The following is a 224,717-nucleotide window of genomic DNA, read 5'->3' as shown; positions in this document are numbered from 1 at the left end:
AGTTCCTTGATGTCGGCGGGGTCGTCCGCGAACAGCGTCACGCCCCACTCGTGGTCGTCGAGGCCGACGCTCCCGGAGATGATCTGGGTGACGCGACCGGCGTACTGGCGCCCGATGTCGCCGTGGCCGGACATGTACTCCGCGCGCTCGTCGAACGGCAGGTCGTACCAGTTCCGCTCGGCGTCGCGGCGCTTGTCCATCGGGTAAAAGGAGACGTACTCGGCGTCGGGAATCTCGGGCTCGAGGCGGGACTCGATGTAGCGGGCGATGCCGGAGTCCGCCTCTCCACCCTCCTCGAAGTACTCCTCGGACATGTAGCCCGATACCTCCGTGACCGAGAGGTAGGAGTCGGTGTGCTCGGTGAACTCGGCGAGGGCCGTTCCCTCGAAGCGCCGCTCGAGGGCGTCGAGATCGGCGATCGTCGGCCGGAGGTGAAGCACCATGAAATCGGCTTCGTGGCCGATCACGGAGAAGACGGCCGAGCCGCCCTCCTCGGCGTCGACGTCGGCGAGCGCGGCCGCGCTCGAGAGGTAGTCGATCCCCTCCTCGAGTGCGCGTGCGCGTCGGCGTTCCGGGGCGTTTCGCCAGGCGTCCCAGTCGACCGACCGGAAGTCGTGTAGCACGTACCAGCCTTCCTCGGTCTGTGGCGGTCTGCGTCGGTCCATATCTGGGGCTTCGAGTGCAGCGGTGAATAACGAACGGTTTCCGATTCGCTGGGCCGTCTTTACTATATAATATGCTCCATAATACTACACTTTCTATATCAATACCGGCGCACAGAAACGACGACTCGAGGCGGTCCGGAACTCGACGACTCGAACGAACTACTGCAACTCAATCGAACGCACGAACGACAGCGTGCGGATGTCGGTGATGACCTCACCCGGCAGGTCCTCGTCGGTGACGAGGTGGAGGCGGGGTTCGTCGGTGAACTCCGGGTCCTCGCTGATCGTCTGGCGGATCGAGATGCCGTGGTCGGCCAGAATCCCCGTCACCGAGGCGACGATGCCTTCCTGTTCGGCGTCCGCGACCTCGATCGAGAGCACCGTTAGGTCGAGGACGGGCGCCAGATCCATCAGGCTCGGCACCTGCGAGATGTTCTGGAAGATCCGTCGCAACTCGGGGTCCTCCAGGATGACGTCCGTCGTCGAGTCGACGACGCGCCGGTCGACGTCGATTTCGCGAGCGATGCCCGTGTTGGGGATCTCGATTCCGCCCGAGACGACCCGGCCCTCGTCGTTGACCGAGAAGCCCCGCTCCAGGAGGAGGCGGATGACCGCCTGCTGGCTCGGCGACCCCTCGAATTTCTCCATGATCTCGTCGAACATGCGTTTTCGCTGGCGGACAGTACGTGCGCCGTCGTATAATGGTAGGTGATCGGCCAGCGGTACCGTCCTCGTGCGACGGCAGCGTCCTTCGACCCCGACAGCCACTCGATATCAGACATACGTCCAAAATTCCTATAGCGTATCAGACAAAAATTATTTACTTCATTATCTTATGTGTGAGAGCGTATGGATGAAAACAGGCGAACACTCCTGAAAGCGGCCGGCCTCTCGGTCGGCGGCGTGGCATCGCTCGCGGCGACCAGCACGTCGGCACTCGCGGCCGAAGAGCCGGTCGATCGCTGGGTCGCGGCCGACTCGAGCAACTACTCCTGGGCGGACCGCGGCGTGAACGACATCGACTGGATCGTCGTGCACACGACGGTCGGCTCGTACTCGGGCGCGATCAGCTGGTTCCAGAACCCGGACGCGAACGTCTCCGCCCACTACGTGATCCGCAACTCGGACGGGCACACGACGAAGATGGTCGACGAGTCGAACGTCGCCTGGCACGCCAGCGGCTTCAACTCGAGCGCGATTGGAATCGAACACGAGTGGACCGAATCACAGGGGTACATCTCGGACACGATGTACCAGCGCTCGGCGGCCATCATCGACTACCTCGCGGAGACCTACGACATCCCGAAGAACTACTACACGTCGATGTCGGCCCCGTGTAACGCCAGCGGCGGGATCATCGAACATCGGCACGCACCGACCAATAGTTACTGCTCGAGTTCGAACGCGACGGCCTGTCCAGGGCCCGACTGGTCGGGGTCGCGACTGATGGACTTCGTTGGCGACGGCGGTGGCGGCGGTGGTGGCGACGGTGAATTCGAGATGGACCAGACCGTCTACACCACGGCCAACCTCAACGCTCGCGAACAGCCCGGTACCGATTCGACCATCGTCGCGACGATGCCCGAGGGGTCCGCCGGCCGGATCATGAACGGCCCCGAGTCCGCCGACGGCTACACCTGGTGGGGGCTGCACTTCGAGGCGGACAACATCTGGGGCTGGTGTGCCGAGCCGTGGCTCGAGGCCTGATCCACGGCCACGTCCTCCCACGGCACTCGCGGCAATTACCTGCAGACGGCCCGACGCGGCTCGAGTGGCGATCCGGGAGCCGCCTCAGGGGTTAATCGCGGCCCCAAGTGCCCCAGCGACGGCGCTCTCGAGCGCCATGACGACCGCGAGGACGACGGCGACGAGGAATATTCCCGCGCCGACCACGCTCGAGATAGCGGCTCCGGCGGGGCCCAGTGCGAAGCCCGCGACGGCGACAACGAGCGTGAGGATCACGCCGGCGATGATGCCGCCGAGCGAGCCCGCAAGGAGGCCGTGCCAGAACCCGGAGCCGAGGCCGCCGCCAGCCAGGTAGCCGGCGACGAAGCCGCCGATCAGGCCGGCGGTCAGCTGGCCGAGCCCGGGGGCGACGACGCCGAAGACGCTCAGGACGACGATCGTGAGGAAGCCGATTCCGGTCGCACGCCAGTCTGTCATACCCGGAGAAAGGGGCTCGAGGCGCATATATCGTCCGCTGGAACCGACTGTTGATCCGCGAACTCGAGGCCCGCGGTGACGGCGGTGGGGGTGAACCGTTCGAGAGCGCGTCGTTTTGATCCCGGGAGCGACCCGTCGCGTATCGAACGACCTTTTAAGCTCCCTGCCGCTAGTGTGAGTATGATTTTCGAAGACCTTCCGACCACGCCCACGTCGGAAGAGCTGATCGACAAGGCGTTCTCCCGGGCCTCGCGGGCCGGTCGGGCCCAGAAGGGGCTCGACGCCCAGCAGTCGATGCTCCAGACGGCGGCGAACATCCTCTCGGACAACCTCGAGAACGTCGTCACCTCCTGGCCGGACTTCGAGTACGACGTCCACCCGTTCTACGAGGAGCTGGCCGACGCCATCGTCGACGTCGACCGCCTCCGCCAGAGCCTCTCGGAGGTGATGTGGGCCAGCCGAAAGACCCGCGAGATCCACCAGGAGTACCAGCCGAAGCTGCGCAAGACCGACGTCGACACGGCCAGGAAGTACCGGAAACAGGCCTTCGCCCGTCTGGCGGACATTGTCGAGCAGGTCGACGACGAACTGCGCTACATCAACGACTCGCGCAACGACCTGCGGGACCTGCCCGAGATCAACCCGGAGGAGCCGACCATCGTCGTCGCCGGCTACCCCAACGTCGGCAAATCCTCGTTCGTCAACGCCGTCACCAACGCCCGCGGAGAGACCGCCGCCTACCCGTTCACGACGAGAGGCATCGGTCTGGGTCACTTCACCAGCGATCACATTCGCCACCAGATCGTCGACACGCCGGGGCTGCTCGACCGGCCGCCACAGGAGCGAAACGAGATCGAGTCCCAGGCCGTCAGCGCCCTCGAGCACCTGGGCGACTGCGTCCTCGTCTTCGTCGACGCCAGCGAGGAGTGTGGTTATCCGCTCGCGGACCAGCTCGAGTTGCGCGACGCCATCGCCGACCAGTTCGCGGACCTGCCGGTGTTCACGGTCTGTAACAAGGCCGACCGCTCACGCGACGTCGAGGCCGACTTCTACATGAGCGTCGAGACCGGCGAGAACGTCGACGCGGTGCTCGAGGCCGCCGTCGACGCTATCGGATACGAACCGGAGTTGCCGTCTCGAGATCGCTGACTGGCTTTCCCTTCCCACGTCCTCTCTCGCGTTCGCTCTTGCGTCTCGAGCAACACGGGTTGCTGGATCGACGCCGACTGCTGAATCGAGTTTGGTTGCTGGAGCGACGTCGTTCCGTCTTCACCCAGGTCCGTCTCGTCACCGTCGGCCGTCTCCTCGTCGCTGTCGTTTTGCGGACCGAGGGAGATAACGTCGACGTACCGAACGTCGACCGCGACGGGGTCGTCGGTCTGTGCCGAGATGCGTTCCTCGAGGTCGGCGGCGATGTCAACGGGAGCCTGTTGTGGCGGGCCGCCAATCGTGACGATCACCCGTTCGGGCCCGCGGAAGGGGAAGTCGTCGGTGAGTTCAATCTCGAGGGCGATGAGTTCGTAGGCCGCGTACTGCTCTTGCTCGAGCAACGCCTCGGTTTCGGTGCGGGCGTCGTCCTCGAACGTGGCCGTGGTGAAGTTCGAGTAGGTGATTCCGCCCAGGAACGTCGAGAAGATGAGGACGACGACGACCAGGCCGACGACCTGTCTGCGAACGCGGCGCTCGGCGAGGCCCCGGTCGAAGAGCCGTTCGGGTCGGTAGCCGGCGTACCAGAGGGTGAGGAGCCCGGCGAGGTTCACCGAGAGGACGTTCACGAGGACGAGGACGGTCGAGCCGACGGCCGCCATCGGTTCACCCCAGGCGATGGCGATGCCGGCCGCGGCTGCCGGCGGAATGAGGGCGGCGGCGATCATAACGCCGACGAGGGCCACGGAGATGCCCGTCGTTATGCTCACCACGCCGGCGACGCCGGCGCCGAGCGCGACGGCGAGCGAGAGCAAGTCGGGCGTGAGGCGCTCTCTAATCTCGCCGACGCCACTGATGGCGAGCCCCGGCGGTACGATATTCCCCAGCCTGACGAGCCAGGCGAAGACCGCCGCCGCGACGATTGCCAGGATGACTCCGAGAAGTTGGTACTTGACGCTCTCGGCGAGCAACTCCTCGTCGTTGATCACGGAGCCGACGCTCGCACCCAGGGCGGGCCCGATCAGCGGCGCGATCACCATCGAGCCGACGACGACGGCTGCCGAGTCGAGGAGGAGTCCCGCCGTGGCGACGATGGTGCTGACGACCGTCATCACGACGAACACGTCGAGTGGTGGCGTCAACTCGGCGGCCTCGGTCCGCAGTTCCTGTCTCGAGATGCGCTCGGACTCGACGTCGCCGGCGTCGTTCTCGTCCTGGAGCGCGTCGAATTCCTCGGAGATGACCGTCTCGGCGTCGACGACGACCGTGTAGGCGTCCTCGCCGATGCCGCGGGCGCGCAGCGTATCGAGCGTCGATTCGACCATCCCCGTCGGCAGCGGGATGTAGACGAGGGCCTCGTGGCCGCGGCCGCTGGTCTCGTCCGTGACGACGTAGGGAAGGTCGTCCCCGTCGAGGGCTTCGCGGACGGTCTCGAGTTTTCCCTCCGGAACCGATAGCTGGACGAGTCGCACAGGTGACGCTCAACGGCCGGTCGAATAACCGCTTTGCAAGCAGGTGGCAGTCACGAGCGCCGCGAGCGGCGAAGGCCGTCACCCCTCGGATTCGATCCGGACGAGTAGCGTTTGCGTATCCCAGCCCGCGTCGACGGTCACCAGCACCGATTCGGAGACGCCGGTCTCGTTGGCCAGCGGGCTAAAGTCGAGTACGGTGGCGTTTTCGCCGCTCGCGTCCGTCGTCCCTGCGGTGCGCTCGAGCGTGACGTTTTCGTTCGCGGAGTCGTTCAGCGAATAGGTCACGTCGACGCCTTCCTCGAGGGGATCGATCCCCATCGTCAGCGTCAGGGTTTCCTCGCTGGCGTTGACGACGCACTCGTCGGCAGAACACGTCGCCGGTGGCTGGCTGTCGAGCCAGAAGACGACGAGGTGGGCGAACTCGAGGGTCGCCCGCGCCTCGTCGAGGGAGACGGCGACGCGGTGATCGCCGCGCTCGAGCTGGCGGTTGATGGTTACCTCGAGGACCGTCCCCTCGCGCCAGTGGTCACCGCCGACGACCCTGGTTTTCGGTGCAGTGACGTACTCGCCGTCGAGGACGATCTCCAGGTCGCTCGGCTCGAGGGTCTTCCCGCCGACGTTCTTGACGTAGATCGTGGTCGTGCCGTTCCCGTCGTAGGTTGCACCCGACCCGGGATCGTTGACGATTGTCAGTTCGGTCGCCAGGACGGCGCGCTCGCGGTCACTCTCGTCGGACAGGGCGTCCGCGTAGAGCCCGGATTCGGTGACGAGCACGCCGACGGCGAGGGTGGCGACGCTCACGACTGCGATGAAGAGGACGAGGTGGACGAGGGCGGTGCGAGCCATGATCTCGGGACCGTGCCGGGGCTGGTCGCCGCGGCGTTCGCTCGAGAAGCCGAGCGCAACGGGGTTAATCCTACCGGCCGGTCTCGAGCGTCGAGTGCCCATCTAGCCGTCGGTCGAGGTCGCGCACCACCGACCGCGGTTCAGCACCTTTTTTGAACGGACGCGCCGTCTCTCGAGACGTATGTACAAACACGTCGCGTTGCTGGTCCGGAGAGACGACCTCAGCCACGAGGAGTTCGTTGACTACTGGCAGAACAACCATACGCCGATCGCCCGCGACATCGAGGGCGTCGTCCGCTACCAGACCGTCCTCCCCACCGAACCCGAGCACGCCGAGTTCGACGGCCTCGCCGAACTCTACTTCGAGACGCTCGAGGACCTCCACGACGCGCTCGGCAGCTCCGGCTCCCGGGACTACGACCCGACGAAGGAGGTCGCCGCCGAGGCCCGCGCGGACGTGGACAACTTCCTCGACCTCGAGGGTCGACCCCGATTCATCGGCGAGGAAATCGTCCAGAAGGACGAGACCGATGGCGACAGCGCGGAGCAAAGCTCCGCTGGCAACCGTACGCAGTACGGTGACACGACAGGGCTGTACAAGCACTCGGCGTTCCTCGTCCGCCAGGAGGGCATGACTCACGAGGAATTCGTCGACCACTGGCAGAACAACCACACGCCGATCGCCCGTGAGATCGAGGGCGTCGTTCGCTACGCGACCGTCCTCCCCGCCGACCCCGAGAACGCGGAGTTCGACGGCATCGCGGAACTCTACTTCGAGGACCTCGAGGCGCTCTACGACGCCCTCGGGAGCGAGGGTTCGCGCGACTACGATCCCGACCGCGGGAAGGCGAAGGAGGCCCGCGAGGATGTGGACAACTTCCTCGCCATCGAGGAGCGCCCGCGATTCATTGGCCGGGAGACGCTGCAGGTCGACCGGACGGGCGGAGACTGACGGATGAGTGACAGCGCCAATCGCGACTACGAGAGGCAGGTCCGCGACGCCTTCCCCGAACTCGAGGCCATCGCGGACGACGACCTCCGCGAGCAGGTGATCGAGGCGTGGACGCTGGCGCTCGAGCGCGGAGGCTGGCGGAACATCCACGATATCCCCTACGCCTGGAACATCCACGAGGTCGACAACGTCGAGCACGTCCGCGGGACGACGAAAGTCGCCCTCGAGTCCGCCGAGGTCCAACGGGAGTTCCACGGCGCTGATCCCGACGTGGACGTCCTCGTGGCGGCCTGTCTGCTCCACGACGTGGGCAAGTGCTACGAGTACGTCGACTTCGTCGAGGACGACCTGGTCGACCCCGATCCGACCTATTGCAGTGAGGAGATTCCCCACTCGATTTCGGGGTACGCGCTGGCTCACGAGGTCGGCTGTCCGCTCACGGTCCAGCGGGCGATCCCGCACTTCCTCGGAGAGGTGCCGACCCGGACGCTCGAGGCCGAACTGGTCAAGAGCGCCAACTCGGCGAGTTCGAACGCGATCACGCAGGCGACGATGGGGATCACGCTGAAGGAGTGGGTGGCGGAGTACTCCCAGACGACGGAGTAAGGAATCGGCGCTCGAGTCGGTGCCGTCGGTTCCTGTCACCGTGACGGCCGACGAGTGCTCGCTGCCGGCCGAACTCGCGGCCGTTGTCGGCTGGACGGCTGCTGGCGGACGAATCTGCTGCCGGAACCGATGCGTACTCGTGGCTGGCCCGTCGAGGGTCGGAAAATGGCTCGAGTCGGGGAGGCACTGTCGCGATCCTCGCTGGCGGGGCTCGCCCGCTACGACGCGCTCGTCCTGACCGCCCTGATCTGGTTTCTCGCGAAGTTCCTCCGGTACGCCTTCCCGCCGTTGTTCGACGCCTTCCAGGCGAACTACGGGGTCTCGAACGCCGTCCTCGGTACCGCGTTCACCGGCTTTATGCTCGTCTACGCCGCCATGCAATTCCCTTCGGGCGTGCTCGCCGACCGAATCGGCGCCGTGACGGTGATCGTCGGCGGCGTCGTCCTCGCTTCCGCCGGGGCGCTCGTCCTGGTCGTCGACTCCCCCTTCGTCGTGCTCGTGGGCGCGATGCTCGTCATGGGGGCCGGCACCGGCGCGCACAAAACCGTCGCCGTCCGCCTGCTGTCGCGAACCTACCCGGAGCGGACGGGTCGCGCGCTGGGGTTTCTCGACACGCTCGGCACCTACGCGGGCGTCGTTGCCCCGACCGCGGTCGTCCTCGTCGCAGGATTGTCCCTCGCGATCCCCGGCTGGCGACTCCTCTTTCTCGTCGCCGGCGCGATCGGACTCGTCCTGGGGGCGCTCTTTCTCGTTCGGGTGCCCAAACGGTTGCCGGGGGCTGCTCGAGGCGTCGACTCGAGTACCGTCGATTCTCGAACGGACGCTTCGAGTTCACCGTCTGACCCCGGTCTCCGCCGATACGCGAGCCTGTTTCGCGATCGTCGGTTCGCCGCGTTCGTCCTCGCGACGATCTGCTTCTCGTTCACCTACAACGGCCTGGTCGCGTTCGCGCCGCTGTACCTGACGACCGAGGCCGGCCTCGAGTCGGCCACGGCGAACCTCCTCTACGGCGCCCTGTTCGCCGTCAGCATCGTTCAGCTCGCGAGTGGTGAACTCAGCGACCGGGTTGGTACGCTGCCGGTGATCGTCGCCGCGCTGGCGCTGGCCACGGCTGCCACGGTCGCGTTCGTGGCGCTCACGGGAACCGGATCCGCGCTCGCGCTGGGCGTTGCACTGGTGGGAATCGGCCTGGGGTCTCACGGCTTCCGGCCCGTCCGCGGAGCCTACCTCGTGCAGACGATTCCCGACTCGATCGCTGGAGGTAGTCTCGGCGTCGTCAGGACCATGCTGATGGGCGCGGGTGCGGTCGCGCCCGCCGTCGTCGGCGTCCTCTCGGAAACCGCTGGCTTTCGGCCGGCGTTCTGGCTCCTCGCAGGGACCGTCGCCGTCGCGACGCTCATCTGCGCTGGGTTGCTCGTGACCGAGTGACCGGACGACCGACTGGCGACGGGTGACGAGTCTCGAGTGCTCGAGGAACGGAGTGACCGAACGACGGGCAGCAAGAGGCGAGTGCTCGAGCGATCGAGTGAAACGACCACCCAGGCTTTTCCCTCCACTCGATGTACCGAACCCGATGACCGACTCGCCGCCGACCCCGAACGTCCTGTTCGTCCTCACCGACCAGGAACGGTACGACTGCACGGCCCCCGACGGCCCGCCGGTCGAGACGCCGACGTTCGACCGCCTCTCGAGCCAGGGCGTCCGGTTCTCCCACGCCGCGACGCCGATCAGCATCTGCACGAGCGCTCGCTCGTCCCTGCTGACGGGGCTGTTTCCCCACGCCCACGGCATGCTCAACAACAGTCACGAGGCGGACGCGATCCAGGCAAATCTCCCGCCCGAGTTGCCGACCTTCTCGGAACTGCTCGCCGAGAACGGCTACGACCTGACCTACACCGGCAAGTGGCACGTCGGCCGCGACCAGACGCCCGAGGACTTCGGCTTCGAATACCTCGGCGGCAGCGACGTCCATCACGACGACATCGACGAGGCGTTCGAAGCGTACCGCGAGCGCCGCGGCACCCCTCTCGAGGAGACCGAACTCGAGGACGAAATCTACACTCACGACGATCCGGACGACGGGACGCTCGTCGCGGCGAAGGCGCCGATCGACGTCGAGGACACGCGAGCGTACTTCCTCGCCGAGCGGACAATCGAGGCGCTCGAGGCACACACAAACTGTCGAGAGCGTGCGGCGGATGACGGATCCGGGACGCCCGACGACGCCGACTCGACTCCCTTCTTCCACCGCGCCGATTTCTACGGCCCCCACCACCCCTACGTCGTCCCCGAACCCTACGCCTCGATGTACGATCCCGAGGACCTCGAGCCCTGGGACACCTACGCCGAGACCTACGCGGGCAAACCGGCGGCTCACGAGCAGTTCCTGCACTACCGGGGCGTCGAGGACTTCAACTGGGACACCTGGGCCGAAGCCGTCGCGAAGTACTTCGGCTTCGTGACGCTCATCGACCACCAGGCGGGACGGATCCTCGAGGCGCTCGAGGAACTCGACCTCGCCGAGGAGACGGTCGTCGTCCACGCCTCCGACCACGGCGACTTCACGGGATCACACCGCCAGTTCAACAAGGGGCCGCTGATGTACGACGAGACCTACCACATTCCGCTGCAAGTTCGCTGGCCGGGCGTCACGGACCCCGGGACGACCCGCGACGAGCCGGTTCACCTCCACGACCTGGCGGCGACGTTCCTCGAGATTGGCGGCCTCGAGGTGCCTGAATCGTTCCACGCCCGGAGTCTCGTCCCGTTGCTCGCGGGCGAGAACCCGGTGTGGCCCGACTCGACGTTCTCCCAGTATCACGGCGAGGAGTTCGGCCTCTACACCCAGCGGATGGTTCGGACGCGCGAGCACAAGTTCGTCTACAACGGCCCCGACCGGAACGAACTGTACGACCTCGAGGCCGACCCGGCCGAACTGCAGAACCTCGTGGACCACCCTGCCTACGCCGACGTCCGGGACGCGATGGCCGGTCGACTCGAGGAGTGGATGGAGCGCACCGAGGATCCGAACCGCGGGTGGGTGCCGGATACGTTCCGACGGTGACGACGCTCGCGACTGGTAGCAGTCGGCACAACTGTCGGCGATATCCGCCGTCTCAAGCTGGCACAATCGCGAGCGCTACGGAGCCGAGGACGGCCGCGTACAGCGGAATCGTCAGGTTGTCGTCAACGACGAACTCGCGGACGCGAATGGTGATCCCGTCGGCGATCGTAGCGCCGAGTGCCGCGGCGACGGCGACCAGCGGCGTCTCGAGGAAGAACGGCAGTGCCAGCAGGGTGCTGACGACGAACATCGTGACGAGCGTCTTGCGGTCCTTGAATCGCGTGAGGGTGTCCGCGGAGACGTAGCCCGCGATGGGGTCGCCGATGGCGAGCATCAACATCGCCGGCAGGGCGATGTCCTCGGGAAAGAGGAGGACAACGATCGTCATGCTCACCATGTAGTAGCCGTAGCCCGCGAACTGGTCCTGCTCGTACTCGCGGGTGAGTTTGTCGTAGAGCCACCACTCGAGGCCCGCGTACAGGCGAAGAACCTCGAGAACGACGGCACCGAGTGCGAGAACCACCATCAGGGCCTGAAACCGGGTCCAGGTCAGCCCCAGCTCGAGCGCGTCCGCGAGAAGATAGAGCGCGACGAGTCCCGACCCGCTGGCGTGGACGAGCCGTCGCTTGAGTTCATCGGCCATCCCGTGGGTGCTCACCGGCCGGCGTATTTAGTTCGTCGGTTACGACACGTTCTCAGCGCTGGGAGTCACGAAGGATCAGCGGCCCGATGGCGAGCGTCCGCTTGGCCACCGTCGTGATGCGAAGGATGTACGCCAGCAGGAGGAAGAACGGGACGAGCGTGAGCGTGAACGCGGCGGCGACGAGCCAGAGCAGGTTCTGCACGCCCAGGGTCGTTCCGACGACCGTCGTCGCGTCGACGTATGTCACCATCATGCCGCTGACGAGCAACGCCGGCACGCTCGCGTAGAGAATCAGCCGCGAGAGGTTGATCAGGTCCCACTGGAAGTACAGCGTCTTGACGTGCTCGCGAGCGGGGCCGAACATCGCGAGCGACTGACGAAGGTCCTGGAGGGCGGCTCGCTGGTCCTCGTCGAGCACGTCGGCGTACTCGTCTTCGAGGCGCTCGGTCTGGAAGACCTTCCAGCCGTAGTTGAAGTCGAGGGCGGCGTGGACGACGTCGAACGTGCCGAAACGAGCACCATCGAGCTTGTCGATGACGGTGTCTGCGTTGCCGAGAATGCTGTCGACGAACTCCTCGAGTTCGCCTCTGGCCGTCTCGTTCGACAGATCCGCGGTGGCCTCCTCGAGTGCGGTCGCCCGGTCGCGCGTCGCGACGACGAGCGCCCGAAGGAACGCCGAGGGGTCGGCGGGCGCGGGACTACCGGTCAGTTCGGCGACGTAGCCACGGACGTCCATCGTCGCGCTCATGCGCCGTCGCTGCTCGCCGAGCGGCCCGTTCTCCTGAGAGACGATCAGCTGGCCGATGGTCACGACCAGGGTGGCGGTGGTGATGACCGCCGTAAGCATCGAGGTGAACAGCCCCTCGATGACGGCCCGGTCTTGCATGATCGTGGAGAGTCCCGGCTCGAGTAGTGCGCCGAGCGAGAACAGGACGAAGAACGTGGCCGTCAGGACCGCGGTGACGACGAGTCGGTTGGCGCCGACGAGCAGCCAGAGTTTGAGCCGGCTCTCGTCGGCGCGTTCACGCATCGTGTCGGCGGTGCTGACCTGGTCGTCAGTCATCGTCGTCACCGGAGCCTCGTCGCTTGAAGACGAGGTACTTCGTGCCGCCCTCGGCGTAATCGATCGTGTCGACGAACTCCCACCCCTCGCTACCGAACTCGTTGAGCAAATCTTTCGGATCGGCGGCTTCGCGCATGGTGACCTCTCGAGGCGGCCTGACCGTCTCGTACTCCCACGTCGCGTCCGAATCCGTCGCCATGCGTGGAATATCGATAAATTCAGACAAAACGGTTGGCCTTGCGCCCGGTCTCTTCCGGCTTTCGCTGATTGCTGTGAGCCGGATTTCGACGTTTGCCGCGGGTTCCGTTCGCCTCAATCGGCCTCCAGCACGGCGTCCGGTCCGTTCCACTCCCGCTTGAGCAGGCCGTAACGCTCGACGTCGACGTAGTTGCCGTCGGCGAACTGCGCCTCGCGGGCGGCCCCTTCGTGGACGAATCCGAGGCGCTCACACAGACGCCGAGAGGCGTCGTTCGGCGCCATCGGCGTCGCCGATACGCGGTGCAGACGGAGTTCCCGGAAGCCGTACTCGATGAGGTGGGCGCTGGCCTCGAGGGCGTAGCCGTTCCCCCACGCCTTCGGGTGGAACCAGACGCCGAGGTTGGCGTAGCCGTCGCGCTCGATCAACGGCGAGAGCGAGACGGAGCCGACGGGATCGCCCGCGAACTCGCCCGCTTTCGGGACGACGAGCAGCGTCGGATCGGCGTCGACGTCGCGGTCCCACAGCTCGTTTCGGTAGCGCTCCTCGCTGTAGGGCGTCCTGAAGACGCTGATGTACCGGCGTACCTTCGGGTGATTCACTCCCTCCTGGAGGAAGGGAACGTCCGATTCTTCGGGCGGTCGTAACTCGAGTCGGTCGGTGCTGATGAACGTCGATGGTGACATCTGTGTAGATTGCTGGGTGGCGATTGGCTCACGAGACGAGGTCACTGGTGCTCGCGTCGGTACAGGACGGGCGTCGAGCGGGTCGAAAACGGCCTCAACGGTCCACGGGGAAAACGGTCATCGGTCAGCTCTACCGTTGGACTCGAGGGATCGCGAGTTAAGTCCTGTGGTGAACGGAGGGGGAGCGCTAGCCCTGTCGAGCCTACGCCAGGTCCGCGAACTCGAGGTCGCCGGCCCGTAGCGCCGCCAGCATCTCCGGGAGGTCGTCGATGGCCAGTCGCGTCTGGGTCGTCGAATCGCGTTCGCGAACCGTGACCGTGTCGTCCTCCAGGCTCTCGTAGTCCACCGTGACGCAGAACGGGGTGCCGACCTCGTCCTGGCGGCGGTAGCGCCGACCGATGTTGCCGGAGTCGTCGTAGGTGACCGAGAGACCCTCGGCTCGAAGGGCGGCGGCGATCTCGTCGGCTGTCGTCTCGAGGTCGTCGTCGCTCTGCAGCGGGAAGACGCCGACGAAGGTCGGGGCGACTTCGGGCTCGAGGGCGAGGTAGGTCCGGTCCTCGCCGTCGACCTCGTCCTCGGCGTAGGCGTGGTGGAGCACGGTGTAGAGCAACCGATCGACGCCGAAGGAGGGTTCGATGACGTGGGGGGTGACGTGCTCTCCCGCGATGGTCTCGTCCTCGACGGCGAAGCCCGTCTTCTCGACGGGAATCTCGTGGCTCTCGCCCTCGAGGTCGATTTCGACGACGTCGCCGGAGAACGCCTCGCGGTCGCGTTCGGCCAGAGACTCCAGGGTGTCCACGACGGCGCCGGCGTCGCCGCCGAACTCCGGACCCAGGTAGCTCATGTCGGGGTCGACGCTCGCGCGCTCGACGGTCTGGGGTTCGTCGTACTGGCGGAAGACGGTGAAGCGCTCACCCGACCCATCGGCGTGTTTCGAGAGGTCGTAGTCGCCCCGGTCGGAGAAGCCGGCGAGTTCGATCCAGTTGCCGTCGATCAGGCCCTCGGCGTCCCAGCAGTCGCTCGCGTAGTGCGAGCGCTCGCCGGCGAGGTGCTGGCGGAACCGGAAGCGATCCATGTCGACGCCGACGGCGGCGTACCACTCGCGGGCGACGCCCAGGTAGTACGCGATCCACGGGCTAGCGATGGTGCCGCTTTTTCGGCGGCCTCGCCGATGGTCGTCTCGAGGATCTCGCCGTCCTCGTTTTGTTGTTCGGTCGCCGGGTAGAGCCGAACGGGTACGTCCTCGACCGCCGAGAGGTTCGGGTCGTCGCCCTCGGGATCGACGAATAACTCGAGTTCGGCCTGAGTGAACTCGCGGGTGCGGATGATCGAGCGTCGAGGACTGATCTCGTTGCGGTAGGCGCGACCGATCTGGGTGACGCCGAATGGAAGCGTGTTGCGCGCGTACTCCTTGAGTCGCGGGAACTCGACGAAGATGCCCTGGGCGGTCTCGGGGCGGAGGTAGCCCGGCTGGGAGTCGCCTGGGCCGATGTTCGTCGCGAACATGAGGTTGAAGTCGTCGATGGCCTGGCCGGCCAGGCCGGCGCCACAGGACGGACAGACGAGTTCGTACTCGGCGACGATCTCCTCGACTTCCGGGATCGGGAGGCTCTCGGCGTCCTCGTACTCGGTGTTGTCCTCGACGACGTGGTCGGCGCGGTGGCTCTCGCCGCACTCGGGGCACTCGACCAGCATGTCGTCGAAGGTGTCGAGGTGACCCGAGGACTCGAAGACGGGTTCGGGCATGATCGTCGGCGCGTCGATCTCCATGTTGCCCTCCTCGACGGCGAATCGATCCCGCCAGGCGTCCTCGAGGTTACCCTTCAGCGCGGCGCCCTGCGGACCGAACGTGTAGAATCCGCCGACGCCGCCGTAGACGTCTGACGACTGGAAGAAATAGCCGCGGCGCTTGGCGAGTTCGGTCAGTTTCTGGCTCGTAGCCTCGTCGCTCATACTCGTCTCGAGCCCCGCCGGACAAAAGTCACTTTCGAGGCTGCGTGACGGGGTCACAGGGTCGAGTCGGCGGAACGACCCGAGCAACTCGCGCAACTCGAGGAACGATTGTGGGGGTTGGTCGCCTGTAACTCGTTGAACCGGGGGCTGTCGACGGGGACTCAGTCGTACAGCGACTGCACGAGGTCGATGTCACGGACGATCCCGACCAGGTCGTCGCCGGTGACCATCGGAATCTGCTCGATGTCGTTGCTAATCATCAACTGGGCGGCCCCCTCGACGGACTTCGACCGCGAGACGGTCACGACGTCCTCGGTCATGAACTCGCTGACCGGACTGGTCGGCAACTCGATGTCGCGGGTGGGAAGCGACCGACTGCCGACGCCCTTGACTCCTTCCCAGGAGTAGTCGGCGTCCTGATCCGGGAAGTTGTTGCCAGTCTCCTCCTCGCCTTCGACGATCCGGGCGACGTCGATGACGTCGACCTCGGTAATGACGCCGCTCATCCGCCCGTCGTCGTCGAGGACGACCGCGTACGGAGCGTTCGCGTAGTGGAGTTCGCGCTCCGCGACGGGGAGCGGAACGCCCTCGTAGGTCGTGTTCACGCTTCGAGTGGCGTAGTCGCCGACGTCGGCGTCGGTATCCGCCTCGCCCGTCGCGATCGCGTGGACGACGTCGGTGACCGTGACGATCCCCTCGAACTCGCCGTCCACGACGGGGACGCGCCGCGCACCTTCCTCGACCATCACCCTCGCGACCTCCTCGAGGCTCGTCTCCGCCGTCGTCGTCGGCACGTCCTCCATCAGCATGACCAGCTGATCCTCGTCGGGCTGTTCGATCAGCGTCTCTCGAGAGACGAGTCCGCGGTACTCGGCCGTCCCGTCAGTCGACTGAATGACCGGCACGGAGGAAAACGCCCGCTCCTGAAAGTACTCGAGCACGTCGGTTCGGGTTCCCGGTAGCGAGACGGACACCACGTCGTCGCGGACCGTCATCGCGTCGGCTACGTTCATACCACCTGGGTACGGTCAAAATCGGTATAAAGGCAGTGCTTCTGTGGTTGCTCGCCGCGAGGCTCGGCCTCGAGCCTCGTGAACTACATCCGACGAGTTTATATTCGTGTGCGAGTGAACTACTCGCATGGTGGCGAATAACATCTCTGGTGCAGCCGTGTCGGACGACACGGTTCTCGGTTCGATCGACTCCGACGGACGCCGCGACGAGTACGTCATCGCGGACATCTCCGTCGACGATGCGTGGCTCTCGATGCGAGCGGACGACGCGCCGACGCTTACGACCTGGCGGTAACTTCACCGTCTGCGTTCTCCACGATTCGACCGTTCGACCCTTCGCCAGCGTATCTAGCTATCGTCGCGCGGCGATGTCGTTCGCGTGCGCCTCGAGCAACCGCCCGAACGCCGTCGCCTCGCGTGCCTCCTGCGTATCTCGGCTGGCGTCGTCGCGCAGGCGTTCTTTGAGCACCTGGAGGGTATCGGCCGGGTGCATCGCGACTGCCGCCGCGACGGCCCGCGGATCGGATTCGATTCGCGACAGCAGTCCCATCCGCAGGGCCTCCTCGGCCTCGAGTACCCGCCCCGTACACGCGACGTCGAGAGCGTTCCCCTCGCCGACGATCCGCGGCAGACGAACCGTCCCGCCCCAGGCGCCAAACAGGCCGAACGTAACACCCGGCTCGCCGAGCGTCGCTGACGGCGTTCCCACGCGGATATCGCAGGCCAGGGCCAGCTCGAGCCCGCCACCTCTGGCTGGCCCGTCGATCCCGGCGACGGTGATGGCGTCCGCGGTCTCGAGCGCTCGTGCAACCCGCTGGCCCAACCGGGCGAACGCCTCGGCCCCCTCGCGGTCCAGGTCGGCGACGGTGTCCAGGTCGGCGCCGGCACAGAAGGCCGGCCCGGCTCCCTCGAGGTAGATCACTGGTTCCTGGGCGGCGCGGGCGGCCTCCTCGAGCGCCTCGAGGCCGTCGACCGTGAGCGCGTTTCGCGCGGCCGGCCGATTCAATCGAATCGTTCGAACCGATCCGTCCGATCGACTGTCGATCATGCCACTCGTCGGTGGCACCTTTCCAAAGGTCTTTGCCTGCTCCGCCGTAACCATCCGATGATGGATCGGGCCGATACCTGCCGAGGAGCCGCTCGCGACGCGCTCGCGGACGTCGAACCGGCAGCGCTGCACGACTTTCTCACCGACACCCTCGAGACGGCCTCGATGACGCCTGGCGTGTTGACGCTCGCGTCCGCGTCCGTCCTCGAGCGCCCGAAGCCGCGACCGGCGGGTGACCAGGACTCGAGCGGTGGGAAGCACGAGCGAAGCGACGACGTCAACGAGGCGAACGGCGAAACCGCGAGCAGGGAGGGCCCAGGAGCACCCGAGACCGAGGACCGATCGGCCGCCGAATCGGTATACGGCCAATCCGGCGACTCCCTCGAGGGAATCGCCCACCACGCTGCCGGCGTCCAGCTCATCTACGAGGGCCTGCGGCTGACCCGGGCGCTCGCCCACGACGAACCCTGGGCCGAAACCACGGGCGACAGCCCCGCTGACCTCGAGATTCTCGCTGCCGATATCCTCGTCGCCCGCGGCTTCTACCTCCTCGCTCGCACCGACGCCGCCGACACCGCCGTCCGGACCGTTCGCCGCTTCGGCCGCAACCAGACCACCCGCACGGACGCCGACGAGACGGACGCCGCCGCTCTCGACGCCAACCTCGAGCAAGACGTCCTCGAACTCGCGGTCCGAACGGGTGCGACGGCTGCCGACGCCGACCCGACGCCCGAATTGCTCGCGGTCGCCACCAACGTGGCCGACGTCACCGCTACCACCGACACCGGGGTTGCGTTCCCGCCGGCTGCAGAGTGCCTCTCGGACCTCGAGGCGCTCGAGGTCGGTTTCGATGGCGAGCACGATCGTGAAGGGGAAGGAGAAGGTGCAAGCGAGGATACGGATGAAGACGCAAGCGAAGACAACCGCGAACGCGAACGCGACCTCGAGCGACCACCGGTCGAAACGGAAATCCCGACCGACCGCGTGACGTCCACTGGAGACCACTGAGCGGTTCATTCGAGGTCTCTGTCAGCCCGACACACACTCAGGGGGGAATCGAAACCCATAAAGACGACTCCGGTCAACCAACGCATGCCTGCCTGGGTAGCTTAGCGGTAAAGCGCGTCCTTGGTAAGGACGAGAGCCCGGGTTCAAATCCCGGCCTAGGCTTCAGCGGCCTTAGCGTCTCTCTGACCTGATTTCGCCCTTCTCAGGAGAGACGAACTATGTCCAAGAACGTCCGAAAAAACTACAACCCGACAGCCGCGCAGTCTTGCGATTCGAGAAAGTGTCATGGCACACAAACAAAACGGGGTGTGCGCCGATGACCAACCAGCCCGATCCACTCGACAACCTCCCCGCCGGGGATGGCACTCCGCGGGATGGTCTACCCCCAGCTCCAGAACAAGTAGAGTTCGACTTTCCCCTTGCCAGTGAACGCACACGCGAGGATCTCGAAAACTACGGGCTCAATATGGTCGACGACTACCGCGACTTCAAGAAAGATCTTCTCTCGTGGCTCGCCACATACGGCAAGCACCCAGAGAAAGGTCAGGGCCTCGCAGAGAGCACCCTTCAGTCGACACACTACAAGCTTGAAATCGTCTTCCGATGGCTCTGGGAGGACGAAGACGCCTACACGACAGACTTCACACCGAACCACGCTGACCGCTTCATCCGTCTCCTCAATCGCTCAGACGGTATGGCTGATTCCAGTGTGCTTCACTACGGGAAGACTGTTCAGCGACTGTTCAAGTACCACAACCATATCCACGGAACCGACTACGACTGGGAGCCAAAACCCGAGCTGAGTCAGGCGACCGGTGATGAACGGGATTATCTCCGCAGAACCGCGTTCAAGCCGCTCTATCAGGCGGCGTTGGAATACAACTCGGTCAAAAGCTATCATAGCAACATGTCCGTTGAGGAGCGTGATCAGTTGAAGACACACGTCTCACAGCGCCTCGGCGTACCCAAGTCGGAGGTCGGTCCCGAACACTTCGAACAGGCGAACTCGTGGAAGGAGCCATCGATAATCGCTGTGACGCTGGATACTGGACTCCGACCCATCGAAGTGGGGCGAGCCACCACGGACTGGGTCAACCTTGAGAACAACGAACTCAACATACCAAAGGACGAGTCCACGAAGAACGAGGCGCACTGGAACTGTTCAATCAAGAAGCGCACGTCAAGAGTCCTCAAACGATGGTTAGAGGAGCGAGCAACCTACGACAAGTACAACGGTCGGGACGAACTGTGGCTCACAAAGCAGGGAAGCTCATACAGTTCGAAATCGTGTAACTACCTATTGAGCCGCCTCGTTGAGCAGGGCGACCTTCCTATCCCAGACCACAAGGAGATTACCTGGTACTCAATCCGTCACGGGGTTGCGACCTACTGGGCGAACCACATCGGCCCACACCACGCGAAAGAACAGCTCCGTCACAAGAGCGTCACGACGACGATGAAATATCTTCACTCCGACGCTGAAACCCGTAACGACGCCGCCGAACAGATCTGGTAACCATTCACCTCGAAACGGTGAGTAACGGGCGATCACCGCCCGTCCAGAACTCATCACTCTCGGTACATGATTGACGTATCACCGAAGCTCGTACCTGTGTGGCTGTTGGCATTGTCGCGATGGGATAGCTCACACCGGTTCTCATACGCGTATTGTCGTGAGGACAGAGCGAAGATCCAGTAGAATACCCCTTTGTTTCGGCACCTAATCATACCGCCGTCCTGCGGTATCGACCAGTTCATTTTACTTTCACCTCGGTAAACCAACGCTTAAGTGTTGCGAAACCGTCAACCAGGGTATAATGACGGATCTGAAAATCACCACCGTCAATGACTTCGACCAGAACGGCATCTTCCCGCTACGAAACGTTCGAGTAGGGGGCAAGAAGGTGCAGACCCCTACCGCAGCTACGATCCCCGGCAAACTCCGTGAACACGAGGAGTTCCACCCTGACAGTGATGGCGTGAGTGAGCTGTATCGAACCGTGGGAGGCGACGATCTCGACGAAGCGATGCGCGACCCGGATGGAAGCCAGATCAACTCCGACCTCGAAAGCCAGTTTTCGAGTGCTCCAGACGACTCGTTGAAGATCACCTTCACGAAATACACCGAAACGAGCACCCTTGCCGTAGCTCATGCGCGGTATCTGGCGGACATCCACGCCGCCTACTCGGACATAATCACCGTCCCGCTGATGCCGAAGCTGGTGAGAAACGTTGAAGACGATCTCACCGACCCGTCCTATCGCTCGTTCAAAAAGAGCGTGGTCGCCTTCCTAAACCAGGTCGAAGAGCGCCATCCCGAGGTACCCGTTATGGGCCTTATTCCACGATTGGGGTGGGAGTTCATCGACGACCTGTTGGGTGTCTACGAAGCCCACGACGTGACGACCTACGCCTTCGATTTCGACCGGTGTAAGGTAACGACGGGAACCCAGTTGGCAATGGTCGAGCCGTTGATGCAGAGTATAGCTAACCGAGGTATCGAAGAACACGCCCTGTTCTATGCCATCAACCCCTCACCGGGAACGAGACAGCAGGCACTCGGTGTACGACCCGCTTCCGACATCTCTTCCCTGGGTCTTGGTTTCGACATCATCGGGGGATGCCATGTGTCGCCCCGGATGCCTGAAGAGGCATTCGAAAAGATGGAAGCAGAACAAGGAGAGGACGGCGAACCCGAGTTCCGCTTGTTCGACAGGACAGACTGGGTCTACCGTGACATCCCAGTGAGTGACCTCTCGGACGTATTCCCCGACAAGACCGCCTTTGACGCAGAAGGTGTAGCCACTCGCGTTCGCCGCTCGCCTACAAACGCCAAATACCGCTTACAGAAGCTGGTCAACGGCGAGCAGAAGGCGTTAGCGGCCAAAGACCTTCGAGACGCACTGGCATCCGACCAGGCGTATCCACAAGTTATTGAGAAACTCGGTGTGACTGATCAGACGCAGTCGGCATACGAACAAGCGCGAGACGGCTTCGACGAAGAACGGTTTCAATCGGGCGTCGGCGACTTCTAAGATTCACTAAAGTTCTGGACCTGGACACCGCCCGACAGCCGCTTTACGTTCGTGTTCTATCGTTTGCATCGGCTGACCACATTCTGGACAGAGATCGTACTGTGGTTGATCCTCAGCGAACTGTGCGGTAACCTCAGCGAGTTTGTCCCACCCGTACCGTTCGCCGTCATCCAAATAGTTGCCAACCCATAGTAGAAGCTGTGTATCCGGTCCTGGTGCCGTCAGTAGATAGCTCTCTTCGTCAGCGGCCAGTACGAGCTTAGGTCCAAAATACGGGGTCGTCCGCTTGATAACCGTTGTCTCTGACGGGATGTCGGCGTTCTGGGAGAGACGCGTAACTACATCGACAATCTGTATATTGTCACCGCGTTCGGCTCGGAGCATCACCATTTTTGATTCATACTCCGTTGCTGGCGGGCCTGGCTCGGATTCACGTTCAACTATTCTCGGTGTTGTTATTTTGTCTGTAGATGTCCCCGGCATAGATCACCCTAAACAGGAATAGAGGTTAAAATAGATGGCCCCGACAAATCTCTATGACTAACTATAAGCGGCACTGTGCTACTGGCTTCGATCCCTCTTGACTCTACACACCCAACTCTTCGCGCACAGCAGCTGTATGGACGCCACTTTCTGCGAAGAGAGGTGATATCTGTGGCGGACTTCTCTCTCATTCGATTCTATTTCATCTCATAGCTATTTGTTAAGTGGGATATGTAAGAGAGATTCAACAGAGCTTATGAGTCCATAGGGTAAACACACGGGTATGAATACTCACATCCGTCGCCAGTTCTCCGTATCGGATGTTGCTGATGATCATGTGTGGCTCAAGCTCTTAGAAGGCGAAAAGAAGGGGCTTGAGTTTGCTGCGTACGCTGACGCAGAAACACTGAATGACCTCAACGAAGGGGAGACAGTAACAGTTACTATGAAAAGCCGAAATCCACGAGATACCGAATGGGAGGTTGCAGACGTAGAAAACTCGAATCAGTCTGGACGTCTTGCGCAGTCCCCAGCTTAGTTGTCTTCAACTATTCTGATTTGTTGCACTTGGTTGTTTTGAGCTATTAGAACGACGTAGTCGGTTATGAGAAATCTAACAAATAGTTTTTCGTACTGAATAGTTAGCCACCAAAATATGAGTACAGTAATACCGCCCAGAACAAGGACTAACCATAATGGAAAATGTGTTAGGAGGTAAGATTGAGCGAGTAAATGTTCCTCCGCGCTACCACAGACTGCACGAATACCCCAGGGTAGACTTGTTGCGAACAGAGTTGCGAACAGAATCCACGCTGTCACCCACATCCCTCGTTGGAAGTTTCGAATAGCTTGAAACCTATATGAGCGAGTAGGGGATCCTGGGTCATCAATACGGCTAGAGATAATTTGCAGCATTTCCTCGTATCGGGTACTACCGAGGCCAAAATCATAGTTTTTATACAGGTTCCTCCATACTCTATTTGGATTCCGAAGATCTTTGATCTCCCCGCCGTTCGGAGACGAAACAGATTCGATGAAGGATGAAATAGGTTCGATAGAGGCCGAGATAGGCTTAATGAAGGATGAAATAGGGCCGATGAAAGGGCCTGTAAAAGCATGCAAGAGATATAGCCAGAATTGATTGCTTTGTTCACTTCCCTCCTCCTCAAAAGTATCTGTGGTGGTTTCTGTTTCATCGGTTTCCTCCTCGGCGTCATCATCGTCCGTCTCGGCGTCATCAGACGTATCAAGTGAGTCTATTGGTGATTGAACATTCCGTATCGTCTCATCGAATATTTTCAGATTGCCAACACTCAGCGAGGCATATGATTGGAGAATATGTCCTAAAGAAAATGCAACGACTATGAATGCGAGGTATGAAATAACCGAATCTAGCGAGGGGAGTCCGGGGACGATTACAAATAATCCAACAAGAAGTGCAGTGCCTGGGAAAAAGACTCCAAGAACATCATATAGGTTGAATACTCGGGGCGTCCTCGCACTGACCATTACCATCTATTTCCTGTAGCATAAACTAATTCTTTCCTATATTGATCGTTTTATACCCGTCTGTCGAATATCATCTGTTATCCCAGATGATTAAACAAAGTCGTATTTGAATACGCCACAAACGCTGCTGATGGTACTCGTGGATTTTCATTCAAAATAATATCGGCTCTATACCTAACTCTTCATGAACATCAGAAGCTGGCAAGACACCGCCCTCGATAAAGAAATACTGTACACCCAGGGCGCCAAGATTTTCTGGGCCGATCTCAAAGCTGGGATCGCGAAGCCGGTTTTCAAATAAGATCAATAGTATCTTGACTTCAATCAGTTCAACAGCAGAGGGGCATACTCTTCGGAACAGTATCTCTGGAGCGTCTTTAGCGCCTCAACGATCTCCGACCCGCTTGTTATGGGAATATAGACGAGTCCAAGCGTTTGCGGGCTCACTATCCTTGAACATCTCCTGGAATTTCGCATCTGTGTGGCTGTTGGTATTGTCACGACGACCCCCACCCATACCCCACTCCCCGTATTGTAGCACCAGGTAGCTCCGAAATAGTCAAACAATAGATGTATTTACAATTGTCTAACACAAATACTCATATGGGTACTACCTATGGGAAACAAAGATGACGAGCGACAACAAAGGCTCGACGGCTCTCCGATTGATGACGGAGATGAAGCAGACGAAGAGCTGAACGACATCGGTGAGGCGTACAGGTGGCATCAAACAAAGGGTGGCTACAACCGTCACATCTTGTCGAGCCTGATGCAAAAATCAGTCCGACGAAATCAGCCCGAAATCTCCGAGTGGGTTGCCTATGAGATGTGCCGATCAGGCTACTCAGACAACGTCTGGAAGCGACTCAACCTCTACATACTGGAGGATCTCGCTGCTGGCGTCAAGGAGGCAACGGAGATTCGAGCTCTCGAACGAATAGCTGATCGATCTGACGATCGAGACGTAATCCTTTCTGCGATGAGGGCCGCCAGAATCGCTACTGAGGCCCGACCATCGCGAGAGGCCACCTACCTCAACGATGGCTTCGACAAGGGCTGCAAGGACCGTGTACGCGCCCAGCAGGATGATGAACACGAGACACTGTACGACCTCCCGGTCGACCCTGGTACCCTAACTGACGAGGGTGAGTTAGGACCACCACTTGAAGAGACGGTTACGGACAAACAGCTCACCTTCGGCGACGGGGTACGAGAAGACGATTCCGACGACGAGGTGCCGACCAACGATTTCGGCGAATCGCTCCGTGCCGATGAGACATATCACGGGTTCCATCAACGGTTAGTGCGCGATCGACTTCGAGATGCGGTCTCCGGTAACGACGACGAGGTCGCGGCGTTCTGTAGCTGGGAACTTGCCCGTTCGGGATACGGGGAGGAGTTTTGGTCCGACCTCGCCGACCTCGCCATCGAGCACGCATCTGCGTCGGCGATTACCGTGGTTGAGACGTACAAACGGATGGCCCGAGAGCGGTACGAAGACCTCTCCTGCTGGGAATCAAAACTCGCAGCTATCTACGCTACGCTGAGTGTCGTCAGGTCTGAAAGCCCCGCAGCCATGGATCGAATGGGTGAATTTGACCAGATCGCCAGTGAGCGAGCTGAGGCGATGATAAACGGAGAGAAGCCGGACGTAACCTTCCCCGCAGAGCCAGACGAACTCGCGATCGGTGAGAAGTACGATGTCGTCGTCGACAAACATTGCTACGCTGGCAAAGGTGCCGGACGCGGATGGGACCATTTCAAGGTTCATGGCGGTCGTGTCGCGGAGCCAGGGGAGCCTCCACTCGCGATGAAGTGGCGGCGGATCTCGATGGAGTACGATCATCCACGGTTCGACTACCGGGTGCCCGAGGTCGCGTTCACTGAAGCAGAGATTGAGCACTCGCTGAAGCCGGTCGATCCCGAGGACGCGTGGGACGAGCCGGCGGACCTCCGCAATATGACCTTGAACGACATCGGGGGTGCGGAGAAGTAGCCCCCATCGTTTTCGTCCCCTAAACCCGTCGAAACTGGATGTTAGCTCGCTCTCAGGCCCCTTCTCACTGAGGCTCGTTGATCACCTAAGCTGGTGACCCCCACCTCGTGTATTTCACCCACCCCTCCCCGTCGATTGTCTGAGCGTTCTACCCCTAGGTCGAAATTCCCAGTCGGTCAGTGTTTTCCAGCTGGTGGTGTCCGAGTAGTTCGTACCGCCGAGGCTGTTGGCAGTGCGCTCTCTCTCGTCAATCTGATCCCGAAATGTTGATTCTATGTGACTGGTTATTGATACCACCACTCAACTGCCATCTGCTGTTTTGGTCCCTTCAAGGAGGACAGAAATCCTGAGTTTCGTGTTTCGAAATAGCACCGTTCAACAGGAAAACTGGTATATATCCCCCGGGGTGTAGATACATCTGAAAATTGGTACAATGGCCCGAGACCGAACCAGTATTAAGCTGGAAAAAAGTGTGAGGGATCGACTGAGAGCCCAAAAGTCAGGCGGCGAAACTTATAGCCAACTACTCGACAAGATGATCGACCAATATGACCCAGAGGTGGCTACACAGTAGTACTGTAAGGTCAACGGCCGAGACTTGTAGGAGGGAATCGGCCGCTGAATTCTAACTTGAGGCCCGCAACTCCGGATGGAAGCCTCGCAAGGTGTCCTACGCATCCTCGGGGCTTGTATCTTATGAGGGGTGGTGGGCCTATCCAACGTAAAATAGTAAATATATGACAAGAACATACGAGTCACCAACTGAAGCCGAAAACGGAACTACCGAAGAGAGCCAAATGTACAACCCCGACGCAATCGTATTCGGGTACGCAGAAAAGTACTGCCAGACACTCAATACCCAAGATCAAAATAAAATAAAAAATAGCCGTCAACTGCTGTTCTACCAACTAACCGTATATGAGCAGGCACTCGACGGTGAAGGGGAGCCACAAGATTCGTGGACACCCCTTCAACTGACAATCCGCTACGCATCAAAATACGCGAAAAGCTACCTCGAACAGACTGACATTTCCGAATTAGAAGCAATAACCGCGATTCAGCAGGACATGACTGAAGAAGGGAGAAGACTCCCTTATGGTGTCGCTGAGTGGATCGTCCACTACGCCACGTACAAGAAGACCGAAAGTCTCAGAGAGGGTCTCTTCGATTCATATGTCGAAGCGTCCGAGGAACGAATCGTACTCGATCTCGATTTCGTCGATCTGAGTGAGTAGAAATGGAGATCGACGAAGTAGCGAAGATGATCAAGGTAAAGGATCCAGCAGTCGTGCTCAAATACGACGAGTTGGACGAGCGGATTGACTGGGCCAATACGTGTTCGCCCTCTTGGAGAGCGAGATCGTCCGCGAGCTGTCGCCTAGCCTATGCAATGACGAGGATCCCCGTCGAGTGGGAGGGCCACATTCAGAATCGCCCCAACGAACGGATGAAGTACGAATGCAATCTCAGGGAGTTTGGACAGCGATAATGTCGATGGCGATAGGCCCGTTACCGAGCGGTCAACGTTGGATCACAACCGAACAGCTGCAAGATCGGTTAACTCGGACGATCCACGAGCAGATGAGTGAGAAGAACAACGTCATCATTCCTTCCCCAACGTCGAGTGGGAAGTCGCACAACGGGGCCACTACCCGGTGGCGGACAACTGAGGCGGCTGGTGATAGTCCAGTCATCCACCTTCACTGGCGAAAGGACTCTCGCAATAAAGCGTGTGAGAAGAGTGAGGAACACAACGTCGAATACCGAGAACTACTCGGGCGCAAAGAGGCGTGCACTACGTGCGCCGGGGAGCACAACGACGTTATAAAGACGCCTACAGGGGAGCCAGCTAGTGACTGGCTCGACAAGCAGGTGGGCAAGCGAGAGAACACGCTCAGCAACGCCCACAACTACCTCGCCAACTACAACGGCGGGGAGCTTCCGTGCTCCCCGTGTCCTTCGATCAATCAGTGGAAAGGCGTTCCGTACGACGAAGACGGAAACATCACTACGGACGTGATCCACGCAACCCACAACTTCTCTTATGTGCCGGGACTGGTGAACGGGGCGAATATCTTCTTTGACGAACAGCCCGATTTCAAGCGGTCGATCGGGGATCGGGACGCTGACAACATGACACGTTCGCGGTTCCAGGACATCATCACCGCCTGGTTGAAGAAGATCGAGTCACCGGTCACGTCCTGGGAGATGTTCGTATCGTTGGCCACAGATGGATTCGACGAGCTCGAACACGTGCTCAAGAACCCACCGTCGGTAGACGTGGACTGGTTCATTGAAGGAGAAAATGCCCACGCTCTGGCCCCTGCACTCTCTGAGGCCGCGTACTACGCATATGACTGTGAAAAAAACCGCACCGAACGTCGTGTGGGATGGGCAACCAACGACATCACTAGGTTCGACACCAGCAAACACAACGATCCGCGATACAGCAGAACTAGGATCACACTGATTGTCGACGACGATAACCGGCCTGTGGCGTATTGGAACGTCCCCGAACTCGGGAACGCTCGGAGTATCATCTGTCTCGACGCCTGGCCATCTATTCACGAGTGGAAGATGAACATCGGTGACGGGATCTCCGTGGAGCGGATAGTGACTGACGAAGAGTTCCGACAGTGGCGCAAGTTCGAGCGTGGTCTCGAAGTGGTCCAGATCGGCCACGGTACCCGCCCCGCGTCCACCGACTTCGCCGTCGATGAGTACACCGACCCCAAACGCCAGCAAACCGTTGTCGAGTCGCTCCACAACAAATATGGGTCAGCTTTCCGGTCGGCTATCTATCCACGAGCGATGGATGATCAGTTTTCCGAGTTTCTCCCAGAGGGCTTTGAGACCATATTATACGGTCGGGAAAAAAGTAACAACGCGTTCAGTGACGAATCTATTGGTCTGGTTACCAATAGTATCGATCCCGGTGACGACTACGTTCTCGACCTGCTCGCCGCCAGAGGATTCGATGCTGAACCGGAAACGTGGGACTGTATCGACTGCCCGGGGGAGGAGTGCCCAATCTGCGGGGGTGAGCCGAACCGCAAGCCCGGCCGCAACTTCGTCGGCCCTGATGCCGACAAGGCCAAAGACATCCTTGACGGCGTTCGGAAGAACACGACCGCCCAGGCGATCGGCCGGTGGGCGCGGAAGAGTGACTCGCCGAGAGCGTTGGTCTTCGTCAGGACATCGGCCGCCCCAGACTTGATGGTCGACACCACGATTGAACCGGCTTGGAAGTTCACCGAGAAACAGAAGGCGGTCGTCGACTTCCTAAAGATCAACCAGGATGGCACCGTGAAGGAGGTCGCCGACGCCGCCGATGTCTCAAAAGACACTGCACGGCGGACGATGAACCGACTGGAAGACCATGGCGTCATGATGTCCGGTCCGGACCCGACCGATCCGAACCGGATTCGCTACGTGTTGATCGGCACCATACCTGAATACGGTATCCTAGACTTGAACCGGCTTTAGTCACTTTCACTTAAACAAAGTGCCCAAAATCGGTCACAGTCTTGCGGTTTTCCTCGCCGCACCGACTCAGATCACCTAATACATTACTTGTTATGGAATCTGCGACGATTCTATTAGTTAAACTCCGTGCAGTCTGGCGGTTTTGGAAGACTCATTAATATGGGGTCGGGTATTCGGCCTGTGTGAGCACGTTGGTAAGACACTGTGTCCGGATCTGTCCTGACAATGCCAACAGTAACGTTTTGAGGGCCTTCGGAGCCTGTTCACCGTTAGTTTCTGCTGGAAAAGATATGACTATTACTCTACCAAACAAATTACTATATAAGGAAACCTACACGAGGAGCCACGGCTCTGGACACACGGTACCGGAATAAAGCCCGGTGATGACGCACCGGACTCGGTAGGCTTCCTGATGGAGGCAAGAAGCCAATGTCAGATAGCTACAGCTACGGCAAAAGAGCATCGGCACAACAACACCCAGATGCGGAGCGAGTCGGCTCACATCTGATCATCGACAAGACGGAGTGGGTTCCGGGGCAGCACCCTGATCCACATCGAGGACATCCCGAACAGACCGAGTACCTGGAACATTTCTACCGCTGCACTCTGTGTGGCGTGGAGGTCCTCCAGAAACACGACCTCCCGAGCTCATGTCGAGGTGAGTCGCGATGAGTGAGCAGCAAGCGACGACGTCGAGTTCCGGTCCGTACTGTCGGGAGGTCGGTTGCCAGCGAGAGGCCACTCACACGGTCATCGTAAACGCGCCCGTGCGGGGTTACGCTCAGGACCCAGCGTGCACCGAACACGCCGAAAAGGCTCGGAGCCACGTGTACGTCAGCGATGTCCAGCGGCGGGGAGGTGACGAAGCGTGATCATCGAGAACGCCAGTATCGACTGGAAGGAAGATTTCGCAAACGATCCACAGCTTCAGGTCGTCGTCGACGAAACCCCGTCGCGTAACGAACTCCGGTTCGAACACGAGGATCAGATCTGGTGCGGAATCAAGGACGGCTTCGTGTCCTACTACGCGTGGTCTGGCGACGGCAACGACGGCGGCTTCGCCGGTCGGTGTTACACCATTACGATGCGTGACGGTGAGACAGTTACGCTCAAAGGCCCTTGGTCATCCCGTGCTGGGTGTGTCAACCAACGGTCGTTCGGTCCGATTGTTGACGTACGGATCACTACCGATCCTTCGGCGCTGGAGCGAGGTCACACGCTCCGTGCGGGCGCATTGACCCTGGAAGCCGCAAAACAGGCGATTGACCTTGTCGACGAAGATGCACACCTGGAGCGACAGCTCAGATACTCCTCGAAGGAGCCCGTTTGGGTTCCAGTCCGAGACAATGGAGGTGATCAGGCGTGAGCTCGGAGTCCGTCCAGCCCGAGGTCGACGCCCGGACTCTGCGGGCCGCACGCGAGCACATGACCGTCTTCGAAGAGGGCGATGCGCTCTTCGAGGTGACGACGCAATCCGGATCGGCCTACACGGTTGACCTGCGAGAACCAGTCTGCTCCTGTCCCGACTTCCAGTACCGCGAGGATGTGGAGGAGTGCAAACACGTTCGGAGAGTAAGGATAGAGGTCGGGCAGGTCGACATTGACGCGCTCAGCGAATCACTCAACGAAAAGGCCGACGACATCCAGCAGGATGCCGAGGAACTGATCCAGGTCGCTGATGAGTTAGGCGAAACGGCCACTGCACTCGAAGACGCAGTCGATCGGCTTCAAGAGGTGGCAGGAAGATGAGCAGCGATGTCGGAGCTGAAACCCAGGGTTCGAGCACCCAGAACACCACTCCACGACCTTCAGTGACGTCCGGTTCGGCGGAAATAGTCTACCGCGGCTATCGAGACCCGACTGCACCGGTAGGCGAAAAGTGTACGGTCAGCGTCGACGGCGATCCACTCAACTCCAGGTACGATCTCCTGCCGGCTTCGAGAAGTGAGATCGAGTGGGGTTATGGGGGAAGCGGTCCCGCACAACTCGCGATTGCGTTGCTGGCGCATGCGGTGGATGATGAAGCCGCCTGTGATCACTACCAGCGGTTCAAGCGAGATGTCGTAGCCGAGCTGCCTGAGAAGGGATGGGCACTTCGGGCAGCCGATCTCGACGCCTGGTACGAGGAGGTGAGTGCCGATGCTTGATCGATACTTTCGCCTGATGAGGTGGTGGGTTAGGCGCTGGTATCCAGCGTTTGAGTGGTTCGGGCGAGTCACTGACCAAGAGGAGTACATCGAGCGGGCTATCGACGTGACCGAGGAGAACTTCGAGCGGATTCTGGAGGACGACGATCGATGAAGGCCGCTAAGGAGATCCTCGTCTTGCTCGGTATCGAGTCCATCGAGGAGATGACGGTCAACGAGAGCTACACGGTTGAAGTCGCGGGCTTCGAGGATCTGACCATCGAGAAGATCGGGCCAGATCGTCTCAGCGTTGCGCATCACTACGTCCAGCGGGGCGACCTGATGTGCGACCCCGAGATCGTGTTTCACATCGATAACGGGGAGTGGAGGCCAGTACGATACACTCAGCATCCGGGGGTTCACCAGCACAATCCCGCCGGGGTCGACGTCGAGGACTTCGTGACGCAGTGGAGCGAGAATCTGCAGGAGCAGGGCTTCGTGGATGCGGCGAAGGAGATGCCAGATGGATGCTGACGTTCAGGAAACACGACACGGCGACGTTCCCGGCCTGCGGATCTTCACTCGTCTACGGGACGAAGGAGGAAGCGTCGGGCTGGAAGTCTTCTACGAGCGTAATGACCGATGTGGCTTCGATCGGATGGTAGATCGGGTATCGCTGACTGAAGTCGAGCATCGAGACAAGGTAGACGACCGCGTCCGTGAGATGGGTAACCGGTGGACTGGACCGTAACGATCACGAGCCAGCCCACTAATGTTCTCGTCAATGAGACGATTCGAGGTCGGAGATCGAGTCCGCATCGACATCCCCGACAAAAGTGATCCCGACTTCGAGCAGTATCACGACCGAACGGGCGAAGTTGTCAAACTGATCGAGGACGACGCAGGCACGGTTACCGGTGATGTACGTGACTCGTACCTATTCGCGGTCGAGTTTGACGGTGGTGGGACAGACCACTTCCGTTGGCGCGATCTTCGCCCCTCACTTGAAGAGTAACATGAAACTCACAGAACGCGAGTACGAAGTGGTCACGAACATCTGGGGGATGAGACACCTGACGACCTTCGAGAGGTTGAGACCGAGCAGCTGTGGGCGATGCACGACCACGTGACCGACGCCGTTCAGCTCTCATACGATGACGACGATGTTGATTCGTTAGGTATCCTTCTCCCGTTCGAAGCAAAGATGGCTCGCATCTTGTATGAACGGTTGTGATCTATTCTCCGAGGGCTTCCAACAGTAGTTCCCCGTTTTCGGTTAGCTGGTAAGTAGTGCGCTGTCGCCCTTCAGTTTCGTCCTCGTGGACCTCGATCATCCCTTCGTCTTGTAACTCCTGTAGGTGCTGATAGACGTACCCAGACGAGATCTCCAACTCCTTCGCCATATCGTATCCGTGCGCTGGTTCTTCACGAATCCGGAGCAGAATACCGAGCTTCGTCTCACCGATCAAACTCATCTATTAGATTTTCCAGACCGGCTATCAACAGATATATAAACGAAAATTCTAACCGATGAACAATTTAAACCGGTAAGATAAAACTAAGTGGTAGTCATCGCAACCGGGGTAGCATGCGCGTTTTTGAGTTTGACCGGACCGAGATGCCGTCCCGGACGCAGAAGCTGGACCGTCATACTGTCGATGCCGAATACATACTCGAATCGTGGCTCCACGCCAATCCCGAAGTCATTCTTGACGAGCCGCTACTGATCTTCGGCCGGCAATATCGACTCAGTACTGGACTCCCAGACTTACTCGCGCTTGACCAGTGGGGAAACGTCGTCGTCATCGAACTTAAGAAGGGGAAAAGCGGCTCCGGTAGCGCGAGTGAGGAGACGATCCTGAGCCAGCCCCAAAACTACGCCCAATCGCTCAGTCGCTACAAGTACAGCGACCTGGAGGAGATCTACGACGAATATAAAGCGAACGTACGAACCGGAGAGTGGAACGTTGGTGACGCAGCGGTGGTCGAGGAAACGCTTGCCGACGCTCACAAGGTTGCGCTCGGAGGGGCCAATCGCAGTTCGATGAACACCCACCAACGAATGGTCATCCTTGCTGAGGACATCACCAGCCGTACGGAGACCAACGCGCGGTATCTACTGGAACAAGGGTTATACGTACAGTGTGTTGAAGCCCAGTGCTTTGACTTCCCGAACGAAGGGGAGAGGACATCTCCTGATTCGGTCTTAGTCGGGTCTACTGTTGTCGACTATCCGCTGTCGCGCATCCAACCGGATGATGGGTCTGTCGACTACTCGGCTTTCATTCGCGCTGTTCGAGATCGCACCTATGACCGGGTGAAAGACACACTCCAGGTCAACCACCCTGACGAGATCGCCAGCGATAGCGCCAGTCGTGTGATTCAGGCCACCTCGAACCATCCAGAGCATCCCGACTCCGTACTCTACATCTTCAAACCCCGCCCGAAGGAGGAAGCGACGCTCAAGTTCCAGATCACCGTTCGAGGCGCTGACGACGAAACTCAACAGCAGATCCGGACGGTCCTGTCCGAGCACGTGGATGAATTGGAGAGATTCGAGGTTCGGAACCGGCTCATCGGTGCAGTACACGGTGAACTCCCGCTGGAGAGTCACCGATACGACGAGGCCGTGATCGATTCAACGTTGGCGGATGCAACGGAAACGCTCGTCCATTTGATCGAACACTTCCATCCGAAGCTCGTGAAAGAAGTGGAGACCGAAACGGTCGAAGAAATCTAACTGTCGAAGACCCATGTGTTCGAATCACGGCGACGACGGCCGACCCGCAGGGGTAAACCGGTCGGGGTGGTGGCTGGGTGTAGGATGGGTAAGAAGGCATCGGGCGGCTGTTTGCCGCCACGGTGCGCTCCGGGTGGGATGCACGTGATCGGGCTGTCCGGCGTTAGGGCAACCGCGTCAGTCGGATCAGAGGTCACGTGCCGGTCGAGTTGAACTCGGCCGTTACCGCCTATCCAAGACGGCCAGTATGTACATGTGCCTCTATATGTATGTGCGGGGGCATCTACTACATCGAATTTTAATGCGAAGAAATACTGTCGCCTGAATGCCAACAGAACCGATGGCCTCGGTAACGGACAGTACGGGCAACGATTTTGTGGGTCGCGTATGTTGGTGCGCGCATGGCAACGTTCGAGGGTCCAGACTTCCATGAGCTTGAACCACAAGATGTCCGGGACTATTGGGAACATGAAGCTCATGAATTCACTCCATGGTTGGCTGATCAGATCCGGTCAGAAGAAGCATCCCACATAGAGGATGTCCTCGGGTTAGATCTGGATGTCATCGAAACGGAGAAGAACGTCGGTAAGTACAGCGTCGATATTTTGGCGGAAGTGATTGATGACGGGCGTCAGGTGGTTATTGAGAACCAGCTGAACTCATCCGATCACGATCATCTGGGGAAGTGTATCGCCTATGCGGCTGGAGTTGACGCAGACATCATTGTCTGGCTGTCTCCACAGTTCAACGACGAGCACAAGGACGCGTTCAACTGGCTCAACAAAAATAGTCGCGAGGGGATCGACCTCTTCGCAATCAGGCTGGAAGTCTGGCGGATCGCAGAATCGCCGCCCGCAGTTCGGCTCAACCCGGTCGAAGATCCATCAGAGTGGAAAGAGAAGGCGAAACGGTCGGAAGGGGACGTATCCGATACGAAGAAGCTCCAAGAGGAGTATTGGACGCAGTTTCGAGACCTGATCACCGACGGTGATACTCCACTGCGGCCACGAAAACCGAAACCCCAGCACTGGTACAATAATCCGATCGGCCGAGCCGGGTTTAAACTCCAGTTCACCACCAACACCGTGGAGAACAGACTGTATTGTCAGCTCATCATCAAGGATGATCCCGAGGCCTACCAGCAACTGGAGAGTCAGAAAGCCGAGATCGAGGACGAGATGGGCGAGTCACTGATCTGGAGTCCCCCTGAGGAAGCCCAACGCAACAGCAACCGAGCGAAGATCACCTTACGTCGATCAGGGAAACTTGAAGACAAAGAATCGTGGGAGGAGTATCACGACTGGATGATCGATCGGGGTGAGCGATTCCACGAAGTCTTCTACAACCGCATCCAGAATTTGTAACCGTTGCTATCATTACTGTGTTCGAGTTGTCAAACTTGCTGAAGCCTCGTTTCTACCTCAAACTCATAGAGCGTTACATCGTCAAGAATCTTCTCGGCGTGTTTTACGCGAGATGTGAAGCTGTCTGCAAGCAGAATTCCTGATACCGGCCCCGAGTTCTCCTCACTACGTGACCCAATGTAGCCAAGCAGTTGTCCTAACGCTCGATCGCCTGCACGCCCGTGTTTGATCTCTATCACTGTTTCACCGTGGTCACTGTCAGCCAAGACATCGATGCGGCCTGCGGCTGTTCGGACTTCTCTGCGGGGATTTTTGAGCCCGAGATGTCTGATGTTGTTAACCACCCATTCCTGGATCTGAGACTCCTGTTCTGGTCCGAATCCGCCGAGTGACGATTCGACTGTCTCGGCCTGGTTGATCTCTTCAGCCAGGGTTTCCAATCGGTTAGCATGGGTCTCCAGCGTGCCGTATCGGTTGAATGTGCCAGGCGTCGGGAGCTGGTCGCTACCGTTGACTTGGAACCGCTTCGAGAGATCAGTGACTTGGACAGGTGTTCCCCAATCAAACCAAGTCACCGGCCGAATGTAGTAGTGGTCGGCGACCTGTGCCTCCTGGGCTTCCTCTTCTGTCAAATACCGAAATGACATGTCCTCGTCGTAGCGAAGTTCGCCGACCGTCCCGGCACCAGTGAGGTGCCCTTTTTCAGGGGCGTATGCTATCACAATGTCTCCCTCCTCCATGCTATCGTCATGATAGCCAACAAACTTTGAGAGTTGCAAGTTCGAAGGGTCTTTAGACCGAAACTCCGATGGAGACTCATCTCGTGGGTCAGGTCCATCATTACCCCACCCCGTTGAAACGAAGCTTCGATCGAGCCAGTCGTCTTCAAGAACTCCACCCCGGCCAGCCTTTAGACACCACCATTGCGTCTGCGGTTCAACTGGAATATCCATAGCAAACGCTCAAGCTACCCACTAATTAGCGTATTGACTTCTAAAAGAAGTGTAATGAGTTCTCCTGTATTCCCGTGGTCCGACACCTCAGTCATCAGGACGATGCTATTATTATGTACGGGTAGAATCCTTGAGCTATGGCTGAAAAGGACCAGGCCACGCTACCTGGAACGGAACCCGATCTACTTACACTTCCTACACTCGAAAAACATCTCTGGGCGGCTGCGGATAAACTTCGGGGAAGCATCGACTCGGCGGACTACAAGAACTACATCTTCGGGCTGCTGTTCCTCAAGCGGGCCAACGATCGCTTTGAAGAGGAGACCGAAGAGGTCGCTGAGGAGCTCGGGATTCCGGTGGAAACCGCCAGAGACGACCGAGACCTCCACGAGGAGTTCTGGATTCCCGAGCGCGCCCGGTGGAACCACATCAAGGCCCAGGAGACCGACGTCGGCGCGGCACTGAATAAGGCACTTGCGGCGATCGAAGACGAGAACGATCCCATCGCCGACCGCGTGCTCACCACAGTCGATTTCAACGACAAAGAGCGTCTCCCGGACGCTCTGCTCTCGGATTTGGTCTCACACTTCGACAAACATCGCTACCGGAATGCCGACCTCAAGGACCCCGATATTTTCGGGCGGGCCTACGAGTACCTCATCAACAAATTCGCCGACGACGCCGGCAAGAAGGGCGGCGAGTTCTATACACCGCGAGCGGTCGTGCGTCTCATCGTTAAGTGCGTCAACCCTAAACCGGGTCATCGCGTCTACGACCCCTGTTGTGGGTCAGCGGGGATGCTCATCTACTCTGCTGAGCACATCCGCGAGTCGGGTGGAGACATGAACGACTTCTCGCTGTATGGCCAGGAAAGGAACCTGAACACGTGGGCGATCGGCCAGATGAACGTCCTGCTGCATGAGCTGTACGACGCAAAGATCGAGAAGGGCGACACCATTACAGACCCCAAGCGCGTCACCGAGCATGACGAATTGGAAGTGTTCGATCGGGTAATCGCGAACCCGATGTGGAATCAGAAGGAATGGAACAAGGACTGGGTAGAGGACAACGAGCCGTACAACCGCTTCCCGTACGGACTCCCGCCGTCGAACCGCGGCGACTGGACGTGGATTCAGCTCATGATCGCCTCGCTCAACGAGACCGGAAAGGCGGGCGTCGTCATGGACAACGGCGTGCTGTTCCGCTCGCGATCGGAGAAGAAAATCCGTAAGCCGATCCTGGAGGACGATCTCGTCGAGGCCGTGATCGCGCTACCGGAGAACCTGTTTTACAACACCTCGTCGCCGGGGTGTATCCTGATACTGAACAAGGACAAGCCCGAGGAGAGAGGGGATAAAGTTCAGTTCATCTACGCCGAGGATCAGAAGCTTCGGGAGTCAGACGTACAGGTGTTCGAAGAACTCTCGAATCAGAACCAGCTTACCGACGAGGGCGTTGAGTACCTCGCCGAGACGTTCCTGACTGGGCGCGAAGAGGACCATCACAGTCGGCTTGTTGACCTTGAGGAAATCGAGGAGAACGACTGGAACCTAAACGTGCCGAGATACGTCGATACGACCGAACCCGAGGAACCGATCGACGTAAGCGAGAGGCTACAGGAGTTGGATAAATTGGCCGAGGAGCGCCGGGAGACCGACGAAGAACTGCAGCGGTATATGGAGGAATTGGAGTACGTATGAGCGAGGCTGTGGAAAAATCAAAGGTTCGAGAGGGGTACAAAGAGATTCATTTAGGCCCAAAGACGGTGAGAATTCCGGAAAAATGGGAAGTAGTCAAGACAAATTCGGTTTGTCAAAAGATAACGGATGGGACACATAATTCACCAGATACGGTAGATGAGGGGTACCCTTATATAACCTCCAAAAACATCCGCGAGAATGGGTTCCGCCTCGATGATATTGGGTACATTTCCGAAGAAGATCATAAGAAAATCTACTCTCGCTGTGACCCACAGCTTGGGGATGTTCTCTACGTCAAAGACGGAGCAAATACTGGAATTGCGCGGAAAAACACGCTCGATTTCGAGTTTAGTTTACTATCGAGTGTCGCACTAATTCGGACTGATCGGGACCGTCTTGACCCAGACTTTTTAACTCATCATCTCAACTGGCCGCTATTCAAAAAGGTAATGCAGTCAAAGATGAGTGGGACCGGAATCTCTCGACTTACAGTCACAAAAATCAAAAATTCAGAGGTCTTACTCCCACCACTCCCCAAACAGCGCCGAATCGCCGATGTCCTCTCGACGGTCGACGAGCAGATCCAACAGACGGATAAAATTATCGAGGAGGCGAAGGAGTTGAAGCAGGGTCTAATGCAAGATCTTTTGATTGGAGGACTATCTAATGGCTCCACTCAAGAGATCCAGATTGGCCCTCGAACATTACAGATTCCAGACCATTGGGATATGGAGCCCTGTGGCCAGTTATTTGAGGCAATCAATGGGCGTGCCTTCAAGACTGAAGAGTGGGAAGAAGAGGGAACCCAGATTATTAGAATCCAAGACCTGCGGCCCGGCGCAGAAGCTGAAACCAATTACGCAAACTTCGAGGTAGACGACAAGTACCATGTCACAGTCGGAGATTTGCTATTCTGCTGGGCGGGAAATATCAAGACCTCACTCGGCGCATACATTTGGTCAGGAGATGATGCATATCTTAATCAACACATCTACAATCTTCGTCCTAAGAAAGAGTTGGATAAGCGATTCTTCGCATTTTCACTAAACCAACACCTAAGATTGCTTAAGACGATGGTTGGAGGGTCTGCAGGTCAAGTCCATATTACCAAGGCGGATTTTGAGGCGTTCCAACTACCTGTTCCCCCAGCGGAAGAACAAGAACGAATTGCAAACATCATTGGATGTGCACAGAAAAAAATAGATGAGGAAAAAGGTAGGAAAGAGGATTTACAGGAACTAAAACGCGGCCTTATGCAGGATCTCCTCACCGGCACAGTCCGCGTCAACACAGACTAACAATGCCCAACGAGTACGTCGAGTCTGAACGTCCCGCCCTTGACGCACTCCAGCAACTCGGTTGGGAGGTCGTCGACCAGCAACGCTCCACTTGGATCGATCCTCGGGAGACGAAGTCCTCGGCCGTACTCGAACCGCGTCTTTGCGATGCAGTTAAGCGCCTGAATCCGTGGCTCAACGAGAACAACCTGAACAAGGCCGTCCACAAGATCACACAGGTCGCTGGGACGAGCACGATGGACGAAAACGAGCAGATCCACGAGAAGCTCGTCCGCCACATCTCTGTCGAACAGAACCGCGGACACGGCAAGCAGCACCAGACGGTCCAGTACATCGACTACCAGAACCCCGAGAACAACGACTTCTTCGCGCTCAACCAGTTCCGGGTTGAGGGACCGGTCGAGGTCGTCAAGCCCGATATCGTGCTGTTCGTCAACGGAATCCCGCTCGGCGTCGTCGAGTGCAAGAGTCCCCAGATCCCAGAGCCGCGTTCGGAGGCGCTTGATCAGCTCACCCGCTATCAAAACGAACGCGACGGAGAGTCGGAGGGGGCCGAGGAGCTGTTCCGGTACAACCAGTTTTCGGTCGCGGCCTGGATGGAGGGGGCGGTTATGGGCACGTACGGAACACCGAAAGACCAGTACAAGCCCTGGCGGGACGCCTACCCGCTGGAAGACGACGAACTAATCGAGCTGTTCGACCTCGATGACTATCTCCCGGATCAGTACCGGATGCTCTATGCGTTGTTCGAGCCCTCGCGCCTGCTTGACCAGTTACGGCACTTCACAGTGTTCGAGAACCGACAGAGCGGCGCAATCAAGATGGTCGCTCGGTATCAGCAGTACCGAGCGGTCCGGAAGGCACTCGAACGGATCGACAAGCGCGGACGGCGCGAGGCACAGGGCGGTGTCGTCTGGCACACCCAGGGCTCCGGTAAGTCGCTCACGATGCTCTTTCTCGCGCTGAAGCTGCGCCGAAACGAGGACGACCCGACACTTCTCTTAGTCACGGACCGCCGGGCGCTCAACGACCAGATTCACGCAACGTTCGAACGCTGTGGCTTCCCAAATCCGAAAAAGGCCGAGAGCATCGAGGATCTCCGCGATCGGCTCTCGTACGACGCGGGCGAGACGATCACGACGCTGATTCACAAGTTCCAGACCACGGACGACGAAGAGGACTTCCCGGTGCTCTCCCGTAACGAGAACGTCTACGTGATGGCCGACGAGGCCCACCGGACGCAGGACAAGGAGTTCGCGAACAATATGCGGACGGCGCTCCCGAACGCCTTCTACGTTGGGTTCACCGGAACCCCCATCGAGAAAGACGAGCGCAACACCCGCCGGACGTTCGGGAACTACATTGACACGTACACGATCGATCAGTCACTGGAGGATGGCGCGACGGTCGAGATCCTGTATCAGGGACGTCTTGCCGACATCCACCTCGAAGGCGAAACGCTCGATCGCCTATTCGATCGCATCTTCTCGGACAAGACGGACGAAGAAAAGGCGGAGATCCAGAAGCGATACGCCCGCACGCAAGATCTCGCGGAGGCACAACCTCGAATCGACCGAGTCGCACTGGACATCATCGAACACTACGAGAACGACGTGCCTGAGCCGTTCAAGGGCATGGTCGTCACCACAAGCAAGGAGGCGGCGATTCGGTACAAAGAAACCCTTGACAACCTGAACGGGCCGGAGTCACGAGTCATTATCTCTGAGGGGCACAATGACCCTGAACACATCAAGAAGTGGACTCCCAGCGACTCCGAGAAGAGCCAGTACAAGGAATCGTTCGTCGATCCGAACGGCGAGGTTGTGCTGCTTATCGTCTGTGACATGCTCCTGACAGGCTTCGACGCGCCGGTGGCTCAGGTGATGTACCTCGATAAGCCACTACGGGAGCACAGCCTGTTGCAGGCGATCGCTCGTGTGAACCGGCCGTTCGAGGAGAAGACCCACGGGCTTATCATCGACTACTACGGCGTCTCGGACGAATTGAAGGAGGCGCTCGCGATGTTCAGTTCCAAAGATGTCGAGCGGGCGATGGTGCCGGTCGAGGACAAACAGCCTGATCTTGAGGCGGCCCACAGCAAGGCGGTCTCGTTTTTCCACGATCTCGATGACGTCGAACAGTGCGTTCAGTCGCTTGAACCGGACGACCGCCGAATCGAGTTCAAGAACGCGTTTAAGCGGTTTTCGCAACTGATGGACGTTGTCCTCCCGGATCCCATGGCGAACCCCTACCGGGAGGATCTTGAGCGTCTCAGCACGATCTATGGAAAGGCGAAGGAGCGGTACCGCGATGAGACGATGAACCTCGAAGGGGCGGGAGCAAAGGTCCGCGAGTTGATTCAGGACCACATCACGTCACGGGGCATCGAGGTTTTGAACGATGAACCCGTCTCGATTATGGAGGAAGTCGAGTACGACGCGAAACTTGAAGGCTTAAAAAGCGACGAAGCTCGGGCGAGTGAGATGCAAAATGCAATCAAGCACGAGCTCAACGTTCGGTTCGACGAAGATCCAGTGCAGTACGGTTCTCTCAGAGATCGGCTCGAAGAGCTCATTGAAAAGTACCGAGAAGGGCGATACGACGAGCGCGAGACTATCGAGGAGCTTCGGGCGTTGATGGACGAGATTCGCTCCCGCGACAAGCAGGCGCGGAACAAAGGGCTCCGCGACGAGACCGATCTCTCGTTCTATCACGCCCTTGAAGACGTGCTGGACAAGCACGATGCTGAGGAGGAAGAGCTCATCGAGCTCACCGCTGACTTAGTTGGAACCGTTGAGGAGTTCGTGACGAAGGTTGAATGGAAGGAGAAGACGCAGCTGCAGAACCGGATGCGGAAGGAAGTGACGGGAGAGTTGTATCGGTCTGATATCGACATCTCGGGTGACGAGCGGCGGGAGCTAACCAACCGCGTCATCGAACTCGCGCGAAATCATTACCAATGAGCGAACGCCTACAGCGTCGACATCATATCGGCCAAACGGTCGTGCCCTACACGGTCGATTGGTCCGAAAATCGGGAGACAATAGGACTGTCAATCGACAAGTCCTTAGAGTTGACCGTTACAGCCCCGATGACCGCGACGGTAGCAGATGTTGAGGACGTGCTTGAGTCTCGCCAAGAGTGGCTGCTTCAGAAACTCTACGGACTCAAAGAGCAAGAAGGACCGCCGTATCCGAAGGAGTACATGAGCGGGGAGAAACTCCAGTATCGGGGACGACAGTATCCGCTGAAGGCCGTTGAGGCGGATGTCCCCGAACCGAGGTTATCGTTTGACGAGCAGACGTTCACTCTTCGCGTCCACCGGTTCGATGGAGATGTAGACGACGTAAGCGTTCGTCGAAAGCACCAAGCTGTCGTTGACTGGTTTGTTGAGCGTGCGGAGGAAGAACTTCCGAACCGAGTGTCGCGTTTTGAGTCGAGGTTGGGGCTCGACGATGTGCCAGTATGGGTCGGAGAGATCGACGGTCGGTGGGGTGAATACGACAGCGGAACCGTTCGCCTCAACTGGCGGTTGATCCGGGCACCCGTTCGAATCCAAGATTACGTTATCGCTCATGAGTTGGCCCATTCAGTACATAATGAGCACTCTGGCGCGTTCTGGAACACGGTTGGTGCTCTCATTCCGGATTACGAGGATCGCCGCGAATGGCTCCGGGTAAACGGGAACTCTCTGACTCTCTGACTACCGCTCAGTTCCATCTGGGTCGCCTGGCGCCGTTTAGTGCCTGCTGGTTAAGCAACAGGCCCAAATCCGATGCGAGAATGTGGATTCCGGCACCGCGCGGATTCATGCCAACAGCCTCCAGGGAGAACGCTACGACGGCCAGAGAGCCGTCAGATCGCCATTTTCTCAGGGATCCGATGTCTTCTCTACAGCGTCAGACAACCGGTCCAGAAACGCCGTGTCGTACTCTTCTCCGACGTGGTTGATGTTCCATAGTCCCGAGTCGCTAATCTCGTGGCGGGGGCTGACGCGTCCCAACCAGTCGTCGTCACGAGGGTCGAGTGAGTCCTTCTGGTAGTTGCTGACGAGAGCGATTGCGTTCCGCTCGATGTAGGCTCGGTCACTCTCCGGGCTGGGCTCGTCTTCGACGTCGACCCAGAGGAACGGGAGGTCGCGAATGTACTGGCTTACGCGGCGTTCGTGTTCTAACTCGGCAAGCCGTCGATCTCGATCCGCACTGGATCCGTTACCCCAATATGGGTATTCGTCGTGAAACCCCTCTCGCTCGATCAGAGCTTCGCCGATCCGCTTGCGGAACACCGACCCCCTATGATTTCCCCCGCCATCGTAGGTTCCTCTGTTCGCTCCACGATGTGTCCGGAGTCGATTCCACAACGACGTGCTGGAGCCGGATGAAACTGCGTGAGTGCCGATACGGGTGAGCCGGGGCTGGTCTGTCGACTCACGCCTTTCATCGTCTGCGAAGAAAAAGTAGATGCCTCTCTTCGGCCAATCCATGTATCCAGTGCAGTTCTTGAGTCGTTGTTTACCGCCTACGTTTGCTTCGAGACGGTCGAGGAGCTCATAGAGGTTATCGAGATCTGAGCGACGCGACATACCACTCCCTTCAGAGGTGGGACATAAAATTGCTCGGGATTTTCAGAGGTGTTCGTTGTACCACGAGAGCGTCTCGCCGAACAGAAGGCCATCAGTAGGGGTTTCCACCTCGACTGGCGTGTCGTCCAGCAACGGGATGAGTTCGCTGTAGTAGTCTCGTCCCGCGTGAAACACCAGTCGATTGCCGGCGTCGAGAAGACCTTGCTCCTGGAGCTGAACGTATACTACTTCGGCCCACTCCCGCTTCCGGGCGACTGGTGCGCCAGTTAGTGTTTCATCGTATGGCTCGATAGGTGGCCCAGACGGATCGAGTAGATGGTGTTTCGCGGAAAGGATATACCAGCGGTCGTGGTTGGCTTCGACGTACTCACGCGCCTTACTGAAGAACGTCGACGGAATATAGAGGTCAGCGGGTTCTGCGGCTTGCTCGCGTTTACTCTTCGTACAGCTCACGAGTCCGATCTCCATAGCGAGATATTTCGTTGGGACGAAATGAAGTCTCTGGTCATAGGTGAGCGGAAGTTAGCTAACGTGATTTCTCCGCTTTCCCTCCAGTGTACCAAACCAAACCCATGAGTTCAACCAATGAAAGTGTCAGATTATTTTCTGCGATAGTGTTGGCTCAGTCTTCTTTTACAAGGATATTAGCATAGAAATCAATAACCATCGTTTTGGCCATCTTTTTATGCATCTTTTTCCGTCGATAGTAAGCCAAAAGTGCCGCAACGGTAAGTCCTGAAATCAGAACTATCGAATCCTCTGTCCCCAAGAACGAGTTGTAATATTCAAACCACTTCGCAACGAGTATCAAGACGTGAAGAACTGTACCGATCGCGAAAACTACCCATAGACTTCGGAAGAACGTGTAGAGAACTTGGAATCGTCGCATACGACCAATATCCTCGTTCCAGAGACGACTTTGGGTGAGAAAAAAGATATCTGTATTACTAAACTCGCCCGAGAAATGGGACTCAACCTCAGAAGTGAACTTTTCATTCACCGATACTTGATCAAGAGAGCCCTCATCATCGGATGAAGAATCTGAATCCTCTCCTGAAAGTTCGTTCTCAAATGGATACGCAAATCCTCTATATTTAGCCCAGTAGGTGTCAATCGGACTTGCGATGGCCTGGATCAAGTGTCCAACCACATATGCAAAAATAACAAACGTAAGCCCAGCAGCAACACCCACTTCTTGAGCCTCATCGAGAATGAAATGACCCTCTGGAAGCAGAGTAAGTGACAGCCCGATGGCTACAGCTCCTGGTGTAATATCTGCGATAAAATCGTATGCTGAAAACTGACTCTGGACCATAGTCAGGGTAAGTCAAAGATCCCGTCTGGCTCGGCACAACTAACCATTGTTCTTCTACCGGTTGAAACGGCTCTTACAGTCCCATACTGACGTGTGGATATTATATTGGTGTCATCACCACAAGCATCCCAATAGAGGCCGTATCCATCGCTTTCGTCCTTGTTGCCGACACTAACCACAACTAAATCTGGGTCCATTTCTTCGATCGCTTCGCGATGGAAACCGCTCTTCCGGCCGTGATGAGATGCTTTTAAGATATTCACATCTGACAACACGTCTGGTCCCCAGTAGTCAAGTATCTCTTCCCAAGCGTCTTCTTCTATATCACCAGGTAACAGCATCGCTTGATTTCCGTGAGTGAGTTTCAGCACATAGCTGGCATCATTATATCCCGACGACTGTTCATCAATCTCCTCGACAAACGAGTGCGATGGGTGTAGTATCTGTATATTGTCCTGTTCCCAGAAGTTCTTTTGAGATTCTCTTCTGGGGTTGATATTGTTCACATCCGTTTCTCCGCCTCGGATTGCTTCATATCGATACCAATCTTCTCGATTGAACTTTTCGTACCATCCATCACCAGTATCCATCTCTTTTGAGTGGGGCGTATCCCACATAACATCGAACCCGATCTCCTCGTGAAACTGTTTCAAACCAGCGAGGTGATCCATATCTGGGTGAGTAGAGATGAAACGCCAAACCTTGTTTTTCAGACCTGAGAAGGCTTCTTGATAATACTCCACTGGATCATCGAGATACTCTTCTGCGTACTCTTCTTCTGAGATTTGCTTCTCAAAATATCCAGATGAGGACTGTTGTTGTAAGTATGAGCTCAGACCGGCAATAAACTGATCCGTCTCTTCTGGCTTTAGATGATCCCAATCGTTAATATCGATGATTGACACCCTTCCCTCCTTGCGCTTCTCGCTCTTCGGGTGGTGAATGATCGTACAGTCGCCGTGACCGACATTGAGGAAATGGACATCAAGATGATCGTAACGGACCATATCTTAGAAGATAGTTATCGGGAATGTCTAAGTAAATGGCCCAACCGGAGTGAAAGTGGTCATCTGATCTTGTGAGCTGGGTTCGCCGTTGACATCAACAGGCGTTCTGTCCGAGAGAGTCCGTCCACTATCCACAAGACTCTCTCTGGTTGTGGCAACAGCGAATTAGAAACCGCTGTTATCGGCCAGTTTCAGCGCCTTTATTGCCACAATGAGGATCAGGGCGATGATTGAGAAGACTCCTGCAAGCTCAAACAGAACCATCGGATTCTCTACGAACCACCACAGTAGGGGTTCGAGAAACGTGATCCCGTAGAAATCTGCGAGTATCGTAGAAAAAACAGCCCCGAAGACGACTATCAGTAGCAGGTATAGAAAGTACCGCAGCTTCCGGGGGCCGGCGAACTCATCAGTCATACTTTAGTTTTCAGATCCGGTCATAAATACTTCGTGGAGAGTTACCTAACTGGTTCGATTTCCGGAGCCCAGTGATTACTGGCCGTTGTCAGAATCTAAAGAGTAGCGATCAATACACAGTCTTCACCAACCGGTTGTTTCAACCATTTAAAAAAGGCGATTCATGCCAACAGCCGCGGTCGTCTGAACTCGAAACTGGGCGTCCCTCACGGTTTTGGTCTCCGACCACCTCTTCGCAGATATGACGTTCAGCGTGAGTTGGTATATGGTCCTCAAGGAACTCACGAGCTTCCGAACGGGGGCCGGGATTCACGGATGACGGTCTCTGTAGATATACCTCCCCGATATGTTCGACAGGTCCGTGAAATCGCGAAGGAGCGAAACCAGTCGTTCGAAGAATACGTGGATTGGGATAACGAGTCGGAGACCTGGGGTGTGAATCCTGAGGACCGGCATGAGGTTGGACTTATGGGTGAGATGGCGTTTGCCATCTATGCTGATCTTCAGATCAATACTGAACTCGTTGGGTGGACGGACGAGGGCGTGGATTTTGAGGTCTCTATTGATGGGGTTGAGCGGACAGTTGATGTTAAGACGAGCCAGAAGGAGCCGTACGCCTTACCGGTGAAGGAAGGCCGCGTCAACTCTGATTATTATGTCCTCGGGCATCTGGACGGCACTACGGTGACGTTCTTAGGGGCGGCGACGAAAGAGACGGTCCTCGATAGAGACCGAACAAAATCGAAGTTTGGCCATTACAACTATCTGGTGCCTGTTTCCGCGCTGGAACCGATCCCCGACAGCGAATCTATCGTCAGTTAGGAGGTTCCAATGTATCGCCCTTATCGAGAGACAGAGGTTGGCTCCTCACCGTAAGTCGCGGTTGAATATTTCTCAGCTCTCTCCACAATCGTCTCAGCAAGTTCTTCCCACCGTTCATCTTCTACATCGTTATCGATTTCAGCAAGGGCATTCCCCAAGTCTTCGGGATTAATATCCGCCCAATCGAACAGCTCAGATACACCAAATCGATCTTGGAGTTCGTCGTAGTGCTCTATGATTAGTTCCTTCTCATGTTCGTTGATGTCGGGTGTAATGACATTGAAGGGGAGAACGGCCAGTAGTTCCGAGATGCCCACGTCACTCACAACGCGGTCTGAGACGACTTCTGATAGATCCTCGCTTGCGCCTGTTTTCAGGAACATCAGTGCTTCGTGGGTCCCCGACAGGTGCTCGTCAACGTTTTCGTGTTCAGGATAGATTGATAGCCTCGAAAGTTCGAGCGGCATCACGGCAACAAATGCATCTTGGTGTTCATCGAGGATTTCCTCAGACACCATTGGCTTCAGTGCTTCCTCTAAGAAGCGATCGGCACTTCCATAGTCGTGCTCTGGATAGATCATATAGACCCGCATATACTCCGCGGCATCAGGAAACCCATTTTCGGGGTATTTCGTACCAATACGCAAGTGTGGGAATCGGTCTATAGCCTCCTCGAAAGCATCATCATAGTGCATTCTCCTGGAGAAAACCAGATACTTCGTGGCATCATCTCCGATCTGTTCCATCTCGTCTTTGATTCGTTCAGCGGTCTCACGGTTGACCGTCTCAGTGTCGATCTTCCCACGGGCGATTAGACGACCCAGTGTTTTCCTGAGTTCAGTTGAACGCTCGCGATCATTGAACAGGACAATCGCAAGTTGGTCAGTAGTCCCATAGTCAGTAGCGAACTCTAAGGCCAAATCACGGGGATTCTCTGGCTCGTGGTCGAATAGTGCTGTAACCTCCGTCCGTTCTATTCCTTTATGCTCAATCTTGTCGTATGCGCCCAGTAACTCAATGGTTCGCGGATCGAGGGAACCAAGATTGAAATCCGACAATAGCGATGCAATCTGTGTTTTCAACCGTGCTTGCTCGATAGGGCGTTTACTTGAGTCAACCTCGCGCGAAAGGAGAAGGATAAGGAGAATCTCCTGCTGATAGTCTGGTAGCTCTCCGAAACGCTCGTAAATGTAACTCTCATATATCTTTTCGAGCGTCGGTTCCTCGTCATCCTTGACCAAGGTGTCGATGATCTCGCCTTGATCCACTATTTGAAGACCAATCTCGGAGGCACGTTCATTTACACGGCTCACCAGTTCAGAGATACGCTTTCGGTGGGCTTGCTGATCACGCCTACGTTTGTAGATGTTTTCTACCCGGTGGGCTGTAGGGACACTTACAGCCGCGATGAGAGCAATCAATGCTGTTACTTCGAGTGGGAGAGTCAGTAATCGCGTAACGAAAACCAGCATCCCAAGAAGAGCGTAGAGAGCGAACAATACGACATCTCGCTGTTTCATTTGTTTACCGGTTTACTTATCCAGGGATATATTACTTAGCTGTATGCTCATGAGACAGTACCCATTCCTGTACTGGGGAGTACCCCGCTTTTCGACAAGTGCTCGTCAAGCCTCGAACTGACCAAGACCAGTCGGTAATATTAGTTTCAGCGGCTACGGCTGGTTCTGTAGGTTATCTTCCGGTACGTGTTCCTGTGGCTCCCGAGAGTGTATCATCGCTTACTTATAGGTCCGTGTAGTTATTTCGGGATGAGAAGGTACGAGTCAGGTCGAGAACCGGCGATAGTGGCCGTGAAGTTGCCGGTTTGAGGCGATCTCGAAGAAGTCCTTGGTAAGGACGAGAGCCCGGGTTCAAATCCCGGCCTAGGCTCTTCTCGCGTTGGTACTTCTCGAACGAGTGAATTCTCCTTCAGTTCGTAGATAACGACCCCGATAGCCGCTGTCCAGTGCTATGAGCGATTCGTCGGTCGTTCGATTCTGAGCCAGCTGAATGATACTGCCGACGATCCAGCCGACCTCCGAATCGGTTTCGCGAACCGATATCGTCGCGTATAGGAGCATCGAGTTCCCGACCAGGTCGAACCAACCCGCGAACAGCGCATCGTTCCCGATCAATCCCGGGTTCCGACTGTCGCTTGGAACGTCGTCTTGCCGCCTCTGTGCCTTGTCGATGCGGTCCGCCGTCGACGGCAGGGTCACCCCGAGGTCGTACGAACGCGGTGAACGGGGCCACCCTTCTTCGGCTGGGATACCGATAGGTCGTCTCGAGAGCGCGCGCGAGCGCGTTCGAGGGCAGTTTGGGCCGATTCGAGGGGGTCCAGCGCCCGCCGGAACTTCCTTCGACATATACTTTCTGGTGGGTGGTGTGCGTAAAGACGGTCTATCGGGCCGCTCGAGCCCGAATTCGCCGCTCACAAACAGAACCTTTATAGTAGGGAAACGGGAACGGGTATTCTGTATGGCAGACCTTATCGTCAAAGCCGCCGTAAAGGAAGCACTCGATGACAAGAACGTCGCTTCGGACTTCTACGAAGCACTCGACGAGGAAGTGTCCGAGCTGCTCGAGGACGCTGCCCGACGTGCCGAAGACAACGACCGGAAGACGGTCCAGCCCCGCGACCTGTAAGGAACGCCACTGACTATCATTTTATCGACCGCTACCCGGTAAGCGGTGGCTCCAGCTAGTTCGTGCTGGTTTCCATCGAGGTGTGACGCGATCAGTTCGACCCTACTCACGCGTCGGACGCTCGTCCAGACCGGGGTGGGATGTGAGGTTAGCGGACGGCGTCCGAGAGCGGCCACCGGCCGTCGGTCAGGGACTCGAGTCGGGACCGCCCGTCGTCCGTGAGTCGGTAGCGGACGCTCGCGGTATCGCCGTCACCTCCGCCCATTTCGTGGTCGACCGTCACGGCGCCGTGTTCGCGCAGGTGCTCGAGGTGGGCGTACGCCTCGCCAGGCCCGTGGAGGATGTGGATGTCCGCGAGGTCGCCGAAGAGACGAGCGCTGACCGTCCAGGCGTCTGCGGAGCCGGCGTCGGCCAGCACGTTTGCGACTCGGTAGGCGCGCTCCTCGTGGTGAGTCAGGATGTAGCGGGCGCGTGCTGCGGGGTCGTCGATCGGCTCGCGGTGACCCGGCCAGGCGCGCGAGTAATCGGCCTCGAGCAGCGTCTCGAGCGTCCCCACGTACGCCGAGAGCGCATCCTCGAGACGGACGTCCGCGCCGCCGACGTTCGGGGTGTACTCGGGGAGGAGGGCGTCGCCGGTGTAGACCTCGTCGGGTGCGTCGGCCGGGACGAAACAGCTCAGGCCGGCCGTGTGTCCGGGTGCGTGACGAACCTCGAGCGCCAGGTCGCCGAACGAGAGGTGGTCGCCGTCCTCGAACGGCGTCACGTCGACTGGCTCACCGTAGATTCCCATTCCCTCGCCGGCGTCGAGAAACCCGAGGAGTTCCTCGCGAGCGTCACTCGGCATGCCCCAGTCCGCGAACAGTTGTCGCTGGCGGGCCTCGAGGTCGTCCCAGGCGTCCTCGTCGTGGGCGATCAGCGGCGCGTCGGCGGCGTGAGCGTGGACGGTCGCCCCGCTCTCGGCCTGGATCTCACCGGCGAGGCCAATATGGTCGGCGTGGTAGTGAGTGAGGACGATTGCATCGACGTCCGCAAATTCGACCTCCAGTTCGCGAAGACCCGCCTCGAGTTCGGCCCGAGTGTCCGGGACGGCGACGCCCGTATCGAGCAGGACGGTCGCCTCGCCGTTGAACAGATACGCGTTATTGGCTCCCTCGAAGACGGTGTTTCCGAGGGCAATCCGGTGAAACGTCATCGGTTGAGGTTTGGACTCGAGGGGCTACCCTGTTTTGATCCGTCGCGGGTAGCGAGGTCGTTGCACTGGCAAGCCCAACCGTTTCTCTCGACGGAGGCGACCCCCACGATATGGCAACACGCATCGACGACGGACGGCAGTTATTGGTCGCCCTCGAGGGGGAACCCTGTCCGTCCTGTCGAGCCGGATCGCTCGTTCGAACGGAGTACAAGGGCAACAGCGCGGTCTGTTGTGAGGAGTGCGGGACGCCGCGGGTTCAGCTCTGGTAATCGCGACGAACTACTGTTTCAGGACGTTGATCGATCGGATCGATGGGACGAACCGGATACGAGGTCTCGGTTCGGCTCACCACTGCAGGCTCGACCCACCATTAGCGCCACAGCCGACCGACGATCGGTGCCCGTTCGCGAGCGAGTTCCCTGACCAGCGAGACGGCCTCGTCGGCCGTGGATTCGTCGACGCCACCGCCGTAGCGAGCCCGCTCGTAGCACTCGAGGACGCGTCGCGGTCGCGGGTCCGTCAGGCCGACCCGCTCGAGCGAATCGACGTACTGGCGCGGCGACTCCCCGCGTTTTCGGGGCCGGAAGCGACGCGCGAGGACGAGCTCGAGGCGCTCGTAGGCCCGGACGGTGTCCTCGGTCGGGTCGCCGCGGAAGCCGTGCCAGTAGCGGCTGACTTCGCGGTTCACGAGCGAGCCGACGCCGGCCCGATGGCCGCCGGCGGCGAGGCCGATCATGAGTGCGACGCCGACGAGGAGGTCGCCGGGGGTGAGCGGGATCAGGTCGTCTTCTTCGTCCTCGTTCCCGCCAGCTGAATCGACGCCGGTACCGCCCGTACCATCTCCAGACGGATTGCCGGGCTGGAGTGGGTCCTGGGGGCCGCCCGGTCCGCTGGGAGTATCGTTGGTGCCGTTCGTGTCGTTCGTGTCGTTCCCCGACGGATCGTCGCTAGTGTCGTTCGGGTCGAGCAAATCGTCGATGTCGCCGTCGAGGTCGGGCACTGACTCGTTCTCTTCCGGGCCGTCGACGGGAACGTCCTCGCTCTGGTCCGTATCGATGCCCGATTCGTTGTCCTCACGGGCCTGCTCGAGTCGCTCCTGGTGGGTGGCGTCCCGGGACGAGGAGGGCGTCGGCTCGAAGACGACCCAGCCCTGGTCGGGGAAGTAGACCTCGACCCAGGCGTGGGCGTCGAGCCCGCGGACGACGTACTCGTTGTCGTCGACCTGCTGGCCCGTGGTGTAGCCCGTGGCGTACCTGGCGGGGATGCCCTCCGAGCGCAGCATCTGGGTCATCGTCGTCGCGAAGTAGACGCAGTAGCCCTCGTCCATCTCGAGCAGGAACTCCTCGGCGGCGTTGCCGCCGGGGCGGTCGACCTCGAGGGAGTAGTCGTAGCCGTCCTGGAAGTACCGCTCGATGGCGGCGGCCTTCTCGTAGGGCGTCTCCGCGTCGGATTCGGCGAGGATCTCGTCTGTTCGGGTGGCGAACTCGTTCGAGTGGCTCTCGGGCATCTGGAGGTAGTACTCCGTGATCGGCTCGGGATACTCCGTTCCGGCCTCGTTGAGCGTGGTGGGGTCGGCCTCGAGGACCGCGCTCTCGACGTTGTAGGTGTCGCCAGCGATGAGCGGTCCGTCCGGCATCGGCTGGCCGTGATCGGACACGCGCGTGTGTGCCGTCACGTCGCCGTCGAGTGCGGTCGGACCGGTGGGAACCGGCATCACCTCGAGCTGGCGCTCGATGGTAATCGTGTGGTTGGCCGTCTCGTACGCCCCGTCCGGTTCGGGGAGGCCGACGTCGTCGTAGGTGGCGTCCGGGCCGCTCCTGATCCACGAATCGCCCGTGTAACGGTCGTACACCCCCGTTCGCCAGTAGGTGGGCTCCTCGGTCACGACGGTGAAGTGGACCTCCGGCGAGAGGTCGACGCTGCCGGTGATCGTCGACCGATCGGGGTCGCCGTCGACCGCGCCGTCGAGCGTGCCCGGTTCGCTCTCTAGCAAGAACGTGGGGCTGGCAGCGCCTCCGGGGACGAACGTGATGGTCATCGAGAGAAAGACGATGATCGCGAACATGATCGCCAGGACGTCGGCCTGAGCGATCGAGCCCTCGTGTCGGTCGAGTTCGCCGAATCCGACCGCGGCGATGCCCCCGACGACGCCTACGAGGGTCACGCCGATGCCGGCGTCCGTCGTCAACACGAGAAACAGGAGAGCTACGCCGCCGGGAACGACGCTCAGGACGTACCGCTCGCGCATCGCGAGGTACCACGTGAGAAAGACCGGGGCGGGCGCAAAGCCCAGCGTCCAGATGCCCGCCTCGAGCATCTGAATCAGTGGCATTCCGGTCGCGAGCGTGATCGTGTCCGAGAGGAACTTGTCGGCCTGACCGACTGCGGCTCCCGGCGCGTAGCCGGCGGCCTCGAGGTAGTACAGGAAGCCAATCGCCGTCGCGCCCAGACCGATTGCCAGGGCCGTCCGTGGTCGGATTGTGTGAGCGAGAATCGTCGCCGCGAATACCATCGTGAGCACGAGGAGGTACAGCGACTGCGTGCCGCCGACGGTTCGGGTGATCTCGCTCAGCGTGAAGACGATGCCCGCGAGGAGGACGAGCACGCCCGCCAGTGCGAGGGTCCGAAAGAGCGTCGCCGTCGACCCCTCGAGCGAGGTGGTGATCGAGTTCGGAACAGTGCGCGTGCTCATGGCGACACCCCCGTGCCAGGCTCCTCGAGGTCGTCGCTGGAGGCACCGGAGCCATCGGCGTCAGGTAGTCCACCGGAGCCATCGGAGTCACCGGGGGCGCCGAATCCACCGGACCTGTCAGCGCTCGAGCCACCGGACCCGCCAGACCCGTCGGCAGCGATCGCCGTCGACCCGGTCGAACCCTCGTCGACCCCACTGCCGCGACGCCCGTGACGCCCGCGAAGCCGGTCGAACGGAATCTCGTATCCATCGACGAGCACCAGGACGCCCGACGCGTCCGCCTGGATCAGGACGTCCGCCTCCCGGCGAGCGCGGTCGTCGAGTTCGCCGGGACCGACCACGGCGAGTTGTCGCAGCATCTCGAGGTGATGACGTTCGCCCGCGTCGGCCTCGAGGGTGCCCTCCACGGTCGAGACGCCGACGGCGACGTCCTCCCTGAGCAGATACGTGGCCACGCTGGCGACGGCAGTGGCGAGGTCGTCGTCGCGTCCGGGAATGCACTCGCCAACGAGGTCGACCGAGCCGACGCGGCCGTCGGCGACGAACTCCTTGACGACGAGTTCGTCGTCGGCTCGTTTGGCGGCGGACTTCCAGTGAATGTCTCGAAGGGAGTCGCCGCGGGTGTACTCGCGGAGGTGGTCGAACTCCTCGCGATCGTAGGCGCCGACGGCGTCGTGAAGCAGTTGCAGGTCGTGTTTCGCGCCGCCCCGGAGGTCGTGGACCCGGGGATAGACCAGCACCTCGCCGGTCCGGTCGTACTCGAACCGTTGCTCGACGAGTCCGAAGACGTCGCTGACGACGACCGTAACTGGGCCGATTTCGTGGATACCGCGGCCCTCGAGGTTGATTTCGTAGGTGAGCGAGTTGCCGTCGACGAGGGTCGTCTCCCTGACGTTGCCGTCGTCGACCGCGGACACGCCGTCGGGGAGGTCGTCGCGGACGGTGGCCGATAGCGGCGACTCGACGTCGACGGTGAGTTCGACCGTCCGTCGCTCGCCCGGATATCCCTCTTCGGTGGGAACCCGGCGAATGTGCGGGCGGTCGACCCGCGCGGCCGTGATCACGCCGGCGACGAGGACGAACGCCAGCGGCGCGACCACCGCGTTGAGCGCTCGCGAGCCGAAACTGGCCGCCATCCAGAGACAGAAGCCGACGACGGCGACGGTCCCCCAGCCGCGTCGCGTGAGTTTCATGGCACGCGGACGTGCTCGAGGGCGTCCTCGACGACGGCCGCACCGTCGGTCTCGCGGCCGTTCGCGCTCGTCTTGATTCGGTGGGCGAAGACGTACGGCGCCTCGTGCTGGATGTCGTCCGGGATGACGTACTCTCGTTCGTCGAGTACGGCACGGGCCTGGGCCGCTCGCAGGAGGGCGATGGTGCCGCGCGGGCTCGCGCCGATATGGGCGTGCTCGCGGGTGTAGCCGGCCAGCTCGCTCGCGTACTCCCGGACGGGGGGCTCGACGGCGACGTTGGCCACCGTCTCGCGCGCGCGGACGATCGACTCGAGGTCGGTGACTGGCTCGAGCCCCTCGATGGGGTGGTGGCCGACCGTGCGACCGAGCATCTCGGCTTCCTCGTCGGTGTTCGGGTAGCCGAGCGAGAGTTTCTTCATGAAGCGATCGACCTCCGCGAACGGGAGTTCGTAGGTCCGATTGGGCTCGATGGCGTTCTGGGTGGCGATGACGACGAACGGGTTCGGCAGCGGGCGGGTGTCGCCGTCGACGGTCACCTGGCGTTCCTCCATGGCCTCGAGCAGGGCCGACTGAGTCTTCGGCGGGGCGCGGTTGATTTCGTCGCCGAGGACCACGTTCGCGAAGACGGGGCCGTGCTGGAACTCGAACTCGCGGGTCTTCTGGTTGAAGACGTTGACGCCGGTGATGTCGGAGGGGAGAAGGTCGGGCGTAAACTGGACCCGTCGGAAGCTACAGTCGATCGAGCGCGCGATCGAACGGGCGAGCATCGTCTTGCCGACGCCGGGGACGTCGTCGAGGAGCACGTGACCGCGAGCGAGGATGGTGGTGATGACGTGGTCGACCTCGTCGTCGTGACCGATGATCACGCGCGTCACGTTCTCTCGAACCGTCTCGACGAGGTCCGCGACGGCTGCAATGGGGAGTGGATCGATGGTTCCGAGCTGATTCGTCGTCTCCGGCTGGGATGAAGGATTGGCGTCGGTCATAGTGGCTGCGTGTCTGGAGGCCAGCGTAGCGGGCATACCCTGGATACACAGTGGATAGTGCTCCTTGTGCGATTGATCGACATATGTTTTGTGTCTTTCAGGTATGCCGGGTCCGTCGAGGGGCGGTCGACGACGCCCGGACGGCTGGATGGTAGTGCTAGACTCTCGGATTGCCAGCGGGAAATAGTTGTACCTGCCCGCGACCGACCGACGACGCTGTCGGCACTCACGTCGTAACGATCAGAAAACGATACCTCCGTCTGGCTCGACTGACTCAGAGTCTCTCGAGATTCGTCGCGCGCGGGCCTTTGTCGGCCTGCTCGATGTCGAACTCGACTTCCTGCCCCTCCTCGAGGTCAGGACCGCCAACGTCTTCCATGTGGAAGAACACGTCGTCGTCCGCGTCGTCAGTTTCGATGAATCCGTATCCGCCAGTGTCGTTGAAGAATGCGACCGTACCTTTCGCCATTGCATTCGTACTAAGTGAGGACGGAAGCATAAAGCTTCTGGAGGGGACGGTCGATCGTTTTCTCGTCGATTTTGACCACAATCGGCCTCGAGCAGGGCCGTAGAGCCACAATCTCCGCGCCGATCACCACTCCTTACACGACGGACACGCCAGGTCTCCGTCGTCTCGCCAGACCCGGTCGACACTCGAGTCACAGCGATTGCAGGTGTAGGTTCCCCAGGCGTACGTCGAGAGGCCGGCGTCGTGGTCGCTCGACGACAGGTCGGATTCGTCCGCCTCGACCGTGTTCTGGGCGCTCGAGGCAGGTGTTTCGTCCAACGAGATGGCGGCGGCTTTTTCCTCGGTACTCGCTTCCTCAGTATCCACTTTCGCGGCATCTGCCTCCTCGGTATCAGTTTCCGCGACACCTGCCTCTTCGGTCCTCGCTTCCGCGGTGTCCGCCGCCGCGGACGACCCCTCGTCCTGGACGTAGTCGGTGAGTCGGCTGTCCTCGGTCACGCGTACCGATACAAACGCCCGGGGTTTATATTGTTTGTCGAAGCCGAATCGCCGTTCCCAGACCATCGACTCGATGCTCGTGACTGGAACGCCGACGAGCGCAGTTCTGGAGCCGGGTTCGAATTCGAGTCCGAACCCTGGCCAGAGCCGACGATAGACGACGTACCTCGAGCGACACCGATCGCTCAGATCCGGTCGACTATCGACCAGACCGATATCGCCAAGTACCATCGCTAACAATCGTCGTACATGGCTTCCGTTCCGTTCCTCGATCCGATCGTCAGCAACCTGATCGAAATGATCAACCTGTTCTCGAACGTCGCCACCGGCGAGGGGCTCGCTCCCCTCCTCTTACTGATCGGGGCGATCTTGGTCGCCTTCAGCATGGGCGTCTTCGGCGTACTCACCCTCGGCGGACTGGGTAGTCTCTTCTCGCTCGAGTAGGTCGTTTCCGGCCCGGTCACCAAGTTGTTTCTGGCCCGGTCGCCCGTCTTACGCCTGCGCCTGCTCGAGCGCCCACGCCGCCTGCTCGACCGCCACCTCGAGGTCCGGCCCCAGCGGCGACCCGACGACGATGCCATCGACGAACTCGAGGATCGCCTCGAACCGGTCGGCCACCGTCTCGGGGGTTCCGGCGACGGCGAACGCGTCGATCATCGCGGGGGTGACGGCCTCGAACGCCGCCGAGAGGTCGCCGGCCTCGAGGTGGCCGCCAACCGTCTCCACCGCCGCCTCGTCGAGCCCGTGACGCTCGATCACGGGCGGTGCGGCGCCGCCGGCGATGAACGCGACCGGCGGACGGGCGGCCTCCCGCGCCGCGACCTCCTCGTCGGCGACGCTCACGCTCGAGAACGCGAGCGCTTCGAACGGGCCGCGGTCGTCGGGGCGGTCCGCGAGGCCGATCTCGACCTGGTTGGCGGCCCACTCGAGGTCGCGCGGGTGGGAGGCGTTGACGAGCACGCCATCGGCGTGTTTCGCGCTCATGCGGAGCATGTGAGGGCCCTGGGCACCGACGTAGACCGGGATCTCAGTCGGCTCGAGGTTGAGCGAGGCGTCCTGGGCGGTGAACGTCCCGTCGTGGGTGACGGTCTCGCCGGCCCAGAGGTCTCGTGCCACGGTGAATGCCTCGAGAACGCGACGGAGGGGGCGGTCGTGCTCGAAGCCGAGGTTCGACAGCGCCGAGCGGTCGCCGGCACCGATGCCGTAAACGGCCCGACCGCCCGACACCTCGTCGATCGTCGCCATTCGGGCCGCGAGCGTCACCGGATGGTCCTGGAACGGGTTGACGACGCCGGGACCGAGGGCGATCGAGTCGGTCCGCTCGGCCATCCGCGAGAGCGACACGAACGGATCCCGGTTGAAGTAGTGGCTGCTCGAGAACGCGACGTCGAAGCCCTCGGTTTCGGCGATGGCCGCGAGGTCGGCGATCCGGTCCGGCGGGTGTTCGGGGGTGAGCTCGATTCCCCAGGTGGGACTCGAGTCGCTCGCGTCGCTCGCGCCGGTCGAGTCAATCGAATCGCTCGAATCGTTCGCGTCGCTCGCTTCGCTCGAGGCGGAGTTCTCGGCCGTCATCAGCCGTCGTACCTCCACTCCCGCAACGCCTGGCGAACGAAGTCCCCCTCGAGGTCACGAAAGAGCGCGTCGCTTCCCTCGTGGTTGCCGAAGTCCCAGTCGTGGACGACGACCGCTGGCGTCCCGTCCGCCCCCTCGCCGGTCACGAGGTTCGCCGCCGACGCGAGTTCGTCGACGACGGACTGAACGGTGACGCCCAGTTCGCGGCCGTCGCGGTCGTGCTCGCCACGCCAGTCGCGACTCGCGGGCATGCCGTCCCAGCCCAGGGCGACGCCGCGCTGACCGTGACGAAACGGCCGCCCGCAGGTGTCGGTGACGATCACGGCGACGTCTTCGGTCCCGCGCTCGAGCAACCCGTTTCGAATCCGCTCGGCGCTCGCGGCCGGTCGCTTCGGCAACAGGAGCAGGTCGTGATCCGGGACGTTCGAGCGATCGATCCCCGCGTTCACGCAGACGTGACCGAAGCGCGTCTCGGTCAGCAGGAAGGGCGCCTCCATCACGAGTTCCGTGCTCTCCTCGAGGACCGCCTGGGCGAACCGGGGATCTTTCTCCTCGCCGGCGATTTCCTCTATCCGCGCCGCGATCTCTCGAGCGCGCGGGCCCGCTGGAAAGTCGGCGAGGTCCGCCGCTCGACCCTCGGCCTTCGAGACGACCGTGCTCGCCACCGTCAGCACGTCGCCGGCCTCGAGGTCGGCCCGGTCGGCGACGAGTTCCGCCAGGTCGTCGCCGGGGCGGATCTCGGGGAGATCCGGCACCGCGTTGAGTTCCATACTCGAGGGGTGGGTCAGGAGGGTGAAAAACGCACCGTCACCGGCTACCGTCTCCGACGACGTCCCGTCGCCGTCGAGAGCCGGTGCGCTGCGCCCGGTGACCGGTGTCGGAAGGTGCGCGCCGAGGGGTTAAGGCCGTGATCGTGGTACGGTCGACACCGTGACTCCCATCGCCGACAGCCTCCGACGCCTGCGTTCGATCGCCGAGACCGAGGGTCGCTCGAGTGAGTCGGACGACCGCCCGCGCGAGTATCACGTCGCCGACGCCGTTGCTCGAGGCGTCCAGGCCGGCTTCGTCGCGACGCTGATCATGACCGCCTTCCGCCTGCCGATCCTGCGCTCGCTGCCGCCGTCGGCGAACTTCTGGTCCCGGTACGTGACCGGCGACGATCCGAGCGACCACCCGGTCGCCGGCCTCGTCTTGCACTTCGTCTACGGAATCCAGGCGGGCGCGCTCTTCGGCGCACTGTTCTCGCTGTACGACGCCGACCGGGCTATCGAACCCGAACAGCGTGGCCTCGTCTGGGGTGCGGTGTACGGCATGGCGCTGTCGGCGTTCGGCTCGCAGGTCATGCTGAAGGAAATCCTCGACATTCGACTCGAGTCGGACGAACTCGCGCTGTTTCACGCCGGTCACCTGGTGTACGGCCTCTCGCTGGGTGCCTGGGTCGGCTCGCGAACCGAGGGCGTCGAGGATCCCGAGGAGTACGAGTACGGCGACGGCAACTGAGGGGTCGGTGACGGCCATGGGTACCGGCATCCGAAAACGCTACCCCGCGAGCGCGCCTCGTTTTTCGCATGACCGATTCGACGAACGACGACGGACCGGAACCGAGTCACGTCGTCACCGCCTTTCTCCGAAACGCCGGCGAGATCCTGCTGGCGCGCCGGAGCGACGCCGTCGGTACCTACACTGGAACCTGGGGCGCCGTCTCCGGCTTCGCGGAGGGCGACCCCGACGCGCAGGTGACACGGGAAATCGCCGAGGAAACCGGCCTCGAAGACGCCTGCACGCTCGTTCGATCGGGTCGCCCGCTCGAGGTGACCGACGCCGAGATCGGCCGAGAGTGGGTGGTTCACCCCTACCTGTTCGACTGCGACGCCCGCGAGGTCGACCCGAGCGAGGAACACGACGCCCACGAGTGGGCACACCCGACGGCGATTCTCACAGGCGAGTTCGAGACGGTTCCCGGCCTCTGGGCGGCCTACGAGCGAGTGGCGCCGACTGTGCGTTCGATCACCGCTGACGCCGACCACGGCGCTGCGTGGCTCTCGATCCGGGGCCTCGAGGTCCTGCGAGACCGGGCGGGACTGCTCGTTGCCGAGCGTGCGGACGACGCACTCGAGAACGACGGACGGACGCCCGCTCGCGACGAGGAGTGGGACGAACTCGCCGCCCTCGCCGACCGACTGCTCGAGGCCCGACCGTCGATGGCGGTCCTCCGCAACCGGGTCGATCGGGCGATGGGGACGGCGCTCGAGGCCAGTCGAGAAGGCGACGAGGGTGACGCGGCGAGCGAGGACGAAACCCCGACCCCGGACGCCGCCACCGTCCTCGAGGCGACCACCGCCGTCCTCGAGCGCGCCGTGACCGCCGACGACGAGGCCGCAACGCGGGCGAGCCAGCGCCTCGATGGGGCCGAGACCGTGATGACGCTCTCGCGGTCGGGCACCGTGCTCGAGGCGATTCGAGCGAGCGACGCGAGTCGCGTCTACGTCGCCGAATCTCGGCCCGGACTCGAGGGTGTCGACGTCGCCGAGTCGCTGGCCGACGAGCGCCCCGTGACGCTGCACACCGACGCCGCCGCGGCGTCGCTCCTCTCGCGCGAATCGATCGACCGGGTGGTCGTCGGGGCCGACACCATTCGCCCCGATGGCGCCGTCGTCAACAAGACCGGCACCAGGGGACTGGCGCTCGCGGCCGCTCACGAAGGGATCCCCGTGACGGTCGTCGCCGCGAGCGACAAGGTATCGACGCGCGAGGATGTCGCCCTCGAGTCCGGCTCGAAGAACGACGTTTACGACGGCGACGCCGAGATCGACGTCGCCAACCCGACCTTCGACGTGACACCCGCCGAGTGCGTCTACGAACTCGTTTCCGAGCGCGGTATCCTCGAGTCCGACGACGTCACGGCCCTCGTCGAGGAGGCGCGCGAACTCGCAGCCTGGCAGGAGAAACGATAGACCGAAAGCCGCTCGACTCGTATCGACGAGCGGGCGGCGGTGACGAGGAGTTACCCCCACCGAGCCCCGTGTGACGAGGGATGCTATCCCGAGCCGCCCACTCCTACTCGCTGCAGGAACGTTGAACTACCAGTCGTCCGTACCGCCAGTCATGGCTGATTTCGATGCCGCGCCCGAGATCGACCTCGAGCACCTCGGCGTCCACGAGTCCGTCTCGACGGTGTTTCCACCCGAGGAACTGATCGAAACGCTCGAGGACCTCCCCGTGACGGTCTCGCTCGTCGCGGACGAGAACCGCGACGACGTCGACTGCGATGCCGTCGTCACCTTCGAGCACCGGAAATGGTTCACCGACCTCGAGTGGGTTCACTCGATTCAGGCGGGCGTCGACCGCTTCCCGATGGACGACTTCGAGCGCGTAGGCGTGGTCCTCACCAACAGCACTGGCATCCACGACCGAACGGTCGGCGAGACGGTGGCCGGCTACCTGCTGGCGTTCTCCCGACGGCTGCACCGCCACGTGGCCAACCAGCAGCGCCGGGAGTGGACCCAACCAGACTGGAACGAGGCGTTCACCTTGCCCGGAACGACGGCCTGCGTCGTCGGCACCGGCACTCTCGGTCGGGGCGTCGCCGAAGTCGCCGGCTCCCTGGACGTCTCGATGCGCGGCGTCCGTCGCACCCCCGAAGACGTCCCCGGATTCGACGAGATATACACGACCGACGCTTTGCTCGAGGCCGTCTCCGGTGTCGACTTCGTCGTCTCGACGCTCCCGCTGACCGACGAGACGCGCGGCCTGCTCGACGCCGCTGTCTTCGAGGCCATGGACGAGGACGCCTACGTCGTCAACGTCGGTCGCGGCCCAGTCGTCGACGAATCGGCGCTCGTCGACGCGCTCGAGGCGAACAAAGTGGCGGGAGCGGCCCTCGACGTGTTCGAGACCGAACCGCTCCCGTCCGACTCGCCCCTCTGGGCGATGGACGAGGTGATCGTGACGCCCCACTCCGCAGCGTTCACCGTCGATTACTACCGGGACATCGCCGGCCTGGTCCGGGAGAACGTCCGTCGACTCGAGGCTGGCGAGACGTTCACGAACCGGGTGGTGTGAGGACGTCGGGCGGTGGTGATGTCAGTGTCGGCGACGGTGACGGGGAACCGACGGTGACGGTATCGACGACGATGACAGTTGAGTCTGCCTGATCGACAGGCACAGTGGCACTCGTCCCGTACCGATCCGTATGGTCGAAATCCGCCCTGCTCGAGCGACCGACGGCGAGGCCCTCGTGTCGGTCCACGTCGCCGCCGTCCGCGAACTCGGAGTCGCCGCCTACGAGTCAGCGCAGGTCGACGCCTGGGCGGCCAACAAGTCGCCCGACGGCTACCCCGTCGACGTGGATACCGCACACTTCGTCGTTGCCACGCGAAACGGCACGGTCGTCGGCTTCGGCCACCTCGAGTTCGGCGTGGACGAGGTCCAGGCCGTCTACGTCCACCCCGACCACGCGCGAACGGGAGTGGGACGAGCGCTCCTCGACCACCTCGAAGCAACGGCCCGCGCGACCGGACTCGAGCGTCTGACGCTGCTCGCGTCGAAAAACGCCGTCGAGTTCTACGAACACCACGGCTGGCGGGGGCTCGAGTGGGTCGACCACGAGTCGACCGGTGGCGTCGTCCTCGAGTGTTTGCGGATGGAAAAGTCGGTCGGCCAGTCGTCCAGAAGCGAGTGACGAAGGACCGGTATTCTGGATAAATATAAAGACTTATTCACTTGCTGATGTTTCGATTCGATATGCCACGAAAGGTATCCCGCCGAACGGTCGGTATCGGTCTCGCGACCGTAGTCGCCCTCCCCCTTGCTGGCTGTACGAGCGATGACGATGATCAGGAGGGAAACGGCGATAACAACAATACCAGCGACGACAACACCAGCGACTCCAACGGCAACAACGACAGCGACTCCGACGGCAGTGGAAACGAATCGGACGATAATTCGGCCAACGAGACCGACGACGGCGAAGAGTACGCCGTTACTATCACCATCGAAAACGAGGACGGCCAGACGGTCTCCGAGGGCGTCATCGTAACCATCGAACCGGCAGACGGTTCGTTCGGCAAACAACAGATCTACGATTCCGACATCTCCGAAGGCGTAGCCGAAGCGACCCTCGAGGAAGGCGAGTACGTCGTCACCGTGGAAGCAGACGAGTACAGCGAAAACGACTTCGAGCCCCAGGAACAGGAGCTGACGCTCGAAGAGGACACCGAACTCGCGTTCACCGTCGATGCAATCGGCGACGGCGAGCGCGAGGACTCGTCGTCAGAAGAATCGGAATAGATCGTCCCGTTTTTGTTCGTGCAGGTGCGTGCGAACCGCCTCCTCGAGCGCGTCGATCTGCCCCCGTTTGGCCGTGATCGGGGCGATCGTGTCCTGCCACTGCTTCCACGGCGGAAGGAGCCCCAGTCGGTCGCACAGTTCGTCGAGTCGCTCGTCCCGGTCGTCGACCTTATCCATCTTGTTGACGGCGACGACCGTCGGCACGTCGAGTTCCCGGAGAAAGTGAAACATCTCGACGTCGTAGGGAATCTCGTCCTCGCCGGAGTGACGGTCGATGATGTCGACCACGCTCTTGCCGTCGACGACGAGGATGCCGACGAGGATCGAATCGGCGTGGGCCTCGAGGTATCGGACGATGTCCGTCTTGATCTGGTCCTGGCGATCCGCTTCGACGCCGCTCATAAAGCCGAATCCGGGGAGGTCCGTGATGACGAAGTCCTCGGCCGTCCAGTCGTAGTGGTTGGGCGTCCGGGTGACGCCGGGCTTGCCGCCGGTGTCGAATTTGTGGCCCGTAAGCTCTCGCATCAGCGTCGACTTGCCGACGTTCGACCGGCCGACCAGGACGACCTCGGCGTCGCGGTCGGGTCGCGTCTCGAAGGGATTCACGTACTCGCCATCGGGCGGGGCGGGTATAAACGCGACGAGAGCGAGCGAGGCTGGTTCGCCACCGGTGCTACTCGAGCCAGCGTTCGAGGCACTCGTCGCTACAGAAGTGGCGGTGGACCACCGCTTCGTCCTCGACGGCGGTGAGTACCCGCTGATCCGGTGTGTCAGCGAGGGACTCTCCACACGTCCGACAGTCCCGTTCGTCGGCCGTTCCGCCGTCAGTTCGACACGTGCGCATGCTATTTCGTACCAGGGGCGTGTCACACTTGAACGAACCTGTTGCGGCGGTATCGGCCACCGTCAGCACCAGGCACACACTCGAGTGGGTGCGAATCGGGATTTACGATTCACGACGAGGCGCTTGGTAATTCACGACGAAACCGTGGATTCACGATGACATGCGACGCCGTCCAATAGCCGCGATCACCAGCGACGTTATCGCGAATCCAGCCACTCCTGCGCCGAAGCCCGGTTGAGCGTCGTCGTTCGCGCCGGCGGTCTCGTCGTCCTCGGGGTCGTCTTCTAGAACGGGGCCGTCGCTCGAGCGGTCGTCTGCCCCAGTCCCGTCGTCCGTTTCGTTGTCGTCGGCACCGTCGCCGTCTCCCTTCGTCTCCTCGCCATCGCCATCGGATCCATTCCCATCATTTTCGTCCGAATCCGAACTCGAGTCGTCCGTTTCGTTTTCGGATCCTCCATCGGACTCTCCGTTTTCATTGCCATCACCGTCACCAGCCGTCTCGTCGACGAGTTGCAAGACCACCGTCACCTGCCCGTGGGAGGAGTCGGGCGTGAACGTCCAGCCACCGCCGGCTTCCTCGTAGGAGACCGCGTCCTCGACGGGGTCGACGCTCGAGTCCCAGCCGGTGCCGGCGGGTTCCTGCTGGATGTAGCCGACGACCTCGATGCGGTCGGCGTGCTCGCCCTCGACGACGGCCTCGCCGTACTCGACGCTGTCACCCTCCTCGGAGAGGCCGTGAATCTCGATGCAGTGGCTGTCGAGGTAGGCGTCGCCCTGAGGCAGGTCGGAGACGCCGAACTGGTCGGCGTCTAGCGGGCGCTCGTAGTGGTCGGTGAGCGGATACCGGGTGACGAACGGGTCGGCGTGGGAGTGCCACGCGACGGACTCGCCCATCTGGAGCGTGACGGTCGTATTCGGAACCGTTTCGCCCATGATCGGGTCGCCTGCCTCGTTGACCAGCGTCGTGCAGACTTTCGAGGAGCCGTCCCCGAGATACGGGGTCCGGTACTCGTCGCGCGGGTTGACGTAACTGATCCAGCTTCCGTCGGCGGCGGCCGCCTCGAACCAGGGGTCCCCGCGTTCGGGCACCGGCTCCTCGGCGGCCGGTTCGCTGACGTTCTCCGGACCTGGGTCGACGAAACCGGTGGCAGGTGCGAGCTGCCCCGCGCCGACGAGGGCGCCGACGGTGAGGCCAGCGAGCAAGAGGGTGAGGCCGGCGAGCGATACGACTTTCCAGCGATCGGGTAGCGTGTGCGACATGAGCGTGATTCTGACTCGTCGCCGCTCGAGAACCCCGCGAGCGCGAGTAGCGGGCCTCGAGGCGACGAACGTGGATCAGCCCACGACAGTCACCGGTTTGGGTATATCACGCGTACCTGACCGTACGGACTCGATACGCGACGGTACGTGGCGGTTACCGGTCGCTCGAGTCACTTCAGCGACTGCGTAACTGCGTCTCTGAGACCTACGTAACTGCGTTCCTGCGCACCAACGGACGCGTCGCTCGCCGGTCAAAAATGGTGAAAATGTGAAATCCGGGCGTCGGAACGAAAAGCCGTGTTACAGGCGGGTGACGTTCGTCGCGCGGGGACCCTTGGGGGCCTGTTCGATGTCGAATTCGATGTCTGTGCCTTCTTCGAGGTCCGGACCGCCGACGTCTTCCATGTGGAAGAAGACGTCATCGTCCGCGTCGTCCGTCGAAATGAAACCGTAGCCGCCTGTGTCGTTGAAGAAATCAACGTTGCCTTTCGCCATTGCTTTTGAACACAACGCCGATAGACGGATAAGACTTGCGTGGGTCCCGTTCACTCGGGCCTCGATGTAAAAAACCCGATACGACCGGAATATCCGTATGTTGTGACCGATTCGGAACGCGGACGGTCCAGAATCTCGAATACAAACGTTCCGTCGCCACCGACCGAAATAATTCCCGGGGATGGGCGAACTCTGGGTCCGGTATTCCCTGGGTCATACTCGAGGAAGCTTTTCGCTACGACTTTATCCGTGTACTCGCGAGGAGTGGGTATGACTCAGTCCCAGTCCCAAACTCGAGCCGGGCCGACGACCGTCCAGGTTTCGCTCATCGCCGTGTTCGTCACGGCGCTGGTCACGGCTCAGGTGACGGCGGCGAAGGTGCTCGCGTTCGAACTGCCCTTCCACCTCCCAATCGCGGGCGACGAACTCTTCCTGCCGGGTGCCGCGCTCGCATACGCGCTCACCTTCCTCGCGAGCGATTGCTACTCGGAACTGTACGGACGGAAGGCCGCCCAGGTCGTGGTCAACGTCGCGTTCGCGATGAACTTCCTCCTGCTGGCGCTCGTCTGGTCGACCATCGCAGCCCCCGCCGCGCCGACGAGCGTGGATCCGGCCACCTTCGAATCGGTCCTCGGCGCGTCGACGAACATCGTCGCCGGGAGCCTGCTCGCGTACCTCGTCAGCCAGAACTGGGACGTCTGGGTGTTCCACGAAATCCGCGAGTACACTGACGGGGACGCCCTCTGGCTGCGCAACATCGCCTCGACGGCGAGCAGCCAGGCCATCGACACCGTGATCTTCGTCTCCGTCGCGTTCGCGCTCGCACCGATGGTCCTCGGCGTCGGTCCCGTCCTCGAGCCCGGGGACATCGCCACTCTGATCGTCGGTCAGTACCTCCTCAAACTGCTGATCGCCCTCCTCGACACCCCCGTCGTCTACGCCGTCGTCGGGTTCGTCCGTTCGAGGGACTCGAATTCGTCGTCGACACCCGTCTGATCGGCGCGCTCGAGGCTGATCTCGAGCCTGCGATGAATTCGATTAAACTATAATTTCTATAGCAATAGCGGACACCTGGTGTCGATACGAACCGCCACCGCCGCGAGGCGAACCGCTGGATTTAGTGCCCGACTCGAGTCAGGTGAGATATGGACGAACGCGTACGCGAACACGCATCGGTGCTGGTCGACTGGAGCGCGCGAATCGAGGCGGGCGATGACGTGGTACTCTCCGTCGGCCCCGAGGCACACGACCTCGCGGTCGCCGTCGCCGAAGAACTCGGCGAGCGGGGGGCGAACCTGCTCACGACCTACGGCTCCGGCGAGGTGACTCGAGCGTACCTCCAGGCGCACGACGGCGACTTCGACGAGGATCCCGAGTACGAGCGCCGCCTCTACGAAGAGGCCGACGTCGTGCTCTCCATTGGGGGCGGACGAAACACCGCGGCGATGGCCGACGTGCCGAGCGAGACTCGCCAGGCCTACCGCACGGCGCGCTCGGGGGTCCGCGAGGCGCGCTACGACACCCGCTGGGTCTCGACGGTCCACCCGACGCGCTCGCTCGCCCAGCAGGCCGGGATGGCCTACGAGGAGTACCAGGACTTCGCCTACGACGCCATCCTCCGGGACTGGGAGGCCCTGGCCGAGGAGATGGCGAAGATGAAGGACGTCCTGGACGCCGGGTCGGAGGTCCGACTGGTCAAGGAGGGAACGGACCTCACCATGTCGATCGAGGGCCGGACGGCGGTCAACAGCGCCGCGTCCGTCGCCTACGACTCGCACAACCTCCCGAGCGGCGAGGTGTTCACCGCGCCCTACGATACGGAGGGCACCGTCACGTTCGACGTCCCGATGACCATCGACGGCGAGGCCGTTCGGGACGTCCGCCTCGAGTTCGAAGCCGGCGAGGTGGTCGACCACGAGGCCGCCCAGGGCGAGGACGTACTCACGGACATTCTCGAGACCGACGAGGGTGCCCGGCGCCTGGGCGAACTCGGTATCGGCATGAATCGCGGCATCGACCGCTTTACCGACAGCATCCTCTTCGACGAGAAGATGGGTGACACCGTCCACCTGGCGGTTGGTCGGGCCTACGACGCCTGCCTGCCGGAGGGCCAGACGGGCAACGAGTCGGCCGTCCACACCGACATGATTACAGATATGAGCGAGGAGTCTCGCCTCGAGGTAGACGGCGAAGTTATTCAGCGAAACGGGACGTTCAGGTGGGAACGCGAGACGTGAAGGAACGAACGTCTCGGAAATCCGAACGGAGAGGAACGACCCGTGAGGAACGCGAGTTCGAGGCCTAAGACGGCACTTCTTGATCAAGCGTTTGCGAGCGAGTCGCGAAGCAGGGAGTGAAACGGTGAGCACGGGCGAGACGATTGACGCGGATGTGATGGTCGGCCAGGCAAGACGCACGGTTGGGCGGTCCCTACTATCCGCAAACGACCGCATACTCTTGTGGTGCGTCCTCGTCGATTTCCTCACCGCTCGATCGGCGGCGGTGGCCGTCGGTCGCCTCGAGGCGGCTCGACCCGGGGCGGCCGTCGACCAGAACAGCCGATCAGTCGATACGGACGGTGGGCTGCTCGTCCCCGCATCGCTGACCTGTCCGCCCCGCCGGAGGCGGCACGTATCCGGCTTTTTATGCGCTCGGCCCGATACCCACGGCTATGCGCGACGCGCTCCGGGCCGGCATCGCCATCTACAACGATGGTTACTACCACGCCGCCCACGACGCCTGGGAGGCCCACTGGCTCGACCTCGAGGCGGGTACCGACGACGAGCGCCTGCTCCACGGGTTGATCCAGTTCACCGCGACGATCCACCACGCCCGGAACCGAAACTGGACGGGGGCGACGGGGCTGGCCGCGAGCGCCCACGAGTACCTCGAGGACCTGCCAGCGGAGTATCGGAGGATCGACGTGGCTGCCGTCCGCCGCTCCCTTCGAACCCTCGCGAGCGATCCAGAGGTGATCGAGCGCCGTCGCCCACCGGCCCTCGAGCACGCTGGCGCGGCGCTCGAACTGGCGGATCTCGACCTCGAGGCGACGTTCCTGGCGGCGGGCGTCCTGGCCGAGGAGTTCGGCTACGACGAGACGGTCCTCGAGGACGCGGTCGCGTTCGCCCGGGCAGACCTCGAGGCCGAACGGGCGACCAGTCGCTTCCTGGCACTGGTCCAGGACTTCGTCCGCGAATCGGCCGACCGCGCGCTGGTGTACGATCGGCTCTCGGCTCACGTCGAGCGCCGCCGAGCGAAGCGGCGGGACGTCGAGGGGTTGTTCGATCCTGACCTGTGACCGACTAAACGGGCGCGTAGGTGGATTGATGAACCACCGACGTATTTTTTATCCCACCAGTCGACGTGACGAACATGTCTGCAGGCCTCTCTCGAACGATCGACCGACTGCGCCAGCCCGAGTACACGGGCGAGAATCGGTGCACGCCGTGTACCGCCGTCAACGTCGTCATCGCCGGCATCCTCGCGGTCGCCGTCGGCGTGGTCGTCCCACTCGCGGGCATCGCGGTGTTCGCCGCGTCCGCGTTCGCGATCTACGTTCGCGGCTACCTCGTGCCTGGCACGCCCGCGCTGACGAAACGGTACTTCCCCGACTGGCTTCTGGCGAAGTTCGACAAGGCGCCGGCGGGGTATGGGCTCGAGACCGACTCCGAACCCGACGCCACGGCGGGCCACGGACCCGACCCGATCCACGAGCGCGAAACGACCCTCACCCCGGAGGAGACGCTGCTCGAGGCGAACGTCGTCGAACCCTGCGCCGACGAGGACGACCTGTGTCTCCGCGAGGGCGTCCGAGACGAGTGGCACGAGCGCATGGACGCGGTTCGGGACGGTGACCGACCCCAGCAACTCGGCCCCCTGCTCGAGGCCGACCCCGAGGCCATCGAAGTCAGCGGCGAGCACCCGGACGATCCAGTCGTCGTCCGCGTCGACGGCTACGTCGCCGCCCGCTGGGAGTCCGACGCCGCCCTCGTCGCCGACCTCGCCGGGCTCGAGGTGCTCGCCGAGCGCGTGCCGGGGTGGGAGACCCTGCCCGCCGATCAGCGGAGCCAGCTCGCGAGCGGACTACGCGCCTTTATCGAGACCTGTCCGGCCTGTGGCGGGGCCATCTCGATCGACGCCGAAACCGTCGAGTCGTGCTGTCGCTCCTACGAGGTCTACGCCATCACCTGCGACGACTGTGAGGCGCGCTTACTCGAGGTCGACGCCTGATCTCGGACCGGCTCGAAGTCGTACCGGTCCCCGTCTCAGATCGCGGCGAACCTGCAACCGACCGAAGGAGTGTTTTGTCTCCAGCGCCTGTCTTCGCGTAATGAGCCACCAGCACCAGCGCGAAGGCGTCGACCCCCTCGACGTCGCGTCCGTCCGCGAGGACTACCCCATCCTCGAGCGCGAGTTCGACGGGAGTCGGCTCGTCTACCTCGACAACGCGGCGACGACCCAGACTCCTGACCAGGTCGTCGACGCCATGAGCGACTACTACCGTGAATCGAACGCGAACGTCCACCGGGGCATTCACCACCTCAGCCAGGAGGCCTCGATTCTCTACGAGGAGGCCCACGACCGGGTCGCCGAGTTCATCGGAGCGGCGGGTCGTGAGGAGATCATCTTCACGAAGAACACGACCGAGAGCGAGAACCTGCTCGCGTACGCCTGGGGACTGACCGAGCTCGGCCCCGGCGACGAGGTCGTTCTCACGGAGATGGAACACCACGCCTCGCTGGTCACCTGGCAGCAGATCGCAAAGCGCACCGGGGCCGACGTGAAGTACGTCCGGATCACGGACGACGGGCGCCTCGACATGGACCACGCTCGTGACCTCGTCACCGACGACACCGCGATCGTCTCGGCGGTCCACGTCTCGAACGCGCTCGGGACCGTCAACCCCGTCTCGGAACTGGCGAATCTCGCTCACGACCACGGCGCCTACGCGTTCATCGACGGGGCACAGGCCGTTCCGAACCGGCCCGTCGACGTCGAGGCCATCGACGCCGACTTCTACGCCTTCTCGGGGCACAAGATGGCCGGCCCCACCGGGATCGGCGTCCTCTACGGGAAACAACACCTGTTCGAGGACCTCGAGCCCTACCTCTACGGCGGCGGAATGATCGAAAAGGTCACCTTCGAGGACTCGACCTGGGCCGACCTCCCCTGGAAGTTCGAACCCGGCACCCCGCCCATCGCCGAAGCCGTCGGCCTCGAGGCGGCGATCGACTACCTCGAGGACATCGGTATGGACCGCGTCCGCGCTCACGAGGAGGACCTGGCGAGGTACGCCTACGACCGGCTGACCGAGTTCGACGACATCGAGGTGTACGGCCCCGAACCCGGCCCCGACCGCGGCGGCCTGGTGAGTTTCAACCTCGAGTCCGTCCACGCCCACGACCTGGCCTCGATCATGAACGATCACGCGGTCGCCATCCGCGCGGGCGACCACTGCACCCAGCCGCTGCACGACAAACTCGGCGTCGCGGCCTCCGCGCGAGCGTCCTTCTACGTCTACAACACGCGCGAGGAGGTCGACGCGCTCGTCGAAGCGATCGACGGCGCGCGCGAGTTGTTCGCCTGAACGCGTTTTTCGGCTCGAGCGTTCTCTCACGCGAGTGGCGCCGTTCGTCACCCTCAGACGAGCGAGTATGGGCGCCTTGTCGCCTGGAAACGAGTAACACGCCGAGAAACAATGCAACGATTCGGCTTTTCCCTCGAGCGACGGTAGGTCGGGCGTCGAAGTGAGTACGATGATAGAGACGACTCGCGAGCGACCGGTCGGCAATCGCATCGTTGCAACCCTCGAGACCGCCATAAGCGGCGGTTCGGTCCTCTCGAGGCACGACCTCACGCTCGGGATCATTCCGTCCGCGTACGCGGTTGCGCTCGCGGCAACGATTCCGACCGCGTTGTCGGTTCTCCAGTCGCTGGCAGCGGCCTCGACCGTCGGCCTCCTCGCCATCGCCGACGCGTGTTGTGTGCGCCCGCCCGAGACGAACGAGCAAGTTGGCGACCAAGACCAAGACCACGACCGCTCGTCCGAAACCCCACCGGCCCGCGAACCATCTCCGGGCCGTTCGCTCCCGAGCGCCCCCGGAACCCTTTTCCACGCCACCGACCTACGTCTCGGCAAATGGGACTCGGCTCCGATATGTACCGGCAGCAGATCCTCGACCACTACAAGAGCCCCCGCAACTACGGGGAACTCGAGGACCCCACGTTCACCCACGTCGGCGAGAATCCGATGTGTGGCGACGAGATCCGCATGGACGTCGTCCTCGCCGACGACGGCGAGACGATCGAACGGGTCGCCTTCTCCGGCGACGGCTGTGCGATCAGCCAGGCGTCGGCGAGCATGCTCTCGACGGAGCTGCCGGGCACCACGATCGACGAACTGCTCGAGATGGACCGCGACGACATCGTCGACATGCTCGGCGTCGAAATCTCGCCGATGCGGATCAAGTGCGCGGTGTTAGCCGAAAAGGTTGCCCAGGACGGGGCTGAGATCTACCGCGGCGAACTCGAGGCCGAGAAGACGACGACCGAGGACGACTGACGGACCGACACCGACGCTCGTTTTTGCTACCGCCACGCGTCGCTAGCGAGAGCGCCGCCACCTCGTTCGAGCATAGATAGCGAGCGCTCGCAATGTTCGAAGAACGGGCCGGAGAGGAAAAGAGCGGTGCGAGTTGGCCTACGACTGGCCTATTCGGGCTTCAGTCCGCCGTCCTGGACGCGCATGACGGCCTCGCCGTCGGCGAGGTTGGGGGCGTCGACCAGCTTGACGATCCGCTTGTCGCCCTTGGACTTGCGGAGGTACATTCGGAAGGTGGACTTGTGGCCGAGGATGTTGCCACCGATGGGTTTCGTCGGGTCGCCGAAGAACGCGTCGGGATTGGAGGTGACCTGGTTCGTGACGATGACCGCGGCGTTGTAGAGGTTGCCGACCTTGTCGATGTCGTGGAGGTGCTTGTTGAGCTTCTGCTGGCGGTTCGCGAGGTTGCCACGGCCGACGTACTCCGCCCGGAAGTGGGCGGTCAGCGAGTCGACGCAGAGCAGGCGAACGGGGAACTCCGAGTCCTCGTGCTCGCCGGCAATCTCTTTGGCTTTCTCGGCCAGCAGCATCTGGTGGTTGGAGTTGAACGCCTTCGCGACGTGGATCTTCTCGAGCATGTCCGCGATGAGTTCGTCGACTGCCTCCTCGTCGCCCGCCGATCCCTCGATCTCGCGGTCCTCGAGGGCGGCGTCGATGGCCTCCTCGGGGAGTCCGCGAACCATGTCGTCGATTCGCTCGGGACGGAAGGTGTCCTCGGAGTCGATGAAGATGACGCTCCCGTGGAGGCCGCCGACCTCCTTGGGAAGCTGGACGTTGACGGCCATCTGGTGGGTGACCTGGGACTTTCCGGCACCGAACTCGCCGTACACCTCGGTGATGGACTGGGTTTCGATGCCGCCGCCGAGGAGCTCGTCGATCTCGTCGATGTTCCAGGTGAGTTTACCGATCTGGTTTCGGCGCTCGAGGACGGTCGAGCCGGTTTCGAAGCCACCGATGTCCGCAGCGTCGCGGGCCGCGCGGACGATGTCGCCCGCGGTGGACTCGCCGACGTCGGCGGTGTTCGACAGTTCGGAGGGGGAGGCGACGGCCAGACTCTGGTAGGAGTCGTAGCCGGCTTCGGTGAGTTTGTCTGCGGTTGCCGGTCCAACGCCGGGGAGCGTCTCGAGGTCTACGTCTGCCATACCCGGTCGTTGTGCCGGATGGGGTATAAACCCTCGTTAACAGTAGAGTGTAAGTGAAAGTGGTGGACGTGAAGGGGGCGTTCTCGAGCGGGAGGCGAGAGTTTCTATAGGAAGGGGCGCGCCGAGGGGCGTACGAGGCAGTACTGTCGGTTCACCGATCGGCGTCCCACGCGAGACAGCGAAGCCGACCCCCTTCGTCCCCGACGAACAGACAGGCGCTCGAGGGTTCGTCGTCGAACGAGTCCACCTCGAACGCGGGCGCGGGCGTGCTCGCGATTCCCGCCTCGAGCGGGATGTGCCAGCGGAAGTCCGGATCGTCGGCGTCCACGCCGTAGAGGCCGCCCCCGCGGTCGCCGACGAGGACGACGTCGCCGACCACGATCGGATCGGTGGCGGGCGCGTCGTCGAGCGGGAGGCCGGGTTTCGAGAACAGGAGTCCGCGGAGTTTGCGATTGCCGAACGTCGTGTCGGTCACGTGGAGGGTATCGTCGTCGGCGGCGACGAAGAGCGTGTCCGCGCCCTCGAGGACGGTCGGCGCCGAGGTGAACGCGCCGTCGAGTGTGTAGGTGAACCAGGTCTGGCCCGTCTCCGCGTCGAGTGCGAGGACCGTCCCGCTCTCGTCGGCGACGTAGGCGCGGTCGTCCGCGAGCGTCGGGCCGCCGACGACGACTCCGTCGGCCGGAGCGCGCCAGACTTCCTCGCCCGAGTCGCGGTCCATCGCGGCAACCGACTCGTCCTGGACTGCGACGTACGCTCGCTCGTCGTCGACGGCGATGGCGCCGACCGGCGGGGCCTCGAGGTCGGCCGTCCAGATTTCTTCGCCCGTCTCTGCGCGAATCGCGGTGATACCCTCGGCGTCTCCCACTAGCAACAGGCCGCCCGCGAGCGTCGGCGGCGTCGTGTAGAGCCCCGTCGCCTCGCGCGTCCAGCCGGGGTCGCCCGTTTCGGCCTCGAGCGCGACCAGCGCGTCCTCGAGACAGCAGTAGACCTGGCCGTCGACGGCGGGAGTCAGGAGCGTCGATGCGTCCGTTTCGTACACCCAGCGCCGTCGGCCCTGGAAATCGAGCGCGTAGAGGTCTCCGCCGGTCGTTCCGACGTAGACGCCGTCCCGGCCGACGACGGGCGGACAGCCGACCGGATCCCGGAGATCGGCCGTCCAGCGCTCGACGGGCTTTCGACGGAGTTCCTCGAGGCTCGCGTCCACCTCGAGTCGAGCCGTCTTGCGCTCGTCGCCGCGGTACTGGTTCCACTCGGTCACTGCTCGATGCATGTGAGGCGGGGACGATAAGGCCGACGGAACGGGGCGGTTCGCCGCTTGAGACCCCAGTGCTGCGCGAAAGTGGTGAGAAATACCCGTGCGAAGCGTTATCCCGCTCCTCGTGGTTCGCCAGCACGATGGCTCGCCTCCACGCCGGCCAACTGCTGGCTCGCCTCGAGCGGCCACGAACCTCGGAACCGACCACGCTCGCGGTGGGTTCGGACGTACACCTGGCGACCGACGCGACGGGCACGTGGAAGGTCTTTCACCGGACCGAACGCCACCTCCGGGCGGCCGTTCAGGCGGTCAACGAGCGCGACGTCGACGGCGTCCTCCTCGCGGGCGACCTGACGCGAAACGGGACGCGGGCGGAGTTCGACCGCTTCGACGAACTCGCGACGTTCGACCCACCGACGGTCGCGATTCCGGGAAACCACGACGAGCCGACGACCTTCGACGAACGCGAGTCGCTGCCGGTCGAGGCCTTCGAGGCGCGTTACACGCCCGACGGCCTCCCGTTCCGGGTTCGCGTGGGTGGTCTCGAGGTGATCGGCCTCGACAGTCACGCCGCCGAACCCGACTCGCCCGCCGAGACCTGGGACGGACGCGTCGACGCCGAGACGCTGATGTGGCTCGACGAAACCCTCGAGACGACGCCCGCCGACGCGACGCTCGTCGCCATCCACCACAACCTCCCCGCGACCGGCCGACTCTACGAGCGCTGGCGCGACGAGCTGCCCGTCGAGGGGCGCGTCCCCGGTTTCTCGAACCCCGAACCCCTGCTCGAGGTGCTCGCCGACCACGACGTCGGCCTGGTGGTCACCGGCCACCTCCACTTTCCGGCGATCGAATCGAGCGACGACGTTCGGGAACTCACCGTTCCGGCCGTCTCCTCGTTTCCCCACGCCCTGCTCGTCCTCGAGGTAGACGAACGCGGGACGGCCGTCCGCCAGGTGCCCCTGACCGACAGCGACGGGATGGTCGAGTCGATCGCCCACGGCTACGAGAAGGATCGAGTCCTGCTCTCGGCGGCCCAGCACGCGGCGTACCCGCTGCTCGAGGAGTGGTGACCTGGGAACGTGGCGGCGCGGTACGTTCCTGCTATCGCCGGACGCGAACCGGGACAGGTCCGTCTGGACGAGACGTCAGCGCCGGCGTCGGCGACCACTCGGTTTCGGGCGTCGCCTCGAGCGAAACCGTCCGCAGGATCGTCGCCAGCGCGAGTCGTAACTCGAGGAGGGCGAACCGGCGGCCGATACAGGCACGCGGCCCGCCGCCGAACGGGAAGTACGCGAAGTCGGGGTAGGCGTCGGGGTCGAGCCACCGATCCGGACGGAACGAACGGGGCGCGTCGAACAGGCGTTCGTCCCGGTGGATGCCCCACTGGGGCAGGCAGATCCTCGTACCCGCCGGAATCTCGTAGCCGGCGACCACGTCGTCAGTGGCGGCCTGCCGGAAGAGGAGGTACGTCGGCGGATAGAGCCGAAGCGTCTCCTGGATAGCTCGGTCCGTGCGAGGCAACGCAGTACCAGCGTCGATGGTCTCCGGTTCGCGCACTTCCTCGAGCACGCGCGCCTGTTCGTCCGGGTGGGTCGCCAGCAATGCCATCGCGTACGTGAGCGCGATGGCGGTCGTCTCGTGACCGGCGAGCAGCATGGTGAGGAGGTGGTCGCGGACCCGTTCGTCCGATATCGCGCCATCGTCGGCCGCCGCGAGTAGCGTTGCACAGAGATCGGCTCCGGAATCCGGCGACGCGCGCCGGCGATCGAGCAGATCCGCGACGACGCCGTCCAGGTCGTCAACGGCTCGTCGGTAGCGACGATTCGCCGGCGTCGGCACCCAGAGCGGGACCTCGAGGGGCACGCTCGAGGGTTCGAACCGGCCCGTGATGGCGTCGGCACCGCGGGAAATCGTCCGCATCTCCTCGACGCCCTCGACGCCGAAGACGACCGTTCCGACGATCGACAGGGTGAGCTCTCGTGCCCACTCGTATGCGTCGACGCGCTGGCCGTCGGACCAATCCCGGACGAACCCGTCGGTTCGCTCGAGCATGACCTCGCCGTACGCCCGCAATCGACCGGGATAGAACGCTGGCTGGACCTGCTCGCGCCCGCGCTCCCAGGTTCCATCTCGCGCAGTCAGGAGGCCGTCGCCCAGGAGCGGACCGAGCAGGTTCCGTTCACGAGGGTCCTTCTCGTAGCGGTCGCGCTCGGTGACGAGGACCCGTTCGACGAGCGCGGGATCTGCGTAACAGACGAACGAGAGCCCCGGCACGGAGACGCGAAAGACCGGACCGTGGTTGACCACGGCGTTCTCGACGAACCCGAACGGGTCTCGACCGATCGACAGCGCGTTCCCGAGCAGCGGGAGGCCGCCGGGCGCGGGTATCGACTCGTTCATACTCGAGTTCGGTGCGCCTCGGGGCGTAGCCCTGGTGCCGGTTGGACACGGTGTTTTATATATAGTGGGCGAACGCTTCCCCTCATGCACTACGCTCGCGTTCGTATCGCTGCGTCGGGTCCGGAGACGCCCGTGACGGCCCTGGCGGCCCACGAGGACGTCGACGCGGTTCACCTGCTCGCTGGCGGCGTCGCTGACACGGACACGCCGACGTACTCGCTCTCGATCGACGGCACCGCGGCGGCCGTCCGTGCCGTCCTCGAGGCCGAGTCCGACGTCCTGGAGTGGGACGTCGCCGGTGCAGAGGCGGGCTCGGTGTTCGCCTACGTCAGGTTCCGCGCACCGCCGGCGGTCGGCGCGCTTCGAGAGCGACTCACCCGAAAGAGCCTCGTCGTCCTGCTGCCGGCGACGTTCCGGGCGGACGGGAGCGTCGAGCTGACAGTCGTTGGCACCCAGACGGACCTTTCGACGACGCTCACCGACCTTCCGGACCCGCTCGAGGCGACGATCCTCGAGGTCGGCCCGTACCGCGCCGATCGGCTCGCGGGCGGCCGATCGTTGACCGCTCGTCAGCGTGAGGTTCTGGCCGCCGCGTTCGAGCACGGTTACTACGACGTGCCGCGAACGGCGAGCCACGAGGACCTCGCGGCCGTCCTCGAGTGCGCGCCGAGCACTGTCGGCGAACACCTGCGGAAGGCCGAGCGGCGCCTCGTCGAGAGCGCGCTCGAGTGAGCGACTAGACGCGTTCGAGTACGCGGAAGCCGTCAGCTGGTGACAGCCAGTATCGACCGATGAACCCCGACCAGCACCGCCACCGCGAGCACGATAAACGCTCCCTCGAGGACCGTCGAGAGCAGCCCCAGCGAGACGATTAGCGTGGTCGCGCACGCGGGCGGGTGGCGGGTGTCCGTCGCGAGCATGCCGCCTGCAGTGGCCGTCGTCGCGAGTACGCCGCTGGTCGCCAGGCGCAGTCCCTCGAGCGAGGCTGGCTCGTAGGCCACGGTCATAGCGGAGTCGCCGGCGACGACGTGATAGGCGACCAATCCGGCGACGACGCCGATGAGGTGGCCGCCGACGACGCGCCGCGGACGGGTCGCCTCGCTGCGTTCGAAGAGTGCGAGGACGAACGCCGAGGGGCCCAGGCTCGGAAAGAGGAGGGGGAGTCCGGAGAGCCACGCGAGCGCGCCGGTCACGGCGAGTAACAGGCCGGTGTGAAGCGTCGTCCCCACGCGGTCGTCCATCACCCGTCATTTTGATTGCGGATAAAAAGGAACGCCGGTTTCGCCCGCCGCTCGAGAACGGTATTACTATAAAATATATAGCATTCGCCCTCCCTCGAAACCCGACCATATCGGAACGACCCGAAGGGGGACGACAAATCGGATTCCGGCCTCGAGTCAGACGATTGTCACCGGAACCTCGACCCGCCGGGCGACGCCCTCGGCGACGCTTCCCAGCAGCATCCGCGAGACGCCGGAACGGCCCTCACTTCCGACGACGACGCCGTCGACGTCGTTCGAGCGCACGTACTCGAGGATAGCGTCGACGGGGGTCCCCTCGAGCACTTCGAGTGCGACGTCACCCGCGTGGCCTTCGACGAGTTGGCGGACGTCTCCGAAGAACGCGGGTTCGTCCTGGTCGCGGGCTGCCTCGGCGGTCGGTCCGCCGCCGTAGCCCGCTTCGAGATTGTCGACGACGTGGATCACCGTCACTCTTGACTCGGGAAACGTCGAGAGTGCGTACTCGAGGGCCGCTCTGGCCGGCTCGGAGTCGTCCATGGCGACGAGGAGGTGTCGACTCACGTCCGTAGCGTCGACCGTTGCGGCCAAAAATCCTCGTGCGCGTCTCGGATCGGTGCGCCGGTCGTCGCGTTCGATTACGACCGTTGGCCACTTCGAGTTATAACGGTCCCTGCTCTCGAGTCACGACGGTCGCCGCCTTCGAGGGCTATCTGTCTGCGAGGGCTACCCGTCCGCGAGCAGTTCCTCGAGCTCCTCGCGTGCGTCTCGAACCCCCTCGAGTTCCGCATCGATGTCCCGATTCTGGAGGCGCTCGCGTTCGGCCGCCGAGAGCTGGTCGAGCGCGCTCGCGGCAGTCTGGAGGCGGTCGTAGTCGTCGTCGAACGTTCGTTCCCGCACCGCGAGCAGGCACTCGACGAGTTCCTGTCCGCCGACGCGTTCGACCAGCGGTCGTCGGTCCCGGATCGCGTACCGCAGGCTCGTCGCGTCCGCGGGCGGCCACGACAGCGTCAGCGGCGTCGCGTCGATCCGCTCGAGGTACGTCTGGCGTGTGGCGATTCGCCGCTTGAGTTCGTCCGGGTCGTCGACGTAGTGATCCAGTTTCGACCGGGAGTACCCCGCGTACTCGAGGAGTTCCGGGACCGAGTAGGTGCCCGCGTCGTTTTCCTCGACGTACTCGCGCAGCTCCGGCGGCGGCGTCTCGAAGTCAACGAACGGCCGGAGTCGGCTGCGCTCGAGCAGGTTGAACACCGTCCGCGCAGACTGGTCGTACAGGAACGACTCGAAGGCCTCCCGGATCGACTCGTTGTAGGCATCGATGGGGTCTCGAAGGCGCTCCACCGGGGCCTCGAGGTCGGCGTCGGCGAGCGAGCGCAGTCGCTGCAGATTCGAGCGTTCGTCCTCGAGCGCGTCGACCTGGTCGATCGCCGCCTTCCTCGCGAGCGTCAGTTCTTCCTCGGCGGCCGCGTACTCCTCGAGCAGGTCGACGAAGCGCTCGGCCGGTTCGAGCGCCGCTTCCGCTCGCTCGAAGTCCGACTCGTGCAGTCGACGCCTGTCGACGGCCTCGAACGACGCCTCGAACGCCTCGCGGTGGGGGAGGTCCGCGGGTAACCCCTCGACGAGCGTCGAGTACTCGCCCTCGAGGTTGATGTAGTGCTGGAACGTCTCCCGCCCCGTGCCGGTCGCCAGGTCGACGTACCGGTCGAGGAGCCTCGCGGCCGTTCGGTAGGCGTCGGCTCCCGTCTCGACGGTCTCGCGGCCGCCGGCCTCGTCGATCGCCGTCTTCGCGGCCTCGAGACGCTTGCTGGCGCGCTCGAGTCGCTCTCTCGCTGCGTCGGCGTCGGCTCTCGGGTTCGATCCGTCGTCCGTCGTCGGATCGTGAGCGGCGTCTGGCATCGGTCCTCAATCGCCCTCGCTGTCGTCTTCGATGCCATTTTCGCTGGCGTTTTCGCTGTCGCCCTCGCTGTCGTCCCCGTCGTAGACCGCGTCCGGATCGAACACCCGCTCGCCGACGTGTTCGCCCTCGACCGTCCGATAGAAACACGATCGGTGGCCGGTGTGACAGGCGCCCCCGGTCTGGTCGACGAGGTACAGGAGGGCGTCGGCGTCGCAGTCGACGCGCACCTCCTCGACGGACTGGGTGTGGCCGCTCGTCGCCCCCTTCTCCCACAGCTCCTCGCGGCTCCGCGAGTAGTAGTGGGCCCTGCCGGTCTCGAGGGTCGCCTCGAGCGCCGCCGGTGAGACGTACGCGAGCATCAGCACTTCCCCGGAGTCGGCGTCCTGGGCGATGGCGGGTACGAGTCCGTCGTCGCCGAAGTCCACGTCGATCCGCCCCTCGAGGCCGGTCTCGTCGGCCCCGCCGGTCCCGCCGCTCCCGTCTCTGGCCGGAGTCGGTTCGGTCATACTCGCTTCGATGACCGTTGGGGCTATGGGTCTTTTGCTGACTCCTCGAGCGGTGGTCATCAGCAGGCCTCGGCCACGACCCGCGCGACCGTCCCATCGTCGTTCGAGAGGTGAACACGAACGACGGCCCCCTCCGCGAGCGCCGGCGAGTTCGTCGCGGCGAGACGAATCGTCGCGCGTTCGCCGACTGTCCAGGTCGGATCGGTTGCAGCGTTGAACGGCCCCGAGGGAGAGCCACGAAACCCCGTCGCCCCGACGAACGGCACCGGCGGCTGGTGGGCGAGCGGTTCACCGTCGACGGTTACCTCGAGCGTCAGGTCGCGGACGTCGAGTGCGTCGCCGCCTGCGTGTTCGAACACGAGTTCGTTCCGGTCGGTGTCGACCTCGAACTCGATGGCCGCGGTGGGTGTATTGGGCACGGGTGAGAGCGACCCCATCGCCGTCGCGACGGTTGCCGCCAGCAAGACCGTGATCGCGATGAGCAAGATCGTCCCGACGAGTGGGCTGACGGCTCGATCGCGGTTGCTCTCCAGGTCGACCGGAGAAGCCGATCGAGCGTCCGTCACGGGTCGAATCGTCGACACGGCCTATCCTGGCCGCGGCTTCGAATATAAATGGTCGGCCGACTGCTCTACGAGGGATCGATGTGCGAGGCGGCGAGTTGCGTGGCATCGCTCGCGTCGTTTCCCGGTGGTACTGACCTGCTGTGGGACGGGTTTCTCGAGGTAGAAGACCGACGGCGGGCTGTCGCGACAGGTCTCTCGAGGTACTGGATGGACAAACGGTGTCGCGACGGATATCAGGTGGCAGGCGCGATCGTCACCGTCTCGTCTGCCGTCTCTACTTCGATTTCGTAGTCTCCCGCCGGCGTCGCCAGCCAGCGGTGTCCGTTGCTCCCTGTCTGTCCGACGGCGACGCCATCGAGACGAACGGTCGCCTCGACCGGTTCGCCGGTCTCGAGGTTGGTCACGCGGATTTCCGCGGGCCCGTCTCCAGGGGTTCGGTTCAGGGTGATCGCGACGGTGTCTCGCTCCCAGGTGTTCTGGTGTTCGATCGGCAGTCGCGAAAGGCCGAGCGACTGGTGTTCGCGGGCGACGGCTTCGGTCGCGCCGTCGATGTAGCTGTGCAGGCCGCCGTGACTGTGGGAGAGTTCGATCAGGTAGAGGTTGGGGCTGAACGTCGTGGAGGAAAAGCGGGAGTTCATGTTGCTATGCACCCACGGATAGCGCTCCTCCGCGTGGCTCTCCGCGTCGGTGAGCGAGTTTAACTGGGACTCACCGTCTCGGTCCCGGTGATCGAAGCGAGTCACCTCCTGGTAAAACTGGCCTCCTGAAACCAGCGAGAGCCGATACCCTTCGGCGCTCGTTTCGATGGTCACTGACGGTGACCGGTCCGCGGTTGAGGCACCAGCGATCACGGCGCGGGCCTGGCTCTGGTGGGTCGCGATGGTTCCTGCTAGGGGGCGGATGTTTTCGCTCCTATATCCAGGAACTCGGTTGACGTACTCGTGGAGGTCGCGGTACTGCGCTTCTAGCGCGTTCGCCTCGTTGTAGTTGCGCAACACCATCTGCGTGAACTCCTGTTCGGTGATGGTGCCGTTCGCGTACGCCTGGACGGCCCGCCGTTCGCGTTCGTCGAGGGCGTCTACGCGCGCTTCCATCCTGTCACGCGAGGCGTCGATCAGGTCGGCACGTTCGTTCGGATCGGTCGTCTCGTCGAACGCTTGCTCGAACGCGAAGTGGTCGGCGTCGGCGCGAACCTCGTCGTCGGCCGACGCGACAGCCGTTCCGAAATCCTGCGTCGGCGAGGTATACGTGCGCTTACTCTCCTCGGGGACGGTGAGTCGATTCGCCGTGTTCTCGAGCTCGAGGAAGGGACCGCTCGAGTCGTGCGGCGTCAGGGTCGTCGATCGCGTCTCGGTGCCGGTCGTCGGCTCGGGAGCAGGAGCGGCAGCGACCAGCGTTACCGCCGGAAGCGCACAGACCAGTAACAACGCCAGGAGGGCGGGGGACGCCTTGGGCATTAGCCACTGCTATAGAACCCCTGGTACAAAAACCCGCCCGTCTCCGGATCAGTGTAGTGTAGCGACAGATAAAACCGCGTTACGAAACGCCTCGAGAGCGTCGGAGACGGTTTAGAAGCGGAAATAACGTTTTATTGGGGATGGAAAGGGTTTTTTGCCCTGGGAGATACCCGTTGAGACGTATGCGGTTTCCCCGCGCGAGTGTCGTTGCCCTCACGGTCCTCCTCGTGGCCGCCGTCAGTGTCGGCGTCGTGGCCGCGACCCCGCCCGCCGACCACTCGGCTCACGGACCGTCGTCGCTCGAGCAGTCGCCGCTCGTCCTCCAGGACGACGACAGCGACGACGATGGCGACGGCGGCCAGCTCCAGCCGGCTGACCCACAGCAGGTGATCAAGATCAACGTCACGGACAGCGGCGACGCCCGGTGGACGATCGAGAGTCGCTTCCTCCTCGAGGACGCCGAGGACGAGGAGGCGTTCCAGTCGTACGCCGCCTCGGTCGCCAACGGCGAGCGCGACGCCGGCTACGACGCGTCGACGTACGAGCGGTACGTGGCCGCGGCTTCGGAGGCGACCGGCCGCGAGATGGCACTCGTCGACGCTGGGTACGACGAGCCGCGAATCGAAGAGGTCAATCGAAGCGGTCCGATGGGCGAACAGTCGACCGATCGCGTCGGCGTCGTCGCCTACTCGTTCACGTGGGAGTCGTTCGCGACGACCGAGGGGAGTAAGATTCACGTGGGTGACGCGTTCGAGACGCCGGACGGAGACGGCTCCTGGTTTCCGGCGCTGAACACCGACCAGCAACTCGTCGTCGCTATCCCATCTAACTACGGGTTTCAGTCGTTCCCCGACGATTTCTCGAGACGGGACGATGGGGCACTCGTCTGGGACGGCCCGGTCGAATTCGTCGAGGACGGCGACGACAAACGTGAATTCGTGTTGCTGCGGGGAGAATCTTCGGACGATGGCACCGGGGGGACCGACGGACCCGGCGGCGAGACACCGCCACCCGAGGATCCGGAATCGTGGGCCTCGACGGGCGTCCTCCTCGGTGGCGCCGCCCTCGCGTTGCTGACCGTCGCCGTCGTCGGTGGCTACCTCGTGACTCAGCGCTCGAGTTCGGGTTCGGGTTCGGGGTCGTCCTCGGTACCTGCCTGGCTCCCGGCCCCCGTTCGCGACCGACTCGAGGACGACGAACCGAGCACGCAAGACCCAACGACCCCGCCCGTCGCCGCCCCATCGGATGACCCGCTCGAGGAACCCGACGACGGGGGCGGGATCGATCCAGACCTGCTCAGCGACGAAGAGCGAGTGCTTCGACTCCTGCGGGGCAACGGCGGTCGGATGAAACAGGCCTCGATCGTCAAGGAGACCGGCTGGTCGAACGCCAAGGTCTCCCAGTTGCTCTCGAAGATGGACGACGACGACGAGATCGAGAAACTCCGCATCGGTCGGGAGAACCTCATTACGCTGCCCGAGATCGATCCGACCGAACTCGATTGACGCTCGCGACCTTCTCGACGCTCGCATCCTTTCGACACTCGAGCCCTGTCGATCGTCTCGAGTTCCTGCCCACTGATTTCTGCTTCCTGCGTCGAGCGCGACGATGGAGGCGCGTACTCAGTCGCACTGACACGACTCGAGGCGGTGTACTCACGATTTAAGGTCCTCCCGCTACACTGTCCGGCTAGTAATCGAGTATGTCTCAAGAGACGGTATACGCCATCGCGAGTGGAAAAGGCGGTGTCGGGAAGACGACGACGACGGTGAACCTCGGGACGGCCCTCGCCCAGGCTGGCAAACACGTCGCCATCGTCGACGTCGACCTCGGCATGGCGAACCTGGCCGGGTTCGTGAGCCTGACCCCCGAGTCGACGACGCTCCACGACGTGCTGGCGTCCGACGCGTCGATCGAAGACGCCACGTACAACCTCGCCGAGAACATCGTCGCGATCCCGAGCGGGACGGGGCTCGACGACTACGCCGAAACGAGCCCCGAGGGGCTCCGCGAGGTCGTTGAGACGCTTCGCGAGCGATTCGAGTACGTCCTGCTCGACGTCGGCGCGGGCGTGAGCCACGAGACCGTCCTTCCGCTGGGGCTCGCCGACGCCGTCTTTCTCGTCTCCACCCCGGAACCGGCATCGGTTCACGACGTGAAGAAGACCATCGAGTTGACCGAACGAGCGGGTGGCTCGACGGCCGGGCTGATCGTCACCCGGACGCGCCCGGCGGGCGACGTCTCCTACGACGAGATCGCCGACCGACTCGACGTGGCCCTCCTCGGTACAGTCCCGGACGATCCGCTCGTTCGCGAGAGCGTGTACGCGGGAACGCCCCTCGTCGTGCACGATCCGGAGAGTCCAGCTGCGGTCGCCTATCGCCGGCTCGCCGCGGATCTCGCCGGTATCGAATCGCCTGACGTCCCGGACGACGCCTCGGACGAGGACGCCGAATCCGACGAGTCGACGACGCCCGATCCGTCCTCACCGCTCGCCTCGTCGTCCAGGTCGTCGGACGAGGACGGCGAATCGAGCCAGGCGGCCTCCCACGACGACGTCTCGAGCGCGATCACCGAGGCGGAGTCGGACTCGAGCTAGCGGGAGTCGCCGGAGCCGTTTTTCGACGCGAATTCACTCACCCTTCCAGTCGAGATACCCCAGCACGCCGCGGGCGTTCATCGCGGTTTCGGCGTGCGTCTTTCGCTCGCCCCAGACCTCGACGAATCGTTCGTCGGCCTCCTCGGCGAGTGCGTCGACCACGGCCTCGTCGTCCTCGAGTTCCGCTCGCGTTCGTTCCACCCGATCGACCCACGACTCGAGGACGTCGCCGTAGGTCTCGAGCGCGGCGTCGAGATCCTCGACCTCGCGGGGGCCGAAGTGGGTGTAGAGCAGGACCGACGGATCGATCTCGCGGATCGTCTCGAGGTCGTCCAGGCAGCCCTCGAGGGAGAACTGTGCGGGCGGGGAGGTCTCGCGAATCGTCTCGAGCGAGGGGACCCAGATGCCGGCGGCGTCGCCGGTGAAGACGGCGTCCAGCTCGGGAACCTCGAGGACGGCCTGGTGGGGGGCGTGGCCAGGGGCATCGTGGGCGATCAGCGAGTAGTTCCCGAGGTCGATGACGTCGCCGTCTTCGAACTCGATCACCCGGTCTTCGGGGACGGGTTCGGGGTCGACGTAGAACTCCCACTGGTCGCCGACGGCGGCTTTCGTCCCGGCGACGAGGCGCTCGGGATCGATCAGGTGGGGGGCGCCGACGTGGTGGACGTAGACGTCGGCGTTCGGGCACGCCTCGGCGAGGAAGCCGGCGCCGCCGGCGTGATCCAGGTGGATGTGGGTGACGACGACGGCCTCGAGGTCCGCGCGATCGATTCCGATGGCGTCGAGAGCCTCGAGGATGCGCTCGTGGTTGGTCCCGATGCCCGTCTCGACGACGGCGGGACGCTCGGCGTCGAGGACGTACGCCGCGCCGTACTCGCTCGTGTCGTACATGCCGGTGTCGACGTAGTAGAGGTCGTCGCAGTCGCCGGCGTCGACCTCGCGGACGGCTCCGATGTCCGTGTCCGTGCCCGTATTCGTGTCCGCATCCGTGACCATACGGAGACGGCGAGGCCGCGGCCGATAAAACCTGCCCTCGAGGCAGTCTCCCGAACGGCCGTCAGGCGGACTACTATAGTGGCTCGATGAGAATGGCCACCGATGGAACGCGGTACCGGTATCGACGAATCCGCACCGAACACGGCGCTGCTGATCGGTGCCCCAGACTGGATCGAGGCGGTGCGCGCGACTCTCGAGGCGACGGTTCCGAAACTCGAGCCTGTGGCGGTTTCGACGGCTGATTCGGACGATCCGCTGGCGTCGTGGGACGGCGACGACCCGGCCGTCGTCCTCGTCGACGCGACGACGCCGGACGACGGGCGCTCGTTCGTCGAGCGCGTGCGAGCGCGCTGGCCGACCACCCCCCTGGTGAGCGTGCCGCGAGACGGGGACGAACGCCTCGCCAGCCGGCACCTCGCGGCAGGCGCAAGTGGCTACGTTCCGTTCGATGGTCGGGAGTCGCTCCTCCAGGAGATGCTCGACGCGGTCCTCCAGGATCGGGACAAACCCGAGGGCCTCCGGATTCACTCCGACGCACACCGGCGGGCCCGCCAGTTCGACGCCATCGCCGACGGATCAGCGGGTGGCGATGGCGGCGACGCGTCGGACGCCGGAACGTACCTCTGGGTGCTCGAGGCCGACGGCACGATCGCCGACACCAACCCGGTCGTCCGCGAGCGCCTCGAGGCAGGGGCCGATCCGGTCGGCCGCTCGTTCGTTGACCGCCGCTACTGGCCCGTTGAGGCGGTCAGTCCACTCGAGTCGGGGCTCGAGGCCGCCCGATCGGGCGCGTACGCGGAGCGAGAGGTGACCCTCTCGCGTCCGGACCCCGAGGAACGAGCCCTTCCGGACGGCGAGGAACGAACGCGTCCGAACCTCGAGGAACGAACGCTCGCGCTCTCGTTTCACCCGATCGACTCGGGCGATCAGGGGATGGTGGTCCTCGGTCGCGACGTCACCGAACGCGTCGAGACGATCCGCGAACTCCGACGCTCGGAGGAACTCCACCGGGTGACGCTCGCGCACATGACCGACACGGTGTTGCTCACCGACGAGGAGGGGCGCTTCACGTACGTCTGTCCGAACGTCCACTTCATCTTCGGCTACACCGCCGCGGAGATCCACGAACTGGGAACGATCGACGCCCTGCTGGGCGATTTCTACGACGAAGACGCACTCGCCGACCGTGGCGTCCTCACGAACGTCGAGTGTACGGCGACCGACCGGGGCGGCGACGAACACGCGCTCCTCGTGAACGTCCGCGAAGTCTCGATTCAGGACGGCCGTCGGCTGTTTAGCTGCCGCGACGTCACCACTCGCAAGCAGCGCGAGCGCGCGCTCACGTCGCTCCACGAGACGGCTCGCGCCCTCCTGTACGCCGAGTCCGAGGTCGAGATCGCTCAGCGCGTCGTCGACGACGTCGAGGCCGTCCTCTCGCTCCCCTCGGCCGCGGTCTATCGCTTCGACACGGCGGCGAACGCGCTCGAGGTGGCGGCCTCCAGCGGCGCCGGCGACCGCGACCGACTCGAGGCGATCTCGCTGGGAGCCGACGACGCGCTCGCGAACGCGTTCGTCGAGGACGAGACGCACGTCTTCGAGGAACTCGACCCGTCCGATTCACCCGTTGACGGGCTTCGAAGCGGGGTCATCGTCCCGCTCGCTGACCACGGCGTCTTCCTCGCCGGAACTACCGACCCCGCCGCGCTGGACGACGTCACAGTCGAGGTCGCGGACCTGCTGGCGGCGACGGCCGAGGCCGCCTTCGACCGGGTCGAACGGGACTCGCGACTCAGGGCTCGAGATCGGGAACTCAAGCGGCAGAACCAGCGCCTGAGCGCGCTCGATCGAATCAACGAGATCATCCGCGAGATTGGGCGGGACCTCGTCCGGGCCGACACCCGCGACGACATCGAGGGCGCCGTCTGCGATCGCCTCACCGATGCCGACCGATTCGCGTTCGCCTGGATCGGGTCGCTCGACCCGCGAACCGACGAGGTCACGCCCCGCGCCTGGGCCGGCGACGGCCAGGGATACCTCGACGCGCTCGAGACCCTCGCGGCCGATTCGACGGGGTCGGAGCCAACCTCGCAGACGCTCGAGACCCGGTCGCCGACGGTCGTCGAGAACGTCGCGAGCGATCTGCGGGCTGGCGAGTGGCGTTCGCCGGCGCTGACCCGCGGGTTTCAATCCGTCGCCAGCGTTCCCCTCGCGTACGACGAGTTCAGCTACGGTGCGCTGACGGTCTACGCGGACCGACCCGACGCCTTCGACGAGACCGCGCGGGAAGTGCTCCGGGAACTCGGCGAGACCATCGCCTCGGCGATCGGGTCGGTCGAACGAACCCACGCCCTGCTGGGCGGTCGCGTAGCCGAACTCACCTACGAGACCGACGTCGAGAACACGGGAACGGCGATCGATCGCCTCGCCCGAACCCTCGAGTGTCGGCTCGACCTCGAAGGCGGTATTCAGCGCCTGGAATCGGGCGTGTTGACGTTCGTCACCGTCTCCGGCTGCTCGCCCGAGGCGGTCGTCGACCGGGCTGCGTCCCTGACCGGTGTCGAGGATGCACACGTCGTCAACGCGAGTGCGAGCGCGGACGGAGGGCTCGTCCGACTCACGCTCTCCGAGCTGGCGCTCGCGACCCGACTGGCCGAACACGGCGGCGTCGTCCGCCGCCTCACTGCCGATCCCGACGGTACGACGCTCTCGGTGGACGTGCCGAGCCCCGTCGAAACCGCATCGATCGACGATCTCGTCCGATCGACCTACCTCGACGCGAGGCTCGCGACCCGCCGGGAACGGACCGGCCCCCCGACGACCGGCGCTCGCCTCGAGTCCGCGGTCCTGGAGTCCCTCACCGACCGCCAACTCGAGGTGGTTCGGACGGCCTACCACGCCGGATTCTTCGCGACGCCGCGAGCCCAGACCGGCTCGGCTGTCGCCGACTCGCTGGACATCTCTCCGACGGCCTTCTCGAACCACGTCAGGGCGGTCGAGCGAACGCTCTTTTCGATCCTGTTCGATGACTCGTACGCGACGAAGGTTCAATAGTAAACCTGGTGTGTCGAAGAGGGGTTTAGAAATAAACCACCACGCCCATCGGCGTCGGGCAAATATTGCACCACGTGGCCACCGACCGTCGCGTGGCCGGCTACCCATGAAGGACGCTCCATACGACCCAGCGGCCGAATCGACTTATGAGTGCCTCGAGTGCGGGGACACGGTCACCGCGACGACGAACCCCGGAACCTGCCCCGCGTGCGGGGTCGCCTATCGGAACACGGCGATGCCGATCGAGTGACTGGTAACGGACCGCAGCGGTAGGTGCAGGGCGGTTCCCGGGTGACACACCGAATCCCTCTCGATCAGTTCCTCTCGAGAGGCGAGTTCGATACCCGCGCCCCGCCGAACCCATTACAGGTTTCCTTCGTTTATAGCCCGCACTTTGTCCGCTTCAACCTTCTTCTCGCGTTCTTTCTGCCGATCCGAACGCGTCGATGGGCTGTCCGGTGCATACTCGTCGTCATCGTCTGAACCGGAATTCCGATACATCGCCAGTCCGACCGTGAGCGCGGCGATACCGAACAGCATGACCGCTTCGTAGGGATAGGGCGGGCCGCCGACGACGAGAAGGACGATCAGGCCGAGACACGCGCTCCCCGTCGCAACTTTGCTGTAGACGTTGAGTTGTCGCAATCCAGCAAGTACCTTAGCTTTCGTTACACGTCTCCCGTCAAAAAGATTCCTTCGAGCTGTCAGTATCGGTCCACCGCTCACTCGAGCGACGGCCGACGGACGACAGCCTCGAGGCGGGTCCAGCGCGCTATCCTCACAGAACCCTCAGTCGGCGAAGACGACTCGTTTCACGTCGTCGACCCCTGCCCGTCGGACCACCGCCCGGACGGGATCGCGGACGCCGTCGAGATTCGATGAGTCTCCGTCGACGACGAGGACGCGAGCGACGTTTCCGGGCTCGAGCGACCCGTACTCCAGATCCATCAGCGCGGCTCCGTTGACCGTTGCCATCCGCAGGACCTCTCGGGCGGGGAGGTCGGAGCACTTCGCGAGGAACTCCATCTCCCGGAACATCGACGGCGAGTTGAGCATCACGTTGTCGGTGCCCAGCGCGAGCGTCGTTCGCTCGACCAGTTCCTCGACGGGCGGGAGGCCGACCCCGGTGACGAGGTTCGAGCGCGGACAGACCACGACGGGAATCTCCTCGCGTGCGATTCGCTCGAGGTGGTCGTCCTCGGGATGGACGACGTGGACCAAGAACTCCGGCTCGAGGTCTATCGCCGGGTGGAGGTCGCTGGGGTCGGCCTCGCCCGCGTGGATGGCGAAGGGCTTGTCGGCCTCGCGGGTCGCCTCGCGCTCGCGGTCGAAGCTGTCGTCGTTGGCCCCGCTGGCCCCAAAGCCGTCGCCCGCCTCCATCGCCTCGAGCGATTCGCGGGCGAACGCGTAGGCGTCGATCGCCTGACCCGAGGCGGCCTCACGAAGCATCTCCACGCCTGCGACGCCGCCTTCCCGGAAGTCGAAGCAGGCCGCCGTACCGCCGCGTTCCATGTACTCGAGCGAGGTTCGGACGGCCGCGACGAGTTCCTCGCGGCTGGCGTCCCGGAGCAGGCGATGTTTGAGGCCGTCCGGTGGCGCGACGAGTTCCTCGAGAGAGAGCCCGCCGCCGGCTTCCTTCGCGATCGAGTCGCCGACGTGCGTGTGGGCGTTGATAAACGCCGGGAGCACGACGTCGTCGCTCCCGACCGATACCTCCTCGATGGCCTCGATTCGGCCATCGTCGCCGACGACCAGTCGGCCCTCGACTGGCTCGAGGTCCGCTCCCCGAAGGATCGTTCCGGTGAGTTCCATACGCCTCGTTTCGGTCCGGGAGCCTTCAACGGTTCGCGTTTCGATAGGGTCTCTCACTCGAGTCTGGGTCGGTTCCGATTTCGACTCGAGGCCGGAGGCGAGTTTGCGAGCGCTCGAGTCGTCCTCAGTCCACGAACTGATCCAGCGTCGCGTACAGTCCGTCACGGACTTCGGTAACCAGCGGACCGTCGATATCGAGTCCCAGTACGTCGACGGCCGCCCGGCCGACGGGCTCGCGCACCTCGTCGGGCGAGTAGACGCCGAGTCGCCACTGGGAGTACTGGGCGGACCGCAGTGCGTCCACGAGCGGGGACTGGCGGCCCAGCTGGCGCACGTCGCCGTTGACCAGCACGCGCGTGGTGGACTCCTTCATCGACGGCCTCGACGGCACGTCGACGATGACCGTCTCGGGATCGACACCTGCGATGTTGGCGATCTCGCGCTCGAACTCGCGAATCGACTCGTGGTCGGCCTCGATGATCCCGCCCGGCACGTCGTCGATCTCGGCCCAGACGGCCCGCTTGTACAGGTCGCGGTGGTCCAGGCGCCGGGAGAACTCTTCGGTCGCGCCGCTCGAGCGCAACGCGACGATCAGGTCGTGGTCGTCCATCCGCTGGAGGGTGTGGGCGTCGGTTTCCTCGGCCTCGAGCAACTGTTCGCCCGCGCGGCGGAGCATCGCCTTGCTGATGCGGGCGACACTGTGGCTGTAGACGGTCGGATTCATCAGCGCGCGAGCGACCAGGAGGCTCTCGGCGGTCTGGACGTTCCCCTCCGCGAGGACGAGTTCGCCGTCGGCGAAGCGAAGTTCACGGACCAGCCGGCCGTGATCGATCGTCCCGTAGGGAACGCCCGTGTGGTGGGCGTCGCGCACGAGGTAGTCCATGCGGTCGACGTCCAGTTCCCCCGAGACGATCTGCCCGAAGCGGCCGTCGCCGGCGACCAGGTCCGCGACGGCGTCGGGATCGAGGTCGTGCTCGCGGAGGACGTCGCCGATCTCGCCCGCGGCCAGCAGGTCGTGGACGTCGTCGTGGTACCGGCCGGTCTTCCGGTGGGTCAGCTCCTCGAGGTTGTGGCTGAACGGGCCGTGGCCGACATCGTGGAGGATGGCGGCGGCCTGGACTCGCTCGGCCTCGATACCGCCGATACCGAGGTGCTCGAGGGCCTCGCAGGCGAGGTGATAGACGCCGAGGCTGTGCTCGAAGCGGGTGTGGTTCGCGGAGGGGTAAACGAGCGAGACGGTGCCCAGCTGGGCGATGTTCCGGAGGCGCTGGACGGCGGGCGTGTCGAGGAGGTCTCGTGCCACGCCGTCGACCACGATGTGGTCGTGGACGCTGTCCTTGATGGTTTTCATGTCATCGCATTCGGCGGTCTCGTACAAAAACCGTCGGACACCCGTCGCTCAGGCAGTCTCCTCCGCTTCGAGCGCGTACTCGAGGAACTTCGGCATCAGGACGGCGTCGAGGATGGCGAGTCCCAGCGCGAGGTAGCGAGCGAGGCCCTCGAGGTAGACGATGGCGACGAAGGCGATGATCGCCGCCCCGGAGAGACCGAGCGCGTAGCGGACCATTGGATTCTCGAATGGGTTCGCCTGCTGCGTCTCGGAGGTGCTCATACGAGAGACACCAGGACGGCCCGACAAAAGTATACTGGTTCTAACCAGTCCCACGCGAATAAAAAATCGAACGACTCGAGACGATGCACGAACGTGGATATGGAAACCCCTTTACTGTCCGACTTTCACCACCTAGGTGAATGAGCGAAGCCGATTCGGACCACGAACTGATCGTCGCCGAACTGGGCCGAGAGCCCACACCAGCGGAGGCGGCGCTGTTCGAGAACCTCTGGAGCGAACACTGCGCCTACCGATCCTCGAGACCGCTGCTGTCGGCGTTCGAGAGCGAGGGCGAACAGGTCGTCGTGGGGCCGGGCGACGACGCGGCAGTCGTCGCGCTGCCCGCTGGTGAGACTACTGAGGACCAGGACGTCTACATCACCCTCGGCATCGAGAGCCACAACCACCCTTCCTACGTCGACCCCTTCGACGGCGCCGCCACGGGTGTCGGTGGCATCGTCCGAGACACCCTCTCGATGGGCGCCTACCCGATCGCGCTCACCGACAGCCTCTACTTCGGCCCCTTCGAGAACGAGCACTCCCGGTACCTCCTCGAGGGCGTCGTCGAGGGAATCAGCCACTACGGGAACTGCATCGGCGTCCCCACCGTCGGCGGCAGCGTCGACTTCCACCCCGACTACGAGGGGAATCCGCTGGTGAACGTCGCCTGCGTCGGCCTCCTCACCGAGGACCGCCTCGTGACGGCTGTCGCCCAGGAACCTGGCAACAAACTCGTGCTGGTGGGCAACGCCACCGGCCGCGACGGCCTCGGCGGCGCGAGTTTCGCGAGCGAGGACCTGGCCGAGGACGCCGAAACCGAGGACCGCCCTGCAGTCCAGGTGGGCGACCCCTACGCCGAGAAACTGCTGATCGAGGCCAACGAGGTCATGATCGACGAGGGGCTGATCGAATCGGCCCGCGACCTCGGCGCCGCGGGACTGGGCGGTGCCTCGAGCGAACTCGTCGCCAAGGGCGGCCTCGGCGCCGAAATCGCCCTCGAGCGGGTTCACCAGCGAGAGCCGAACATGTCGCCCCTCGAAATCTTGCTCGCCGAATCTCAGGAGCGGATGTGCTATGAGGTCGCTCCCGAGAACGTCGAACGCGTTCGCGAGATTGCCGAACGCTTCGACCTGGGCTGTTCGGTCATCGGCGAGGTCACGGACGGCAACTACGTCTGTACCTACGAGGGGAGCGAGGCGCCACGCGCCTCGGATGACTCGAGCGGTGAGCGAGGCGAACCGCGAGAGCGAGAGACCGTCGTCGACGTCGACGCCGAGTTCCTCGGAGACGGCGCGCCGATGAACGACCTGCCGTGGGAGGAGCCGACCGAACCCGAGACCGACCTCCCAGATACCGACCTCGAGGACGCCTTCGACGCCGTCGTCGGCTCGCCAAACACCGCCTCCAAGCGGTGGGTCTACCGCCAGTACGACCACGAGGTGGGGGTCCGGACGAGCGTTCCGCCGGGTGACGACGCGGCGATCGTCGCGATCAGAGATATCGAATCTGGACTGGCCATCTCCGCCGGCGCCGCTCCGAACTGGACGAGTGCGAACCCGAGAGACGGCGCACGCGCGGTCGCCCTCGAGAACGCGACCAACCTCGCCGTCAAGGGGGCGACCCCCCTCGCAGCCGTGGACTGTCTCAACGGCGGCAACCCCGAGAAGCCGGACGTCTACGGCGGCTTCAAGGCCATCGTCGACGGCCTGGCGGAGATGTGCGCCGACCTCTCGGTGCCGGTCGTCGGCGGTAACGTCTCCCTCTACAACGACTCGGTGAGCGGCCCCATCCCGCCGACGCCGACGCTCGCGATGGTCGGCACGAAGCCGGGCTACGACGCGCCGGGCCTCGAGGCGCGCGCCGAGGAGTCGTCGCTCCTCCTGGTCGGCGACGACGCCCTCGAGCGCGATTCCTTCGCCCTCGGCGGCTCCGAACTCCTGGCCCAGTTCGGGGGCACCGATCGGTTCCCCGTCCTCCCCGAGACGCCCACCGAACGGCTCGAGACGCTCGCCACCGTCGCGAACGCCGACTCGATGCTCGCCACCCACGACGTGAGCCACGGCGGCCTCGCGGTGACGCTCGCGGAGATGGTGACCGCCGACGTCGGCCTCGAGGTGGCGCTGCCGACCGACGACTTGGAGGCGGGACTGTTTCACGAACTCCCCGGACGGGCGGTGGTCCAGACGACCGACCCCGACGCCGTGGTCGAGGCGTTCGATGGCGTCGCGCCCGTCGTCGAGCTGGGTTCGCCAACCGCCGACGGGACGCTGTCGATGACGGTCGCGACGGAGGGCGGAGACGAGACGACCGTCCTCGAGCGAACGGCGGCAGACATCGCCGCTCTCCGTACCGTGCTCGAGGCGGAACTCGAGTAGCGACCCGATCGTTCTCGGGTTCGTTCGGACCGTTCATTCGGTTCAGCAGTGTTTTCCAGGTCCAACCGCCCGATATATTCATATGGCTCCGTGAGAAGTCTGTCAATCGTCAGCCGATACTGGAGACTATCCCGATGCCATCTGAACCCCACGTCCTGATCGTCGAAGACGAACCTGACCTGGCGACGCTCTACAGCGCCTGGCTCGAGGACGAAGTGACCGTCGAGACTGCCTACGACGGCACGGACGCCCTCGACGCCATCGACGAGACGGTCGACATCGTTCTCCTCGACCGCCGAATGCCGGGTCTCCCGGGCGACACTGTCCTCGAGACCATCCGGCAACGCGACCTCGACTGTCGCGTAGCCATGGTGACGGCGGTCGAACCGGACTTCGACATCATCGGACTGGGATTCGACGACTACCTCGTCAAGCCGGTTTCGAAGGCCGAACTCACTTCGCTGATCGACCAGTTGCTGTTGCGCTCGAGCTACGACGACCAGCTCCAGCAATTCTTCGCACTCGCGTCGAAGAAGGCGCTCCTGGACGGGCAGAAAACCGCCGCCGAACGACGGGCCAGCCAGGAGTACGCCGTTCTCGAGGACCGCCTGGCGGTGTTACGGGCGACCGTCGACGATACCATGATGGAACTGCTCGAGCGGGACGTCTACCGCCGCCTCTGTGAAGATATCTCCAGACAGCCGATTGCAACCGAGTAGTAGAAAACCGGGCGACTGCGACGTGATTGGTTGTCGGAACAGTTATTTTCCAGCGTCGTCTCCGTCTGAACTGAATGATGGAGACTGGTGGCTCGAGCGAGCCAACCGACCGCGTTTCGATACTGCCGTTCGAACTGCAGACGGACGGCTACTGCGTCGAATCCGAGCGAGTTTCGTCGGTGCTGGGTGTCGGTGACATTGGCGTCGTCGACGACGCCGAGGATCCCTGGAACGCGGGCGAAATCGCCGTTGGCGGCGAGCGGATCCGGGTCGTCGATCTCGCTCGCGTGTTCGCTGCGCCGACGGCGTCGATCGATCGCTCGAGCGATCCCATGCTCCTCGTGTTCGGCGTCACCGACGACGCCGGCGCCTACTACGGGTGGCTGGTCGACGACGTCGGTATCACCCAACGAGTCGACCGGGACCGCCTCGAGCCAAATCCGCGGGGCGGCGCGTTCGTCGCGGGTCATCTTTCACTGGAGGAAGAGACGTACCGATGGCTCGACGAACGAGCGATTCACGACTAGTTGGGACCGTCGTCGTTGCTTCGGCTCGGTCACGGAGTCGTTGGCTCCGGTTCAGTCTGGGGGCACAGGCTCCAGTCAGCCCCGGAGTCGACGTACGGCTCGTCGAACCGTCTCGAACTCATCCTCGTCGTAGGCAATGAATCGCACGTCCTCGAGCGTGCTCGGTTCGTAGGCCTGAATCTCTCGGGCGATGATCTCGGCGCCTTCGGCGAGGTCGAAGCCGGCGACGCCACAGCCGAGGGCGGGGATCACGAGCGACCGACAGCCCAGGTCGTCGGCGCGTTCGAGGGCGTTTCGGGTGGCGTCGCGAATGCTCTCTGCAGTGGCCTTCCCGTCGCCGTAGTGAGGCATCGCCGCCGCGTGGACGACGTACTCGGCCTCGAGGTCGTAGGCGTCCGTGACGGCGACTTCGCCGAGGTCGACCGGTCCATTCGCCATCGCCTCCTCGTTGATCTCCGGGCCGGCCCCGCGCCGAAGCGCGCCGGCGACGCCCGATCCCATCCGGAGGCTGGTTCCGGCGGCGTTGACGAGGGCGTCTGCGGACTGGTTCGCGATGTCGCCCTGGATGACGTCGAAGTCCATACTCGCGGTACGGTCGGGATCGACAAAAATCGTCGGAGTGACCGATTCTCGCTCGCACTGCCTGCACGACCGCCGACTCTCGGGCCTCGAGATCGAAGAGTCGAGCCTTGAGCCTCGAGACCCGCCCTCGAACCGAGCGCTCAGTAGTCGATTCGGGTAATCTCCTCGACGGGCCACTGGCTCAGGATCTCGACGCCGTTCTCGCGGACGACGACCATCTCCTCGACGCGTACGCCCTGGTTCTCCGCGGGCTCCTGAGTCTCGACGGCCATCGTCATCCCCTCCTCAATCTCGATCGGGTGGTCGGGGGAGAGGCCGCGCCAGATCAAGGGCACCTCGTACAGTTGCAGTCCGAGGCCGTGGCCCCAGTGGTTGGTCGTCAGCTGCCAGTGTTCGTCGGCGTCGTAGAAGTCGGCGTGCTCGCCTTCCATGTCCGGGAAGCCCTGGCAGATTTCGTCGGTCGTGGCACCGGGTTCGATGCGCTCGAGGACGTCGTAGAGGTTGTCGCGGGCGGTCTCGTAGGCGTCCTGCTGGGCCTGGGTTGGCTCACCCATGCTGAAGGTGCGGTAATAACACGACCGGTAGCCCAGGTAGCCGATGTTGTAGAAGTCGGCGTAGACGAGGTCCCCAGGCCGGATCATCCGGTCGGTGGTGTTCGCCTGGTGTTTCGGCCAGGTGTTCGGCCCGGAGGTGACGTAGCCACCGCCGACGAACGCCCCCTGCTTCCAGAGTTCCTCCGCAGCGGCCCCCCAGAGGTCCGTCTCTTTCGCTCCGGGGCGGGCAGTTTCAGTGATCCGCTGGAAGCCGGCCTCGCAGATGGCGGCGACCTGGCGGAGACACTCGATCTCGTCGCGAGTCTTGACTTTGCGGGCGTCCTCCATTACATTCGGGACGGTCTCGGTGTCGACCTCGATCCCGCGGTCCTCGAAGGCGCTCACCAGGCCGGCGTTCCCGACGTCGATGCCCAGCGCCTCGCCGTCCACGCCGTACTCCTCGAGAGCGGTCGCCACGGTGTCGGCCATCTTCGCTTTGAGGAAGTCACGCGCGGAGTCCCGCCCGGAGGCGCGGGGGACGTTGCCGAGTCCAGGGCAGGCGTAGCGAATGTCCTGCAGCCACGGGCAGTTGAAGCGCTGGTTGCTCGCGTGATCGGCGGTGTCCCAGTGGATCACGTCGCCTTCCTCCGTGAGGACGGTGTAGTGGTCGGCCCCGCTGCCGCCGGTCATCGCCAGGCCGGTGACGTAGCGGATGTTCGGGTCCGAGACGAGGAGCATGGCGCCGAGTTCGGTCTCCTGGAGGCGCTCGAGGGCGCGCTCCGTTCGCTCGCGGCGCATCCGTTTGACGTCGATGCGCTCCTCCCAGTCGACGGCCTGGGTCCCGCGCGTTCCCTCCATGAAGTCCCGCTGGTACATACTCGTAGGTCACGAACGATCCCTAAGAAACCTATCGACACGCGGACGGCGAAGGGTTTACTATACGTTCTATAGTGTGTGGTCACGTTCGAGCGCTGCCCGCTCTCGCCGCTCTCGAGAGGAGATGGACGAAACTCGCGATTACAGGACCCAAGGGGGACGATCCAACATTGCGACCGATCAGGACTCGACGTGATCCTTCCACTCGCCGATCCCCGATGGATCGAGGTGGACGTGGGCGTCCCCGACGTCGTCCTGTTCGCGCAGGGCCGTCACGAGCGCCGTCTCGAGGTCGTGGGCATCGCGCAGGGGCATCTCGCCGTCGACCTCGACGTGGACCTCCACCTCGAGGACCGTGCCGTCGTAGTAGACGGTGAGATCGTGGATCCCCTGGACGCCCGGATGGTCCCGGAGCGTCCGGGAGATGGCCTCGCGCTTCTCGCTCGAGGGGGCGGCGCCGACGAGGTAGTCGACGTTCTCGCGGGCGATGGACACGCCCTGGGAGACGACGATCAGGCTCACGAGGCCGCCCGCGACGGCGTCGAGCTCGGGAACGCCGAAGACGACGCCGAGGACGCCGATCATCGCCGCGAGCGACGTGTAAATGTCGTTCAGGCAGTCGACCGCGAGGGCGTCGAGTGCGGTCGACCCGATTTCGTGGTTGATCGCCTGCGTGTACCGGTAGACGAGGTACATGTCCGCGATCGCGAACGCCAGTGCGCCGAGCAGGAGTGGACTGAAGCTGACGTCGGTGCTATAGAGGAGGCCCCGAACCGACTGGTTGAGCAAGGAGAGGCCGAGCAGGGCGATGACCGCGCCGACGAACAGCGCCGTCAGGGGTTCGATCCGGTCGTGGCCGTGGGGGTGGGTGTCGTCGGGTTCGTCGTAACTGCTCGTCCCCCACACCAGGACGACGACGCTGGCGACGAGGTCGGCCAGGGAGTGAGCGGCGTCGGCGAGCAGCGAGAAACTCCCGAAGGCGAGGCCTGCGGCCCCTTCGACTGCGATTTTGGCGGCGTTGCCGAGGACGTTCACCCATGCTGCGCGCCGGAAGTCGCGTCGGTGTCGGTGTGCGCCCTCGCTCATACCCGGTTTAGAGTGAGTCTATCCTTCAACGTTGTCACTCGAGTCGAATTACAGTGAACCTTCTCTCGAGAGGCAAGTCACGGCGAACCCCGTCTCCAGGACGAATCGCGACGAACCCCGCTCCGAGAGACGAATCGTAGCGGACCTCATCCCGAGAGGCGAGACGGGTCCGACGCTCGAGAAGGGCCCGATGCGCGAGCCGTCGCCGCCTTCGACACGCTCATGGGACCTGTGTTCCAATCGCGCCGTAGATAGGCGGGACCTGGCTGGCGTGGTGGCTGGTCTCGCTCTGAGTGGCGGGTCGACGACGGTCGAGCGCACACTGTCGAGTGTTACCACGGACTGTGCGGAGGAAAACGCCTATCAGACTCGTCTCAGTAACGAACGTACATGTTCACGTGGGCCGCCACTCCCGTCGATCGACACCGACACCGAACTGTGCATCCGGTGTGTCCCCACGCACCGGCGGACGGTTCCGTCGACGAGAGACGCGTCGGTCCGCGTCGCCATCGCCGCTCGCACGTCCGGGGTGAAGTCTATGGGGGCCGCTAAACGGCGATCACCGGGACCGAGCGAGCGAGGGGCGTTCGAGATTGCGACCAGTGAGGATCGACGTGGGGCGTTCGAGGCCGAAACGAGTGAGTCCGGTACCGCACGCGACGCTCGAGCAACGCCGTGCAACCGCCTGGAGGCCGCCTCATGAGCGCTCGAGAGGAGTTCGTGTCGATCTACCGGGAAACGCTTCCGGTCCTGTTGATCGCGCTCGGTGGCGGGCTCGTGTCCGGCGTCATCCTCGAGAATCTCCTCGAGAGCGTCGAACGGTTTCCCGGGCTGCTCGTGATGGTTCCGGTGTTCCTCGCTACCCGCGGGAACGTCTACGGCGCGCTCGGGGGGCGACTCGCCAGCGGCCTCCATCAGGGGCTGATCGAGCCGCGCTTCTCGTGGGACGAACGGCTGGTCAATGCGGTCGTGGCCTCCTTCGTCAACGGCATCGGTATCTCGGTCGTCATCGCCGTGCTCACGCGACTCGCGCTCGCGGTGCTGGGCTGGGAGTCCGCCGCACTCTGGGAGTTTCTCGCCATCATGCTCATTTCGGGCGTGCTCACCTCGACCGTGTTGATCTTCGGCCTGCTTCTGGTGCTCTTCGGCGGGTACAAGGCGGGCTACGACCCCGACAACCTCGTCGGCCCTATCGTGACGACGCTGGGTGACATCTTCGGCATGCTCTTTCTCGTCTTCGCCGTCACGCTCGTCGGGGTGATTCCCTGATGTCGATTCTCTCTACGGATCGCTCGCTGGGCTCCTGGAGCGCCCGATCGATCGTCTCCACGATGTTCCCCCTGCTGATCGTGCTCTCGGTCATCGTCCTCGCGGCCGGGATCACCCTCGACCGCGCAGAAGCACTCCTCGAGGAGTATCGCGTGCTCGCGATCATGGTTCCCACCATGGTCGGACTCGGCGGCAACCTCGGCGCAATCTTGAGTTCGCGGCTCTCGAGTCGTCTCCACCTGGGCGTCGCGACGTTCGACGTGCGGGATACTGGTCTCTGGGCGAACATCGCCGCCATCCTCGCGCTGGCGGTGACGGTCTTTACGGTGCTCGCTATTGGGTCGTACCTGCTCGGTCTCGCGCTCGGTGTCGGCGTCGCCCTCCCGACGCTGCTGTTCATCGCCCTGGTCAGCGGCATCTCGATCGCCGTCATCGCCATCGTCTGCAGTTTCGGCGCGACGTACGCCTCCTATCGGCTCGGCGTCGATCCCGACGACCTGACGATCCCGATCGTGACGAACGTCGTCGACGTCTTCGGCATGCTCATCTTCGTCGGCGTCTCGTGGGTCGTGCTGGGGTTTTGACCTCGCCAAATCCGACGCGGCTTTGTACGCCCGGTCGAAAGATCGAAACGTGTCACCGTCACCGGACCGTCCGGACCGCCCGCCGACGGCGGCCCTGCTCGAGGCCCTCGACGTCAGGCGAAACGCCGTCATCTCGCTGTTCGTCGGGGTCGCGTTTACCGCTGCGGTCTTCGCCTTCTTCGTCGTCATCCCCGGCTCGAGCCAGCAGTCGGGGTACCTGCTCGCGCTGGCATTCGTCCTCGCGACGACCAGCGCCGGCACCGTCTGGATCGCGTTGACGGTGTACGCCGCCGTCGGTCTCTCGCGGGAGCTGTCTGCGGACGAATAGTTTATATCGAATCGATCGTCGACCGAGCGAGAGCCGACTCGAGGCCGCCCGTTCGAGATTCTGATCCGACAGATACCGATGCAGACGTCGGGACGAGTGCCATGGTGCCAACGGGCAAACGGCAATACTTTTCCAATCCCGCACGAAAGTTCCTGCTATGGCTGACGATCTGAAGAAAGGGCTCGAGGGTGTGTTGGTTGCCGAATCCCAGCTCAGCTCGATCGACGGTGACGCCGGTCGACTGATCTACCGGGGATACCCGATCGAGGAGCTCGCGGAGGGGGCCAGCTACGAGGAGGTACTCTACTTGCTCTGGCACGGCGAACTCCCCGACGCGGACGAACTCGAGTCGTTCACCGACGCGATGGTCGCCGAGCGAGCCGTCGACGACGCCATCCTCGAGGCCGTTCGAAGCCTGGCCGAGGCCGACGAGACGCCGATGGCCGCACTCCGGACCGCGACGTCGATGCTCTCGGCGATGGAATCCGAGAGCGACGTCGGTGCCGAGGATTTCGACGCGTCGCTGCGGAAGGGACGCCGGATCACCGCCAAGATCCCAACCGTCCTAGCCGCCTTCGAACGCTTTCGTCAGGGCGAGGAGCCAGTCGACCCCGACCCCGACCTCGGGCACGCGGCGAACTTCCTCTACATGTTCACGGGCGAGGAACCCGACGACGTCGCCGCCGAGACGTTCGACCAGGCGCTCATCCTCCACGCCGACCACGGCCTGAACGCCTCGACGTTCACCGCGATGGTGATCGGTTCGACGATGGCCGACGTCTACAGTTCGCTGACCGGCGGTGTCGGGGCGCTTTCGGGCCCGCTCCACGGCGGTGCCAATCAGGACGTCATGGAGGTCCTGTTCGAGATCGAAGAGAGCCACCTTGATCCGCGCGACTGGGTCGAGCAGGCGACCGACGAAGGTCGACGCATTCCCGGCTTCGGGCACCGCGTCTACAACGTCAAGGACCCCCGCGCGAAGATCCTCCAACGGCGGAGCGCGGAACTCGCCGAGACCGGCGACGACACCTGGTACGAGATCACCACGACAATCGAGGACTACCTCACCGAGGAGAAAGGCCTCGTCGAGAAGGGCATCGCCCCCAACGTCGACTTCTACTCCGGGTCGGTCTACTACCAGCTTGGGATCCCGATCGACACGTACACACCCATCTTCGCGATGAGCCGCGCCGGCGGCTGGATCGCCCACGTGCTCGAGTACCAGCGTGACAATCGACTCATCCGCCCGCGAGCGCGCTACACGGGTCCCGAGGACCAGACGTTCGTGCCGCTCGAGGAGCGGTAGCGGTAGGCAGTTCGATCCGTTTTCGTTCTGAATTCCCCATCACTCGAGTTGCGTCGCCCGATACCCCGACACGGATTCGACGGCGAGGTAGACCAGAGCTGTGAGGGCGAGCACCGCGAGACCGACCTGTCGAACGGTGACGGGACCGAGTGCGGCGTCGCCAGCGACCCACAGGAGCCCGCCGACCAGGAGGAAGACGGCGACGACGGCGACGTACCGCCAGCGGGATTCGGCCGGGACCATGCCGTCGTCGCCGCGAGCGGCCAGGTAGAGGTGCGCGCCCCCGAAGATGATGCCGTAGCTCACGAGGAAGGCGACGAGGTATTCGGGACCGTCGGTCGCGAAGTCGAACCTCGAGACGACGGCGAAGATGGCAATCGCGAGGGCGATGGCGACCAGATGGACGCGGGTGTCGCGGGAGACCATGCGATCGTATTGTATTTAAGACTATTTGACGTTTTCGAGGACGTGGCCTCGAGAGCAATTCGGGAAGTCGGCGTACTCGAGTGCACGGTGGCCTCCCTCGAGGTGGAGATTATCCGTCGCTCGAGGCGTTCTCGTCTGTGTCTTCGGTTCCATCGTCGGTACTCTCGCCGTCGCCACTACCTCCAGCGTCTGTGCCATCCGTTTGGCCACCTCCTGTGTCGCTCGTCTCGTTCGTATCGTCGGTTGCGTCGTCGTTTTCACTACCTTCGCCATCGGTCTCGCCATCGCCGTCTGTGTTCGCTCCGTCGGTTGTCTCACCATCATCGTCAGTTTCCGCGCCGTCGTCACTACTGGGCTCCTCGCCGTCACCGTACGCACTCGCCGCCTGCGTCGCCACCCGTATTGGCTCCTGCCCTCCGAACGCCGAGAGGTCGACCGTCCACTCGAGGCGCTCGTCTCCGCTCTGGGGCGTCCACCGCGCGGTGAACGACCCGCCGCCGGCTGTGAGTTCGTTCGGGGGCTGGCTACTCGCGGTCCCCGTAGTGAACGAACTCCCGACGATTATCGATACCTCGTTGTCGTTCGTGTAGCCGAAGGTCACGTCGTAGCCGTCCCCCGCGGGTGAGACGGACGCGACCTCGAGTTCCGGCGGAATCGGGGCGATCGACTCACTGCAATCGTGGGGGTTCGAGTGGGTCGTCTCGGGCCCGATCGCGCTCGGGCCGCCGATTCCGGTGATCGCCGTCCCCAACACGCCGTAGTCTTCGACGGTGACGGTGGCGCTCGAGCCGTCTCCAGAGACGCCACGCTCGTCGCCGATTTCGAAGACGACCGTGCCGGAGAAGGGGGCGGGGACGTGTTCGCCGATGGTGACGAAGTCTTCGCCGGCGGTCGTTCCGATCCCGTGGTCGGTGTTGAACGCGGTGTGGGCCATAATCGTGTCGCCGTCTTCGAAGGTACCGGTGACCTCGACGCGCGAGCAGTCGACGAAGGTGACCTCGAGGTCCTCAGTTTCGTCTCCGTCGTCTTCGCCGTCACCGTCTCCCTCTTCGTCATCGTCGTCGTCACTCCCATCGTCGTCGTCGTCCCCATCGCCACCACCACCGTCGACCCCACGAACCGAGACCGTCCGTTCGTCTCGCTCCTCGCCCGCGACGACGGTGATTGGGAACTCGACGTCCTGGCGGACGGGATACGTTTCGTAGCCCAGCGCGAGCGTTTCCGTCTCGCCACCCTCGACGGTCGCCGACGCCGAATCGACGGTCTCGCCGCCGACGACCAGTGAGACGTCCTCGCTCGCGCGTCCGTCGCTCCGGTTCTCGAGTTCGACCGTCACCTCGAGGCGCTCACCGCCAGTGACGGGGTCGTTCACCTCGCTGATTCGCGGTACGAGCGGGGGGACCCCTTCGGCGTAGACCCGCACGAGTCGGCGGTCGCAGGCCCCCTCGGTCCACACCGACACGGGAAATTCGACGTTTCGGCGGACGGGATAGGTCTCGTAGCCCAGTTCGAGGGTCTCGACCGCGCCAGGGTCGAGAGACACCTGCTCGCTCGCGACGCGATCGCCCGCCACGAGGTGAACGTCTCGCGTCATGGATTCGGTTCCCACGTTCTCGACCTCCGCGAGCACCGAGAGCACCTCGCCTGCTGCGACCGGCGCATTGGTCTCGAGGATTCGTATCTCGAGGTCGGCCACACCGTCGGCGTACACCGAGACGGTTCGGTGGTCGGCGTCGTCCCCGGTCGTCACCCAGACGGGGAACTCGACGTCCTGGCGGACGGGGTAGGTGTCGTAGCCGAGGGTCAGCGAGTCCGTCCCGCCGCCGTCGACTTCGGTAGTCAGGGTGTCGACCACCTCACCGCCGACGACCATCGAGACCTCTCGCGTCGCCGCCTCCGGGCCGACGTTCTCGAGGTCGAGGACGAACTCGAGGGGCTCGCCGGCGCCGACTGGGTCGTTCGACTCCTGAATCGAGACGTGCAGGTGGCCGCCATCGGGTTCGACGGGCGTCCACGGCTGGGCCGTCGTCACGGTGCCGTCGCTCGAGCGAACCCAGACGATCACCGGACACCCGTGACAGAGCGAGGCCCCGTCGACCTCGAGCGTTGCGGTGTCCGATGAGCCCGAGACCGAGGAGATTTCGAGGATGCGGTCGGCGTGGCCGAGCCACCAGACGACCTCCTCGAGGCGCCCCTCGGCGTCGGTAACGTCGACGGCGAGTTCGACCGTCTCTTCGTTGCCGACGGCGAGCCGGCCGGGCACGGGGCGAACCGCCTCGACGGCCGGGCCGTCGTGCCCGCCCTCGGCGACCTCGACGGTCCACTCGGCGGTCGCGTTCGCCCCTTCCTGGCCGACGCTCGCTCGAACGGTGTAGGTGCCGGGCTCGTCGAAGGTGTACTGCCAGTAGTCACGACCCGTCCAGCCGAAGTACTCCGCCTGCCACGGCCCCATCGACCAGCCGGCGTACTCGTCGTCGACGTACCAGTGCGTGACCCCGCCGTAGCTCTCCGCGTCGTCGGGTTCGGTCTCGAACTGGACTGTCGATCCGGGCGCGACCGTGACCTGTGAGCCGGGTCGCACGCGGTCGGCCGGCAGGTCGTCGATGCCGGTCACGGTGACGAGTCGCTCGTCGCTCCCATCTCGCGTCTCCACGCGGACCGGAAACTCGACGTCCTGACGGACGGGATAGGTCAGGTGGCTGAACTCGAGGTCGCGGGTCTCGCCGCCCTCGAGTAGGAATGTCCAGCGACCGCCGACCGGATCGCCGCCCACGAGAAACTCGGCTGTGACCTCGAGTTCCGATGCAGTCGTGTTCGTTACCTCCGCCGTGACGGTCAGGTACTCGCCGGCCTCGATGGGGTCGTTCGTCTCGAGGATCCGCACCGACAGGTCCGTGGCCGTCGCGAGCCCCCCGTCGGTGACCGAGACGAGCACCCCGACGCTGGTGCCGAGTCCCACCAGATAGCCTCTTCGGCGCATGCGAGTGGCTACGCGGGCGAAAGGCAATATATTCTATTGGGTAAATTTGAAATTAACCACGTGACGATGAGTTTCACGGTCGGTGACATTGGTTCGACGAGCCTCCCGTGGCCGGAAACGCGAGTACGTCCTCGCTATGCGGACTGTCGTTCTCGAGCGAACGGCGTAGGACGAGGCTTCGCGCCGACTGTCATCGTAACTGACGTAGTGGTTTATGGCTCCTCTGTCCTCCAACTCGCTCACACCATGCCAGTCTCACGACGACGGACGCTTGCCGCACTCGGCCTCGCCGGTGGCGTCGCCGCGACAAGTGGAACCGTCTTCGCCGCAGGCGAACACGAAGACGACGAACGGGAATCGGACGACGACCACGAGGGGAACGGCGCCGACGACCGTCAGACGCCGCTGACGGCCGTCCGCGTCGCGCACTTTTCGCCCGACGCACCGAACGTCGACGTCTACGTCGACGGCGACCGGGTCATCGCGGACCTGGCCTACGAGAGCCTGACGCCGTACCTCGAGCTACAGCCCGGGACCTACACCGTCACGATCACGGCAGCGGGCGATGCCGACACCGTGGCCTTCGAGGGCGACCTCTGGCTCGGCCGGGCGTTCTACACGGTCGCCGCCATCGGCGAACTCGAGGGTGGTACTTTCCGCCCGCACGTGCTGGTCGACGACGGCTCCGTCCTGCTTCGAGCCGTCCACGCCTCACCCGACGCGCCGGCCGTCGACCTCTACGTCAACGACGGTGACACCCCCGTCGTCGAGGACCTCGCGTTCGGCGACGCGACGAACTACGTTGCGATTCCTGCCGCCGACTACACACTCGACGTGCGGCCGGCCGGTGATTCGGAGACGACCGTCGCCTCGTTCGATCTCGCACTCGAGCGCGGCCTCGCGTACACCGGGTTCGCCGTGGGATACCTCGAGCCCGACGAGGGTGACCCCGAGTTCACCCTCCGAGCGACCGTCGACGGGCCGATGGCCGTGGCGGACGACGCCTGATCGGCGCTCGAAACCGTCGATGAGCGCCCCTTCCTCGGCTGGAGCGCTGCTGTGCCCCCTCGAGACCCACTGACGGACTCGAGCGAACCAGGCTCGTGGAAATGTTTTTACGCTTATCTGACGAGTGAGAAACGAGATGATTCGCCCGCCCGGCGCCCTGCATCGAGGGAGCGAAGTCGTGTTCGCAGTCTTCGTACTATTCGTCGACGTCGTCCTGCTCGCCAACCGGCCCCTGCCGTGGCCGTCGTGGCCGAAACTGGGTTCCGTTCCGATCGACCCCGAACTCGTGTTGCCGGGTGTGCTGGCAATCCTCGTCATTGTTGGCGTGGTGAGGGAGGGACTGGGACTCCGCGTCGGTCAGTTAGCGGCACTTGGATTCGGGGCGCTGACGCTCTGGTGGGCGTCGCTCAGCCTCTACACGCTCTACGCCGGAACCGGCGGGGGCGTCTTCTTCGGCGGCCTGTTCACCCTCGTCAGCGCCACCCCGCTCGCCGTCGTCGTCCTCGCTCGAGCGGGTGTCCGCCGAGACCTCCACCGGCGCCTGGTCGCGTCCGTTCGGCGGGCGGGGACCTGACCGATCCGTCTCAGTCCCCGCCGTCGGCCATCGCCTCGAGCGCCTCATCGAGCGTCCCGGCCTGCGCTTCCCACAGCGTCGCGTATCGGCCGCCGGCCGCGAGCAGCTCCTCGTGGTCGCCGCGTTCGACGACCCGACCGCCCTCGAGGACGAGGATCGCGTCCGCCTCGCGAATCGTCGAGAGGCGGTGGGCGATGGCGAGAGTCGTTCGTCCTTCCGTCAGGCGGTCGATCGAGCGCTGGATCAGGAGTTCGGTCTTCGTGTCGACGGCGCTCGTCGCCTCGTCCAGAATCAGGATCTCGGGGTCCTGCAGGACCGTCCGGGCAATGGCGATCCGCTGGCGCTGGCCGCCCGAGAGTTTGACGCCGCGCTCGCCCACCCGCGTCTCGTAGCCCTCGGGGAGCTCCTCGATGAACTCGTGGGCCTGGGCGGCCTTCGCGGCCTCGCGGACGGCCTCGTCGGAGGCGTCGAAGTGGCCGTACCGGACGTTGTCCGCGATGGTGCCGTCGAAGAGGAACGTGTCCTGGCTGACGTAGCCGACGGACTCCCGGAGGTCCGCGAGGCGAACGTCGCGGACGTCGTGGCCGTCGACCCGTATCTCGCCGTCGTCGACGTCGTAGAGCCGCAGGAGGAGTTTGAGTACGGTCGACTTGCCGGCGCCGGTCGGTCCGACCAGGGCGACGGTGTCGCCCGGTTCCGCCGTGAACGAAACGTCCTCGACGACGATTTCTGCGTCGTCTTGGCCGTCGCTACCGTTGCCGTCGCTATCGCCGCCACCATCGTTTCCGGGACTCCCGTCGCCGGATGCCTCGAGACCGTCACCCGACGTGTCGTCCCCACCGATGGCCCGCCGCTCACCGGTCGCGTAACTGAACGTCACGTCGTCGTATTCGACGCGGCCCGCGACGTCCTCGAGCGGCTCGGGGTCGTCGGGGTCGGAGACGTAGACGGGGATGTCTCGCAGACCGAACACGCGCTCGCTCGAGGCCTTCGCGTTCTCGTACTGGTCGACGATGTTCGAGACCTCCGCGAGCGGGGCGACGATCCGCTGGGTCAGAAAGAGGAAGGTGACGAAGTCACCAACCGAGAGCGTTCCCGTGAACGGGCCCGGCGCCGCGCCGTTCGTAAGCCAGAGGCCGCCGACGAGGAAGGTCGCGGCGAAAGCGAGGCCGGCGAGCAGTTCCATCCCCGGTCGGTAGACGTACGAGAGCTTGAGGACGGCCATCGTGTCGTCGAACAGCCGCTTCGAGGCCTTCCGAACCCGCGAGACCTCGTACTCCTCGCTGGCGGTCGTCTTCGTCAGGTCCATCCCCGAGAGGCTGTTCTCGAGGCGGGTGTTGAGCCAGCCGACAGAGGACCGCTGGCGGACGTATCGGGGCTCGATGACGCGCATGAACCACAGCGTGAAGGCGAACATCACCGGCACCGCGACGAGCGTGACGAGCGCCAGCTGCCAGTTCAGGTAGAAGAGGACGCCCGCGATGCCCCCGACCATCACGAGCAACCGGGCGGAGTTCATCAGGGCGTTGTCCAGGAATCGCTCTAAGTTCTGGGTGTCGTTGTTGAGGACGGCCATGACCTCCCCGGTCTGCTTGTCGTCGAAGAAGGTCATGTCGAGGTTCTGCATCTTCCGGAAACAGTCGACCCGGACAGCGTGCATGACGCTGTGGGCGAAGAGGTTCGCCGACACCCCGTAGATCCAGGTGAAGAGGGCGACGGCGACGAACGCGCCGGCGATGGCCGTGATCGAGAACCAGAACTGCTCGAGGCTCTCCGTCGGGAGCCACGCGTCGGGGACAACCGGCAGCGAGTAGGCTCCCTCGCCGACGAAGATGGCGTCGATGGCCGCCCCCAGCACCAGCGGCGGCACCAGACTCGCCATTCGGGCCAGGAAGTTGGCGACCATGCCGATGCCGAACCAGCTCAGTCGACCGGGTCCGTACTCGCGAAAGAGCCGCCAGAGCGGTCGATCGACGTGCTCCCGGTAGGCGTCGAACGGGGTCTCGTCCTCGGTACTCACTACATGGTCGAACCGTTTCGAAACGTAAACGGGCCACGGTTTCGGAAGGACGTGCCTGTTCGAGATGGGTTGCTTATCCGTAGGAGATACGCACCGGCGTCGAGGGAGATGTGCCGTCACTCGGACGGTACGCGACGGGGTCGCGGTCGAGCCCCTGGGAGCGACGCTGCCTTTTTCGAGCCCGGACGTCACCGCTAAACGCGACGGAACCCGTCTCCTACCGCGTCTGGGCGTATCCGGCGTACTCCGCGTTTGTAATGACGTCGTGGCGGAGCAGCTCGGTTGCCTCTTCGATCGTCGCCGTGCCCTCACCGAATCGCCGTCGCAGTTGCTCGAAGTCCCGATCTCGATCGAACTCAACGGTGAACTCGAACTCGTCCAGCGTCCAGCCGTTTCGTCTCGCTACCCGCTCCATCGCGTTTCCGAGGGTGGCTTCGAAGCCCTCCGTTTGCCGGTCGGTGTTTGGCTCCTCCAGACCGAGGTAGAGGAACGCGAGGAGGGCGGCCGCTCCGGAGCCGACGGGGAGGGCCTCTCGGCGGTCCTCTTTCCGATCCTCATCGGCGTCTGCCGACCTGTCGACCGATCCGTGCTCCGTCGATCGGAAAACCCACCGTCTATCGTCGGGCTGAAGGTTCTCCCACAGGACCAGAGCGTCCCGGGCGATGGCGTTTCGCACTTGCTCTCTCACGTACCGTCGTTCCGTCTCGTCGTGTTGGAGTTCCCCCTGAAGATTTTCGCGCTGGTCGGCAGTGAGGATTCCCGTGTCGGTGGCCATGCCTAAAGATGACACGTGATACCGCATAATCCTGTGGACCGCTAGAACGAGCTAGATGTCGCGTCACGGGCATCCGAAACGGAGTGACGGTGACTGCGAAGATCACGGTGTCAGCCACGGTCGATCGCTTCGATGAGCACGAAGGTATGGACTGCGAAACAGCCTTCTCGTCGGTTTCGGCTAATGGATCCCTCTCGGCAGTTACGGCCGGCGTTCGGCAGTGTGCCGTTCGAACGGCGCTCATTTCGCGTTCGCTACTCGAGGAAGGCAGTAACTACCTGAACCATAATCAATAAATAAATGTGCTAGTCGTTCACTGAATCAATATATTACACATTGTGTGTGTATGGAAATTACTAATACGCTCTGTATGGCGAGTTACTATGTGCCATGGCCTACGGTACCAATCCTCAGAAAAGATACAGTTATGGGGTCGTAAACGAAGCTAATCGCCGTCAATTCCAGGAGGCGCTAGGGATCTCGACGCCCGTGACAGTTTCCGGGCCCGTCCTCGCCGACCTTCGGTCGGAAGTCGAAGACGAGGCGACGGATGAATTAGCGGCGATGGGTCGGAAAGTTGAGGAGGGACTCTCCGAACCGCTCGACGCAGCGTTGCTCGCCACGGAGTTGTCGGAGTTGAAAGACGAGTTCGAGCGGATTCCTGAACTCCGCAATCTCGGCGTCCCGGAGTACGGAGAGACGCCGTACCAGGACCTGACGCCGGCGGCCTGGCGGATCAACGATCACCTGGTGGAGACGGGGTTCTTCGAGAGCGCCGAGGAAAACCTCCCGGCGTTCACATCCGAACATATCCACGCGACCACGAGACAGTTGCTCCGAATGGACTCGTTACCCGGGATGTTGTCCGAACTCGGATTCCCCGACGACGAGCAACTCGCTGTCGTGACGAACATTGTCACCGCCCGCGAGCAACTGTCGTGGTGGCAGCCGACGCCCAACTACCCGCCGGTCGAAGCCGAGGACGATTACGACGAAGGTGTCGCCTACGAGACCGTCGCGCCGCTGCACCACCGCGCGATGGAGGGGGCGCTGCTGTGGATCGACGGACTCGACTGGTGGATCTGGCAACACGAGGTACTTGTGACCGACGAGATGATCAATCGCGGCGTCTGGGACGTCAAGTCGATGCTCGCCGGCGCCTACCTCATGGGCGACGCTGCCAGACGCCTCGCTGAGGGGACGGCCGGCGACGAGGGCCTGACGACATTGATCACTGTAGGCGCTGCGATCATGATAATCGGTCAGGAGTTCCTCGCCGAGGACATCGCCTGGATCGACGACGAAATGCGAAAACCGCTGGACGAAGCGCACGAGGAGGTGTGAACAATGAACCGAATGCTACAAAACGAGATCGACCACAGGGAGGACGTTGAGGTCATCCGAGAGGGCCCGTACCAAGAGAAACCCGGCGAGTCGAATATTGAACAGTTCGACACCGATCAGATCACCGAGGGAGAGATCACGGAAGAACACCTCCACGAAACGGGCGAGCGGACCGACAACTGGCTGATCATGGGGGGCGCCTACGACAGCCAGCGCCGGTATCCAGGTGACGAGTTGAATCCGGAGAACGTCGGCGACCTCGAGGTCGAGTGGGAGTTCGAGCACGGGGATCCGCCGATGACGGCGTACCAGAACTCGCCGATAATCGTCCAGGGCGATCCCCCGATCATGTACCTCACGTTCGGGCCCGACGAACTACACGCCCTGAATGCACGAACCGGCGAGTTCCTCTGGTCGCACATCTACGAGCCGACCGTCGGGGCGAGTCCCGACACCGCCCCCGCCGAGCGCGGCGCGGCCGTGTTCTGCGACTGGGTGATAAAGAGCACCCTCGATCTCGGCGTGATGGCCGTAGATCGGTACACGGGCGAGGACGTGTGGTACTACAACGGCGCGTGTGCGTACCGGGGCGAGCCCGCCGACGACCTCATGCACGAGGAACTCATGTGGGAGCGCTCCCGCGGGACCACTTCGTCGTGGCCGCCGCTCATCTACGACGGGAAGATCATGAAGGGCAGCTTCGGCGGCGAGTACGGCGTCAGCGGCTTCTTCGACGCGATATCGCTCGAAGGCGAGCCGCAGTGGCGGGTCAACATGACCCCCGAGGAGGAGTGGGTCGGCGACTCCTGGAAGCACGGCGGCGCCACCGCCTGGGCCTCCGGGGCCGTCGACGTCGAGACCGACCAGGTCATCATCCCGTCGGCGAACGCGGCGCCGTGGTACGGTACCGTCCGACCGGGGTGGAACCCTTACTCCGCCGGCAAGGTTGCGGTGAGCACCGAGGACGGCGAGTACCGGTGGCACCACCAGGACGCGCCCCACGACTACTGGGACTACGATTCGCCGAGCCCCGCGCTGGTCTACACCGCCGAGGTCGACGGCGAGGAGCGGCGACTCGCCTCGTGGGCCCCGAAGTCCGGCTGGGTACACACGGTCGACGTCGAGACCGGCCAGCTCGTCCAGCGCAGCGAGGAGTACGTCCAGCACCACAACATGTGGACGATCCCGGGGAAGGAGGACCTGAACAAGATGCCGTGGATCATGCCCTGGTTGGGCGGCGGAACGAACCCCCAGCCCAGTTCCTACCACCAGGAAAGCCAAACGATGGTCGTCACCGGACACAACGAGCCGTGGCGGTGGGCCTGGGAAGACACGTGGTACGAGCCGCCGGGTGAGGGCTTCTCCGGCATCGCCGAACTCGAGACGACCGAGTACCTCGAGGAGTGGAACGGATTCCACGGCGTCGTCGCCGGCATCGATCCCGTCAGCGGCGAGGTCAAGTGGCAGGACTGGCACGACGACGTGGCCCGAGGCGGAACGCTGTCGACCGCATCCGGCGTGTCGTTCGCCGGAACCCGCGGCGGGGACTTCATCGCCTACGACACGGAAACCGGCGAACGGCTGTGGGCCGACCAGCCCGGCGGCGAAGACGGCGAGGTAGACGGGTCGCCCGTCGCCTGGCACGATCCCTACGAGGAGAAGGTGTTCGTCTTCGTCTCGACCCAGCAATCCGGCGTCGCGACCGCGTACTCGGTCGAGGTGTGACAATCATGACTATGCACGATCAACGAGCCGACGACACAGAACTGAAGGTACTGCGGCGAACCGTCCTCAGATCGACCGCGGCGGGCGCGGGACTCGCCGCGCTGAGTGGGCGAGCTGTCGGAGACGACGAAGGGGAAGCCGACGAAGATGGGGACGAGGCAGCCGACGAAGAGGAAGGCAACGGCGGCACGGAGGCGGAGTTCGCCGAGGTCGTTGTCGACACCCAGGTTACCGATGGGTCCTCCGTCGAGATCGAATCGGCGACGCTGCCCGATGGTGGTTTCGTCTCCCTCGTGGATCCCGTGGCCGCTCACGACGAACTGCCGCTCGAGACGATGCCCGATCTGGGGCAAGTCCTCGCAGTTCAGGTTCAAGGTGCCTCCGAGTTCCTCGAAGCGGGCACTCACGAGGACGTCGTGATCGAATTCGAGGAACCCCTGGAAGGAGAGCGGCTCTACCAGGTGTGGGCCCACCAGGATACCACCGGCGACGAGACGCTCTCCTTCATCGAGAGCGCTGGCGAAGAGGACGGACGGTATCCGGAGCCCCAACCCGCAGCGGAAGGGTTCCAAGAGGCCGACGAGATCCTCCTCGAGGGGCGGATCGAAGGGTGGACCGGCGTCGAGCCCAACGTGATCAGCGGCCAGACCAACCCGACCCTCGTCTTCGTCGAAGGAGAAACCTACCAAATTACGTGGGAAAACGCCGACGGGGCGGGACACAACATCGAACTCCGAGACGAGGGCGGCGAGGTCGTCGACGACTACTCGACTGACGTCATGGCCGAAGAGGGCGAGACGCAGACGCTCGAGTTCGAGGCCACCAGCGAGATGGCGCAGTACGTCTGTGACCCTCACGACGATACGATGGTCGGCGATATCGAGATCGAAAGCGAGGAAGATGCGGCGGAGAACGGCGAAGACGGAGCGGAGGACGAGGAGAACGGCGAGGACGACGAGGGGACGGCGGACGAAGAAGCGGAAGAGGAAGCCGAAGAGGGGGATCCAGGCGAGGCGCAAGCGGGCGAAGAGGAGAACGGCGAGGACGAGGAGAACGGGGAAGACGGAGCGGACGACGGCGAGGAAGCGGAGAACGGCGGAGACGACGAAGGGACGGCGGACGAAGAAGCGGAAGAGGAAGCCGAAGAGGGAGATCCAGGCGAGGTGCAAGCGGGCGAAGAGGGGAACGGGGAGGAAGCGGAGAACGGCGAGGAAGAAACGGACGACGAGGAGAACGGCGGGGACGGAGCAGACGACGGCGAGGAAGCGGAGAACGGCGGGGAGGGTATCCACCCCACCCAGGAGCCGCCCATCGTCATGGGCGACGTGTACCTGCATCAGCTTCAAGAGGGAATCGAGCTGTCGGACGAGGAATAGGGCGATAAAACATCTCTTTTGCACGCAGATGGAACCAGCCAGGCCAGCAAAAACGACGGATAACGAATCACGACAGGCGCGTCGAACGTTACTGACCAAGTAATCGAGCGAACCCACGACACGAACGAACACGACGTGACAATGACCTACCAAAACGACCGGAGCGGTTCACTCAGGCGAACGTTCATGAAAGCAGCCGCGGCCACGGGCGTCGCGGTCGGGGCGGGTACGGCAGTCGCGACCCAGGGGGATGCCCTCTCGACCGACATCGAACTCGACGGAGACAGAGGCGGTTGGGAGGGGACTTCTCCCGACGAGATCAGCGGGGGGACGAATCCGACGCTCGTCCTGGAGGCCGGTACGACGTACACGGTCACCTGGGAGAACGGAGACGGTGAACCCCACAATTTCGTTATCGTCGACGAGGAGGACGAACGACTTGTCTCGACCGATATCATGAGTTCTCGCGGCGAAACGCAGACCGTCGAGTTCGAAGCCACCGAGGAGATGGTCGCGTACTTCTGTGCACCGCACAGAGGATCGATGATCGGCGACGTCGAGATCGTCGGGGGTGACGAAGGGGCGGACGAAGCGGAAGAAGCGGAAGCGGAGGAAGAAACTGACGGCCCGGACATCGAGACTGTCGTCGACATCTCGGGCGAGCCGACGGCCGAGAACCTCGCGGTGGACCCCGACGGCTCGCTGTACTTCAGCATCACCGCCGGCGAGATCAGACGGATCACCGCGACGCAGACCCAGGAGACGGGACTGTCCCTCGACGACGCCGAACTGGTCGGCGAGCTTCCCGGCGATACGCTGGGCGTCGAGGTCGCTCCCGACGGGACGTCCTACGCCGCGGTGCAATCCGGAGAGGAAACGGGCGTCTGGCGATTGCCCCGCGACGCGGCGGGGACGGAATCGGACGACGGGGGCGAGACCGACGGCGAGGACGAAGCTGACGCTACCGTCGCGACGAGTTCCCACGACGAGTTCGGCGAGATCCTCGTCGACTCGGAGGGAATGACCCTCTACATGTTCGACGAGGACGAACAGGACGCAGGGGAGAGCGCGTGTTACGACGACTGCGAGGAGAACTGGCCGCCGTTGACCGCCGAGGAGGAGCCGACCGCCGGCGACGACATTTCGGCTGAACTAACGACGTTCGAGCGCGAGGACGGGGAGACGCAGGTTGCCGCGAACGGCTGGCCGCTTTACTACTTCGCCCAGGACGAGGAAGCCGGCGACGCGAACGGGCAGGGCATCGGCGACGTCTGGTGGGTGCTCGACGAGGCCGGCGAGCCGGTTCGCGAGACGGACGACGAGGCGGCGAACGGAGACGAAGCGGAAGACAACGAAGTCGAGGGCGACGAGGCCGCCGACGCGGAACTGTTCGCCATCCTCGGCGTCGAGGACGAAGCCGTCCCGAACGGGATTGCGCACGATCGGCTGCGCGATCGGCTCCTGGTCACGGAATCCTTCGGCGGGGTGGTCTACGAAATCCCGCTCGACGCGGACGATCCCGAGAACGCGGCGTCGGTCTGGTTCGAGGACGACCGCCTCTCCACCGAGATGTTCGGCGTCAACGGGCTCACCATCACGCCGGACGACGACGTGTTCCTCGCGGTCACCGACGACGAGGTCGACGGCGAGGAGGCCGGCCGGATCGTGCGCGTCCCCGTCGAAGACGACGGAAGCGCGGGAGAGGGCGAGACGTTCGTAGAGGGGCCGGAGGTGCACGGCGCGGACGGGCTCGCGTATCACTCCCTCGACGAGCTACTCTACGTCGCCGCAATTCTCCAGAGCACGGTCGTACTAGTCTCCTCCGACGGGGAGACCGAATCGGTCGCGACGGAAGACGACGGTCTCGTCTTCTGTTCGGACGTGGCGTTCGGAACGGTCCCCGGCCAGTGTAACGACCTGTTCATCTGCAACTTCGCTCCCGAACAGCCGGAGGAGTCGGCGATTCTCCGGTGGTCGCCGTAACCGATCCCCCGAGCCGCTCGGGGAGGTTCGGTTATCGAACGGCGATCGAACCGCCGCCGGCAGACTGCTCACTGGATTCCGCGAGCGGACTAACCCGACCGTCACCGTCTCTTCGCCGTCTGCATTGCGACGGATCGCTCTTCGGCGGTTCCGTTTTCGCGAAGAAAGAACCTCGAGGAGGGCGGGTGCTGAACCCGGATCCGTGACCCGGCCTACAGGAACGCGTCGTCCCTGCCGTCGGTTTCGGTACCGTCTATTCGCCGTCGGTCTCGTTGCCACCTAAGTCGTCATCGGTCTCGTTACCGGTACCTTCTTTCTCTTCCTCCGCTTTCCCGGCTTCTTCATCCTCTCCCTCGGCACCGGCGTCACCGTCGCTATCCGCCTCGACGATCCGGTGGACCTGGCCGGTCTCGCCGGTGGGGCCGGTATTCTCGGTAGTGAGTACGTAAACCTCGCCGTCGGAATCCTGGCCGAACGCGAGGATGTTCCGATCAAGCGCGCCCTCCGCGGCGAGATCGTTCGCCTCGACGACTAACCGCTCCATCGGCCAGAGGTCGTCCTCGCCGTCGCCGCTGTCATCCATATCTCCGTCGCCACCGGCGTCGGTTTCGTTCCCGTCCGTGTCGGCGGTCTCGTTACCGTTTCCGATGTCGTCCCCGTCGCCTTCGTCGTCCATTCCCTCGTCCTCGAGCCACCCTTCGGGCGGCCGTGCGAGGAACAGCGGGCCGCTCCAGTCGCCGAAGACGTACGTTTCCTCGAGATCCGAGACGGTATCGCCGTCGTAGACGTGGCCGCCGATGATCGAGACACCGATGGGTTCGCCCTCGTACTCCTGCGGGTACTCGATGACCGGGTCGGTCAGTTCCTCGCCGCCGCGAACGTCGTCGGGCGTCTCGTCGGGGCAGCCCTCGTCCTCGGGCGCCTCCTCTGGCGATTCGGTGCTGAAACAGTGAGTGCCTTCCTTGACGTTCCAACCGTAGTTGCCGCCCTTCTCGATCGCGTTGACTTCCTCGAACAGGTTCTGTCCGACGTCGGCCAGCAGCATCCGATCGCCGTGGAAATCCATGCTCCCCCAGGGGTTGCGCAGCCCCCAGGCGTAGTGCTCCGGAAGTCCCTCGTCGGAATCGAACTCCCCTTCCTCGGCGAAGGGATTGTCCTCGGGAATACCGTACGTCCGGTTGTCGGTCCCGTCGCCGGCGTCGTCGCCCTCGGTCCCGTCGTCTTCCCCCTCGCCGGTTCCTTCGTCGACGTCGATCCGAAGGACGGCACCGAGGAGGTTCTCGGTCGTATCCTGACCGTTGCCGCCCCCGTTCTCGTCGTACCAGTCCTCGACGTGCTCCTCATCGTTGTCATTCGCACCGCCGCCGTCACCCGTGGAGACGTAGAGGTAGCCGTCCGGACCGAACGCGACCATGCCGGAGTTGTGGTTGGACTGCGGCTCGTCGATCTCCAGGACCACCCGCTCGGAGTTGGGATCGGCCGACTCGTTGTCGTCGCCCTCCGTCTCGAACTCCGAGAGGACGAAGGTGTGGCTCCACTCCTCGGGCGTCACTTCTCGCGGGGGTGCGCTGTAGCGCACGAAGAACCTGCCGTTCTCCTCGAAGTTGGGGTGGAACGCGAGTCCCAGCAGGCCGCGCTCGTCGAAGTCCTCCATCAGGTCGACCATCCGGCCCGAAATGTCGAGGAACGGTTCGTCCTCGAGGCCGCCCTCGCCGTGGACGTAGATCTGGCCGGTCTGGTCGACGACGAACCGCCGGTCGGTCTCCTCGTCGGCGACCTGGAAGTCGACCGGCGCCGTCAGTTCCTCCGCGACGGTCTCGAGTCCGACGGTCGGTTCTTCTTGCAGGAAACCGTCTTCGCTGTCGTCCTGTGCTACCGCCGCCGTCGCCCCGAGACCGGCCGCGGTGCCGATCGCCGCCGAGCGGAGCAGCGTCCGCCGCGTCACGTCCGGAACCGTCGGTCGGCCTGTGTTCTCTTGTTCTGACATTATATGTCGAATACGCTGTCGGATGAGTGTCGTCGTCTGCCGATTCGCGTGCGGGTCAGTCTGGACACGATTCGGGATAAACAGCGCCGATCGTTCCCCGAACAAGGATCTATTGTCCGAGACGCTATCGTCTAATAGGGGGTTGAGAACGCCGTATCCGGTGCGTACCGGCGGGATTTTCCGTCCTCAGGCGTAGTTCGCGATCCAGTAAACACCGTAGAGCGCGAGCAGGAGCGCCCCGCCGGACCGGGTCACCCGTCCCCGGGCAAGCATGGCCGCGACGACGACCAGCGACGCCGCGAAGATCGGCCAGTGGACGGTCATGACGGCGCCGCCGGTGTCGATCGGGGTCAACAGGGCGACGATTCCGACGTTGGCCGTCACGTAGAAGACCGTACTCCCCACGACGTTTCCCACCGCGAGGTGCGGCCGACCCTGCCTGACCGGTTCGACCGTCAACGCCAGTTCCTCGATCGAGGCGATAAAAGAGAGCACGGTCGCGCCGAACGCGAGTCCCGAGATCCCGAGCGAGACGAAAATCCCCTCGGCGCTGACGACCGTGATCCCGGACCCGACGGTCATGCCGACGGCCGCGAGGACGGCGACGCCGAGTGCGAATCGGCCGCTCCGACCCTCGAGGCTCGGGACGAACTCGTCCACGTCGAGGTCCACGTCGGCCAGCCACTCGTCGGCCGCCGTCCCGTCGCCGTCCGGCTCCACCGCGGGCTCGGCCACGTCGTCCGGCTGACCGGTCGGCTCGGCCCCGGAGCGGTCCTCCGCGAGGTCGACGACACCCTCGACCTCCTCTGCGAGCAGGTAGGTCGTCTCCGACCGGCGCTCGAGCCAGTAGATGGCGGTCAACAGGGGGACGAACAGGACGAGCAGCCCCGCTCCGCCGGCGCGGCCGATCGTCCCGTCGACCGACAGCGCGAACGCGGGGAGAGGGACGACAAGGATCAACAGGAGATAGATACGGGGGACGTCCATCCGGAAGGGCACGAGCAGCCCCGCGATGCCAACGGCGACGGCAAGGACGAACAGCGCCTCGCCAAACACCGTCCCGAGGGCCAGTCCCGGCAGTTCGACGGCAGCAGCGGTGACGCCGAGAACCGCGTTTTCGAGGTCGACGCCGGCGAGGACGACCGCGAGAAAGAATCCCGAGATCCCGAGCGAGACGGCGCTCTGGGCCACGGCCTCGATGAACACCTCGACGGAGTAAACGACGGTTGCCACTCCCAGCACGAACGCCCCGACGAGGACGGCCAGTTCGACACCCGTCGTGACCATATACGCACCTATACGGCTAGCTCCCACTTAATTTAGGGACGCCGACCGCTCGCGGGTCGGGTCGTTGTAGCCAGCGTGCTGGACGCGCCCGGCGACCGGACGCCGTGGCGATTTCGAGGCAGGAAGGCATCGCGTGAGGGATCGCCTACGATCCGAAATATGACATTCCGGCGACGTCACGGAGGCGGAGTCTGCGCGCTCCGTCGGCGGTCGCGGGCCGCACCGCGAGTCACGGGCCGACTGACTGCAGTGGCGGCGATTCTCGTGTCTTCGTCGATCGACGGTCGTTCCCGTCGAGGGAGAAATCCATCGCTTCGTCGAGAGGCCGTCTGCTCGCTTCGGGGGCCGGGTATCGACGCTCGAGCGTCCGTGTATACGCGTTCAACGAACGACGATATACGGAACCGAACGGCTAAGTCGGACTCTGTCGTGTCGGATGGCTATGGCTGCCGACACCCCGTGCATCGCTGCTGTCCTGGTCGCGGTCCTGCTGTTCGCGCCGTCGGAGCGTCATCGGTAGCCTGCTCTTTTTCGCGACCGCGAACGTCGGTATCGTCGGTCTGCTGGGCGAGATCCAGTTCCGATCGAAGACGGTGTTCTTCCACCTGCCAGTCCTCCTCGGGTTCACCGGACTGGCGAGTTACTTGCTCTGGCGGGGAACTGACGCGCAAACACGGGGTGCTCCTCCTCGGGCTGTACGCCCTCTATCTCCTCGTCAACGTCCGGTTCTTCGCGACGGTACCCCTTGGAGAGTGATCTCGCTGTTCGTCTCGCTACTCGGTCGACTGCGCTTCCCGAGACAGCTCCGTAGTCTGAAGGACGAACGTCCGTTCGGGCGGCGGAGCGATCCGCAACTCGAGCGACCGGTTCAACTCGTAGTACTTCCGGTTGCCGCGCATGTACCAGTTCACCATCCCGGCCTTCTCGAGGGTCGAGAGGTGGTGTACCGCAGTCTTTCCGTCCATTCCGACCGATTCCGTCAGTTCAGAGACGTACTTCGGTCCCTGCGAGAGCTTCCGAAGGATCTTCAGTCGCGTGCCGTTCCCCAGTACGTCGATGAGCGTCATGACCGTCGTTCGACGCCTGCGATACAAGGTATTTTGCCGGTTTCCGTGACTGTTTGAAGTGCGCGATGGTCTCACTCGAGGTCGCCGAACCCGGTCGTTGCCGCAATCGTGTCGCGGGACTCCTCGAACTAAGTCGAGTGGGATAGTAACAGTCTGCGCGTGGTGAATCAACGGAGGGCAGAGACCTCCCCGCCGTTTTCAGAACGTCAGAGGGGGTCGGGGATGGGGACACCGCCGAAAATGAGGAGGGCAATCGCCCAGTAAGCGACGTACAGCCCAGCCAGCACGTAGCCGTGCCAGCGTCGGATTCGCCCGCTCGAAATGAAGTACGCGGCGAGCCCCGTGAGGATGAGCACCGCGGGGAGGTGGAAGACGAGCACGGACCGGGGAATCACCACGTCCGCGACGAACATGATGATTCCGACGTTCGCCGTCACTGAGAAGATCACGCTCCCGATGACGTGTCCGATCCCGATTTCGGGGATCCCGCGACGGACCGGTTCGAGCGTTAACAGCAGGTTCTCGAACGTCAACGCGAGTGTCATTACGGTCGCGCCGAAGACTGTCTCCTCGATACCCCACGATTCGAGGATCACCTCCGAACTGGCTTCGAGGAGAGTTGCTCCCGCAACGACGCCGATCAGCGCTACCAGCGATAATCCGAGCCAGAAGAAGCCTTCATACGGCTGGCCCGCGACGAACCGGTCTTCCGGAATGTCCTCGAGTACCGTCCGAATGTCCACGTCCTCGAGAGTGATTCGATCGATGGGAACGCCGCCGTCGGCTTCGATCCGTGCAGCGATCTCCGAATCCCGGAAGACTGGGACATCGCGTTGGAACTCGCGGAAGACGATGTATCCGAACAGGGCGACGAAAATCGCTGTGAGAACGAACCCGTGTACGATCGTCAGCGTACTCACGAGAACGAAAGGGGCCAAGACCAGCGGCGACAGCGCGAACAGCAGGAGGTAATCGCGAGGAATCTCGACCGGAAAGGGCTCGACCAACGCGGCGACAGCTAGCGTGATGCCGGTGATTGCGAGCCCCGTTCCGAGTGCGGTTCCGAGCGCAACCTGCTCCAGCCCACCTGCCCCGAAGACGAGCGCGATGGCCGTATCGTCGAACTCGAAACCGGTGAAGACGATGGCGAGGGCGAAGACGGACACCCCGAGCCCGAGCGCCGCTCGAGTGAGATAACTGATGAGCTTCTCGACGCTGTAGGTCAATACGACCGCCCCGGCGAGCAGGACGAGGTACGCGAACCACGCTCCCTGCGATTCGACGAACGCCTCGATCAGTTCTCCGACCATGGGGCCACGCACGTCGAGTGCCACCAAATACCTATCATGCCGGGTATAGTCCTCCGCTGAAAATCCCTACACGGAGACGAACGGCGAGCCGACTGGTTGGACTAGAGTGATCCGCTCGACGTCTCCACACCGTCAACTATCGGCCGTGTCTCCAGTAGACAGCTGAATCGGTCGCTGGCCGTACGTCTCCCCAACGTCCGACTGGATCGACGCTGGTCCACGTCCAACTGGAATGACACCGACTCGTGGTTAGACATCATCTATCTTGTAATTCATCATCCTTTCGTAGGTTACTCGGTCATATTTATGCCAACAGCCGTGTTATGCTATTGCATGAGCGACCGTGTGACGCTTCCCGAAGACCGCGACGACGACCGACGGACGATCACCGACGGGTTCTTCGAGCGCGAGGTGTACCTTTCCCGACGAGAAACGGCGACGTTCCTGCGCGAACTCGCCGATCAAATCGAAGCGGACACGTCGCTGACGATCAGCGCGTCTGACTGGGAGATTCCGTTCGAGTACCGCGAGCCGATCGAAGTCGAGATCGAGTTCGCGAAGCACCGCGAGGGGGAACTCGAGGTCGAGCTCGAGTTCTCCGAATCGGCCGAGAACCGGAACATCTCCGTCCGATAGCGCCTCTTCGCGGCGGTTGCGAGCACGAGCGGTGTCGACGGATCGTCCACTCCTATCGCGACGCGCGTCAGGGCAGCGCTCCGAGGCTGCTCCGAGCGGGCGATGCGGACGTCCGCCAGGACCGCGAGCCGCGGTACCTCTCGAGATTCGACTTCCAGTAATTACTCCAGAAAAAATCCTTAAACGTTCAAGAATGTGTTGCGTAGCAGCATGAAACGCTACGAATCCTCTCGATGAGGCGCTGGCATTTAAACATTCCACGAAATCGTTTTTTACCCCTCCGGGTGGTCGATCGGTACCATGGGACTCGAGAGACGAACGATCATCGCGGCGACGGCGGGAGGAGTCGCGAGCACCGTCCTGGCGGGGTGTCTGTCCGAGAGGGGTCCGGGTGCACAGGAATCGCTCGAGCCCGACGTCGACAGCGTCGGACTGTTGCTCAACTGGAATCCGAGCGGGCTTCACGCGCCGTACTTCGTCGCGGCGGATCGGGGCTTCTACGAGGCGGAAGGGATCGAGGAGGTGACCATCGAGAGCGGCGATGGGTCGGACTTTTCGGCCCAGCAAGCCGGGCTGGGGAACGTCGAGTTCGCGATCACGAGCAGCGACCAGGTCCTCAACGTCAACAGCCGCGAACTCTCCCCGCTCGCGGTCGGTATCGTGATGCAGCGCAACCCGGTGGTCGTTTTCGCGCCCCGGGAGCGCTTCGACGGACTGTCGGATCCCTTGCAGCTGGCGGGGACCACCGTCGGTAGCGGTCCCGGAATGGTCCGCCAGATGACCGAGGCGTTTCTCGAGCACCACGGCGTCCGCGAGTCCGTCGAGTACGTCGACAGCGGATTCGACACCGTCCAGCAGGTGCTCACGGGCGAAATCGACGCCGCGGGGGGCGTGTTCGGCGACGTCGTCGACGCCGAACAGCAGGGGGTCGAGATCGACTCGCTCTCGGTTCAGGAGGCAGTCCCGTCGTACGGCCACCTCGTCGCGACGAGCGAGGAGTTCGCGGCAAACGACCCGGACGCGGTACGGGCGTTCCTGCGTGCGACTGCTCGAGGCGCCGTCTGGGCGACCCAGAACCCGGACGACGCGATCGACGTCGTTGTCGACGCACAGCCCGAACTCGAGGAGGTCCGCGAGAACCAGCGCGAGAAGTGGGAACTGATGCGCACCGAGTACGTGATTTCGGAGGCCGTTCGCGAGCACGGCTGGGGGTGGAGCGAGCCCGAACCGTGGGAGTCGACCTACGAGACGCTTGCCGCCGCTGACTTCTTCGCGGACGAGATCGACCCCGGATCGGTATGGGAGAACGAGTACCTCGACGCCGAGTACGAGTACATCGGCGAGTACGCGGACCTCGTCATGGAGTGATTCGGCGTGCCAACGACGACGCTGGCGGCCGGCCCGACGTGGCCCGGAACGCCCCTCGAGTCATGACCGACGGGAACCGCGAACGGCGCACCCGCCGGGAAGCGGTGATTTCGACGCCGGAACGCCGATCGATCGTCGCCGACCGGGTCCGTCCCGGTCTCGCTCGTGGCGGACCGCCGCTCGTAACATTCGCGTTCGTGCTCGCGCTCTGGCAGGGAGTTACGGTCGTTTACGACGTGCCCACCGTCATCCTGCCCTCGCCGATCGACGTCGGCGCGGCGCTCGCCGAAGGGTATCCGACGCTCCTCGCCGACGCCGCCGTCACCGCCGCGACGGCCGCGCTCGGCCTGGGAGCGGGCGCCGCCGTCGGACTGGTGTTCGCGTTCGCGATGATCCACTCGAGATCGGCTGCCAGGACGATCCTCCCGTACGTCGTCGCGCTGCGCATCGCGCCGCTGATCGCCGTCGCACCGCTGTTGTTCCTCTGGTTCGGGCGGGGAATCCCCGCGAGGGCGCTGCTCGTCGCGACGCTGACGCTGTTTCCGATGACGATCGCGACGCTCGACGGACTGCGCTCGACGCCATCGGCGTTCCTCGACCTCGCGGCGTCCGTCGGCGCGTCGTCGCTCGAGACGTTCCTGCGGGTTCGAGTTCCGGTGGCCGCCCCCAGCGTCTTCGCGGGCCTCAAGATCGCCGCGACGCTCGCGGTCGTGGGGGCAGTGGTCGCGGAGTTCGTCACCCTTCGATCGGGAATCGGCTATCGAGTGTTCTACAGCGCGGCGCGGCTCGAGACCGCGACGTCCTACGCCGCGCTCGCGGTGCTCTCGCTGGTCGGCGTCGGCTTCTACCTCCTGCCGGCGCTGCTCGAACGGCGCGTCTGGACGACGTGATCGTGCGGTCCCGTCAAGCGGCGGCGTACCGATCGACGCCGCGCTGGAGCGCAACCACGCCGCCGTAGAGGACGAGCCCCTCGACGAGCAGGACGAGTAGCGCCGCGAGCATCGTGTCGGTCCGCACGTTCTCGGCAGCCAGCAGGATCAAGAAGCCGAGTCCGCCGTCGGCGACGAGCCACTCGGCGATCACCGCCCCCACGACCGCGAGCGTCGTGGACTGTTTGAGCCCGGCGAACACGTCCGGGAGGGCGTACGGGAGCCGAACCCGAACGAACGTCTCGACCGGATGAGCGTTCACGGACCGCATCAGGTCTAACTGCTCCTCCGGCGTCCGGCCGAGTCCGGCTATCGTGTTGAGGACGAGCGGGAAGAACGCGATGAGCGCGACGAACACGACCGCGGTCCCCATCCCCGTGCCGAGATAGATCAACAGCAGCGGCGCGATCGCGATCTTCGGGACCACGCGCACCGTCACGAGGTAGGGGTAGACCGACCGCCGGAACCAGGGCAGCGAGTCGATCAAAATCGCGAGAACGAAACCGGCGAGCGCACCGAGACCGCCGCCGTAGGCTACCTTCTCGAGCGTGAGCCACGCGTTGCGGAGGTAGAGGTGTGGGTTCGCGACGAGCCGCGCCGCGACGGCGTCCGGCGGCGGCAACAGGAACGGCGGCACCTCGAGCACCGCCACGGTCGTCCACCAGAGCGCGGTGCCGACGGCGAGCGCGCCGACGGGATAGAGGACGTCCGCCGCCGTGGTTCGCACGCGCTCACTCATCGCCATCGCCGCCGACCTCGTGCAACATCCCCCGTACGGTTGCGACCCGTTCCTGGAACGCCCGCGAGCTGAGAACCGTCTCGTCGCGGGGGCTGGGCAAGTCGACGTCAACGATCGCTTCGATTCGACCGGGTTCGTCCCGCATCACGACGCAGCGGTCGCCCAGGAAGACCGCTTCCGGAACGCTGTGGGTGACGAAGACGACGGTCTTGCGCTCCCGGTGCCAGAGCTCTCGAATCTCGACGCCGAGTTCGTCCCGGGTGATCTCGTCGAGTTCGCCGAACGGTTCGTCCAGCAGGAGGACGTCAGCGCCGAGGTGTAACGCCCGCGCGATAGCGACCCGCTGTTTCATTCCGCCCGAGAGCGCCGCCGGGCGCGCTCCTTCGAATCCCTCGAGACCGACGGTCTCGAGCAGCGACCGCGCCTCGTCGGTCGCCGGTTCTCGGCCCGCCATCGTCCGGAGGAAGGTCACGTTCTGGAGCGCCGTTTTCCAGGGAAACAGGGTGTGTTGCTGGAAGACGAATCCGACGTTCGCCTCGCGCTGGGCGGACGCCGGATCGCGCCCGGCGATCGACACTCGCCCGCGGGTCGGCTCCTCGAGTCCGCCGATCGTCCGCAGCAGCGTCGTCTTCCCGCACCCGGAAGGCCCGACGACGGTCACGAACTCCCCGGCGTCGACCTCGAGGTCGACGTCCCGAATCGCGGTCACGCTCTCGTAGGCGACGGCGACGTCGGCGACCTCAATCACGGTCGAACACCCCGCCCTGGGAAAGCGCAGTTCGAAGGTCGCGCCACGCCGCCGGCGAGTGCCACCCCCACCCTCGCTTTCGCACCGTCTCGGTCGCGCCGAAACGGGCCGCCACTCGGTCGAACGTCCGCTCGATTCGGTCGGCCGGTTCCGCCGACCGCTCTGCGGTCTCGGCCGCTGCCACCGACGGGTCGCCCCTCGCGGTCGCCCACCCGTCAGTCGCCGCGGCAAGGAACGTCGCCAGGCGCTCCCGGTCGGCGGCGAGTCCGTCGCGGGTCGCGATCAGCGTCGGACCGTACACGGGGAACTGGTCCGCGATCGCGACGGCGTCGGTCGTCCGTCCGTCCCGCTCGAGGCGCCGCGGGTCGGGGTACATTCCCGTGACGGCGTCGACGGTCCCCGCTTCCAGCGCCTCCCGCTCTTCGCCCTCGAGTGACACGATTTCGACCGCCGCGCGAACGCCCGCCTGCTCGAGCATGAGTCGGCCGAGCAGTTCCGTCTCCGAGGACGCCGACGTTCCGAGGCGCCGGCCGCGTAGTCGGTCGATCCGATCGAATGGGCCGCCGAACGCCTCCCGCGTCGCGTAGATGACGGCCGTCGAGCGCGGAAAGAGGACGGCCACGGGGACGATGGAGTGGCCGAGAGCGCGCTCGCGCAGAACGGTCGCAGCGCCGGCGACGCCGACGTCGACGTCGCCGGTCGCGACGGCGCGGGCCGCGGCGCTCGAACCGTCGTACTCCTCGAACGAAATCGCGAGGTCTCCGGCTTCGCTGGTTCGCGCGGCGAACAGGGGAAGGTGAAGCGCGTTCGCCCGCCAGTTGAGTCCGACGACGAACTCGTCGTGCGCCTTCGTTTCGCTTTCGTCGCGCCTTTCGCGATCCGTTCCCGCATCGTGCCCGTCGAAGCGTTCCCCCTGCTCGAGCAACCGGTCCGCGTGTCGGTCGAACGCTCGTCGGATCGTCGGCACCGGCCGGTCTCTCGCGGACCAGGCGCTCGGCGGCCGCCCGGCTGACGCCGTTCGAACGGTCGTCCGATCGACGACCTTCGCCGACTCGAGTTCGTCCAGTCCCTCCCTGGCCGCAGACTCGCTCAGTCCAGTCCCGATGCGGATCGCGGTCGACGTCGCAGCGTTCTCCAGGTCGGAGTCCTCGTACCGACACAACAGGTACGCCAGGACGCGACCGGCGTTCTCGCCGAGGCCCGCCGAGAGCCGGTCGACCAGCGCTCGATCCCCGTCACTCAGGACGGGAAACTCCCGGACGTCCATCAGTCAGGCTACGACGTCCAGCGCCATAAAATCGGAGCGGTTACCCGGTGGATTTCGGCAGGTGTTCGTCTCGAGTCCGTTTCGGAACGGACGCTCCCTTTCGACCGCCGTCTACGGTCGACGATGCCGATCGCTGGTGACGTGTCGAGGCAAAAAACGTGATCGGTCGCGGGCGGTTCGATCGAGCAGTAGGTGTTGTCGGGCGAGTTCTACATCATGCCGCCCATGCCGCCCATGCCGCCGCCCATGCCGCCAGCACCGGGGGCGCCTTCCTCGTCGTCGCCCTTGTCCGTCGACAGGTCGCCAGCGGAGATGATGTCGTCGATCTTGAGCACGAGGTTTGCCGCCTCGGTGGCCGAAGAGACGGCCTGCTCTTTGGCGTGGGCCGGTTCGACGACGCCCGCCTCGAAGGTGTCCTCGACGTCGCCCGAGAACACGTTCAGGCCGGCGCGGATCTCGCCGTCCTCGTGTGCTGCGCGGAGGTCGACCAGCGTGTCGATGCTGTCCAGGCCGGCGTTCTCGGCGAGCACGCGGGGGACGAGTTCGAGCGAGTCGGCGAAGGCCTCGACGGCCAGCTGCTCGCGGCCGGAGACGGAGTCGGCGTAGTCGCGCAGTCGCGAGGCGAGTTCGACCTCGATTGCGCCGCCACCCGCGAGGACGCGGCCGTCGGAGACGGTCTGGGCGACCACGTCGAGGGCGTCGTTGACGCCGCGCTCGAGTTCGTCGACGACGTGTTCGGTGGAGCCACGAAGCAGGAGGGTGACGCCGTGGGCGTCGTCGCCCTCGACGTAGAACAGGCCGTCCTCGTCGTCGCGGGTGACGTCACCGAAGCCGAGGTCGTCCTCGGATGCGCTCTCGAGGTCGGAGACGATCGAGGCGCCGACGACCTCCGTCAGGAACTCGAGGTCGCTCTTTTTGGCGCGGCGGACGGCCAGGATGCCCTCCTTCGCGAGGTAGTGCTGGGCGAGGTCGTCGATGCCCTTCTGACAGAAGACGACGTCCGCGCCGAGGTCGACGATGTGCTGGACCTTGTCCTTGAGCTGTTTCTCTTCGCGGTCGAGGAACTTCTGGAGCTGGTCGGGGTCGGTGACGGAGACTTCGGTGTCGACGTCGGTCTCCTCGACCTCGATGGGGTCGTTCAGCAGGAGGATGCTGGCGTCCTCGACCTCGGTCGGCATGTTGTCGTGGACGGGGTCCTTGTCGACGATGGCGCCCTCGAGCAGTTCGGACTGGTCGACGGCGCGACCGGTCTGGGTCTCGATGTTGAGGAACTCGAGGTCGACGACGCTGTCCCCCTCGTCGGTCTCGACGGTGACGCCGGAGACGGCGTCGACGATGAGCTGGGCGAGGTGCTCCTTGTTGACCTCGGCGCCCTTCCCGGTCATCGAGGTTTCGGCGGTCTTCTTGAGCAGGTCCTCGTCGGAGGTATCGATCTCGGTTGCGATGTCGTCGATCTCCTCGCGGGCCTGCTCGGCGGCCATGTGGAAGCCCTTGATGATGGCCGTCGGGTGGATCTCCTGCTCGAGGAGGTCCTCGGCGTTCTTGAGGAGCTCACCGGCGATTGCGACGGCGGTCGTGGTGCCGTCACCCGCCTCGTCCTCCTGGGTCTCGGCGACCTCGACGATCATCTCGGCCGTCGGGTTGTCGATGTCCATCTCCTGCAGGATGGTGACGCCGTCGTTGGTGATCGTCACTGAACCCATCGAGTCGACGAGCATCTTGTCCATCCCTTTCGGGCCAAGTGTGGAGCGTACGGCCTCCGCGACCGCGCGAGCGGCCTGGATGTTGTAATCCTGCGCGTCGCGGTCTTTGACGCGCTGGGAGTCCTCGCTCATCACGATCATCGGCTGTCCCTGTTGCATTCGCTGACTCATAGTCGCTCGAATCATTGTTTGTCCTTCTATATAAAAATACCGTTTATGGTGTACTCGCGCTACGTCTCCAACACCCGCTCGAGATTACTAAAACCACCGGACGGAACGACCTGGGTCCGCAGACCTTGCTACTCTCTGACGCAGACGATCGCGGCGAATGGAGGCCCCGGCCCTCCGTCTTTTATATAAGTTCACCGGACGATCGTCGGGTGGGGGGATGGCGTTCCCGCCGCTCGAACCGGCAGCGATTACTGTCGTTCCCGTCAACCCCAGCCATGGAACGCGCTACGCGCCACTCGCTCGTGACGGGCGGGGCCGGCTTCATCGGTTCTCACCTGACCGAGTACTTGCTCGAGACCGGCGAGGCGGTGACGGTCGTCGACGACTGCTCGAACGGCGACCGCGACCGCGTCCCGTCCGAGACCACGTTCGTCGAGGTCGACCTGACCGAGTCCGACTCACTCGAGGGCCTCCTCGACGACGTCGATCGCGTCTACCACCTCGCGGCCTCGAAACACGTCGACACCGACCGCCCGCACGGCCAGTTCGACGACAACACGCGGATGACCCGGACGGTCCTCGAGGCGATGGCCGACGCCGACGTTACCGAACTCGTCTACACCTCCTCGTCGACGGTCTACGGCGAAGCACCCCGGCCGACCCCCGAGGACTACGCCCCGCTCGAGCCGATCAGCGCCTATGGTGCGAGCAAACTCGCCGACGAGGGGCTCCTCTCGGCGCGCGCCCACAGCCACGGGCTCACCGTCTGGAACGTCCGCTTCGCGAACGTCGTCGGCCCGCGACTCCGGGGGGCCGTGATCCCCGACTTCATCGAGAAGCTTCGGGACGACCCCGAGACGCTCACCATCCTCGGCGACGGCCGCCAGGAGAAGTCCTACCTGCACGTCGAGGACTGTCTGGCTGCGATCGATCACGTCGTCGCCCACGCCGGCGCAGTGGACGGGGAGGGGGACGCTGAAACCTCGAGAGAAGGCGACGAGGAGGGAGCGATACACACCTACAACCTCGGCACGCGGACGACCACCTCCGTCGACCGCATCGCGGCCATCGTCGCCGACGAACTCGGTCTCGACCCAACGTTCGAGTACACCGGCGGCGACCGTGGCTGGACCGGCGACGTGCCGAAGATGCGCCTCTCGATCGAGAAACTGTCCGCGATCGGGTTCGAACCCGCCCGCTCGAGTGACGAGGCCGTCCGCACGGCCACGCGAGAGTTACTGGCCGAGTTCGAGTAACCGCTGGTGCTGGCCGAACTCGAGTAGTTCTCCCACCAGTGAACGCCCTCGAGAACGATTCTCGACCGACGTTCGACGAGTTTTAGGTGTGCTTAAATATCTGGGTCCTGCACGAGTTCGTATGGACGGCGGACGGGACCGACTCGAGGACGATTCGACGGCACGCCCCCGCCGGACGGCGCCGGCCGACGAGAGGGAGGTGCGATCGCTCGAGGCTGGCCTCCGACGATACGGGCCGTTCGTCGCCGCGATCGGCATCGTCCTCGGCCTGTTCGTCGCGTTTCGATCGATCGAACTCGAGACGGTGCTCGCGGAGGTCGCTCGCGCCGATCGTCGGCTGCTGATAGGGGCCGTCGTGGTCTACCTCCTTTCGTGGCCGCTTCGCGGGCGGCGCTACGGCGACGTGCTGGGGACGATGTACTACCGCGTCGGAACCGTACCGCTGACCGCTGCGGTCTTCGTGAGTCAGTTGGCGAATCTCGCGCTCCCCGCACGGGCCGGCGACGGTGCACGTGCGTACATTATCAAGAACCGGTGGGACGTTCCCTACCTGACCGGCGGCGCGTCGCTGGTCGTCGAACGCCTCTTCGATCTGGCGACGATCACCGCCCTCGCGATCGGTGCGGCCGGCTGGCTCGCGCTCAGCGGGACCGCGACTCCGATCGAGTTGTTCGCCACCGACGGCGCTCGACGTGCCGTGCTGGCGGCGTCCGTCGTCAGCACCGCCACCATCGGCGTGGGTGTCGTGCTGGCGGCCTCCGCTCGCTACGGCTCCCCCGCCGGTCTCGGTGCGCGACTCCGTTCGTACACCTGTCGTGATCGACTCGAGACCACGCTCCAGGCCGGCTTCCAGTTCGTCGGCCACCTCCAGGCGATCACCCGGCGGCCTCGCTCCCTCGCGTCGGTCGCGACGACGAGCCTGGCGATCTGGTCGCTCGACGTGGTAACCGCCGTGATCGTGCTCGCGGCGTTCGGAACCGGGCTCGAAGTGCTCCCCTTGCTGGCCGTCGGGACGCTCGCGGTGAGCGTCGGCAACCTGGCGAAGGTGTTACCGCTCTCACAGGGTGGCGTCGGACTGTACGAGGCCGCGTTCACGGCTCTCATCGTGTCGATTACCCCGATCGGTGCCAGCACGGCGCTGGCCGCGGCGATCGTCGACCACGCGCTGAAAAACGGCGTCACCCTCGTCGGCGGCTGCCTGAGCGCCGGAGCGCTCGGGCTGTCGGTTTCGGGACTCGCCGACGAGCGCCCGGAGTGAACCGGTACTGTTTTAGGCCATCCTAAAAAATTGTGAGTCAATGAGTCAGCGTACGGATCGAGACCGGGACTCCGATATCTGTGTCGTCGTGCCGACCATCCGCGAGTACGAGTGCGTGCGTTCCTACCTCCAGAACGCCCGCGACCACGGCTTCGACCTCGAGCGCCTGCACGTCGTGCTCGTCACCGAGGACTTCTGTGATACCGACGCCATGACAGCGATGCTCGAGGAGGAGGGAGTCTCGGGTAAGGTCTTCGACGGCACCCGTCGTGAGGAGTGGTACGAGGCCCACGGAATCGCCGAGTACGGCCACCTCGTGCCGGCGGCGAGTCACGCCGAGACGAGTTTCGGACTGCTCTATCTCTGGGCTAACGACCGCTTCGAGTACGGCGTGTTCATCGACGACGATACCCTTCCGCACGATGACGTGGACTTCTTCGGCACCCACCTCGAGAACCTCGCCTTCGAGGGCGACGTCGAAATCGTTCGCTCCGACGAGCAGTGGGTCAACGTCCTCTACCAGAACGCCGAGGAGCACGGCCTCTACCCGCGGGGCTACCCCTACGCCGCGATGGACGAGACCGTCGAGACCGGGACGACGACCCTCGAGTCCGGCGACGTGGTGGCCTCCCAGGGGCTGTGGACGAACGTTCCCGACCTCGACGCCGTCCGAATTTTGATGGACGGCGACCTCGAAGGGCAAGCGCAGACGCGAACGACGCGCGAGGATTTTGCGGGGGACTTCGTCGCCGAACCGGGCCAGTACCTGACGGTCTGTTCGATGAACCTCGCGTTCCGCCGGGAGGTCGTCCCCGCGTTCTACCAGTTGCCGATGGACGACAACGAGTGGAACGTCGGCCGCTTCGACGACATCTGGAGTGGCGTCTTCCTCAAGCGCGCCTGCGACGTCCTCGGGAAGCAGATCTACAACGGCGACCCGCTGTGTGAACACAACAAGGCGCCGCGAAACACGTTCGACGATCTGAACAACGAAGTACCTGGCCTCGAGCTCAACGAACACCTCTGGGAATTCGTCGACGGCGTCGGCGGCGACCGCGAGAGTTACGCCGGCGTGTTCGAGGCGATGGGCCGGGCACTCGCCGAGGGCGACTGGGACGAGTACACCAACGGGGCGTTCTTCACGCACGTGGGCGAGTACATGCTCGAGTGGCTCGAGTGCCTCGAGTGCCTCGAGCGTCTCGACGAATCGACTGCGACGACCCGTGTCGAAGCCGTCCGCCACTGACGCCCGACAAACATCGACGCTTATAAATATATTTAGGCTAACCTAAAAACATGACCCGACGATCAAATTCGCCTTCTCGGCGCACCTTTCTGGCTGGTTCGGCCGCGCTCGGTACCACGAGCGTCGCCGGCTGTCTCGGCCTGATCGGAAGCGATGACGACGACGCACCAAACACTTTTGGACAGATCGGCTCCGGGCGGGCTGGACGCCCCGAGCCGGGCGGAACTCGCGTCGAGGACCTTCCGGACCTCGAGGGCGAGTTGACCGTCTACTCCGGGCGCGGCAAGTTCCTCGTCGGCACGCTGCTCGGCGACCTCGAGGAGTACTACGAGGACTTCACGGTTGACCCGCGGTACGGCAACTCTTCGGAACTGGTCAATCAGATCGCCGAAGAGGGATCGGGAACCCCTGCGGACGTGTTCTACACCGTCGACGCGGCCGCTCTCGGCGCGCTAGCCGACGAGGGCCGAACGCAGGCGCTCTCCGACGACGTCACCTCGATGGTCGACGAAGAGTTCCGGACCGACCAGTGGGTCGGGACCTCGGGCCGGGCCCGAACCGTCCCTTTCAACACCGAATCGCTCTCGGCCGAGGACATGCTCGACAGCATCCAGGCGTACGCGACCGACTTCGACGGCGACCTGGGCTGGGCCCCCTCCTACGGTTCCTGTCAGGGATTCGTGACCGCCATGCGCCTGCTCGAGGGCGAGGAGACGACCCGCGAGTGGCTCGAGGGCGTCGTCGATTCGGGAATCGCGGAGTACAGCGACGAGTTCGCGGTCTGTGATGCCGTCGCTAACGGCGAAATCGACGCCGGGTTCACGAACCACTACTACGTCCAGCGCGTGCTCGACGGGTCGCCGGACGCCCCTATCGCCACATCGTTCACCGAGGGTGACGCGGGTGCCGTCTTCGACGTTGCCGGCGCGGCCGTCACGGATGCGGCCGACGACGCCGACCTCGCCCAGAACTTTGTGCGACACCTGCTCTCGGCACAGGCCCAGGAGTACTTCGCCACGGAGACCTACGAGTACCCGCTCATCTCGGACGTCGAACCGGTCGGCGACCTGCCGACCATCGACGAACTCAACGTGCCGAACATCGACCTCTCGCAGCTCTCGGACCTCGAGCCGACGATCGACCTCATGCGCGAGGTCGGCATCAACACCTGACGAGGCGATGGTCGACCCCCGCCGGCATCGATTCCGAAGCCACCTTCCCTCACGTCGCTCCGTTCGTTCCGTTCTCCGGGCCGCCACCCGCCCGCGCGAGCGCCGCTACGCCCTCCTCGTGATCCTCGTGAGCACCCTCGCCGGCCTCGTCGTCTTCACCCTCGCGAGCGAATTGTTTCCGTACCACTCGAGCAACGACGACGAGGCCGTCTACCTGTTGCAGGCCGCGATGTTGCTCGAGGGCCAGTTCCAGATTCACGCGGGCGACCTCGCCGAGGCCGTCAGACCGTGGTTCTTCGTCCTCGAGGACGGTCGGCTCTACCCGAAGTACGCGCCCGTTCCCGCCGGAATGTTCGCCGTTTCGATGGCCCTGTTCGACGAGCCCCGGGTCACGCTGGCGGTCGTGGCGGCGCTCAACGCCTCCCTGATCTACATCCTCGGATCGACGGTCGCCGACCGCCGAGTCGGCCTCGTGTCGTCCGTCCTCTTCGCGGCCTCGCCGATGGCGCTCCTGTCCTCGTCCGTCTTCCTCCCCTACGCCCCGACGACGCTGTGGAACCTCGTGTTCGCCGTCTGCTACCTGCGGGGCGTTCGCTCCGGGGATTCCCGGATGGCTGCTATCGCCGGAGTCGCCGTCGGCATCGCGTTCTTCGCCCGGCCGTACACCGCCGTCTTGTTCGCCCTCCCGTTCATCGCCCACGCCGGCTGGCAGACCGCCGGCGCCCTCCGACGGGGCCGTCCGCGGGCCGACCCCGTCCGCCGAAATCTGCTCACGGGTGCGATCGGTCTCTCGTTCGTCGCCCTCGCGCTCGCGTACAACTTCCGATTGACCGGTTCGCCCCTCGAGTTTCCGTTCCAGGCGTTCGCACCGCTGGACGGCCCCGGCTTCGGCTATCGCGAGATCGGGAGCCACGGTATCGAGTACACCCCCACGCTGGCCCTCGAGGCCAACGGCTACGTGCTGTGGTACTTCGCTACCCGGTGGGTCGTCGCCGGGCCGATCGGCACCCTGGCGGCGGTCACGGGAGGCGCGCTGGCGGCGCGACGAATCCTGACAGACAGCGGGAGCCAGACAAAACGCGTCGAACTCTCCCCGCTTCCCGCCGCGCTCCTCGCGAGCGTCGTCGTCACCGTCGTCCTGGGCAACGTCGCCTTCTGGGGCAATTTCAACATTCTGGCGACGATGGACGATCCGACGAACGGCCTCGTCAGCCGGTTCGGTCCCTTCTATCACTTCGACCTGCTCGCTCCGTTCGCTATCTTCGCCGCTGTCGCGATGGTGTCCGGGTGGCGTCTCGCTCGAGTTCGCGTCCCCGAACTCCTCGAGCGGATCGACGCCCCGGGTTCGCCTCGCAGGGTCCTCGTTTCCCTCGCCCTGGTAGCGACGCTCGTCCTCGCGGCGACGACCGTCGTGCTCGTCTCGGGACCGATCGATCGCAACGCCGACTACACCCGGAGTGCCGAGGCGGCCTACGAACCGTTCGAGGACAGAGAGCTGGATGACGCCCTCGTCTTCCAGCCCGCGCCCTACGGCCAGTGGACCAACCATCCTTTCCAGGCGCTGCGAAACGACCCCGACCTCGAGGGGGACGTCGTCTACGTCCTCGAGGGCGGTCCCGAGAGGGAGTTCGCCGTCCTCGACGCCTATCCCGACCGCGACCCCTACCGGTACACCTACCGCGGCGCGTGGGGCGCGAACCCCGACGAGATCGAGGCCGTTCTCCAGCCCCTCGAGGTCCGGCGAGGCGCGACGATGGACGGCGAGACGACCGTCGGCGTCCCCGACCGGGTCAGCCGCGCCGTCGTCACCCTCGAGGGGGCGAACGGCTCCGTCGAGTACCAGCTGGAGGACCCGACTGACGAGATCAGCGTCGCCTGGACGGTGGCGGCCGCGAGCGACGACGCCGGAAACGCTACCCTGTCGGTCCCCCCGGAGGCGACTCGCGGGCCGACCGGAGACGGGGTCGAACTCGCGGCCAGCGATCGGGTCGTCCTCTCGGTCACGCTCGTTCAGCCCGACGGCGGCACGTACACCTACCGCCAGGAGACCACGGTTCGGGTCGCAGACGGCGCGCTCGAGGTCGTCTGGCCGCCCGAAACGCGGGGTTGTCGGCTCGCCACCGACTGTGGACGGGAGGGGACGTTGCTCGAGGACGCTGACCTGCCAGAGTGGGAACGGCTGGGGGCGGAACTCGAAGTGACTGCGGATTAACGACGAACGTTCTTCAGAAGCAGCGGGCTTGTGAGGGCGCTGTCACTGGAACAGTATCGGACAACAGTGATGCGTTAAAACTTCCCGTAGCCGAGCGCCTCCAGATGTTCCTCGACAGTTCCGTCGTCTTCCGTGGAATTCGCCGCTGGACTCGCAATATCGTCAGTCGCGACCGATTCGTAGTCGGTCGCAGTCGTCGTCGCCCACGGCACTCGTTTCACGTGTGGGTGCGGAAGGCCGGTTGGGTGTCCCTGGATTCCCCACTCGCCGAATGCCTCGCCGTGGTCGGCCGAGAGGACGACCTTTTCTGCGTCGAGGTTCTCGAGGAGCACGCCAACCGAATCGAGCGCGTGGCGAAGGTTGTTGAGATACATTCGCCACACCACTTCGTTCGGTACTGAACCTTGCTTGAGCGCTCCCCACGCACTCCGCTCGATGTCTGTCAGCTCTCTCCCACCGTCGGTTGCTGCATCGGCAATGTAGGGCGTGTGTGGCTGCGCGTAGTGGACGACGAGTCGGTCGGCGTCGGCTTCTCGTCCGGCCAAGATGGCTCGGTTCGTCGTCGCTTCCGGGGGAACCGTATCCAGCCGTTCGTCTCGACAGTCGCGCCACACCGGGTCGTATCTGAGAAAGTCGTGTTCCGTGACCGGGTCTGCACCCGGCCAGCAGAACGGGACGGCGATCCCGGGGAGGTATCGGTCGTTCATGAAGATATCCCGGTCGAAGCCGTTGGCCGACACGAGCGCGGTTTCCTGGACGTCCTCGAGATGGTCCTCATTGAACGTTTTGACCAGCCACTCCCGAGAACCACTTCCCACGGACACTATCGAGTCGATGCTCCTCGCGTCCAGAAAGTCGTATTCGGGAGCGAGGTACCGAAGCGCATCTACTCTGCACGCATCCAGAATAATGAGTGCGTCCCACCCGAGGTCGTACACGTTCGTCCCGATGGGACGTCGAGACGTCGCTGTGAACCACGGCCCAAGATATAGACAGTAGGCCGCCTCCATGACCGCTCGCTTCTTGTCCGACTGCCAGTTTCGCTTCGCTCGGTCGATCCAGGAGCGGATGCTGAGTTCCCTCATGCGGCGCGCCCATCCCCGTTGCCCGCCCAGTGATCGTTGCCGACCAGCTCCCCAGTGTTTTCCTGGTGTGCGACCAATTGGTTTCGGTCGTCCCGGTTCAGACCCCTGCATGCTTGTTGGCTACGGACGTTTGAACGCGGGATCCGTGTTCCTGTACGGCGGTGTACGCTGGTAGAAAGGCGTCGAATCGTCGTCGTGTGTTGTCGGTGTCGGTCCTCGAGGTGTCCCAACTGATCTCGATAATCGATCCATGGGTGTCTCGTCATGGCGTACGGGATTGTCGGTTGTAGAAGGAACTCCATTCCATACGTTACCCTGAAGTATGTCCCTTTATTTATCAATAATCTAAACGCAAGACTGCGGACACACTTATAAATGACTGCGAATTTGGTGGCTATTTCCTACTGAGCGTCGCCTCTACTGGCCTCATCGATTAGGCGAAATCTTTCAGTAGGCAAGAATTGCACGGAGACAATTGTTGAGAGAAACGAAATTATCTATATCCTGAATTCGAGTCGAATAAACATACGTCAGCAGACGGTTCGAATCGAACGAAGATCCAGCGGACGAGTCTCCGCTCTCCTCGGCGTTCAACGGTCGGTACCGTGCTGAATCGTATTTCGCTGGGATACTCGTATGCGGTCAACGGTGGCGATACGGTACTCTGCACTGTTTCGCTGGTTGAAAATGATAGAATGAGGCCGACTCTCGGTGGGCCGGAGTATCGAAATCCGCTCGCAGTTGATTGTTGGAGGCTCCTCGCGACACTCCTCTCCGAATGAACCACACCGGGTGGGAGCGTAGACGTAGTCGGGTGATCCCGTATCAATATCTTCGCCCACCACCGTTCCAGTGGCAGCGCTCACCAGCACGCTGTTTCTGAAGAGCGACGACGAATAGTGTCACAGTGTGGTACTCCGACGTAGTCGATGCTACCTACCGATCGTGCTGCCGCGGCTCGTGTGGCAACTCCCGCAGTCGTTCCTCGAGCGCGACCTTGCCGATCGATCGCGCGATCTCGTAGCCGCCCTGGATGGGATCCAGTTTAGTCTCACCCGCGCGCTCGGCGTAGGCGATGGGGTGTTCGACCACGTCGTAGCCCCGCATCAGGGGACGGATCAGGAGTTCGGCCGAGAGGCCGGTGTTCTCGGACCACTCGATGTCCTCGATGACCTCGCGGCGGTAGGCCCGCATGCCCGTGGTGGTGTCGTGGACGCGCGTGCCCATCAGGACGCTGGCGAGGGCTGCGAAGGCGTGGTTGCCGAGGCGGTTGAGCGCCGGCATCGCCTCGGCGCCGTGGTAGAGGCGGTCGCCGCTGACGACGTCGTGGCCGCGGTTGATCAACTCGAGGAACGCCGGTAACTGCTCCATCGGGTAGGTGTCGTCGCAGTCGGTGGTGACGATCACCGGGCGCTCGGGCGCCGTGATGGCTTCGTGGACGGCGACGCCGTAGCCCTGTGGCTCCTGCTCGATCACCGTCGCGCCGTGTTCGCGTGCGATGTCTGGCGTGCGGTCCGAGGACCCGTCGACGCAGACGACCTCGGCGCGGCCGTCGGTCACGCGCTCGATGTCAGCGAGAACGGTCCCGATCGCTTGCTCCTCGTTGTACGTCCCCATCACGACAGCGACGTCGTCGAAGGTGTACTCGTCAGTGTCGCTCCCGTCGGTGGACTCACGCGGCGTTTCGTTGCTGGAGCCCGTAACGGCGCCAGGATTGACCGATTCCACGTGTCGATTCGAGGTCTCGGCGCTGGCCTCGAGTTCGTCGCCGTCTGCAGGCGTCTCTACGCTCATTACCGGTACTTTCTCCGACCAGTACTTAAGTTTTAGGTTTACCTAAAACATCGCTGCCCGAGTACTAGAGGGCGTCCTCGATCGCTTCGGCCGCACGCAGGGCCAGCGCGGCGATGGTCAACGTCGGATTCATCGCGCCGCCGGTGGGGAAGACCGAACTCGAGACGAGCCAGCAGTTCTCGAGGTCGTGCGTCTGGAGGTCGGAATCGACGACGCTCGCGGACGGATCGTCACCCATCCGGGTCGTCCCCATGTGGTGGTAGGCGGGTCCGGTGTTCTCCGGCCCGACCTGCCAGGTGATCTCGGCGCCCAGTTCCTCGAGGATCGATCGCTGGATCTCGTTGACCCGCTCGATGGTTCGCAGCGCCCGCTCGCCGACGTTCCAGTGGACATCCGGGATCGGAACGCCGTTGTCGTCCGTGCGTTCGGGGTCGAGACCGACGTAACTGTCCTCACGGGGGAGTTGCTCGACGAGTGCGCCGAGGCCAATGTGGGCGCCGTACTCCGCCCGAAGGCGCTCGAGGAGGGCGTCGCCCCAGTCGTCGCCGGTGAGCGCCAGTTCCACCGGTGAGGGACCGGCGTAGTTGAAGAATTCGAGTTTGAACGGGGCGACCTCCTCGTCGGCCTCGTCGTAGAACTGGTGGCACTCGCTGGTGAGGAAGCCGACGTGATTCTGTCGGGTCGGCTCCTCGAGGACGCCACCCATCCCGGCGAAGAGGTGGTCCATGAAGTATCGCCCGACGAGGCCACTCGAGTTGGCGAGGCCGTCGGGATAGTGGTCGGATTCCGAAACCAGTAGCAAACGTGGCGTCTCGACGCCCCCGCAGGCGACGACGAAGGCATCGGCTTCCTGGCGATTGGTGTCGCCGTCCGGCGTCGCGTAGACCGCTGCCTCGACCACGTTCGGGCCGTGCTCGAGTCGTGTGACCGGAACTCGGTCGAGCACCGTCGCCCCCGCGGCTTCCGCGCGCTCGACGTGAACCGTGGCGTCGTACTTCGCGCCGGAGGGGCAGACGGGCTGGCAGGTGCCGTAGCCGACGCAGCCGCCGCGGCCGTCGTAGGCCTCCGAATTCCGAGCGTTCGGGACCGGGTGCATCGCGATCTCAAGGGCGTCGCAGGCGGGGGCGAACAGGCTATCGCTGTAGGAGGGTGGAAACGCCGGCATCGGGTGGGGTTCCTCCCGGGGCGGCCCGAAGGGATTGTCGGCGCCCGAGACGCCCAGTTCTCGCTCGGCGTCGGCGTAGTACGGCCGGAGGTCGGCGTAGTCGATCGGCCAGTCGACGCCAGCCCCGCGGACGCTCGCCGACTCGAAGTCGTCCTCGTGGAGGCGCATGACCATCCCCTGCCAGTGGAGCGTCGAGCCGCCGACACCCTTGACGCGGGCGTGATTCAGGGGATAGAACCACTCCCCCGAGGCGGCGTGAGCGTCGCGTTCGGGGTCGCCCTCCCAGACGTCCGGCCGGTCGTAGGCGGGTCGGATCGCGCGCTCCTGTCTGGCCAGTCGATCGGCCGGATCGAATCGAGGCCCGGCCTCGAGGATCACAACCTCGTGACCCGCTTCCGCGAGTCGCGTCGCGACGATACTGCCGGCGGGACCAGCGCCGATCACGCACACGTCTGCTTCCGTCACCGGGGTCCGGTCGCCGGATCCGACCGACTCGTTCGTCGCCTCTGCGGGTGGCCGACTCCAGCTCACGAGTCTGGCCCCCGCTGATAGGTGTCGATTCCGCCCGCGTGCCCCTGAGGATTCTCGAGGCCGACCAGTTCGCCGCCGGTCGGCGACGCGTACAGCGCGAGCAGAAGCTCGTTGACGACGTAGTACCGAACTCGCTCGGCGGTCGTGCCCTCCGGCGCTTCTGAGGCGGCGTCCGCCCCGAGTTCGCGGAGGAATCGGTCACGGTCCGCGACCGACAGCGCGACGAATCGAGCGTCGTGCCACGACTCGGACAACTCCTCGAGTTTCGCGACGGTCTCGTCCATCGCTACCGCGTGGTCGGGGTCGGCCAGTCGTCCCTCCAGGAAGGTCTCGACGAACGGTTCGACGCCGTCGATTGCTGAGGGGTAGAGAACGTCGGCGGCAGCGACCAGCGTCGCTCGGATGCGCTCCTCGTCGACAGCGTTCGCGTCCGTCGCCCCTTCCCTCGAGCGGCCGTACCGGAAGGTCGCGGCGGCTCCCCCACCGACGCCTAGCGCCGCGAGGGCGGCCACGGCGTCCCGTCGCGTCAGGTCCATCACCGCGAGTTAGGCACACCTAAAACTTATACCCGTTGAAACCGGAGTGGCCAGCAAACGACACCGGCAAATACGCCGGGACTCGAGAGTCGCGTACCTGCAGATGTCACGCCCGTCGATCGTCCGCCGAATTTCTGCCGACGAGGAGCTCCCGCTGGGGTTGACGGCCCTCGTCGCGGCGATCGCGGCGACCCTGCTGTTTCCGCTCTCGTGGCTCCTGGTCGAAGCCACCAGGATCGACGGGGGTCGCGCCTGGAGCCTGCTCGTTCGACCCAAGACGGTCGAAATCGTCGGGAACAGCCTCCTGTTGATGGTCGGCGTCACCGTCTGCTCGGTGCTCGTCGGCGTCCCGCTGGCGTGGCTCACCGTCCAGACGGACCTCCCCCTTCGGCGCTTCTGGGCCGTCGCCGTCGCCCTGCCGCTGGTCGTCCCCAGTTACATCGGCGCCTTCGCATTCGTCTCGGCCTTCGGCCCTCGCGGCGAGTTCCAGTCGATCCTCGAGCCCCTCGGCATCGAACGGCTACCCGAGATCTACGGCCTCTGGGGATCGATTCTCGTCATCACGCTCTACACGTACCCCTACGTCTACCTCACCACCCGCGCGGCGTTGCTCTCGTTCGACACGCGACTGCTGGACGCCGCCCGGACGCTCAACCACGATACCTGGGGTGCCTTCCGCCGGGTGACGCTCCCACAGATCCGACCCGCCGTGATCGCGGGTGCCCTGCTCGCCGCGCTGTACGCCGTCTCGGACTTCGGGACGCCCGCGATCATGCAACTGCCCGTCTTCACGCGCCAGATCTACGTCGAGTTCCAGCAGTGGAACCGGGAGTACGCGGCCTTCCTCTCGCTCCAGTTGCTCGCCATCGTCCTCGTCGTCCTCGCCCTCGAGTGGAAGGTTCGCTCGAACCGGACGGTCCACGGGGACGGCGGCGGTCGTTCGAGAACTGTCGTCGAACTCGGCCGCTGGCGCTGGCCGGCGACGCTCCTGCCCGTCGGCGTCACGGCCGTCTCCCTGCTCGTTCCGCTGTGGATCCTGGGGCTGTGGCTCGTGACCGCCGACCCCTACGCCCGTCCCGAACTGGCCTTCGAGTTCGAGTACGCGTACAACTCGCTTCTCGTCTCGGGGGGCGCCGCGCTCGTCGCCGTCGCGGCCGCGATTCCGGTCGCCTACCTGGCGGCCAGGTCCAACGCCACGCTTTCTTCGGTGCTCGAGCGGGCGACGTATGTCGGGTTCGCCGTCCCCGGCGTCGTTCTCGGCCTCGCGCTCGTCTCCGTCGGGACGGACTACGAGGCGCTCGACCTGCCGTACGCCCCGGTACTGTACCAGACGCTCCCGCTCTTGATCTTCGCCTACGTGATCCGGTTCCTGCCTCAGGCCGTCGGCTCGATTCGATCGACGACCCTGCAGGTCGATCCGACCCTCGTCGAGGCCGCTCGGACGCTCGGTGATACGCCCCTGAAGTCGTTCCGCCGGGTGACGCTCCCGCTCATCGCCCCGGGGATCACCGCGGGGGCCGCGCTCGTCTTCCTGACCACGATGAAGGAACTGCCCGCGACCCTCTTCTTGCGCCCGACCGGCTTCGACACCCTCGTGACCGTCATCTGGCGGGCCCAGGAGGCCGCCTACTTCCAGTACGCCGCCATTCCCGCGCTCATGCTGATCGTCGTCTCGGGGCTCTCGATGGTCGTGCTCCTCACGCAGGGGGGTCGCGAGGGGCTCTAGACGGCTCGAGTTTTCGCCTCGGCCAAACTCAAACCCCCTCGAGCGGTTCCACCAGCGACGGCTCGTCTACTGACGGACTGTTGACCGCCGTCGACACCGGATAGGCCCGCATCTCCTCGACTGGGTAGGGCTCGAGCAACTCTCGAGGGTCGTCAGCGGTCAGCCACTCGCGTTCGCGATCCGGCTCGAGGATCACCGCCATGCGGTCGTGGAGGTCGGCGACGAGGTCGTTCGGACGAGTCGTGAGCACGGTGAACGTCTCGACGGGACCGGGTTCGCGTTCGGCGGCACTTTCGCCTTCCCCTTCGCTCGAGCCACCGCCGAAAGCCTCGAGTCCCGCCTGGGTGGTCTCCGGCTCGGGCTCCCAGCGTTCCCAGAGGCCGGCCATCGCGAACGGGCGGTCGTCCGCGAGCGCGACGCGGTAGGGTTGCTTGCCCCCGTTTTCGGTTGCGGTCCACTCGTAGAAGCCGTCGGCCGGGACCAGACACCGACCTCGCGAGACGGGCGTCCGGTCCCGATCTCCTGCACCGGATTCACTCCGTTCAGACGGTTCATTCGCGCCCTGAACGTCCGCAGATCGCTCGCTTTGCATCTCGTAGGCCGGGCGAAAACTCGGCTTCTCGGCGACGGTTTCCGCCCTGGCGTTGATTAGCGCGGTCGATCCGCTCGAGCGATTCGACGACCCGCTCGAGCCGCCTGAATCCGCGCCCCACGCCGGGCGTAGCCCCCACTCGAGGTGCTGGAACGTGGTGGGTTCGTCGTTCGTGATCACCGGGAGGCGCTGCCCCGGCGCGGCGTTGTACCGCGGCGTGAACGTTTCGTCGGCCGGGAACCTGGCGTCGAACCGGTCCTCGAGGTCGCCCTGCTCGAGAAAGAGGGTGTAACGGCCACACATACGTGACTCGAGGCGGACGGAAAACATACCGGTATCGCCTGCGAGCCGAGACGGTCCCACTCGTTCCGTCCGGTATGCGGGTCCTAACGTCTGATTAAGAACTGGCTGCAATGCGATGGGCCGGTTTAACTCGTTCGTACTCATGACCCTCGCTCCCGTTGTCACGAGTATGTCCGCCGAGTACACGGACGCCTACGAAGCGTCGTTCACCGACGACGGCTGGTTCGAGATTCGCGAGTACGATCAGCCCGAGCGCTGGATCACGACGGATTCGCCGGTCGAGTGCGAGCGGTGATCGTCGGCGCCTCCTCGAAATCGACGTTCGGTTCCCGGACGTGGGTCCGACTCGAGTCTATACTGGGCGACTCGAGTTCACCCAAATAATTCGAGCGAGAGTCCGACCCACACCGCGGAGAGCCGTCGCTCGAGGGGGTAACAGCGTGAGTGAAAACCGGCGGCCTGCCTAGGCCTCGAGATCCGTGGTCGCCAGCAGCACCTGCAACGCGTCGGTCGGCGACATGTCGTCGTCGAGCTGCCCGGCGTACCAGGTCAGGAGGTCGGCGAACACCTCACGAACGTCGTGAGACGTCGCGCGGTGGTGTGCGATTTCGCCGTCGGTCTTCAAGGTGATCTCGACCCCGTGGGGTTCGGACGCGGCCGCGAGCCACTCGTCGGGCTCGTTCACGTCCGAACCGTTGGAACCGGTTCCGAACTCGAGTCCGCCATCGGACTCGAGACCGATATCGACAGGCTGGCGTGTGCGTTCACCAGCTGCCTCGGTCTCGAGGTCGGTGCCATCATAGGGTGACGGCAAGGTAGGCTCAAGGTCGGAACTCGAATTCGACTCCGACCGCACGACGTACCGATTCTCACCCAACTGCTCGACGGTCTCGCTGTCGGGCGTGACCTCGAGGTCGTCGGGGGTGAGGATCGCGTTATCGTGTGTCGGGTTAGGGGTCATGGATTTTGTTTTAGGGAGTTCTTCAGACGTTGGCGACAGTCTGGTCGTCGCTGACCGTCTGTGGCATCGTCACGCCGTAGCTGTACTTTGCACCGGACTGGTCGACGAGTTCAACTGTAGCACTGTCTCCCGGTTGGAGAGCGGCCATCGGATTCTCATCTAGCCCGAAGTCAATGTTCACATTAATCCGATCTGACGAATCAGTCAGCGAACTCATATCATCGCCCGCACCAGTTGCATCGGTTGTAGTGAAGTACGGGCCAGTATTATCTGTATCTACGTGAGCAAGGGTATGCGATCCACTTTCACTCGTATACTGAACCGTCAATGACTCCATATCAATCACGTCAGACCCAGCGGACTTTTTGACAATCAAGTTGAGGTTGTCGAATCCATCCACGGTCTCAGTAGTGTTCTCGGCGTATGCATGAACGACTTCTACCTGGTTCGCTACTGCTTGCTGCGTTTCTGTACCAGTGTCGGATGCTTGACTCTGGAGCGAACCGGCCGTGTTGATCAGCACACCTGCCGCGATCGCCGCGACAAGGACCATTGCAATGAACACGATGAGGGTACCGATACCCACCTGACCGCGTTCATCAGTGTCTGTGATTTGCTCGAACATTAGACGTTCACCACTTGTGCACTATCGCTGAAGGTTGCTGGGACGGTGATTCCGTAGCTAAACTTTGCACCGGACTGGTCAACGAGTTCGACCGTCGCGCTGCTACCGGGGGCAAGACCGTCGCTCTCGGTCCCTTCAATTGCGCTCACAGCAAGAGAGACCTCAACTCGATCACTGGTTTCGGTCAGCGATTCACCCTCAGTGGCGGTGCCGGCTAGTCCCTCTGTCACAAATGCCGTGTCCGATGCAGTATCGCCAGTGACATATTCTAGCGTCTCTGAGGTAGTTGTACTGGTATACTGTACAGTTAGCGAGGTCATGTCTATCACGTCGGAACCTGCTGATTTCTTCACAACGAGGTTAACGTCTGAGACATGGTCCGTATTTTGGTCAATCACACCGTAGGCATGAACGACCTCGATCTGGTTCGCCACCGCCTGCTGGGTTTCGGTTCCGGTATCAGACGCCTGGCTCTGGAGTGAGCCAGCCGTGTTAATCAGTACACCTGCCGCGATCGCCGCGACAAGGACCATTGCAATGAACACGATGAGGGTACCGATACCCACCTGACCGCGTTCGTCGTTTTCTGTTATTGTTTCGAACATGTATGCGTACACCCTGTGTGCCCTCTCGAGCCGCCGATCGCAATAGCAGTCAACCCACCATTGTCCCTCGAGGCACCCTGTCGGTCCCTCGAGCCTGTCTCCGCCGACTCGACGGGCACAGCCCGTCGCTTCCTGGGGGGACGTAGCGACGGGGTCGTGTGGACGCGAACGGACGCGTCTGAACCCCGTCGAAAGTCGGCGTGCGGCGATATCGTTGGCATCACAGATTCTGGGGATGTACCCCGTTCGACTCATAGCCTAGTTGGGTAATCAACCTCTGCAGAATATCGAGCGGCGTATCGAACGCCGACTCACGACTCGATACGCGGGCCGAATCGGGGGGCGAACTCGAGCGTACTACTATACCGCTACTGTGACTACTGAGTGATGAATGACTGTAACTGCGCGACGTGACGATGGGCTCGCTGCCGGCTCGCGTCACCGCCTCTCTGGTGCCTTCGGCCGTCGTCAGGGTTTTGGCCGCAGTCCCGTTTCCGCTTTCGGTTCCGTCTCGGATTCTGTTTCGACTTTCTCTTTCCATCACGCTCTCCCCCTCAAACCCACTCTCACCCACCACACCCGACGCCCCACACGCGCGGTGATCCGATGAATCTCGGCCTCGAGAACCTCCGCGAGCTGCTCGAGAACTTCCTCGGGAACTCCGGGGGCCGACGAGGGCGGGATCGGGAGGCGGAGCGGCAGGCGAATGCGGAGGCCGAAGCCGGGGCCGCCGACACCGACGCCGCACACGACGGCGACGAACCCGGACCCGACGAAGCCGCGACCGGCCAGTCCGAGGCCACGACCTTCGAACGCGAGCCGCGGCCCGACCCCGACGAACTCGACGAGGACGAGGTCGTCGACGACCTCTACCACCGCATCGAGAACCTCGAGGATGACCTCGAGCAGAAGGGCTCCCAGTTAGGATCGATCCAGGACTCCACCCAGCACGTCTCGAGCCAGGTCGAGGACGTCAACGACACGATCCGCCAGCTGCTGGGAATCTACGACCGGCTGACTGACGACGTGAACCCCTTCACGGGGAGCGGCGAGGAGCGCCACGGATTCGGTGTCTTCGACGACGAGGACGAACCCGAGGGCTTTGGACTCGGGCAACCGGCGACGGAGGCGACCGAGGCGAGTCGCGACCGTGACGGCCTCGAGATGGGTACCGACCCAGACGCGGAATCCGTCTCTTTCGACGACCTGAAGGGAATGATCGAGGACGCAGCGGCCGACGCGAGTTCCGACGAATCGGGACAGACCATCACGTTCGACGAGGACGACGTCGACGACACGCACGTTGAGGTGCAGGCGACCGACAGCGTCGACGGTGCGGATGGAGAGGCAGCCGAAGACGGAGAGGAGGAAGATGACCCCGACGCGAACGGCGTCACCCTCGAGCGACTCTCGAACACGTACGCGAGCGACATCATCGTCTTCGAGTGGCTCACTGCCCTCGTACGGACCGGCGGCCCGGCCGCCACGCTCCGGGCCATCTCGTACTACCGCGAGATCGGCTGGATCAGCGAGGACGTCAAGGACCACCTCGAGAGCGTCCTCAGCGGGCCGGACCTCGACATGCACGTCGATCCGGAGACGACGCCCGACGAACTCACCGCCGAGGACCACGCCGATAGCTACACGTACATCATGAAACTCCAGGAAATCCACGAGACCAAGCGGGAAGTAACCCCCCAGAGGTGACAGGATGGGATTCAGCACCAGCGGGGCCGTAGCGATCATCTTCATCGGGCTGCTCGTCGCCGTCGGCATCGTCTACCCGACCGTCGAGACCGCCCACGAGCGACGAGCAGACGCCATCGATGAACGGGACGAGCGCGCGCTCGACCTGCGGAACTCGGATATCGCGCTCGAGGCGACCTACGACGACGCGAGCGACGAACTCAGCGTGAACGTAACGAACACGGGGACGACGACGCTCTCGGTGACCGAGACGACGCTGCTGGTCGACGGCGTCGTCCGGACGGACGCCGCAACCAGCGTCGAGGGCGACGCGACCCGAGAGCGCGTCCACAGCGGCGAGGTACTCCGGTTCACCCTCGTGGACGTTACCAACTACCCCAACCGGGTCAAGGTCGTCACCGAACACGGCCTCGCCCGGATCCTCATGGAGGTGTGACTGATGGCCAGTGAATCCGTCTCGACCCTGATCCTGTTCATCGCCGCGATGCTCGTTGCGGCGGGAATCGCGGGCACGCTCGTGGCGAACGTCAACGAACTCAGCAACTCGATCGACACCAAGAGCAGCAGCGTCAAGCAGGAGATCGACACCGATATCGAGATCATCAGCGACGCCGGGAGCGACGCCGTCTACAACGACACCGCGGGCGAAGAACGGATCACGCTCCTCGTCAAGAACACGGGCGAGCGAACGCTCCCCACCGACGGGGCGAACCTGGATGTCCTCGTCGACGGAACCTACGTCCAGAGCGACGGTCTCGAGGTGTCGGTGCTCACGGACGGCCCGACCTGGCGACGCGGCGAGGTCGTCGAACTCGTCGTCGCCGTCGAAAGCGGGCTCGAGCCCGGCGACCACCGCGTCGTCGTCGACGTCGGCGGTGACAGGGAGGTGTTCGAATTTTACGTATGACCGACCACTACTCGCTCGGATTGACGGAGACGGATCGCGTGGACAACGCCCTCGGTGGCGGCCTGCCGGAGGGGAGCGTCGTGCTCATCGAGGGCGAAGACGGCGCGGGCAAGAGCGCCCTCTCCCAGCGCTTTTCCTACGGGATGGCCGAGGAAGGGTCCTACGTCACCTACGTCTCGACGGAACTCGAGTCCTGGGAGTTCGTCCAGCAGATGCACTCGCTGTCTTACGACGTCGTCGATCACTTGCTCGGCGAACAGATGCTGTTTTTGCACGCGAACGTCGACACCCACACCCACTCGCGAGGGAAGAAACGCCAGTTGCTGGCGCGACTGGCCGACGCCGAGACGCTCTGGCGAGCGGACGTGGTCTACGTTGACACCCTTTCGGCGCTGTTGCGAAACGACCCGAACTTCGAGGCGGCCGATCCGGCTGACACTGACCACGTCCTCCAGCGACTGGTCACGTTCCTCCGGCAGGTCACGCTCCAGGACAAGACGGTCGTGCTGACGGTCGACCCGACGAGCGTCGACGACGACGCGCTCCGCCCGCTTCGGAACGTCGCGGACGTCTACTTCGACATCGAGACGTCAGCGGTCGGCCAGGAGATTCGCCGCCAGATCAGGGTGCGTCGCTTCCAGAACATGAAGAGCCCAGTAGACGACTCCATCGGGTTCAACGTCCAGCAGGGCCGGGGCGTCTCGATCGTCAGCCGGACGGTGGCCTGAGATGGCGGACTTCGGCACCGCGCGGCTCTCGAACGAACTCGAGGCGCTGGCGAATGAGTACCCTCACCTCCGCGAGCACCTCGAGTGGTTCCACGAGGAGTACGGCGAGTACCCGACGCTCATCGAGGAGCCGTCTGGCGAGTGGGAGTCACACCGTCCGAACGTGATCTACGAGGCGGAGGCGCCCATCTTCTGTCACGTCTACGGCGACGTGGGCATCGACAAGACGTACTACTGCGTTGAGCCGATCCTGGACGACGCCGACAAGGCGCTGTACAACCAGATCAGACAGCGGATCCTCGACAAGAGCGTCACCCGGCCCGCCCCGAGCGACAACGAGGAGTTCGAGGGCCACCTCGACGAACTGCTGGGTGAGGTTGCGGAGGTAACCTCGGGAATCACGGGCCAGTCGATCGGTCGACTGCGCGCGTTCGGCGGCGGAAAGATCAGTCTCACCCGGACGCAGTACGACAAGATCCGCTACCAACTCCAGCGTGACATCGTGGGCCTCGGCCCCCTGGAACCGGTGATGGTCGACACGGCCAACGAGGACATCCACGTCATCGGCCCCCACCAGTGTTACATCGATCACGGCACCTACGGGATGGTCGAGGCGACGGTCGACTTCGGCTCCTCGGAGGAGTTCGAGCAGTGGCTCCGGAACATGGGTGAGCGGATGAACCACCCCATCTCGGACTCGGACCCGGTGATCGACGCCACCCTGCCCGACGGCTCGCGTATCAACATCATCTACTCCGACGACGTCTCCGTCCAGGGGCCGTCGCTGACGATTCGTCAGGGCGAGGAGATTCCCCTCACCATCCTCCAGATCACGAAGTGGGGGACGCTCAGCCCCGAACTCGCGGCTTACCTCTGGCTCTGTCTGGAGAACGAACAGACGGTGTTCGTCGTCGGCGAGACGGCCTCCGGGAAGACGACGACGCTCAACGCGATGCTCTCGTTCATCCCGCGAGACGCCAAGATCTACACCGCGGAGGACACCGCCGAGGTCGTGCCGCCTCACAGCACCTGGCAGCAGCTCCTGACTCGAGAAGGCTCGAGCGACGGCAACGCGGACGTCGACATGTTCGACCTGGTCGCCGCCGCCCTGCGTTCCCGCCCCGACTACATCATCGTCGGTGAGGTTCGTGGTGCGGAAGGGCAGATGGCGTTTCAGGCCGCCCAGACCGGCCACCCGGTCATCCTGACGTTCCACGCGAGCGACATCGTCTCGATGATCCAGCGTTTCACCGGGAACCCGATCAATGTCCCGGAGACGTTCATGGACAACTGCGACGTCGCGCTGTTCCAGAACCGGGTGAAACAGGGCGACGACATCCTCCGACGGGTCACCTCGGTCCAGGAAATCGAGGGCTACTCCGACTACGAGGGCGGCGTCGTCACCCGCGAGGCCTTCAGCTGGGACCCCAGGGACGACGACGTGACGTTCACTGGGCGGAACAACTCCTACGTTCTCGAAGAACAGATCGCGACCCTGCTCGGCTACCAGGACACCCGCGACATCTACAACGAACTCGACCGTCGCGCGGAGATCATCCGCCAGCTCATCGACGCCGACGTGCTGGGCTACAACGAGGTCAACAAGGCCATCACGGACTTCCAGCGGGACGGCATCCAGGGGCTCCCGATCCAGGTTCGCGGCCTCGAGCAGTTCGCGTAACGATCATCGAAATCATGGCGACCGACACCCAGACTCAACCGCCCGACCTCTCCACTCGTTCGGCGCTGGCCTCGATCAACGCGGCCTACGAGACCATGGAGATGTCCGTCGAGCGGTACCTCCTGCTCGTCGTTCTCCCGGCATTTGTCATCTTCGTCGCGTCGGTCGTCGTGCCGTTCGTGCTCGGCTTTTCGCTCACGGTGTCGGTCCCCGCCGTCGTCTTCGGACTGTTCGCCGTCGTCGTCGCCGTCGTCTACCCGAAGATCGCCCAGGATCGCAGGCGCAAGGAGGTCCGCCAGCGCTTTCACCTCTTCCTGACGCACATCACCGTCCTCTCGACGACCAACGTCAACCGCGTCGAGGTGTTCCGCATCCTCGCGGAGGAAGACGAGTATCAGGCCATTGCCGAGGAGATGGGCCACCTCGTCGCGCTGGTCGACACCTGGAACCTGAGTCTCGACGACGCCTGCCGCATCCGGGCGAAACAGACCCAGAGTCCCCTGCTCTCGGACTTCCTCGAGCGACTGGCGTACACCGTCGGCGGCGGTCAGGAGATCAGCGACTTCTTGATGGACGAACAGGACACGATCATCCAGCAGTTCGTCACCCGCTACGAGGGCGACCTGACCAAACTCGACGTGATGAAAGAGCTGTACCTGTCGATGATGCTCTCGGTGGCGTTCGTCCTCGTGTTCGCCATCATCCTCCCGATCCTGATCGGGACGAGCCCGACCCTGCTCATCGCCGGAACGATCGTTATGTTCGGCTTCGTCCAGGCTGGCTTCGTCTACGCCGTCCACACCATCTCCCCGTACGACCCGCTCTGGTACATCGAGGAGACCGACGGCGAGGGGCCGCTCGTGCGCATTCCGCAGGCGCTCGTCATCGGCGTCGGCGCGAGCCTCCTGCTCTCCGTCCTCGTCATCGCCGTCGCCCTCGGATTCACGCCGCTCGCGTCGGATCGGATTCCGCTCCCGATCCTGGCGGCGATTCCAGTCACGCCGTTGTTGCTCCCCGGGTGGCGGATGCGCCAGGAGGAACAGAAGGTCAAGGACCGCGACAGCGAGTTTCCGAGTTTTATCCGTGCCCTCGGAGCCGTCGAGAGCGTCAAGCAGACCTCGACCGGGAGCGTCCTCGAGAGCCTCCGCCACAAGGACTTCGGCTCGCTGACGAAGAACGTCGACGCGCTCTACAAGCGGCTGAACATGCGGATCGACGACGTCCGATCCTGGCGACTGTTCGCCGCGGAGACGGGGTCGTATCTGATCCAGAAGTTCGGCGACATGTACGTCGTCGGCCGGCAGATGGGTGGTGACCCGAAGGTGCTCGGCCAGGTCATCAGCAAGAACCAGAACCAGGTGCTGAAGGTGCGCGAGAAGCGCCAGCAGGCGACGACTACGCTCATCGGCGTCCTCTACGGCATCACCGCCTCGAGCGTCTTCGCCTTCTTCATCGGCCTCGAGATCGTGGAGGTCATGATGGACATCACCGGGGAGATGGACCTGGATCAGCAACTCGTCGGTGACCTGCTCAACACCAGTCAGTACAACCTCGTCGTGATGGAGTACCTGCTGATCACGACGATCTTCATCAACGCTGCACTCTCCGCTATCATGATTCGGCTCACGGACCGGGGGCACATCCTCAGCGGGCTCGTCCACTTCGTGTTCATGTCCTGGCTGGGTGCCATCGTCGCCGCGATCACGACCTACGTCGTCAACGCGGTCGTCGCCGTCTGAGGGGCTCGCTCTCGTGTTCGTTCTCTTTCTCTATCGCTCGAGAGCGCCGACGCTCACGAGCACTCTACCTCGACGGAGAACAGCGGTCGCTGGCGATTGTCGCGTGCTGCGCCGAAGGGCGCCGACCACCCCGCTGGCGGCCGACCCCCGGCCCGGGACCGCCCCCGGGCTACAGTAACAGCGACGCCACGGCCAGTACCAGGAAGATCAGGACCAGCCACTTGGCGATGGTCATGCTCAGGCCTGCTACACCGCCTGCCCCGAGGGCGGCGGCGATCAGTGCTATCACGAAGAACAGCAGTGCCAGTTCGAGCATACCATCTATGCGAACCACGGATTTCTGCAAACCAGTGCGGCCTGCAGGTGCCACTAACTCACAAGGGGGGAGATAGTACGTGTCCAGTGACCGTCACGAACGATGACGATAACCGTTCTCGCTGTCGAGTAGCTGATTGCTCGTGGCTCGTGTAGCGGATTGCTCACGGCTCGGGTTCGAATACGATACGTTAGCGTGGCCGGCGAATGCCGATCACTCGAGCGGTTCCGGCGCGGGCGGAACCTGCCGTTTGTGCGCGCTGGCCTCGTACAACCCTCGGACCATCTCGACCGTTTCGGGGTCGGCCTCGAGGCGTCGAGCCGTCGCCGCGACCGAGAGCGGCCCGTCGACGTGGCTCACGAGAATCGCATCGAGGGTGTCGTAGTCGATGCCGAGTTCGTCCTCGTCGGTCTGGTCGGCCCAGAGCTCGGCCGTCGGCGTCTTCGTCACCAGGTCCTCTGGAGCGCCCAGGGCGCGGGCGAGCTGGCGAACCTGCTGTTTGTACAGGTTGCCGATCGGGTGGCAGTCGACCGCACCGTCGCCGTACTTCGTAAAGTAGCCCACGGCGGCCTCGCTGCGGTTGCCAGTCCCCAGCACCAGTCGCCCGTCGTGGTTCGCCACCAGGTAGTTGAACACCGCCCGAACGCGAGCGCGGGCGTTGCCGACCGCCAGGTGGTCGCCCTCGGCTTCGGGGTAGGCCGCGAGCAGCGCCTCGACGACGGGTTCGACTTCGATCACGTCGTAACTCATCTCGAGGTCCCGCGCTACCCGCTCGGCGTCGCTCATGTTGTCCTCGCTGCTGACGCGGGCGGGGAGCACGAGGCCGTGGACGCGCTCGGCGCCGAGGGCCTCGACGGCGAGGTAGGCGACGGTCGTGCTATCGATCCCGCCAGAGAGTCCGAGGACGACGCCGTCGACGCCCGCAGCCTCGACCTGGTCGCGGACGAACTGCACCATATGTTCGCGTCGCGCCTCGAGTTCCGCCTCCGAGAATCGAAGATCGATCATCGCGCGTGTGTTTGCTCGAGAGCGACTAATAGGCTCGCCTCGAGCGGGAAAAGTGGACGGGCGTCCGGTTTAGAGGGGGGTCGTGAGCGCTGCGTTCATCGTCTGTTCGTTCCCGGGCTCGTTCGGCGGTCTCGAGTCTTTACTATAACTATTGCATCTACTATACAACGTGCAATGTGGGGTTCCGATTCACGGAACTCGAGCGGTTGGGACTGCGTGCGTGGTCTCGAGAGATACGGGGGGTACCGGGTACTAGAACGCGCGGTCCGGGAATTAAACTTGATGGCGAGCCCTCACTCCGTTCGGCCTCGCGTAGTTCAATTCCGTCGTGCGATAGCTGTCGCTCACTTGCTCGCGACAGCAATGCGCGGTCCGGGAATTGAACCCGGGCTCTAAGCTTGGGAAGCTTATGTCCTACCACTGGACCAACCGCGCTCGCTCCACTCTACCACTTCCTCGTTTAAGTGCATTCCTTTCTACGTCACCGACTCGAGAGCGTGCGCTTTTCATACTCGAGGCTCGGACTCATGGATATGCGAACCAAGGGGACGGTCACACTGGCGACGCGAGGGTCCACCCTCGCCCGGCGTCAGGCGGACCTCGTGGGCGAGGCCCTCGAGAACCGCCGCTACGACGTCGCGTTCGAGACCGTCGAAACCACGGGCGACCAGCTACGAGACGAGTTGATCCATCGATTAGGGAAAACCGGCGCGTTCGTCCGCGAACTCGACGAGCGCGTGCTCGAGGGGAGCGCCGACGGCGCGGTCCACTCGATGAAGGACATGCCGACCGAACAGCCCAGCGACCTCGTCACCGCGGCGGTACCGGAACGCGCCCGACCTGGCGACGTGCTGGTGACTCCCGACGGAACGGGCCTCGAGGACCTCCCCGAAGGCGCTATTGTGGGAACCTCGAGCCTGCGCCGACGGGCCCAGCTCCTCTCGGAGCGCCCGGACCTCGAGGTCGAACCGATCCGCGGCAACGTGGACACCCGTCTCGAGAAGGTGCTGGCGCCGGCGCTCCGGGCCGAGCGCGAGGAGCGACGCGAGGCGGACAGCGAACGGAAGGGGAACGCGGGTAGCGATGGTGGGAGTTACAAGCCGTCGTACGACGACCGTGACGACTCTGGTGACGCCGACGACGACGGGAACGATGACGAGGCCGACGAGGTTACCACCGTCGACGACTGGCACGCGACCCTGACCGACCTCGAGCAACGCGCCCTCGGTCGCGACGTCGAAATCGCGTACGACGCGCTCGTCCTCGCCGAGGCCGGCCTCGAGCGCAGCGGACTGCACGAGTACGTCGAGTACCGGCGACTCTCTCCCCTGACGTTCGTCCCCGCACCCGGCCAGGGGGCACTCGCGGTGACGGCCGTCGACGGCGAGACCGCCCGCGAACTCAACGAGGTTCTCGACCATCCCCGGACCCGCGTCGAGACGACCGTCGAGCGGACGATCCTCGCGGAACTCGGCGGCGGCTGTATCGCCCCGGTGGGCATCTACGCCGTCCTCCAGGGGGAGTACGTCCACGCAAACGTGCAGGTGTTCGACCGGGACGGCCAGGAGTCGGTGACCGGCAGTCGCGACCTGCCGGTCGAACGCCACGCGGCGGCCGCCCGACAGTTCGCCCGCGACCTAGCCGAACGGGGCGCCGCCGAGTTGATCGAGGCCGCTCGAGACGGCGACGAGGGAGCAAACGAAGAGGGCGCAGCGGACGTCCAGACCGAAGAGGGCCGCGATGACTGAGGCCCAAGCCGAGGCCGACGTCGGCACCGTCTACCTCATCGGCAGCGGACCGGGCGATCCCGACCTGCTCACGGTGAAAGCGAAACGGCTGCTCGAGACCTGCGACGTCGTCCTCCACGACAAGTTGCCGGGCCCCGAGATCCTCGAGTCGCTCCCCGACGACGCCGAGGACGTGGGGAAACGCGCCGGCGGCGAGCGCACGTCACAGGCGGAGATCAACGAGCGACTGGTCGCGCTGGTCCGGGAGGGCAATGACGTCGCCCGCCTCAAGGGCGGCGACCCGTTCGTCTTCGGACGCGGCGGCGAGGAAGCGGAGTACCTCGCCGAGCACGGAATTCCGTTCGAGGTCGTCCCCGCGGTCACCTCGGCGGTCGCCGCGCCCGCCGTGGCCGGAATCCCGGTCACCCACCGCGACCACGCCTCCTCGGTGTCGTTCGTCACGGGCCACGAGGATCCCACGAAACCCGAGTCGGCCGTCGACTGGGAGGCGCTGGCTGCCACGGGCGGGACCATCGTCGTCCTGATGGGCGTCGGCCGCCTCCCCGACTACACCGCGGTCCTGCTCGAGGCCGGGCTGGCTCCCGAAACGCCCGTCGCCCTCGTCGAGCGCGGCACCTGGCCCGGTCAGCGGGTCGCGACGGGGACCCTCGAGACCATCGTCGACGTTCGCGACGAGGCCGGCATCGAACCGCCGGCGGTGACGGTTATCGGCGACGTCGCGGGCACGCGCGAGCGGGTGCTCGAGTTCCTGGCGAACGAGCAAGAGCGGGGCGGCGATCGGATCGAGAACGGGGGGAACTGAGCCGTGTGCGACTTCACCGTCGCCGTCTTCCGCCCCGACGACGACCGCCTCGAAGACGCCGTCGAGTTGCTCGAGTCCCTCGGCGCGACGCCCGTTCCCGACCCGATGCTGGCCGTCGAGCCGACTGGCGCGAGTCCGCGCGACGACGCGGATTACACGATCCTGACGAGCAAGACGGGGGCTGAACTCGTCGCTGGCGCCTACCCGGGTACCGACTCAGACGGTGTTGCCGACGGTGGCGCGCGAACGGACCGCTGGAACCCCGGCGAGGCTACCCTCTGCGCGGTCGGTCCGAAGACCGCCGACGCCCTCCGCGAACGGGGCTACGACCCCGAAATCGTCCCCCAAGAGTATACCTCGAGTGGCCTCGTGGCCGCCCTCGAGGACCGCGTCGACGGCGCTCGCGTCGAGGTCGCCCGGAGCGACCACGGAAGTCCGGTCCTGCTCGAGGGACTCGAGGCCGCCGGGGCTTACGTCCACGAGACCGTCCTCTACCGACTCGTCCGGCCCGAGGGGAGCGGCGACTCCACGGAACTCGCCGCTGCGGGGGGCCTCGACGTAGCCTGTTTCACCTCCTCGCTGACGGTCACCAACTGGCTCGAGGCCGCAGACGAGCGGGGAGTGAGAGACGCGGCGCTCGAGGGACTCTCGAACGCCACGGTCGGCGTCATCGGCGAGCCGACCGGCGAGACCGCAGTCGCGGCAGGAATCGACGTCGACCTGGTCGCGAGCGAGGCGACGTTCGAGACGCTGGCGACCGAGACGGTCGAACTGGCGGCGCCGACGTATTACGAGTGATCGGTCGTCACCGCCGTGGCCGACCGCAGCCGTTTACGCTCCTGCTTTCGTCACCCGGTACCACTCGCCATTCCAGCTGATCACGTACTCGAGGACGGCCTTGAGCGTCAGGACGCCGAAGGCGGGCACGACGAAGATGACGAAACAGGCGCTCCAGTGGAGTCCGTCGATGCGCCCGTCCTGAACGTCTCTGAGTGCGACGCCGCCGATCAGCGCTAGGAGGCAGGCCACGGGCACGAGCAGGGCCGATTCGGTGTCGAGCATGAGCAAGAGGGCGATTTTGCCGGCCAGCAAGAGGACGGCGAGGGTGCCCAGCAGGGCGGACGACAGGCGCCCGATTGAAACTAGGCCGCGCCGATCGATCCCCTCCGTGAGGGCCTCACGAAGCGTCCGGTGGAGCACCTCGACCTGGCCGACGCGCCAGCGCTTCCGTTGGCCCCACAGGTCCCGGAGGGTGTGCGGCGCCTCCATCGTGTTCGTCCACTGGCGCGCCTGCGTGACCGAACAGCCCGCTCGGTAGCAGTCGTGGGCGAACGCCAGGTCCTCGGTGAGCACGTCGTCGAAGCCGTCGACCCGGTCGAACGCCTTGCGGGTGAAGACGGTCGAGGAACTCCGGCAGTTCGCGAAGCCGAACAGTTCGACGAGCTTGTAGCTCGAGTGAAAGAGGACGCGCTCGCAGTACGCTAGCGTCTCGACGGGGCCGGTCGCTCGTGGAATGCGACGGCCCTGGAAGACGTCTGCATCGCCGCCGTCAGCCTCGTCCTCGTCCTCGTCATTGCCCTCGCCCTCGAGTTCGGCCATCGCCCGCGAGAGAAACGCCGGATCGACCCACTCGTCGGCGTCGAAGACCGCGAAGTGGTCGGCGTCGCTCTCGGCGACCGCCCAGTTGATCGCGCCCGCCTTCGAACCTGGACGGCCGTTGACGCCACAGCGAACGCGGTCGTGGCGGGCGGCCAGTCGGCGGGCCACCGACCCGGTGGGCTCGTCGTTCGGCTCGACGACGACCGTCACGGTCAGGCTCTCGTACTCGCTCTCGACCAGGCTCTCGACGCTGATCGGGAGCGTCTCCGCGTCCCCGTAGACGGGCACGATGGCCTCGAGCGGCGGTCCGTCGGTGATTCGTGGGTCGTCGTCGCGCGAGGACCATACTTCACGAACGAGCAGCGAGCCCGTTGCGAGGAGAAACGCCGTGAAGAGAGCGACCGCAGGGAGGGCCTCGAGGTAGACGACCTGGACGGTCACTAGCAGTACCTCGACGGTGACCGTCTGAATGTCCGCCCCCTGGTAGAGGCCAGCGAGGACCAGCGATCCGGTCCCGACTCCCGTCCCGAACCGTTCGATCACTCGAGAAATCGGGGAACCCATACGAGGCAACGTTCCAACCGACCCATCTTCAATATTATGAACGAGCGTTCACACTGCACGCAACCGTGCTCGAGGCTGAACGCTTTTATCCCTCCGCTCGGTTGGTCGAGCAATGGCGGAACGACGGGTGACGCGCCGACGAGCGGTCCTCGCGAGTGGCGGTGCGGTGGTGTTCTCGGGGTGTGTGTCGGTTCTCGATCGCGACCGTTCGGACGACGAGGGGGCGCGGGGTGGGAACGAGAACGGATCACGTAGCCAGGCGAAGACAGGCCAGGGACGAACCCACATCGGTTTCGTGGGCGACGTCATGCTGGCACGAGGCGTCGAGGCCGAACACGCCGATGGCGACCCGTCCGACCCCTGGGAAGCCGTCCTCCCGTACCTCGAGTCGCTCGACGGCCTGGTCGGGAACCTCGAGTGCTGTCTCTCGACTCGCGGCGAGCGGTTTCCCGACCGGGCGTTCTACTTCCGGGCGGACCCGTCGTGGGCGGCGCCGGCGCTCTCGCGGGCCGGATTCGACGCGCTCTCGCTCGCGAACAACCACCTGCTCGATTACGGTCCGACGGCGCTGCTCGACACGCTCGAGGCGCTCGACGTCGAGGGAATCGCCCACGCCGGCGCAGGCGAGGCGCCCGAAGACGCCTACGCGCCGACGCACGTCTCCGTCGACGGGGTCGACCTCGCCGTCGTCTCCATCGCTGACCACTTCCAGTCCTACGGCGTCACCGACGACCGACCAGGGACGGCCTACCTCGAGTGTGATCCGACGGAGGCCCGGACCCGGGTCCGGCTGCGGGAGGCGCTCTCGCAGGCGAGAGCGTTCGATTCCGGCCCGGACCTCGTCGTCGTCTCGGTTCACTGGGGGCCGAACTGGGTCGAGTACCCCGAAACGAGGTATCGAAAGTTCGCTCGCTACCTGATCGATTCGGGCGCCGACGTTGTCCACGGTCACAGCGCCCACGTCTTCCAGGGTGTCGAGACCTACAACCGCGGCGTCATCCTCCACGACACGGGCGACTTCGTCGACGACTACGTGGTCAAGGAGGAACTGCGAAACGACCGCAGTTACTGCTTCGAACTCGTCCTCGAGGCGGGCGAACTCGAGGCGGTCCGACTGGTCCCCATCGAAATCGACGACTGTCGAGTCCACCACGCGAGCGACGACGCGGCCGACTGGGCACGAGACACTATGCGCGAGCGCTCCGACCCGTTCGAAACCGACTTCGAACGCGACGACGACGCGCTGATGGTCACGCTCGAGCAGGACTGACGGACTCGCGGTGTCACTCTCGAAATCGCGTGTGACGAGTAATACTATACTTTCTATAGTATTTCTCGCTCGAGCGTTCTTCGACAGGTTTCAACGGTCAGAAACGCGTGCTGGCCGGAAACACGTCGGTCGGAAACGCACGCAGTCCGGAAGCACATATTGGCCGGAAGCACGCGCTCGCGATCGCGAGCGCGTGTGACCCGGGGAAGGGCAGGCGTCTCGGCGCGGTTCGAGGGTCAGTTGGCGACAGCAGCCCGACCTGGGGCCGGTCGACCCGACCGCGAGGACCCTGTTCCGCCTCGAGCGTACCGCGATCACATCTGCCGCGACCACTGCGCCCGCGCTCGGCTCGACCTCGAGAGTCGACGGATCGGCGCCGCAATCGGCCGTGTTCTCGAGAAGTCCGTACCAGTGTCCTCTGGAGGGACTCAGGAGTCGCGTGACCGCCGGACGGTACCCACCTTCAACGTCTCGACCCGTCTCAGCGCCGCTATCAGCGCCTGTCGCCAGGGCGGCTCCTCCCGGCGCTCGAGTTCTCGCCGGAGTTCCTCGTTCTCGCGCTCGAGCCGGTCGACCGTCGCCGCGAGCCGATCGACGCGGGTCTCGAGGTCGCTCCGGCGTGACCGCTGGGCGCGCAATGTCGACCGAAGCTGATCGCGCTCACGTGCGAGTCGATCTCGTTGCTGTTCGAGTTGCTCGAGCTCCCGCTCGCGGGTGACCTGCCTGGCGGGTGCTCGATCGAGGTCGTTTTCGCCGTCGTCCTCGAGGGTGAGTCGTCCCGCCGTCGTCGCGTTGACGACCGCGCCGACGAGCAACACCAGGCCACCGAAGTACAGCCAGGTCAGAAGCAGGAGGATGGCACCGATCGCCCCAGCGGAGTCGGTGCTGCTCGAGAGGGCGACGTACACCTGGAACAGCGCCTGGAGCGCCGCCCAGCCGACGGCAGCGACGACGACCCCCGGGAGGATCTCGCGGACGCCGACGTCGACGTCGGGGAAGAAGTAGTACATCGGGAGGAACGCGAGCGTGAACCCGACGACCAGCATGAGTGGGTTTGCAATCCCGAGCAGCGGACTGTCGGGGAGGTACGCGAAGACCGCCGTCGCGACCACAGCGGCGAGCAGTGCGAGCCCGATCGCGGCGAAGACGACGAACGCGTCGCGGAGTTGCTCGAAAAAACTGTTCTCCGCGGCCGACTCGTAGATCTCCGAGAACGCGGTGTCGAGGCCGCGGAAGATCTTCAGCGACCCCCACACCAGCGTCACGAGGCCGATGATCGACGCGCCCGTGCTCTCTGCGGAGCCGGCGATCGCCTCCTCGAGCAGCATCTGGCCGCTCTCCGGGAGGACGCCTTCGGTCGTCGCGGCGACCTGTTCGGCGAGCTGTTCGTCACCGGCGATCGAGACGAGGAAGAACACGAGGACGAGCAGCGGGATCAGCGAAATGAACGCCTGGTAGGCGATACTCGCCGCCATGAACGTCACGTTCTTCTGCTGGATGCCAGCGACGACGTCCTTTCCCGTCGATATCCTGCGGCGAACGTCGAGAGCCATATCTATAGACGGACGCACCACAGCGCCGTCGATAACGGGTTTGCTTGCACGCGTTCTGCGCTCGAGCGTCGCCGGTGCGGCGGTTACTGTTCGACACGAACGCCTCGAACGCCTCGAGCGCTACTCGGCCGGCGCGTCAGAATCCCGGTCGACGTCCGTCGCGTCCGCTCCGCTCGTCGGCGCTCGAGGTCCACCCGCGTCGCCCTCGACGATCGCCTCGCGCCAGGTCCCGAGCCGGAACCAGACCACGGCGACGACGAACGTGGCGCCCATGCCGACGGAGAACGCCCACCAGATGCCGTCGACGCCCCACTCGAGCCCCGAGACCGTGATGCCGAGGCCGGGGACCGTCACCGTCCAGGCGAACGCGAGCACGAGCGCGACGGGGACGCGAAAGACCCAGCGCGAGAGCATCGAGAGCGCCATCGCCTCGCGCGTGTTCCCGGCGCCACGGAACGCGCCCTGAATGACCATCACGCCGGCGAAAACCGCCCAGAAGGGAGCGTTGATCCGGATGAAGATGATCCCCTCGGCGATCACGTCAGGGTCGTCGACGAAGATGCCCATCGCCTGGGCAGGGAAGGCGAAGACGATCGCGGCGACCACGAAGATGAATCCGATCGTTCCCGCCGTCGCCGTCTTCGCGACGGTCGCCGCCCGATCGGGCGTCCGCGCGCCGAGGTTCTGGCCGACGCCGGTCGCGGTCGCGTCGCCGACGGCGCCCGCGACGGACCACGTCACGGACATGAGCCGGACGACGATTCCGTAGGCGGCGGTTGGCGTCGCGCCGAAGCGGGCGACGAACGCGGCCATCGCGACCGACGCGAAGCTTCGCGCCCAGCCGTCGAACGTGGCCGGGTAGCCGACGTCGATCAATCGGCGCTGGATCGTCAGGTTCGGTGTGAGGTCCCGAAGGCGGAGTCGAACTCCGTAGCGGCCGTCGAGGAGGATGGCGATTCCAGCGACGCCGGCGACCGCTCGAGCGACGAACGTCGCCACGGCTGCGCCCCGGGTACCCCACGCGGGGAACGGACCCCAGCCCAGGATGAGGAACGGGTCCAGGACGACGTTCAGCCCGGCCGATATCAGGACCAGCCACATCGCCGTCTTCGTGTCGCCGGCGCCCTGCAGGGACGACCGGAACGCGAAGAAGAGGAAGGTGAGTGGGAGTGCGAGGAAGATCACCTCGATGTACGCCAGCGCCTCGACGAAAACCTGATCGCGTGCGCCGATGAGCTGGAGTAACGGTCGCCGGAACGTCAGGCCAACCGTTGCCAGGAGGCCAGAGACGACCACCGCGAGGAGGATAGTCTGGCCGACGACCCGGTCGGCCGCGCGCTGGTCGCCGGCACCGACGTGCTGGGAGACGAGAGCGATAGTCGCCGCCGTCAGCCCCATCGCCGTCGAGACGAACATCCACGACAGTGGAAACATCAGCGAGACGGCCGCAACCGCTTCCGAACTGACGCGCCCGACCCAGAACATGTCCGCGAGGTTGTAGACGGTCTGCAGGAGGTTGCCGAGGACCAGTGGCCAGGCCAGTCGCGCGAGCTTCGGTGGGATCGACCCGGTCGTCATGTCGATCCCTTTTCGGGCTTCGACCTCGACTTCGGCGTCGCTGGAACGGGAACCGGACCCGGCCTCGAGCGAGGTCTCTTCGTCGCCGCTCGTCGACGAGACGGACTCGGGCACGTCGTCGCCGTCGCCGTCGCCGTCGTCTGCCCCCGGAGATACCACGTCGGTGATTCTCCTCGGAGGAGCATCAAAAGGACTCCCGTCTCGTTCGGCGTTGCCGGCTTCTGGGCACGGGTTGGGACACAATTCCTCCTTACGAAGTCAGCCAGGACCGACCGGGGCTGGTAACTCGCGATTATTCCCTGGCTGCGATGGTCGGAGTGGACGCACAGCGCAAATTCATCGTTGACGGCGGATTTGCAAATTCGAAATATTGCTTTGGCTGCAACGAAGAGTTCCTTATCGGTTTAGACAATCTTATTAGGCGAAAGTAGCAATTACCGGGTGATGACGAGGTCCAACCAAGACTGGTGGCCGAACCAGTTGAACCTGAAGATTCTCGACCAGAACGCCCGCGACGCCGGTCCGATGGGCGAGGAGTTCGACTACGCCGAGGCGTTCCAGGAACTCGACCTCGAGGCCGTGAAGGCGGACCTCGAGGACGTGATGACGACGTCGGAGGACTGGTGGCCGGCCGACTACGGTCACTACGGGCCGCTCTTTATTCGAATGGCCTGGCACAGCGCCGGCACGTACCGTACCAGCGACGGTCGCGGCGGTGCCTCCGGCGGCACGCAACGGTTCGCCCCGCTCAACAGCTGGCCCGACAACGCGAACCTCGACAAGGCCCGTCGGCTGCTCTGGCCGGTCAAACAGAAGTACGGCGAGAAGCTCTCGTGGGCCGACCTGATCGTTCTGGCCGGAAACGTCGCTCTCGAGTCGATGGGCTTCGAGACGTTCGGCTTCGCCGGCGGACGTGAGGACGCCTACGAACCCGACGAGGCCGTCGACTGGGGGCCCGAAACCGAGTGGGAAGCGTCCGAGCGCTTCAGCGGCGACGACGAACTCGCAGAGCCCCTCGCCGCCACCGTGATGGGGCTCATCTACGTGAACCCGGAGGGTCCGGACGGCGAGCCGGATCCTGAGAAGTCGGCGGAACGGATTCGCGAATCCTTCGGTCGAATGGCGATGAACGACGAGGAGACGGCCGCGCTCATCGCCGGCGGGCACACCTTCGGGAAGGTCCACGGCGCCGACGACCCCAACGAACACGTCGGTCCCGAGCCCGAGGCGGCCCCCATCGACCAGCAGGGGCTGGGCTGGGAGAGCAGCCACGGCTCCGGGAAGGGCGCCGACACGATCACCAGCGGGATCGAGGGCCCGTGGAACGCCACGCCGACCCAGTGGGACATGGGCTACATCGACAACCTGCTCGAGTACACGTGGTGGCCCGAGAAGGGCCCCGGCGGCGCCTGGCAGTGGACCACGCAGAACGGCGAACTCGACGGCGCCGCACCCGGTGCCGAGGAGCCGTCCGAGAAGGAGGACGTGATGATGCTGACGACGGACGTCGCCCTGAAGCGCGACCCCGACTACCGGGAAATCCTCGAGCGCTTCCAGGAGAACCCCGACGAGTTCCAGGACGCCTTCGCGAAGGCGTGGTACAAACTGATCCACCGCGACATGGGCCCGCCGGTGCGGTTCCTCGGTCCGGAGGTTCCTGACGAGGAGATGTTGTGGCAGGACCCCGTCCCCGACGTCGACCACGACCTGATCGGCGAAGCGGAGATCGACGACCTGAAGGAGACGATCCTCGCGTCGGATCTCTCGGTGTCACAGCTCGCCAAGACCGCCTGGGCGGCGGCGTCGACCTACCGCGACAGCGACAAACGCGGCGGCGCCAACGGTGCCCGTATCCGCCTCGAGCCCCAGCGGAGCTGGGAGGTCAACGAGCCCGAAGCGCTGGAGACGGTGCTCTCGACGCTCGAGGAAATTCGCAAGGAGTTCAACGGCTCGCGATCCGACGACGTGCGCGTCTCGCTGGCCGACCTGATCGTGCTGGGCGGCAACGCGGCCGTCGAGCAGGCCGCGGCCAAGGCCGGCTACGACGTGGACGTGCCGTTCGAACCGGGCCGTACCGACGCCACGCAGGAACAGACCGACGTCGAGTCCTTCGAGGCGCTCGAGCCAGAAGCCGATGGATTCCGCAACTATCTCGGCGAGGGCCACGACCGGTCGGCGGAGGAGTTGCTGGTCGACAAGGCCGACCTCCTGGACCTGACGGCGCCCGAGATGACGGTGCTCGTCGGCGGCATGCGCGCGCTGGGCGCGAACTACAAGAACTCCGACCTCGGCGTCTTCACCGACCGACCGGAGACGTTGACCAACGACTTCTTCGACACCGTCCTCTCCATGGACTACGAGTGGGAAGCCGTCTCGGACGCGGATTCCCAGGACGTCCTCGAGTGGGAGGCGCCCTCGGAGGGCCACGACATCTACGAGTTGCGCGACCGCGAGACGGGTGACGTCGAGTGGGCGGGGACCCGCGTGGATCTGATCTTCGGTTCGAACGCCCGCCTTCGCGCCATCTCGGACGTCTACGGGTCTGACGACGGCGAGGAGAAGTTCGTGCACGACTTCGTCGAGACGTGGGGCAACGTGATGCACCTCGATCGCTTCGACCTCGAGTGATGACGGCTACAGGTCTAGGTCGGTAGTCATGCCAGCCGTGTAGACGGCGCACGACGCCTCCCCAACGTGAACAGAGCGAGACGACATCGCTGAATCCTCAGCTTTTGAGAAGATCTGTCTGCGATCGTATTGGCCAAAACAGCTGGTGGTCATAACCACGACAGCTGTCCGGAAGATGTGTGTAGAAGTGGTCTATGGACGAACCTAGGAAAAGATCTTGGAGTGGGCGATTATCGCTCGAGATAGCGTCCAGGACAGAGTGAGGCGTGAGCAGGAGAAAGGGAGTGGCCCGAAAAGCGAGGCAAATCACGCTCTCAAAAAGTTCATAATCGGTTTCCCTCTTGCGTTTTCCGAGTTGGCGGTAACCAGGAAGAGAAACGCTACGAAGATAGCCTCGAACCGATTTCGCGAAATTGGATTCGGCGGTTTAGAGCCTTCTACGGAGGGATCTCACTCAGCCACTCGAGTCGAGCGTGTGGCCGTCCAGCCTCCAATTCAAAAGTTCATAATCGGTTCCCTGCTATCGGTTTTGGGTACTAGACGACGCTCGAATTTCCGAACAGGTTGAGACCTCTCTCGAGAAGGGAAACACACCATAGAGCGCGTCTCGAACCAGTTATGCACGTTTGACGCCTCGAGTTTTGCATCTGCTCAGCGAGTACCGATCACCAAATAAACCTCGCTCGCCCATCAGCCCCGGCAATCACCGGAATATACGTGAATGCTCCCTAATTGCCTCGAGAAGCCTCCTACTCGACGATTGGGATACAAACTCTGCTCTCGAGGGAGATCCTCATCGTGCAACCTTTCCTAGACGATCTTCATAATCGGCCCTCGAAACAGAGACCAAACCTACTCTTCCGGACGTAGAACCCGATTATGAACCATCGGAAACGCGACTAGTACGTTTTGTTGTACTCCTTAGTAGATTACAAGAGTTGCCTGCTGCATAGAGAGGATGAATCCAACTCGGGGGAGCCTGTTCTACCGTAGTTCGTGCTATCTTTATGCGCCTGCGAATCCTCCATTATAGTTGGTGTAGAAAATGACGTACCTGCTTGGAAAAGCCTCTGTGGAGGACTTTGATGCGTGGAAATCGGCGTTCGACCGGTTCGAGTCCTTCCGGACTGACCATGGACAACAGGGATATCAAGTCTATCAGGATGTGGACGATCCAAATGAAGTCGTCGTCCTCTTCGAATGGGAAGACGACAAAGACCCCCGTGCGTTCTTTGCCTCCGAGGAGATGCGTGAGCGATTGGCAGAGGCAGGCGTGAAGGGCCGCCCTGAAACGACTGAGCTCAAGTTTATCGATCAGAAGTCAACTCAGCACCCGTCTGCGTAAATCCACAGACGGGTGCATCTGCCCCTTTTGTTCGACGATAGCATCACTGCCCATTTAGTGTTTCCAACCGGTGAAGGTATCTCCACGAGCTATTTGCGCTGTGTATGCAGCATCAGCCTAACAGACTATCGTGACACTGTCAGTTCGGGGCTGCTGCATACAGAGCATGAGTTCATCACGCCGACTCTTTGTTCCACACAGAAAATGGTGAATCACCCACTCACTATTCGTCTGTAATGAAGCCCTGAAATTGCCGGGTTCACACTTTATCCTATCACACGAAACGGTCTCTACTACGGCCTGGAAGTGTAACAATATGAGTAACACTGGTAAGGAAGATACTCGGACGATAGCGCTCTGTACGACGTGCGGCTCAATGTACGCCGCACGAGAGGAACCCGATGGAACGGTCCTCCCAATCGGGAGGAACGGCTGTTCATGTGAAGATGCGACGTTCAAAAAATTAGCACATTCGAAGACCGAGAACGATGAGAGCGTCTCGGCTGATGAACCTGAGTGATCAGTACCGCCCTAACTGGAGCCGACGAGCCCACGAGGTCGGCTCAGTCACTCTTTTTGGCGCACCGGCGCGCCACTTCGACGGCGCCTCGCCTGTTCTGGCCGATGGTCTCCCTTTTTGACCGTGGCCGAAATAATCAATTGTCTGTGGCGTTGAATGGCAGTATATGAGTGGGGTTCGAAGACTTAGAGAAGACGAGGTAATGATTGAGCGAGGTGGGGTTTATACCCACGACAAGTACGGCAAGGTCACCATAACCGGGATCTGGAAAGGGGTTTCGAGCATCAACAGAACCCGTGACCTCACCGAAGACGACACTGTCGTCGTGAATTACGTGGTCGAGGGTCCGACCCCGGTCGATCTGGCCGATACGCTGGACGAGTTTCTCGAGGCCATCGACGTCACACCCTGACCCGGTGATTCGTCGTTCAAGACACCTTACGGAGCCCGTGACCCCTAGGTGTGCGCCTACGACTGGGCCTCTTTAGGGCAAGGAATGACGACCTCATCGGCCTGGTCGTCGAGGGGATTCATGAACCGGTTGGAGGTCGTCAAATCTTCGCCCCTTTGTTACTCTGCTCGTCTCTGGGTCCCAGTCGATGAAGCCGTAATCATCCAGGAGGGGGAGGTGCTTGTGGTGCAACGCGATTTCGAGATCTCTCCGTCCCTCCCCGTCATTGAGAATGGCCTCGGGGACCTGGACGCCACCCGCTGGCTGGTTGTGCAATTCGGCCAGGACTCGGCGACGTGGAGCAGCGGACAATGCCGTGAAGAGTCGGTCCATCGAGTCTTTTTTTCCGCCGTTACCACGAAAAGGGAGTCGCCGAAATATTTTGGCTAAAGGCACTTAGGAATCAAGAAAAGCGGAGGGTATGGAATCGACGTCAGTCGATCGGGGTGATTATTTCAGCGACCAATCGCGAAGTATGCGAGTCGAGAGTTGCTCCGTTATCTCGAGCCGTGACCTCATCGCACTACCACCGGCGCCCCCGACACCGACACCGTCGTTCATGTTCCTTATCCAATAACTGCTATCTGGGAAGTCTCGCGAGCGTCCACTTGTCGGCCCGCCCGAGAGGTTCGCCCTACGGTGGTAGATATTCATCCGACTATTTTTATCGGATCGGGCGGCCAGCCCAGCTGATGCGCCACCCCCAGGACGACCTGCTGGTCGTCGAGACCCTCGTCGAGTACGCCCACGATCATGTGGACGCCGAGCCCGGGCGGGCCGATCAGGCCTGGGCGCTCGCGGACGAGCTGGCCGCCAGCCACGGCCTCACTCTCGAGGATGCCGTCCGCCAGATCGAGTAACGCCGCGAACCGACCCAGCTGCCCCCACGCGCTCGAAGTCGGGCTCCCCCACGTCGCAGAAGCTTTCCGTTGACCACAGTCATCACAGGTATAGGGACGCGATCACGACGGAAGTCAGCCGACGAGATGGCCACGCTCACCCACAAGGGCGATTGGTACGTTGCGACTGACGAGACGACCGGGATCGCCAGCCAGGGCGAGACGAAAGCAAAGGCCCTCGAGAACTTGGCCGAGGCGCTCGAGCTTCACGGCCGTTCAGTGCCGGAGGATGCTGAGGACCTGGAGCCGTCTTCGGCGCCGTGGATCGACTGATTTCACTTTTCTGGCTCTGTTGAAACCCTCAGCCGTTGATGGGAACCGGGTACTGAACGTGCATTATTCGCGCCCTGTATCTTGCAGCGGTTCGACTAACTACCGAACCGCTGCCAAAAGCGGCGTGCAAGATACAGAGGATGGATGCAGCACGGCCCGTTTATTTATTTCACCATCTCAGGAAGAAACCCAACCACTCTATCAGATACAAACTTATTGATATGTTTAATAACGAGATGGAATAGAGGTGGTTGTGAAGCGAGAAGAGCGGTACGAGAACCGTGGGATACGGTCTCTCGATACAAATATTTATGTCCGCCCTATCCGGACATAGTTTAATGGCCCGATCACAAGAGGATGTGGCTCAATCCCGGACTATTCTGCTTGTAGAGGATAATCTGGGGGATGCTCGCCTCGTAGAGGAGGTGTGTAGCGACTTGGGTTTCGGGGACTTGCTCCACATTGTCTCAACTGGGTCGGATGCGCTTGACTTTGTGAACCAGCGCGGTGAATACGCTGACGTTCCACGAACGGATCTCATCGCTCTCGACTGGCATCTTCCGGGTATGGATGGTAAAAAAGTATTAGACCAACTGAACAATAACCCGGCTCACATCCATATCCCCATTATTGTGATAACCGGGACGCTGTCCGAACAAGAAGTCCGCGAAGTGTATGCATCGAATGCGAACGCCTGTATTTCAAAACCGGCAGGGCCCGACGAATTGGAAGAGACCATTCGAGCGTTTGAAGCGTTCTGGTTATCAACCGCAAGGCTTCCCAGCGTCGGTGATTGAAAGGAGTAATGCGATGGCCACCCAATAACCGTTTCTACGGGCCCCTTCTGCCAATCGAAACGTGGTAAGTCGTTCACCTCTACTGAGTGATCACGACCATCGTATATTGAGCTAGATTTCGTGCGACATTCGCGCTCTGTATTCAGCCCAGTCGCTAAATCCTATCACTATTCGAGGAATTCAACGATACTCGGGGCGCGGAAATCCCTCGAGCAGTCGGGCTTTTCCGACTGTGCCAATGTTTTCGGGTCGAATAATTCGAGAGTCCCTCGAGACGGGTGACCTTTCGTCGCAATTCGCGTACTCCTCGCCGCCATCACTTTCGCCCACCCCAGGCGCTATCGTCGCTCCTCGAGAGAGAACGCCATAGCTAAGGCGGCGGCGACGCTACCCGGTGTCGGTATGTTGATCGCCGGAACGGTCGTCGTCGACGCCGAGACGGTCATCCAGGACGGAGCCGTCGTCGTCGAGGGCGATCGAATCGTCGCCGTCGGCCCTCGAACCGAGTGTCTCGAACTGTACCCTGACCACGAGCGTCACACCTGTGACATCGTGGCTCCGGGGACCGTCGGTGCGCACGTCCACTCCGTCCAGAGCCTCGGCCGCGGCATCGCGGACGACACGGAACTGCTGGAGTGGCTCTTCGAGTACGTGCTCCCCATGGAAGCCGAACTGGACCCGGAGGCGATGCGCGTCGCCGCCGAACTCGGTTACCTCGAGTTGCTCGAGAGCGGGACGACGACCTGCATCGACCACCTCTCAGTTCGTCACGCGGAGGAGGCTTTCGAGGCCGCACGCGACATGGGCATCCGGGCGCGCCTCGGCAAAGTCATGATGGACACCGAGTCCCCGTCCGGCCTACTCGAGGACACCGACGAGGCGTTAGCCGAGAGCGAACGCCTCATCCGGCGCTACCACGGGGTCGACGGTGGCCGAATCCAGTACGCGGTCACCCCCCGATTCGCCGTGAGCTGCACCGAGGAGTGTCTGCGAGGGGCGAGACGGCTGGCCGACAGCTACGACGGCGTTCGCATCCACACCCACGCGAGCGAGAACCGTGGCGAAATCGCCGCGGTCGAGGAGCGGACCGGGTTGCGAAACGTCCACTGGCTGGACGAAGTCGGTCTCACCGGCGAGGACGTTGTTCTCGCCCACTGTGTCTGGACCGACGACTCCGAACGCGAAGTGCTGGCCGAGACGGGAACCAACGTCACCTACTGCCCGTCGTCGAACATGAAGCTGGCGAGCGGCGTCGCGCCCATCGTCGACTATCTCGAGCGCGGGATCAACGTCGCGCTGGGCAACGACGGGCCGCCGTGTAACAACACGCTCGATCCGTTCACCGAGATGCGGCAGGCGTCCCTGCTCCAGAAGGTCGAGGCCCTCGAGCCCCGAGCACTCCCCGCGGAGACGGTCTTCGAGATGGCGACGGTCAACGGCGCGAGGGCTGCGGGATTCGACCGCGTCGGCAAACTCCGCGAGGGGTGGAAAGCGGACGTAATCGGCCTGCGAACGGACCTGACGCGGGCTACACCGATCCACGACGTGCTCTCGCACCTCGTGTTCGCCGCCCATGGCGACGACGTAACGTTCACGATGGTCGACGGCGAGGTCCGGTTGCGAGACGGGGAGGCGGTCGGTATCGACGCCGAACGGCTTCGTGCCCGCGCGGCCGAAATCGCGTCGGGACTCGAGGCGGCGCCGTAGCGGGCCGGACGTCAATCACTCGCTAGAACTGCGTCCGCTCCGCTCGCGGTCGGTGACGAGGTGCCAACAGCAATCGAACCCACAGCCTACGCGTCGTCTCGATCACGGACTCGATCTGTGCCATGCACGCCTACAATCCGAGTGTTTCGATCACGGTCGCGCCGAGTCCGGCCGTCTCTACGAACTTGTAGCCGAGGTAGATGCCCACGATGCCCAGTAGTCCGGGGAGCTCGGGCGGGGCCGGAATCGGCACGTCGACCAGCGCGAAGAACGCTCCGGTCAGGAATCCCGTCAGCAGCCCCAGCGCGATAAGCTTGACTGTCATACCGGACACCGGGTCGGCGGTACCAAAAAGGGCTCTGAGTCTGGTCCGACGAGTTTCGTCAATTGTCGATACGAGGTTTTAATATCGTCGAACACTCGAGCCTGTAGTATGCAAACCGACGTTCGACAGCAGTCCCCGGTGGCGGTCCCACCGGATATCGAATCGGCGCAGGCGAAACTCATCTACCTCTCGCTCGCCGTCTGGGAGGGAACGTCCGTCGATGACCTCTGTACGGAACTCGACGTTGAGAAAGGCGCCGCGCTCTCGATCCTCGGAACGCTCAGGGAGCGCGGCCACGTCGAACGCCTCGACGGTCGATATCGCGTCTGCTGATCCCGCTCGTTTTGGAGCAGCTGCGTCCCGTCGTGCCGCCTCGACGACCGTCGATATCGGGCGTGGAGGTGATCCACTACGCCCGGCAGAAACAGGACCAGCGCCGGCGACGTACAGGAAATCGAGCATCGTCGGCCGACGGAGGACTGTCGGCGGCGAAAACACTCGAGGTCGCGAGCGATCCCTGAAAACGACACCCCGGATGATCAGTCTGTTGCTGCCCCCCTCGTTCGTGGCAGTCTGGCGGTCAGAGTTCGATGCGTTCGACCAGCTGTTCGCGGTTCTCGTTCGTGTTCACGGCGACGATCCGGATCTCGTCCTCGAGGCCCGAGCCCTTGAGCTTGGCCTTTAGCAGGTTGTCGACCTGGTAGACGCCGGCGGCGTTGGTCATCGCGATCTCGACCATCACGGGGCTGGATTCGCCCTCGTGAAGCGACACGCGGCTGATCGCCTGGCTCGAGAGCGTGTTGATCCCGCGGCCACCCTGTTCGTACGGAATCCGCGAGCGGCCCCGTTCCATGTCGAGGGCGTCAGAAACCCGGATGACGCCAGCCTCGGTCGTCAGGGGCTTTTCGGCCGTGTGGTGACAGAGAATCGCGTGCAGGACCTCGCCCTTCACGCGGACGCGCTCGGCGACGTCGTAGAACTCCGGCAAGATCCGGTCGAGAATGTCGGCGGCTAGCGGGATCGAGTAGTAGACGTGGTCGGCTCGGTGGACGACGTGACCGACGTCGTGGAGCGTGGCCGCCAGCGCGATGATCACGGCTTCGTCGGCCTCCTCGAGGCCCTGTTGTCTGGCCCCGTTGAAGTCGACGTCGCCCGCTTTCAGCAGGTCGTAGAGACAAAGTGCCCGGTTTCGAACGATCTCGATGTGTTTCGACCCGTGGTCGTTGTACCGTTTGCGGTCGACCGCGTTGACGTTCTGGGCCTCGAGGTAGGTCTGGATTTCCTCGTCGGCCTCGACGAACTCGAGTACTGCGTTCAGTTTTTCGTCGGGAAAGTGGTGGTCGTCGTCCGGATCGTAGACGCGGCCATTGGAGGGACTCTCGACGTGTTCGCTATCGGTCATAGCCTAGCCGTCGTCGGGGAGGCAAAAAAGCCCTCCGCTGGCAGCGTGTACGGGCGACTCGTGGTCGTCGTTGACTCGCGGACGTCCCGAACGTCGGTGCGTCACGCCGCTCCCGCAGGGGTGGTCTCGATGGTGAGAATCGTTCGGCCGGGCCGACGGTCGTCGCTGGTGCCGAGGTGACGGAATTAACCGGTCATACCAACTACGGGCAAGCCAACGGTGGAGATGTCCCATTTGGGCCCACTGAACTGGCCGTATAGCGCCTCTCGAGTCCTTTTGTGGCTTTCTGTGGCTTCACTTGCCGGTCCAAAAAGGTTATAATTGCCAGCGGGTAATCTGCGGACAGAGATGGTAGCCGAAATCGCACCGCTTGTCATCCCCGGCGTCCCCGGGGGTCCGGAACTCCTGATCATCCTCTTCATCGCCATTTTGCTCTTTGGGGCGAACAAGATCCCCAAACTGGCACGGTCGACCGGAGAGGCCATGGGGGAGTTCAAGAAGGGTCAGGAAAAGGTCGAGAAAGAACTCGAGGAAATGCGCGAGACGGGGAACTACGACGACGAGGAAGAGGAGTTCGTCGACACGGAGCCCGTCACGGCTGAAGACGAGGAGACGGAAACCGAGACGGAAACGGAAACCGAAACGGAAGCCAACTAATATTTTTCTCGGGGCGAGTGGCCTAGCGGAGAGGGCAGGAGGTTCCTAACCTTCTGATCGCGGGTTCGAATCCCGTCTCGCCCGTTTTCCTGTGAGCGTCAGCGAGCAGTGGAAACGGCACAGCGGATTCGAATCAGACTGAGGTTCTGCGAGCGGAGTGAGCAAGTTCTCAGACGTGGTTCGAATCCCGTCTCGCCCGTCAACCTGCCGAGTGACGCGAGGCCGTTGACGAATATCGTCGAGGTCCAGTTCGTCGTCTCCGAGCAGCGAGGTGGGACGTCCGGTGATCGGACGGACGCGGTCCCGAGGAGCGACGAACGACGTTCGACACCACGACCCGTCACGCTGGCAGACGGGTAGTCGACACGTCTCCGGCCGATTCCGGCCACTCATAGCCAAGGGTAGGGGTAGGAGGTCCGACCGTTTCGGTCACTGTGGACAGAATTTAGGCGCTCGATCACGACTCTCCGCTCCGTGCGTCGAGGCCGAGAACGACGAGTGCGACGGCGAACACCAGTACGCTGGCTCCTAACACCGTCACGCCCTGGGACTCGAGCGACCGGTCGGCGACCGATACGAACACTCGCAGATCGAAGAGTACGACCAGTAGCGCCCCGAGCACGTCGAAGACCAGGTCGAACGCCGTATCACGCCAGCCGTAGTGGACGAGGACGGGTTCGACGTCGTACTGATTTCCCACCCGACGTGCGAGGAGTTCGAACAGTTCCCACAACACGCCAACGATGAACGTGACGCCGATGGTCAGGAGCCCGATTCGCCACCACCCGAGCGCAGGGGTCAGTACCAGGAATCCGGCGTAGACCAGCGCCGCGACGAGGGCGGCGGACACCAGGTGAGTGAGGTGATCCCACCACCAGACCGAATCGTACGGACCCAGCATCCCGACGGCGTGTAAGAATCCCGCGACGGCGACCCAGAGGGGCAGGTCCGTTCCGAACGCGATGGATCCGTCGAAGCCGGCTTCCGCGACGTACTCGACGGCCGCCGGAACCAGTGTGACGGCGAACGACACGAGCGCGTTCGTGGCGGCGGCGACGTCCTGGCGACGCAGCGCTTCCAGTAAGATGACGAGGATCCCGACCTGGAACGAAACGAGCGCAACGGTCATCCACCCGGTCATCACGAACGCCTCGCTGAAGACTGACGCCGAGTTGGCATGATTCTTTGGTCGTTTCTACGAGATCTCGCGCCCTTGCTATATTTTCTCTAGCGAAAACGAGGCTCCCTACTCGAGGCTACCGAGACTGCGTCGAACCGCGTTCCGCGTTGAGATCCAGATAGCGGGCTGGAACGTACGCCAGGACGCGACTCGAGGCGTTCGGGACCACGAGGTCGCCGATCAGTCGGCTGGCGACTGCGGGCAGGATCCGTCGAACGGCCGCGTACGCGACCGCGATACCCAGGAACGCGATCACGAGCCACTCGATCGCACCCTCGAGGGCGACCACGAGCGGAACGGCAAGGGCGACCGACAGCGCCAGATCCTCCGGCGACCCGTCGTAGCGGACCCAGCGACGTGGGGCGATCCACCGGCGGTTGTGGTGGTCGTAGACGGCTCGACTCGAGGTGGCTTCCCACGGTCGAAGCTCCAGGCCGCCACCGAAGACGTCGGCGACGCTGTGGGTGGCGGCGCCGAGCAGGAACCACGCGACGGCGGTCGTGGCAGGCGTCGGCCACAGGGCGGCGACCGAAACGGCGACGGCGGCGGCTCCCGGGTAGTACACCGGGTAGTGGAGCGTCTTCCGGTGGCCTGTGTACAGATCCAGGTCCGGAACGACCCCGCCGAGAAACCCGGCGAGCAGAGCCACAGGGGCGAATTCGGGGAACACGAGTGCGTACGGGAGGGCGATCACCATCCCCGCGAACGCGTGGGTCGGCAGCATCATTTTGTCGTCTGTGAGGAGACACGACAGTATGAATCCGTCGCCCGTCTCGAGATTGCGGATACGTCCACTTTTCCGCCGTGGTCACGGTCGCTGTCATCGCGAACGGTCAGCCCTCGCCATCCCAGCAGTGTCGAATATCCGTACTGGTCGCCCGTGAGGGCCCGGTACTCGAGTCGGTGAGCGTCTTCGAGGTCGTTACAGTCCCTCGTAGGGGCCCGCCTTCGCGGTCGTCAGGCGCTCGACCTGTTCGTCGGAGAGGTCGACTGCCGCGGCCGCGAGGTTCTCCTCGAGTTGCTCGACCGTCCGGGCGCCGACGATGGGTGCGCTGACGCCGTCGCGGTGGGAGAGCCACGCGAGGGCAACCTGGGCCGGCGACGCGTCGACCTCCTCGGCGACCGCGTCGAGTTCGTCGTGCAGGTCGAAGTTCTCCTCGGTGAGGTAATTGTCCCTGAACCGACTCGATTCGGCGGACTTCGAGTCCTCCGGGACGTCCTCCTCTCGGGAGTACTTCCCGGTCAGGAAGCCCTGTCCGAGCGGGCTCCACGGACAGACCGCGAGGTCGCGCTGTCGGGCGAACTCGAGGTAGTCGCCCTCGATCTCCCGATCGACGAGGTTGTACCGTGGCTGGAGCACGGTGAAGGGCTCCCAGCCGTGGGCGTCGGCGATGGCGTTCGCCCGAGCGACCTTCCAGGCGTTCGGTCGCAGAGTCGACGCGCCGAGGTAGTGGACCTTGCCGTCCTCGACGAGTCCGTTCAGCGTCTTCATCAGTTCGCGGGTCGAGGTCGCGTCGTCCCAGCGGTGAATGTAGAGGACGTCGACGTAGTCGGTGTCGAGGCGATCCAGGAGCGCGTCGATACGGTTCCGGACGGTCTTCCGGTTCGTCCCCTTGCTGTTCGGATCGCCGTCGCGGATCTGCCAGTAGATCTTCGAGGCGATGGTGTAGCGCTCGCGGTCGCGGTCGGCGAGCCAGTCGCCGATCCAGCGCTCGCTGTCGCCGCCGCCGTAGACGTCGGCCGTGTCGATGTACCGACCGCCGGCCTCGGCGTAGGCGTCGAGCAATTCGTGGGCGCGTTCTTCGGTGATCTCGAGGTTCCCCTCCTCCGTGGTCCGGCCGAAACGCCAGGTCCCGAACTGGAGCTCGCTGGTCTGGATGCCGGTTCGACCGAGCGGAACGAACTCGAGGTCGACGTCGTCGAACGAGTCGGTCATGCACCGATCGTTCGCGGCCAGGAGAAAAAAGCCCTGAGGAAGCGGCGATCACCTCGCCCACACGCTTTTGACGGTCACCACCGTCTACGCGCCCATGATCGACGAACTCGCGATTGGCGAGTCGACCGTCCAGGACGCCTGCGGAGACGTCGTGCTTCCGCGGATGGGCGTCATCGAACAGCGGTGGGAGACCGACCCCATCCCGCCCGAAGACGTCGCGGCCGAGGCAGCCGAGGCGGTGGCCGCCCTCGAGTTCAGGGACGTCCCCGCGGGCGGCGAGGTGGCCGTCGGCGTCGGCAGCCGCGGCATCGACAACCTCCCCGAGATCGTTCGCGGCGTCGTCGACGCGCTCGAGGACCGCGGGTACGACCCCTTCGTCGTTCCCGCGATGGGGAGCCACGGCGGGGCGACCGCTGCGGGTCAGCGCGACAAACTCGAGACCCTCGGCGTCACCGAGGCGTCGATCGGCTGTGCGATCCGGGCGACCATGGACGTCGTGCAGGTCGGCGAGACGCCGGATCGCGGGGTGCCAGTGTACGCCGACGCGTATGCGGTCGAGGCGGACGCCATCGTGCCGATAAACCGGATCAAGCCCCACACCGGCTTCAGCGGTGACGTCGAGAGCGGCCTCTCGAAGATGCTCGTCATCGGGATGGGGAAACAGCGCGGCGCGAAACTCGCCCACGACTGGGCGGTCGAGTGGAGTCTCAGCAACATGATTCCCGAGATCGCCGACCAGTTGCTCCGGACGCTGCCGGTCGCCGGCGGTGTTGCAGTCGTCGAAGACCAGCACGACGACACCACGCTCGTCGAGGGCGTCCCGCCGGAAGGATTTCTGACTCGAGAGGCCGACCTCCTCGACCTCGCCCGGGAGCGCATGCCGACGCTGCCGTTCGACGAACTGGACGTCCTCGTCGTCGATCGACTCGGCAAGGACGTCAGCGGCCAGGGGATGGATCCCAACGTCACGGGTCGGCGCCACTTCACGATCAACGAACCCGAACCGGACTCGCCCGAGATCAAGCGCGTCTTCGCTCGCGGCCTCACCGAGAAGACGAAGGGGAACGCGATGGGGATGGGCCAGGCGGACGTCGCCCATCGCGACGTACTCGCCGAACTCGACTGGTCGAAGTCCCTCATCAACGCCATCACCGCGAGCACGGTGCGCGGAGTTCGCCTCCCGCCGGTGGTCGAAACCGATCGCGCGGGACTCGTGGCCGCCCTCGGCACCATCGGCCCCGTTCCAGGTGAAGACGCTCGCGTTCTCAGGGTGACGGACACGATGCGCCTGAAGCGGTGTTACGCCTCGAGTCCGCTCGTCGACGCCGCGCGGGACCGGGCGGATCTTCGCGTCGTTTCGGAACCGGCGCCACTCGAGTTCGACGACGGGCAGTTCGTCGCTCCGTCCCCAGAATAACGGGTGTCGGCAGTCACGTTCCGCTTCGCGTGGTTTCATAGGCGACGAGTGCGAGAATTCTCCTATCTTTGAACAGCGAGAGAATCCCGCCGTTCACAGCGGGCGTGAATCGCGTCACTTGACTACGCAACCCACCGTTTACAGCAGCCTGAATTCCAAACAGAAGTTATTAGCACCAAGAAAACGTTCAAAGAGTTGTGCGAACTGAAATCGATATGGAGCGAGGGAACGACCTCCACGAGCGGGTGAAAGAGTACGCCCGCGACAATGGCATCCGACATCCTCGTGCCTACGCCGAACTAATCGAGAAAGGGTTAGACGCCAGTGACGACGATAACTAAGACGCTTCAAGCGACGTTTTCCCCACCGACCACGCACAAGCAGTCGAAACTCAACGACCTGCTCAACACGTATCGTGACGGTCTGCAAGAGGCGTTCGACGCTGGGGCGAGTACCATGTCGGCGGTGAGTGACATCGTGACGCCCTACGACCTGCCGTATCAGGCCAAAGCCGCCCTCTGCAACTACGTCCCGAAACTCCACAAGACGTACAACGCGAAGGAATTGGACGACGAACACCCGATACGCCTCACGAACCAAGCCGCGACGTTCGACCACTCCGAAGAACGTCACTACGAGTTCACGTGGTGGGTTCCCCGTCCCGGTCGGGGAACGTACTTTTGGATTCCGCTTCGCATCAACCCTGAACAGGAGGACCTCTGGCACGCCCTCGTATCGGAGGACGCGAAGGGCGGGCGAGATACGGCTTCAGAAGCATCGGAAGAGCTGGGTACTGCACGTCACCGTCGAGTACCTGGTCAAAGAACCAGCGACGGACGGTGACGCCACGCACATCGGCTTAGACATCGGAGAGACTGCCCTCATCACGGGCTGTGCCCTCAAGGACGGTTCTCCAACTGACCCGTTCGTGCGTAGCGGAAGCAGAGCAAAGCATCTCCGCAAAGCGATGCACACCACCCTGAAACGCCTCCAAGAGCGTGACACATCCGAGTGGCGTACCGACGACCGCTCCTCACATTACCAGAACGCGCTCACCGACATCGTGGAAAAGGCGTCTCGACAGGCCGTCGAGTACGCCAAACAGTTCGAGAGCCCGGTGTTGGTGATGGAGGACTTGACGTACATCCGCGAACGGCTCGACTACGGGAAGTACATGAACCGTCGGCTTCACTCGTGGGCGTTCGCCCGACTGCAAGGGCGTATCGAGGACAAGGCGACGGAAGCAGGCATCCCAGTCGAGTACGTGAATCCGGCGTACACCTCGAAGACGTGCCACTCGTGCCACCGTATCGGTCGGCGGGACTCCCAGGCCGAGTTCCGGTGTCCGCACGACGACTGCCACGTTTCGACGTTTCAGGCCGACATCAACGCTTCCGCGAATATCGCACGGCGGGTTGACCCGTGGGGAGAGAGCGTCCCGCTTGACAAGGCGGAGCGCGATGACTCGCCTCGGGACGGGCGCGGTTGTGACACCGCCACGACTCACTGTGAGCAGAGCATACCAGCGCAGATGACGCTCACGGCCTACGAAGAGTCGAAACCCTCTGCCAGCGTTCACGAGACTAAGAGTCTCGTGCAGCCCACCAGAATCGAAGGTTCTGGAGACGACGACTAACTGGTATTCCCCATGCGTGGGAAGCCTCGCCGTCAACGGCGAGGAGGATGTCACGGGGTACGACGCAATCTCGTACGAGGATGTCGAACCGCGCGTGCCGGGTATGTCCTTCCTTCGGGACGCCCTCGACTGCGAGACCCACGGGCTAACCGTCATCGAAGCCGACGAGGGCTGGGACGGCCTGGAACACGATCACGAGGACGACGGCCAGGAGGAAGTGTACCTGTTGCTCGAGGGCGCGGCGACCATCCAGATCGACGGCAACCAGGTGGACCTCGCGTCCGGTGACGCCGTTCGCGTCGATCCAGAGACGACGCGCGAACTCGAGTTTACCGCGGACGATTCGCTGATGGTTGTTACAGGCGCACCGTAAGCGGACACGACGGTCGCTGTCTCTGCACAATTCGGTAAAATCATAAGATCGATCGAGCATTGACGTCCCTCGAGCGCTACGACCGGTGGTTTCGGGCGGCTACGAGTCCACTCGATCGACCGAGATCAGATAGCTCGGTACGTACGCGGACGCCGAGACTGCCGGATTCGTCCCAGCCGTCGGTCCCGCTCGAGCGCCCTGCTGGTCGTCCTCGTTCGAAGACCCGATCACCTCGACGGTCGTCGACGTCCGGTCGTCGGCCGTGCGAACCCCGATCTCGAGGTCGCCGACGTCGCCCGGGCCGGTCTCGACGGTGACGACGAGCGTCGCCGTTTCGTCGGGAGAGAGCGAGACGAAATCGGTAGCGGCGTCGAAGCCGCCGATGTCGAACACCACTTCGGCTTCACCGGGGGCCTCGCCGACGTTCGTTACCTCCGCAGCGACCTCGATGAACTCGCCCGCCTCGACGGTTTCGGGCGCGTCGAGGGCCGTCACCTCGAACGCCGGTTCGCCGGCCTCCTCGACGGTGACGGTCACCGAATCGCTTCCCTCCTCGGGCGCGGCCACGTCTGGGTCGTCGACGCGAACTGTCAGCTCGAGTTCGCCGACGGCGTCTGCCGGTGGGTCGACGGCCACCGTGAGCGTCGTCGTCTCGCCGGGCGAGAGAGCGACGGACTCGCCGACGACCGCCTCCTGCGCGCCGACGTCGATCACCACGGGCGCCTCGCCGGGGCCGGCGCCGCGATTCTCCACCTCGACGGATAGTTCGATCGGCTGGTCGGACTCGACGGTTTCGGGCGCGTCGGCGATCGAGACGGCGAACTCGGCCGAGAGGAGGAGCTCGGCCTCGTCGGCGACGGGATCGCCGTCCTCGTCGAGGTAGGGGCCGTCGTGGACGCCGATCGTCTCGACGCTCTCGAACGTAAACTGGCCGTCGCCGGTCAGGTCGCGGTGGACGACCGTGACGAGCGTCCGGTCCTCGTCGATCGATTCCTCGATGTCGACGGTGACGTTCTCGTGCTCGCCGGGCTCGAGGTACTCGGAGACGCCGAGAACGGTCTCGTTCTCGACCGGCGCTCCCGCCTCGTAGAGGGCGACGAAGCCGCCTTCCGAGAGGGACACGGCGTCGACGGTCGCGCTCGTTCCGTCGGTCTCCTGGTCGGCGAACGCGACGTCGGCGGTCGGACGCTCGCCGAAGCCGAGCTCCTGACAGTCCTCGACGGTCGCCGGGTTCGGATTCTCGACGACGTTCTCGTCGTCGGCTTCGGCGAAGGACGCGAACTCGACGTAGTGGGTGAACTCGCTGAAGGGGTACAGATCGGCCGTCGAGAGGACGGCCCCGTCTTCGATCGAGCCGTCGACCGTCTCCGCGAGGTCGTCGCTCTCGAGATCGATCTCGTCGCCTGTGAAGGGGCCCTCCAGATACGAAACGCGTAGCGAGGCCCCATCAAACGCGGCCGCGTCCCGGACCTCGAGCGTGGTACAATCGAGGAATGCCACCGGGACCTCGAGAACGTACTCGATCGTCTGAACCGTCAGTTCCGAATCGTCGTCATCGGCTCTGACGGCGACCTCGACGTCGCTGGTCTCCTCGAGGGGCGGTTCGAGTTCGAGCGTCAGGTTCTCGACGACCTCGTCGGCGTCGAACGATTCGCTTTGCACTACCTCATCGTCGTAACGACCCTCGACGAAGAAGTCGACGGTTGCCGTGACGTTTTCGACGACGAGGGTCCCCCCGTCGCCGGTCTGGTCTGAAACGTTCAGGCTCGCCGTCGCCTCCGCCGGTTCATCGGCGACGGCGGCGTCGACTTCGTATTCGAGTTCCGCCGACTCGAGTCCCTCACCGTCCTCGACGGCACGGATCGTCACCTCGAGGTCGGTAGCCTCCCCGAGCGGCGGGTCCAGGTCGAGCGTCAGATTGGCGGCGGTCTCGTTCGCCCCGAAGCCCTCGCTCTGAACGACCCGGTCGCCGTTGCTCGCCTCGACGTAGAACTCGACGTTTGCCGTCGCGCGCTCGACGGTCACCGTTTCCCCGTCCCCGGCCTGGTCAGTGACCTCGAGGTCGGCGGACCGTTCCTCGGCGACCGTCGCCTCGATCGATGCCACCACCGGTTCGCCGCCCTGCCGGACGTACGGCGGATCTGCCCCGTCGTCGGTGTCGATCCAATCGAACTCCTGGTCGTCGTCGCCGTCGCGATACGGGACGACGAAGAGCGAGTGCTCGCCTGCCTCGAGCGCGTCGACTTCGTACTCGGCCCCTGGAGCGTCCTCGAACAGGGTAACGGTCACCGATTCGTGCTCGCCGGGCTCGAGGTACTCGGAGACGCCGATCACGCTGTCGGCGCGTTCGCCTTCCAACCACCTTGCGTCGTGAACGGCGACGAACCCGCCCTCCGAGAGCGTCACATCGTCGATCGTGACCGTCTCCCCGTCGATCGTCTGACCGATGGTGCTCACTGTCGCCTCCCCCTCCGCAGGCTCTTCTTCGGCGGTTCTATCGACCGCGCTCGCCTCCGCGCGCTCGCGGATGTCGACCTCGCGGTTGAGGTCATCATCGACCGTCTGCTGGGTCGTGTCCATGGCAGTACGTTCGCTGATCCGCTGAACCTGCTCGACGGTGACCCGCTGGGTCTGGACCTCCTTCGAGACCGACTGACACGTTACTTCGGCCGCCTTCTGTATCTGAAGGATCGTCACGCGCTGTTCCTGGGCGACCGACAGGACGCCCTTCGTCGCGCCGCGGGCGATCGACTGTACCTGCTGTACGCGCACCGACTGGGTCTGTTCGACGGCGCCTTTCCCGGCCCCCATCGCCGCGGCCTGGATCTGCGCCACGGTGACGCTCTGGTACTGGATCGCGGATTCGACGGCACCCATCGCGGCGCCGCGAGCGGCGTACTGGATCTGCGTCACGTGGACTGCCTGTTTCTGGACGATCGTTCCCCTCGCTGCGCCGATCGCCGCCGCCTGGATCTGTTCGATCGTCGCCTCCTGGCTCTGGTAGATCGCGCCCGTCGCGGCACCGGTCGCGGCCGCCTGGATCTGCGTGATCTCTACCCGCTGGATTTGTGTAATCGACAGCGCACCCTTCGCAGCGCCGCGTGCGGCGACCTGCGTCTGCTCGACGCTGACCCGTTGTTTCTGGACGAGCGCGCCCTTCGCGGCGCCCAATGCGGCCGTCTGGACCTGCTTGATCGTCGCGTGCTGTCGCTGCTCGACCCTGACGCGCTGTTCCTGATGCCCGTCGACGACACCTGCCGCCGCCCCCGCCGCCGCGTGTTGAATTTGCTCGACGGTTATCTCTTGGCGCTGGACGACGTGCTGTCGGGAGGGGTGCTTCTGCTTCTTCGTGGCCTCGAGCGCCCCGTGGGCCGCACCCTGGGCCGCCTCCTGTATCACGCCGACGTGACCGACCTCCTTCTCGCCGGCCTCGCGTGCGGCGCCTGCCGCGGCGCCGCGGGCCGCGTACTGGATCTGCTCGACCGTCACCGACTGGTACTGGTCGAGCGCGCCGTGGGCCCCACCCCACGCCGCGTTCTGCATCTGCGTCACGTTGGCCGACTGGTGCTGGCTCAGCGCACCGTCCGCGCTGCCGGTCACGGCCGACTGTAACTGCGTAACGTTGACCGCCTGATGCTGGAGCAACGCGCCGTGAACCGCCCCCGTTGCGGCGCGCTGAATCTGCTCGACGGTCGCGTCCTGGTACTGTTCGGCGGCTTTGACGGCCGCAGATGTCGTAGCCTCTCGCTGCTCCTGAGTGACGTTCACACCCTGTGCCTGGGCGAGTTCGATCCCTCGCTCGGCACCCTCCTCGGCCGCCTCTCGCTCGGACTGGGCGGTCTCCCTGTCCTGTCGTGCGCCCGAGTGCGTCTCGTCGAACTCGACGAGTTCGACACCGTCCTCCGAGACGTCGATTGTATCGCCACCAGCGGGGAATTCGGGTCGCGTCTCGCCGTCTCCTGGACCGGCGAGCGGAACGCTCCCGAGCGTCAGTCCGGAGGCACCGACGATCAGCCCGGTCACGACCATACCGACGAAAAGCGCCGCCACAAGTCGCTTCATCGCTCGAAGCGACCCCCGTGCCGTGAATCGAACGCTGCCTCGATAGACGGTGAAGCGCGATTTGTGGAGCTTTCACGTGGTACCGTGCACCAGGCGTGGAGGTTCGGAATCATCTTCCTATCCAGACCGTTGCGCGATAAAAACGGGGACCATCGTTCCTCGACGGCTCGAACCGGTAACCGTGCGTTCCGTTATACCTGCGCCTCGAGGAGCCGACTGCGACCGCTTCAGCCCGCACGGTGGGACCGAAGAAGGGAGAGTAAAATTCTTCGACTCCGCCACGAATTCTGAAACTTCTCCTCGAGTAATGCCCAGTTGCGAACGACGGAAACCACTCGCTGGGCTATCACCCGGTCGCTGGTGCGTACGAAAGACCCTCACGGCAGCACGTACTCTCGGCTCACGAAATTGGTCGCTGAGAAGAGTGGGCCAACTCGGATTTGAACCCCCTCGAGACGTTCCGGGTCGCTCGCTTCGCTCGTTTCCCGGGCCTGCGACTCGCGTCATTCAAATCCGAGCAGGATCCAGTACCCGCCGCTCGCGAATTTGCTCGCGGCGAGAACATGGGCCAACTCGGATTTGAACCGAGAGCCTCCACCTTATCAGAGTGGCGCTCAACCTGATTGAGCTATTGGCCCGCGTCGCATCAGTGAGTTGCGCGGAGGGACGTTTAAACGTTTCTTTCTCTGTGGGCCGTGAGAACCGCTAGCGAGCGGAGGGGTCGTCGCGATCGCCCCGGTCATCTCCCTCGTCGTCGAACCCCACGTGGCGACCGCTCGAGTCGGTTTGGCGACTGCTCGAGCGGGTATCGACCGAGTAGTCGTCCTCGTCGAGGTCGACCGTCGTGGCGTCGTCGCTGCGAGTTTCGGTTCCAGTTCCAGTTCCAGTCCCGGCCCCCACGTCCACCCCAGAGCCGCTGGACCACGAGATGCCAGTCGATCCCTCTCTAGGGAACCCGCCCGTCCAGGCAACGCCGCTGGCGAACCCGTCGCTCTTCTTGTCGAGGTACGGGACGATGACGAACCGCTTGAGCGCGGCGCGAATCGGCACCCGCGTGAGCGGAATCACGAACAGGAAGCCGATGAGGTCGGTCACCAGTCCAGGGGTGAGCAAGAACGCGCCGGCGGCGATCAACAGGGCCCCGTCGAGGAGCTGGTTGGTCGGCGGCTTGCCCTCCGCGAGCGACCGCTGGGTCTTCCGGAGGGTTCTGCGGCCTTCGGCGCGCACGAGTAACATGCCGACCAGACCGGTGAGGACGACGAGGGCGACCATTCCGATCCAGCCGATGTACGTCGTCTGACTCACGACGACGGCGAGCAACACGGCGTCGAGAAACGGAATGAGCAACAGCGCGAGGATCCACCGAAGCATTACTCGAGATAGCCGCTCGAGGGTGAAAACCCTTTACTCTCGGTCAGTCCGGTCCGTTGCTCGTTCGATCGCTGGCCCATCAGCCGTCGATGGAAGGCCGCGGGGTATATGTGGCGAATATGTTCGACTATATTCCCGGCGATTGGTAATGACCGAGCAACTGACCCATTACCCGGACATACGCTCTGATAGCGACGAACAATGACTTCACACACTAGCAGTCGACGGACGTTCTTGCAGGTATCGGGCGGAACACTGGCGCTGGCTCTCGTGGCCGGTTGCGTCGAGGAAGACGAGTCGAGTAGCGACAACAGCGGGAACGGAAACGGAAACGGCGACGGCAACGGTGGCGGCGACTACGACTTCGACGGCTACCTCGACGACGCCAACAACTACGACGGCGTCGAGGACCACACCGGCGAGTCCGAGGTCACCGTCGACGTCGGTGCCGGCTCGGACGGCTTCGCGTACGGCCCCGCGGCGATCGTCGTCGACTCGGGAACGACCGTCGTCTGGGAGTGGACCGGCGCTGGCGGCAGCCACGACGTGGTCGCCGAGGACGGCAGCTTCGAGAGCGAGATGTACGGCGACGAGGGCGAAACCTTCGAACACACCTTCGACGAGACGGGAACCTACACCTACCACTGCTCGCCTCACGTCAGCATGGGCATGAAAGGCGCCGTCGTCGTCGAGTAAGGCCTCGTATACGTCCCCGTTTTTTCGCTTCCTCCACTTTGCCTGTCGCCGACGATCCGCGTGCGCTACTGACTCCCTCCAGAGAGCATCGCCTTCAGATGCTCGAGGCTGGCGACCGACGTCGGTCGATCCATGTGGACGCCGATCTCGCCAGCCGTCGCCGCCAGGCCGAGGCGCTGTACCGGTTCGGGGAGCGAGTACGCTCGCCGGAGCCAGTGACCGAGTTCGATCTCGCGCTCGAGGTCGCCTCGCCAGGCGTGTTCGTAGGCAGCGAGGCTCGCCGGGCGGTCGGGATCGATCCGGTCGGCGGCGTGGTCCGCGCAGGTCATTCCGTAGAGGATGCCGCCGCCGGTGAAGGGTTTGGTCTGGGCCGCCGCGTCGCCGACGAGAAAGCCCCGGCGACTCGTGACTCGATCCGGCGGCCCGATGGGGATCAGTCCCGAGCAACGGTGTGAGACCTCGACGTCGTAGCCGTCGATCAGCTCCTCGAAGTGACGGTTGACGTGGACGCCCGGCGACGCGGCCAGGCCGTACTCGACGCCAGCGTCGGCGCGTGGAATGCGCCACGCGAAGAACGTCGGCGCCGTGAGGTGGACGTCGACGAAGTCGCCGGGGTCGTCCTCCGCGGAGAAGGCGAGCACGCCGTGGAGCAACTCGTCGGGTTCGGGAAGCGAGAGTGCCTCCCGGACTCGCGAGCGAGGACCGTCGCAGCCGGCGACCATCTTCGCCTCGACGGTCTCGGTGCCGTCGGGACCTTTGACCGTCAGCTCGACGGACTCCTCGCGCTCGTCGACGGCCGTCACGGTGTGCCCGTCTCGAACGTTGGCGCCGGCCTCGCGAGCGAGATCGGCGAGGTGGCGATCGAGGCCGACCCGGTCGATCACGTTCGAGACGACCTCGCGCTTGTAGAACTGGTAGCTGTCGCGTCCGGTACCGTCGACCTCGTGGGGACCCCCGACGTGAAATCTGGCGCCGTATACCTCGTTCTGAAGGAGTTCCTCGCGTGCGCCGTCGCCGGTGAACGACCAGACGTCGGTGCTGACGTGCCCGGAACACGCGAGTGGCTCGCCGATCCGACCCTGCTCGAAGGCGACGACGTCGTACCCCGATTCGGCGGCACGCCGGGCGAAGCGCGCCCCAGCCGGGCCGACGCCGACGACGGCGAAGTCGTACATACCCGGGACGTACTCAGCCGACGGTAAATAGCTTCACGAAGGCCGTCTCGTGGCGAGAACTGGCGCCGCTCACGCCTCGAGTAATGCCAGCGCTCGCTCGACGTCGCCGTCGAATCGCTCGAGCAGGTCTCGCGCACTCGCTCGCGTTTCCGCGTCGACGGTGACGTGAACCATCCCCACGTCGGGCTGGCCGTAGACGATGCTTGCACCCTCGGGTGCCGCGAGCAGGGCGGGGAGGACGGCCAGGTCCTCCTCGCCGTCGACGACGATGGTCACCGGGTCCGGTCGCTCGAGGCCCTCGACCAGCGCCTCGAGCAGCGATCGGGTCAACACGGCAGGCGGGTTCGCGACCTCGAGGATGGTGTGGTCGTCCTCGGCTCGTTCGTCGCTGACGACGCGCTCGATCTCCGCGTCGACGGTCTCTCGCTTGGTGTAGCCGTCGATTAGGGCGACGTCCGGCGTGCGTCCAGCCTGCAGGAGGTGGTAGGTCACGACGTCGCCGACGGCGATCAACGGGCCGTCGACGGCCTCGAGCAAGATTCCGGCGTCGGTCTCGATGGGCCCCATCGGGTCCTTGAGTTCGTGGCGAAGCGATTCGGGGAGCGAGAGCAGGGGCTGATCGTCATCGTCGCTGGGGTCGATGCCATCTGCGTCTCCGTCCACGTCCGTGTCCGCATCGTCTCGAGTCACGGCTGTCGAGTTACGTTCACGAAATCGTCTACCGAACCTTGAGGGCGTACGAGCCCGGTTCGGTGACCTGCATCTCCGTCGCAATCTCGCTCTGTTCGGGGTGGGCGATGACGACGTAACCGGCCCAGTCCTCGGTGAGCGAGGAGGAGGCACAGGACTCGCAGGTGGTGGCGTCGGCCGGATTGACGAGGTGGCACTCGCGACAGACGAGGCGGTTCGATGCCACGATTATTCACCCGCCGTGACTTCTTCGCGCTGCTCGAACTCCTCGGTCAGCCAGCCGTGTTTGCCCAGGCCGGGCTGTTTGGCCGTGAGACCGATCTTCGAGTCGCGCGGGTTTCGTTCGTCGATGCTCTTCGTCACGATGCGTGCCCGGACGGCGTCGTCGACGCCGATGGCTCGGTCGGACTCGCTCGAGGCCAGTCGCTGGTTCTCCCGGTCGAACGCGAGGTACTCGTCGGAGATCTGGGAGACGTGGAGCAGTCCGTCCACGGGGCCGATGCCGACGAAGGCACCGAACTCGACGACCTCGACGATGGTCCCGTCGACGACCTCCTGCATCTGCGGGTCGAAGGTGACCGCGTCGAACTCCGCCTCGTAGTAGACGCCGGGTCGGTTGGGCAGGACCGTCCCTTCACCGATGTCGTGGACCTCGGTGATGGAGACGACGCTGCCGACTTCCTCGTCCATCCGTCCCTCGAGTTTGTCTTGGAGCAGTTGCTTCACGAGCCCCGGCGAGACGTCGCCGAGGGCTTCCGGGGGCACTTCTACTGTATCCTTTAGTTTGACCCGTTTGTACATCTATGGTTGAGTGGTTGCTAACTTGTTTCTCCCGCGTAATGCAATTACCGGTATCCCTGTCTCGAGGACCCGGTCGCGAAGCGCGAGGTCGTTCGTGACGACGTAGTCGGCGACACCTTCGCGAGCGAGTTCGACCAGCGCGTCGTCGGCGTACGATTCCTCGGTGTCGACCACGAGACAGCGCTCGGTCGCGAGGTCGTGACCGACCGTCGCCGCGGTGCCTTCCTCGCCGCCCCGCTCGGACAGGCGCCTGAGTTCCTCGAGAACCGGCTGGGGCGTCGTCGGCTCGTACGAACCGACGACGCGGTCGAGTTCGTCGAACAGGCGCACGTCGAGTTCGACCGGCATCATGAGCGCGCTCGTGTCGAGGACTACCGTCGTGGTCATCTCTCCGGACTATTCCTGGAGCGTGCCGAGGCCGATCAGGCGCCAGCGGGCGCCGATCCGGCGATTGATGGCGATTTTCGCACCGGGTTCGGCACAGACGGGCCGCTGGAGGTTAACCTCGCACTCGCCCTCGCGGGCGCTGGTGACGGCGCCGACGGTCGTCGAGGTGCCGACGGTCATCATCAGCGGTTCGCCCGTGCTGATCGGGTCGATGGTCTCGCTCCCCTCGGCGCCAACGACGCGCTCAAGCAGGTCGACGCTCATGGTGAACTGTTCCCAGGTCGGCGGGAGCGATCCCGGCGGACCGGCAATGCGGCCCGCGAGGGCGTCGCCCTTCGTCAGCGCCGGGTCCAGTCCGGTGCCGACGCCGAGCAGACCGCCCGGCGTCGCCGTGTCGACGGACTGTCCGGCCGCCTGCAGCGAGCGGACCGTCGTCTCGATCGGGACGTACTCGGACTGGCCGCCCTCCTCGACCTGTCGGCCGGGACGGACCTCGAGTTCGTCGCCGACGTCGAGTTGCCCGGCGACGAGACTGCCGCCGAGGACGCCGCCGGTGATGTTCTCGTAGGTCGTCCCGGGTTTGTTGATGTCGAAGCTCCGGGCGACGTGCATCCGGGGGTCGACGTCGGGGTCGCGCTCGGGTGTCGGGATCTCCTCCTCGATCGCGCCGATGAGGTAGTCGATGTTGACCTCCTGGCCCGCGGAGAGGGGGACGATGGGAGCGTCCTCAGCGACCGTTCCCGCGACGAACTCTTTGATCTGCTGGTAGTTGTCGCGGGCGGTTTCGGCGTCGACCAGGTCGACCTTGTTCTGGGCGATGACGATGTTCTCGATGCCGATGATGTCGAGTGCCATCAGGTGCTCCTCGGTCTGGGGCTGTGGCACGGGCTCGGAGGCCGAGACGACGAGCACGGCACCGTCCATCAGCGAGGCTCCCGACAACATCGTCGCCATCAGGGTCTCGTGCCCCGGGGCGTCGACGAACGACACGGTCCGGACGGGCTCGCTTTCGGAGCCGTCCGGACACTCCTCTTCGACGGTGAAACATTCGGGTTCGTCGACCCCGGGACAGCGACGGAACGTCGCGTCCGCGTATCCCAGCCTGATAGAGATGCCGCGTTTCATCTCCTCTGAGTGCTGGTCGGTCCACGAGCCGCTCAGGGCCTGCACCAGCGTCGTCTTGCCGTGATCGACGTGGCCGACGAGTCCGATGTTCACCTCCGGTTGTCCATTTCCTGCCATAAGACGGTAAGTAATTCTACTAGGGCTTCCGCCCTGCGATTGATAAACCTACTGTTCTGCAGGTGCGTGCGCCAGTCCCTGCCAGCCTCGCCTCGTCGGGCGATGGCGAGTGTGCGACCCGATCCCTCGACACGGTTCGAGCGGCTCGCGTTCGGTTCGATTGCTCGAGGTGCGTTCGGGAGCGACGAGTGCGCTAGGTGTGGTGGGCGCGGTAGATGCGGTGGGTATGGCCGGAGCGACGGGCACGACGAGCACGGCAGGCACAGCAGGTTTGGCGAGCACGATGGCGACAACTATCCGATTCCTTACAAAAACCGAATTCAGCGAACGTTTTAGTCGTTCCTGGTCGATCATCCGATATGAGCAAACCCGAGGTCTCGAGCGACTCCACGATCCTCGAGTGCACGGACTGTCTCGGCCCGGCTGAGGCCTTCGCCCTCATCGGCAACGAGACGCGCCTCTCGATCCTTGAGGCACTGTGGGCCGCCGACGAACGCCCGGTGTCGTTTTCGGACCTCCGTCGAGCGGTCGACATGCGAGATTCGGCGCAGTTCAACTACCACCTCCAGAAACTCTCGGGCCAGTTCGTGGTCCAGCGAGACGGCGGCTACGACTTCAAACACGCCGGCGAGAAGGTCGTTAGATCTGTGATCGCCGGCACGTTCAACGAACACCCCGACCTCGAGCCCTTCCCCGTACAGGGCGGTTGCGTCACCTGCGGCGGCCCGCTTCAGGGCGTCTACGAGGACGAACGACTGGCCATCGAGTGTGCCGACTGCGGCCAGCGCCACGGCGAGTACTCCTTCCCGCCGGGCGGCCTCGCCGATCGGACCCACGAGGAGGTCGCCGAGGCGTTCGACAACCGGGTGCGCCACCTGCACTGTCTGGCCGCTGACGGCGTCTGCCCGGAGTGCAGCGGCCGCATGGAAACGCACGTCGTCGAGGAAGGATCGTGCTGTCTCGGCGTCGACGTCCGCGTCGACCACGAGTGTGTCCAGTGCGGGCACACCCTCTGTTCGGCGGCCGGCCTCCGCCTGCTCGATCACTCGGCAGTCGTGACCTTCCATCGCGAACGCGGGATCAACCTCGACGAGCGCCCCTACTGGACGCTCCCGTGGTGTGTCAGCGACGAGTTCACCCGCGTCGTGGCTCGCGACCCGTACCGACTCGAGGTCCGGATGCCCGCCGGCGAGGACGTGATGACCGTCCGGCTGGACGACGACCTGGACGTGCTCGAGACGAGCGTCGACTCGCGGTCCTGTTGAAAACGAAGTCTCGATCCTGATTTTACTCCCGTTCGCCCGCGCCCAGCGCGCTCTCGCCGACTTTCTCGTGGCCCTCGATGACTTCCTGGCCGCCCATGTACGGCCGGAGCGCCTCGGGGACGGTGACGGTACCGTCTTCGTTCTGATAATACTCGAGGATCGCCACCATCACGCGCGGCAGCGCCAGCCCAGAGGCGTTGAGCGTGTGGAGATATTCGGCCGACTCGTGGCGCTCGGGCCGGTATCGAAGGCCGGCCCGGCGGGCCTGGAAATCCTCGAAGTTCGACGCGCTCGAGACCTCGAGCCACCGGCCACCCTCCTCGGGACCGTCGTCCATGTCGTCGCCGGGCGCCCAGACCTCGATGTCGTAGGTCTTCGCGCTCGCGAACGTCAGGTCGCCGGTACAGAGTTCGAGGATGCGGTAGGGGAGCCCCAGTCGCTCGAGCACCGCCGCGGCCTCGCCCACGAGGTCCTCGAGGCGGTCGTCACTCTTTTCGGGTTCGACGAAGTTGACCAGCTCGACCTTGTTGAACTGGTGGACGCGAACGATGCCCCGCGTTTCGGTCCCGTGTTCGCCGGCTTCCCGTCGGAAGTTCGGCGTGACCGCCTGATGTTTCAACGGGAGGTCGTCCCTCAGGAGGATCTCGTCGGCGTACATGTTGGTGACGGGGACCTCCGCGGTGGGACAGAGCCAGAGATCCTCGTCGTCGTAGGGGTCCTCGTTGCTGCCGCCGAGTCGGTAGGCGTCGTCGACGAACTTGGGGAACTGGCCCGTCCCGCGCATCGATTCGCTCGAGACCGGGACCGGGGGCAGGAGGTCGACGTACCCCTGCTCGCGGTGAATCTCGAGCATGAACTGGATCAGCGCGTGCTCGAGGCGGGCGCCGTCGCCCTTGAGGAAGTAAAAGCCGGCGCCGGTGGTCTTGGCGGCCCGGGCTTCGTCGATGACGTCTAGATCCTCGCCGAGGTCGTAGTGGGGCGTCACGTCTGCGGGCAGGTCGCGCAGGTCGTCGAAGCCCCACCGACGGCGCTCGACGTTCTCGTCCTCGTCCGCGCCGACGGGGACGCTCTCGTCGGGAATCTGCGGTAACTCGAGCATACGCTCCTCGAGGTCGGCCTCGAGGTCGGTCGCCCGATTCTCGACTTCCTCGATCTCGGCCTTGAGCGACTGCGAGCGCTCGATGGCGTCCTCGGCCGCTTCGTCCTCGCCGGCCTGTTTCAGTTCGCCGATCTTCGAACTCACCTCGTTTCGCTGGTGGCGAAGGTCATCGCCGCGGGCTTTCAGGTCGCGCCACTCCTCGTCGGCCTCCAGGATTGCCTCGAGGTCGACGTCGGTCCCCCGGTTCTCGAGGGCCGTGCGGACCGCCTCGGGGTCCTCGCGCAGGATCGTCCGGTCGAGCATTGGGCGTCGATTCCCGCCCCCCGGCAAAAACCGTGTCGGATGTGTGTGACGGTGAGACAGTCGCCTTTCTGTCTCGTGTACGTGCGAGCCGGTTCGAGTATTCGGCCGTTTCGCGGTTTAGACGTCTCCAGCGTCTGTCGCCTCGGGCCTCCAGTTGCCTCGAGGCCGAGGAGCCCACGGAAGACAGACTGTCTCGTGCTCGGTGCTCTCCGACCGACAGCCCTCGGGTAACGTTCGTCGTTCGAAAAGAACTGATGATCGCGACGTTACTCGAGGGCCGTTCCCCGCGAGTCTTGGGTTAGCTATCTGTCACCGGACCAGGCCGGCGAGCCAGAGGAGGACTCCGGCCCCGACCATTACCATGCCGACCGTCGAGGTGATGGGCTCCGGGAAGAGAACGAGGACGACCCCGGCGGCGACGAGCAGCGTGCCGAGACCGTACTTCGCCCGCGCCCGGCTCAGCCAGCTGCCCGACTCGTCGTCGACCGTCTCCGAGTCCGCACTCCGGCGACCGAACCAGCTCCCTCGCTCGTCCTGCCCTGGCCGCATGGAGTTCCACCGCCGCCAGCCGGATTTGCCGCTCGAGTCTTCCGGTGGCTCCGTCGCCGACCGCCGCCGTACTCGATCGAGCCAGGTTCGCGATTCGTCTTCGGCACGGACTGACGTTTGTCTTCCTCGCATGTGCTGTACTCGCACATCGTGGCCGAATAGCGATTCGCCTACGATTGCCAGTCATTGAAAATCACTCTGATAGACAGGACGCGAACGAACACCGAGTGGCGGTCGATCGAATCCCTCGCCGAGCGGGATCGCCCACTCAGCCGCTCGAGTCATCGATCGCGTCTCAGTCATGGCCGACCGCCGCGACTGCGGGCGGGAAACGCTTTTTTCCACGCGGTGGCTGAGTTCGGGTATGGACCCGCTCGCGGACGAGGCGCCGTCGACGCCCATCGAGTACGAGCCGATCAGCGTCAAGGACGTGTTGATCGAGATGAAAGACACGGCCGAACTGCTGATCGACCTCGCGTACTCCGCCGTGCTCCACCGGAACGAGGACCTCGCGCGCGAGGTACTTCGCCTCGAGTCGCGCATGGACCGCCTCGAGATGCGCGGGCGGATGAGCCTCATGATGGCGGCCCGAAACCCGGACGACGCCGAACAGCTCGCGCCGGTGCTGGGCATCGTGGCCGCGGCCGACCAGATCAGCGACGCCGCCGGCGACATCGCGAAGGTCGTGCTGGAGGACATCGGGCTTCCGGAGGCGATGCGCGCGGCCCTGCCCGAGGCCGTCGAGACGCTCGTCCGCGAGGTCGTCGCCGACGACTCGGCCTACGCCGGGCGAACCCTCGAGGACATCAACATGGAGTCCGAGACGGGCGTCCGGGTCATCGCGCTTCGGCGCGGCGACAAGTGGATCCTCAACCCCGGCCCACAGACGACGGTCGAAGCCGCGGACGTGGCGTTCATGCGCGGACCCGACGCCGGAATCGAGGAGGTCTGTGAGGCCATGACCGGCACGCCCCACGAACCCCCAGTCGTCGAATCTCCGGACTTGCCCGACCTCGAACGGGCCGTCGACGCCATCGTCCACATGAAGAACCTCTCGGAACTGGCCGTCGACCTGGCCTACAGCAGCGTCCTCTTCGACAGCGACGGCCTGGCCGAGGAGGTCCAGAACCTCGAGGTCGAGGTCGACGCCCTCGAGTCGCGGTTCGAGGCGTGGGCGCTGCGGGCGGCCGCCGACGCGTCGGACCCGGTTCGACTGCGCGGCCTGATCCACCTGAGCAAGGCGACGGAGGTCATCAGCGACGCCGCCGTCGACATTACCGAGGGCGTCTTTCGCGAAATCGACGTCCACCCGGTCGTGCAGATGGCCGTCGAGGAGAGCGACGAGATCATCGCCCGCCTTGAGGTCGAGCCGGGGAGCCAGCTGGACGGCCAGTCGATCGTCGACGGGATGCCCGACACCGAGTCGACCATGTCGATCATCGCCATCCGTCGGCCCGAGGACGGCTGGTTGCTGGTCGGGGACGCCGACGCGAGCCTCCAGGCGGGCGACGTGCTGATCGCGAAGGGGACCAGGACATCGGCGGCGGCGTTCGAGGACCTGGCTCAAGCCTGATTCGTTTTCCCGACCTTACACGGAATCGAGGAGAAGCCCCCGACTTCAGTCCTGGGATGAATCCGACCAGTTATGATAAAAACGCAATTTTTAGGATGACTGGGGTCAGATATCAACATAACTCGCTCGGGAAAACTGGAGTTGGATTGGGGTCTCCACCATCAAAAAGCAACCCTGCCCAAGTGAGGCTCGGGCGCGACTCCGAGTCGGGCCGATGGCACGGACCGTGGGGTGTTAGCAGGGTAGTCCACGCGGACTGGCGTCACCACGCGCCCACCGCCCTGACGCATAACCTGCAAACCGAGACCGTCCATCGAGGGCGGGAAGTTGCCCCTGTCGGCGTCGAGACCGACTCGACCCCGAGCACGGGGAATCCCACGACTTCGGTCGTGCGGAGAATGTCAACTGCCGTCCATCCACTCCTCAGCCAGCAACCCGTACCGAAGGAGGTCCACGTACTCGCCCTCGACGAACGCCTCCCGGCGAAACTCGCCTTCCTTCTGGAACCCCGCCTTCTCGAGCACGCGCGCCGAGGCCCCGTTCGTCGCGTAGACGCTCGCGTACACCTTGTTGAGCCGTCGTTCGGTGAACGCATAGCCGCAGAGGGCCTCGACCGCGTCGGTGGCGTAGCCGTTGCCCCACTCAGCCGGCGCGACCATGTACGCAATCTCGGCACAGCCCCAGACGTCGTTCGGGGGCTCGAGGGTGACGATGCCGACGGCCTCGCCGTCGACGCAGATCAGGAGTTTGACGGCGTCGTCCTCGCCGATCGATTCGATCCACTCGCGCTCCTGGTGACCGGCGATGGGGCGGTAGGAAAACAGGCTCGTCCGGACGGAGGGGTCGTTGATCAGTTCCTGTAAGAACGCGGCATCCTCCTGTTCGACGGTTCGTAACTCGACGCGGTCTCCCTCGAGGAATACTGGGCCGGGCATACGCATCACTCACGGACTAGGTACTTCAACGTCGCCGTCGTGTGACACGCGCTCGCACAAATCCGTGCCGCCGAGATTACGCCGCTCGAACGGCCGAGATTACGCCGCCTCGAGTCGGCGAGCACGTGCCCAACTCACATCGACTCCGGTGCCTCGACCCCGAGCACAGCCAGCGCGTTGGCCATCGTGTGCCTCGAGGCGGCGACCAGCGCCAGGCGCGCCTCGCGCACGTCGGGTTCGACGTCGTCGGCGAGCACCGGACACTCGCGGTAGAAGGCGTTGAACGCCTCCGCGAACTCGCGGGTGAAAGTCGCCACCTGGTGGGGCTCGAGGTCGTCGGCGGCTTCCTCGATGACGGCTGGAAAACGGGCGATAGTCTCGAGGAGGTCGCGTTCGGCCTCCGTGGTGAGCAGGTCGGCGTCCACGTCAGTTTCGATATCGCCGCCGACGCCGACACCGGCCTCGTCCAGGATCCCACAACAGCGCGCGTGAACGTACTGCACGTAGGGGGCTGACTGCGCCTCGAAATCGAGTGCCTGGTCCCACTCGAAGGTGATCCCCTTCGTGGGTTGCTTCGAGACGATGTCGTAACGGACGGCGCCGATGCCGACCTGGTGGGCGATGCGCTCGACGTCCGCCTCGTCGAGGTCGTCGTCTCGGATGCGGTCGTCCATGCGGCTCTCGACTTCGTCGCGGGCGCGGTCGATCGCCTCGTCCAGCAGGTCGTCGAGCATGATCCCCGTCCCGCGACGGGTCGACATTCCCTCGCCGCCGGGGAGGTTGACCCACGAGAAGTGGATCGAATCCAGGGCGTCGGTATCGTTGCCGAGCAGATCCAGGGTTGCCTCGAGCTGAGTGGCCTGGAGCTTGTGATCCTCGCCGAGGACGGTCACCGCGCGGTCGTAGTGCTCGAACTTCCACTCGTGGTGGGCCAGGTCGCGCGTGGTGTACAGCGAGGTGCCATCCGAGCGCAGGAAGACGAGGTTCTTCTCGATCCCCCTCTCCTCGAGGTCGAGCTGCCAGGCTCCCTCCTCGAGGACGGCGTACTCGGTGTCACGGAGGCGGTCGGCGACCTCCTGCGTGCTTCCGTCGAGCATGAACCGGGTCTCCTTGACGAATTCGTCGAATTCGGCAGGGAGGCGGGACAGACACTCGCGCATGCCGCCCAGAACTTGATCGACGACAGTTTGGACGCGCTCGAAAGTCGCCTCGTTGCCTTCCTCGAGACCCTGCAGGATGGCCTGAATTTCGGCTTCGGCTTCCTCGACGGCCGCATCGTCGGCATCCTCGAGGTAGGCGTTGCCCTTCTGGTAGTAGCGCACGAGGTCGTACTCGATACGGTCACGCTCGGGTTCGGACTCCAGGTCGCTCTCGTCGAAGGTCTCGTAGGCCCAGGTGAAGACCGCCATCTGTCGGCCGGCGTCGTTGACGTAGTAGTGGCGTTCGACGTCGTAGCCGGCGGCGTCGAGGACGTTCGCCACGGCGTCGCCGACGATCGGGTTGCGGGCGCGGCCGACGTGAACCGGGCCGGTGGGGTTGGCACTGGTGTGTTCGACGACGACCGAGGTGTCGCGGTCGGGGAGGTGGCCGTAGGTCTCGTCGGTCCCCGCCGCGAGGGTGTCGGCGAAGTAGGCGTCGCTCGGCAGGAAATTGAGGTACGGCCCCTGGGTGTCGATCCGGCCGACGTACTCGAGGTCGTCGACGTCGATTTCCTCGGCTAGCTGGGCCGCGACCTGGGGCGGGGCGGCCCCCATTTCGCCGGCCAGCCGGAAGGCGACACTCGAGGCCAGGACGGCCGGGACGTCTTCTGGCGGCTCTTCGATGCCGAGGTCGTCGGTCGGGAGGTCGAGCGTAGAGAGCGCCCCCTCGAGGGCGGTCTCGACCTCCGCACGGAGTGAACGGAACATACCACCCCGTTTTCGGGGCGCGAGTAAAGGGGTGTCGGGTTTCTCCGAGTGCCGACGGAGCCTGAGCCACTCGCCGCTAACGTGTTACGCGTCGGCGAGGACGTCCTCGATCAGATCGACGTACGCCTCGTTCCCGACGTACAGCGGCGTCCGCTGGTGGAGCTTGGTCGGTTCGACGGCGAGCAGGGAGCCGTGGCCGTCGCTCGAACGACCGCCGGCCCGCTCGAGGATGTACCCGATGGGGTTGCCCTCGAACTGGACGCGCAGTTTTCCCTCGGGGCTCGACTCGAGGGTCGGGTACGCGAAGAGCCCGCCGTAGGTCAGCACCTGGTTGACGTCGCCGATCATCGCCCCGCCGTACCGGAGTTTGAGTTCGCTCTCGAGGCGGCTCACGTAGGCTTCGATCGCGGGCGGCCAGTCGGGGACGCGCCCGCCGACGCCGTAGACGACCGGGTCGTCGGGGAGGGTCACGTCGGCCTGGACGACCGTCGCCTCGCCCCCGCCCAGTTCGTACTCAGAGACGCCGTCCTCGGTGGCGACGACCATCGTGGTGATCGGTCCGTAGAGGACGTAACACGCGCCCACGAGAGCCTCGCCTGGGGCCGGGAGCGGCTCGTCGTAGATCCCGACGATGGTCCCCATCGTGTTGTTCGACTTCAGGTTCGAGGAGCCGTCGAGCGGGTCGAGGGCGACGGCGACGCCGTCGTCCACGTCGACATCCTCACCACAGTCGAGAACCTCCTCGCGCTCCTCGCTCGCGTACTGGGCGACCCCCTCGAGTCGCGAGAGGCGATTGTAGAGGAGGTCGTCGGCCCAGACGTCCGCCTCGAGCTGGGTCTCGCCGCTGGGGTTCTCCTCGGCGGCGCTGCTCCGGCGGCCGATGAGGCCCTGGCGGATCTCGGTCGCCGACCGGGCGACCGTCCGCACGATCGAATTCACCGGCTCGACCGCGTCGTCGAGCGCCGTCGCCATCGTCACGCCTCGAGCGCGGCGTCGGCGGTCTCCCCCTCGTAGATGACCTTCTCGAGGGCGTCGAGCAGCCGTTCGGGGTTCTCGCGCTGCCAGACGTTTCGGCCCACGGCGAGGCCGTTGCCGCCGGCGGCGATCACGGCCTCGACCGTCGAGAGGAAGTCGAGGTCGTCGGTCTTCGAGCCCCCACTCATGACGACCTTCATGTCGCCGGCACACTGGACTGCGTGTTCCATGGCGTCGGCGCTACCGGGATATTTGACCTTCGCGATGTCGGCGCCCAGCTCGAGAGCCAGTCGGGTCGCATAGGAGATCGTCCCCGGTTTCGTGTCGTTTTTCAGCCCCTGGCCGCGCGGGTACGACCACATGACGACCGGGAGGTCGTACTCGCGGGCGGCCTCGTGGATCTCGCGGAACTCCTCGGCCATCTCGACTTCGTTGTTCGACCCGCCGTAGAGGGTGAACCCGACCGCGTCGGCCCCGATTTCGGCAGCGTACTCCACCGAACAGTTGAGCGAGGAGTCCGGCTCGCCCATCCAGAGGTTCGACGTCCCGTTGAGTTTGACCAGGAGGTTGACGTCGTCCTCGTAGCTCGGGTAGTAGCCCTCGGCGATTCCCTTCTGGACGGCGATGCACGTCACCGCGTCGTGGGTCGCCGTCTCGAACACGGTCGCGGGGTCGAGCTTCTCGGGCACCTCCTCGAAGTCGACCGGACCGTGCTCGAGGCCGTGGTCCATCGCGAGAATGCAGGCGTTTCCGTCGCGAACGATCGGTGAGTCGTCGATGGGTCGCATCTGCCTGCAACTCCACCATCGACCCATATATCGTTGGCGGTCCTCTCAACTGAAAAATACTTTCTCGAGTAGTAAATTCGAGCTTCCTCGAGCCACACTCGCTGGTCGTCGTCTCGGTCCGAACGTCACGCTCGAGTATTTATCCAATGGGTGATACGTATTCGGGACGTGCTCGCTGGCCTCGAGGTCCAAGGCTCGAATGCCTCGCTCAATTTCAACTTTGGGTGACTCGCTCAATCGACTAACTCGCGAGCGTTGTGACGCCACGTCCGGACGTGGAGGACGCTCAACTCGAGAATCTTCGCGACTTCGGTCGCGTGAATCGTCGCCAGCCGTTCCGCGGAGTTGATCCCCGCCTCGGCCAGCCTCGTGGCGTTTTCGGGACTGACACCGGTCACCGCTGTCACCGGCGTCGGTCGGGGCCAGGGACGGTCGGACGGGTCCTCGGCCCCGGTTTCGGCTTCGGCTTCGGTCCCGCTCGAGGAGACGGGCTCGAACGCCTGCCACCCCTCGTCGGCGCTCGCGGCGACCCAGGCGCGTTCGGCCTCTCCCAGGCCGCGAACCTCGCTAGAGCGCCGGTCGAGATCGCCGTCGGTCTCGAACGACCACGGCAGGGAGAACTGTCGACGGAGCGCGTCGGCGACGGCTTCGTCGAGGCCGGCGTCGAGCAGCATCCGATAGGAGCAACGCTGTCTCGAGACGACTGCTGGTTCGATACCCGCGTCCTCGAGGGCTTCTCGGTGGCCCGGCTCGAGGACTCGTGCAGCGCCGTCTCTCGTTTCGGCCACGTTTTCCTTGCTCACGCGATTCACCGGAACTATCCGTACCTCACACGCCCGTAACTTGAACCTTCCCCTCGAGAAAATCGCCAGCAGTGGTGACGTCTGACGCCGCCTTCGTCGGTCGAAATTGCGGGCACTAACGACGGTCGAGCGGCCACTCGTCCCGACGTATCGCTACACTTACCAGCGAATCGCAAGTATTGCCCGCCATGGTACGCCAGGACATCGAGCGAATCGGCGTCGTCGGTGCGGGGACGATGGGGAGCGGCATCGCCCAGGTCGCCGCCACGACCGGCTACGACGTGGTCATGCGCGACATCGAATCCGAGTACGTCGAGAGCGGATTCGACGCGATTGCCGACAGCCTCGAGCGCCTCGACGGGAAGGACGCCCTGCCCGACGACCCCGAAACAATCCGGGCGCGAATCGCCGGGACGACCAACCTCGCGGACCTCGCCGACTGCGACCTGGTCGTCGAGGCCGCCGTCGAGAACATGGAGGTCAAGCGGGACATCTTCCAGGATCTCGAGGACACCTGCGACGAGGACGTCGTGCTCGCGACCAACACGAGCACGCTCTCGATCACCTCGATTGCGGCGCCGCTCGAGCACCCCGAGCGCGTCGTCGGCCTGCACTTCATGAACCCCGTGCCGATCATGGAAGGCGTCGAAATCGTCGTCGGGGAGAAGACGACCGCCGCCGTCACCGACCTGGCGCACGAAATCGCCGAGGACCTCGGAAAGACGACCTGGGAATCGGACGACAAGCCTGGCTTCGTCACGAACCGTATCCTGATGCCCTGGCTCAACGAGGGGATCAGGGCCTACGACGAGGGCGTCGCGAGCAAGGAAGACATCGACGCGGGGATGGAACTCGGGACGAACGTCCCGATGGGACCATTAAAACTGGCCGATCACATCGGCCTCGACGTCTGCCTGCACGCCTCCGAGACCATGTACGAGGAACTCGGGGATCGATACAAACCGGCCTACCTCCTCAAGCGCAAGGTCGAAGCAGGCGACCTCGGCAAAAAGACCGGACGGGGCTTCTACGAGTACGACTAGCACTCGCACACCTATTAGCGAGTCAACAGGTATATCAGTAGCGCCGTTGAAGTGTTGGATAGCGATGCCCTCCACTCCAACGTACTCCCGCCGAACAGTCCTCGGTCTCGGACTCGGCGGTCTCGGTACGACCCTGACCGCCGCCGTCGCCTGGGGCCAGCGGTCCGACCCCGGCACCTTTCGGATCGCCTCCCTCCACGTCGCGAACGACTCGAGCGAGCGCGCCCCGGTCGAGATCGCCGTCGGCACCGATCTCGAGACCGCCCGTGAGACCACCCGCTGGCTCGACCCCGCCGGCCACGAGAGCGGCCGCGACCGCCAAGCCGTTCGGGGCCCGTGGCACGAGACCGCCCGTCCCTACGGCCTTCGCGCCCAGCTGGGCGAGGAGTCGCTCCGCCTCTCGAGCGAGGCGATCGCCGACCAGCTCGAGGACGGCTGGGGCGTCACGGAGGCCCACGTGACGATCACCGTGACTCCCGACCGTCGGCTCGAGGCCGACGTCTTCGCGCTCGCGTAACGGCTGCGCTGCATTTTCACCTGCGTTTCCCCGGCGTTCGAGGCACCTCGACTCATCGCCGACGAGTTCCAGTCGCTCGAGGTGCTCGCGCCGGCCCAATGCTATACAATCGATAGCAATATACTATAGTTTCTGCATCAATTCGCAATCCGTCGAGCAGATCCCCTTTCTCGACTTTCTTCGAATCCGTTACCGGTAAACGCGAATCCGCTACAGGCAGACACGACCCCACTGCCGATAGACGCGAATCCGCTACTGGTGCAGCGGCTTCTCGGACATCTCGCGTCGCAACTCCTCGAGTGCCGACCTCGAGAGGTCCTGTTCGAACCGTTGCATCACGGCGAAGACCTCCGCGCGCGTAATCTTGACGTTCCCCTCACGAATGACGTCCTCGGGCCGTTCGCGGAGTTCCCGCAGGGTGCCCACGGCCAGGAGGTACGGAATCGCCCACGCCGACAGCGTGTTCCCGTGGCGTTCGGGCACCACCTCGAGGTAGCGCTGGGCGCCGTCGAGGTATCCCTCCGCCCGCCCGGTCACCCGACGAATGACGTTCGTGACGCCGCTGTGGTGGGCCTCGTCGGTGACGCGTTCGACGGCGACGTCCTCTTCTGCGAGCCACTCGGCCGGCAGGTAGACGTTGTTCTCCTCGTGGTAGTCGGTTTCGACGTCCTTCGCGATGTTGACCAGCTGCAAGAGCAGGGCGAACGACCGGGCGTTGTCGCGCAGCACCTCGGCGCGCTCGGGCGAGGTGCCGCGGGCGACGAGCCCCGTGATGAGCGTCCCGACGGTCCCGGCGGCGTACCAGCAGTACTCCTCGAGTTCCTCGAGCGTCTGGAGGCGGAGACCGCCCTCGTCGGCGTACCGGCTGGTGAACATCGCCATCCCGTCGACGAGTTCCCTGACGGGTTCACGCATGATCTCGCGAGGTTCGTCCTCGAATGATTCGAACGTTCGGACGATTCGCGGGGCGTGCGCGACGACGTCCCAGTCGTTCGACCGGTCCTCCGGGATCCAGGGTTCGGCGGCCTCGCGGAAGTCTTCGGCCGTCGTGTCGGCGTCCGGATCGAGTACCCGATCGAACGTCTCGAGCAGGGCGGTCTGTTCGGCCGGTGGGATGTGGCCGGCGTCCTCGATCGTATCCGCGATTCGACACAGGAGGTACCCCAGGCAGATGTGACGTGCCATCGGCTCCTCGAGTCGGTCGATGGTAATCGAGAAGGTGCGCGAAACGCCGTGGACGGCGTCGTAGCACCACTCGATGTCGGATTCGGCGGCTGGAGGGGAGTGGCCCGTAGTCATCTAGGCCCATTATTGGTCGTCGTTCCGGAAAAACACCCCGGTCGCGGACGATTCTGAGGATAGGCGAACCGAACCGGCCCGTTCAGTCTCGTCGAGCGCGACGCAATGGGTCTCGATCGACGGTCGAATACACGCGAGTCAACGGGACGAGCGTACAACAACAATAAAGCGGCGGCCGCTCGATGGATCGATCATGGACTTCAGCCTCTCGCCGGAGCAGGCACAGATTCGGGACATGGTCGCGGAGTTCGTCGACGAGGAGATCGCTCCCGTCGCGAGCGAGATCGACCGCGAGGACGAGTTCCCGCGGGATCTCGTCGACCAGATGGCCGACCTGGGCCTGATGGGCATGCCGTTCCCCGAGGAGTACGGCGGCGCCGGCCTCGACTACCACTCCTACGCGATCGGCATCGAGGAGATTTCCCGGGGCTCGGGCGGACTGGGAACCGTCGTCGCCGCGCACATCTCGCTGGCGGGGAACATGCTCTACGAGTTCGGCGACGAGTCTCAGAAGGAGACGTACCTGACGCCGCTCGCCGAGGGAAAAGACGTCGGCGCGTTCGCCCTCTCCGAAGCCGGAGCCGGCAGCGACGTCCCCTCGATGACGACGACGGCCGAACGTGACGGCGACGAGTACGTCATCAACGGCGGCAAACTCTGGATTTCGAACGGATCCGTCGCCGACACCGTCACCGTCTTCGCGAAGACCGACCCCGACGCCGGCAACCGCGGCATCTCCTCGTTCGTCGTGCGTCCCGAGGAGGACGACGGCTTCTACGTCGAGGGCACGGAGGAGAAACTCGGCGACAAGGGCTGTCCCACTGCCGAACTCCGGTTCGACGACCTCCGGATCCCCGCCGACCGCCGACTCGGCGAGGAGGGCGACGGCTTCGTCCAGGCGCTCAAGACGCTCAACGGCGGCCGCATCACCATTGCGGCCCGCGGCGTCGGTATCGCCCGCGCCGCCTTCGAGGAAGCCCGGTCGTACGCCGGCGAGCGCGAGCAGTTCGGCCAGCCCATCGGCGAGTTCCAGGCGATCAAGCACAAACTCGCGGACATGGACACGAAGATCCAGGCTGCGAAACTGCTGATGCACAGAGCTGCCGACAACAAGATCCGCGGCGAGGACTACATCACCGAGGCCGCTCAGGCGAAACTCTACGCCAGCGAGGTCTCCCGCGAGGTCGCCAACGAGGGCATCCAGATCCACGGCGGCTACGGCTACACCAAGGACTTCCCCGCCGAGCGCTTCTACCGCGACGCCAAACTCAACGAGATCTACGAGGGCACGAGCGAGATTCTGCGGAACACGATCGGGGATCGGTTGCTCGAGTAGGCTGACGCGCTCGAAGGCGCGAGTGGCGCCGTCACTCCAACGACGTACTCTCGCTCTCGTTTTCGCCCTCGAGACACGCCCGCACCCACGACCCGTGTTCGCGAACGCGAGCCTCGCCGGCGTCGGTCAGGCGATAGACGTCGTGGAGCCCCTCGACGTCCTTCTCGACGAACCCCGCGTCGACGAGCGCCGACAGGGAGCCGTAGAACGCCTTCGGCTCGAGGCGCTCGTCGTAGTGGGACTCGAGGGCCGACTTGAGTTCCTGGCCGCGCACCGCCTCCATCGCTGCGAGGAGAAAACAGATATCGCGTCGCCGCCCGCTCTGAAGCCATCTCGCCATACCGGATGTGGTGTGGACGAGGCTACAGTCGTTACGGTTCGTTCTCGAGCGTGATTGACTAACCAAAAATTTAAATAAAATATTTGATAGTAGTCCCGGGCGGATTCGAACCGCCGTCAATGGCTGTCTCCCGCAATAGGTGGGTTCCGATTGCGTCCAAAGGCCATTATGATTGGCCACTACACCACGGGACTGTACGCGTCTCCACGGCCAGTCGTCGGCTTGACAGTGGGTATCCGGTCGTAGTCGGTGGAAAAGTAATAGTGTTACCTTTTTCCGCCAGCTGAAACGGCGATCGACCCCTCCTCTGCCAGTCGATGACAGCGACGACAGAGCGAAACGACGTTGTCCAGCGTGTAGGCGTCTTCGGGGTCATCGAACGTTCGGACCGGGATGACGTGATGGACGTCGGGATTTCGCCCAATCGCCTCGTTGTCGCGGCCACATGCCTGACAGCGATAGTCGTCTCGTTCGAGTGCCCGTCGGCGTATTTTCCACCACGTTCGTCCGTACGGTATCGGGCCGCCTTCCCACTGGTGGTGATTCTCGCCGACGACCGTCTCCGAGAGCCAGTTTCCGTAACACGTTCGACCACAGAACACGCCGCGCTCGTTCGCCTTTACGCGAGAGGGATAGACCTCGAGTTCGCTCTCGCAGAACGCACACGTGGTCGACACCCGTTCACCGGGCGTCGACGGATTGTCCGGGAGCAGGCCGTCGGCGTCGGCGACGCACGACGGACAGTACACGCCTTCCTTGTTCGAGGGGTAGTACTCGAACGTCTCCCCGCAGCGGACGCACGAGGCTTCTTCTTTGGCGTCTTTCCAGTTGCCATTGTTCGACCCGCCGTTCGGATTGCAGTCGTTGCAGTAATTTCGCCTCGACTTCGGATCGTAGAACTCGAGGCCACACCCCTCGCACGTCCGGTTCGGCAGTGGCTCTCCGTGGACTTTCGTGTGGTGTTGTCGCATTCCCCGTTTCGTCTGCAGGGATTTCTCACAGGTCGGACAGCGCACGCCGGGTCTGGCCGCCCGATCCTATATAAACTCCCGTCCCGTCCGCGACCGACACCGACACGCCGTCACTCCGCGAGCGACCCCGCCTCGAGGTAGGCACAGCAGTCCTCTTCGGCGTCGAAACAGTCCGGGCATTCCTCTCGGCGGTCGATGATTGTGTCCAGTCGATCCGCGACCGTCTCGTCGATCACGCTCTCGAGGGCGCGGGCCTCCTCGCGGAACTCCTCGACCTCGAGGACGTTCGTGAGAAATCGCTCGATGATACAGTACGTCTGGAGGGCGTTGTGTGCGCGCTCGAGTCCCTCGTCGGTGAGCGTCGCCCCCTTGTACTTCTCGTGTTCGACGAGTTCCCGCTCCTCGAGTTTCCCGATCATCTCGTTGACGCTCGCCGGACTGACCTCGAGCAACTCCGCGAGGGTGCCGGTGGAGGCCGGGCCGTCTTCGAGACGCTGTGCCAGGTAGACCGCCTTCAGGTATTGATCTGCCGTGTTCATCGATTGCCACCTCGCGTCCGCATCGTGTGTGACGTCCGCGACGTACGCGATCCGCACGAACTGCGCGATGTGTATAACGTGCGCGTTCCGTTCGGCTCCCTGCTCATGCTCGTCGCTCCATGATATCCGTGACCGCTTCGACGCCCTCGGTCTCCTCCGCGCGGATCGCCTCGAGGGTGTCGAGGACGCGCTCGCGGTCGACGCTGAAGTCCGTCTCGGAGGCCTCGATCGCCGCGATGAGGTCGTCGTAGAACTTGTAGGCCGTCTCCTCGTTACACAGCTGGTCGTAGAGGACGCCGTCGGTGTCCTCGGGCGGCCCGTAGCGGGCGTCGACCAGCGTGTTGATCTCCTCGTAGGAGACCGTCTCGGCCTCGAGTTCGTCGACGAGCGCCTCGAGGCGCTGGCGGTGCTCGGCTGACTCCTCGGCCGCCTCGGCGAGTAACGCTCGCACCTCGTCGTCGATGGCCTCGCGTTCGGCCTCGGGCAACGACTCGAGGTGGTGGGCGGCACGCGACTCGACGACCTCTTCCAGGACGATCCCGATCTGTAGCAGTCGGGTGAGCTGGTGGTCGCTCGAGACCCGCTGTCCCAGGCTCATACCCCCGATTCGGGGCGGATCATACTTAGTCTCCCGCTTTTTCGTTTTTCCGCGTTCTACATGTGCCACTCGCCCCTCGGTCTCGTGTCAGCGAAGGAACTATCCCTCCGTCGCCCCTCGGGGACGGTATGAGCGAGCGTTCCGACGAGGTATCGGTGGACGACGGCGAGACGCGATCGTCCGGCCAGCGCGAGCCGGGCGCCGACACCGACGACCTGCTGGCCGAAACTGAACGGCTCCTGAAGGGCGGATCCGGTGCGAGTGCCGACGTTGGTGTGAGCGCCGACGCTGAAACGCAGTCGACGCAATCGAGCGAATCGACGGACTCGAGTCGGAACTGGACGTCGAACCCGTTCTCGCGGTTCCGACGCGGCGGCTCGATCCGCGCCCGCCTCTCGCCGTCGCGGTACTTCTCCCTACGAAGTCTCCTCGCCATCGTCCTCACACTCGGGTTCGGCATGATGGCTGGCGGTATCGTCCTGCCGTTTTCCGGCATCGGTCGCCTGCTCGGCCTGCTCGCGATGGCGTTCGTGATCGGCGTCGCGGCCTCGAGACGTCGCTACCTCGAGGTCAGCCTCGGCGGCGCCGGTGTCGGTGCGCTGGCCGTCCTCCTAGACTTTGCTATCTTCCTGCCGACGGACTCGGGTCAGTACCTGCTCCCCATCGGTGCGGGCGCCGGCCTCCTCGCGAGCGTGATCGGCTACTACTTCGGTCGCGACCTGCGGGCGGGGCTGGTTCGCGACGTCGAGTGATCGAATCGCTGCGCTCGAGGCGTTCGATTCGCTGCGTTCAGAGTAATCGATGGGCGGAAAGACGGGTGGACGGCAGAAAGTGGATTAGACGACTACCGGGCTGTCGGCGTCACGTCGTCGCTGACGGCGTGTTTTACCTGCAAGGCGGCACTTGCGGCCAGCCCCCGGGCGACCTCGTCGCGGTCGTCGGCACTGATGAGGTCCTCCGGAGTATTTTCGAGGTCGGGCGTGAATCCGGCGCTGACTGGATGGCCAATCGGCGGCTGGACGGCTACGAGCGCCTGCGGCCCGGAGACGCCGTCGGCGACGTCCGCGTCGACGATGTACTCGTCGGGGAGGAACTCCCGCGTCCGGGCGGCGATCTGGCTGACGGTCCGCTGGAGTGTTCGCTTTTGCTCGAGTGACAGTTCGGGAACGTCCGCCGCGGCCCGCTGTCCGGCCTGTGTAACTCCCGGCAACCCCGCGTACGGCGTATTTCCGTTCATGAGAACTCGCTACTTCCGATTGGGGATGGCGCCTAAAAAACGTTCCCTTCGTGACAGTCGATGTCACGCCCGGCTACGGGGCAGCGTTTTCACGCCCGGCTACAGGATCTCGATTTCACTCCGATCTCGAGGAGTTGATATTACGTCCAGCGACGGGGTGGACCAGGCCACCTCGAGCCGCCAATCGGCGTCGCTACTTACCCCAGAACGGATCCCGCTTGCGGTGTTTCTCGAGGTACATGTTCAGCGCTTCGAGTTCGTCGGCGGGGATCTCACTGGTGAGTTCCTGCTCGAGAATCTTGGCGTGCTTCTCGGGGACTTCCGTCCACAGGAGGTCGCCCTCCTTGACCTGCCGCCCGATGGTCGGCCCGTCGATGGCCACCGAGACGCGCTCGCCTGCGCGGGCCTCGTCGACGTCTTCGCCCTGCTCCTGAATGCCCTTGACCTGTCCAACGCGCGTCGGTTCGTTGTCCTCCCACTTCGCGACGAAGGAGTTGTTCTGGAGCGTCCCGGAGTAGATCTCGACGCCGACGACGGCGGGATCGTTCTGGCGGAAGACGTGGTCCTCGAGCACGCGGAACCGGGACGGGCGGGTGATGTTGTCGAGGATGGTATCCTGCTGGGCGCGCTCGATCTCCTCGACGTGCTCGGTGTAGCCCTCGACGAGTTGATAGATCACGTCGTCGGTGAACAGCTCCACGTCGTCGATTTCGGCCCGGCGCTTGGCGTCGGCGAGGACGTCGACGCTGAACCCGAGGACGGCGCGCTGTTTCGCGTCGTCCGCGGTCGAGGCGACCGAGATGTCCCGCGGCGCGACGTCGCCGACTTCGGCTCTGACGATCGGAATCTCGGCTTCGCCGAGGGCGTCGGCCATCGCCTCGAGGCTGCCCAGGGTGTCGGCTTTGACGACGACGCCCTCCTCCTCGGTGTCGACGGCGATGTCCGCGAGTTCGGACTCGACTTCGGCGACGACGTCCTCGAGGGGGCGGTCCCGGATCACGCGGACCGGGGCGCCCGCCATCGCGTCCTCGAGGTCCGGCGCGGCGACCTTGATCCCGGCGGCTGCGCCGACTTCTTCGACGTTGTCGAAGCGGCTCTCGGTCCGAATTTCGGCGAGCGGCCGGGGCTGGAGCAGGGCGCGGACCTCGGTCACGATGGGATCGTTCAGTCCGCCGACGACGATAGTGTCGTCGCTGCGAATCGTTCCGTCGTAGAGGACGGTGTCGATCGTGGTACCGAATCCTTTCTCTTCTTTGACTTCCAGCACGGTGCCGACGCCGGGACCGGCGACGTCGATCTCCATCTCCTCTTTCATGTAGCGCTGGGAGAGCCCCATCATCACGGCGAGTAAGTCGGGGACGCCCTCGCCGGTGAGCGCGGAGACGGGGACGACGCCGACGTTGCGCTGGAAGTTCTGGACGCGCCAGTAGAGGTCGGCGGAGAAGTCGTGGTCGGAGAGGTTACCGATGATCGTGTAGAGGCTCTCGTCCAGTCGCTGGCGGGTTCGATCGGACTGGGACTCGTAGGTCTGGGTAATTGGGGCGTCCTCGTGGACGTTCCAGCCGGGGACGGTGTCGATCTTGTTCGCGGCGACGATGAACGGCGTCTGGGAGCGCTTGAGAATGTCCAGCGCCTCGAGCGTCTGGGGCTGGAAGCCGTCGTTGACGTCGACGACGAGGATGGCGATGTCCGCGAGCGCGCCCCCGCGCGAGCGAAGCGTGGTGAACGAGTGGTGACCGGGCGTGTCGATGAAGAGGAGTCCGGGGAGGTCGAAGTCGTCCGGATCGACGAGTTCGCCGGCGATCGAGGAGACGACCTCGAGCGGAACGGCGGTCGCGCCGATGTGCTGGGTGATCGCCCCTGCTTCGCCCTCGATGACCGCGGAGCCGCGGATCTTGTCGAGGAGACTGGTCTTACCGTGGTCGACGTGTCCCAGGACCGCGACGATCGGGGTCCTGAGGGCCGCTGGATCGTGTGTATCCGAGTCAGTGTCCGACATAGTGAACCACCCGAGAAGGTCTTATCCGTATCGTCCGTTGCCCGGTAGTTAAACCCATCGTCACCGGATTCTCCGCGCGTCAGCTGGTCGGGCGGTCGAGGTGGTCGTCCCCGAACCGTAGTGGTGCTCGCGCCCTCGACGAGTGAGTCCTCGAGCGACGGCTATAGTCTTCGAGGGGATACGCACGTACTCCGCTACTCAGTTTCGAGGCTCCGTCTGCTCGAGGGGCGACGTCCGTCTGACGGCTCCCATGTCTTTAATAGTCACTAGTCAGTACGAGGGGGTATGAGCGAGATACTCGCCGAGAACCTCTCGGGGAAGTCCGTCATGGGTTCTGACGGGACTGAACTGGGGCTGCTCTACAACATCACGATGGACATCAACTCGGGCAAACTCCACGACCTTGTGGTCGACCCCGACGAACAACTCCCCTCCCGTTCGGTCGACTTCGACCGAAACGACGCCGGCCGCTTTCTCATCCCCGTCAGCCGCGTGCAGGCGGTGAAAGACTACATCGTCGTCCAACGCTAACGGTATGTACATTCTCGATTCGTCGGCCTTTATTCACGACTTTCACACCACCGAACAGACAGCCACGATTCCGCTCGTCCGCGAGGAACTCGAGGGGGAGAGCGTCTACCGCTACGACGCCATGGAGGGGTCGGGCATGCACGTGCACATTCCCAACGGCGACACCACCGAGAAGGTTCGCCGGGCCGCGAAGGAGTCGGGCGACCTCGACGTGCTCTCGGACACCGACGTTCGCCTCGTGGCCGCCGCGTTCGAACTCGACGCCGTGCTCGTGACCGACGACTACGCGATGCAAAACGTCGCCGAGCGCCTGACCGTCACCGTCGAACCGATCGCGCGCGAGGGCATCGAGGAAGAGCGCGAGTGGACTTTCCAGTGCCAGGGCTGTGGACGGGAGTACGACGAACAGAAAGACCGATGCCCGATCTGTGGGGCCGAACTCGCCCGGAAGAATCCGGGCTCGAGCTAACCCTTCCAATCCTTCTCGCGCATTTCCGGGCGCGTATCCGAGCGTATTCGGTGCTCGCTTGACGCTCGTTCGACCTGCCGTCAACCAGTCATACCTCGCTCGTCAGCGGCGGGACGGCCGATACAGACCGGCTCGCGAATCTCCAGTGCCGTCTCGAACTCGTCCTCGCGGTCGCGGCGGCGCCCGATCCGACGAAACTGTTCGGCGTGTGCGCGCGAGACGGCGTCCCACTCGCGCTCCTCGAGTGCGAGCGTCGACCCGATCTGCTCCCAGAACCCGGTTTCGAACAGTAATACGATCCGGTCGTCGTCCTCGTAGGGGCACTCCGCCGATCGACGATATCGGTCGAGATCGGCCGCGAGGTAGTGTTGAACCCGTTCCACGAGATCCGGAAGCCGTGACGGCGGGACGCTCGCTTTCGCCGCCGCGAGCAGGAGGATCTGACCCTCGATCGGCTCGTCGGCGACCGTCATCGCCAATCTCACCCTCCAGCCCGCATCGCCTTCTGGGCGAACGCGGGAACGAGTTCCTCGAGCACGTCCTCCTCGCCGTCGAAGACGACGGTCACCTCGGTCAGCGTCAACGTCGGCCCGATCCCGACCGTCTCGGCGTCGAACTGGGCTCGCCAGCCGTCTCCCTTGACGACGTCGTCTGCCACTCGCTCGCCGCCCAAATTCTCGAGGTAGCGGACGGCGAGTCGCTCGGAAATCCCCCGGAAGGAGCGTTCGACGCGCGTGGTCATTGGATCAGTTTCGTGGAGAGTGCCCATAAACGTGCGTTCGGCGGCAGTTGTCCGCCCGCGCTCGACTTACCCTTTCGAGCGAATCAGCCGCCAGCGACGGGTGGAAACACCGACAGTCGGTCGCCTTCCTCGAGGTCGGTGTCGACGCCGGCCATGTGGACCACGTCCCGGCCGTTCTTTAGCACGCTCAGTTGCGGCCGAATCGCGCCGTCCTCGAGCAGTTCTCCCTCGAGGCCCTGGTACTCTTCCTCGAGTCCCGCGAGCACGTCGCCGACGGTCGCGCCGTCCTCGACCGTTCTCGAGAGGTCCTTCTGGCCGACGGCTTCGCGAAACGTGGCGAAAAATCGAAGATCGAGTTCCATGCGCTCGAATTGACGCGACGAGACTTAAGTGCCCGCGGTCGGGCCTGTTGGGAATCAGTCTCGAGTCGAACGTTCGGTGCGTCCCATGACTGCTCCTGAAACCGTTTCCGAGACCCTTCCCGAACCGCTCCTGAAACCGCTTCTCGAGACCGCTCAGACGAGTCGATCGTATATCTCGGACAGTTGCTCGATGGAGTGGTCTACCGAGAGCATCGCTCGTCGCCGGCGACAGAGGTCGGCCAGACGGTCGTGTTCATCGAGACAGCGCGTGATCGCCCACTGAAGGTCTCCGATCGATCCGCGCCGGTAGCGGTAGCCGGTTTCGCCCTGGATCACCGAATCGGTCAGTGCCCCTTCGTCGACAGCGACGACGGGCGTCCCGCAGGCAGTCGCCTCGAGGGCCACGAGCCCCTGGGTCTCGACCGGGCTCGGGAAGATGAACACGTCGAGGGCGGCATAAAACGCCGGCAACTCCTCGCGCTCGAGGAAGCCGAGGAATCTGACGTCGGCGTCCACCTTGGCCGCGTGCTCCTCGAGGGCCTCGCGAGCGGGTCCGTCGCCGCCGAGGACGAGCGTCATCCGCGTTCCGTCCACGGCGTCGATCGCCTCCTCGAGGTTCTTCTCTTCGCCGTGGCGACCCGTGTAGCCGAGCAGCGGGCGGTCGTCGGGGAGATCGTATCGATTGCGAAATGAGGTCGGATCGACTGGCCGGAAGAAGTCGGTGTCGATGCCGTTCGAGACCACCGTCACGTCGACGTCGGCCTCGACGGTCTCGAGCAAGTGATCGCGGGCGAAGGAGGTCGGCGCGGTGACGTGGTCGACGCGCTCGAAGAACGTGCGCTCGTAGAGCCGGCAGGTCCGCTTGACGCCGTCGAGGACGTTACCGGAGACGTGCTGGCTGGCCCGGTCGTCCAGGAGGGTGTGATAGGAGGCGACGACGGGCACGTCGCGCTTGCGGGCGAAGCGAATCCCGGCGAAACCGATGGTGAAGGGCGTGTGGACGTGGACGACGTCCGGCGTCTCGAGGTCGTCTGGAATCGAGGGAAGCCCGAGGCGGTACTGGGGGTAAAGCGGCGCGCGAACGCTTCGAATCGGGTACTCGCCGGGGCCAGCCTCGTAGCCGTCCATCTCCGGGTAGACGATGGGCATCGCCGTCCGTTGCTGGCGCCAGCGCTTGCGCCAGAGCTGGATCGTGTAGGTGACGCCGTTGACCGTGGGGAGGTAGAGGTCCGTGAAGGCGGCGACCGTCTCCGTCCGGGTCATGGGTCGTGGTTCGAACGCGGGGGTCGAATAGGTTGCGTTGTCGATACGTTCTCACCTCGAGTTCGTCTCGAGGTCGCCTTACGTTCGTCTCGAGATGCGAACCGAGACCTCTCGAGGCACGGTGCGAAAGGCCTCGAGGAACGGTACGGACGGCCAGGAGATGCACCACGGACCGTCTCGAGGTCGACGGCACGCCGAAGCACTGCACTCGTCTAGTCCACGACGAACTCGATTCCGTGACCTCGCAACAATGACCGCATCCGATCGACGCCGCCCGACGTATCCCAGCCGTCGCCGACGTAGTGCTTGTACGGGTGGCGAAGCCAGGAGTACTCCCGGTGGGCGAACACGTCGACGGCGTCTCGCCCGTCCTGAAACAGCGTCACGTGTAGCTGCCAGTCGGCCAGCGGCGACCGCCGTCGCACCCAGCTTCCAGCCGAGAAACGGCCGTCCTCGTGGACCTTCAGCGAGGCGATCGGTTCCGGGGAAAACGCCATCGCCTCGAGGTCCGGCCGAAACGCTCGCAGGTCTCGTTCGATGGTTCCGACGTACTCAGACGGGTGCTGGGTACACGTGGCGAACCCGCCCAGCGGCTCTTTGATTCGGTGCAGTGTCGGGAGCACACGCCGGCGAAGTCGCGTCGTCGCGTCCAGGTCAGCGCCGTCCTCGTCCCTCGCGTTCACGCCCCTTTCTACCGTAGATGCGAAGAAAATCGTTGCGTCTGCATTCGCAACCGACTGTTTCGAACGGAAGACTATCTGACCGGCTGTCAGCACTCACCGGTCCCGGAGACGAATCCCGTCTTGGACCAGTCGGGAGTTTCGCTCCCGGTCGAGGTACGTCGCGAGGTCCTCGTGTTCGTACAGTTGGGCAATGACGTCCGCGTAGAGCGTTCGCCACGCGATGGCGTAAATCGGCGACTGCCCCCACGCCCGGAGTTCGGGAACGAACGTATCGTAGGTCTCGAGTCGATCCTCGAAGTGCTCGATCGCGTCGAGGACGTGGCCGGCGGCTTCTGCGTCGTCGTCAGCGTCTTCGATGATGCGATTCAATCGGCTCTCCCAATCAGCGACGGCATGTTGCATGTCCATCGCCGTGTCACCGCTGTCGTCGGGAAGTCGCTCGAGTACCGGTTCCGGAACGCCGAGTGAAATCTCGTCCATACCGGAGGGTGTCGGTGAGTGGTAAAGAAACCACGGTGGATACACGCCGATTTCATCAGCGCTAGGACGACAGATTCCGGTTTCTATCCTGCTCGCTCACGGCTTTCACGCTCTCCTCGAATTCACATGGTGAGGTCGCCGATACTCCTTCTTCGAGTAGCTGTTAATTGTAATTTAAAATTACAAAATACATATGTTGGATGTAATAGTACCTCGTACTTGTATGTCTGAGAAAGACACTCACGGCGAACGTGCACAGGAGTCACCGACGATCAGCAGGCGGAACGTCGTTCGTGGAGCAGCGACGACCGGGCTGGCGCTCGCCGGCCTCGGATCGGCCTCGACGGTGTCGGCTGCCGGGGAACGAGCGTTCTTTCAGTACTTCCACGAAACGTGGCCGACCATCACCGACAACCTCTGGAAGGTCGCCGACCGCGGGTACGACGGCATCTGGATCCAGGCGCCCCAGGAGAGCGAACTGACCTGGGCGGACCAGGACGGACGCAATGACCCACCGCTCGGCTACCAGCCCGTCGACTTCCGTTCCTTCGATAGCGAGTTCGGCACCGAAGCCGACTTGCAACGGCTCATCGACACCGCCCACGACAACGGCCTCGAAGTGTACGTCGACTGCGTGATGAACCACATGGCCGCCGACCGGGGGTACGACTTCCCGCAGTTCGACGAGGAGCACTTCCATACGCACGTCGGCTCCATCGACGACTGGAACGACGAGCACCAGGTCGAACACGGCGACCTGCTCGGGCTCAAGGACCTCGCCCAGCTCGAGGCCCACGGCCACGAGGACACGGCGCCGTACGTCCGCGAGCAGCTGTACAACTACATGCAGAAAATCGCGAGTTTCGGGGCGGACGGCTACCGGTACGACGCGGTCAAACACGTCGAGGCCGAGTTCTGGGACCAGTACGCGAATCCCTGGGCCGACGAGTTCGGCATGAACCGCGTCGGTGAGGTGTTCGACGGCAGCGTCGACTACGTCCAGAACTACGTGGATACGGGAATGGACGCCTTCGATTACCCGCTGTACTTCGTCCTTGAGTCGGTCTTCGACTACGGCGACATGAGCCAGCTCGAGGGAGCTGGACTGAAGGCACAGGACCCGTGGCACGCGTGGCCCTTCGTCCAGAACCACGACGAGGGTGCACCGCCGCAGTACCACCTCGCCCACGCGCACGTCCTCACGATCGAGGGGACGCCGATGGTGTACAACCTCTACCCCGATAGCATCCTCGACGACGACGCGATCAACAACATGGTCTGGGTCAAGAAGAATCTCGCGGGCGGAGCGACCTACTGGCGCCACGCCGACTCCGATCTCGCGATTTACGAGCGGGACAACAATCTGCTCGTCGGGTTGAACAACAACACGAACGACTGGAAGGGCCAGTGGGTGTACACGACCTGGCGCAACGAGACGCTCAACGACTACAGCGGGAACGCCGGCGACGTCGAGGTCAACGGTGACGGCTGGGTCGAAGTCTGGGTCCCGCCGGAGGGATGGGTGTTCTACGCGCCGTACTGACTTCCCTACGCAGTCGGCTATTTTTCCGGTCGTGCTCAAGGCCCGAGCTGCGTCCACGGACTCCAATTTAATATATCATAATGGGGTTTATTAGGCTCTCGTCGACCTGCTCTATTCGTCGAAATCGAACGCAAAATCTCCGAAAACGTGCTCACGGCCGGTCCGGAACCTGTCGATCGGCGATCTTCCTCGACCAGCTCTCGAGAGTGAATCTACGGTCCGTCGAATCGGCGCCGCGTTTCAGCGGCGGCTCTCAGCCCGGGATCGATTCGCCGACTCCCCCATCCGGGATCGATAGTGCGCCTTCGGCCGGTTACGTTCCAGTTGAATTACCAGACTCGAGAGGGAATCCGGACCGGGAGCTTCCTGAGACCGTGACGCCGAATCGGCGTCGGTAGCGGCCCGACGGTACGAACGGCGACCGAAGGCTGGAAAGGTCTCCAGGAGAGGGTGTCCCGTCGTCGGCTAGTGATGTCATATTCGCACGCCCCGGCCGACGGTGCCTCTCGAGTGCTATCCGACGGCCAACTGTCGATTCTCCGTATTTCGGATTCGAAGATGCTACTGCCCTCTCTCACGGTCGACGAAACAGGGCCTCGAGCGAGGGTGAGTTCGAACTCGAGACCCAGGGGGTCGCGGTCGCGAAACCGGGTACGACGTTCGCAGCTATGAGCATATGATTGATATTCTCCCGTTCGTGTACGCCGACAAGGTACGCCCACTCGCCAGTATCGCGTCAGCCCGCAATCGTGGAGTCCATCGGACGCCGTCCACGAACGTTCTTCGCTACCTGCGCTCGACAGCGATTGCCTGTCCTCTCCTCGGCTTCTCGGGTACTCACCGCCACGATATACCGCATTTCGATATACAAATTCGTCCTGGTCGGCCCGAGAGGACGGGTCCCGAACTATCGGCCGAGCAAGTCCACCATGGTCTCGGCGTCGCGCTCGAGAGTCCGTTCCGGGTCCGACGGATCGTCGTGTTCGTAGACGAGCCACGTCGCGCCTGCTTCCTGGGCGGCGTCGACGCAGGCCTCGAGCGGGACCGAGCTCGTCCCGAGGGCGCACGGCTCGTCGCCGTCGACGTCTTTCAGGTGAACCAGCGGGATCTGCTTGCCGTAGCGCTCGAGGAGGGACACGGGGTCGCGACCCGCGGCGTGAGCCCATCCCACGTCTAGCTCGAGCGTCACGGGAGTCCCTGCGAGGGCGCCGGCCAGAACGTCGAAGGCGTCGCGCTGGTCGTCCACGTCTGATTCGATCGCAGAGAACTCCTGCGTATGATTGTGATAGGAGCACGAATACCCCTTGTCGGTGAGTCGTTTGCCCAGCGTCGCAAGCCGCTGGGCCGTCTCCTCGATCGCACGACGAGACCGAAACGAATCGGCATCGAGCCACGGAACGACGATCCGCTCGCAGCCGACCGTTTCGTAGGGGCGGACGGCGGCCTCGAGGTCGGCCTCGAGGTCCTCGATCGGGACGTGAGCGGCCATCGCCTCGAGCCCCGTCCGCTCGAGCGCGTCGGCGACGGCCTCGGGATCCGCGTCGTCGAGTCCCGCCAGCTCGACGCCCTCGAGCCCAGTTCGCGCCACGAGTTCGAGTTTCTCGGGAAGCGATCGATCGAGCCTTCGCAAGGAGTACAGCTGAACGGCGGTGTGCATACGCCGCGTACGGACGCCGGCGTAAAGAGTGCACGCGGCGAGCCACGACCGTTTATGGTCCTCGAGCGCACACTCGTCGTATCGTGATCGTCGATCCGCGCGTCCTCCAGGAGGACTTCGTTCCGAGCGAGGTGGTCCACCGTCACGACGAGGTCTCCCACCTCTCGGAGACGCTCGAGCCGATCCTTCACGGGGACCGCCCGGAGACGACCTTTCTCCTGGGGCCGACGGGCGTCGGCAAGACCTGTATCGCGCGATACACGCTCGATCGCTTGCAGGAAAAGCGACCCGACGTACAGGTCGCCTACGTCAACTGCTGGCAGGACCACACCCGATATCGCGTGCTGTACGCGATTCTCGACGCGCTCGGACTCGCGCTCGAGGTCCATCGCTCGACGCCGAAGGACGAACTGTTCGACCGCCTCGCAGCGGCGAACGACCAGCTCGTCGTTGCCATCCTCGACGAGGTCGACCAGCTCGAGGAGACGACGGCCCTGTACGACCTCCACCGGTTGGGGCACGTCTCGCTGGTGTTGATCGCCAACCGCGAGGCCGAACTCTTCGCCGGGTTCGACGACCGCGTCCGCTCTCGCCTGCGCGCCGGGACGCGCGTGCAGTTCGACCGCTATTCGACCGAGGAACTGGTCGCGATCCTTCGAGAACGAGCGAAACAGGGCCTCGAGCCGGGCGCCGTCGAGGACGACCAGCTTCATCGGATCGCGCAGGCAGCGGGCGGCGACGCCCGCGTCGGCATCGGCATCCTGCGTTCGGCAGCCCGGATCGAGATGCGCCGCGGCGACGGGACGCTCTCGGACGAGGCGCTCGAGGAGGCGATTCCCGACACCAGGGAGCGATTCGTCGGGAGACCATCGACGGCCTGATCGAACACCAGCGGGTGCTCTACGACGTCGTCGACGAGGCGGGCGAGATCGAACCAAGCGCGCTCTACGCCGAGTACGAGCGACGGGTGGACGACCCCAAGACGTCGCGGACGCTCCGGAACTATCTGACGAAGATGGTTCACTACGACCTGATCGAGGCCGTCGGCAGCAAGCGGGGGCGGACGTATCGGGTGGTCGGCGATCGATCCGAGCCAGAGAGTGAATCAGCCGGAGAGTGAGTAGCCTCGAGCCGCCAGGGGACGGCAGACACGATGCGGTAGCCGTCAGTGCGTCGCTTCCGCCGACGCCAGACAGATTTCGAGGAAGTTCTCGAACACTTCCTCGCCCTCTTCGGTGTGGGCCACCTCGGGGTGCCACTGGACGCCGTAGAGGTCCCGGTCCGTGTCGCTCATGGCCTCGACGCCGCAGACGTCGCTCGAGGCCGTGCAGGTGAACCCCTCGGGTAGCGTTTTGACCTCGTCGGCGTGACTCGCCCAGACGCGCGTCTCGGGGGCCAGCGATCCGATGAGCGGGTCGTCCTCCTCGAGCACCTCGACGGTGACGTCGGCGTAGCCGCCGTAGTCGCCGCTCCCGACCTCGCCGCCGGGTTCGAGGGCCATGAGTTGCATGCCAAGACAGATGCCCAGGACGGGGCGGTCGTCCTCGAGGTAGGCGGTACTCTGGCCAATGCGGTCCATGTCGGGGCCACCCGAGAGGATGATACCGTCGGCCTCGACGTCTTCGGGCGGCGTCTCGTTGTCGACCAGCGTGCAGTCGACGCCGAGGTCGCGCAGCGCACGCTGTTCCAGGTGGGTGAACTGTCCGTGATTGTCCACCACGGCGATTGTCGTCATTGCAGCGAAGTAGCCACTCGAGCGATAAAAACGGTCCGAACGATGGCTGGCGTTCCCGGTACGTTTATGATCGCTTCGGCGGAGAATCGAGTATGGCACTCGATCTCTCGGCGTACGAGCATCCAACGTGGCTCACAGCCCTCGGCACGGGTGCAGGCTACCTGGCGATTCTCGGGCTGATGACCGTCGCGCTGTTCCTGGTTCCCTGGGCCCTTTTCGCGACGCTGTAGCACCTGCGTTCGTTTTTGCCCTCGACGTTTGCTCTTGAGATTCACCTTCGAGATCACCTCGAGATTCGACCGACAGTCTCGAGGAGGAGCGATCACTCGAGTCACGCGGTAATCGATCGAGAGTGGTGACTCGACGGCTACTCGTAGATTCAGGTATCGAAATCGAAGAAGACGCGAACGCGAAAAGAGTCTCGCTCGGGATTCAGGCGCTCGAGGCTCAGGCGAACGTCTTCGAGACCTCGGGGTCCTCGGTGGACTCGGCCTGGACTTTCTCCCAGGCGTCGTAGAAGTCCTTCATCCGGATCTCCGTGCGGTCGTCGCGGATGGCGAACATCCCGGCCTCGGTGCAGATAGCCTTGACGTCGGCCCCGGAGGCCTCGGGCGTCTCGGCGGCCAGCTGGGCGAAGTCGACGTCGTCGGCGACGTTCATGTTCCGGGTGTGGATCTGGAAGATCAGCTCCCGTCCTTCCTCGGTCGGCTTCGGGACCTCGATGAGGCGATCGAACCGGCCGGGACGGAGGATTGCCCGGTCGAGCATGTCGAAGCGGTTCGTTGCGGCGATGATGCGGATGTCGCCGCGCTCCTCGAAGCCGTCCATCTCGCTCAGCAGCTGCATCATCGTCCGCTGGACCTCGGCGTCGCCGGAGGTCTTCGACTCGGTACGCTTGGCGGCGATGGCATCGATTTCGTCGATGAAGATGACCGCGGGTTCGTGCTCGCGGGCGACGTCGAAGAGGTCACGGACCAGCTTCGCCCCTTCCCCGATGAACTTGTGGACGAGTTCGGAGCCGGCCATCTTGATGAACGTCGCGTCGGTCTGGTTGGCGACCGCTTTGGCGAGCATCGTCTTCCCCGTCCCCGGCGGTCCGTAGAGCAGGACGCCACTCGGCGGATCGATGCCAACCTCGTCGAACATCTCGGGGCTCTTCAGGGGCATCTCGACCGTCTCGCGAACTTCCTGCATCTGCTCGTCGAGGCCGCCGATGTCCTCGTAGCTCACGTCGGGGCTCTCGGTGACTTCCATCACCCGGGCCCGGACGTCGGTCTCGTTCGAGAGGGACTTGACGATCGACAGCGAGTTGTTGACGGCGACGCGGGCGTCGGGCTCTAAGTCGCCACGCATCTCCTCGGTGACCTCGGTCAGCGCCTCCTGGTTGTTGCCGTGCTGTTTGATGATGACGCCCTCGTCGGTCATCTCCTGGACGGTGGCGACGAACAGCGGCGACTGCTTGAGCTTCTTGTTCTCGTGGGTCAGACGCTCGAGTTTCTGCTGGTACTTGTTGTTCTCGGCGTTCGCGTCGAGGAGCTTGTCCCGCATCTCCTCGTTCTGGGATTCGAGGAGTTCCAGACGCTCCTCGAGAGCCCGTATTTTCTCCTGTTGAGACGCCTCGTCCTCGTCGTACGGGACTTCGACGTCGTCCACAGTATCGGTCATTACGCACTGGTAGGGCATTCCATCATAAGAGACTTCGG

The 224,717-nt window shown here is 63.8% G+C and carries 216 protein-coding genes, 5 tRNA genes and 5 pseudogenes (1 of these 226 running past the window's edge); 110 read left to right on the top strand and 116 right to left on the bottom strand.

What is annotated here, in order from left to right:
- Both J1N60_RS01115 and trpY read right to left on the bottom strand, forming a co-directional pair.
- A protein-coding gene (locus tag J1N60_RS01115) for a heme-binding protein (protein ID WP_312910010.1) crosses the window boundary here: on the bottom strand, positions 1 to 665 show its start. 865 nt of this gene lie to the left of the window's left edge; the window shows 665 of its 1,530 coding nt (coding positions 1-665); it begins with the start codon at positions 663 to 665; its stop codon lies off the left edge, out of view.
- A 159-nt stretch (positions 666 to 824) separates the two neighbouring features.
- Positions 825 to 1,328, bottom strand: a complete 504-nt coding sequence (trpY, locus tag J1N60_RS01110) for a TrpY family transcription regulator (RefSeq protein ID WP_312910009.1) — start codon at positions 1,326 to 1,328, stop codon at positions 825 to 827.
- Between the two features lie 186 nt (positions 1,329 to 1,514).
- On the opposite strand from trpY, the gene J1N60_RS01105 reads away from it, so the two are divergent.
- Complete coding sequence (locus tag J1N60_RS01105) at positions 1,515 to 2,372, top strand: N-acetylmuramoyl-L-alanine amidase (RefSeq protein WP_312910007.1); 858 nt, start codon at positions 1,515 to 1,517, stop codon at positions 2,370 to 2,372.
- An 84-nt stretch (positions 2,373 to 2,456) separates the two neighbouring features.
- On the opposite strand, the gene J1N60_RS01100 is transcribed toward J1N60_RS01105, so the two are convergent.
- Positions 2,457 to 2,828, bottom strand: a complete 372-nt coding sequence (locus J1N60_RS01100; RefSeq protein ID WP_312910006.1) for a DUF5518 domain-containing protein — start codon at positions 2,826 to 2,828, stop codon at positions 2,457 to 2,459.
- A gap of 180 nt (positions 2,829 to 3,008) precedes the next feature.
- Between J1N60_RS01100 and J1N60_RS01095 the strand changes: the two genes are divergently transcribed.
- Entirely contained in the window at positions 3,009 to 3,977 is a 969-nt protein-coding gene (locus J1N60_RS01095) for an NOG1 family protein (protein ID WP_312910004.1), read from the top strand.
- A 185-nt stretch (positions 3,978 to 4,162) separates the two neighbouring features.
- Here the strand turns inward: J1N60_RS01095 and J1N60_RS01090 are convergent.
- Together J1N60_RS01090 and arlG (J1N60_RS01085) are read right to left on the bottom strand one after the other, a co-directional pair.
- Positions 4,163 to 5,446: pseudogene (locus J1N60_RS01090) on the bottom strand (TIGR00341 family protein); the annotation flags it as partial.
- 78 nt (positions 5,447 to 5,524) lie between these two features.
- A complete protein-coding gene (arlG, locus tag J1N60_RS01085; protein ID WP_312910002.1) occupies positions 5,525 to 6,394 on the bottom strand; it encodes an archaellum stator protein ArlG in 870 nt (289 codons plus the stop codon).
- A gap of 79 nt (positions 6,395 to 6,473) precedes the next feature.
- On the opposite strand from arlG (J1N60_RS01085), the gene J1N60_RS01080 reads away from it, so the two are divergent.
- The 4 genes from J1N60_RS01080 (at position 6,474) to J1N60_RS01065 (ending at position 10,914) form a co-directional block, all read left to right on the top strand.
- Entirely contained in the window at positions 6,474 to 7,244 is a 771-nt protein-coding gene (locus J1N60_RS01080; protein WP_312910000.1) for an EthD domain-containing protein, read from the top strand.
- Positions 7,245 to 7,247: 3 nt separating this feature from the next.
- Entirely contained in the window at positions 7,248 to 7,850 is a 603-nt protein-coding gene (locus J1N60_RS01075; RefSeq protein ID WP_312909998.1) for an HD domain-containing protein, read from the top strand.
- A 165-nt stretch (positions 7,851 to 8,015) separates the two neighbouring features.
- Entirely contained in the window at positions 8,016 to 9,278 is a 1,263-nt protein-coding gene (locus tag J1N60_RS01070; RefSeq protein WP_312909996.1) for an MFS transporter, read from the top strand.
- 145 nt (positions 9,279 to 9,423) lie between these two features.
- Complete coding sequence (locus J1N60_RS01065; protein WP_312909995.1) at positions 9,424 to 10,914, top strand: sulfatase family protein; 1,491 nt, start codon at positions 9,424 to 9,426, stop codon at positions 10,912 to 10,914.
- Positions 10,915 to 10,966: 52 nt separating this feature from the next.
- On the opposite strand, the gene J1N60_RS01060 is transcribed toward J1N60_RS01065, so the two are convergent.
- From J1N60_RS01060 to J1N60_RS01035, 6 genes and pseudogenes are all read right to left on the bottom strand, one after another.
- Positions 10,967 to 11,557: a dolichol kinase gene (locus tag J1N60_RS01060; protein WP_312912631.1), complete on the bottom strand. Its 591-nt coding sequence runs from the start codon at positions 11,555 to 11,557 to the stop codon at positions 10,967 to 10,969.
- A 52-nt stretch (positions 11,558 to 11,609) separates the two neighbouring features.
- The gene (locus tag J1N60_RS01055) at positions 11,610 to 12,620 is read right to left on the bottom strand and encodes a DUF7972 family membrane protein (protein WP_312909993.1); all 1,011 of its coding nucleotides are present in this window, start codon (positions 12,618 to 12,620) and stop codon (positions 11,610 to 11,612) included.
- Entirely contained in the window at positions 12,613 to 12,819 is a 207-nt protein-coding gene (gene sp36 / locus J1N60_RS01050; RefSeq protein WP_312909991.1) for a Sp36 family protein, read from the bottom strand. The genes J1N60_RS01055 and sp36 overlap by 8 nt, the downstream gene beginning before the upstream one ends.
- Before the next feature lie 113 nt (positions 12,820 to 12,932).
- On the bottom strand, positions 12,933 to 13,502 hold the full coding sequence (locus J1N60_RS01045) for a GNAT family N-acetyltransferase (RefSeq protein ID WP_312909989.1): 570 nt from the start codon (positions 13,500 to 13,502) through the stop codon (positions 12,933 to 12,935).
- Positions 13,503 to 13,704: 202 nt separating this feature from the next.
- Positions 13,705 to 15,455, bottom strand: a pseudogene (glyS, locus tag J1N60_RS01040) (glycine--tRNA ligase).
- A 161-nt stretch (positions 15,456 to 15,616) separates the two neighbouring features.
- Positions 15,617 to 16,468, bottom strand: coding sequence for a CBS domain-containing protein (locus J1N60_RS01035; RefSeq protein ID WP_312909988.1), 852 nt, complete (start codon positions 16,466 to 16,468; stop codon positions 15,617 to 15,619).
- Between the two features lie 127 nt (positions 16,469 to 16,595).
- Between J1N60_RS01035 and J1N60_RS01030 the strand changes: the two genes are divergently transcribed.
- A complete protein-coding gene (locus tag J1N60_RS01030) occupies positions 16,596 to 16,763 on the top strand; it encodes a DUF7556 family protein (RefSeq protein ID WP_312909986.1) in 168 nt (55 codons plus the stop codon).
- A 57-nt stretch (positions 16,764 to 16,820) separates the two neighbouring features.
- Here the strand turns inward: J1N60_RS01030 and J1N60_RS01025 are convergent, their stop codons facing one another.
- Positions 16,821 to 17,516, bottom strand: coding sequence for an enoyl-CoA hydratase/isomerase family protein (locus tag J1N60_RS01025; RefSeq protein ID WP_312909984.1), 696 nt, complete (start codon positions 17,514 to 17,516; stop codon positions 16,821 to 16,823).
- Between the two features lie 60 nt (positions 17,517 to 17,576).
- On the opposite strand from J1N60_RS01025, the gene J1N60_RS01020 reads away from it, so the two are divergent.
- The 4 genes from J1N60_RS01020 to J1N60_RS01005 all read left to right on the top strand — a co-directional run bounded on the left by J1N60_RS01020 (position 17,577) and on the right by J1N60_RS01005 (position 21,559).
- Positions 17,577 to 18,524 (top strand): DUF7114 family protein, encoded by a 948-nt coding sequence (locus tag J1N60_RS01020; protein ID WP_312909982.1) that lies wholly within the window; start codon positions 17,577 to 17,579, stop codon positions 18,522 to 18,524.
- Positions 18,525 to 18,614: 90 nt separating this feature from the next.
- A tRNA-Thr gene (locus J1N60_RS01015) sits at positions 18,615 to 18,686 on the top strand.
- Between the two features lie 154 nt (positions 18,687 to 18,840).
- Positions 18,841 to 20,040 (top strand): tyrosine-type recombinase/integrase, encoded by a 1,200-nt coding sequence (locus tag J1N60_RS01010; RefSeq protein ID WP_312909980.1) that lies wholly within the window; start codon positions 18,841 to 18,843, stop codon positions 20,038 to 20,040.
- 301 nt (positions 20,041 to 20,341) lie between these two features.
- A complete protein-coding gene (locus tag J1N60_RS01005; RefSeq protein ID WP_312909978.1) occupies positions 20,342 to 21,559 on the top strand; it encodes a hypothetical protein in 1,218 nt (405 codons plus the stop codon).
- Between the two features lie 6 nt (positions 21,560 to 21,565).
- On the opposite strand, the gene J1N60_RS01000 is transcribed toward J1N60_RS01005, so the two are convergent.
- Positions 21,566 to 22,042, bottom strand: coding sequence for a hypothetical protein (locus J1N60_RS01000; protein ID WP_312909976.1), 477 nt, complete (start codon positions 22,040 to 22,042; stop codon positions 21,566 to 21,568).
- A gap of 283 nt (positions 22,043 to 22,325) precedes the next feature.
- Between J1N60_RS01000 and J1N60_RS00995 the strand changes: the two genes are divergently transcribed.
- Positions 22,326 to 22,580: a hypothetical protein gene (locus tag J1N60_RS00995; protein WP_312909974.1), complete on the top strand. Its 255-nt coding sequence runs from the start codon at positions 22,326 to 22,328 to the stop codon at positions 22,578 to 22,580.
- On the opposite strand, the gene J1N60_RS00990 is transcribed toward J1N60_RS00995, so the two are convergent.
- On the bottom strand, positions 22,577 to 23,551 hold the full coding sequence (locus tag J1N60_RS00990; protein ID WP_312909972.1) for a hypothetical protein: 975 nt from the start codon (positions 23,549 to 23,551) through the stop codon (positions 22,577 to 22,579). The genes J1N60_RS00995 and J1N60_RS00990 overlap by 4 nt on opposite strands.
- 616 nt (positions 23,552 to 24,167) lie before the next feature.
- Here J1N60_RS00990 and J1N60_RS00985 point away from each other — a divergent pair.
- The 10 genes from J1N60_RS00985 (at position 24,168) to J1N60_RS20750 (ending at position 32,174) form a co-directional block, all read left to right on the top strand.
- Positions 24,168 to 25,547, top strand: a complete 1,380-nt coding sequence (locus tag J1N60_RS00985) for a hypothetical protein (RefSeq protein WP_312909970.1) — start codon at positions 24,168 to 24,170, stop codon at positions 25,545 to 25,547.
- 737 nt (positions 25,548 to 26,284) lie between these two features.
- Positions 26,285 to 26,782 (top strand): hypothetical protein, encoded by a 498-nt coding sequence (locus J1N60_RS00980; protein ID WP_312909968.1) that lies wholly within the window; start codon positions 26,285 to 26,287, stop codon positions 26,780 to 26,782.
- A gap of 346 nt (positions 26,783 to 27,128) precedes the next feature.
- On the top strand, positions 27,129 to 29,033 hold the full coding sequence (locus J1N60_RS00975; RefSeq protein WP_312909966.1) for a LexA family transcriptional regulator: 1,905 nt from the start codon (positions 27,129 to 27,131) through the stop codon (positions 29,031 to 29,033).
- A gap of 868 nt (positions 29,034 to 29,901) precedes the next feature.
- On the top strand, positions 29,902 to 30,399 hold the full coding sequence (locus J1N60_RS00970; RefSeq protein ID WP_312909965.1) for a hypothetical protein: 498 nt from the start codon (positions 29,902 to 29,904) through the stop codon (positions 30,397 to 30,399).
- Positions 30,396 to 30,782, top strand: a complete 387-nt coding sequence (locus tag J1N60_RS00965) for an SWIM zinc finger family protein (RefSeq protein WP_312909963.1) — start codon at positions 30,396 to 30,398, stop codon at positions 30,780 to 30,782. The genes J1N60_RS00970 and J1N60_RS00965 overlap by 4 nt, the downstream gene beginning before the upstream one ends.
- Complete coding sequence (locus tag J1N60_RS00960; RefSeq protein ID WP_312909961.1) at positions 30,779 to 31,180, top strand: DUF6166 domain-containing protein; 402 nt, start codon at positions 30,779 to 30,781, stop codon at positions 31,178 to 31,180. Before J1N60_RS00965 ends, J1N60_RS00960 begins: the two co-directional genes overlap by 4 nt.
- Complete coding sequence (locus J1N60_RS00955) at positions 31,167 to 31,334, top strand: hypothetical protein (protein WP_312909959.1); 168 nt, start codon at positions 31,167 to 31,169, stop codon at positions 31,332 to 31,334. The genes J1N60_RS00960 and J1N60_RS00955 overlap by 14 nt, the downstream gene beginning before the upstream one ends.
- A complete protein-coding gene (locus J1N60_RS00950; protein ID WP_312909957.1) occupies positions 31,331 to 31,693 on the top strand; it encodes a DUF6908 domain-containing protein in 363 nt (120 codons plus the stop codon). Before J1N60_RS00955 ends, J1N60_RS00950 begins: the two co-directional genes overlap by 4 nt.
- Positions 31,683 to 31,910: a hypothetical protein gene (locus J1N60_RS00945; RefSeq protein ID WP_312909955.1), complete on the top strand. Its 228-nt coding sequence runs from the start codon at positions 31,683 to 31,685 to the stop codon at positions 31,908 to 31,910. Before J1N60_RS00950 ends, J1N60_RS00945 begins: the two co-directional genes overlap by 11 nt.
- A gap of 21 nt (positions 31,911 to 31,931) precedes the next feature.
- A complete protein-coding gene (locus J1N60_RS20750; protein WP_484551599.1) occupies positions 31,932 to 32,174 on the top strand; it encodes a DUF8139 family protein in 243 nt (80 codons plus the stop codon).
- Between the two features lie 220 nt (positions 32,175 to 32,394).
- Here the strand turns inward: J1N60_RS20750 and J1N60_RS00940 are convergent, their stop codons facing one another.
- A complete protein-coding gene (locus J1N60_RS00940) occupies positions 32,395 to 32,562 on the bottom strand; it encodes a helix-turn-helix transcriptional regulator (RefSeq protein WP_312909953.1) in 168 nt (55 codons plus the stop codon).
- Between the two features lie 185 nt (positions 32,563 to 32,747).
- On the opposite strand from J1N60_RS00940, the gene J1N60_RS00935 reads away from it, so the two are divergent.
- Positions 32,748 to 33,899, top strand: a complete 1,152-nt coding sequence (locus J1N60_RS00935; RefSeq protein ID WP_312909951.1) for a PDDEXK family nuclease — start codon at positions 32,748 to 32,750, stop codon at positions 33,897 to 33,899.
- A gap of 401 nt (positions 33,900 to 34,300) precedes the next feature.
- Entirely contained in the window at positions 34,301 to 35,263 is a 963-nt protein-coding gene (locus J1N60_RS00930; protein WP_312909949.1) for a DUF4268 domain-containing protein, read from the top strand.
- 29 nt (positions 35,264 to 35,292) lie between these two features.
- On the opposite strand, the gene J1N60_RS00925 is transcribed toward J1N60_RS00930, so the two are convergent.
- Complete coding sequence (locus J1N60_RS00925) at positions 35,293 to 36,003, bottom strand: endonuclease NucS domain-containing protein (RefSeq protein WP_312909947.1); 711 nt, start codon at positions 36,001 to 36,003, stop codon at positions 35,293 to 35,295.
- A gap of 350 nt (positions 36,004 to 36,353) precedes the next feature.
- Between J1N60_RS00925 and J1N60_RS00920 the strand changes: the two genes are divergently transcribed.
- From J1N60_RS00920 to J1N60_RS00905, 4 genes are read left to right on the top strand one after another with little or no spacing between them, the layout of a single operon-like run.
- On the top strand, positions 36,354 to 37,916 hold the full coding sequence (locus J1N60_RS00920) for a type I restriction-modification system subunit M (RefSeq protein ID WP_312909945.1): 1,563 nt from the start codon (positions 36,354 to 36,356) through the stop codon (positions 37,914 to 37,916).
- Positions 37,913 to 39,214 carry a restriction endonuclease subunit S gene (locus J1N60_RS00915; protein WP_312909943.1) on the top strand — a complete coding sequence of 434 codons (1,302 nt, stop codon included), beginning with the start codon at positions 37,913 to 37,915 and terminating at the stop codon, positions 39,212 to 39,214. The genes J1N60_RS00920 and J1N60_RS00915 overlap by 4 nt, the downstream gene beginning before the upstream one ends.
- A 2-nt stretch (positions 39,215 to 39,216) precedes the next feature.
- Entirely contained in the window at positions 39,217 to 42,177 is a 2,961-nt protein-coding gene (locus tag J1N60_RS00910; RefSeq protein WP_312909942.1) for a type I restriction endonuclease subunit R, read from the top strand.
- Positions 42,174 to 42,917, top strand: coding sequence for a M48 family metallopeptidase (locus J1N60_RS00905; protein ID WP_312909941.1), 744 nt, complete (start codon positions 42,174 to 42,176; stop codon positions 42,915 to 42,917). The genes J1N60_RS00910 and J1N60_RS00905 overlap by 4 nt, the downstream gene beginning before the upstream one ends.
- Positions 42,918 to 43,085: 168 nt before the next feature.
- Here the strand turns inward: J1N60_RS00905 and J1N60_RS00900 are convergent, their stop codons facing one another.
- The 5 genes from J1N60_RS00900 to J1N60_RS00880 all read right to left on the bottom strand — a co-directional run bounded on the left by J1N60_RS00900 (position 43,086) and on the right by J1N60_RS00880 (position 46,535).
- Complete coding sequence (locus tag J1N60_RS00900) at positions 43,086 to 43,796, bottom strand: GIY-YIG domain-containing protein (protein WP_312909940.1); 711 nt, start codon at positions 43,794 to 43,796, stop codon at positions 43,086 to 43,088.
- Positions 43,797 to 43,838: 42 nt separating this feature from the next.
- On the bottom strand, positions 43,839 to 44,264 hold the full coding sequence (locus tag J1N60_RS00895) for a DUF6884 domain-containing protein (RefSeq protein ID WP_312909938.1): 426 nt from the start codon (positions 44,262 to 44,264) through the stop codon (positions 43,839 to 43,841).
- 154 nt (positions 44,265 to 44,418) lie between these two features.
- Positions 44,419 to 45,111, bottom strand: coding sequence for a hypothetical protein (locus J1N60_RS00890; protein WP_312909936.1), 693 nt, complete (start codon positions 45,109 to 45,111; stop codon positions 44,419 to 44,421).
- 2 nt (positions 45,112 to 45,113) lie between these two features.
- Entirely contained in the window at positions 45,114 to 46,118 is a 1,005-nt protein-coding gene (locus J1N60_RS00885; RefSeq protein ID WP_312909935.1) for a ComEC/Rec2 family competence protein, read from the bottom strand.
- 165 nt (positions 46,119 to 46,283) lie between these two features.
- Positions 46,284 to 46,535: a hypothetical protein gene (locus J1N60_RS00880; RefSeq protein ID WP_312909933.1), complete on the bottom strand. Its 252-nt coding sequence runs from the start codon at positions 46,533 to 46,535 to the stop codon at positions 46,284 to 46,286.
- Between the two features lie 315 nt (positions 46,536 to 46,850).
- On the opposite strand from J1N60_RS00880, the gene J1N60_RS00875 reads away from it, so the two are divergent.
- Positions 46,851 to 47,357, top strand: a complete 507-nt coding sequence (locus tag J1N60_RS00875) for a hypothetical protein (RefSeq protein ID WP_312909931.1) — start codon at positions 46,851 to 46,853, stop codon at positions 47,355 to 47,357.
- A 20-nt stretch (positions 47,358 to 47,377) separates the two neighbouring features.
- On the opposite strand, the gene J1N60_RS00870 is transcribed toward J1N60_RS00875, so the two are convergent.
- Positions 47,378 to 48,877, bottom strand: coding sequence for a hypothetical protein (locus J1N60_RS00870; RefSeq protein WP_312909929.1), 1,500 nt, complete (start codon positions 48,875 to 48,877; stop codon positions 47,378 to 47,380).
- A gap of 958 nt (positions 48,878 to 49,835) precedes the next feature.
- On the opposite strand from J1N60_RS00870, the gene J1N60_RS00865 reads away from it, so the two are divergent.
- Positions 49,836 to 50,003, top strand: coding sequence for a DUF1931 family protein (locus J1N60_RS00865; protein ID WP_253430449.1), 168 nt, complete (start codon positions 49,836 to 49,838; stop codon positions 50,001 to 50,003).
- Positions 50,004 to 50,151: 148 nt separating this feature from the next.
- Here J1N60_RS00865 and J1N60_RS00860 read toward each other — a convergent pair whose 3' ends face one another.
- Positions 50,152 to 51,195 (bottom strand): MBL fold metallo-hydrolase, encoded by a 1,044-nt coding sequence (locus tag J1N60_RS00860; RefSeq protein WP_312909928.1) that lies wholly within the window; start codon positions 51,193 to 51,195, stop codon positions 50,152 to 50,154.
- Positions 51,196 to 51,305: 110 nt separating this feature from the next.
- Between J1N60_RS00860 and J1N60_RS00855 the strand changes: the two genes are divergently transcribed.
- Positions 51,306 to 51,464, top strand: a complete 159-nt coding sequence (locus J1N60_RS00855) for an HVO_A0556 family zinc finger protein (protein WP_312909927.1) — start codon at positions 51,306 to 51,308, stop codon at positions 51,462 to 51,464.
- Positions 51,465 to 51,565: 101 nt separating this feature from the next.
- Here J1N60_RS00855 and J1N60_RS00850 read toward each other — a convergent pair whose 3' ends face one another.
- The 5 genes from J1N60_RS00850 to J1N60_RS00830 all read right to left on the bottom strand — a co-directional run bounded on the left by J1N60_RS00850 (position 51,566) and on the right by J1N60_RS00830 (position 57,264).
- Positions 51,566 to 53,887, bottom strand: a complete 2,322-nt coding sequence (locus J1N60_RS00850; RefSeq protein WP_312909926.1) for a transglutaminase TgpA family protein — start codon at positions 53,885 to 53,887, stop codon at positions 51,566 to 51,568.
- Positions 53,884 to 55,080, bottom strand: a complete 1,197-nt coding sequence (locus J1N60_RS00845) for a DUF58 domain-containing protein (protein ID WP_312909925.1) — start codon at positions 55,078 to 55,080, stop codon at positions 53,884 to 53,886. The genes J1N60_RS00850 and J1N60_RS00845 overlap by 4 nt, the downstream gene beginning before the upstream one ends.
- Positions 55,077 to 56,066 (bottom strand): AAA family ATPase, encoded by a 990-nt coding sequence (locus J1N60_RS00840; RefSeq protein ID WP_312909924.1) that lies wholly within the window; start codon positions 56,064 to 56,066, stop codon positions 55,077 to 55,079. The genes J1N60_RS00845 and J1N60_RS00840 overlap by 4 nt, the downstream gene beginning before the upstream one ends.
- 274 nt (positions 56,067 to 56,340) lie before the next feature.
- A complete protein-coding gene (locus J1N60_RS00835; protein WP_117362766.1) occupies positions 56,341 to 56,535 on the bottom strand; it encodes a cold-shock protein in 195 nt (64 codons plus the stop codon).
- Positions 56,536 to 56,658: 123 nt separating this feature from the next.
- Positions 56,659 to 57,264 carry a DUF7573 domain-containing protein gene (locus J1N60_RS00830; RefSeq protein ID WP_312909921.1) on the bottom strand — a complete coding sequence of 202 codons (606 nt, stop codon included), beginning with the start codon at positions 57,262 to 57,264 and terminating at the stop codon, positions 56,659 to 56,661.
- 18 nt (positions 57,265 to 57,282) lie between these two features.
- On the opposite strand from J1N60_RS00830, the gene J1N60_RS00825 reads away from it, so the two are divergent.
- The gene (locus J1N60_RS00825; protein ID WP_312909920.1) at positions 57,283 to 57,477 is read left to right on the top strand and encodes a DUF8024 family protein; all 195 of its coding nucleotides are present in this window, start codon (positions 57,283 to 57,285) and stop codon (positions 57,475 to 57,477) included.
- Positions 57,478 to 57,525: 48 nt separating this feature from the next.
- Here J1N60_RS00825 and J1N60_RS00820 read toward each other — a convergent pair whose 3' ends face one another.
- Positions 57,526 to 58,605 (bottom strand): 5,10-methylenetetrahydromethanopterin reductase, encoded by a 1,080-nt coding sequence (locus J1N60_RS00820; RefSeq protein ID WP_312909918.1) that lies wholly within the window; start codon positions 58,603 to 58,605, stop codon positions 57,526 to 57,528.
- Positions 58,605 to 59,375 carry a coenzyme F420-0:L-glutamate ligase gene (locus J1N60_RS00815; RefSeq protein WP_312909916.1) on the bottom strand — a complete coding sequence of 257 codons (771 nt, stop codon included), beginning with the start codon at positions 59,373 to 59,375 and terminating at the stop codon, positions 58,605 to 58,607. The genes J1N60_RS00820 and J1N60_RS00815 overlap by 1 nt, the downstream gene beginning before the upstream one ends.
- A 160-nt stretch (positions 59,376 to 59,535) precedes the next feature.
- On the opposite strand from J1N60_RS00815, the gene J1N60_RS00810 reads away from it, so the two are divergent.
- The 5 genes from J1N60_RS00810 to J1N60_RS00790 all read left to right on the top strand — a co-directional run bounded on the left by J1N60_RS00810 (position 59,536) and on the right by J1N60_RS00790 (position 63,894).
- Positions 59,536 to 60,105 carry a DUF6789 family protein gene (locus J1N60_RS00810; protein WP_312909915.1) on the top strand — a complete coding sequence of 190 codons (570 nt, stop codon included), beginning with the start codon at positions 59,536 to 59,538 and terminating at the stop codon, positions 60,103 to 60,105.
- Positions 60,106 to 60,173: 68 nt separating this feature from the next.
- Positions 60,174 to 61,559: an eIF2B alpha/beta/delta subunit family protein gene (locus J1N60_RS00805; RefSeq protein WP_312909914.1), complete on the top strand. Its 1,386-nt coding sequence runs from the start codon at positions 60,174 to 60,176 to the stop codon at positions 61,557 to 61,559.
- Between the two features lie 151 nt (positions 61,560 to 61,710).
- Complete coding sequence (gene ddh, locus J1N60_RS00800) at positions 61,711 to 62,667, top strand: D-2-hydroxyacid dehydrogenase (RefSeq protein WP_312909913.1); 957 nt, start codon at positions 61,711 to 61,713, stop codon at positions 62,665 to 62,667.
- 130 nt (positions 62,668 to 62,797) lie between these two features.
- On the top strand, positions 62,798 to 63,286 hold the full coding sequence (locus tag J1N60_RS00795) for a GNAT family N-acetyltransferase (RefSeq protein ID WP_312909911.1): 489 nt from the start codon (positions 62,798 to 62,800) through the stop codon (positions 63,284 to 63,286).
- 62 nt (positions 63,287 to 63,348) lie between these two features.
- Positions 63,349 to 63,894, top strand: coding sequence for a hypothetical protein (locus J1N60_RS00790; RefSeq protein ID WP_312909909.1), 546 nt, complete (start codon positions 63,349 to 63,351; stop codon positions 63,892 to 63,894).
- Here J1N60_RS00790 and engB read toward each other — a convergent pair.
- The 4 genes from engB to J1N60_RS00770 all read right to left on the bottom strand — a co-directional run bounded on the left by engB (position 63,877) and on the right by J1N60_RS00770 (position 66,493).
- A complete protein-coding gene (gene engB, locus J1N60_RS00785; protein ID WP_312909908.1) occupies positions 63,877 to 64,500 on the bottom strand; it encodes a GTP-binding protein EngB in 624 nt (207 codons plus the stop codon). The two genes, J1N60_RS00790 and engB, sit on opposite strands and share 18 nt — an antisense overlap.
- A 67-nt stretch (positions 64,501 to 64,567) precedes the next feature.
- Positions 64,568 to 64,738 carry a DUF7576 family protein gene (locus J1N60_RS00780; protein ID WP_312909906.1) on the bottom strand — a complete coding sequence of 57 codons (171 nt, stop codon included), beginning with the start codon at positions 64,736 to 64,738 and terminating at the stop codon, positions 64,568 to 64,570.
- Positions 64,739 to 64,888: 150 nt separating this feature from the next.
- A complete protein-coding gene (locus J1N60_RS00775; RefSeq protein ID WP_312909904.1) occupies positions 64,889 to 65,998 on the bottom strand; it encodes a PGF-CTERM sorting domain-containing protein in 1,110 nt (369 codons plus the stop codon).
- A 300-nt stretch (positions 65,999 to 66,298) separates the two neighbouring features.
- Positions 66,299 to 66,493 (bottom strand): cold-shock protein, encoded by a 195-nt coding sequence (locus J1N60_RS00770; protein WP_006087767.1) that lies wholly within the window; start codon positions 66,491 to 66,493, stop codon positions 66,299 to 66,301.
- A 270-nt stretch (positions 66,494 to 66,763) separates the two neighbouring features.
- Here J1N60_RS00770 and J1N60_RS00765 point away from each other — a divergent pair, with 270 nt between their 5' ends.
- From J1N60_RS00765 to J1N60_RS00740, 7 genes and pseudogenes are all read left to right on the top strand, one after another.
- Positions 66,764 to 67,489, top strand: coding sequence for a queuosine precursor transporter (locus tag J1N60_RS00765; RefSeq protein WP_312909888.1), 726 nt, complete (start codon positions 66,764 to 66,766; stop codon positions 67,487 to 67,489).
- A gap of 149 nt (positions 67,490 to 67,638) precedes the next feature.
- Entirely contained in the window at positions 67,639 to 68,730 is a 1,092-nt protein-coding gene (locus tag J1N60_RS00760) for an aminopeptidase (RefSeq protein ID WP_312909886.1), read from the top strand.
- A 434-nt stretch (positions 68,731 to 69,164) separates the two neighbouring features.
- Positions 69,165 to 69,791, top strand: a complete 627-nt coding sequence (locus J1N60_RS00755; protein WP_312909885.1) for a DUF309 domain-containing protein — start codon at positions 69,165 to 69,167, stop codon at positions 69,789 to 69,791.
- Positions 69,792 to 69,865: 74 nt separating this feature from the next.
- Entirely contained in the window at positions 69,866 to 70,723 is an 858-nt protein-coding gene (locus J1N60_RS00750) for a DUF8054 domain-containing protein (protein ID WP_312909883.1), read from the top strand.
- Between the two features lie 100 nt (positions 70,724 to 70,823).
- The gene (locus tag J1N60_RS00745; RefSeq protein WP_312909882.1) at positions 70,824 to 72,080 is read left to right on the top strand and encodes an aminotransferase class V-fold PLP-dependent enzyme; all 1,257 of its coding nucleotides are present in this window, start codon (positions 70,824 to 70,826) and stop codon (positions 72,078 to 72,080) included.
- A 169-nt stretch (positions 72,081 to 72,249) separates the two neighbouring features.
- A pseudogene (locus tag J1N60_RS20745) lies at positions 72,250 to 72,429 on the top strand (hypothetical protein); the annotation flags it as partial.
- A 203-nt stretch (positions 72,430 to 72,632) separates the two neighbouring features.
- Entirely contained in the window at positions 72,633 to 73,055 is a 423-nt protein-coding gene (locus J1N60_RS00740; RefSeq protein ID WP_254158352.1) for an iron-sulfur cluster assembly scaffold protein, read from the top strand.
- A gap of 149 nt (positions 73,056 to 73,204) precedes the next feature.
- Here the strand turns inward: J1N60_RS00740 and radA are convergent, their stop codons facing one another.
- Both radA and J1N60_RS00730 read right to left on the bottom strand, forming a co-directional pair.
- Positions 73,205 to 74,236, bottom strand: coding sequence for a DNA repair and recombination protein RadA (radA, locus tag J1N60_RS00735; RefSeq protein ID WP_312909879.1), 1,032 nt, complete (start codon positions 74,234 to 74,236; stop codon positions 73,205 to 73,207).
- 151 nt (positions 74,237 to 74,387) lie between these two features.
- Positions 74,388 to 75,494 (bottom strand): PQQ-binding-like beta-propeller repeat protein, encoded by a 1,107-nt coding sequence (locus tag J1N60_RS00730; RefSeq protein WP_312909878.1) that lies wholly within the window; start codon positions 75,492 to 75,494, stop codon positions 74,388 to 74,390.
- Positions 75,495 to 75,631: 137 nt separating this feature from the next.
- Here J1N60_RS00730 and J1N60_RS00725 point away from each other — a divergent pair, with 137 nt between their 5' ends.
- On the top strand, positions 75,632 to 76,564 hold the full coding sequence (locus tag J1N60_RS00725) for a metallophosphoesterase family protein (RefSeq protein WP_312909876.1): 933 nt from the start codon (positions 75,632 to 75,634) through the stop codon (positions 76,562 to 76,564).
- 31 nt (positions 76,565 to 76,595) lie between these two features.
- Here J1N60_RS00725 and J1N60_RS00720 read toward each other — a convergent pair whose 3' ends face one another.
- Positions 76,596 to 77,894, bottom strand: a complete 1,299-nt coding sequence (locus tag J1N60_RS00720; RefSeq protein WP_312909874.1) for a cytochrome P450 — start codon at positions 77,892 to 77,894, stop codon at positions 76,596 to 76,598.
- Between the two features lie 84 nt (positions 77,895 to 77,978).
- Between J1N60_RS00720 and J1N60_RS00715 the strand changes: the two genes are divergently transcribed.
- Positions 77,979 to 78,626: a helix-turn-helix domain-containing protein gene (locus J1N60_RS00715; RefSeq protein ID WP_312909872.1), complete on the top strand. Its 648-nt coding sequence runs from the start codon at positions 77,979 to 77,981 to the stop codon at positions 78,624 to 78,626.
- 32 nt (positions 78,627 to 78,658) lie between these two features.
- Here the strand turns inward: J1N60_RS00715 and J1N60_RS00710 are convergent, their stop codons facing one another.
- The 6 genes and pseudogenes from J1N60_RS00710 to J1N60_RS00685 all read right to left on the bottom strand — a co-directional run bounded on the left by J1N60_RS00710 (position 78,659) and on the right by J1N60_RS00685 (position 83,558).
- The gene (locus tag J1N60_RS00710) at positions 78,659 to 79,135 is read right to left on the bottom strand and encodes an HPP family protein (protein WP_312909870.1); all 477 of its coding nucleotides are present in this window, start codon (positions 79,133 to 79,135) and stop codon (positions 78,659 to 78,661) included.
- A 156-nt stretch (positions 79,136 to 79,291) separates the two neighbouring features.
- Entirely contained in the window at positions 79,292 to 79,696 is a 405-nt protein-coding gene (locus tag J1N60_RS00705; protein WP_312909868.1) for a universal stress protein, read from the bottom strand.
- 162 nt (positions 79,697 to 79,858) lie between these two features.
- On the bottom strand, positions 79,859 to 81,028 hold the full coding sequence (locus J1N60_RS00700; protein WP_312909866.1) for a DUF7118 family protein: 1,170 nt from the start codon (positions 81,026 to 81,028) through the stop codon (positions 79,859 to 79,861).
- Positions 81,029 to 81,100: 72 nt separating this feature from the next.
- A pseudogene (gene hisI, locus J1N60_RS00695) lies at positions 81,101 to 81,460 on the bottom strand (phosphoribosyl-AMP cyclohydrolase); the annotation flags it as partial.
- 134 nt (positions 81,461 to 81,594) lie between these two features.
- Positions 81,595 to 82,119, bottom strand: a complete 525-nt coding sequence (locus tag J1N60_RS00690; RefSeq protein WP_312909864.1) for a type IV pilin N-terminal domain-containing protein — start codon at positions 82,117 to 82,119, stop codon at positions 81,595 to 81,597.
- A gap of 215 nt (positions 82,120 to 82,334) precedes the next feature.
- The gene (locus J1N60_RS00685; RefSeq protein WP_312909862.1) at positions 82,335 to 83,558 is read right to left on the bottom strand and encodes a DUF7096 domain-containing protein; all 1,224 of its coding nucleotides are present in this window, start codon (positions 83,556 to 83,558) and stop codon (positions 82,335 to 82,337) included.
- A gap of 182 nt (positions 83,559 to 83,740) precedes the next feature.
- Between J1N60_RS00685 and J1N60_RS00680 the strand changes: the two genes are divergently transcribed.
- Both J1N60_RS00680 and minD read left to right on the top strand, forming a co-directional pair.
- Positions 83,741 to 85,063 (top strand): helix-turn-helix transcriptional regulator, encoded by a 1,323-nt coding sequence (locus J1N60_RS00680; RefSeq protein ID WP_312909860.1) that lies wholly within the window; start codon positions 83,741 to 83,743, stop codon positions 85,061 to 85,063.
- Between the two features lie 197 nt (positions 85,064 to 85,260).
- Positions 85,261 to 86,157, top strand: coding sequence for a cell division ATPase MinD (minD, locus tag J1N60_RS00675; protein WP_312909858.1), 897 nt, complete (start codon positions 85,261 to 85,263; stop codon positions 86,155 to 86,157).
- A gap of 33 nt (positions 86,158 to 86,190) precedes the next feature.
- Here the strand turns inward: minD and J1N60_RS00670 are convergent, their stop codons facing one another.
- Positions 86,191 to 87,153 (bottom strand): MBL fold metallo-hydrolase, encoded by a 963-nt coding sequence (locus J1N60_RS00670; RefSeq protein ID WP_312909856.1) that lies wholly within the window; start codon positions 87,151 to 87,153, stop codon positions 86,191 to 86,193.
- A gap of 102 nt (positions 87,154 to 87,255) precedes the next feature.
- Here J1N60_RS00670 and J1N60_RS00665 point away from each other — a divergent pair, with 102 nt between their 5' ends.
- Positions 87,256 to 90,204 carry a bacterio-opsin activator domain-containing protein gene (locus J1N60_RS00665; RefSeq protein WP_312909854.1) on the top strand — a complete coding sequence of 983 codons (2,949 nt, stop codon included), beginning with the start codon at positions 87,256 to 87,258 and terminating at the stop codon, positions 90,202 to 90,204.
- A 106-nt stretch (positions 90,205 to 90,310) separates the two neighbouring features.
- Positions 90,311 to 90,454: a rubrerythrin-like domain-containing protein gene (locus J1N60_RS00660; RefSeq protein ID WP_254158337.1), complete on the top strand. Its 144-nt coding sequence runs from the start codon at positions 90,311 to 90,313 to the stop codon at positions 90,452 to 90,454.
- Positions 90,455 to 90,567: 113 nt separating this feature from the next.
- Here the strand turns inward: J1N60_RS00660 and J1N60_RS00655 are convergent, their stop codons facing one another.
- The 4 genes from J1N60_RS00655 to J1N60_RS00640 all read right to left on the bottom strand — a co-directional run bounded on the left by J1N60_RS00655 (position 90,568) and on the right by J1N60_RS00640 (position 93,628).
- The gene (locus J1N60_RS00655) at positions 90,568 to 90,849 is read right to left on the bottom strand and encodes a hypothetical protein (protein WP_312909850.1); all 282 of its coding nucleotides are present in this window, start codon (positions 90,847 to 90,849) and stop codon (positions 90,568 to 90,570) included.
- A gap of 144 nt (positions 90,850 to 90,993) precedes the next feature.
- A complete protein-coding gene (locus tag J1N60_RS00650) occupies positions 90,994 to 92,016 on the bottom strand; it encodes an amidohydrolase family protein (protein WP_312909848.1) in 1,023 nt (340 codons plus the stop codon).
- A 124-nt stretch (positions 92,017 to 92,140) separates the two neighbouring features.
- The gene (locus J1N60_RS00645; protein WP_312909846.1) at positions 92,141 to 93,367 is read right to left on the bottom strand and encodes an HD domain-containing protein; all 1,227 of its coding nucleotides are present in this window, start codon (positions 93,365 to 93,367) and stop codon (positions 92,141 to 92,143) included.
- A 48-nt stretch (positions 93,368 to 93,415) separates the two neighbouring features.
- On the bottom strand, positions 93,416 to 93,628 hold the full coding sequence (locus J1N60_RS00640; protein WP_312909844.1) for a hypothetical protein: 213 nt from the start codon (positions 93,626 to 93,628) through the stop codon (positions 93,416 to 93,418).
- A 140-nt stretch (positions 93,629 to 93,768) separates the two neighbouring features.
- On the opposite strand from J1N60_RS00640, the gene purL reads away from it, so the two are divergent.
- The 3 genes from purL (at position 93,769) to J1N60_RS00625 (ending at position 97,249) form a co-directional block, all read left to right on the top strand.
- Entirely contained in the window at positions 93,769 to 96,003 is a 2,235-nt protein-coding gene (gene purL, locus J1N60_RS00635; RefSeq protein ID WP_312909842.1) for a phosphoribosylformylglycinamidine synthase subunit PurL, read from the top strand.
- Positions 96,004 to 96,137: 134 nt separating this feature from the next.
- Positions 96,138 to 96,722 (top strand): response regulator transcription factor, encoded by a 585-nt coding sequence (locus J1N60_RS00630; RefSeq protein ID WP_312909841.1) that lies wholly within the window; start codon positions 96,138 to 96,140, stop codon positions 96,720 to 96,722.
- Between the two features lie 74 nt (positions 96,723 to 96,796).
- Complete coding sequence (locus tag J1N60_RS00625; protein WP_312909839.1) at positions 96,797 to 97,249, top strand: chemotaxis protein CheW; 453 nt, start codon at positions 96,797 to 96,799, stop codon at positions 97,247 to 97,249.
- Between the two features lie 75 nt (positions 97,250 to 97,324).
- On the opposite strand, the gene J1N60_RS00620 is transcribed toward J1N60_RS00625, so the two are convergent.
- From J1N60_RS00620 to J1N60_RS00610, 3 genes are all read right to left on the bottom strand, one after another.
- The gene (locus J1N60_RS00620; protein WP_312909837.1) at positions 97,325 to 97,831 is read right to left on the bottom strand and encodes a macro domain-containing protein; all 507 of its coding nucleotides are present in this window, start codon (positions 97,829 to 97,831) and stop codon (positions 97,325 to 97,327) included.
- A 140-nt stretch (positions 97,832 to 97,971) separates the two neighbouring features.
- On the bottom strand, positions 97,972 to 99,240 hold the full coding sequence (locus J1N60_RS00615) for a M24 family metallopeptidase (protein WP_312909835.1): 1,269 nt from the start codon (positions 99,238 to 99,240) through the stop codon (positions 97,972 to 97,974).
- 180 nt (positions 99,241 to 99,420) lie between these two features.
- Positions 99,421 to 100,326 carry a cation diffusion facilitator family transporter gene (locus J1N60_RS00610; protein WP_312909833.1) on the bottom strand — a complete coding sequence of 302 codons (906 nt, stop codon included), beginning with the start codon at positions 100,324 to 100,326 and terminating at the stop codon, positions 99,421 to 99,423.
- 538 nt (positions 100,327 to 100,864) lie between these two features.
- Here J1N60_RS00610 and J1N60_RS00605 point away from each other — a divergent pair.
- The 5 genes from J1N60_RS00605 to citZ all read left to right on the top strand — a co-directional run bounded on the left by J1N60_RS00605 (position 100,865) and on the right by citZ (position 103,813).
- A complete protein-coding gene (locus J1N60_RS00605; RefSeq protein ID WP_312909831.1) occupies positions 100,865 to 101,029 on the top strand; it encodes a hypothetical protein in 165 nt (54 codons plus the stop codon).
- Positions 101,026 to 101,595: a magnesium transporter gene (locus tag J1N60_RS00600; RefSeq protein WP_312909829.1), complete on the top strand. Its 570-nt coding sequence runs from the start codon at positions 101,026 to 101,028 to the stop codon at positions 101,593 to 101,595. Before J1N60_RS00605 ends, J1N60_RS00600 begins: the two co-directional genes overlap by 4 nt.
- A complete protein-coding gene (locus J1N60_RS00595; RefSeq protein WP_312909827.1) occupies positions 101,595 to 102,179 on the top strand; it encodes a magnesium transporter in 585 nt (194 codons plus the stop codon). The genes J1N60_RS00600 and J1N60_RS00595 overlap by 1 nt, the downstream gene beginning before the upstream one ends.
- Positions 102,180 to 102,228: 49 nt before the next feature.
- The gene (locus J1N60_RS00590; protein WP_312909825.1) at positions 102,229 to 102,507 is read left to right on the top strand and encodes a DUF7536 family protein; all 279 of its coding nucleotides are present in this window, start codon (positions 102,229 to 102,231) and stop codon (positions 102,505 to 102,507) included.
- Positions 102,508 to 102,664: 157 nt separating this feature from the next.
- Positions 102,665 to 103,813 (top strand): citrate synthase, encoded by a 1,149-nt coding sequence (gene citZ / locus J1N60_RS00585; RefSeq protein ID WP_312909823.1) that lies wholly within the window; start codon positions 102,665 to 102,667, stop codon positions 103,811 to 103,813.
- A 39-nt stretch (positions 103,814 to 103,852) separates the two neighbouring features.
- Here the strand turns inward: citZ and J1N60_RS00580 are convergent, their stop codons facing one another.
- Entirely contained in the window at positions 103,853 to 104,239 is a 387-nt protein-coding gene (locus tag J1N60_RS00580) for a hypothetical protein (RefSeq protein ID WP_312909821.1), read from the bottom strand.
- A gap of 109 nt (positions 104,240 to 104,348) precedes the next feature.
- A complete protein-coding gene (locus tag J1N60_RS00575; RefSeq protein WP_312909819.1) occupies positions 104,349 to 107,219 on the bottom strand; it encodes a hypothetical protein in 2,871 nt (956 codons plus the stop codon).
- Positions 107,220 to 107,465: 246 nt separating this feature from the next.
- On the opposite strand from J1N60_RS00575, the gene J1N60_RS00570 reads away from it, so the two are divergent.
- Both J1N60_RS00570 and J1N60_RS00565 read left to right on the top strand, forming a co-directional pair.
- Positions 107,466 to 108,227, top strand: coding sequence for a DUF4397 domain-containing protein (locus tag J1N60_RS00570; protein WP_312909817.1), 762 nt, complete (start codon positions 107,466 to 107,468; stop codon positions 108,225 to 108,227).
- A gap of 136 nt (positions 108,228 to 108,363) precedes the next feature.
- The gene (locus tag J1N60_RS00565; protein WP_312909815.1) at positions 108,364 to 108,801 is read left to right on the top strand and encodes a hypothetical protein; all 438 of its coding nucleotides are present in this window, start codon (positions 108,364 to 108,366) and stop codon (positions 108,799 to 108,801) included.
- A 10-nt stretch (positions 108,802 to 108,811) separates the two neighbouring features.
- On the opposite strand, the gene J1N60_RS00560 is transcribed toward J1N60_RS00565, so the two are convergent.
- Both J1N60_RS00560 and J1N60_RS00555 read right to left on the bottom strand, forming a co-directional pair.
- Positions 108,812 to 110,821: an ABC transporter ATP-binding protein gene (locus tag J1N60_RS00560; RefSeq protein WP_312909813.1), complete on the bottom strand. Its 2,010-nt coding sequence runs from the start codon at positions 110,819 to 110,821 to the stop codon at positions 108,812 to 108,814.
- A 217-nt stretch (positions 110,822 to 111,038) separates the two neighbouring features.
- Complete coding sequence (locus J1N60_RS00555) at positions 111,039 to 111,596, bottom strand: hypothetical protein (RefSeq protein ID WP_312909812.1); 558 nt, start codon at positions 111,594 to 111,596, stop codon at positions 111,039 to 111,041.
- Positions 111,597 to 112,085: 489 nt separating this feature from the next.
- Here J1N60_RS00555 and J1N60_RS00550 point away from each other — a divergent pair, with 489 nt between their 5' ends.
- From J1N60_RS00550 to J1N60_RS00535, 4 genes are all read left to right on the top strand, one after another.
- The gene (locus J1N60_RS00550) at positions 112,086 to 112,940 is read left to right on the top strand and encodes a hypothetical protein (RefSeq protein WP_312909810.1); all 855 of its coding nucleotides are present in this window, start codon (positions 112,086 to 112,088) and stop codon (positions 112,938 to 112,940) included.
- Positions 112,941 to 112,943: 3 nt separating this feature from the next.
- The gene (locus J1N60_RS00545) at positions 112,944 to 114,665 is read left to right on the top strand and encodes an outer membrane protein assembly factor BamB family protein (protein ID WP_312909808.1); all 1,722 of its coding nucleotides are present in this window, start codon (positions 112,944 to 112,946) and stop codon (positions 114,663 to 114,665) included.
- Between the two features lie 5 nt (positions 114,666 to 114,670).
- On the top strand, positions 114,671 to 116,041 hold the full coding sequence (locus tag J1N60_RS00540) for a cupredoxin domain-containing protein (RefSeq protein ID WP_312909806.1): 1,371 nt from the start codon (positions 114,671 to 114,673) through the stop codon (positions 116,039 to 116,041).
- A gap of 141 nt (positions 116,042 to 116,182) precedes the next feature.
- Positions 116,183 to 118,024, top strand: a complete 1,842-nt coding sequence (locus J1N60_RS00535; protein ID WP_312909804.1) for a plastocyanin/azurin family copper-binding protein — start codon at positions 116,183 to 116,185, stop codon at positions 118,022 to 118,024.
- A gap of 253 nt (positions 118,025 to 118,277) precedes the next feature.
- On the opposite strand, the gene J1N60_RS00530 is transcribed toward J1N60_RS00535, so the two are convergent.
- The 4 genes from J1N60_RS00530 to J1N60_RS00515 all read right to left on the bottom strand — a co-directional run bounded on the left by J1N60_RS00530 (position 118,278) and on the right by J1N60_RS00515 (position 123,675).
- Positions 118,278 to 120,011 (bottom strand): PQQ-dependent sugar dehydrogenase, encoded by a 1,734-nt coding sequence (locus J1N60_RS00530; protein WP_312909802.1) that lies wholly within the window; start codon positions 120,009 to 120,011, stop codon positions 118,278 to 118,280.
- A 186-nt stretch (positions 120,012 to 120,197) separates the two neighbouring features.
- Positions 120,198 to 121,298: a sodium:calcium antiporter gene (locus J1N60_RS00525; RefSeq protein WP_312909800.1), complete on the bottom strand. Its 1,101-nt coding sequence runs from the start codon at positions 121,296 to 121,298 to the stop codon at positions 120,198 to 120,200.
- Between the two features lie 773 nt (positions 121,299 to 122,071).
- Positions 122,072 to 122,365: an ArsR/SmtB family transcription factor gene (locus J1N60_RS00520; RefSeq protein ID WP_312909798.1), complete on the bottom strand. Its 294-nt coding sequence runs from the start codon at positions 122,363 to 122,365 to the stop codon at positions 122,072 to 122,074.
- 206 nt (positions 122,366 to 122,571) lie between these two features.
- Positions 122,572 to 123,675 carry a sodium:calcium antiporter gene (locus J1N60_RS00515; protein ID WP_312909796.1) on the bottom strand — a complete coding sequence of 368 codons (1,104 nt, stop codon included), beginning with the start codon at positions 123,673 to 123,675 and terminating at the stop codon, positions 122,572 to 122,574.
- 333 nt (positions 123,676 to 124,008) lie between these two features.
- Between J1N60_RS00515 and J1N60_RS00510 the strand changes: the two genes are divergently transcribed.
- The 3 genes from J1N60_RS00510 (at position 124,009) to J1N60_RS00500 (ending at position 126,569) form a co-directional block, all read left to right on the top strand.
- The gene (locus tag J1N60_RS00510; protein WP_312909794.1) at positions 124,009 to 124,311 is read left to right on the top strand and encodes an amphi-Trp domain-containing protein; all 303 of its coding nucleotides are present in this window, start codon (positions 124,009 to 124,011) and stop codon (positions 124,309 to 124,311) included.
- Positions 124,312 to 124,611: 300 nt separating this feature from the next.
- Positions 124,612 to 125,679, top strand: a complete 1,068-nt coding sequence (locus tag J1N60_RS00505; protein ID WP_312909792.1) for an ABC transporter substrate-binding protein — start codon at positions 124,612 to 124,614, stop codon at positions 125,677 to 125,679.
- A 62-nt stretch (positions 125,680 to 125,741) separates the two neighbouring features.
- Complete coding sequence (locus tag J1N60_RS00500) at positions 125,742 to 126,569, top strand: ABC transporter permease (protein WP_425499362.1); 828 nt, start codon at positions 125,742 to 125,744, stop codon at positions 126,567 to 126,569.
- Positions 126,570 to 126,582: 13 nt separating this feature from the next.
- Here the strand turns inward: J1N60_RS00500 and J1N60_RS00495 are convergent, their stop codons facing one another.
- The 4 genes from J1N60_RS00495 to thsB form a co-directional block, all read right to left on the bottom strand.
- Positions 126,583 to 127,347: an ABC transporter permease gene (locus J1N60_RS00495; protein ID WP_425499361.1), complete on the bottom strand. Its 765-nt coding sequence runs from the start codon at positions 127,345 to 127,347 to the stop codon at positions 126,583 to 126,585.
- Positions 127,340 to 128,095, bottom strand: a complete 756-nt coding sequence (locus tag J1N60_RS00490) for an ABC transporter ATP-binding protein (protein WP_312909786.1) — start codon at positions 128,093 to 128,095, stop codon at positions 127,340 to 127,342. The genes J1N60_RS00495 and J1N60_RS00490 overlap by 8 nt, the downstream gene beginning before the upstream one ends.
- Positions 128,088 to 129,362 carry an ABC transporter substrate-binding protein gene (locus J1N60_RS00485; protein WP_312909784.1) on the bottom strand — a complete coding sequence of 425 codons (1,275 nt, stop codon included), beginning with the start codon at positions 129,360 to 129,362 and terminating at the stop codon, positions 128,088 to 128,090. The genes J1N60_RS00490 and J1N60_RS00485 overlap by 8 nt, the downstream gene beginning before the upstream one ends.
- Before the next feature lie 209 nt (positions 129,363 to 129,571).
- On the bottom strand, positions 129,572 to 131,236 hold the full coding sequence (gene thsB, locus J1N60_RS00480; RefSeq protein WP_312909782.1) for a thermosome subunit beta: 1,665 nt from the start codon (positions 131,234 to 131,236) through the stop codon (positions 129,572 to 129,574).
- Between the two features lie 275 nt (positions 131,237 to 131,511).
- Between thsB and J1N60_RS00475 the strand changes: the two genes are divergently transcribed.
- From J1N60_RS00475 to J1N60_RS00455, 5 genes are all read left to right on the top strand, one after another.
- Positions 131,512 to 132,492, top strand: a complete 981-nt coding sequence (locus tag J1N60_RS00475) for an NAD-dependent epimerase/dehydratase family protein (protein WP_312909780.1) — start codon at positions 131,512 to 131,514, stop codon at positions 132,490 to 132,492.
- Positions 132,493 to 132,613: 121 nt separating this feature from the next.
- The gene (locus J1N60_RS00470) at positions 132,614 to 133,750 is read left to right on the top strand and encodes a lysylphosphatidylglycerol synthase transmembrane domain-containing protein (protein WP_312909778.1); all 1,137 of its coding nucleotides are present in this window, start codon (positions 132,614 to 132,616) and stop codon (positions 133,748 to 133,750) included.
- 40 nt (positions 133,751 to 133,790) lie between these two features.
- Positions 133,791 to 134,996, top strand: a complete 1,206-nt coding sequence (locus tag J1N60_RS00465; RefSeq protein WP_312909776.1) for an alpha-1 4-glucan-protein synthase — start codon at positions 133,791 to 133,793, stop codon at positions 134,994 to 134,996.
- A 50-nt stretch (positions 134,997 to 135,046) separates the two neighbouring features.
- Positions 135,047 to 136,168 carry a substrate-binding domain-containing protein gene (locus J1N60_RS00460; RefSeq protein ID WP_312909774.1) on the top strand — a complete coding sequence of 374 codons (1,122 nt, stop codon included), beginning with the start codon at positions 135,047 to 135,049 and terminating at the stop codon, positions 136,166 to 136,168.
- A 7-nt stretch (positions 136,169 to 136,175) separates the two neighbouring features.
- Positions 136,176 to 138,380, top strand: coding sequence for an ArnT family glycosyltransferase (locus J1N60_RS00455; RefSeq protein WP_312909773.1), 2,205 nt, complete (start codon positions 136,176 to 136,178; stop codon positions 138,378 to 138,380).
- A gap of 74 nt (positions 138,381 to 138,454) precedes the next feature.
- On the opposite strand, the gene J1N60_RS00450 is transcribed toward J1N60_RS00455, so the two are convergent.
- From J1N60_RS00450 to J1N60_RS00435, 4 genes are all read right to left on the bottom strand, one after another.
- Positions 138,455 to 139,465 (bottom strand): alkaline phosphatase family protein, encoded by a 1,011-nt coding sequence (locus J1N60_RS00450; protein ID WP_312909771.1) that lies wholly within the window; start codon positions 139,463 to 139,465, stop codon positions 138,455 to 138,457.
- A gap of 936 nt (positions 139,466 to 140,401) precedes the next feature.
- Entirely contained in the window at positions 140,402 to 141,082 is a 681-nt protein-coding gene (locus J1N60_RS00445; protein ID WP_312912629.1) for a dolichyl-phosphate hexose transferase, read from the bottom strand.
- A gap of 241 nt (positions 141,083 to 141,323) precedes the next feature.
- Positions 141,324 to 142,955 (bottom strand): GMC family oxidoreductase, encoded by a 1,632-nt coding sequence (locus J1N60_RS00440; protein WP_312909769.1) that lies wholly within the window; start codon positions 142,953 to 142,955, stop codon positions 141,324 to 141,326.
- Entirely contained in the window at positions 142,952 to 143,491 is a 540-nt protein-coding gene (locus J1N60_RS00435; protein ID WP_312909767.1) for a gluconate 2-dehydrogenase subunit 3 family protein, read from the bottom strand. The genes J1N60_RS00440 and J1N60_RS00435 overlap by 4 nt, the downstream gene beginning before the upstream one ends.
- Before the next feature lie 103 nt (positions 143,492 to 143,594).
- On the opposite strand from J1N60_RS00435, the gene J1N60_RS00430 reads away from it, so the two are divergent.
- Positions 143,595 to 145,217 carry an ABC transporter permease gene (locus J1N60_RS00430; RefSeq protein ID WP_312909765.1) on the top strand — a complete coding sequence of 541 codons (1,623 nt, stop codon included), beginning with the start codon at positions 143,595 to 143,597 and terminating at the stop codon, positions 145,215 to 145,217.
- A gap of 28 nt (positions 145,218 to 145,245) precedes the next feature.
- On the opposite strand, the gene J1N60_RS00425 is transcribed toward J1N60_RS00430, so the two are convergent.
- Complete coding sequence (locus tag J1N60_RS00425) at positions 145,246 to 146,112, bottom strand: SOS response-associated peptidase (protein ID WP_312909764.1); 867 nt, start codon at positions 146,110 to 146,112, stop codon at positions 145,246 to 145,248.
- A gap of 169 nt (positions 146,113 to 146,281) precedes the next feature.
- Between J1N60_RS00425 and J1N60_RS00420 the strand changes: the two genes are divergently transcribed.
- On the top strand, positions 146,282 to 146,407 hold the full coding sequence (locus J1N60_RS00420) for a hypothetical protein (protein ID WP_312909762.1): 126 nt from the start codon (positions 146,282 to 146,284) through the stop codon (positions 146,405 to 146,407).
- 168 nt (positions 146,408 to 146,575) lie between these two features.
- On the opposite strand, the gene J1N60_RS00415 is transcribed toward J1N60_RS00420, so the two are convergent.
- From J1N60_RS00415 to J1N60_RS00405, 3 genes are read right to left on the bottom strand one after another with little or no spacing between them, the layout of a single operon-like run.
- Positions 146,576 to 147,073: a DUF7500 family protein gene (locus tag J1N60_RS00415; RefSeq protein WP_312909760.1), complete on the bottom strand. Its 498-nt coding sequence runs from the start codon at positions 147,071 to 147,073 to the stop codon at positions 146,576 to 146,578.
- A 22-nt stretch (positions 147,074 to 147,095) separates the two neighbouring features.
- Positions 147,096 to 147,698, bottom strand: a complete 603-nt coding sequence (locus J1N60_RS00410; protein WP_312909759.1) for an archaellin/type IV pilin N-terminal domain-containing protein — start codon at positions 147,696 to 147,698, stop codon at positions 147,096 to 147,098.
- A complete protein-coding gene (locus J1N60_RS00405; RefSeq protein ID WP_312909757.1) occupies positions 147,698 to 148,303 on the bottom strand; it encodes an archaellin/type IV pilin N-terminal domain-containing protein in 606 nt (201 codons plus the stop codon). Before J1N60_RS00405 ends, J1N60_RS00410 begins: the two co-directional genes overlap by 1 nt.
- A 606-nt stretch (positions 148,304 to 148,909) precedes the next feature.
- Between J1N60_RS00405 and J1N60_RS00400 the strand changes: the two genes are divergently transcribed.
- From J1N60_RS00400 to flaJ, 6 genes are read left to right on the top strand one after another with little or no spacing between them, the layout of a single operon-like run.
- A complete protein-coding gene (locus J1N60_RS00400) occupies positions 148,910 to 150,010 on the top strand; it encodes a FlaD/FlaE family flagellar protein (RefSeq protein ID WP_312909755.1) in 1,101 nt (366 codons plus the stop codon).
- A 4-nt stretch (positions 150,011 to 150,014) separates the two neighbouring features.
- A complete protein-coding gene (arlF, locus tag J1N60_RS00395; RefSeq protein WP_312909754.1) occupies positions 150,015 to 150,446 on the top strand; it encodes an archaellum stator protein ArlF in 432 nt (143 codons plus the stop codon).
- Positions 150,447 to 150,449: 3 nt separating this feature from the next.
- On the top strand, positions 150,450 to 150,917 hold the full coding sequence (arlG, locus tag J1N60_RS00390) for an archaellum stator protein ArlG (protein ID WP_312909752.1): 468 nt from the start codon (positions 150,450 to 150,452) through the stop codon (positions 150,915 to 150,917).
- Complete coding sequence (gene arlH, locus J1N60_RS00385; protein ID WP_312909750.1) at positions 150,914 to 151,645, top strand: archaellum protein ArlH; 732 nt, start codon at positions 150,914 to 150,916, stop codon at positions 151,643 to 151,645. Before arlG (J1N60_RS00390) ends, arlH begins: the two co-directional genes overlap by 4 nt.
- Before the next feature lies 1 nt (position 151,646).
- Positions 151,647 to 153,326 (top strand): type II/IV secretion system ATPase subunit, encoded by a 1,680-nt coding sequence (locus J1N60_RS00380; protein ID WP_312909748.1) that lies wholly within the window; start codon positions 151,647 to 151,649, stop codon positions 153,324 to 153,326.
- 14 nt (positions 153,327 to 153,340) lie between these two features.
- On the top strand, positions 153,341 to 155,065 hold the full coding sequence (gene flaJ, locus J1N60_RS00375) for an archaellar assembly protein FlaJ (protein ID WP_312909746.1): 1,725 nt from the start codon (positions 153,341 to 153,343) through the stop codon (positions 155,063 to 155,065).
- Positions 155,066 to 155,234: 169 nt separating this feature from the next.
- On the opposite strand, the gene J1N60_RS00370 is transcribed toward flaJ, so the two are convergent.
- From J1N60_RS00370 to J1N60_RS00360, 3 genes are all read right to left on the bottom strand, one after another.
- A complete protein-coding gene (locus J1N60_RS00370) occupies positions 155,235 to 155,381 on the bottom strand; it encodes a DUF1328 family protein (RefSeq protein ID WP_253430255.1) in 147 nt (48 codons plus the stop codon).
- A gap of 213 nt (positions 155,382 to 155,594) precedes the next feature.
- The gene (locus J1N60_RS00365) at positions 155,595 to 156,389 is read right to left on the bottom strand and encodes an NAD+ synthase (protein WP_312909743.1); all 795 of its coding nucleotides are present in this window, start codon (positions 156,387 to 156,389) and stop codon (positions 155,595 to 155,597) included.
- Between the two features lie 364 nt (positions 156,390 to 156,753).
- A tRNA-Gly gene (locus J1N60_RS00360) sits at positions 156,754 to 156,824 on the bottom strand.
- A 98-nt stretch (positions 156,825 to 156,922) separates the two neighbouring features.
- Between J1N60_RS00360 and hemC the strand changes: the two genes are divergently transcribed.
- Genes hemC through J1N60_RS00345 form a run of 3 tightly spaced genes read left to right on the top strand, consistent with a single transcriptional unit; the run spans position 156,923 to position 159,737 of the window.
- Positions 156,923 to 158,137: a hydroxymethylbilane synthase gene (gene hemC, locus J1N60_RS00355; protein WP_312912628.1), complete on the top strand. Its 1,215-nt coding sequence runs from the start codon at positions 156,923 to 156,925 to the stop codon at positions 158,135 to 158,137.
- Positions 158,130 to 158,939 carry a uroporphyrinogen-III C-methyltransferase gene (cobA, locus tag J1N60_RS00350; protein WP_312909741.1) on the top strand — a complete coding sequence of 270 codons (810 nt, stop codon included), beginning with the start codon at positions 158,130 to 158,132 and terminating at the stop codon, positions 158,937 to 158,939. The genes hemC and cobA overlap by 8 nt, the downstream gene beginning before the upstream one ends.
- 3 nt (positions 158,940 to 158,942) lie before the next feature.
- Positions 158,943 to 159,737, top strand: coding sequence for a uroporphyrinogen-III synthase (locus J1N60_RS00345; protein WP_312909739.1), 795 nt, complete (start codon positions 158,943 to 158,945; stop codon positions 159,735 to 159,737).
- Between the two features lie 33 nt (positions 159,738 to 159,770).
- Here J1N60_RS00345 and J1N60_RS00340 read toward each other — a convergent pair whose 3' ends face one another.
- Positions 159,771 to 161,102, bottom strand: a complete 1,332-nt coding sequence (locus J1N60_RS00340; RefSeq protein ID WP_312909737.1) for a glycosyltransferase family 2 protein — start codon at positions 161,100 to 161,102, stop codon at positions 159,771 to 159,773.
- Positions 161,103 to 161,214: 112 nt separating this feature from the next.
- On the opposite strand from J1N60_RS00340, the gene J1N60_RS00335 reads away from it, so the two are divergent.
- Complete coding sequence (locus tag J1N60_RS00335) at positions 161,215 to 162,372, top strand: CapA family protein (protein ID WP_312909735.1); 1,158 nt, start codon at positions 161,215 to 161,217, stop codon at positions 162,370 to 162,372.
- A 428-nt stretch (positions 162,373 to 162,800) separates the two neighbouring features.
- Here J1N60_RS00335 and J1N60_RS00330 read toward each other — a convergent pair whose 3' ends face one another.
- Both J1N60_RS00330 and J1N60_RS00325 read right to left on the bottom strand, forming a co-directional pair.
- On the bottom strand, positions 162,801 to 163,925 hold the full coding sequence (locus J1N60_RS00330; protein ID WP_312909733.1) for a YhjD/YihY/BrkB family envelope integrity protein: 1,125 nt from the start codon (positions 163,923 to 163,925) through the stop codon (positions 162,801 to 162,803).
- A 120-nt stretch (positions 163,926 to 164,045) separates the two neighbouring features.
- On the bottom strand, positions 164,046 to 165,503 hold the full coding sequence (locus tag J1N60_RS00325; RefSeq protein WP_312912627.1) for an MATE family efflux transporter: 1,458 nt from the start codon (positions 165,501 to 165,503) through the stop codon (positions 164,046 to 164,048).
- Between the two features lie 444 nt (positions 165,504 to 165,947).
- On the opposite strand from J1N60_RS00325, the gene katG reads away from it, so the two are divergent.
- The 3 genes from katG (at position 165,948) to J1N60_RS00310 (ending at position 170,408) form a co-directional block, all read left to right on the top strand.
- Positions 165,948 to 168,131 (top strand): catalase/peroxidase HPI, encoded by a 2,184-nt coding sequence (gene katG, locus J1N60_RS00320; RefSeq protein ID WP_312909732.1) that lies wholly within the window; start codon positions 165,948 to 165,950, stop codon positions 168,129 to 168,131.
- A gap of 1,045 nt (positions 168,132 to 169,176) precedes the next feature.
- Entirely contained in the window at positions 169,177 to 169,476 is a 300-nt protein-coding gene (locus J1N60_RS00315) for a putative quinol monooxygenase (protein ID WP_312909731.1), read from the top strand.
- Positions 169,477 to 170,162: 686 nt separating this feature from the next.
- On the top strand, positions 170,163 to 170,408 hold the full coding sequence (locus J1N60_RS00310; RefSeq protein ID WP_312909730.1) for a hypothetical protein: 246 nt from the start codon (positions 170,163 to 170,165) through the stop codon (positions 170,406 to 170,408).
- A 93-nt stretch (positions 170,409 to 170,501) separates the two neighbouring features.
- Here J1N60_RS00310 and J1N60_RS20565 read toward each other — a convergent pair whose 3' ends face one another.
- Positions 170,502 to 170,780 carry a DUF7344 domain-containing protein gene (locus tag J1N60_RS20565; RefSeq protein WP_425499314.1) on the bottom strand — a complete coding sequence of 93 codons (279 nt, stop codon included), beginning with the start codon at positions 170,778 to 170,780 and terminating at the stop codon, positions 170,502 to 170,504.
- 359 nt (positions 170,781 to 171,139) lie between these two features.
- On the opposite strand from J1N60_RS20565, the gene J1N60_RS00305 reads away from it, so the two are divergent.
- The 4 genes from J1N60_RS00305 to J1N60_RS00290 all read left to right on the top strand — a co-directional run bounded on the left by J1N60_RS00305 (position 171,140) and on the right by J1N60_RS00290 (position 174,123).
- The gene (locus tag J1N60_RS00305; RefSeq protein WP_312909729.1) at positions 171,140 to 171,307 is read left to right on the top strand and encodes a hypothetical protein; all 168 of its coding nucleotides are present in this window, start codon (positions 171,140 to 171,142) and stop codon (positions 171,305 to 171,307) included.
- Between the two features lie 126 nt (positions 171,308 to 171,433).
- Complete coding sequence (locus J1N60_RS00300; protein WP_312909728.1) at positions 171,434 to 171,619, top strand: type II toxin-antitoxin system HicB family antitoxin; 186 nt, start codon at positions 171,434 to 171,436, stop codon at positions 171,617 to 171,619.
- A 338-nt stretch (positions 171,620 to 171,957) separates the two neighbouring features.
- Positions 171,958 to 172,416, top strand: a complete 459-nt coding sequence (locus J1N60_RS00295) for a response regulator (RefSeq protein WP_312909727.1) — start codon at positions 171,958 to 171,960, stop codon at positions 172,414 to 172,416.
- 402 nt (positions 172,417 to 172,818) lie between these two features.
- Positions 172,819 to 174,123 carry a 5'-deoxyadenosine deaminase gene (locus J1N60_RS00290; RefSeq protein WP_312909726.1) on the top strand — a complete coding sequence of 435 codons (1,305 nt, stop codon included), beginning with the start codon at positions 172,819 to 172,821 and terminating at the stop codon, positions 174,121 to 174,123.
- 130 nt (positions 174,124 to 174,253) lie between these two features.
- Here J1N60_RS00290 and J1N60_RS00285 read toward each other — a convergent pair whose 3' ends face one another.
- The gene (locus J1N60_RS00285; RefSeq protein WP_312909725.1) at positions 174,254 to 174,448 is read right to left on the bottom strand and encodes a XapX domain-containing protein; all 195 of its coding nucleotides are present in this window, start codon (positions 174,446 to 174,448) and stop codon (positions 174,254 to 174,256) included.
- A 108-nt stretch (positions 174,449 to 174,556) separates the two neighbouring features.
- Here J1N60_RS00285 and J1N60_RS00280 point away from each other — a divergent pair, with 108 nt between their 5' ends.
- Positions 174,557 to 174,781, top strand: a complete 225-nt coding sequence (locus J1N60_RS00280) for a MarR family transcriptional regulator (protein WP_312909723.1) — start codon at positions 174,557 to 174,559, stop codon at positions 174,779 to 174,781.
- A gap of 247 nt (positions 174,782 to 175,028) precedes the next feature.
- On the opposite strand, the gene J1N60_RS00275 is transcribed toward J1N60_RS00280, so the two are convergent.
- Positions 175,029 to 175,850 carry an HD domain-containing protein gene (locus J1N60_RS00275; RefSeq protein ID WP_312909722.1) on the bottom strand — a complete coding sequence of 274 codons (822 nt, stop codon included), beginning with the start codon at positions 175,848 to 175,850 and terminating at the stop codon, positions 175,029 to 175,031.
- 348 nt (positions 175,851 to 176,198) lie between these two features.
- On the opposite strand from J1N60_RS00275, the gene tatA reads away from it, so the two are divergent.
- Entirely contained in the window at positions 176,199 to 176,507 is a 309-nt protein-coding gene (gene tatA, locus J1N60_RS00270; protein ID WP_312909721.1) for a twin-arginine translocase TatA/TatE family subunit, read from the top strand.
- Positions 176,508 to 176,518: 11 nt separating this feature from the next.
- A tRNA-Arg gene (locus J1N60_RS00265) sits at positions 176,519 to 176,591 on the top strand.
- 373 nt (positions 176,592 to 176,964) lie between these two features.
- Here the strand turns inward: J1N60_RS00265 and J1N60_RS00260 are convergent.
- The 3 genes from J1N60_RS00260 to J1N60_RS00250 all read right to left on the bottom strand — a co-directional run bounded on the left by J1N60_RS00260 (position 176,965) and on the right by J1N60_RS00250 (position 179,623).
- Complete coding sequence (locus tag J1N60_RS00260; RefSeq protein WP_312909720.1) at positions 176,965 to 177,648, bottom strand: DUF2238 domain-containing protein; 684 nt, start codon at positions 177,646 to 177,648, stop codon at positions 176,965 to 176,967.
- Between the two features lie 115 nt (positions 177,649 to 177,763).
- Positions 177,764 to 178,414 (bottom strand): metal-dependent hydrolase, encoded by a 651-nt coding sequence (locus J1N60_RS00255; protein ID WP_312909719.1) that lies wholly within the window; start codon positions 178,412 to 178,414, stop codon positions 177,764 to 177,766.
- Between the two features lie 195 nt (positions 178,415 to 178,609).
- Entirely contained in the window at positions 178,610 to 179,623 is a 1,014-nt protein-coding gene (locus tag J1N60_RS00250; RefSeq protein WP_312909718.1) for an aldo/keto reductase, read from the bottom strand.
- 94 nt (positions 179,624 to 179,717) lie between these two features.
- Between J1N60_RS00250 and J1N60_RS00245 the strand changes: the two genes are divergently transcribed.
- The 4 genes from J1N60_RS00245 to J1N60_RS00230 all read left to right on the top strand — a co-directional run bounded on the left by J1N60_RS00245 (position 179,718) and on the right by J1N60_RS00230 (position 183,049).
- On the top strand, positions 179,718 to 181,040 hold the full coding sequence (locus J1N60_RS00245) for a nickel pincer cofactor-dependent isomerase, group 22 (RefSeq protein ID WP_312909717.1): 1,323 nt from the start codon (positions 179,718 to 179,720) through the stop codon (positions 181,038 to 181,040).
- A gap of 215 nt (positions 181,041 to 181,255) precedes the next feature.
- A complete protein-coding gene (locus J1N60_RS00240) occupies positions 181,256 to 181,381 on the top strand; it encodes a hypothetical protein (RefSeq protein ID WP_312909716.1) in 126 nt (41 codons plus the stop codon).
- Between the two features lie 158 nt (positions 181,382 to 181,539).
- The gene (locus J1N60_RS00235) at positions 181,540 to 182,676 is read left to right on the top strand and encodes an RNA-guided endonuclease TnpB family protein (RefSeq protein WP_312912626.1); all 1,137 of its coding nucleotides are present in this window, start codon (positions 181,540 to 181,542) and stop codon (positions 182,674 to 182,676) included.
- 16 nt (positions 182,677 to 182,692) lie between these two features.
- Entirely contained in the window at positions 182,693 to 183,049 is a 357-nt protein-coding gene (locus J1N60_RS00230; protein ID WP_312909714.1) for a cupin domain-containing protein, read from the top strand.
- A gap of 99 nt (positions 183,050 to 183,148) precedes the next feature.
- On the opposite strand, the gene J1N60_RS00225 is transcribed toward J1N60_RS00230, so the two are convergent.
- The 3 genes from J1N60_RS00225 to J1N60_RS00215 all read right to left on the bottom strand — a co-directional run bounded on the left by J1N60_RS00225 (position 183,149) and on the right by J1N60_RS00215 (position 188,482).
- A complete protein-coding gene (locus tag J1N60_RS00225; protein ID WP_312909713.1) occupies positions 183,149 to 187,111 on the bottom strand; it encodes a DUF7282 domain-containing protein in 3,963 nt (1,320 codons plus the stop codon).
- Between the two features lie 564 nt (positions 187,112 to 187,675).
- Positions 187,676 to 187,749: transfer RNA gene (locus J1N60_RS00220), tRNA-Ile, on the bottom strand.
- Between the two features lie 67 nt (positions 187,750 to 187,816).
- On the bottom strand, positions 187,817 to 188,482 hold the full coding sequence (locus tag J1N60_RS00215) for an FxsA family protein (protein ID WP_312909712.1): 666 nt from the start codon (positions 188,480 to 188,482) through the stop codon (positions 187,817 to 187,819).
- Positions 188,483 to 188,683: 201 nt separating this feature from the next.
- Here J1N60_RS00215 and J1N60_RS00210 point away from each other — a divergent pair, with 201 nt between their 5' ends.
- Positions 188,684 to 189,178: a halocyanin domain-containing protein gene (locus J1N60_RS00210; RefSeq protein WP_312909711.1), complete on the top strand. Its 495-nt coding sequence runs from the start codon at positions 188,684 to 188,686 to the stop codon at positions 189,176 to 189,178.
- 65 nt (positions 189,179 to 189,243) lie between these two features.
- Here J1N60_RS00210 and J1N60_RS00205 read toward each other — a convergent pair whose 3' ends face one another.
- The 6 genes from J1N60_RS00205 to J1N60_RS00180 all read right to left on the bottom strand — a co-directional run bounded on the left by J1N60_RS00205 (position 189,244) and on the right by J1N60_RS00180 (position 193,473).
- Positions 189,244 to 190,353, bottom strand: a complete 1,110-nt coding sequence (locus tag J1N60_RS00205) for a geranylgeranyl reductase family protein (protein WP_312909710.1) — start codon at positions 190,351 to 190,353, stop codon at positions 189,244 to 189,246.
- Between the two features lie 69 nt (positions 190,354 to 190,422).
- A complete protein-coding gene (locus J1N60_RS00200) occupies positions 190,423 to 191,043 on the bottom strand; it encodes a GTP-dependent dephospho-CoA kinase family protein (RefSeq protein ID WP_425499313.1) in 621 nt (206 codons plus the stop codon).
- Between the two features lie 28 nt (positions 191,044 to 191,071).
- Positions 191,072 to 191,269 carry a transcription elongation factor subunit Spt4 gene (gene spt4 / locus J1N60_RS00195; RefSeq protein ID WP_253430166.1) on the bottom strand — a complete coding sequence of 66 codons (198 nt, stop codon included), beginning with the start codon at positions 191,267 to 191,269 and terminating at the stop codon, positions 191,072 to 191,074.
- 2 nt (positions 191,270 to 191,271) lie between these two features.
- Complete coding sequence (locus J1N60_RS00190) at positions 191,272 to 191,844, bottom strand: DNA-directed RNA polymerase (RefSeq protein WP_253430163.1); 573 nt, start codon at positions 191,842 to 191,844, stop codon at positions 191,272 to 191,274.
- The gene (locus J1N60_RS00185; protein ID WP_312909709.1) at positions 191,845 to 192,231 is read right to left on the bottom strand and encodes a type II toxin-antitoxin system VapC family toxin; all 387 of its coding nucleotides are present in this window, start codon (positions 192,229 to 192,231) and stop codon (positions 191,845 to 191,847) included. It abuts the gene before it with no gap.
- Between the two features lie 9 nt (positions 192,232 to 192,240).
- Positions 192,241 to 193,473, bottom strand: a complete 1,233-nt coding sequence (locus J1N60_RS00180; RefSeq protein ID WP_312909708.1) for a translation initiation factor IF-2 subunit gamma — start codon at positions 193,471 to 193,473, stop codon at positions 192,241 to 192,243.
- A gap of 359 nt (positions 193,474 to 193,832) precedes the next feature.
- Between J1N60_RS00180 and J1N60_RS00175 the strand changes: the two genes are divergently transcribed.
- Positions 193,833 to 194,738: a winged helix-turn-helix domain-containing protein gene (locus J1N60_RS00175; protein ID WP_312909707.1), complete on the top strand. Its 906-nt coding sequence runs from the start codon at positions 193,833 to 193,835 to the stop codon at positions 194,736 to 194,738.
- A 22-nt stretch (positions 194,739 to 194,760) separates the two neighbouring features.
- Here the strand turns inward: J1N60_RS00175 and serS are convergent, their stop codons facing one another.
- Both serS and J1N60_RS00165 read right to left on the bottom strand, forming a co-directional pair.
- Positions 194,761 to 196,140: a serine--tRNA ligase gene (serS, locus tag J1N60_RS00170; protein WP_312909706.1), complete on the bottom strand. Its 1,380-nt coding sequence runs from the start codon at positions 196,138 to 196,140 to the stop codon at positions 194,761 to 194,763.
- A gap of 309 nt (positions 196,141 to 196,449) precedes the next feature.
- Positions 196,450 to 196,821, bottom strand: coding sequence for a hypothetical protein (locus tag J1N60_RS00165; protein ID WP_312909705.1), 372 nt, complete (start codon positions 196,819 to 196,821; stop codon positions 196,450 to 196,452).
- A 232-nt stretch (positions 196,822 to 197,053) separates the two neighbouring features.
- On the opposite strand from J1N60_RS00165, the gene J1N60_RS00160 reads away from it, so the two are divergent.
- Entirely contained in the window at positions 197,054 to 198,262 is a 1,209-nt protein-coding gene (locus J1N60_RS00160) for a potassium channel family protein (RefSeq protein ID WP_312909704.1), read from the top strand.
- 401 nt (positions 198,263 to 198,663) lie between these two features.
- On the opposite strand, the gene J1N60_RS00155 is transcribed toward J1N60_RS00160, so the two are convergent.
- The 5 genes from J1N60_RS00155 to J1N60_RS00135 all read right to left on the bottom strand — a co-directional run bounded on the left by J1N60_RS00155 (position 198,664) and on the right by J1N60_RS00135 (position 203,670).
- Positions 198,664 to 199,197, bottom strand: a complete 534-nt coding sequence (locus J1N60_RS00155) for a GNAT family N-acetyltransferase (RefSeq protein WP_312909703.1) — start codon at positions 199,195 to 199,197, stop codon at positions 198,664 to 198,666.
- Between the two features lie 134 nt (positions 199,198 to 199,331).
- Positions 199,332 to 201,104, bottom strand: coding sequence for an arginine--tRNA ligase (argS, locus tag J1N60_RS00150; protein WP_312909702.1), 1,773 nt, complete (start codon positions 201,102 to 201,104; stop codon positions 199,332 to 199,334).
- A gap of 84 nt (positions 201,105 to 201,188) precedes the next feature.
- On the bottom strand, positions 201,189 to 202,076 hold the full coding sequence (locus J1N60_RS00145) for a class 1 fructose-bisphosphatase (protein ID WP_312909701.1): 888 nt from the start codon (positions 202,074 to 202,076) through the stop codon (positions 201,189 to 201,191).
- 2 nt (positions 202,077 to 202,078) lie between these two features.
- A complete protein-coding gene (locus tag J1N60_RS00140) occupies positions 202,079 to 202,867 on the bottom strand; it encodes a class I fructose-bisphosphate aldolase (protein ID WP_312909700.1) in 789 nt (262 codons plus the stop codon).
- Positions 202,868 to 203,100: 233 nt separating this feature from the next.
- A complete protein-coding gene (locus J1N60_RS00135) occupies positions 203,101 to 203,670 on the bottom strand; it encodes a hypothetical protein (protein ID WP_425499312.1) in 570 nt (189 codons plus the stop codon).
- 188 nt (positions 203,671 to 203,858) lie between these two features.
- Between J1N60_RS00135 and J1N60_RS00130 the strand changes: the two genes are divergently transcribed.
- Together J1N60_RS00130 and J1N60_RS00125 are read left to right on the top strand one after the other, a co-directional pair.
- The gene (locus J1N60_RS00130) at positions 203,859 to 204,713 is read left to right on the top strand and encodes a 3-hydroxyacyl-CoA dehydrogenase family protein (RefSeq protein ID WP_312909699.1); all 855 of its coding nucleotides are present in this window, start codon (positions 203,859 to 203,861) and stop codon (positions 204,711 to 204,713) included.
- A gap of 64 nt (positions 204,714 to 204,777) precedes the next feature.
- The gene (locus tag J1N60_RS00125; protein ID WP_312909697.1) at positions 204,778 to 205,230 is read left to right on the top strand and encodes a hypothetical protein; all 453 of its coding nucleotides are present in this window, start codon (positions 204,778 to 204,780) and stop codon (positions 205,228 to 205,230) included.
- Positions 205,231 to 205,482: 252 nt separating this feature from the next.
- Here J1N60_RS00125 and J1N60_RS00120 read toward each other — a convergent pair whose 3' ends face one another.
- Positions 205,483 to 206,529: a phytoene/squalene synthase family protein gene (locus tag J1N60_RS00120; protein WP_312909695.1), complete on the bottom strand. Its 1,047-nt coding sequence runs from the start codon at positions 206,527 to 206,529 to the stop codon at positions 205,483 to 205,485.
- Positions 206,530 to 206,722: 193 nt separating this feature from the next.
- Between J1N60_RS00120 and J1N60_RS00115 the strand changes: the two genes are divergently transcribed.
- Entirely contained in the window at positions 206,723 to 207,865 is a 1,143-nt protein-coding gene (locus J1N60_RS00115) for an acyl-CoA dehydrogenase (RefSeq protein WP_312909693.1), read from the top strand.
- 31 nt (positions 207,866 to 207,896) lie between these two features.
- On the opposite strand, the gene J1N60_RS00110 is transcribed toward J1N60_RS00115, so the two are convergent.
- The 5 genes from J1N60_RS00110 to J1N60_RS00090 all read right to left on the bottom strand — a co-directional run bounded on the left by J1N60_RS00110 (position 207,897) and on the right by J1N60_RS00090 (position 210,313).
- Positions 207,897 to 208,205 (bottom strand): PadR family transcriptional regulator, encoded by a 309-nt coding sequence (locus tag J1N60_RS00110; RefSeq protein WP_312909691.1) that lies wholly within the window; start codon positions 208,203 to 208,205, stop codon positions 207,897 to 207,899.
- A gap of 90 nt (positions 208,206 to 208,295) precedes the next feature.
- Positions 208,296 to 208,399, bottom strand: a tRNA-Gln gene (locus J1N60_RS00105).
- Positions 208,400 to 208,471: 72 nt separating this feature from the next.
- A complete protein-coding gene (locus J1N60_RS00100) occupies positions 208,472 to 209,176 on the bottom strand; it encodes an HNH endonuclease (RefSeq protein WP_425499311.1) in 705 nt (234 codons plus the stop codon).
- 110 nt (positions 209,177 to 209,286) lie between these two features.
- Positions 209,287 to 209,715, bottom strand: a complete 429-nt coding sequence (locus tag J1N60_RS00095) for a metal-dependent transcriptional regulator (protein ID WP_253430113.1) — start codon at positions 209,713 to 209,715, stop codon at positions 209,287 to 209,289.
- Positions 209,716 to 209,818: 103 nt separating this feature from the next.
- The gene (locus J1N60_RS00090; protein ID WP_312909688.1) at positions 209,819 to 210,313 is read right to left on the bottom strand and encodes a ferritin-like domain-containing protein; all 495 of its coding nucleotides are present in this window, start codon (positions 210,311 to 210,313) and stop codon (positions 209,819 to 209,821) included.
- A gap of 128 nt (positions 210,314 to 210,441) precedes the next feature.
- Here J1N60_RS00090 and J1N60_RS00085 point away from each other — a divergent pair, with 128 nt between their 5' ends.
- Positions 210,442 to 211,065, top strand: a complete 624-nt coding sequence (locus J1N60_RS00085; RefSeq protein WP_312909687.1) for a DUF456 domain-containing protein — start codon at positions 210,442 to 210,444, stop codon at positions 211,063 to 211,065.
- 92 nt (positions 211,066 to 211,157) lie between these two features.
- On the opposite strand, the gene J1N60_RS00080 is transcribed toward J1N60_RS00085, so the two are convergent.
- Together J1N60_RS00080 and infB are read right to left on the bottom strand one after the other, a co-directional pair.
- Complete coding sequence (locus J1N60_RS00080) at positions 211,158 to 211,550, bottom strand: DUF5811 family protein (protein WP_312909685.1); 393 nt, start codon at positions 211,548 to 211,550, stop codon at positions 211,158 to 211,160.
- A 193-nt stretch (positions 211,551 to 211,743) separates the two neighbouring features.
- Positions 211,744 to 213,549 carry a translation initiation factor IF-2 gene (gene infB, locus J1N60_RS00075; protein WP_312909684.1) on the bottom strand — a complete coding sequence of 602 codons (1,806 nt, stop codon included), beginning with the start codon at positions 213,547 to 213,549 and terminating at the stop codon, positions 211,744 to 211,746.
- Positions 213,550 to 213,834: 285 nt separating this feature from the next.
- Here infB and J1N60_RS00070 point away from each other — a divergent pair, with 285 nt between their 5' ends.
- Complete coding sequence (locus tag J1N60_RS00070) at positions 213,835 to 214,080, top strand: PRC-barrel domain-containing protein (RefSeq protein WP_253430099.1); 246 nt, start codon at positions 213,835 to 213,837, stop codon at positions 214,078 to 214,080.
- Positions 214,081 to 214,084: 4 nt separating this feature from the next.
- Positions 214,085 to 214,549, top strand: coding sequence for an NOB1 family endonuclease (locus J1N60_RS00065; protein ID WP_312909682.1), 465 nt, complete (start codon positions 214,085 to 214,087; stop codon positions 214,547 to 214,549).
- A gap of 80 nt (positions 214,550 to 214,629) precedes the next feature.
- On the opposite strand, the gene J1N60_RS00060 is transcribed toward J1N60_RS00065, so the two are convergent.
- The 6 genes from J1N60_RS00060 to J1N60_RS00035 form a co-directional block, all read right to left on the bottom strand.
- Positions 214,630 to 215,022, bottom strand: coding sequence for a DUF8048 family protein (locus J1N60_RS00060; RefSeq protein WP_312909681.1), 393 nt, complete (start codon positions 215,020 to 215,022; stop codon positions 214,630 to 214,632).
- Positions 215,023 to 215,030: 8 nt separating this feature from the next.
- Positions 215,031 to 215,291 carry a MoaD-like domain-containing protein gene (locus J1N60_RS00055; RefSeq protein WP_312909680.1) on the bottom strand — a complete coding sequence of 87 codons (261 nt, stop codon included), beginning with the start codon at positions 215,289 to 215,291 and terminating at the stop codon, positions 215,031 to 215,033.
- An 83-nt stretch (positions 215,292 to 215,374) separates the two neighbouring features.
- A complete protein-coding gene (locus J1N60_RS00050) occupies positions 215,375 to 215,653 on the bottom strand; it encodes a ubiquitin-like small modifier protein 1 (protein WP_312909679.1) in 279 nt (92 codons plus the stop codon).
- A gap of 153 nt (positions 215,654 to 215,806) precedes the next feature.
- Complete coding sequence (locus tag J1N60_RS00045; RefSeq protein ID WP_312909677.1) at positions 215,807 to 216,916, bottom strand: glycosyltransferase; 1,110 nt, start codon at positions 216,914 to 216,916, stop codon at positions 215,807 to 215,809.
- A 212-nt stretch (positions 216,917 to 217,128) separates the two neighbouring features.
- Entirely contained in the window at positions 217,129 to 217,599 is a 471-nt protein-coding gene (locus tag J1N60_RS00040; protein WP_312909675.1) for a hypothetical protein, read from the bottom strand.
- A gap of 93 nt (positions 217,600 to 217,692) precedes the next feature.
- A complete protein-coding gene (locus tag J1N60_RS00035) occupies positions 217,693 to 218,079 on the bottom strand; it encodes a DUF7971 family protein (protein ID WP_312909673.1) in 387 nt (128 codons plus the stop codon).
- A 223-nt stretch (positions 218,080 to 218,302) separates the two neighbouring features.
- Here J1N60_RS00035 and J1N60_RS00030 point away from each other — a divergent pair, with 223 nt between their 5' ends.
- On the top strand, positions 218,303 to 219,622 hold the full coding sequence (locus tag J1N60_RS00030; protein WP_312909671.1) for an alpha-amylase domain-containing protein: 1,320 nt from the start codon (positions 218,303 to 218,305) through the stop codon (positions 219,620 to 219,622).
- Between the two features lie 907 nt (positions 219,623 to 220,529).
- Here J1N60_RS00030 and J1N60_RS00025 read toward each other — a convergent pair.
- Positions 220,530 to 221,279, bottom strand: coding sequence for a sugar phosphate isomerase/epimerase family protein (locus tag J1N60_RS00025; RefSeq protein ID WP_312909669.1), 750 nt, complete (start codon positions 221,277 to 221,279; stop codon positions 220,530 to 220,532).
- A gap of 83 nt (positions 221,280 to 221,362) precedes the next feature.
- Between J1N60_RS00025 and J1N60_RS00020 the strand changes: the two are divergent.
- Positions 221,363 to 222,399: pseudogene (locus J1N60_RS00020) on the top strand (Cdc6/Cdc18 family protein).
- A 45-nt stretch (positions 222,400 to 222,444) separates the two neighbouring features.
- On the opposite strand, the gene J1N60_RS00015 reads toward J1N60_RS00020, so the two are convergent.
- Complete coding sequence (locus J1N60_RS00015) at positions 222,445 to 223,014, bottom strand: GMP synthase subunit A (protein ID WP_312909668.1); 570 nt, start codon at positions 223,012 to 223,014, stop codon at positions 222,445 to 222,447.
- Positions 223,015 to 223,106: 92 nt separating this feature from the next.
- Here J1N60_RS00015 and J1N60_RS00010 point away from each other — a divergent pair, with 92 nt between their 5' ends.
- Positions 223,107 to 223,244: a hypothetical protein gene (locus tag J1N60_RS00010; RefSeq protein ID WP_253430069.1), complete on the top strand. Its 138-nt coding sequence runs from the start codon at positions 223,107 to 223,109 to the stop codon at positions 223,242 to 223,244.
- 217 nt (positions 223,245 to 223,461) lie between these two features.
- Here the strand turns inward: J1N60_RS00010 and pan1 are convergent, their stop codons facing one another.
- On the bottom strand, positions 223,462 to 224,679 hold the full coding sequence (gene pan1 / locus J1N60_RS00005) for a proteasome-activating nucleotidase Pan1 (RefSeq protein WP_312909667.1): 1,218 nt from the start codon (positions 224,677 to 224,679) through the stop codon (positions 223,462 to 223,464).
- Positions 224,680 to 224,717: the final 38 nt, after the last annotated feature.

The sequence above is a fragment of the Natronosalvus caseinilyticus genome (genome assembly GCF_017357105.1).
Classification (GTDB): domain Archaea; phylum Halobacteriota; class Halobacteria; order Halobacteriales; family Natrialbaceae; genus Natronosalvus; species Natronosalvus caseinilyticus.
Note: the sequence above shows the minus strand (reverse complement) of the source record. Positions and strands in the feature narration are given on the sequence as shown.

Bases quoted from the DNA above. Each gene is read 5' to 3' on its own strand.
- J1N60_RS00595 (WP_312909827.1), top strand. From the start codon at position 101,595: ATGTCGATTCTCTCTACGGATCGCTCGCTGGGCTCCTGGAGCGCCCGA.
- J1N60_RS00085 (WP_312909687.1), top strand. From the start codon at position 210,442: ATGAGCGAGCGTTCCGACGAGGTATCGGTGGACGACGGCGAGACGCGA.
- J1N60_RS00830 (WP_312909921.1), bottom strand. From the start codon at position 57,264: ATGGTACTTGGCGATATCGGTCTGGTCGATAGTCGACCGGATCTGAGC.
- katG (WP_312909732.1), top strand. From the start codon at position 165,948: ATGACGAGGTCCAACCAAGACTGGTGGCCGAACCAGTTGAACCTGAAG.
- J1N60_RS00770 (WP_006087767.1), bottom strand. From the start codon at position 66,493: ATGGCGAAAGGCAACGTTGATTTCTTCAACGACACAGGCGGCTACGGT.
- J1N60_RS00130 (WP_312909699.1), top strand. From the start codon at position 203,859: ATGGTACGCCAGGACATCGAGCGAATCGGCGTCGTCGGTGCGGGGACG.
- J1N60_RS00835 (WP_117362766.1), bottom strand. From the start codon at position 56,535: ATGGCGAAAGGTACGGTCGCATTCTTCAACGACACTGGCGGATACGGA.
- J1N60_RS00435 (WP_312909767.1), bottom strand. From the start codon at position 143,491: ATGGACCTGACGCGACGGGACGCCGTGGCCGCCCTCGCGGCGCTAGGC.
- J1N60_RS00430 (WP_312909765.1), top strand. From the start codon at position 143,595: ATGTCACGCCCGTCGATCGTCCGCCGAATTTCTGCCGACGAGGAGCTC.
- J1N60_RS00870 (WP_312909929.1), bottom strand. From the start codon at position 48,877: ATGAAACAGCGAGATGTCGTATTGTTCGCTCTCTACGCTCTTCTTGGG.
- J1N60_RS00715 (WP_312909872.1), top strand. From the start codon at position 77,979: ATGCACTACGCTCGCGTTCGTATCGCTGCGTCGGGTCCGGAGACGCCC.
- infB (WP_312909684.1), bottom strand. From the start codon at position 213,549: ATGTCGGACACTGACTCGGATACACACGATCCAGCGGCCCTCAGGACC.
- J1N60_RS00600 (WP_312909829.1), top strand. From the start codon at position 101,026: ATGAGCGCTCGAGAGGAGTTCGTGTCGATCTACCGGGAAACGCTTCCG.
- J1N60_RS00925 (WP_312909947.1), bottom strand. From the start codon at position 36,003: ATGGAGGAGGGAGACATTGTGATAGCATACGCCCCTGAAAAAGGGCAC.
- J1N60_RS00060 (WP_312909681.1), bottom strand. From the start codon at position 215,022: ATGACGGTCGCCGACGAGCCGATCGAGGGTCAGATCCTCCTGCTCGCG.
- J1N60_RS00485 (WP_312909784.1), bottom strand. From the start codon at position 129,362: ATGGACGTCCGGGAGTTTCCCGTCCTGAGTGACGGGGATCGAGCGCTG.
- J1N60_RS00365 (WP_312909743.1), bottom strand. From the start codon at position 156,389: ATGATCGATCTTCGATTCTCGGAGGCGGAACTCGAGGCGCGACGCGAA.
- J1N60_RS00745 (WP_312909882.1), top strand. From the start codon at position 70,824: ATGAGCCACCAGCACCAGCGCGAAGGCGTCGACCCCCTCGACGTCGCG.
- J1N60_RS01075 (WP_312909998.1), top strand. From the start codon at position 7,248: ATGAGTGACAGCGCCAATCGCGACTACGAGAGGCAGGTCCGCGACGCC.
- J1N60_RS01105 (WP_312910007.1), top strand. From the start codon at position 1,515: ATGGATGAAAACAGGCGAACACTCCTGAAAGCGGCCGGCCTCTCGGTC.
- J1N60_RS00670 (WP_312909856.1), bottom strand. From the start codon at position 87,153: ATGGTCACGGATGCGGACACGAATACGGGCACGGACACGGACATCGGA.
- J1N60_RS01010 (WP_312909980.1), top strand. From the start codon at position 18,841: ATGACCAACCAGCCCGATCCACTCGACAACCTCCCCGCCGGGGATGGC.
- J1N60_RS00795 (WP_312909911.1), top strand. From the start codon at position 62,798: ATGGTCGAAATCCGCCCTGCTCGAGCGACCGACGGCGAGGCCCTCGTG.
- J1N60_RS00575 (WP_312909819.1), bottom strand. From the start codon at position 107,219: ATGCGCCGAAGAGGCTATCTGGTGGGACTCGGCACCAGCGTCGGGGTG.
- J1N60_RS01100 (WP_312910006.1), bottom strand. From the start codon at position 2,828: ATGACAGACTGGCGTGCGACCGGAATCGGCTTCCTCACGATCGTCGTC.
- J1N60_RS00825 (WP_312909920.1), top strand. From the start codon at position 57,283: ATGGCTTCCGTTCCGTTCCTCGATCCGATCGTCAGCAACCTGATCGAA.
- J1N60_RS00580 (WP_312909821.1), bottom strand. From the start codon at position 104,239: ATGGTCTCCCGCGACACCCGCGTCCATCTGGTCGCCATCGCCCTCGCG.
- J1N60_RS00370 (WP_253430255.1), bottom strand. From the start codon at position 155,381: ATGCTCGAACTGGCACTGCTGTTCTTCGTGATAGCACTGATCGCCGCC.
- J1N60_RS00555 (WP_312909812.1), bottom strand. From the start codon at position 111,596: ATGGCCACCGACACGGGAATCCTCACTGCCGACCAGCGCGAAAATCTT.
- J1N60_RS00895 (WP_312909938.1), bottom strand. From the start codon at position 44,264: ATGGAGATCGGACTCGTGAGCTGTACGAAGAGTAAACGCGAGCAAGCC.
- J1N60_RS00500 (WP_425499362.1), top strand. From the start codon at position 125,742: ATGACCGACGGGAACCGCGAACGGCGCACCCGCCGGGAAGCGGTGATT.
- J1N60_RS00570 (WP_312909817.1), top strand. From the start codon at position 107,466: ATGCCAGTCTCACGACGACGGACGCTTGCCGCACTCGGCCTCGCCGGT.
- J1N60_RS00295 (WP_312909727.1), top strand. From the start codon at position 171,958: ATGGCCCGATCACAAGAGGATGTGGCTCAATCCCGGACTATTCTGCTT.
- J1N60_RS00155 (WP_312909703.1), bottom strand. From the start codon at position 199,197: ATGCCCGGCCCAGTATTCCTCGAGGGAGACCGCGTCGAGTTACGAACC.
- J1N60_RS00640 (WP_312909844.1), bottom strand. From the start codon at position 93,628: ATGAGCACCTCCGAGACGCAGCAGGCGAACCCATTCGAGAATCCAATG.
- J1N60_RS00755 (WP_312909885.1), top strand. From the start codon at position 69,165: ATGCGCGACGCGCTCCGGGCCGGCATCGCCATCTACAACGATGGTTAC.
- J1N60_RS00225 (WP_312909713.1), bottom strand. From the start codon at position 187,111: ATGAAGCGACTTGTGGCGGCGCTTTTCGTCGGTATGGTCGTGACCGGG.
- J1N60_RS00250 (WP_312909718.1), bottom strand. From the start codon at position 179,623: ATGACCGACTCGTTCGACGACGTCGACCTCGAGTTCGTTCCGCTCGGT.
- J1N60_RS00025 (WP_312909669.1), bottom strand. From the start codon at position 221,279: ATGCACACCGCCGTTCAGCTGTACTCCTTGCGAAGGCTCGATCGATCG.
- J1N60_RS01045 (WP_312909989.1), bottom strand. From the start codon at position 13,502: ATGTCACCATCGACGTTCATCAGCACCGACCGACTCGAGTTACGACCG.
- J1N60_RS00645 (WP_312909846.1), bottom strand. From the start codon at position 93,367: ATGAAAACCATCAAGGACAGCGTCCACGACCACATCGTGGTCGACGGC.
- J1N60_RS00990 (WP_312909972.1), bottom strand. From the start codon at position 23,551: ATGGTCAGTGCGAGGACGCCCCGAGTATTCAACCTATATGATGTTCTT.
- J1N60_RS00625 (WP_312909839.1), top strand. From the start codon at position 96,797: ATGATGGAGACTGGTGGCTCGAGCGAGCCAACCGACCGCGTTTCGATA.
- J1N60_RS00470 (WP_312909778.1), top strand. From the start codon at position 132,614: ATGGACGGCGGACGGGACCGACTCGAGGACGATTCGACGGCACGCCCC.
- J1N60_RS00305 (WP_312909729.1), top strand. From the start codon at position 171,140: ATGCGCCACCCCCAGGACGACCTGCTGGTCGTCGAGACCCTCGTCGAG.
- J1N60_RS00740 (WP_254158352.1), top strand. From the start codon at position 72,633: ATGGGACTCGGCTCCGATATGTACCGGCAGCAGATCCTCGACCACTAC.
- J1N60_RS00790 (WP_312909909.1), top strand. From the start codon at position 63,349: ATGCCACGAAAGGTATCCCGCCGAACGGTCGGTATCGGTCTCGCGACC.
- J1N60_RS00050 (WP_312909679.1), bottom strand. From the start codon at position 215,653: ATGGAACTCGATCTTCGATTTTTCGCCACGTTTCGCGAAGCCGTCGGC.
- J1N60_RS00615 (WP_312909835.1), bottom strand. From the start codon at position 99,240: ATGTACCAGCGGGACTTCATGGAGGGAACGCGCGGGACCCAGGCCGTC.
- J1N60_RS00100 (WP_425499311.1), bottom strand. From the start codon at position 209,176: ATGCGACAACACCACACGAAAGTCCACGGAGAGCCACTGCCGAACCGG.
- J1N60_RS00285 (WP_312909725.1), bottom strand. From the start codon at position 174,448: ATGACAGTCAAGCTTATCGCGCTGGGGCTGCTGACGGGATTCCTGACC.
- J1N60_RS00165 (WP_312909705.1), bottom strand. From the start codon at position 196,821: ATGCGAGGAAGACAAACGTCAGTCCGTGCCGAAGACGAATCGCGAACC.
- J1N60_RS00275 (WP_312909722.1), bottom strand. From the start codon at position 175,850: ATGACCGATAGCGAACACGTCGAGAGTCCCTCCAATGGCCGCGTCTAC.
- J1N60_RS00120 (WP_312909695.1), bottom strand. From the start codon at position 206,529: ATGACTACGGGCCACTCCCCTCCAGCCGCCGAATCCGACATCGAGTGG.
- sp36 (WP_312909991.1), bottom strand. From the start codon at position 12,819: ATGGCGACGGATTCGGACGCGACGTGGGAGTACGAGACGGTCAGGCCG.
- J1N60_RS00915 (WP_312909943.1), top strand. From the start codon at position 37,913: ATGAGCGAGGCTGTGGAAAAATCAAAGGTTCGAGAGGGGTACAAAGAG.
- J1N60_RS00720 (WP_312909874.1), bottom strand. From the start codon at position 77,894: ATGAACGAGTCGATACCCGCGCCCGGCGGCCTCCCGCTGCTCGGGAAC.
- J1N60_RS01030 (WP_312909986.1), top strand. From the start codon at position 16,596: ATGGTGGCGAATAACATCTCTGGTGCAGCCGTGTCGGACGACACGGTT.
- J1N60_RS00530 (WP_312909802.1), bottom strand. From the start codon at position 120,011: ATGTCAGAACAAGAGAACACAGGCCGACCGACGGTTCCGGACGTGACG.
- argS (WP_312909702.1), bottom strand. From the start codon at position 201,104: ATGTTCCGTTCACTCCGTGCGGAGGTCGAGACCGCCCTCGAGGGGGCG.
- J1N60_RS00805 (WP_312909914.1), top strand. From the start codon at position 60,174: ATGACCGATTCGACGAACGACGACGGACCGGAACCGAGTCACGTCGTC.
- J1N60_RS20750 (WP_484551599.1), top strand. From the start codon at position 31,932: ATGTTCTCGTCAATGAGACGATTCGAGGTCGGAGATCGAGTCCGCATC.
- J1N60_RS00300 (WP_312909728.1), top strand. From the start codon at position 171,434: ATGGCCACGCTCACCCACAAGGGCGATTGGTACGTTGCGACTGACGAG.
- J1N60_RS00420 (WP_312909762.1), top strand. From the start codon at position 146,282: ATGTCCGCCGAGTACACGGACGCCTACGAAGCGTCGTTCACCGACGAC.
- J1N60_RS00885 (WP_312909935.1), bottom strand. From the start codon at position 46,118: ATGGTCCGTTACGATCATCTTGATGTCCATTTCCTCAATGTCGGTCAC.
- J1N60_RS00450 (WP_312909771.1), bottom strand. From the start codon at position 139,465: ATGAGGGAACTCAGCATCCGCTCCTGGATCGACCGAGCGAAGCGAAAC.
- J1N60_RS00495 (WP_425499361.1), bottom strand. From the start codon at position 127,347: ATGAGTGAGCGCGTGCGAACCACGGCGGCGGACGTCCTCTATCCCGTC.
- arlG (WP_312910002.1), bottom strand. From the start codon at position 6,394: ATGGGCACTCGACGCTCGAGACCGGCCGGTAGGATTAACCCCGTTGCG.
- J1N60_RS00110 (WP_312909691.1), bottom strand. From the start codon at position 208,205: ATGGCGAGATGGCTTCAGAGCGGGCGGCGACGCGATATCTGTTTTCTC.
- J1N60_RS00065 (WP_312909682.1), top strand. From the start codon at position 214,085: ATGTACATTCTCGATTCGTCGGCCTTTATTCACGACTTTCACACCACC.
- J1N60_RS00605 (WP_312909831.1), top strand. From the start codon at position 100,865: ATGGGGGCCGCTAAACGGCGATCACCGGGACCGAGCGAGCGAGGGGCG.
- J1N60_RS00080 (WP_312909685.1), bottom strand. From the start codon at position 211,550: ATGAACGGAAATACGCCGTACGCGGGGTTGCCGGGAGTTACACAGGCC.
- J1N60_RS00960 (WP_312909961.1), top strand. From the start codon at position 30,779: ATGAGCAGCGATGTCGGAGCTGAAACCCAGGGTTCGAGCACCCAGAAC.
- J1N60_RS00815 (WP_312909916.1), bottom strand. From the start codon at position 59,375: ATGGAACTCAACGCGGTGCCGGATCTCCCCGAGATCCGCCCCGGCGAC.
- J1N60_RS00980 (WP_312909968.1), top strand. From the start codon at position 26,285: ATGACAAGAACATACGAGTCACCAACTGAAGCCGAAAACGGAACTACC.
- J1N60_RS00310 (WP_312909730.1), top strand. From the start codon at position 170,163: ATGAGTGGGGTTCGAAGACTTAGAGAAGACGAGGTAATGATTGAGCGA.
- J1N60_RS00190 (WP_253430163.1), bottom strand. From the start codon at position 191,844: ATGTACAAACGGGTCAAACTAAAGGATACAGTAGAAGTGCCCCCGGAA.
- J1N60_RS00780 (WP_312909906.1), bottom strand. From the start codon at position 64,738: ATGCGCACGTGTCGAACTGACGGCGGAACGGCCGACGAACGGGACTGT.
- J1N60_RS00660 (WP_254158337.1), top strand. From the start codon at position 90,311: ATGAAGGACGCTCCATACGACCCAGCGGCCGAATCGACTTATGAGTGC.
- cobA (WP_312909741.1), top strand. From the start codon at position 158,130: ATGACTGAGGCCCAAGCCGAGGCCGACGTCGGCACCGTCTACCTCATC.
- J1N60_RS00900 (WP_312909940.1), bottom strand. From the start codon at position 43,796: ATGTCGCGTCGCTCAGATCTCGATAACCTCTATGAGCTCCTCGACCGT.
- J1N60_RS00445 (WP_312912629.1), bottom strand. From the start codon at position 141,082: ATGGGGACGTACAACGAGGAGCAAGCGATCGGGACCGTTCTCGCTGAC.
- J1N60_RS00950 (WP_312909957.1), top strand. From the start codon at position 31,331: ATGAAGGCCGCTAAGGAGATCCTCGTCTTGCTCGGTATCGAGTCCATC.
- J1N60_RS00215 (WP_312909712.1), bottom strand. From the start codon at position 188,482: ATGCTTCGGTGGATCCTCGCGCTGTTGCTCATTCCGTTTCTCGACGCC.
- J1N60_RS00700 (WP_312909866.1), bottom strand. From the start codon at position 81,028: ATGCCAGACGCCGCTCACGATCCGACGACGGACGACGGATCGAACCCG.
- J1N60_RS00415 (WP_312909760.1), bottom strand. From the start codon at position 147,073: ATGACCCCTAACCCGACACACGATAACGCGATCCTCACCCCCGACGAC.
- J1N60_RS00505 (WP_312909792.1), top strand. From the start codon at position 124,612: ATGGGACTCGAGAGACGAACGATCATCGCGGCGACGGCGGGAGGAGTC.
- J1N60_RS00775 (WP_312909904.1), bottom strand. From the start codon at position 65,998: ATGTCGCACACGCTACCCGATCGCTGGAAAGTCGTATCGCTCGCCGGC.
- J1N60_RS00115 (WP_312909693.1), top strand. From the start codon at position 206,723: ATGGACTTCAGCCTCTCGCCGGAGCAGGCACAGATTCGGGACATGGTC.
- J1N60_RS01025 (WP_312909984.1), bottom strand. From the start codon at position 17,516: ATGATCGACAGTCGATCGGACGGATCGGTTCGAACGATTCGATTGAAT.
- J1N60_RS00465 (WP_312909776.1), top strand. From the start codon at position 133,791: ATGAGTCAGCGTACGGATCGAGACCGGGACTCCGATATCTGTGTCGTC.
- J1N60_RS01060 (WP_312912631.1), bottom strand. From the start codon at position 11,557: ATGGCCGATGAACTCAAGCGACGGCTCGTCCACGCCAGCGGGTCGGGA.
- pan1 (WP_312909667.1), bottom strand. From the start codon at position 224,679: ATGACCGATACTGTGGACGACGTCGAAGTCCCGTACGACGAGGACGAG.
- arlG (WP_312909752.1), top strand. From the start codon at position 150,450: ATGGCCAGTGAATCCGTCTCGACCCTGATCCTGTTCATCGCCGCGATG.
- J1N60_RS00205 (WP_312909710.1), bottom strand. From the start codon at position 190,353: ATGTACGACTTCGCCGTCGTCGGCGTCGGCCCGGCTGGGGCGCGCTTC.
- J1N60_RS01005 (WP_312909978.1), top strand. From the start codon at position 20,342: ATGACGGATCTGAAAATCACCACCGTCAATGACTTCGACCAGAACGGC.
- J1N60_RS00680 (WP_312909860.1), top strand. From the start codon at position 83,741: ATGCGGTTTCCCCGCGCGAGTGTCGTTGCCCTCACGGTCCTCCTCGTG.
- J1N60_RS01055 (WP_312909993.1), bottom strand. From the start codon at position 12,620: ATGACTGACGACCAGGTCAGCACCGCCGACACGATGCGTGAACGCGCC.
- J1N60_RS00015 (WP_312909668.1), bottom strand. From the start codon at position 223,014: ATGACGACAATCGCCGTGGTGGACAATCACGGACAGTTCACCCACCTG.
- J1N60_RS00750 (WP_312909883.1), top strand. From the start codon at position 69,866: ATGTCTGCAGGCCTCTCTCGAACGATCGACCGACTGCGCCAGCCCGAG.
- J1N60_RS00865 (WP_253430449.1), top strand. From the start codon at position 49,836: ATGGCAGACCTTATCGTCAAAGCCGCCGTAAAGGAAGCACTCGATGAC.
- J1N60_RS01065 (WP_312909995.1), top strand. From the start codon at position 9,424: ATGACCGACTCGCCGCCGACCCCGAACGTCCTGTTCGTCCTCACCGAC.
- J1N60_RS00090 (WP_312909688.1), bottom strand. From the start codon at position 210,313: ATGAGCCTGGGACAGCGGGTCTCGAGCGACCACCAGCTCACCCGACTG.
- J1N60_RS00380 (WP_312909748.1), top strand. From the start codon at position 151,647: ATGGCGGACTTCGGCACCGCGCGGCTCTCGAACGAACTCGAGGCGCTG.
- J1N60_RS00765 (WP_312909888.1), top strand. From the start codon at position 66,764: ATGACTCAGTCCCAGTCCCAAACTCGAGCCGGGCCGACGACCGTCCAG.
- J1N60_RS00045 (WP_312909677.1), bottom strand. From the start codon at position 216,916: ATGACCCGGACGGAGACGGTCGCCGCCTTCACGGACCTCTACCTCCCC.
- J1N60_RS00140 (WP_312909700.1), bottom strand. From the start codon at position 202,867: ATGCGACCCATCGACGACTCACCGATCGTTCGCGACGGAAACGCCTGC.
- arlH (WP_312909750.1), top strand. From the start codon at position 150,914: ATGACCGACCACTACTCGCTCGGATTGACGGAGACGGATCGCGTGGAC.
- J1N60_RS00930 (WP_312909949.1), top strand. From the start codon at position 34,301: ATGGCAACGTTCGAGGGTCCAGACTTCCATGAGCTTGAACCACAAGAT.
- J1N60_RS00030 (WP_312909671.1), top strand. From the start codon at position 218,303: ATGTCTGAGAAAGACACTCACGGCGAACGTGCACAGGAGTCACCGACG.
- ddh (WP_312909913.1), top strand. From the start codon at position 61,711: ATGGCTGATTTCGATGCCGCGCCCGAGATCGACCTCGAGCACCTCGGC.
- J1N60_RS00520 (WP_312909798.1), bottom strand. From the start codon at position 122,365: ATGACGCTCATCGACGTACTGGGGAACGGCACGCGACTGAAGATCCTT.
- J1N60_RS00400 (WP_312909755.1), top strand. From the start codon at position 148,910: ATGAATCTCGGCCTCGAGAACCTCCGCGAGCTGCTCGAGAACTTCCTC.
- J1N60_RS00125 (WP_312909697.1), top strand. From the start codon at position 204,778: ATGCCCTCCACTCCAACGTACTCCCGCCGAACAGTCCTCGGTCTCGGA.
- J1N60_RS00260 (WP_312909720.1), bottom strand. From the start codon at position 177,648: ATGACCGGGTGGATGACCGTTGCGCTCGTTTCGTTCCAGGTCGGGATC.
- J1N60_RS00665 (WP_312909854.1), top strand. From the start codon at position 87,256: ATGGAACGCGGTACCGGTATCGACGAATCCGCACCGAACACGGCGCTG.
- J1N60_RS00255 (WP_312909719.1), bottom strand. From the start codon at position 178,414: ATGATGCTGCCGACCCACGCGTTCGCGGGGATGGTGATCGCCCTCCCG.
- J1N60_RS00945 (WP_312909955.1), top strand. From the start codon at position 31,683: ATGGATGCTGACGTTCAGGAAACACGACACGGCGACGTTCCCGGCCTG.
- J1N60_RS00545 (WP_312909808.1), top strand. From the start codon at position 112,944: ATGAACCGAATGCTACAAAACGAGATCGACCACAGGGAGGACGTTGAG.
- J1N60_RS00180 (WP_312909708.1), bottom strand. From the start codon at position 193,473: ATGGCAGGAAATGGACAACCGGAGGTGAACATCGGACTCGTCGGCCAC.
- J1N60_RS00240 (WP_312909716.1), top strand. From the start codon at position 181,256: ATGGAGCGAGGGAACGACCTCCACGAGCGGGTGAAAGAGTACGCCCGC.
- hemC (WP_312912628.1), top strand. From the start codon at position 156,923: ATGCGAACCAAGGGGACGGTCACACTGGCGACGCGAGGGTCCACCCTC.
- trpY (WP_312910009.1), bottom strand. From the start codon at position 1,328: ATGTTCGACGAGATCATGGAGAAATTCGAGGGGTCGCCGAGCCAGCAG.
- J1N60_RS00340 (WP_312909737.1), bottom strand. From the start codon at position 161,102: ATGGGTTCCCCGATTTCTCGAGTGATCGAACGGTTCGGGACGGGAGTC.
- J1N60_RS00565 (WP_312909815.1), top strand. From the start codon at position 108,364: ATGATTCGCCCGCCCGGCGCCCTGCATCGAGGGAGCGAAGTCGTGTTC.
- J1N60_RS00630 (WP_312909841.1), top strand. From the start codon at position 96,138: ATGCCATCTGAACCCCACGTCCTGATCGTCGAAGACGAACCTGACCTG.
- J1N60_RS00820 (WP_312909918.1), bottom strand. From the start codon at position 58,605: ATGACGGCCGAGAACTCCGCCTCGAGCGAAGCGAGCGACGCGAACGAT.
- J1N60_RS20565 (WP_425499314.1), bottom strand. From the start codon at position 170,780: ATGGACCGACTCTTCACGGCATTGTCCGCTGCTCCACGTCGCCGAGTC.
- thsB (WP_312909782.1), bottom strand. From the start codon at position 131,236: ATGAGTCAGCGAATGCAACAGGGACAGCCGATGATCGTGATGAGCGAG.
- purL (WP_312909842.1), top strand. From the start codon at position 93,769: ATGAGCGAAGCCGATTCGGACCACGAACTGATCGTCGCCGAACTGGGC.
- J1N60_RS00650 (WP_312909848.1), bottom strand. From the start codon at position 92,016: ATGGAACTCACCGGAACGATCCTTCGGGGAGCGGACCTCGAGCCAGTC.
- J1N60_RS01070 (WP_312909996.1), top strand. From the start codon at position 8,016: ATGGCTCGAGTCGGGGAGGCACTGTCGCGATCCTCGCTGGCGGGGCTC.
- J1N60_RS00995 (WP_312909974.1), top strand. From the start codon at position 22,326: ATGAATACTCACATCCGTCGCCAGTTCTCCGTATCGGATGTTGCTGAT.
- J1N60_RS00510 (WP_312909794.1), top strand. From the start codon at position 124,009: ATGAGCGACCGTGTGACGCTTCCCGAAGACCGCGACGACGACCGACGG.
- J1N60_RS00685 (WP_312909862.1), bottom strand. From the start codon at position 83,558: ATGCCCAAGGCGTCCCCCGCCCTCCTGGCGTTGTTACTGGTCTGTGCG.
- J1N60_RS01020 (WP_312909982.1), top strand. From the start codon at position 17,577: ATGGATCGGGCCGATACCTGCCGAGGAGCCGCTCGCGACGCGCTCGCG.
- J1N60_RS01000 (WP_312909976.1), bottom strand. From the start codon at position 22,042: ATGCCGGGGACATCTACAGACAAAATAACAACACCGAGAATAGTTGAA.
- J1N60_RS01095 (WP_312910004.1), top strand. From the start codon at position 3,009: ATGATTTTCGAAGACCTTCCGACCACGCCCACGTCGGAAGAGCTGATC.
- J1N60_RS00515 (WP_312909796.1), bottom strand. From the start codon at position 123,675: ATGGTCGGAGAACTGATCGAGGCGTTCGTCGAATCGCAGGGAGCGTGG.
- J1N60_RS00875 (WP_312909931.1), top strand. From the start codon at position 46,851: ATGACGGTCTCTGTAGATATACCTCCCCGATATGTTCGACAGGTCCGT.
- J1N60_RS00290 (WP_312909726.1), top strand. From the start codon at position 172,819: ATGTTGATCGCCGGAACGGTCGTCGTCGACGCCGAGACGGTCATCCAG.
- J1N60_RS00850 (WP_312909926.1), bottom strand. From the start codon at position 53,887: ATGAGCACGCGCACTGTTCCGAACTCGATCACCACCTCGCTCGAGGGG.
- J1N60_RS00070 (WP_253430099.1), top strand. From the start codon at position 213,835: ATGAGCGAGATACTCGCCGAGAACCTCTCGGGGAAGTCCGTCATGGGT.
- J1N60_RS00410 (WP_312909759.1), bottom strand. From the start codon at position 147,698: ATGTTCGAGCAAATCACAGACACTGATGAACGCGGTCAGGTGGGTATC.
- J1N60_RS00425 (WP_312909764.1), bottom strand. From the start codon at position 146,112: ATGTGTGGCCGTTACACCCTCTTTCTCGAGCAGGGCGACCTCGAGGAC.
- J1N60_RS00725 (WP_312909876.1), top strand. From the start codon at position 75,632: ATGGCTCGCCTCCACGCCGGCCAACTGCTGGCTCGCCTCGAGCGGCCA.
- J1N60_RS00210 (WP_312909711.1), top strand. From the start codon at position 188,684: ATGACTTCACACACTAGCAGTCGACGGACGTTCTTGCAGGTATCGGGC.
- J1N60_RS00095 (WP_253430113.1), bottom strand. From the start codon at position 209,715: ATGAACACGGCAGATCAATACCTGAAGGCGGTCTACCTGGCACAGCGT.
- J1N60_RS00460 (WP_312909774.1), top strand. From the start codon at position 135,047: ATGACCCGACGATCAAATTCGCCTTCTCGGCGCACCTTTCTGGCTGGT.
- J1N60_RS00940 (WP_312909953.1), bottom strand. From the start codon at position 32,562: ATGGCGAAGGAGTTGGAGATCTCGTCTGGGTACGTCTATCAGCACCTA.
- J1N60_RS00280 (WP_312909723.1), top strand. From the start codon at position 174,557: ATGCAAACCGACGTTCGACAGCAGTCCCCGGTGGCGGTCCCACCGGAT.
- J1N60_RS00840 (WP_312909924.1), bottom strand. From the start codon at position 56,066: ATGACCGACGCCAATCCTTCATCCCAGCCGGAGACGACGAATCAGCTC.
- J1N60_RS00010 (WP_253430069.1), top strand. From the start codon at position 223,107: ATGGCACTCGATCTCTCGGCGTACGAGCATCCAACGTGGCTCACAGCC.
- J1N60_RS00985 (WP_312909970.1), top strand. From the start codon at position 24,168: ATGGGAAACAAAGATGACGAGCGACAACAAAGGCTCGACGGCTCTCCG.
- J1N60_RS00325 (WP_312912627.1), bottom strand. From the start codon at position 165,503: ATGACGACCGGGTCGATCCCACCGAAGCTCGCGCGACTGGCCTGGCCA.
- J1N60_RS00935 (WP_312909951.1), top strand. From the start codon at position 32,748: ATGCGCGTTTTTGAGTTTGACCGGACCGAGATGCCGTCCCGGACGCAG.
- J1N60_RS00905 (WP_312909941.1), top strand. From the start codon at position 42,174: ATGAGCGAACGCCTACAGCGTCGACATCATATCGGCCAAACGGTCGTG.
- J1N60_RS00335 (WP_312909735.1), top strand. From the start codon at position 161,215: ATGGCGGAACGACGGGTGACGCGCCGACGAGCGGTCCTCGCGAGTGGC.
- J1N60_RS00860 (WP_312909928.1), bottom strand. From the start codon at position 51,195: ATGACGTTTCACCGGATTGCCCTCGGAAACACCGTCTTCGAGGGAGCC.
- J1N60_RS00525 (WP_312909800.1), bottom strand. From the start codon at position 121,298: ATGGTCACGACGGGTGTCGAACTGGCCGTCCTCGTCGGGGCGTTCGTG.
- J1N60_RS00245 (WP_312909717.1), top strand. From the start codon at position 179,718: ATGATCGACGAACTCGCGATTGGCGAGTCGACCGTCCAGGACGCCTGC.
- J1N60_RS01080 (WP_312910000.1), top strand. From the start codon at position 6,474: ATGTACAAACACGTCGCGTTGCTGGTCCGGAGAGACGACCTCAGCCAC.
- J1N60_RS00185 (WP_312909709.1), bottom strand. From the start codon at position 192,231: ATGACCACGACGGTAGTCCTCGACACGAGCGCGCTCATGATGCCGGTC.
- J1N60_RS00710 (WP_312909870.1), bottom strand. From the start codon at position 79,135: ATGGACGACCGCGTGGGGACGACGCTTCACACCGGCCTGTTACTCGCC.
- J1N60_RS00145 (WP_312909701.1), bottom strand. From the start codon at position 202,076: ATGGCGACGGCGCTCGACGACGCGGTCGAGCCGGTGAATTCGATCGTG.
- J1N60_RS00175 (WP_312909707.1), top strand. From the start codon at position 193,833: ATGAGCAAACCCGAGGTCTCGAGCGACTCCACGATCCTCGAGTGCACG.
- J1N60_RS00845 (WP_312909925.1), bottom strand. From the start codon at position 55,080: ATGAAACTCACGCGACGCGGCTGGGGGACCGTCGCCGTCGTCGGCTTC.
- radA (WP_312909879.1), bottom strand. From the start codon at position 74,236: ATGGCAGACGTAGACCTCGAGACGCTCCCCGGCGTTGGACCGGCAACC.
- J1N60_RS00920 (WP_312909945.1), top strand. From the start codon at position 36,354: ATGGCTGAAAAGGACCAGGCCACGCTACCTGGAACGGAACCCGATCTA.
- flaJ (WP_312909746.1), top strand. From the start codon at position 153,341: ATGGCGACCGACACCCAGACTCAACCGCCCGACCTCTCCACTCGTTCG.
- J1N60_RS00535 (WP_312909804.1), top strand. From the start codon at position 116,183: ATGACCTACCAAAACGACCGGAGCGGTTCACTCAGGCGAACGTTCATG.
- J1N60_RS00455 (WP_312909773.1), top strand. From the start codon at position 136,176: ATGGTCGACCCCCGCCGGCATCGATTCCGAAGCCACCTTCCCTCACGT.
- J1N60_RS01035 (WP_312909988.1), bottom strand. From the start codon at position 16,468: ATGAACGTAGCCGACGCGATGACGGTCCGCGACGACGTGGTGTCCGTC.
- J1N60_RS00910 (WP_312909942.1), top strand. From the start codon at position 39,217: ATGCCCAACGAGTACGTCGAGTCTGAACGTCCCGCCCTTGACGCACTC.
- J1N60_RS00890 (WP_312909936.1), bottom strand. From the start codon at position 45,111: ATGGTCCAGAGTCAGTTTTCAGCATACGATTTTATCGCAGATATTACA.
- J1N60_RS00620 (WP_312909837.1), bottom strand. From the start codon at position 97,831: ATGGACTTCGACGTCATCCAGGGCGACATCGCGAACCAGTCCGCAGAC.
- arlF (WP_312909754.1), top strand. From the start codon at position 150,015: ATGGGATTCAGCACCAGCGGGGCCGTAGCGATCATCTTCATCGGGCTG.
- J1N60_RS00855 (WP_312909927.1), top strand. From the start codon at position 51,306: ATGGCAACACGCATCGACGACGGACGGCAGTTATTGGTCGCCCTCGAG.
- J1N60_RS00975 (WP_312909966.1), top strand. From the start codon at position 27,129: ATGAGTGAGAAGAACAACGTCATCATTCCTTCCCCAACGTCGAGTGGG.
- J1N60_RS00160 (WP_312909704.1), top strand. From the start codon at position 197,054: ATGGACCCGCTCGCGGACGAGGCGCCGTCGACGCCCATCGAGTACGAG.
- J1N60_RS00405 (WP_312909757.1), bottom strand. From the start codon at position 148,303: ATGTTCGAAACAATAACAGAAAACGACGAACGCGGTCAGGTGGGTATC.
- citZ (WP_312909823.1), top strand. From the start codon at position 102,665: ATGGCTGACGATCTGAAGAAAGGGCTCGAGGGTGTGTTGGTTGCCGAA.
- J1N60_RS00760 (WP_312909886.1), top strand. From the start codon at position 67,639: ATGGACGAACGCGTACGCGAACACGCATCGGTGCTGGTCGACTGGAGC.
- J1N60_RS00880 (WP_312909933.1), bottom strand. From the start codon at position 46,535: ATGACTGATGAGTTCGCCGGCCCCCGGAAGCTGCGGTACTTTCTATAC.
- serS (WP_312909706.1), bottom strand. From the start codon at position 196,140: ATGCTCGACCGGACGATCCTGCGCGAGGACCCCGAGGCGGTCCGCACG.
- J1N60_RS00055 (WP_312909680.1), bottom strand. From the start codon at position 215,291: ATGACCACGCGCGTCGAACGCTCCTTCCGGGGGATTTCCGAGCGACTC.
- J1N60_RS00540 (WP_312909806.1), top strand. From the start codon at position 114,671: ATGACTATGCACGATCAACGAGCCGACGACACAGAACTGAAGGTACTG.
- J1N60_RS00475 (WP_312909780.1), top strand. From the start codon at position 131,512: ATGGAACGCGCTACGCGCCACTCGCTCGTGACGGGCGGGGCCGGCTTC.
- J1N60_RS00610 (WP_312909833.1), bottom strand. From the start codon at position 100,326: ATGAGCGAGGGCGCACACCGACACCGACGCGACTTCCGGCGCGCAGCA.
- J1N60_RS00035 (WP_312909673.1), bottom strand. From the start codon at position 218,079: ATGGACGAGATTTCACTCGGCGTTCCGGAACCGGTACTCGAGCGACTT.
- J1N60_RS00315 (WP_312909731.1), top strand. From the start codon at position 169,177: ATGACGTACCTGCTTGGAAAAGCCTCTGTGGAGGACTTTGATGCGTGG.
- J1N60_RS00330 (WP_312909733.1), bottom strand. From the start codon at position 163,925: ATGGCTCTCGACGTTCGCCGCAGGATATCGACGGGAAAGGACGTCGTC.
- minD (WP_312909858.1), top strand. From the start codon at position 85,261: ATGTCTCAAGAGACGGTATACGCCATCGCGAGTGGAAAAGGCGGTGTC.
- tatA (WP_312909721.1), top strand. From the start codon at position 176,199: ATGGTAGCCGAAATCGCACCGCTTGTCATCCCCGGCGTCCCCGGGGGT.